Raw genomic sequence first — 230,686 nt, 5'->3', positions numbered from 1 at the left:
CTGGCCCTCGGTGGTCCGCGTCTCCTCGGGCCGATTACACCATTAGGCGGTGTATGCTTTTTATTAGGCTGGCTCTCATTACTGGTAGCCGCCATAAAATTAAAACTTTGAAAATTTTTATCCATGCCTATTGATACCAAGCTCGACGATCAACCGACCTTCGAGATCAAACCCGAATTCAAACCTAAATCCATCCGCAGTTTTGTGATTCGTGCCGGGCGTATTACCCTCGGTCAGAAAGCGGCCTTTGACCAGTGGTGGCCGAGTTACGGACTGAGTTTGCATGATGGACTGCTAAATCTCGCGGACACATTTCAGCGCGAAGCCTCGACGGTTCTGGAGATTGGTTTTGGTATGGGCGATTCATTACTGGAGATGGCACGCAACGAGCCGGATAAAAACTTCATCGGTATAGAAGTACATCCGCCCGGTGTGGGCCGCCTGATTAATCAGGCCGGCAAGGAAGGATTAACTAATTTACGCGTGTTTATGGCAGATGCCATGGACGTGCTGGAAGACTGTATTCCCGATGCCAGCCTGGCACGCCTGCAACTGTACTTTCCCGATCCCTGGCACAAAAAAAAGCATCATAAACGCCGGATTGTGCAACCGGCTTTCGTACAAAAAATCCGCCAGAAATTAATCCCGGGTGGCGTATTTCACCTCGCTACAGATTGGCAGAACTATGCCGAGCATATGTTGGAGGTTATGAGCCAGGCGGAAGGCTTCGGCAACCTGTCCGAGACCGGTGATTATTCACCGCGACCGATCTATCGCCCTGTCACAAAATTTGAAAAACGCGGCGAACGCCTGGGTCACGGTGTATGGGATTTGTTATTCCAACGCCTGAACTAATTTGCTATTGTGCGCGCAATTCAATGATAACAATGAAAGGGATATCAGGATCTGCGTTGGTTGTGCGCGAACCTTTCTCCGCTCAACGCTTTGTTGCATAGGTTATGCAAACAACCGGCGCCAAACCTTGCCGGTCAATCGCGCCTTTAATGACCCAGCTATTTTCAAAGGAGAACGAAATGGCGAACAAACAACTCCTGGTTTCTGCACTGATTGCAGCTGCCGCCCTTCCCTTCACAGCCACTGCCCAAGACCACAAACTGGAGCTGCATATCGGCGCCGGTCGCACCTTTTTTGAAGAGCCCCTGGAAAATGCCAATCATCTGAATCTCGGCCTGGGTTATGTGCTCAATGAGCGCTGGACGCTTGATGCGATTGCCAGTGGTTACAGTACCGATACCGAAACCGGCGCAATTGAAATTGATGGCCGCCAGTACCGCCTGGATCTGCTGTACCACCTGGACACGGTCAATGTGTGGCGGCCCTACCTGGCCTTCGGCATAGGTGACCAGGAGCGCGAAGCCGACGGCGCCGAGGGTGTTCGCGATACCCTGTTGAACCTGGGCGCCGGCGCCAAACGTCGCTTGGGCAACAATTGGGAATTCCGTACGGACGTACGCGCGTTTAACAGCCTTGATGAAGAATATACCGATGTGGCGTTGAACCTCGGTATCAGTTATCTGTTCGGTGCCAAACCCGTTAAAAGAGTCCCGCCACCTGCGCCCGTGGTTGCTACCACACCAGAAGCTGACAGCGATGGCGATGGGGTGCTGGACTCACAAGACAAATGCCCCGGCACTGCTCGCCAATACAAGGTCGATGCCGATGGGTGCCCGATGAAATTAACCGAGACAGTTTCCGTTAATCTGGCCGTGAAATTTGACACCAACAGTGCGGTCGTCAAAGAAGAATACATGGCCGACATCAACAACCTGGCTACCTTCATGAACCAATACGCCAATACCGTCGTTACCGTTGAAGGTCACACGGACAGCAGTGGTTCCGATGCGTATAACAAAGCCTTATCGCAACGCCGTGCCGACGCTGTGCGCGATGTCCTGGTGCAGCGCATGGGGATTGAAGCAGATCGTGTGACTGCGGTCGGCTACGGTGAAGAACGCCCGGTTGCGAACAATGAATCTGTAGCAGGTCGCGAACAGAATCGTCGTGTCGTCGGCGCAGTATCAACCAAAATTACCACCACTGAAACCCGCTGAATTCTTTTGTCAGTTTCAGCACAGGCGACAAGGATGTCGCGCAATTGTTATTGCAATTCCCGAGATAACTTCTCAAATACTCCCCCGGCTGCATGTATTTATGTGTGAGCACAAACAGACGTTGTTTTATCAAAATGCCTTAATGCCCCGCATATTTACAGCTACATCCGCACCGGGCCTATCTCAAACCTCGTTGTTAAATTTCACTCGCTATTGCTTAAGGAGTAACACATGGCAAACCCATCGGCGAAAATTCTTACCTTATCTGCACTGATTGCCGCTGCCAGTACCGGTGTCAGCGCACAAGATCACACTGCAGAAATCAACCTCGGCATTGGTCGCATCCTGTTCGGCAACGACCTGGATGACACCAACAACTACCATCTCGGTCTGGGGTTACCCATCACTGATCGCTGGACCCTGGAAGTGGTGGCTAACGAATATGACGCAGACACCGAGCAAACCGGTGTTGATGTACGCGGCACCCAGTATCGTCTCGATGCGCTCTATCATTTCGGTGATGATAAAAACTGGCGCCCCTACGCGGCCTTTGGTGCAGGCGATCAACGCCTGAGCCCGGAAGGTGGCGACCCCAGCCATGAAACGCTGCTCAATGCCGGTCTCGGCCTGAAAAACCGTTTCGCACGCAACTGGGAATGGCGCACCGACGTGCGTTTGTTCAACAGCCTCGATGAGGAATACACCGATGTAGTATTCAGCACCGGTATCAGCTTCCTGTTCGGTGCAGGTGAACCACGCCGCGCAACCCCGGCACCACAGCCCGCTGCGGCACCGACCGTGGTTGAAGAAGCTGACAGCGATGGCGACGGCGTACTGGATTCCAAAGACAAATGCCCCGGCACAGCACGTCAATACAAAGTAGACAGCGAAGGCTGTGTGCTGAAGTTGACCGAAACCGTATCGATCAACCTTGCGGTGAAATTCGATACCAACAGCGCCGTGGTAAAAGAAGAGTACATGTCTGATATCCGCGACCTCGCCACCTTCATGAACCAGTATGAAAATACCCAGGTCACCGTAGAAGGTCACACCGACAGCAGCGGCTCTGACGCCTACAACAAAACTTTGTCACAGCGTCGCGCCAATGCCGTACGTGACGTGTTGATCCAACGCATGAACATTGAAGCGGATCGTGTGAAAGCGGTTGGTTACGGTGAAGAGCGTCCGGTTGCGGACAATAATACCGTCGAAGGTCGCGAGCAAAACCGTCGCGTTGTAGGTGCAGTTTCAACCCGTATTACGGTGAACGAAACACGCGATTAATTTGATTGATAAGCAAATAAAAAACCCGGCAATCGCCGGGTTTTTTTATGGCAGGAATTTATTGCGGTAAGAAATCAAACGAATAATTCAAGGTCGTTCGCGCAACATTGGAGGCCGGGAAACTGATCAGGCGAATACGTTGTAACAGCTTTGCTTCCAGATCCGGATCTTGCAATTCACTGGACACAATACTGACATCAGAAATCTTGCCCGATGACTCAATGATAATCTTCACCACCACCTTACCCTGCAATGCCGGATTCTGACGTAATGCGCGGTTGTAGATAGAGAAGATCGCGCCCTTGTGCTGCTCCATGACCTTACGAATTTCTTCTTCGCTGCGCGCCGCACTTTCCTGTGCCTGACCGCCACTGTCCGCCGCGGTGGTACCGGTGGATTTAGCCAGATCACTTTCCACTTTTGTGGTTTCACGACCGGACAACGCCACACCGCCAGTATCACGACTCAATGCAGCGGTATTAATTCCACCGCTGGCCGTTGTCACGCCGCTGGTTACCATCGAACGATCCACGGTAGCCGCAGTTGCTTCACCCCGTGCGACATTAGCGCTGCCGATGGCGGACACGTCGAGGGACTCGCGCATCTCCATCAAGTCGTCCTTGAATTGCAGCAATCCACTGGCCGCGGCTTTTTCACGCGCCTTGGCGACATTGGGTTTTTCCGGCGGTTTTTCTTTTACCGGTTCCGGCTTTTTCTCGGGCTCGGGTTTTGGCTCTTCCGGTTTGGGCTCCTCAGGTTTTTTCTCTTCCACCTTCGGTGGCTCTACCGGTTTGGGTGGCGGTAGCTCCTGCTTTTCCAGAATCACCCGCGCCAGTTGTGGCGGAAGCTTGGCTTTTTCCTCTCGGGTTTGTTCGGGTACATCGATAAGCGTAATCGGAATACTTAACACCACCAACGCGATCAGCGCGATCTTGAGAATACGCTTAAAGCGCTCGTCATCCTCAACCGACGAACTCCAGGGCAGCAGGGTGTTGGGAGAAAGATAAAATGCCATCAGCCCTCCGCCCCCTGCGCGTCATCAGAGACTGCGGTTTGCGACACAGCGAGGGAGATATCGCGGTAATCGGCTGCCGCACAGGTCGCCATGATTTTCTTCAGCAATGCATAGGGAATCGTTTGATCCCCCATGATCGTGACCGGCCGACCGGTGAGTTTTTCTTCTTCCGTCAAGGGGCGGGCTTTGGATGCCTGATACTTTAACTCCGTCTCCAGCGGTGCGTATTTATCCTCGGTGCTGGCCAGTACCGAGGCCACGCTACCGACGCGCTGACCGGCGACCACAATGTCCTCTGCACTGACCATCACCACCAGGTTATTTTCCGGCACTATGTCGGAAACTGACGCGGGTAATTTAATGCTCTTGTCGGTTTGCAAGACTTCTACATCCGAGGAGTTCACCAACAGGAAAAACACCAGGATGGTGAAGATATCCATCAAGGACACCAGGTTCAGTTTGGGTGCCTGGTTCATGCGGCGATGGTGTTTGGCCATACGTTTGGCGCGTAGCGATTGCTTCATGGCTGCGCTCCCTGTACGGCTGTGGTGGATTCACCTTCCGGCGCGTCCCCCAATGAAATCTCCGGAAATAATTCCGCGTTGACTACCGAGGCCGCGACCACCGCTTTAAATGAACGCACGGTGTCCATCGCCGTCACCACCGTCTGGTAGGGCGTGTCTTTTTCCGAGAGGATAAAGATGTCTTTTTTCTCGATACCTTTTTCTTCCAGGTTGCGTTTCACTTCCTGAAGGATGATCGATAGGAGTTTGTAATCATGTTCGCCTTCAGCGGTCTTCTCGACGCGCTTCAGGCGAATACCGGCCGGGTAATTCACATCGAGGTAATCCTTGCGAATCACCAATTCCAGTTGTTGCGGAGGTTCTTCCTCTTGCGGGGTACTCGGGTCCGCCATATCAGGCAGTTTCAAATCCAGTACCGTGGTCCGCGCGAGCACCATGCTGATCAACAACACCGGCACCAATATGATCATCAGATTCATAAAGGAGGTGACGTCGAGATCGGCTTCGCCGTGTTTGTGTCGCCTTTTAATGCGCATAACCAGTGCTACCTGTAACCATCAGATGAATGAAAGGCCGCTCCTCCAAGTAGAGGCTGTGGCCTTGCCGGGTTTTAGGCTCGGCTCGGCGCCGCTGAATCCTGGGCGCGGTTTCTCTGGGGCATTTCCTGCACATGGGCGATGATGTTGAGGCACTTGACCCCGGCCATCTCCAGGCTGTCAATGATCTCGGTGGTTTTGGTTTGCAACATGGAATGAATCAGCAGTAACGGAATCGCGGCGATCAGACCGAAGGCCGTGGTGTTCATCGCCACCGCAATACTGGAAGACAGCAGCGCGGCTTTCTCCGCCGGGTCGGCATTGGCCACCGCACCGAAGGCGGCAATCAAGCCGATGATGGTGCCCAACAGGCCCAGCAGGGTGGCGATGTTGGCGAGGGTAGCCAGATAAGGTGTGCGACGTTCCAGACGCGGCATGGCTTCCATCACACCTTCTTCCATGGCCAGTTCAATGTCATCGCGACGGGGCGACTGCGCCATGCGCGCTACGCCAGCGCAGACAATACGCGCGATAGGGGCATTAGTGGATTTACCAGTATTCATCACCGCCTGGTAATCGCGCTTTTGCAGCAAGGGCAGGATGCGGTCAAAGGCCTGGCGGTTGGAGCGCTTGGCCATGCTCAGGAACATCCAGCGCTCGATGGCGATAGCCAGACCGACCACCAGTACGACGGCGATGGGGTACATAAAAGTACCGCCTTCCTGGAAGAAACGAATTAATGTGTTCATAAAAGCACTGTCCTTCAACTGACTTAGGGGTGTAGGTGTTGTAATAAAAAGCGTTTTATTAGCTTAGCTAGTCTCGCGCCATTTTCACGGCGTATTTTTCAAAATTTGACCTGACGCATGGGACGCTAGGGTTTTGCCTTGTTGAGCACCGCTTCAGCCTCAAGGCTGCGACGCAGTTCTTCGCGCTCCAGGTGGCCAAAAACCTCGTCATACTGACTGCTCAGGGTTTCAAATTCGATATCAGTGGCCTCCGGCGATTGCCAGGGCAGGATGTACAACACCCGGGGCTGCTCCTGGTTGCCGGTGACCGTGGTTTGCAGATTGATCGTGGCTTCACCAGTCGGGCGCGCGCGCGCGGGCTCAGATGAAGCCGCCGATGTGGCAGCGGGCGCGGTGTCTTCTTCCTGCGCCAGGGCCGGCAGGTTCACCCCCAGCAGCAATGCCATCGTCAATCCCTGTTTTAACCAGTAAAGTTTCATGACTAGCCTCCGCTCGCGCCTAACCGGCGCTCCAGATCGACAATCCAGCCATTAACCAGCTTGTCCGGCTCCGGCAGCAATTGCTGGTAAGCCTGGTAATGTTGCAGTGCCTGCTCGCTTTTGCCCATGTACAGGTCGTAGAGGATGCCCAGGTTGCGGTGGCTGGCGGGATGAAACGGCCACACCGTCAGCGCTTTTTGATACTGCCCCTCGGCGGCCGCAAAGTCGCCGGTTTCGCGCTTGAGGATAGCGAGTTGGTTATACGCATCCAGGTTGTTGGCGTTGGTCGCGATAGCCTGATTGAACGCCTGCTCGGCTTTATCCAGCTCACCTTTGGCCTGATACACCAGGCCCAGATTGAGATGGGCACCGGACAGGTTGGGGTATTGTGAGATCAAGCGGGTCAGCAGGTTTTCTGCCTGGGGCCACTGCTTTTTTGCCATGGCGGCGATGGCGTCGTTAAACAACTGTTGCGCCTGGCGATTGATCGAGGGTTTGGTCGCCAGGTAAGGGTTGGGCGTGGGTGGTCCCGGCGGCAAGAGCGGCGATTGCGGCTGGCCCGTTGCGTCTGTCGGAACCTGCTCCGCATCGGGTACATCTGCTTTCTTCGGGCCGGACGAACAGGCAGCCAGCACCAGCAGCGCCGCCAGCAACCATGCGTTAATGGATCTCATGGCTGACCTCCAGACGAGTTTCCTGCTTGTTGTAACGTCCCGGCAGCAGTTTGGCGAGCGCATCAAAACTGCGTTTTACCCATTGGTCGTAGGTGCCTTTCCAGCTGCGCTGGGCATTAGCCTGATGAATCTCAATAGACTTTTCTTCAAAGGGATAAGCCTGTTCTTCCAGCAGGATTTCGTATTGCTCCAGCTCCAGCTCATCCAGGCCGTTGGGGCGCTGGGAGTCCATCAGGTCGCGGCTCAATTGAGCATAGATTTCACCGATACGAAAACTGGCCTGGGTGGTGAATTCGGCCACACCGTATTTCAATATCCGCTCCTGGCCTTTGAGCGCCTTATCCAGCGCGGCGCGTTTGCGTTGCAGGCTGGCCTTGAGCGGCAAGTTCAGCGGGATGCGCAAAAAGTCGTCATAGGCGGGCTGCGCCAGCTCGGTCTCGGCGGAGGCCGCCAGGAAGATCGAACGGTCGGTGCGCGCATCGCCGGCGGCGGCGTTGGTATCAATGATCTTCTGCAACCAGAATTGGCGGCGTGTGCCATCGCCGGTATCGGCGTACAGCTCGGTCAGGCGGTGTTGCGCTTCCAGATTCTCCGCCAGGGGGCGCGGGTAGTTATTGGCGTAGCGGGTGTATTGCTCAATGGCGCGGTTGCGGTCACCGGACTTGTCGTACAGCTCAGCGCCCATAATCAGAGACTGGCGCTTCACATCCGGATCGGTGCTGGTGCGTTCCATCACCAGTAATTCATCTGCAGCCTGCTGCCATTTGCTCTGGTTCTGGTACACCACCACCAGCTTGGCCGGCAGGCTCGCCGCCAGTTCGTGGTTGGGATATTGCTGACGGAAGGACAACAACACACGCTCGGCATCAACCCAGCGCTCCTGCTCAATCAAGTAGGTACCCGCATCGTAACGGGCCTTGATGGCCACGTCGGTATCCGGCGTGACTTCGGTGATACGCAGCAACTGGGTGATGGCATCGTCTTTTGCGCCCGCCGTTAACGAAGCCTGCGCCTGTTGGTAAATACTTGCTGCAATTCGCTCACGCACATCCTGCTGACTCGGCGCACCGGGAGTTTGGCCGTAAGTGGGTAATAACTTCAGTACCTGCCAGTAAGCCTGTTCAGCGGCGGGATACTGTTGGAGATCGAACTGGCTGTGACCCAGCACCAACCAGGAGCTGAATAACAACTGGCCATCGGGCTGGGGTTGCCAAGCAATAACACGCTCAGCCACCGCGATGGCTGAGACCTGATCCCCCTGATTCAGCAGTTCCGGCGCCGCCTGTGCCAGGACCGTTACGGCACGCGGGTCGGTCGGGTAGACCTCGGCAAAGCGCAGGGAATTGTCGATCTTGCGTTGCTGCCATTGTTGGCGCACTTCGCCCAGATTGGGTTGGGTTTGATCGATCAGCTCCTGCGACAACAGTACCGCTGAATAGGCCGCCTCGGCTCCATGGATCGGACTGCGGTATTCGTAAGCGACCTTCTCGTAAGACATCAACGCCTGGGCCAGGTCGCCGGCTTCGTACAGGGATTCCGCCAGCAGGAAAGTCATATCCGCCGCTTTAGGGTCCTGGGGAAAGGTCTGTACAAACTCGCGATACCACAGCGCCGCACTGGCATAGGCAGCAACCGCCTGATTGCTGGCGGCCTGCTGTTCACGCGGATCGGTGAGGGTCTGGCTGTTGGCTTTAAGCTGTTGCGCTTCGGCGTGTTCGTAAGCCGCCAGTTCCTGCAAGGATTCATGCAAGTAAGCGCGGGCGGTGTTGCTGAGGGCACCGTTGCGCTCGGTCCAGAAACGGCTGGTAATGCCGTAGCGACGCACAAAGTCCTGCTTGGCCGGCAAGATCAAGCTGGGGAAGTTGCCCTGCTCGTAGGTCTGGATGGTCTTGATGCTGAAGTCCGGCGCGAAGTCCGAATTGGGATTGTTTTCCACAAAATGGTTATAGGTTTCAGCACTGTCGTTAAAACGTTTCTGCTCCAGGTACAACTGGCCCAGTTGCTCGTACAACAAGTGCTGGTACACCTTGGGCCCGACTTCTGTCTGCAGGTCGGTAATCGAGGCTGCACCATCGAGGTAAGACAGCGACAGGCCCATCACCCGCAGGGTGTCGCCAACCAGATTACTGCGCGCTGGCCCCAGATCTGCCATCGCCTGGCTTACCTGATCCGGCTGTTTGGCAGAAGCCAGGAGCTGATCCAGTACCTGGGCAAAGGCGTGCAGGGCCAGATCATAGTCGCCGCGTTTGAATTGGGACCAGCCCTGCATATAGAGCGCATTTTGTTTGAAGGTGTCATCGTCACCCGCCACCACACTGCGGTAATGGCTTTCCGCCGCCGTATAGTCCCCGTCGGAAAAGGCTTTTTCCGCGCGGCGGAACTGGGTTTCAGACATCAAAGGCGAGTCGGGATGGTTTTGCGCCAGTTCATCCAGCACCGCCGCTGCTTCGGCATTGCGGCCATCCAGGGCGTAGGCCTTGGCCAGCTTGTAGCGCAGCTGATCAATATCCACGCCCTGGGTCGGTTGGGGCTTGCTGGCTTCGTAGTCAATCAGTTCGCGGTACATGGCGATGGGGCGGTCATACAAGCGACGCAGGTCGGTCGCCTCTTCCTGTTCCCGCTCACTGCGGGCCATCTCCAGGTCCGCCAGGCGCAGCAGGATTTGCTGGCGCAGGGCTGGCTCTTCCGCTACTGCCAATGCCTTGCGGTAGCTGGCTTCAATACGGTCAATCTCGATCACCTCGACCGTCTTGGCCGCATTAGGCAGGGTGGCGGGGGGCAATTCTGCCAGGGTGCCTTTGCGTGCGTCACTGTCGCCGAACAGGCCGCAGCCGGTCATGAGCGATACGCCAATACAGGCGAGATAGATAAGACGGAAGCGACTCATGGGGCTTGCTTCCTCAGTGCCTTGTCGTACAGGCGCGCTACCGCCAGGTGCGATTGGGCCAGATAGGCCGTGAGCCGTTTCTGGTGGCCGGCCAACTGACGATCCACCTGCTCACGCAGTGCTTCGGCGCGGATGTCGATCACCCGCTCGGCCTCAACGAGTTGATCCTGGGTTTCATTCTGCAACTGGCGAATCCGCGCCATCATTGGTCGAATGTCCAGGTTGGTCGAGGTGATGGCGTCGATGCGGCGCGAGGTTTCATCCAGTTGCGCCAAAGCCTCATCAATCTGCTGGCGATTTTTTTCGTTCGCCCACATACGCTCCGGGAATTGTTGAGCCGCTTGCCATAGGAGGATACCGCGATACATACGCAGGCTTTCGGCATAGTCACTGGTGTCCTCACCGGATTGCGCTATGCGCTGCAAGGTTGTCTCAGAGCGTTGTACCATCTCGTAGAGCTCGCGGCTGTTGTCGTCCGCTAGTGCCATAACGTCGTTATTGTCGACGATTCGCTGCAAACGTGCAGCCAACTGGTCACGTTCTTGCTGCAATACCATGCGCTGTTGATCGAGAGCCTGTTGCGCGAGGCGCTGCTCCTGTTGTTGGCGCAGCCGTTGTTTTTCTTCCAGCAAGTCAGCGTAGATATCCAGCTTGGGTTGCCAATCCTGCAACACCTTGCGCAGCCGCAGGAGGTCGCGCAGGTCAAGCACAGCGGTCTGGAATTCATTCTGGGCAAAGAGTTCGGTGAGGTAGGCGGAACGGGTTTTGATCACGCTGGTGCGATCCAGCTTGAGCCAGTTTTGCCCGTCATCGGTGACCACGGCGGTCAGGATGGTAGGGTCAGTGACGGGGTCCGTAGCAGCGGCATCCAGCTCTTCCGTAGTGACTGGCCTGGCGCCGACAATGGTCAGAAGCTCTCCTTTGGTGAGCGTAGCGCGCATATCCTGCACAAGCTCGATCTCGGCGGTTAGCAGGGACTCGGCGGTTTCGTACGCTGATAACGCGTCACCCTCGGCACCCATCTTTTCATAGGCAAAGGGCAAGGCCAGCAGGGATTCCTGCACCGGCGGATAGATCAGGCTGCGCTGGCGTAATACCTGCCAGGGGCGGATCGCCAGCTCGTAATCTTCCTGTTCCACCGCCGCCCAACCGTATCCAAGCAGCGCCTGATTGGACTGCGAACCACTCAGCAGCACCTTGCTGAACTGCTCAATAGCAGAAGGGAAATTGCGGCGCAGCAAAAAGGCGTAACCCATGGCAGTGTGGGCTTTGTCCTGTAATGCCCAATATTCCGCGCGCAGGCGCGGGTTTTTCGGGGCATCCAGTTTGACCAGTTCGCGGTAATAGCGGCTGGCCTGCATGTAATCCCCGGCGCGGGCGTAGGCGGAACCCATGTTGTAGAGCGCGTAGGGACTCCAGTTACCCAGTTGTTCCTGGTTAAGGCGCTTGAGAGGGATGGGCGTGAGCTGGTCGCGACGGATTTGCAGGTTGATCTGCAATGCGCGCATTTCACCGGTAAGGACCGGGTTAAAGTCAGCGCTAACACGGGCAAAACTCTGTTCAGCCTCGTTCCAGTTACCGCGAATGTAGTGCAGCTTACCCACATAAAACCAGGCGGCATCGCGCACTTGCTGGGGCCGCTGCTCGCCTTGCAGCAAATTGTGAAATAACCGCTCGGCATGGTTTTCCATACCAAACGCCAGGCTGATACCCGCCGCCATCAATTCAGGGTTATCGGCATGGCCCTGAATACCGTCGCGACTGTCCGCCACCATGAGTTCGGTCAATGCGCTGAGGTAATCCTGCTGGTAGTAGTGATACAGGGAAACCCCGTAGCGCAAATCCGCCACGGTGGTTTTGGGCTCCTCCGCCGCGAGGCTCACCCCAGGCATAAGGCACAAAGCGACGGACAGCCATCCACGACACCAGCGCGAAGCGGCGGCCATTGCCATGCAGCCACGCCCTTGCCGCGCGTGTCGGTTAAGGAAAACTACATCTGCCATTCTTTGATATCGAAGACGGGTTGCAACTGGGCGGTAGAGTCGATGATGCGCAATTCAAGCACCAGGGGCGACTGGGTTTTATTCACGGTCAATTTCGCACCGCGTTTGTAATCCTGATGAGGGCCGCGACCGGTAAAGAAAGCCGCAATCTCATGCTCACCGGATTTGAGATTACCGATATACAACCGCTGCACACCACCGCGATAAAGCGCATTCACCTGTTTATCGGAGTACAGCTCGCTGGCGACCAACTGGCCATCGATCTCCAGTTTGATGGCATCCAGAGAAAAATATTGGCCAAGGTCCATGGAGACATAGATCGCCACCTGGCTGCTGGCGGGGTAGAGCAATTCTTCTTCGAGGATCAGCAGGTCGCGGTTGAGGGTCAGCACCGCTTCTTTGAGGTTTTCCAGCTCTGGTGCAATGGGCGCCTGCTGCATGGATTCCCCTGTTTCAGGCTGGGCGCCGGCGGGTTGCCAGAGGAAAACGAGGAATAGCGCCGTCACCAGCCATCGCACTGGCAGCTTCCCCAAGGTCGTGATCATTACCGTCTCTCCACTCTATTCTTTGCGGGTGTTATTTCCGGAAGCAATTAGTGAGCGCTGTTGTTAGATGCGACAGCGGAGGCTCATTCTAGAAGCCCGACACATTCTTGGATGTGAACCCCAGCACACTTGCCCCTGCGCTGGCGGGTATTTTTTGTCATCCGATCAAACACTGTTCATCGGCTTCATCAATTGCCAGCACTTAGGATAGCCGAGTTTTGGCGTGCCAATCGATTTGTTATCGATCTTGTGGATCAGGTAGTGCTTCCGGCGGTGCCAGCCCTTCGCTGTAATGCACCTTGCCTTCTGCGGTGATGATAATTGCATCAAAACCGGGCATTTTTTCGATCAACTCCAAGCCTTTTTCCACCCCCAGGACAAACACTGTTGTGGACAGCGGATCAGTATCAAACCCCTGCGGACCGATGATGCTGACACTGGCAATGCCCTGGGTGGATTTACCCGTGCGCGGGTTGAGTATGTGATGCACCCGCTGGCCATCGCTGTCGATGAAGTACCGTTCGTAATCGCCGGACGTAGAAATCGCGCAATCGATCAAAGGCAACTTGATGGCAACACCGTCCTCGGCACGCGGGTTTTTAATCCCCACAATCCAGGGCCGCCCGAGTTTGTCGCCCATCACCCGACTGTCGCCACCCGCCGAAATATTGGCGTGGGCGATGCCCCGTTGTTGCAGGATCTCGATACCGCGATCTACCGCGTAACCCTTGGCAATCCCGCCCAGGTCGATATACACCTTGGGGTGGGTGAAATAGAGGGTGCCGGCAGCTTTATCGAGCTTGACGAATTCGTAGTTAATCGCCGGCAACAGCTCTTCCGCCTGGCGCTCACTGGGCTTCAGTTTTGCGCGGTAATCGTAATAGCGCCCCAAAGAGGCAAAAGTAATATCGAAAGCACCACCGCTCACGCGACTGTAGTAGAGGGATTTATCAATCAGGCGGGTCAGTTCAGGGGAAATACTCAGCGGCTTTGCAGCGCTGGCTTTGGGAGCAAGGCGATTCGCGCGGGACAACTGGCTGGTGTCGATGTAAGGACTGAATTCTGCATCAATGCGCCGCATCTCATCCATCACCGCCTTTACTGCCGCCTTGCCTGTAGCGTCATCCTCGGCCCAAAGAGTGACGCTCACGCGGGTGCCCATGATGTCCTGGTCGTCGCTGTGCCAGTTGGCCAAGGCGGGGGATGATAAGAATAGGACAAGTACTATCAGCAGGGTGCGCACAGCAGACTCCATCACGACAAAAGATCGGTGCCGATTATCGCCCTGTGTTTTGACAATTGCCATCGCAAAGGCCGCAAAAAAATGCCGGCCAAACACCTAAAGTTTCCGTCCATCATTAAGTGTTGATTTAAGGATCAATCAACTCTACCCATGGTTCGCTGTTATCCAGGCGGACCGGACTGTAGATGCCTACATAATTTTCCGGCAAGGAATGTTGCAGCGGGTTTTTATTGGGCGCGATACCGTAGCGCGCTGCGTAGTAGTGGTAAAAACCTTCGCTATCCTGCACATACACGCGACTACCGCTGCTGTAACTGCCGGCAGATTGCCATTGACTGTAACCTGCCAGGGGATGAGGTCCCCCTTGATTACCGCCGTTCGGTTGGGTCGTTACATCGCCCAGGCGACTGGTGGTACTGATGGTGATGTTATCGAAGTAACTGTACTGATCTGTGGCTGGCGCCCAATCATTGGAGCTGCCGCCGAAGAAAGTTTCAAATAATAATTTATCGATAGTGACCTGCGCGCTGGTACGCAATAACAGGTTACTCGAAACCAATACTGCTTCACCGTCGATGTAGGTGGTGATGCGCCCATCGTGTTGATTAACCGAGCCCAACTCCACATGGCTGGTGATGGTATGCCAGCGACCTTTGGTAAAGAAAAAATAATAGCTGCTGTAATCGCCGCAGTATTCGGTTTTATTCGGGTTATACAGATACTGTAGCGCGTGGCCATTCTCTCGCCACATCAAGCGCGCACTAAAACCATTGAGTAAATTGTTGGCCACACAACCGGTCGGCTTGGTGCCGGTATAGCCCGCAAGGCCCGGTAACTTTCCGCCTTTTACCCAGGTAAAGTTTTCATCGAACATCACTTTGTATTGCAACCACAATTGATTATGCGGCGCACCGGGAATGGTGTAAGTAAACACCGACGCGGAACCGCCACCCACTTGCCCCTGGCGGTAAGTCACACGCAACACCTTGTTATTGCCGCCCTCGGGGTCGTTCAAAATATGCAGCCGGTTATCGGCCACACCTGCCGAGGCATTGGGATTAAATCCCCAGTCCGCGTTGAATTGCGCTGCTGTATAAGCACCAGTTGCGTGTTGATTAAAGTCATTGAAATACAGTGGCGCACCGCCGGTTGAGCTATTACTTGAAGCGGATGAACTGCTCAACGAACTGCTACTGGAACTGGAAGAGCTGCTCACGCTGGAGGGGGCACTTGAGGACATGTTGAGACTGGAAGAACTGAAACTTGAGGAAGGCGTAACACTGGAGGAGCTGGTTGAAGATGATCCTCCGGCATCACACGCACCCAGATCACTCCAGGCATAAGTCCAGGCCCAACCCACACCCGGCTCATAAGGTCCGCCCTGGCTACACCAGCCGCCCACATCGCAGTGATACGCATGGTTTTGATGCTTTACCAACTGGCCCGTGGCCACAGTAGAAACCGAGTAGCTCGGCAGGTTAGTGCAATTATAGGCAGCCACCTGGTTGGCCAGCATTAATGCTGCACCGATAAAAACATAGCGAATAAAAGACATGGTAAATCCCCGTGAGTCTGTGAGGCAGAGCCTCATATTTTTATTACGCGCGCCTGACAACGACCAGCAAACACAGGCGCACAAGGACAACAAACATCACGCCGGTTATTGTGGTTGTGACGGCGTACTGCGTGAGCAAACTCGCTGACAGCGCCATGTCGTTGGCCAGGCGAGAAACGGGAAGTGCGTGGATCGGTAAAAGATCTCTTTAGAGTAGAGGGGAGTTTACTTCGGGGGACAACGTTGTCAATATAGCAATACATAACCTACGGGGAATCTTTTATGTCATGCACCGGAAAATTCAGCTCCGCTTCCTTAACGACGCTTTGCATCCCGCTGTTATTGTCGCTGTTAAGCGCTTGCGGCGGTAGCAATGGCTCAGGCTCTGATAATGCATCAACATCCAGTCACAGCTCGATAAGCAGCTCTGCCAGTTCGATTGCCAGCGCCTCATCCAGCTCGGCAGTGGCTATCAGCGAAAATATTTTGTTCGACGATTTTAATTACACCAACGCGACCCAAATGCCTACCAACGGCTGGTATGTACGCACCGGCGGTGGCGGGCCTGGCGTTAGCGGGGCAAGCTGGTCCGCAGATTATGTGACCTTTCTTGATGACCCTGACAACAGCAGCAATCGCTTGATGCGCATGCGCGCATCAACAGCGGGCAGCGGTGCAACCACCCTGCAATCGCAAATTACTCACGACGGCAATTATTTGCGCGGCACCTACGCCGCCAGAATGTATTTTTACAACGAACCGACGTCCGGCACCGACGGCGATCAAATCGTTGAAACCTTTTATACGATTACACCCCTGGCATTCTCCATGGACCCGGATTACAGCGAAATTGATTTTGAATATTTAGCCAACGGCGGCTGGGGCCAAAGCCAGCCCACCATGTTCCTCACCACCTGGGAAACCTATCAACCCGAGCCCTGGAATGCGGATAACACGCACACAACGCTGGTTGCCGATCACGCCGGCTGGCGCACATTGATAATTCAAGTGGATGAAGACCAAGTGCGTTATTACATCGACGGCATATTGCGCGCGACGCACGGCGGAAAATATTACCCGGAAACGGCGATGTCGATTAATTTCAACATCTGGTTTATTGAAGGTGGCTTAATTAATTCCAGCAGCCAGCGTGTGTATCAGCAGGATGTTGATTGGGTTTATTTTGTGGATCAGGAGGTGTTGAGTCCGCAGGAGGTTCAGGCGCAGGTGGAGCAGTTGCGGGAGGATTTAGTGACGTTTAGAGATAGTTTTAAATAACCTAAGGAGCCTCGTAAAATTGCTGACCCTGGATCACCGGCTGTTGCCAGATATGGTTATTGGGACCTACTGACCACATTGCCCATTCAGTTTAAATAATGTTATAAGCAAAAGCATTGTTTTTTATTTTTTTACTCGCTAAATTACCGCCTTGCACAACACAACCTCGCCCATACAAAGGAACGATAATGAGCAGCGCTCGTTTACTGCTACGGACTAAGGAGAGTTATTGATGCTATCGCCTCGCTATCGCTTATCTGCTCTGCCAACCCTGCTCTCCAGAATTTCCGTTTGTCTCATATGATTAATTCACAGGAACATAAAATGATGCCCTTCAGGATGAATGCCTGTTCTTTTATATCTTCTTTATTTATATTCTTGACGGCTCTACTGTGTACAGTGCCCGCCCAAGCCTTAACTTTTAACGTACCCGCCACTGACGACGATGGCAACTTTACGATCAGCTGGAGTGGCGATAGAACTTACGCGCACCTGTATGAATTAACTAATGGGGAATTCGTAGACCCTTCTATATTTGGAAGTGGCATGCCAGGCACACACACTTTCAATGTGACAGGAAAACCAGAGGGGACATATCAGTATGGATTAAAAGATTGCGACAGAATTAATACTCCAGTAGGTCCCAGAGAAAGCTGCACATTCATATCAAAAACTATTACTGTTTCATTCCCGCCAGCTGCACCTACCAACTTTTCTGCCGCTGTCTCCAACACAAAAATCAATCTTTCATGGTCTTCTTCAAGTGGCGCAACGACTTATGACATTCAACGTAACAACAATGCATTAACCACTGACTCGGGAACACCTTATTCCGACACATCAGCAACTCCAGGTATTGCCTACACTTACAGAATTCGTGCTTGCAAAAATAGTACTAGCTGTTCAGCGTGGGTTTCTTCCAACAGTGTCACTATTCCGGCCATTCCCGTTCCTCCGGCTTCTATTAATGCAACACCCAGTGGCCAATCAGTTTCCCTTAACTGGCCTTCATCCAGCGGGGCGACGTCTTATGAACTACAACGTAACAATGCCACTATCAAGACACTTAATACAACCAGCTATACAGATCCATCTGGACTGGGAACCTTTACTTACAAGATTCGTGCTTGTAACGGAACAGGTTGCTCTGGTTGGCTAACCTCATCGCAAGTCGAGGTTGCTATTGTTCCTGCACAAATTGCGAGCTTGGGTGCCAGCATCAACGGCCCCGCAATTGCTTTAAGTTGGGCGCCTGTCACGGGTGCTACCCGCTATGAAATCCAACGCAATTCAGGTGATTTAACAACAGTAACCAGTACCTCTTACCCAGATTCTACAGCCGTTCCAAATACAGCTTACATATACCAAATCCGTGCATGTAGCTCCGCTGGTTGCTCAGCATGGCGCGAGTCCAGCAGCGTAACTATTCCGCCCATTCCAGGAATACCTGCATCCATCTCCGCGATTATGAATGGGGCTAACGTTGCAATCAGTTGGGCCGGTTCAACTGGCGCAACCCGCTATGAATTGCAAAAAAATGGTTCCGGAATTTCATCCGCCAATGTCACCAGCTATACAGATCCTGCTGTTGCGTTAGGGATTAGCTACACCTATCGAATCAGAGCTTGTAATGGAACGGGTTGTTCCGGATGGAAAACTGCATCCACCTTAGTGATTCCACATACCGCTTTTGATTTCAACACCCAGGCGCCTTCTCTATTTGCTTATTCATTGACTAACTCAGGTTTACCTAACTTGACAGCGAACCAAATGGTGGCAACCACCCAAGGCAATTTAAATATTCAAAATGGTGCAGCAATCTATTCAATTCCTATCGAGTTGCCTCCCGCTGTTCGTGATTTAAAACCGAAGCTATCCCTTAACTACAACAGCCGCAGTGGTAATGGATTAATGGGGGTGGGCTGGGGACTGGGTGGGCTTTCTGCTATTACTCGTTGCCGTACCAGCTTTGCCACTGAAGGCGCTGAAGCACAAAAACCCAATCCACGTTACACCACCGGGGATCGATTGTGTCTCGATGGACAAAAGCTGGTCGTTGCTTCCAGTTCAAACACAGCGAATGATGCTACCTATTGGGCAACAGGGCAGGAGTACAAGACAGAAATCGATAGCTTCACAAGAATTGTTGCATACAGCTCAAGTGCAAATGGTGGTCATGATTATTTCAAAGTCTGGACAAAAGACGGACGTATTCTCACCTACGGAGAACAGGCAAACTCACAAAACAGTAAAGTCTATGCAACTAATCAATATAACGGTCCAGTTAGCACATGGGCACTGGATAAAGTTGAAGATGCTTATGGTAATACATACACAATAGTTTACGAACAAAATAACACTAATGGTGAACACTACCCCTCAAGAATACAGTTAGGTGCTACAGCGCTTGCCGTGTTCAGTTACAAAAACCGCAACGGCCAAACTCCGTGGGGATATGATGCTGGCAACAAATATCAGTTCACGAAAGTGTTGGAAAAAATCACCACTTACGCAGGCTCATCAACAGCATCTCCAATCAAAGAGTATCGAATAAACTACAAACAAAGCCAAACAACCAACCGTGAATTGGTCGATACCATTCAAGAATGCGGTTATGAATCCAGTACATGGAGGTGTGCGAAACCACTAACATTTGATTGGCAATTGGGGACTCTTGGCTTTGAAACTACTCCGCACCCATTGCTTTATACCAATAACCAACCAGTGACTGATGTAGCTTTGTGGGAAGATTTTAATGGAGATGGGTATGTAGACACGATTGGCAAAAAACGTTTGCTTGGATGGGGCACAGCAACCGGAAACTTTGTTGCCTCAACATATACCGATGCACAATTCTTTTATGTAATCCAAACCCGACAAGGAAAAGCAGCAATAACAGGTGTTCGCCGCACCCAAGGCACAACAAATTATCTGGATATTTATTTGAGCCGCATGGCGCCTTCAAGTGCCATGACCTCACAGTTAATCAGCAGTGTGGTGCGTAATGCCAATTACGAACCTAATGTGCAGACAGTGGATCTAAATAACGATGGGCTGACCGATATCACAATCGATAACCGATTCTGGATACAACAAAACAATGCGACATTCGTTAGCTCTTCTGTCGTTGGAGGAAATCCAGAGAGTCCAAGCTTTTATACTGAGCTCAGTCATGTGGATGTTGACAATGACGGCCTTCCAGATCAAACCGTAGTTAAATTTCACGGGTATTATCAAGGAACAGGCAACTATAATAATGCGCTATATGCATACCCGAATACAGGTAACAGTTTTGGTGGAACACTTGCTGGTTTTGGAAGGGTTGGCAGTGTTAATCCCCAAATCAGAATGCCGGGTACAGGCAATACATATAACGCTCCTGCGAGTGCCTATATGAGAGGGAACCTCGGTTCCTGGCGTACATGGATAGATATCAATGGTGATGGTAATAAAGACGTACTCTACCCAGATACCCATACAGATCCAGTCATAGTAAATCCAAACATAGTAAACAGGTGGGCAATCAAGTTGTCTACCGGGAAAATAGTGCCACACACAGAGCTGCCCTTAATAGGCACGAATATACGGATTGCACCAATGAACAATGGTTCTGTAGGGCAATATTCGTTTGTGATGGATTACAACAAAGATGGACTCGATGATTTTATTGTATTTTCAAAAGAGTCCTCTGCCGTAACCCGGATGAGGGTATTTTACGCAACTTATGTCAATGGCACGTTGCAATTTGTGGATAGCGATATTGATCCATTCAATGGCATGTTTAATTATCTATTAGATGCTGTAGCTCTCTCTGAAGAACAAGCTGTTAATCCTTTCAGAGGTGACGCTAATAATGATGGAATTCCTGATATATATATCAGCAACAAGGTCTATCTAGCCAAACAACAACAACCTGATTTAATCAATAAAATCACCAACGGCTTTGGTGTCGTCACAGAGTTGTCCTACAGCCCCCTAACTGGCGATGCCAACAACGGCCAACCACTCTACACACCGGAAAACACTGTACCTACGTTCCCTCAACTGCCGGTAAACCGTGCGATGCAGGTGGTGAAAAAAGTATCTACCAGTAACGGAGTGGGCGGCTTCAATCACACTTATTACCATTACCACGGTGGCCGCCAGGATATTCACCGCGGATTTGCTGGTTTCAAATCCATTACCGCTACCAATGCCACTACCGGTGTGTCATCCGTTAGTGAATACCGTCAGGATTGGCCTTTTGTGGGTCGCATCAGCAAACAAACCGTGAAAGACAATAGCGGCAAGCTTATTTCTGTGGTGAATAATGCCTACGCCATTCATTCACAAAATGCCCGTTTTCCTTATCTCAGTGACTCGTTGCAAAAAAGTTATGAGCTGACCACCACCAGCGAAAACTTGCCCGTCAGTGTGAGTAAAATGATTAACACCTTTGATACCTGCGGCAATATCACCGGGCAAACTACCAAAATGGGTAAAGGGTTCAGTGGTGCCGAAGTCACTGGTGAATTGAGCAATCAGCAAGTCATAAACGAATATGACTATGCCACTATCGCTTGCCACGATGATTTTCTCAATAAATCAACGCAGCATATTTCCAAAGCAGGCAGTGCCGATTTAAAAACCATCGTCACAGAATTCACCCCCAACCCGCAGCGCGACATCCTGACCCGCACCGCCTTTAAAAACGAAGCCATCCAGAGCACAACAACCTATGCTTACGAAAGCAATGGTGTGGTAAGCAGCATTACCGAAGTCGCGAAAGATATGGATGGCACCGATGAACCCGAGCGAGTCACCAGCTTCAGTAATTTCACGGATGGCATTTACCCGCAAACCATTACCAATGCCAAAGGCCATCAGGCAACACTGACGTACGACAAGCGTTTTGGCACCATCAAAACCGAAACAGTATTGGGTCAAACCACGACCAATACTTATGATGCCCTCGGCAGGCCGGTATCGGTACGCTCACCCGATGGCAGCCTTACCTCCAGTATTTCCTTCTACTGCACCAACGCACCGGTTACTTGCCCGAGCGGTGCATATTATGGTGTTGCCACACAAACTACGCACAGTAGTCAATCAGGCAAATTGGGTTCACCGCTCAGTATTGCCTTCTATGATGCATTGCAACGTGAAGTACGCAGTGTCTCCTACAGTCTTGATGGACAGGTAGTGAATCAGGCAACAGAATATCTTGCGAGTGGTTATCTGAATCGCGTGTCGGAACCCTACGCAACCAATGGTATTTATGCGGATACCAGTTCTGCTTTTGCCTGGACAGTATTCAGCAATTACGATTCCCTAGGTCGTGCCAATACCATTACCGGCTCCGATGGTGGCAGCAAAACCACGACTTACATGGCCAGCAGCGATGGCCTTGTCGTAACCGACTCTATTCTGGTGATCAAACCTACCGGTGGCTCTGAAATACAAACCAGCAGCCGCACCCTGAATGCACTGGGGCAAGTGGTTAAAGTGGAAGATGCGTTATCCAATACCGTCAATTATGTATATGACTCCCTGGGCAATCTGGAACGTACGCAAGTCAATAATAACCTAGCAACCCAGATCAATATCACCCATGATCTCGCGGGCAACAAGACCTTTATCAGTGATCCGGATGCAGGGAATATCCATTTTGCCTATAACGGGCATGGAGAATTGCGTAAACAAACCTGGCAACAAGGTGCCAGTGGTATCGAAAAATCCATCACCTGGGACTACGACCAATTGGGTCGACAAATCAGTCGCCTGGATAAATTACCCAATGGCAGTACCACGGCGTACAGCTGGTTGTGGGATACCCGCCAGCAAGGACAACTCACTTCACGCACCGGTAATGGCTTTACCGAAGAATATTTTTACGATGGTTTCTCACGGTTAAGCCGTCAGGTAGTCACAACCTCGGGGTTGAGTGGCGGTGAATTTATTTACACCTACGACAACTTCAGTCGCCCAACGACGACGACTTATCCCAACGGTTTTAAAATCCAGCGTGAGTATCATGCCGCTGGTTACCAAACCAAAACCACCGACGTCACTAATAGCGCCTCACCCAAAGTGCTCTGGGTTCTTGGCAATACTATAGACACACGTGGTAATTTCAATCGCCAGTTATGGGGTAATGGGATTGTCACCCAAACCGAATTTGATACCACCAGCGGCTACCTGAGCAACATCAAATCCGGTCGCCTGAGTGGCGCCAACCAGGTCACCAATTTATACGGTGATATCCAGAACCTGAGTTACACCTTCGACAGTCTCGGTAATTTATATTCACGCACCACCGCGCGCACCAACAACGGCGGCGCGGTGCAGGAAACCATCACCGAGAATTTTACCTACGACAAACTGAATCGCCTGACACATGCCACGACCAGTGGCCTGTTTGGCAGGACGCAAACCTATCAATACGATACCGGTGGTCTCGGCAATCTCGTCAACCGCACCGATACCCTCACCGGCAGCAGCGTGAATAACGATGTGGGCACACTCGCCTACGCTCGCGTGCGCAATGCGGGTATTCATGCCGTGACCTCTGCGGGCGGCATCAACTATAGCTACGACCGCTACGGCAACATGATCGCACGTGGCAGTGAAACACTCACTTACGATGTCTTCAACAAACCCACACGTATTGCAGGAAGCGCCACCACCGATTTCTTCTACGGGCCGGATCACGAACTTTACAAACAGGTCAGTAGCAGCGGTACGACTTACAAGCTGGCTGGCGGTGTTTATGAAGTCACGGTTAACGGATCAACCACCATACAAAAGAGTTATGTGGATGGGGTGATACTCAGTACCCGCACACTCGTCAGTGGCACGCAAACTGCCACTGATACGCAGTATCTGCACAGTGATCATTTGGGTTCTACGGAATCCATTACCAATGCGCTCGGGCAATTTGTTAGCCGCATGAGTTTCAGTACCTGGGGTGAGAGGCAAAAAGCGGATTGGAAACCGGGGCCGTTAACCAGCGCAGAACTCAACACTTTCAACGCCACCACTACCAGTGGTTATACAGGTCATGACCAGCTTGATAGCCATAACCTGATTCATATGGGCGGGCGAATTTATGATCCTAGTCTGGGAAGATTTCTTAGTGCAGATTTGTTTATCCAGTCGCCGTATAACAGCCAGAGTTTCAATCGGTACAGTTACACGTTTAATAATCCGTTGAGTTATACCGATCCGACGGGGTATATGAGCGATATGATGCAGTACTTTATGAATGTCTCTTACCATCAATCGGCTTCATGGCAATGGGCTACAACAACGTCATATGTACTTGCCACGCACTGGACGACTGCTGCAACTATTAATCCGGATGGCACTCTAAGCGATACCAGGAACGGAGTAGATTTATCGACGGTTAATTCGGTAAGTGCTGGCAGTATTTTTCAGACCGTATCGTATAACGTACCTTCATGGGGAGCTGGGCCATTTAGCGTTTATAATTTTGAGCCGGGCATACAACAGGCGTGTAATGGCGATGCGCAGTGTATGCAAGATATGCGCATTGAGATGGCTCAGCAGCAACTGGGTATTGCATCTTTGGCTGTGGGTGGTGAGTTAGGTGTTATAGCGAAGGTTGCATGGGAGGTTAGGGCTGCAAAAAAAGCAGAAAAAGCGTTGAGGGCAGCGGCTGTTCCAGGAAGAGTTCAGTCAAGAATTAATATTTCAAATAAAGGTTTTAAACACGTTATTGATCGCCACTTAAACCCAGCCAAATCTTCAAATAAAAGTCAGTTTACTTTGTCACAGTCGGAAGTTAGAGCTTTGTTAAGTGATAAAAAGACTGTTCAATCTACTGCAAGAAATTTAGAGAATGGAAATTTCGCCAGAACTGTCACTTCCGATAAAACAGTTGGAAATTTGGCAGGGAATATGGGTGGCCATTCGACTAATACATTCACTGTAATAACAAATAGAACTGGCGAGCTAATTTCTGCATTCCCCGGAGGGATTTGACTTTATGAACAGTTTATTTAATGAGATTACCGAAACGGAATTACTTGATCTTAATGAAAAATTTCATTGCAAAAAATTATTACCCGAGGAATTTTATAATCAACTTATCAACAAAGAGATTGCATATAAAAATTCATTCTTAATATCCATATTTCCTGATGGGAATGAAACGTATTGCGGCTTAATTATCACTCAGGATAAACAGATTTTTGAATTTGATCTTGATTTGCGTGATAGCAAATACTCCAATTGGATTAATAAAACGGAGGATTTCCAACAAAAAATAGCAAAAAATAAAAAATCAAAGGAAGCAATTGCTCTCTCATTGATAGAAAGAATGGCCTGAGAATCAAGGCGACCAACAACACGTTTAATAGGGTCAATGTCGTTGATTTTATGCGCCAAGTCAGATTTTACGCTCTGCGATTTAGCCAAGCCGACTTCGGCATCCGGCTTTGCTTTTAACAATCAGAAAATGAAGGAGTAATTTCATCGCCAGTTATGGAGCAATGGTGTTGTCACCCAAGCCGAGTTTGATGCCACCAGCAGTCACCTCAGGAGCATTAAATCCGGCAGATTGAGTAATAACAACTAGGTCACCAATTTATACGGTGATATCCAAAACCTGAGTTACACCTTCGACAGCCTCGGTAATTTGTATTCACGCACCACCGCGCGCACCAACAACAGCGGCGCAGTGCAGGAAACCATCACCGAGAACTTTGCCTACGACAAACTGAATCGCCTGACACACGCCACGACCAGTGGCCTGTTTGGCAGGACGCAAACCTATCAATAGCTTAGAAAAAATATCTGAGTTGATTAAGGTAATGTACGAAAGTTGAAAACTGTGCTTTACAGAGCAACCATAGCTCCGTTCATTACAGATGATGAGATAACATCCAAATGGACAACGTTCTCAATGTGGGCTTTTACGGAGAAAACCGGGACAGCGTCCGCCATCCCGGTCAGGAGAACTACTGCAAACTATCCAAATACTGCCGATGGTTCGTCGAGAACTCAAAGTTGTTGAACTTATCCCAGTTAATCGACCAGGTCATTACGCCGCGCAAATCGGTCCAGGCGTTGTGTGGTTGATAAGTGGTGCAGCCTTGCAACTTGATCAAACAATTTAACGCACTGTGCACTTGCGACACGCTGGTGAAACCACCGCCGGCATTGTTGTTCGCGGGCAGGCCGAGCAGCACCTGATCCTGCCGCAAGGGCGGGAAGAAGTCGTTGGTGCCGGCGATGGTGAAGCCGGTAAGTAACATGTCGATCATGGCAATGTGGAAATCCGCTACGCCCATGGTGTGGTATTGATTGTCCAAACCGATAATCGGACCAGAGTTGTAGTTCTGCACTTGCAACCAATCCAGTTGATCGCGCATGGCGTGGATCACCGGCAAATAGGCGCCGGCACGTCTGTCGCAACCCAGGCAGGTACCGCCGTAGAAGCTGTATCCCAACTGCACGAAGAAAGTTTCCGGAGCCATGGTGAGCATAAAGTCTTCGCCGTAATGATCGGTAAGGTCGCGCAGGGCACCGATCAAATTCACGATAACCGGTGTGGTGGGGTTGCGAAAATCCGTATCGCCTTGGTTAAGGAATAGCGAATGTCCTTCAAAGTCCACATCCAGCCCGTCGAAGCCGTATTCGTCAATGATGGCGATCATCGAATTTACGAAGTTATTACGTGCGGCCAGCGTGGGTAATTGCACCTGACCATTGGCACCGCCGATGCTGATGATGACCTTTTTCCCGGCGGCTTGTTTGGCCTGGATGCCGGCTTTGAATTCCTGTGCGTTGAAGGCCGGATCAAGGACAAATCCGATCATGCCGGGTGCCGCGCCGGTGGGTTCCGCAAAGGACACGTTGATCGCATCGAACGCATCGGACACCTGACTGATCGGAATCACACCCGAACCATTGTCGAAGTTGTGCCAATAGCCGGAGATGATTCGATAATCGTCGTCGCTGTTGCCGCTGCTGGATGATGAACTGTTGATGCTAGAACCAACACTCGATGAAACGACAGAGCTTGAGGAAGAAGACATCACCCCACAACTTCTCACCAATTCCCAGGCCATCTGCCAATGGGCTCCGGTACCCGGCGCATAGGCCCAGGCTGCACTGGAAGAACACCAGCCGGCGATGGTGCAGCGGTATTCATCGCCAGCGTTCTGGACCAGTTGGTTTGCGCTGTAGGCCGTGCCTGCTGAATAAGTCGGTGATGCACAGCTGCCACCGACCGATGAACTGCTGACCGATGAGCTGATCACACTCGACGCAACCGATGAGCTGCTTGAAGGCAATGAACTGCTGATCACGCTGGATGATGAGCTGCTGGTCACCCCATCGCAGACACCAATCGCCGTCCACTCCTGCCATTGCCCCGAATGCGTCACCGGGTCAGCGCCCTGGGTCCACCAATTGGCTCGGTAGACATTTAGATTACGCTGAACATTATTTCCCTGGGTGTAAACAGCGGTGTTGCTCCATTGCGGGATGGATGAACAATCTGCCGCGTAGGCATGACTCATCATCGCCCATACGAGGATACCGGCGCACCCTTGCACCAGCCCGACCATGAATGTATTGAAATTGCTTGTTGAGCCGCTGCCACCGGCCCGGTTACCACACCTGTTGTTATTGGCTATGACTGTCATATTGGGATGACCTTTTGATTATCAGTAGTGTGAACGATCAATACCTCACCCAGCCCCATTCCTTGACCGAGGGGCAGCGCGAGGCGGTTTTGTTACAGAAGGGATACAGCATTTCGATCCTAGAACGGAGCCGCAGTGACAACAACGGTGAATCCGCTTTAAGACAACGTTGTTTTTATCCCTAAAAACTATATGCCGCCACAAATAAGGGCTGGCGCGGCCAAAGAACGCAGGCCCCTGGCGTGGTAGTTAAGATGAAGTCGGTGAAATTTTGATGGAGTTCACAGCGCAGCAATTTGTACGGGATGGCAGGAAGTGCAGGGAAAGAAAACCGTGACGCCTATACTGAGGCGCCACTAAAGAACGAGGGGTTACAGACTCATATCGACCCGATAACGACTATTACCGGCGTCGTCTGTGCCGTCCGGCTGGGCAAACATGGAAATCCAGGCACCCGCATTGATCTCCTCGGCAAAGGCCTGGCTCATGCTGAACTGGCCTTTGACAGTGCCGCCACCGGCCAATGCCAGCATGGCTTGCAATTGCAATTGAACCGGACCATCGATGTTGAAGATATTGGCGTTGACACCTTCCGGCGCCTGGCTCAGTTCCGCCGCAAAGCTACCCAGATCCATCCAGTTGTTGCCGTTGTGAATGCGCGCCGAACTCCAGGTCAGGTTGCCATTCAGGCGTTGCAACTGCTGATTACCCACTTCCAATTCTTCGATCCGCGCCGATAACTGGCCGTCGAAGGGCAGCGGCAGAGCCCCCTGGAATAAGGCGGCCGGTGCCGTGATATCCGCGTCCTGTAGTTCAATATCACCGCCCAGGCTGGTACAGACGTCGCCGTCTATCTGTTGGCGATCCTGCTTGGTGTGGATCGTGGCACAGGGATTCAAAAACACTAATGAGAGCGGGTGCAGCTCCCAACGCAGTTCACCGAGGGAGTAGTCTTTTTGTTGGACCTTGACACTGGCCAGGCTTGCACGCCCTTCCCATAAACTACCGCTCACACCGCTAAGCGCCAGTTGATCGCTACCGCGCGTCATAAACCAGGCACCCCATACCGCCGGGATCTGGCTGATCACAAACACCAGCCAGATAAGAACACCCAAGGCAATCCAGAATTTATTGTTCATCGTTCAGTCTCACCGGCTCTGCGGGTTTCACGCTCGCCATCATGGTTTTATTTCTGCATCCGAATATTGACGGTGACCTGCCCCGGCTCGTTGGTCGAGGCAATAGACAGGTCGCGCACCGCAATATTGTGTTTGTACTCCACGTCGTAGAGCCACTGCATCAGGGATTCAAAGGGCGCGCGATCCAGCCGCACCCGCACTTCACCGGCGGTGCCGGGCTGGAAGCCGCTCATACTCAGGTTGTTGGCGCGCAGGCTGGCGTCGATCAGACGGCTGATGTTCTCCCCGGAACCGGCAGACTGCCCGCCCTGATTACGCGATTGCTGGATCTGAGCTGCCAATAATTTTACCCGCCCGAGGGATTGGGTCGTGGTGGTGTTGGCCAGCACCTGGTTATCGCGCTTGGCCTGCAAGGGCGCCAGTACTGCAATCCACAGTACATACAGCAACACCGCGATACCGCCCACCAGCATGGTGGTTTGCTCGCGGCGATTGAAACGACTGAAATGAGCCAGGAGTTCGTTCATAAGCGTAGGTCAGTTAAGTTTGCTGATCTTGAGGCGCGCCGAGAAAATCTCGCCCTGGGCACTGGAGCTGAGTAGCTCCGCCTTCAAGCCTTTTTGTTCGATATTGGTACGTACCTGTTCAATGGAATTAAACGCATTGGCCTGCAGGTTCAAGTTAATTTCGCTGGTATCCGCCGAATATTGGATGCTGCGCAGAATGATAGAGTCGTTGCCACTCAGGGGCGGCAAAACCTGGGAGATAAGCTCCATCGCGCTGGCCGATTGCCCGGTCGGTTGCAGCCCGCGCGCCATACCGGTCAATTGTTTCTCGGCATCCACCAGGGCGCCTTGGGGCACGACCGTGCGATACACACTTTCAATCTGCCGGCGAATCTCCAGGTTTTCATCTTTCAACACATGGATGTGATACAGCAGCACACCGATGTAAACCCCCAGACTGACGGCCGCCAGGGCGGCTACCGAGCGCCAGTTGCGCCACCAGCGTTCAATGGGTAGACGTTGGGAGAAGTCCCCCTGGCACAGGTCAATACTGGAATCGCTGTAATCAAACTGCCAAAAATCCACCAGCACTTCGCTAATGACCTGCTCACTCAAAGATGGCGGAAGCAACTCGCGCAGATCAACCAGATCCCGCTCGTTGACAGCACGCAGTGTCAGTTGCGGCAGTTGATCGACCCGCTCCTGGGCGGTTAACAGCATTTGCAACGCCAAGCGTGCATGGGGCACGTCTACACTGAACCCCAGGTGCTCGGTGTAGCGCACCATGACCACGCCTTCATGGATCTGCAGGGTCCAATGATCGGTGGACTCGGCGGTGAGCTCAGCACCTTCCGCCGGCACAGTTGCACTAACCAACGGCAGCGCCAAGGGTGCCGACCAACAATGGGTGACTTCCACTGCGATATTTTTCAATTGCTCGAAAACCTGTTCCAGCCAGGCTTTCTCTATGTAGGCAACGCAGACTCTGCCGTTATTCAAGGGCCCAAGGGCAAAATGAAAACGGTCGACGTCACCGATAACCGTATCTTCCAACTGGAACGGCAAGAGGTTACGCAGGTGTTTCTTTTCTTTCTCGTTGTATTCGAGTTCGCGGGTAATGACCTTGGTGCCGGGGACAATCAACCAGGCCTGGTGGGTACCGGCTCCCAGGCTCGCCTCCAGAGCTTGCAGATCTCCGCTGCCAGCCGTATCGGTGAGCGCGCGCCCGCTGGCATCGAGCCAGCACCAGCGATAGGTATCCGCTGCGCGATTGATATAGAGCACAAGTTGATCTGACATAACGCCTTGCTTCACCTGTTGAATGCCGGCCCAAAGAGGGCTGTTATTGTGTTGTTATCCGCCGTGTGCAGATGGTGTTTTGTTTAGTAGGTATCGTTGCGCAATACCACTTTAAAATTCTGTCCGTCGCGCTGGATCAAGCTCTGCATGCCGCGTCGCTGCTCCACAAGATCGACCTGGATGTAGAGCCAGAAATAATCTGTCTTGACCGCGAGCCCGTTCATATCCAGTTCACCGCCCACCGCGTTGTTCCAACTTTCTTTAAACTCTTCTACTGCCTTGTAGAAACCCTCCGCAGGCATGGCTTGTGCCAGCTGCTCGGCTTCCATCTCTCCTAACGGTGCCAGGATATTTTTAGCGTTCAGCGTTCGCAGCAAGTGCGGCGGCATGGTGTTTACATTGATGTTGGATGAACTCCCTTGTTGCCCACCCTGGGGGGGTTGTCCACCCGGGGAAACCGCCGAAGGTAATACCGTAATGTAAGGCCGCAACAGGATCATCAGCTCGGGGGTCATGTAGCGCACCAGTCGTAGCTCATCCACACTTCTGAAATTCCCGTTAGCCGCGTTGTAGGGCATCTCCAGCCCTTGGTAATAATAGGATTCGGCCCCGCCAAACCCCGACTCTTCATCATTCGGGTCAGTCCAGTCGACGATAGCCTCGACAATCTGACAGGCTTCCTCCAACTGGATGGGCAGATCCGGGAAAGTCTGCAACAGGCGTATAAATCGACGTTGATGCTCGGTATAACGCTCCGGATCTGTCAAAGGGCGCTCACCAAAGTTGCTTGTGGTCAGCGAGTTCAAGTCAATTGCACTACTGGCATCCACCGCCCGCGCCAGCAACCATCCACCGTCAATCTCAAACGGGACTTCGGTATCCCAGCCTTCTCCCAGATAATCCACGTCAGGGTCCTGGTCCGCTTCTTTGAGCAATTTCAGGGCCGCATCCTCCATGCCGAGCATGTAGGCTCTGGCCTGGGCACCGTGCCAGCGGCTCTCGGCGCGGGTTAACCCGAGCTGGTAATCCCCGGCAAATTTAATGCTCAACCCCGCAACCACAGCCACAATCAACAAGGCCATGATCAGAACAGCACCTGCCTGCCGGTTACTGGGTAAGCTCAAAAAGGCGCGCACTGACACCCATCCCCTCGACATCAATGGTGATCTCCACCGCAGCGGGCATCGTGGCTTGGCCAGACTGCTCCGGCCTTGGCCACACCGGCTCCCAATCGCGGGTGTAGTCTTGTCCACCCAGGATAATGGGACCGCGCTGCTGCACCAGTTCTATCGGGAGAAAGCGCAATTGCACGTCTCTTACCCCTTCCAACATCATCTGATTAAGTGCGGTTTCTTCAAAATCCAGCTCATCAATGGGCACGTTCCGCTCCGGCAGGTAGTCGCGCCAGAGTTTACCTTCCGCGATGCGATAACTGACTTGCTGCAAGTCACTGCGCAGACGTTCCATGGGATTAATCCAGCCGCGCCGGGTAAAGCTCATCAGCACCTGTTCAACGTCATCACCGGTACGCTCCAGGCTTTCCGCCCTGAATTCGAAACGCGGACGTTGAGAACCTTGGAAGCCAGCTTCCGGTTTAAGCACCTGGCGCATGTCTGCGGCAATGATCTGCCAGGTGCGGTCCAACTGGTTGATCTCCGCCATCACGTCGCGTGTTCGCTCGGCGCCACCGGTAGCGCCTTCAATCGCCTGGTAAGACATGGCCGCAATCACCGCCGCGATAGCCAGCGCGATCAATACCTCAAGCAGGGTAAAACCCGCTGTATGCCGCCGCTTAATCACTTAAAAATCCTGCCAGGCGCGCCATGGGTTCTTTATTGGCCAGGTTGCGCCTGGCGGTACTGGAAGGTGAACTGCCAGAGCTGTTGGGGTTCACCGGCCCACCGGCATAAACCAGGATCTCGACCCGGTAGAAGTCTTCCATGGTGGTCTCTTCCCGCGTCATCTCCCAGTACCACTGCATACTGCCCATATTCACCGTACCTTTGTCGGTGTCCGGCAGTTTCATATCCGTAAAGTAGCGCTGCTGCATCCGGATACGGGTCAATTCGTTTTCCGCCACCCAAAACGCCAGGGTCTTTTCGCGGATGGCGACAGTGCCATCCAACTGACTCATCACCAGCGTCAGCATCGCTGGCAGAGCCATCGCTACCACGGCCAGGGCAACCATGACTTCGATCAGGGTGAAACCCCGCCCGTAATGTCTTGCCCGATGATGACTCTGTCGTGCCATTATCTGTATCCCGCTGCCTCGGCAGCTGCGTCAGCCTCGTCGCGATTGCGCCAGCGAATCCCGCTCATCATGTCCACCTCGATCCGCTGGATCGTTTCCTCTTCGGTGAAGCCGCCCTGTGATTCAAAGATCGCCAGCTCAAACGGGGTCGATTCACCGCTGGGATAAAATACCAACACCGGTGGAGTCGGCGTCAGATCCGGGTCATGTTCGTAGGGTTCATCCTCCACGATCATCTCCACCTGCAAGCGCGCCGGCAGGCAACGCTCCGGCAGGGATGATATTTCCTGCCAGGTGTTATCGCGTCGCTGTTGCCAGCGATAACACCACTGCATATCAATAGAATCAGCGGCGGTGCGCGGCTCAAAAAACAGCCCGATAATCTGGCTGTTCAACACGGTTTGCTCGGCAACAAAATTGGCCGTGAGCATAAAGTCTTCCGCTTCCTTGTGGGCGGCGGTCGCGCCGTCATCACCGCCGACCGAGAGAGATACCACCCCCAGGGAAAAACCGAGGATCAGGATCACCACCATGATCTCCAGCAAGGTGAAGCCACCTTGCCGGCGTTGCCTTACTTGGTTATCCACAAGATTAACCACAGGCTTGCCCACAACCTTATCCCCATAGTTATCCACAGAGACGTTGGCAAGCTCAATACGCATCAGAGACTCGCTCTATTCCGACTGAGCCGGCTGATCCCAGATGCTGATATCCGCATTGGGGCCTTCACCGCCGCTGACACCATCTGCACCCAGGGTGTAAATGTCATATTCGTGCGCCTCGCCGGGGCTGAGGTACAGATAGGGGCGCCCCCAGGGATCCTGTTGCAAGGTTTCGATATAACCTGTGCTTTTCCAGTTGCGTGGAATCGGGGCGATGCTGGGTTTGGTTACCAGTGCCTCCAGACCTTGCTCGGTATTGGGATAGACGAAGTTATCGATTCGGTAGAGCTTCAACGCCGTTTGGATGGATTTGAAGTCCGCCTGGACTTTCTGGATACGGGCTTCATCTGCGCGATCCAACACCGCCGGCGCCACAATACTGGCCAACAGACCGATGATGATCACCACCACCATGATTTCGATCAAACTGAAACCCGCCTGCCGACGCATTCCCTTGTGGTTGGATATAGATTGATTAACCGCTTTCATAGTGACTCCCATAACGATTCGAATAAAAAATGCTCGCTACATCTTGTTTGGTTAATCCGATCGGTTGACCGGATGTTAAATCAGGCTATTCATCTCAAAGATCGGCTGCAGGATAGCCATTACGATCAGGCACACCGCCAGGCCCATAAACACAATCGTTAAAGGCTCCAGCAGGCCCATGGCCATGCCGAGCATCATCTCCAGTTCCCGCTCCTGGTCCTGGGCCGCGTTGTCCAACTGTTGCGGCAAGGTACCGTTGGCCTCACCGCTGGATACCAACTGCACCAGGAGGGGCGGGAAGGTGCCAGCATTTTCCATGGCGCGATACAGGCTACTCCCCTCGCGCACTGCTGCTGCGACCTGCTCACAGGATTCCTGCAGCAATTTGTTACTCATTACCTGACCAGCAATATTCAGTGCCTGCAACAGCGGTACACCACTGGATGACAGCAGGCTCAGCGTGGCCGCAAAGCGGGCGCTATTTATCTGCCGCACCAGATTGCCGATCACCGGCAGACGCAACTGCCAGCTGTGCCAAGTGCGCAAGCGGTTTTCATTGCGCAACAATCGCTTGATCCCAAACACCAAGCCGATCAGGGCAATTACACAATAGATGCCGTAATTGACCACAAAATCACTGGTGACAATCAATGCCTGGGTCAGTGGCGGCAGGTCACGCTGGCTATGAGCAAAGATGCCTACCAATTTGGGCACGACGAAGGCCATCAAGGCTGCAATCACCGACATGCTGATAACCAGCAGCACCACCGGATAAATCATCGCCATCTTCAGGCGTTGCTGCACCTGCTGGCTGGTCTGGGTGTAGTCGGCGAGTCGTTCCAATACCGGTCCGAGGTACCCGGAACTTTCACCGGCCCGTACCAGGGCGCGGTACATTTCATTAAATGCAGCCGGGTTTTCCCCCAACGCCTGGGCGAGGCTGAAACCTTCCAACACCTTGGTGCGCACCTGCAGCAGAATCTGCTTGATGTTCTGTTTGTTCTGTTGGCGCGCAGTTGCATGGAGCGCTTCATCCAGCGGTAAACCGGAACGCACGAGGGACGCCAACTGCCGCGTAATCAGGCTGAGATCCCGCGTATTAAGGCGTTTCCCCCAGCGGCTGCGCATGCCGGAGAAGCTGGAATCCTCATTACCTTTGCTGGCCTTTCCGGTAATGCTGATGACTTCCAGTGGCTTGAGTTTTTTCGCGCGCAACTGACTGCGGACCTGGCGCTCGGAATCGCCCTCCAGGATGCCCTTGACGGCCTTACCCGTCTCGTTCAATGCGCGGTAACTGTATGCACCCATGCCTTAACGTGCGTCCCCATTGTGGTCAACTTGCTATTTATAACGACTATAGCTGCGTCGTCACACGCAGCACTTCTTCGATGCTGGTAATACCTTTGAGTACACAGTTACGGCCATCATCACTCATGGACGGGCTGTGTTTACGCGCTTCTGCCAGCAATTCCTGCTCACCCGCCTGTTCGTGGATCAGGTGACGCAGACGCTCGTTAATTTCGATTAATTCATAGATACCCTTACGGCCGCGATAACCCTGGCTGTTGCAGTGCTTGCACCCCACCGGGCGCCAGATGCTGGCATTGGCCGGGAGCTTGAGCATGTCCCGCTCCGCCTCGCTAGGGGTGTAGGGTTCTTTACAGTGCTCACACAATACCCGCACCAGGCGCTGGGCCATGACTACTTCCAGGCTCGACGCCAACAGGAAGGGCTCTACGCCCATGTCTTTGAGACGCATCACCGCCCCGATGGCGGTGTTGGTGTGCAGGGTGGATAACACAAGGTGACCGGTCAAACTCGCCTGGATGGCAATCTCGGCAGTCTCGCCATCACGAATCTCACCCACCATGACCACGTCCGGGTCCTGACGCAGGATGGCGCGCAGGCCGCGTGCAAAGGTCATTTCTACCTTGGGGTTAACCTGGGTTTGACCGATACCGGGCAACAGATATTCCACCGGATCTTCGATGGTCAGGATGTTGCGACTGCGGCTGTTGATGTGGCTCAGGCCGGCATACAGGGTGGTGGTTTTACCGGAACCCGTCGGGCCGGTCACCAGGATGATGCCGTGGGGTTTCAACAGCGCCCGCGCCAGGCCATCGTGGACATTCTTCGGCATCGCCAATTGTTCCAGCTTGAGCTGGCCAGCGGCCTGGTCGAGCAGACGTAATACGATACGTTCACCGAATGCCGATGGGATGGTAGAAACCCGGATATCCACCGCGTGGCCCGCCAGGCGCACCGTGATACGGCCGTCCTGCGGCAGCCGTTTTTCGGCAATATCCAAGCGCGCCATCACCTTGAGGCGCGAGACCAGCACCGGGGCCAATTCCGGTTTAGGTGACAATACTTCGGTTAATACACCATCGATGCGGAAACGCACCGAAACGCGATCTTCAAAAGGCTCCAGGTGGATATCCGAAGCGCCTTCCCGCACCGCCTGGGACAAAATGGCATTGATCAAACGGATAATCGGCGCGTCATCATCGCCGGCCAACAGGTCGGTGCGATCTGCCAAGTCATCCGCCAGGGAGGATAGATCGTACTCGGCGCCCAGGTCTTCCGCCGCGCGCTGGGCAGCACCTTCACCGCTTTGGTACTCGCGCGTCAGGCGGCGCTGGAAGTCATCCGCAGGGACTTCTTCCATCTGGAAATCCGAGCCCAGATAACGCTGTAGCTCCAGCAGTACATCAATAGTTAAGCCGGGGCGATAAAGCAACTTGCGCCCACCGTCTTCCTCCAGCATCACGCCGTGGGTGGTGGCAAAGCTGAAGGGCAGGCGCGCGTGTTCCGCTGCCGCTGCGCTGGCAGCCTGTTCTTCGTCCTCTGACAGCGTTGCGGCGGCCAGAGGTTCTTCGAGTGTGGCCAACTCATCCGTCACGGCGATTACTCCTCTGCCGGTGGTGGATCGATGGAGTTGGAGCGCAGGTCAATAACCTCAGTCGGCAGGGATTCCTCACTTTCGGGCTTAGGCAGTGTCGCCACATCAACCCACTCTGGCAATATTGGAACTTCGCGACTATTAACCAGCATACCGGCCTTACGACGTTGCTCTAACTGAATATCGCGGATAGCACTGTATTTTTCCGCCGTGGCGCCGGTCATCATTTTGCCGTCTTCTACCACCGTGGCACGAATAAAGACCAGCAAATTGGTTTTGACAACATCTGACGTTTGACTTCGGAAAGCATTACCGATGACAGGAATACTGCCGAGAATAGGCACCTTAAGATCAGTGGTTCGGATCTCGTCTCTAATTAACCCGCCCAAGACAACAATTTGACCATTCTCCGCGAGAATCTGAGTTTCGATGGTCCGTTTATTGGTAATAATGCCGCGGGTAGTCGTATCTTCGATGCTTGAAACTTCCTGACTGATATCCAGCACCACACTGTCCCCGTCATTCACATGGGGAGTAACAGTAAGCATCACACCCACATCTTTACGTTCGATGGTGGTAAAGGGGCTTGATGGATTGGTAGTACCGCCCGTCGACGTATAAGAACCCGTTTCGAAAGGGACTTCCTGGCCAACGGAAATTGACGCTTCATGATTGTCTGTTGTCAATAAATTGGGAGTGGAGAGAATGTTGGTTTTGTTGTTTTCCTGCAGTATCTTGATCAAGGCGGCAAAGTCAGTGCGCGTACCCAAGCGTCCAATACCAAATGCCTGACCAGCAATACCACTCAGTCCGGATGCCAGATTAGCCAAGCCTGAATCCCCTCCTTCAAAAGCAGCACCCGCTACGCCACCGAGAATACCGCGATCACCACGTCCGGAACTACCAAAACCGTATTCACTGTCACGGTACATCCATTCAATACCCAGCTCTTTACCATTGTTTTCGCTAATCTCCACAATAATCGCTTCCACCAACACTTGGGCACGGCGGATATCGAGGCTGTCAACTACCGTCAGCAACGACTCCATCACGTCGCTGTCAGCGGTAATCAGTACCGCATTGGTATCTGCATCAAATTGAATGCCTGCAGTGCCGCCAGGCGCCTGACCTTCAACTGGTTTAGCCTGCGCCAGGTTTTGCACCATGCCGGTCAACACCTTGGAGACTTCTTCCGCCTTGGCGTACTTGAGGTACACCACGCGCATGTTGCTGTTTTTGGTCTGCGGACGGTCCATCTGGTCAATCAGCATCTTCACCCGCTGGCGCTGCAGATCGTCACCGCTGATGATCACACCATTGATGCGCTTGTCCGCAACCAGCACGACGGGCGAGGTGGTAGTGCCCCGGTTTGGATCAGGTTTTTCCAGGGTGGTGATGATGTTTACAATGTCCGCTGCCTGGGCGTAACGCAACTCAATCAGCTCGGTGCCGATCACCGCCGATTGGTCAATCTTGGCGATCAGTTCGTTCAAGCGAATGATGTTGGCGCGGGTGTCGGTGATGATCAGGGCGTTACTGGAGTCGTACGCGGAGATATGGCCGTATTGCGGCACCAGTGGGCGCAGGGTCGGCAGCACCTTGGCTGCGCTGATATTTTTAAGCTGGATAACCTGGGTAATGTAGGTATCGTCGACTTCGGTCACATTGCTTTCGTTGGGTACCGGCAACGAGCGGGCGTCGCGGTTGGGGACGATGCGCACGACCGAGCCGCTTTCTATCGCGGTGTAACCATGCACATCCAGCACAGAAAGAAACAGATCGTAGAGTTCTTCGCTATTGAGCGGCTTGGCGGAGATAACCTTGACCGGTCCGCGTACCTTCGGGTCGATGATGATGGTTTTGCCGGTAGCATCCGCCATGAATTTGATGACTTGCTGGATATCCGTGTCATTGAAGTTGACCGTCCAACTTTGCTCTGCGGCGACCGTGTTGAAGCCCAGGCACAATGCGATCAGCACGGCGGCGAGCTTGGCAGGTTTATAACGAAGGTTCACTGGACATCCTCACTTATTGAAGCACAACATCGACAGACAAGACGCTACCACCGCGTTTAATTTCGAGGCTGGCGGAAGTTGCATTGCTCATATTTTTATAAATTTCCATGACTTTACCGGGGCTGGTGAGCGGCACACCATTTACTGCCGTGACGATATCGTCCGGCTGTAACCCCAGGGCTGAAAACTGCTCCGCGTTGCGGCCGGGACGGATCTTGTAACCCACCACCTGGCCACCTTCGCGGTGGATACTCATCGCCACGACATCTGCCAACGAACGGGCCACCTCACCGGAAGGGTCAGCAGAACCCATGGGATTGGCATCGGGTGACGGTGAATCGTATCCGGGATTCTGCTCTACAAATAAGGGCTGCTGTCCGCCGCCTTCACCATTCTCGTCCGTCCAGCTGCGCCCCGTATTCTGTTCGGCCGGCGGCACGTAGGGTGCGGCAATACGGGCGTTAGGATCATCTTTATAGAGCCAGAGTGATTCATAACGGCCGTTGTTGTTCAGTATGACCCGCAGGTCCAGCACCTTGGCCAGGGTTACGCCGCGACCCACTGGCAATTCATCACCGGGCGCATAGACATCGGCTTGGGCACCGTTGGCAATGATGGCTCGGGCCGAAGCATCAACACTGCTACCGATCACGCCGCGCAACACCAGGTTTAGCTGGGTATCCACTGCATCATCTTCGATCACCGAGGGCGCCGGTGCGGCGGAGGCCTCTTCGGCAGCCGCGGCATCCATCTTGCCGAAGACTTCGGATTCCGTCAGGGAGGCAATATCGATGGGCGGAGCGTCACTGGGAGACTGGCCCGCTGGCAGGGCGACCGCAGAAGCCGTCGCTGCAGGAATGTCGGGCGTCGGCGCGACCAGCCAGAACAATCGCGCAAGACTGTGGCTCAACCATACAACCAATAATAGGGTAACCAGCCACTTCCATCGCTCCAGCGGCACCTTGCCCAGCAGGGCGGCACCACGACGCAGCACCTGCTCGAATTGAGCCGTGCGCTGATCCAGCGCCAACCGGGGAGAAATGAATTTATCTTGCATAAACGTGATCGTTACCCTTTACCTGCACGGAAGCGTGCTGACCGCTTACAGCCCAAGCCCAGGAGGCCCACAGGCAGAGACTTTATTATTAAATAAAGCGCCGGATTGTACTCCATCTATATACCAAATGCGAAAGCTCATCCCGACAACCCTGTCAAGCTAATTCTAAGCAAGACATTCACTGTGAAGACTTTCGGCTCAAAGGCCACGGGAGTTTGCAACAAGCGGCGATTGGAGCAAACCAGATTAGTAAAGTTTCTTTACACAATGAGGATGAATTAACAATTTAGTGCCAGTTTTCCGGGGAAGCCAGTAAAAACATTAGCAGATATTTTCATAGATGAGCGCCTTCAGAGCCCATGCTTGCACGGATTTAATGAACATTGGCTGAACAACCGCCCGGTCCTGTACCTTTGGAGCACGAATCTATAGTGTTAAGGTGAAGCGCTAACGTTTGTTAATCCGGACCCTTCCGGGAGACACCTACCCATGCAGTTCATCATCAGGTTCGCCGCCCATTTGCGTTATTTTCTTCCCCTTCTTTTCCTGCCGTTCGCCCTGTCCGCTACCGCCGCTGCGAATGAAGATGAGCGAGCCGAAACGTTATTCCAGCAGTTTTTTGATGAAGCGCTGGCGCGCAGCCCGATGAAGCAAACTTACCTCGGTCTCAAAACCGACTACGGACAATGGGATGATCTCAGTGCGGCCTACCAACAACAGACTGACAAGTTATTGCGCAACCAACTCCAGAGGTTGTATCAACTGGATATAAAAAAGCTGAGTCCGGAAAACCGCTTCAACTATTACCTGATGGAAGCGACCCTGAAACAGCGCATCGATCAATACACCTGGCGACACTACCTTTACCCGGTCAATCAAATGTTCGGCACCCATACCGAAATCGCGTCGCTACTGATGAACTCTCACAAGATTGATGAAATTACCGATGCCCACGCGTATATACAGCGCATCAATGGCGTAAACACCCTGTTGCACCAGGTGGTCGAGCAACTCAAGGAAAATGCGCAGGCCGGGATTGTGCCGCCCGGATTTGTGTTTCCCCTGGTGATCAGCAGTTGCGAAAATTTACTACAAGGCCAGCCATTTAATGGCCAGGAAGATAGTCCGATCCTCGGCAACTTTCGCACCAAGATCACGGCCCTGAACCTGCCCGCCCAAGAACAACAGGCGTTGTTGCAACAAGCGTCCCACGCTTTACAGCATTCGTTTGAACCCGGTTACCGCTACTTGATCCGCTATTTAAAAGCATTGGAGCAACAGGCTGACACGCGCGATGGTGTATGGAAATTTCCCAAAGGGAAAGACTACTACCGCTTTGCATTGGCTTTTAATACCACCACGGATTTAAGCGCTGATGACATCCACGCGCTTGGCGTGGCGGAGGTAGAACGCATCCATGGCGAGATTCGCCGTATCATGCAGCAATTGAAATTTACTGGTAGCGTGCAGGATTTTTTCCGTTTCATGCGTGACGACCCGCGTTTTTATTTTCCCAATACCGACGCCGGTCGTGCAGCTTATCTGACCGAAGCAACGCGTATTATTGATGAGATGCGCGAGCATCTGGACGAACTATTTATTTCACAACCCAAAGCGCAATTGCTGGTTAGCCGGGTCGAGCCCTTCCGTGAAAAAACCGCCGGCAAGGCTTTTTATCGTCGCCCGGCAGCCAAGGGTACACGGCCCGGCGTCTACTACGCCAACCTGTACAACATGCGGGCCATGCCGATCTATCAGATGCAGGCGTTGGCTTACCACGAAGGCATACCCGGCCATCATATGCAGATCGCAATTGCGCAGGAAAAAGCCGATCTACCGGTGTTCCGGCAACACGTGCGTTACATCGCGTTTGTAGAGGGCTGGGCGCTCTATGCAGAATTGCTACCCCTGGAGCTGGGTTTGTACAAAGATGCCTACGCCGAATTTGGCCGGTTAGCCCTGGAGCTTTGGCGGGCCAGCCGCCTTGTGGTGGACACCGGCATTCATTCCCAACGCTGGAACCATGAAAAAGCCATTCACTATTTGCTGGAGAACACCCCCAACACACGGCAGGACATTGTTAAATCCGTGCAGCGTTACATCGTGATGCCTGGCCAAGCGACGGCGTATACCCTGGGAATGAAAAAAATCCTCGCGTTGCGCGAATACGCCCGGGCTGAATTGGGGACGGCTTTCGACCTGCGCCTTTTTCACGAACAAGTATTGCAGGGCGGCGCTATGCCATTGACGTTATTAGAAGACCATATAAAGGACTGGGTCAGCACCACCAAAGCGCAACGAAAACCCGAATAAAATTTTTTTGCTCCCCAGTCGCCGCCCATTACCGGCGAAATATTTAATCGCTATACTGAAATTGCTGTAGAACACTGAATGATTCAGCGACGGTTGTGCCTGACAGCCAGCCGACGGTTTGGGAAAACGGATATACAAAAAGGGTTTCAGTATGAGCATCAAATTGATTGCCGGAAGCCTCGCTGCTTTCCGGCTCGTTAAACGTTACCGCAAGTTTATCTTCTACGTCATTCTCGCTGTGATCATCAGCATGATGGTCAGCCTCGCCATAGGCAAGATCTATCAACATTGGGACAACGATCCGGATCGCGGAGCCATGCCCATCGAGAATGGGCTCTTTGGCGAAAGCTATTCGACGCCGATCTATCTCGAACAAGGATGGGATGCTGCAGACAGCCTGTGGTTTTATAACACTACCCAGGGTTCCGGTTTACTTCCCTACGATTTTTTCCTGGTGCTCGAGCAAGCCGATGCCACCACGCTGCTGCGCGACCCGCAGCAGATGGATGCGTTTCGTTACCTTCCGCAAAAGCCGACCTTTTTTAACCCTGACGGTTTGCCGGTAGGCTTTGTTAAAGATACCTATCAGGGCATGGATTACGTCGGTTACACCTGCGCCGCCTGCCACACCAGTCAAATCAATTACCAAGGCAAAGCCATGCGCATCGATGGCGGACCGGCAATGGCCGATATGGTCGGTTTCCTGGTTGCCCTGGAAAAATCACTCAAGGCAGTTGCGGCACCCGGTGAAAAACGCGAACGATTTATTCAGCGCGTACTCGATCTGGATAACAGCTATGACGATGAAAAATCCATCGCCGCCGACATCGAGAAATGGACCTATAACATCCAGCTTTACAACACCATCAACCACAGCCATATCGATTACGGTTTTGCGCGGCTGGATGCCTTCGGCCGTATCTACAATCGCGTTTTGCAGCATGTACTCAGCAAGAAGCAGATGCGCGATATCTTGCTTGATGTGGTATCGGCCACCAACCAGCCGTTGCTGACCACCGGGCAAGTGGACCTGGTACTCAAAGACATCAGCAACACCATCATTGGCGATAAAGAATTTGCGCTGATCTCGCAACGGCTGGAGTCGGATGCACCCGGCTATCCGAACCTGTCACAGCGGCAAATGTTGCGCGTGCGCAATTCGATCTTTAACGAGCCCAATGCACCGGTCAGTTATCCCTTCCTGTGGGACATTGCCCATTCGGATTACGTACAGTGGAACGGTCTGGCGGGTAATTCCGGGGTAGGCCCACTGGGGCGCAATGCCGGCGAGGTGATCGGTGTCTTCGGCATTCTCGATTGGACGGCCAAAAAGCCCGGCTTCAGTTTGTCTGCGCATTTGACCGGACAAAGCAAAAAGCAGGAACGCGTCGACTTCAAATCCTCGATTGACCTGGTCAACCTTGAGCGGCTCGAATCCCATTTGAAAAGTCTGCAATCCCCGCAGTGGCCGCAAGATATTTTGGGCAAGATCGATCAGGAAAAAGCAAATCGCGGGCGGGTGATCTATAGTCATTACTGTCAGTCCTGCCACGAAATTATTGACCGCTCCGCTTGGGACCGGTTAGTGATCGGCAAGATGTCCAATATCGACGCGATCGGTACTGACCCGGTCATGGCCCGCAACAGCGTCGATTACAAAGGCAAGTCCGGCAATTTCGTCCACACTTACCAGAGCACCGATGTGGGGCCGCTGGTGCTGGAAGAAAATGCACCCGTGATCCAGATACTCACCTCGGTGACCACCGGCGTGGTGAGTACGGAAGATGCGGACAAATGGGCGTTGCGACGCGGGCTCGACTGGCTGTATACCCTGGCCATGTCGTTCTTTGATAATGACATCAAACCGAGCATGAAGGCGGGCAACTACAAGCCGGACACCACCGCGAATCCTTATGACTCGCTACTGTCTTACAAGGCCCGATCACTCAACGGTATCTGGGCCACCGCACCCTACCTGCACAATGGCTCGGTGCCGACAATGTATGACCTGCTTCTACCCAGGAAGCAGCCGGGCGACGCGGATGAAGGCGAGTATCGCCCCGATGACTTTATGGTGGGCAGCCGTGAGTATGACCCGGTGAAGATGGGCTTTCGCTCCGAGGGTTATGAAGGTTTTCGGTTCCAGACCTTCCGGGCCGGCGATATGAATGGCGGCCACGAATACGGGGCTGGCCCAACAACACAGCCAGATGGTACAGTGTTGCCCGCTTTGACCGAGCAGCAGCGCTGGGATTTGATTGAATTTATCAAGACCCTGTGATGCCGGGGCACCGCTCCCTGTAGCGGTGCCCGCCAATCAAAAACCCATTCTGGTAAGGGATTTTGTATAAGGAATGTTTTCTGTAAACCGGTTGATTGGCCGTCCCCTTTTCATCGGCACCTTTGACTGATGGGACGGCTGACAATATTCATTCTTTATTTACATTGATCCTGAAATCCTATGTTGAACACGAAGTACTTCCAACGGCTGAAAACAATCCTGGCTTCCAGCTTATTGTCGCTGACTCCCCTTACGCTCCATGCCTTCGAACTTCCCGGCGCGAATATTGCGGATAATGATCGTTACGATACCTTGCCGCCCATGATCGCCGAAGCACTGGCCCAACTATCGACACCGGCCAGCACCACCCCCGCCTATATCACCGAATTCGAGCAGTACATTGCCCAGACGGTTGCGCCCAGTGTGCCCGGTGCGGCGCTGCTGGTCGTCGCTGATGGCAAGGTGCAAGTGATGAACGGTTACGGGGTAAGAAAGGTGGGCACCCATGATCCGGTTACGCCGGATACGGTATTCCGCCTGGCATCGGTCTCTAAGACCATCGCGTCTGCCGCCGCCGGACTGCTAGTCCAGGAAAACAAGTTACTGTGGGACAGCACCGTTGCCAGCACCTTGAGCAACGTCAGTTTTAAAAACGCCCAATACGGCAAGCTGATTACCGTGCGCGACATCCTCGCCCACACCACCGGTCTGCCAGCCCATGCGTACACCAATTTGATTGAAGCACGCGTGCCCTATGAAGAGGCGGTCAAACGTCTCGGTACACTGGATTTTATCTGCCCGCCCCATCGCTGTTACGGCTATCAGAATGTGGTCTTCAGCCTGATTGGCGACATCATTTACGCCAAGAGCGGCGAGAGCTATGAAAACTTCGTCGTCAACAATTTATTTCGGCCATTAGGAATGAACAGCGCGTCCTTCGGTCTGGAGGCCCTGGAACAAAACCGCAACTATGCCCAGCCCCATGTATGGCGTAGGGGCCAGTGGAAAAACGTCGAGATCAATACCAATTATTACACTGTCGCACCCGCCGCCGGTGCCAATGCCAGCATTCGCGATATGGCTTCCTGGATGCTTGCCCACCTGGGCCAGCGCCCGGATGTCTTGCCGGCCACTACACTGGATGATATGCAGGCCAAGATCATCAAGACCTCGGTGGCCCACTCCCACTACGGCGCACAAAAAAACATGATCGATACCTATTACGGCTTGGGCTGGCGGGTATTTGACTTCGGGGCCCACAAAAATTTCGTACACCATGGCGGTTGGGTCCAGGGCTACCGCGCCGAGATGGTTTTTAATCGTGACCTGCAAATCGGCATGGTATTTCTCACCAATTCCGAAACCCGTCTTGCGCGCGATGTGATCCTGAATTTTGTAAACCTGTATGAAAAACATCGCCAATCCGAAATGACGCCGCAGCTATTGCGCGCCGATGCCAAAACCCACTAACTGGCCAGTTGTTGTATAAATAATAAAGCGCCGGTGATGATGGTCCATACCAGGCCGCCAAGAGCGATGACGCTGACAACCGTCATCGCCAGACCGGCCACGATAAATACCCCATCTTTTTCAATCAATCCCAGGGCCAGTAACACCACGGCAAAGCCGGGAAAAAAATTGCCAAAAGGAATCGGCAGGATCAACAGCAAGGCCAACAACAAACACACACCACCTAACCAGCGCTCGGCGCGGGAAGATGTCAGCCAGGGCCAACGGGGTTTTAAGCCCCGTTCCAGTTTTGCCAGCCAGGGCGCTGCGCGTTGAATTAATTTTTTAAAGCCTGTGCCACTGAACGAACGCCGCTGTATCCTTTCCGGTAAATACAACCGCCGCAACCCACCGATCATTTGTATCGCGATCACAATCAACACAATGCCCGTCACCGTAGAGACACCAGGAATACCGACGAGGGGAATGGAGTTGGGCAAGGCGAACAGCAACAATAAAAAACCGAACGAACGGTCACCCAGCAACTGATCCAGCTCTCCCCACTGGATACGCTCCCGGTCGAGGTTCGCGGCGAAAGCCAGCAACACGGCGGAAAGATTCTGTGGCTGTGACACATTGACAGGTTCAGGCAACGACATTCGACAATTCCTCTTTACCGCATAGCCAATCGAGTTGTGCTATTGTCCGTGCAGTGAAACCTGACAGGTCCAATACCTTCAACATGCAGTGAGTGCACCGGTTATGCACATCGATTTTATTCACTCAATTCATGCGCTCAGCGCGGCGCAATGGAATGCGCTTTGCCCCACCGACTATCCGTTTATTCGCCACGAGTTCCTTGCTGCACTGGAAGACAGCAAGAGTACGACACTCGCCAGTGGCTGGCAGCCCCATCACCTGATCATGCGCGATGCGGATATTGTCGTAGCGGCAATGCCGTTGTTTATCAAACACCATTCCTATGGTGAGTATGTGTTTGACTGGGCATGGGCCGACGCCTGGCAGCGATATGGGTTTTCTTATTACCCGAAACTGGTTTCTGCCATTCCCTTTACACCTTGTTACGGACCGCGTCTGTTGGTGAGCCCACACACAAACGCGAAGGATGTGCTTCCGATTCTGGTTGAGCACCTGCAACAACATATTCTCCAACAGGGATTTTCCAGCTGGCACTGCCTGTTCCCCGACGAAGCATTGAAAGAGCAGTTGAGCGCTATGGCTATAAGACCGCGCCTGGGCTGCCAGTTTCATTGGTTTAATCGTAATTATAAAAATTTTTCCGATTTTCTCGCGCGCATGTCATCGCGCAAACGCAAAAATATCCTCAAGGAACGGCGCCATGTCCAGGAGCAAGGTTTTAACTTTGAGTGGAAACAGGGCGCCGCGATAAGCGCTGACGACTGGGATTTTTTCGCTGAGCTGTATCGCCTGACTTACCTTAAACGCAGCGGGCACAGTGGCTATTTGCAGCGGAATTTTTTTCATCGGCTCGGTGCAGATTTGCCCGACAACACGCTGCTGATTATTGCCAGACACCAGGGCTCAGCCGTTGCCGCCGCACTCTATTTACAGGATACAACAACACTCTATGGGCGTTATTGGGGTTGCCGGGAAGAGTTTGATTTTTTGCATTTTGAAACCTGCTACTACCAAGGCATTGATTATGCTATCGCACAGGGTTTACAACGCTTTGATGGAGGAGCACAAGGCGAGCATAAAATCCAACGGGGCTTTGAACCCATCGCTACCTGGTCAAATCATTGGATTGCCACGGACACATTTCGCACGGCGATTGATCGGTTCCTGATTGAAGAAAACCACAGCGTTATGCAGTATTTGTCGGCGGCCCAGGAATACCTTCCGTTCAAGCAAGATGACCAGGCTTGAATTAAGGCTCAAATAATTCGGGATTGTAGTGCTTCACTTTTTTCATCCAATCTTCCTGCGGCTCGTGCGGCGTTCCCGGTGGCAATAAGGGATTGTGAATGTGGATCGCGCGCCGCCCCTGCAAATCCAGATTCGTAATAGCATCGACAATCAGAGGATGACGGTAGAAGTAGCGATCATAAGAACCGTCGCGCATCATCGCGCGCAGACCGACTTCTATTCGCTGCGCCAGTTTTTCGTTATCTTTTTTGACAAAAAAGTACAAGGGTGCCGGATACACCAACACCAGATCGCGTTCTACGACGATATTTTTATCGTTGTTGTGGCGCAACTCTGACAAGATCTGGTTGGACCCACGCGGAAAAAAATCAAAGCGCCTGGCGGCCAGCATCTTATACAGGGCTTCATAATTAGCACTGTTGACCACCGGGATTCCATTCTTCAGGAAAATCTCGACATCCGGCCAATCGGCACCTTGCCCGGCACGCAGGCTTTGTAAATCTTCAAGGTTTTTAATCTTCGAAAACAGCGGTTGATCGTCCGGATGAATCAAAAAGGTTTTGTGGCCCATCAGACCTTTCAGCAACGGAATACGAATAGGGTGCAGCAATGCCTCCCGCTCGATAGTGGTAGCACCCCACAATAAATCCACACCCTGATTGCGACTGATCAGTGCTGCACTGCGCATGCGGGTGAGCATGTGTTCGGTTTGATCAATCTCGCAGGGACCAAATTCCGTTTCAGTCCGTTTCAGGATCAAGCGCAATAAATCGAGATAATAGCTTTCCTGTTCCCAACTACTGGGTTTGGCTTTGGGCAGAATTAATTGCGGCGTTGCCGAGGGATCCTCCAGGCGATTGACACAAGCGAACACCTGACCTGCAGCACAGGACAAGCACAAGATTAACAACAGTGATAATTTGATCAATTTCATCAGCAGTGGGTATTAGTTTTTATCCCAGGCATATATCCAGTAATCCTGACGCGCCAGGGGTACCGTGCGCGGCAACAAGGGGTTGGTTAAAAATATTTTGCGCCGTTCATCAATGCGCACCCGTTTTATCGCATCAATAATGATCGGGTGTTGATAGAAATATTCATCAAATTTGCCGTTCGCCATAATGCCATGCAAACCTTTTGCGAGACGCTGCTCCAGGTTTGTATTATTGATATTCACAAAAAAATAAACCGGTGCCGGGTAGACCAGCACCAGGTCTTCCTCAATGTGCAATGAGACTTCCGGGTGATTGCGATATTCACTCCAGACTTCGCTGGCGCCGCGCGGAAAAAAATCAAAGCGCTTGGCAGCTAACATGCGAAACAAGGCTTCATAATTACTTGAGGTGACCGTTTCTATACCGTTGACGCGCAATATTTTGTTATCCGGCCAATCCGCGCCAACCCCTGCACGCAGCTTTTGTAATTCCTCCAGACTGGTGATAGAGGAAAAGTGTTGCTGATCCTCCGGGTTAATCAAGAAAATTTTATAACCCATCAAGCCTTTCAGTAACGGAATACGCACGGGACGCAGCAAGGTTTCGCGTTCAATACTGGTGGTACCCCAAAATAGATCGATGCCGAAATTATTGATCAGCGCCACACTGCGCATACGCGTCAGGATATTATCCGTGGCCACCACATTGCAGGGGCCGTATTCCAGGACGGTTTCCGCGAGAATTAAACGCAGTAAGCCGGTGTAGTAGCTTTCTTTTTCCCAACTCGCCGTAGGTTCCTGCGGCACAACCAATTGCGGTATTCCGTCAATGCCCACTCGCTCGGAGCAGGTTTGCGCCACCGGGCTCAGCACGGCCAGCAAGATAAACCCCATAAGCGTTTTACAAAATCTGTGCTTATCCATATCAAACGACCAATCCCGGCGGATCATTGTTTTTATGTCCTAAGTATGGCCCAGATTAAATGAATGTATAGTGCGTGCCGAAGGGTGGGCGACAATTCCTTTGAAATTGGTTTTAATGGCACCTTTATCAACAATCCAACCGGCATGAAAACATATGCGTCTTGTCCAGTCACTGCATCCACGCCGAATCCTGCAATCACTTGATGAGATTGATGAGACAGGAAATTCCTACAGCCTGACGCGTCGGCAGAGTCTGCGTCGCGTTTTTATTACTCTGGCGTGTGTCTCAGTGGCGTTGCTCTTTATTCACTACGCCAAGTTTTCCAGCAATATTCCCCTGGTCATCGGCAGTGAATTGACGCAGCGTTGGCAGGCATCCAGCTGGTATCACCTGTTGGGCTACGTGTGGTGGACGGGCTGTCACCTGATCGGTTTTGTACTGCTGCCCTGGCTGGTGATTCGATTGTGTTTCAAACAGCGCATGCGCGATTTCGGCTGGCGTTTCAATGAGACAGCTGATCATTGGCGAGGCTATGTATTGTTGTTAAGTCCGATCCTGGTGTTTGTGGTGCTGGTGAGTTTCGGCGAGGACTTCGTCAATCATTACCCGTTTTACAAGTTAGCCGGGCGCAGTTGGTTTGATCTGCTGGCCTGGGAGCTGTTGTATCTCAGCCAGTTTGTGTTCCTGGAGTTTTTCTTTCGCGGGTTTATCTTGCAGGCTCTGCGCCCGGCGATGGGCGCTAACGCGGTGTGGGTGATGTGTGTACCTTACCTGATGATTCATTTTCCCAAGCTCTGGCTGGAGGCGACAGGGGCCATCCTGTTTGGCTTGTTCCTGGGCATCCTTGCGCTGCAATCCCGCTCGATCTGGGGTGGTGTGCTGGTCCATGCCGGTGTGGCGGTGAGCATGGATATCGCCGCGCTGGTGCGCAAGCAGGAAATCCCTACCCAATGGTGGCCGTTTTGATTATTGCCAGCGTTTAAAAATCAATGAGGTATTGATCCCGCCGAAGGCGAAGTTGTTACTCATGATGTATTCGCACTGCAAGGTGCGCGGCGCGCCCATAATGTAATCCAGTTCGCCACATTCCGGGTCGGGGTTGCGCAGGTTAAGCGTGGGGGCGAACCAGCCTTCGTTCATCATCTGGATACTGGCCCAGGCCTCCAGGGCGCCGCAGGCACCGAGGGTGTGGCCGATATTACCCTTGAGGGTACTGATGGGCACCTGCGAGCCAAACAGTTTTTCGGTGGCGCGGCTTTCGGCAATATCACCGCGATCTGTCGCCGTGCCGTGGGCGTTGATATAGCCAATCGCGGAGGCATCCAGACCCGCATCCTGCAAGGCCAGCGCCATGGCAATATTCATGGTATTCGCGTCCGGCTGGGTGATATGACCGCCGTCAGAATTCGTACCGAAACCGACCAGTTCCGCGTAAATCCGCGCACCGCGCGCCCTGGCGTGCTCCAGCTCTTCCAGAATCAATGTGCCCGCACCTTCGCCGATTACCAGACCATCCCGGTCTTTATCAAACGGGCTGGGCGTAAGCGTGGGGGTTTTGTTCTTGGTGCTGGTGGCGTAGAGGGTATCGAACACTGCCGCTTCCGATGGGCACAGCTCTTCACCGCCGCCCGCCACCATCAGGGTCTGCTTCCCGTATTTGATCGCTTCATAGGCATAACCAATACCCTGGCTGCCGGAGGTACAGGCGGATGAGGTAGTGATAACCCGGCCTTTCAAGCCAAAGAAGACGCCTACATTCACTGGCGAGGTGTGGCCCATCATGCGGATATAGGTGGTGGCCGTGGCGCCGCCGATGTCGCGGCGATCCAGCATCACCGCAAAGTCGCGCGTGGCGTCAGTACTGCCAGTGGAGGAGCCGTAGGAGACGCCCACCGCCCCGCTTTGGAGAAGTGGATCATCCAGCAGCCCGGCATCCTGCAAGGCCACTTCGGTGGCGCGGGTAGCCAGCAGGGACACCCGGCCCATGGAGCGGATTTTCTTGCGCGGGTAATGTGCCGGCACCGTGAAATCTTCGATAGGGCCGGCAAGGTGCGTGTTGAGATCCTTGTAGGTTTCCCAATCCGGCATATGCTTGATGCCGCTGACGCCCGCCTTGAGGGCGGTAGAAAAATCCTGCCAGTTATCACCCAGGGAAGTTAAAACCCCCATCCCCGTTACCACAACTCGTTTCATTTACAACATCCCGCCATTCACAGAGATAACCTGGCGGGTGATATAACCGGCCTGATCAGATAACAGATAACTCACCAGCGAGGCCACTTCCTCCGGCTCCCCCGCGCGGCGCATGGGGATCAGCTTCAGGGCTTCCTCCACCGGCGCTTCGTCGAGCATCTCGGTGTTAATCAGGCCGGGCGCAACACAGTTAACCGTGATATTGCGTTTGGCCAGCTCGATGGCCAGCGCCTTGGTCGCCCCGATAATCCCGGCCTTGGCGGCGCTGTAATTGACTTGTCCACGGTTACCCATGATGCCCGACACCGATGACAGGGTCACAATTCGCCCAGGCGCGCGGCGGCGGACCATTGGCATAATCACGGGATTCAGGACGTTGTAAAACGCATCCAGATTGGTGTGGATAACCGCGTCCCAGTCCTCGCCGCTCATGGCGGGGAAGGCATTATCGCGGGCGATGCCGGCGTTGCAGACCACGCCATAGTAGGCGCCATTCTGCTCCATATCCGCCTCAAGGGCGGCGCTGGCCAGGCAGCGATCCGCCACATCAAATTGCAGGATACTGGCGCTGCCGCCGGCTTGCTCGATAAAGGTTTTGACCGCCTCAGCCTGGTCACGCTGGCTGCGGCAATGGATCACGACATGGTAACCATCCGCCCCCAAGCGAACGGCAATGGCTCGGCCGATTCCACGGCTGGAACCGGTCACTAATACACGCTTCTGCGTCATTACGACTCCTTGACTGACTCGTCCGGTTTGATCTGAATAGTGCCTTTGGGCTGGATGGCCTTGACCTGGGCGCTGGCAAGCAAGTCCTCACCGGCGTGTATATCACAGTCAAACAGCACCAGATTATTCTCATCGCGAAAGACTTCGCGCACATTGACCCGCAACTGTTGGCCGGGGGTAAAGCTGTCCACATGGGTATCGTAGCGGCGGGTGCCCAGCAGAAAACCGATACTCGGCTCTTCACCGTTCTGGCGGGCAATGATACCGGCGTACGCACTGATCGCCTGGGCCATATACTCCAGTCCCACCCAGGCCGGTACCTTGCCTTCACCGTCGGCGAACAGGTAGGAATCCACCGGATCGGCAATGGCCTCAACGTGACCGACATCCCAATGGGAGACGGACTGCAACAACAGCAAAGGCGGGCGATGGAGCACCAGATCCTCTACGGATTCAAAGAGTGGTGATGTCTTCATAGTGGTTTCTTCGTGGGACCATCTATTTTATGGGGGCTATTTATCAGGCTATCTTTCTCTGAGCTATCTGTCAGGCTTTCAGGCGATCTGGGGTGCGAGCGCAGCTGGCGACTCTCGATCACCAAGTGAAGATCGCTTTTATTATTCGTGTAGCGCGCGGTCCCTTGCCATGGATTGTCGTCTAAATAATCAACCTGGCCGGCCAATATACCAGAAAAGTATACCTGTCGAACCCCTGCGGCAGCGCTGAACGTCCAGCTTTCGCCAGCCTGTCGGCGCAGATCCGGCAGCGGCCAATAGATAAATTGCAGGCTCTGCGCCAGCTCTGTCCACCGCCGATCAAGCGGGTGGGATTTGTGGATGTCCAGGGCGAGCTCGCCCTGATCCTGTACCAGGGTTGCCAAGCGTTGACCAAGACTGTCCATAAACACCAGCGTCCAGCGGCGCTCATTGATCTGCACCACCGTTTGCAGCCGGTAATCCTTGCCATCCCGGTGCACCCGCCATTGCTGCTGTGCCACCAGCAGTGAGTATTCACTATTGCTGGTTGTGAATGGAAAATGTCCGCCACCGAAGAGTGCGCAACCACCCAGCAACAGCAGCGCTATCAGCCATAATGTTTTCATACCGGATTCCTTAATCGACTCAGCAGCGGGGCCAGCAAGAGATTGCCGAGACTCCCGAACAACAGGGTCGTGCCGAATGCGCTTACCATCGGCGTGGAGCTGAGCGCCAGTAACCCGAACGACAAGCCGCTGGTCAGCGCCGACAACAGGATGGCGCGACGGCAACTCGCATCATCAGCGCCGGATTTGTAGGCAAAGATGCTGTAATCCATCCCCAGGCCCAGAATCAGGTAACAACCGAAGACGTGAAACAGATTGATCGCCACACCGAACGCGGTCAGTAATGCAAGGGTGATGGCACTGGCGGTCAACGGCACCAACACCAGCAGCATCGCCTGCCGACGGCGGAAGCTCAACCACATCAGGCCCGCCACCGCCAGGTAGGCCAGCGCCAACAGGATCATCGCCGACGTTTGCAGATGCTGGAGACGCTGCGACATCTGGGTTACCCGATCCACCCAGATCACGCCATCGACCTGCCGCGCTGCAGCGGCCAGGGCCGACACATCGGTTATGCCGCGCAATGCGATGACACTGGCGTAGCTGCCATCCACCTCACCCAGCCACAACAAACGCTGGTCGGGCCGCGCCACCGCCAGCCAGGCCGGCACATCCAGCAGCTGGTGGCGGGCCGAATAAAACGCTTGTTGTAGCGCAGCAACTGCCTCAACACCAAAGCCCGCACGGCGCATAAAGGTTTCGGCGATGCCCTGCTCACGGTAGAGCGCTTCTTGCAGGTTGTAATTCTGCCGCTGCTGTTGATGTGATGGCACGACGCGGCTCACCGCCGCGTAATCGCGCACAGCGGATTCAGCGAGCAACGCGTCCAGATGGTCGCGCCGGAACTGTTCTTCTATTTGCAGCAGGTCTTCCGGCGTCGCCCCCCGCACCAGAAAATATTGATTGGGCGCAAATCCCTGCAGACTGAGTTGCAAGGTTTTTTCCGATTGCAACAGATCCGGCGAGGGTTGATAGAGCAGGCGCAAATCGCTGCCGACGCGCAACTGACTCAGTAACAGCATCAGCACCGCCAACAACATACCGGCAAACCACAGCAATTGTTTTTTACCCAGCACGGGTAGTCCGCGCCAGGGCCAGGCAGCCATGCGTTGGACAAACGCCACAGGCTGCGGCAGGGCGGTGCGAAACACCAGCGGAAAAATACCCACCACAAATAACCAGGCAGAGGTCAAACCGATCAGCGAGAAGCTGGCAATCTGACGCAAGCCTGGCAACTCCGCCTGCAACAAGCAGCTGTAACCCAACAACGAAGTCAGCAAACCAAGACTCAGGGCCGGCAATAAATGCTGCAACACCGATTCATCCTGCAAACCTTGCGGCTGCAAGGATAGTTGCTGATGTTTACACAAATAATGCAAGGCATAATCAATAGCGACGCCGATCAGGCTGGCGCCAAAGACCAGCGTCATTAAATGCACGTCGCCGAACAGCCAATGGTTAATGGCCAGCGCCACGGCGCTGCCATAAATCACCGACGCAAAACTCAGCAGCAAGGGTTTGATACGGCGAAAACTCAACAGAAACAACAACAAAATGCCCAGTGTCGAGCCCAGGCTAATAACAGTGACTTCGCGCTGTGCACTGGCCGAGGCTTCAGCCGCATGGAATACCGCACCGGACATCAACAAATGGACACCCGGCACCTCGGCCGCCAGGGTTGCGCGCAGCCCGGCAAGCCAATCGTTTAATTGTTCGTGAATAGATAGATTAAACGCATCGCCGTTTAAGCTGGCAGAAAGAATGACGATGTTATTTTTGCCGGTGGTTATCAACAACTGGTCGTCGACAATCTCACCCGGCACATAAGGTTGCAGGCGCTGAACATAATCCCCGAACAACGCCAAAGGGTCCTGCGCGGGCGACAAGACTGCGCCAGCAGAGAATCCAAATAATGCTTGTTGTGCGCGACCCAGCAATGCCTGTTGATTATTTTGTTGCAGCCAGTCGTGCTGCGTGTCGGTTAACACATGAAAGCGATGCGCCTGCAACAATGCTTGCTGTGCCGCAAGCGATTCAAACTGTTCATCCTGTTGCACGTGTATAAAACCGCTATCGACAACAGCCTGCTGCAAGATACCCGCTGCACGCAAAGCTTGCTCACGCGCATCCGCGCTCACCGCCAATAAAAGTTGATTGCCGAACTCTTCAGTTAACCGATCACTGGCACGATTGATCAGGTGGCTGTCTTCATCACGGGGAAATAACGCTTGCAGATCCGTCTCCAGCACCAAACCGCGCTGTAGCTGTTGTACCAACAACGCGCCGGCAAACAAGCTGACCAGTGCAAACAGGAGAGCGAAGAAGGAATGCCGAATGCTGCGCGTGCTAATCATGTTGTTATTTACCCTGCACTCAAGGCACGGTTGCGCAATGCTTTGCTCGATCGTCGAGGTAAAACCAACGGCATTGTTCCGGCGTGGGCGAATCAATGCTGTTGATGTCGGTAAAATTCAATTGCGTCACATCACCGTTTCCGCCGACGATACGCAAGGACTCAATATAATTTTCCCCGCGCAACTCGGCGCTGCGCATTTGCTTGCGCACCATGTCATGACGCGGCGTCAACAACAGCTGCCAATCATTGCCGTCAAACTGCCATTGCGTGGTAAAACGTTCTTCAATTAATTTCACGTCGGCACTGAAGAACGCGAGCAACGTACGGCTGATCTCGCGCTGAACCAGACCGCTTTTTTCTTCCGAGATACTGCCGGTGCCGTTTTCCTGCCAGTGGATAATGTTATCCGGTGTGATGGTACTGGCGTTGAAGAAGGGTTTGCTACTGGCGAGGTAGAGGCCTTTTCCTTTCCAGAAGATAAATTGGCCGGATGAGGTGAGTGGGTAGTCGAGACCTTGCAGTCGTTTTTGTTGTTCGAAGTTTCCGTGAATGACGGTGACCGAGTTGAGTTTTTGGATAACGTTTTGAATTGCACTTTCTTCACTGTTGGCGAATGCAGCTTCGTTAAAAGTTGAGAAAAAAGCTAGCAAGAAAAAAATAAAGCTATTGTTTTTGGTCATTACAAAACCTATGGCAAGTGCATTCGCAGCATTGACTGTAGTTTCTAAGCGGGACCGGTCGGTTTAGCGGGGCTACTTCTGAAAACGCATGAATACATCCCTGTAGCTCCTTCACGTCGTCCATGACGTGAAGGTTTCAGAAGTAGCCCCGCTAAACCGACCTCTGTGCTAAACATTAAGCATCAATACCTAATAGCGGAGAATTAAAATTCAGGATTTTAATATCGTGGCCCCACTCTTCCAGAGCAGGGATTGCGAAGTGTATTACGAGACCATCAGAGGCATGGATGCCGATGATGAGCGTACAGGGACGTATTCACAGCGTGTCTCGTAATACACTTCGTAAGCCCTGCGTCACCCACTAACAATTTTTTAATCCGGCAATTTCCCCATCACCGCTTCCAATCGCTCCCGCAATACCGCCGGCGACTCAAAACACATCTCACCCGTCTGCTGATCCACCGCCACCTGAATCGTATACGCCTTCGTCAACCGCTCACCCGTCTTCGCATCACTGATCAAATAATCCAGCTTCAACCGATACTCCCACTCGCGCAACATGCAACGCACACGAACCCGCTGACCAAAATGCAACGGCTTCACATACTTCAAGCGCATATCAATCACCGGCCAGGCATAACCCGTCTCCTCCATGGCCGCATAACTGTAACCCAGTGAATCAAGAAATTCGCAGCGCGCTATCTCCAGATACTTCACGTAATGGCCGTGCCACACCACACGCATGGAATCCACATCGTGAAAGGGCACCAGGATGTCGGTTTCGGTTGCGTACATAACAGCTTTCCTGCGCGAAAAATTTATTCGTCGACGTTGCGCATCACCAATTGCGGGAATCGGCGCAGCATGCCCAGAAACAAACGGGTGTGCATCCAGGCGATGCGCAGGTTATCGCGCAGGATATCGAAATGGGAGGCGATATCGTCCTGATAAACAATGTGCGTCGGGATATTTCTCACCGGCACACCCTGCCAATATAACCGCACCAGGATATCGGTATCGAAATCCATCCGCGCGCCGATGCGATGGTGTTGCAACAACTGCATGGTGGCGGCCAGAGGATACAAACGGTAACCGCACATGGAATCTTTCAACTGGCGCGACAGGCTGTTAACACAGACCCAGAAGTCGGTGAGTTTGCGGCCGCGCCGCCGTGCTGGTGGCATCTGATCATAGCTGCGCCAGCCGCTGATGACGGCGGTGGGGTGTTCGCGGCCCATCGTCAAAAATGCCGGGACATCGTTGAGATCATGCTGGCCGTCGGCGTCGACCTGCAGGGCGTGGGTATAACCGGCGGTATAAGCGTGGCGCAAGCCATGGCAGACGGCGGCACCCTTGCCGCTGTTGTGCGCCAGGCGCAGCAAGGTGACCCGTGCGTTCTGCTGTGCAATATCAGCCAGCACCGCAGCGCACACCGGCTCGCTGCCATCATCTACCAGGATGCAATCCAGCTGATGGTCAAGCAGACGGGCCACCACGGCACCAATACGTTGTTGATGGTTATAGACCGGAATAATTGCGCAGGGACGGAAGGCAGACTCAGACATAACTCAGGCGCCCCACGGAGAAGACCGTGTCGCCGGCGTGGTAGCGGAAGAGGGCAAAATCGCCGGATTCATCCATCTCCAGGGTCAATTCGAGCCGCATGCCCGGCTGGATGGGGTTGGTGAACTTGAGGCGATCCAGGGTTTTAACCGGTTGTAGCAAGGCGAGGAAGTCACGCGCGCAGGCCACCGCCCAATCGATCTGGATAACACCGGGCAGGATAGGGAAGCCGGGAAAGTGGCCGTCGAAGCAGCCCAGATTAGCGTCTACCTGTAGTTGCAGGTCGGCGCGCAGACCCGCGACACGGGCACTGACCACGTAGGGCAGGTGCGCTGGGCCAGCCGTTTTTTCAGCAAGTACCGCCATCGATCAGCCTTGCTCAGTCTCGGCGTCGGGCACCTCAGGTTTATTGAGTAACTCATAGACAGCATCCACCACGTCCTGAACGGTGCGGACCTGCTTGAAGTCGGAAGGTTGGATGCGGCGGCCAGTAAATTCCTTGAGTTTTACGGTCAGGTCGACGGCATCAATGCTGTCGATATCCAGGTCTTCATAAAGATTTGCATCGGGAGTTACCGCAGAAGGTTCGATCTCGAACAGCGAGACCAGGGTTTCCTGGAGGAAACCGTAGATTTTTTCTTTTGAATACATATCGGAACATTCCATCAAAAAGCGCAACGGGCCTTTTGTAACGGGGTTGATTAAGCCGGCAGAACCACGTTGCGTCCCCCGAGAAAAGGGGCTTGAATCGCACACGGCAGGATGCTGGCAGTTTAACAGAGGGATCTGAACTTTGCCTACAATACGCGGCCGGTGGCGGGGCTACCGACGCGCGTTGAAAAAAGCCGCCAGGTCGCGCGTCAGGTGCCGTGCCGCTGCGCTTTGCAAGCAGCCTTCACGATAAGGCGCCGTGGCGATTGGCACTTCCACCCCAAGGGTAAAGTGCGGCGGCTCGGCGGGGATGGCGTACCACTTCTGGTGCTTGAGCAGCGCCGCCGGTTCACACCGAATCACCACCGGCCTGATCGGCACACCGGCACTCAGCGCCACGTTGGATGGCCCCCGATGAAAACGCAGCGGTTCACCGGGCTGCGACCGGGTGCCTTCCGGAAAAATAATCAGCGATTGGCCGCTGCGTATTGTCTCTAGGCACGCCGTAAATAAATCATCCCGCGCATTACTGATGTAGTTGGCGGCGCGAACCGCGATGGCGGTAAAAGGATTGCGCCACAGGCTCCCCTTGACCACGCAGCTGGTATCGCCGGTGTAGGCAATGATAAAAACCACATCCAGCAGTGACGGGTGATTGGCGATGATGAGTTGGCCGGGCAGGCGCAGCGCGTCAATCTGGTGTAGCTCATAACTGAGCAATCCCAACCAACGCAGCAAGCCCAGGTAAAAGCGAAACACGCTGGCGATCAGCCGCCGCGTCCAGCGGTGCTTTTGCTTGAACGGCAGCAGGTATAGCAAGGGGAAGAGCGTCAGGGACAAGATGACCGCACCGCCGCCAAACACACCAAAACCCAGGGCCGTAACCGGCAGGCGCCAGGTGCGCGAACGACGCAGCCGCTGCCAGGACGATGAAGATTTGGTCAAGGCACCCATCGCCACAGGCCGTCGATCTCCAGCAGCAGGTCGCTGCGGCACACATCCGCTGCCACAAACACCATGGGCACCTCGCCGAAATGCTGTACCACTCCAGCTTTTACCAAGGGCAAATCCTCCGGCTGGCGCAGGTAAACCTTCAACACCTCAACCTCCAGCCGATCATCACTGCCGCGCGACTGGCTCGCCAATACATGGGCAAGCAAGGAGTCGATGTTGTGCAAAGTCACCGCCAACTGGCCCTGCACATCCCCCGCATGGCGGGTCATATGGCCCACCACGCTGGCAGTGCCGGAGACAAACAACTTGCCGGTGCCGTCATTCAGGATCAGCAGGCTGGCGCGGGCAAAGGAGGGGCTGCGCGGACCGTAGTCCTGGGGATAGTGGTAGGCGCTGACCTGCTGGGGATTTTCGAAGTGAATCGGTGGCCGTTTGCTGGCGAGCAGGTAGATCACCAGGTCACCGCCGCTGTGGCCCAGGGCGCAGGCAGAGGGGAAATCCTTGTCCTGCACCCCATGGCGGGCAAAGGCATCGAAGCGCCCGACACAGAATTGACGGTAGCGCTCTTCCTGCTGTTGCAAGGCATTGATATCGGCCAGGTAATTCCATACCCGCACCATATAGGGATAACCGCGCGCCTGAATCGTGCTCAACAGACGGCTGTAGGCCTGTTCAGTCAGGCGTTCCAATGCCTCCTTCCCTTCATCGCCGTTTTCATCCACCCAGATTGCCAGCAACAGGAGTTCGTCGCTTTGGGCCCAGTAAAGGTTATCGCTATAGCCGGAGACGCAGGCGCCCGTTGTACTCAGGGTTTCATGGATACCGAGAGGTTCCAGCAGACGCAGGCCGGTACTGATGATGCCGGCTTGGGCGGGCGCCCGGCAGTGTTCATCGAAGATGACCTTCGCCAGGCAGCCGGGCTCCGCAGCGATACCCGGCCCACCACCTGCCAGCGCATCACCTGATTGATAGCCACAAAAAAACCCGCTTGCCTGCACTGCAAAACCCCGCCAACTTGTCTGAATAACCCGCAAATGTGCGCGGATTATAGGCAGAAACCCCGGCGGAAGCCACGCTCACAACAATGAAAATTGCGCCACTTCCGCGCGAAATATCGCCTTGCCTCGCCTGCGGTGCTCCCGTAAAGTACGCGGGTTTCAACTTCAGGGGTAGAACTGCCATGTCGAGCGGCGACCAGAACCGTATCGCACCGCACCCGGTGCTGCAGGATTATTACAATAAAGAAGAAGAGCGTCGCAAACGCGTGGACAACATGTTCGACTCCTCCGCCGAACACTACGACTGGGTGACGGATGTCATGAGCTTTGGCTCGGGCCGCTGGTACCGTCGTCAGGCGTTGCAACGGGCAGGGCTCACCAGCGGCGATAACGTACTGGATGTGGGCGCCGGCACCGGTGTGGTGTCCTGGCTGGCCCAGCAGATCGTTGGCGATGAAGGGCTGGTGGTCGCCCTTGATCCGAGTAAAGGCATGCTGACCCAGGCAGTCAAACTGGGCGTAAAACAAGCGTCCCAGGGTTTGGGCGAAGCCCTGCCGTTTGCCGACAATACCTTTGATTACGTCACCATGGGCTACGCCCTGCGCCATGTGGCCGACCTTGGTGCGGCCTTTGCCGAGTACCAGCGCGTCCTTAAACCGGGCGGCAAGATCCTGTTGCTGGAGATTACCCGCCCACGGGGCAAACTGGGGACCTTCATCCTCAAGGTGTATCTCAAAGGCATCATCCCCAACCTGGCGCGCATCTTCCGCCGCAGTGCCGACACCAAAGTGTTGATGCGCTATTACTGGGACACCATCGAACAATGTGTTCCGCCGGAAACCATCGTGGCTGCCCTGAAAAAAACCGGCCTGGAAGGCGTCAAGCGCGATGTCGTGTTAGGCATCTTCAGTGAATACAGCGGCATCAAGCCCAATTAACAGGACGAGTAAATGAGTACGCAAACCGAACAGGAATATGAGCTGGCCAAGGTGCTGGTGAACGCGCTGGACCTGGAAGACATCAGCGCAGAAGAGATCAACCCGGAAGCTCCCTTGTTTGACCCGAGCAAGCCCGACAGCCTGGGGCTGGACTCCATCGACGCACTGGAGATTTCCCTCGCGGTGGCCAAACATTACAAGGTGCAATTAAAAGCCGACGACGAAAACAACAAGGCGATCTTTTTCAGCCTGCGCTCGCTGTGCGCTTACATCAACAGCCAGCGCTGATCCTTTCTACCGGGCCATGCCAATCGCGCTGATCATCCTCTACCCCCTGCTGGTACACCTCTCCGTGGTGACAGATGTACCGCAACTGCAAGTGGCCGCGATTATCTGTTTTGCCTGCGGTTTGTTGTTCAAGGGTTTGCAGCGCGGCAATAAAATCGCCTGGGGGGTGCTGGGTGTTATCAGCCTGGTCGCCCTGGGTTTCGGGTTGTTGGATATCACCCTCTACGTGCTCTACCTGCCGCCGATTCTCTTGCCTTTGCTATTGCTGTTTGTCTTTGGTCGCACCTTGTTGCCGGGCCAGGAACCTCTGGTCACCGCCATCGGCGAAGCCTCGCGCGGCCCGCTGTCACCGGCCATGCGCCAGTACACTCGGCGTATAACGCAGTTCTGGTGCGGGGTGTTCCTGGTGATGATGCTCTGGTCGATGATCCTGCCCTGGCTTGAACAACCGGAGATCTGGTCCTGGTTTACCAACATCATCAATTACGGCTTGGTGGGTGTGCTGTTTGTGGGCGAATTTATCCTGCGCAAGTATCTGTTTCCCGAGCACAACCACCCGGGGTTTGTTGAATACCTGCGGATTGTCGTGCAAGCCAATATTCGCCATTGATCTCCATCATGCCCTTGCCCACTGAATTGATTTCACTATCCGATAACGCGCTGCTGCCGCTGCTGCATCCGTACCGCGCGCATGCGGCATTTTTAGTGAGTGATCAATCGGTGTTGACCCAGGCGGATTTCCTGCGTGACCTGGCGATGGTGCGCGCCGGTTTACCCAGCGCCGCGTTCGTCTTTAATGTGTGTGAAGACCGCTATTACTTTTTGCTCGCCTTCTGTGCGGCCTTGTTAAACAACAGCGTGAACCTGTTGCCGCCCGGCCGACAACGGGCCACCCTGGCGCAGATTGCGCGGGATTACCCCGGCTGCTACTGCCTGAGTGACAGCGACATTGACAGGGATATTCCCTGCATCAATCTCCGCACCCTGCTTGAATCTTCACAAAGCAATACCACTACAGAAGCGCTGCCAGTGCCGCTGATTCCTGCGCAACAACTGGCCGCGATTGCCTTTACTTCCGGCAGTACCGGAACGCCTTCGGCCAACAAAAAAACCTGGGGCACGCTGGCGGGCACCGCACGCCTGCTCGCCGCGCGTTTCACTGGACAACTGACCGATCCCACCGTCGTCGCCACGGTTCCCTCACAGCACATGTACGGCCTGGAGATGACGGTGATGATGGCGCTACAGGGCCAATGCCGCCTCCACCGCGACAAGCCCTTTTATCCGGCCGATATTCAGCGGGTGTTGCTCTCCGCAGCGGCGGCGCCGGTAATGCTGGTCAGTACGCCGGTACATCTGCGCGCCCTGGTGAATGCGGAATTACCTATGCCCGGCATTGCCGGGGTGGTCTCCGCCACCGCGCCGCTGGACGCCGAGCTCGCTGCCGCCACGGAGCAGTGTTTCCACACGCAACTGCGCGAAATCTACGGCTGCACCGAAGCCGGCAGCATGGCGACGCGCGCGTCCACGCACACCCGGCACTGGCAGTTGCTGGACGGTTTTTCACTCACAGCTACCGATAGCGGTGTGGTGGCGCGCGCGCCGCACCTGGCGGAAGAGGCGGTGCTGCAGGATCAACTGGCGCTGCAGGACGATGATCATTTTTTACTGCTGGGGCGCAACGCTGACATGATCAATGTGGCCGGCAAACGTGCGTCCCTGGCAGACTTGAGTTTGAAATTACTGGCCATTGAGGGTGTGCACGACGGCGTCTTTTTCCTGCCCGAGCAGGAGACCGCCAACCAACGTCCCGTGGCCCTGGTGGTCAGCGACTTGCCGGTAAAACAGATCCTGCAACAGCTGGCGTTACAGATGGATGCGGCGTTTTTACCGCGCCCGCTGCGCAAGGTCGACCGATTGCCGCGCAACGACACGGGTAAATTAACCCGCGCTGCCTTGCACACCTTATGGAGCCAGACCCATGACTGAGGCTGCCGCCCAATTTACCCTGGACGTTTCAGTGCCTTGGGATCATCCGTCATTTGCCGGCCATTTTCCCGGTAACCCGCTGGTGCCCGGCGCGCTCTTATTGCGTTGGATGATCGAACGCTTGCAGCAGGAAAACCTGGCGGTTTACCTGATCAAGCAGTGCAAGTTCCTGAATATCGTCAAACCCGGCGACACTCTGCAACTGCAGGTCACAACCAACAACGGCAGCCTCGCGGTGGAGATCTTCTGCGCAGACAAACCGGTAGCCAAAGCCCAATGCCTGTATCACCGGACGGACGCGAACCATGCGTGATGACTGGCGGCAACAGAGAGAAAAAGGCAATCCGTTTCTGCTGGGATTACTGACCTGGGTGGCGCTCAACCTGGGGCGCGGGGCGATCTTCGTCATGCTGTGCCCCATCGTGTTTTATTATTTTTTATTTGTCGGTCGGGCGCGCCGCGCCTCGCGCCAGTTCCTGACGCGCGCGCTGCAACGCACACCCCGCTGGTGGGAAATCTATCGCCACCTGCTGACCTTCGCTGTGGTCTCCATGGATCGCATCCTGTTCCTGGCCGGGCGCGAAAAAAAATTCCAGTTGGAGATACACGGCGGCGAATTATTTACGTATTACCGGGACCGGGGCTGCGTACTGCTCGCCGCACACTTCGGCAGCTTTGATGCGATGCGCGTGATGGGGGTGCGCGAACAGGCGTTACCGGTCCGCATTCTGTTGGATATCCAACACAACCCCAACGCGCTCAACCTGATCCAACGGCTTGACCCGGCACTGGCGCGCGGCGTGATTGATGCCCGCACACCCGGCCCGGCCCTCGCGCTGTTGCTGAGTGAGTGCATCGCCAAGGGCGAACTGGTGGGCATCATGGCGGATCGCGGAGGCAGTGGCGAGCGCACCGTGCTGCAGAATTTCTTCGGCGAGCCCGCACCGTTTCCGGTAGGCTGCTGGCAACTGGCGAGCGTGTTACAAGCGCCGGTGATTGCCTGCTTCGGGGTGTATCACGGCGGCAATCGTTACGCCCTGCATTTCGAGCTGATCACCGAACGCCTGGGCACAGGCCGCCGGGATCGTGCCGAGGCCATCGCACAAGGCATGGACACTTACTGCCAACGCCTGGAATATCACGCGCGGCAATACCCGATGAACTGGTTTAATTTTTATGATTTCTGGCAGCATGACTCCACTGGCCATCACTGATTACACCCTGACCACCTGCCTGGGTGCCGGACGCGCCGCCAACTGGAACAAGATCGAACGCGCTGAGAGCGGGCTCAAACCCTGTGACTTTTTTGACATCGCCGACCTGACCACCTGGATCGGCGAAGTGGACGGCGTGGACCACCAGTCATTACCGTCTCACTTGTCCTCTTATGATTGCCGCAATAACCGGCTCGCCTGGCTTGCCTTGCAGCAGGACGACTTCCTCGCCGCAGCGGCCCGCGCCATCAACACCTACGGCGCTGAACGGGTCGGGGTATTTATCGGGACCAGCACCTCGGGCATCCACCAGACTGAACTGGCGTATTTTGAATCCCGCGACCATTTGCCCGACTGGTATCACTACCGCTCTACCCATAATGTATTTTCCGTGGCGGACTTTGTGCAGCAGGCCTTGGGCGCGCGCGGTATCTGTATCGCTATCTCTACCGCCTGCTCCTCCAGTGCCAAGGTCTTTGCGTCCGCTTACCGCGCCATAGCCACCGGCCAATGCGATGCGGCCATCGTGGGCGGCGTGGACTCCCTGTGCCTGACGACGCTTTACGGTTTTCACTCGCTGCAACTGGTCTCGCCGGATAAATGCAAACCGTTCGATAAAGACCGTAGCGGTATCTCTATCGGGGAAGCGGGCGGATTTGCCCTGTTAGAGAAGAATGAGGATAGCCAGGTGGCATTATTGGGCTACGGCGAAAGTGGCGATGCTTACCATATGTCCTCGCCCCATCCGGACGGCGAGGGTGCCTTGCTGGCCATGCAGATGGCCTTGAACAAAGCAGGACTCGCCAGCAGGGATATTGATTACATTAACCTCCACGGCACCGGCACCCAGGCCAACGATGCCGCCGAATCCAAAGCCGTCGCGCAAGCCTTTGGCGAGCGCACCTGGGCCAGCTCCACCAAAGGCTGGACCGGCCATACCCTGGGCGCCGCCGGGATCGTGGAAGCCGGTTTTTCCCTGCTGAGCATCACCCACAACCGCATCCCGGCCAATCTGCATTTGCAACAACCGGACACTGACATGCATATCGCCTTGCCGCGCACGGCCGTGCAGCAGCCGGTACGGCGCGTCCTGACCAATTCCTTCGGTTTCGGTGGCAGCAATTGCAGCCTGGTGGTGGGGGAACGCGGATGAACGTCTATATCGAGGCTGTCGGATTGGCAGCGCCGGGTTTGAATGGCTGGCAAGAAAGCTTGCCCATCTTGCGCGGCGAGCAGGCCTACCAGGCGTTTGCGCTGGAGCGTTACAAGCCGGAACAACTGCCGGCCAACGAACGGCGGCGCGCCACTGACCTGGTGCGCATGGCGTTCCGTGTGTGCGAGGACTTACTTCGGGATACCCCTGCGGATGTTCGCCAGTGCGCCGCCGTGTTTGCCTCCTCCGGTGGCGACTACCCGATCATCGACCAGATCTGCAAGGCCCTGTGCGAGCCAGAACGCCTGGTATCGCCCACCCAGTTCCACAACTCGGTCCACAACTCCGCCGCCGGTTACTGGAGCATCGCCACCGGCAGCCGCGCGCCCTCCACCAGCATCTCGGCCTTTGACGACAGTTTCTGCGCCGGTTTGCTGGAGGCGGCGAATCTGTGTGTTATCGAACAGCTACCCACCCTGCTGGCCGTCTACGATATCGAACCGCCTGAGCCGCTGCAGAGTAAACGCCCGATCAGCCAGGATTTTGGTGTGGCTTTGTTGCTGTCCCCGGTTTCCAGCAGCCGCAGTCTGGCGCAGTTGACCCTGACCGTGACCGGGCAAGCCGAGCCCACGCCAGCGCAGGTGGCTGCCCTGGAGGCCATGCGCCTGAGTAATCCCGCGGCGCGCAGCCTGCCGTTGCTGGAGTTCATTGCGCGGCAACAAACAGGCCGTATGCTGTTGACGGCTAACAATAATCCCGCCCTGATCATTGAGGTAAAGCCGTGCCTTTAACCCGCCGCGAAATTGTCGACCTTATCCCCCACGGCGAAAGCATGTGTATGCTCGACGAGGTCGTCAGTTGGGATAGCGAACGCATCCATTGCCGCAGTACCGACTTTGCGCGCGCCTCAAATCCCTTGTTCGAGAAGGATCAGCTGCACAGCGTGATGTTGATTGAATACGCGGCCCAGGCCGCCGCTGTCCACGCCGCCCTGTTGCACAGCAAACTGGGTGAGAGCCGGCCCGCCTACCTCGGCGCGGTAAAATCTGTTGAATTGCTGGAAAGCGCCGTGGACAACAACACCCCCATCGATATTGATGCCCAATGTCTGCTGAACAGCAGCAGCGGTGCCATCTATGAGGTGCTGGCGCAACAGGGCCAGCAACCGGTGATGCGCGGGCGCCTGGTGTTGAACCAGCCTCAGGTTTAAGGCTCTGAACCCACCGCTGGTATAAAGCAATGAATCCGCCCTTGGCATAAAAAAGATTCTGCTGTCATCAAAATTTCTCTACTATTCCCTCCCATCGAGCCACTGATCCCCACATCAGGGCTTGAGCCAACGTTTCCCTTTCACACGTTTTTGTTGCTTTAAGGACATTCTATGAAAGCTATCTCCCTTGCCTGCGCCGCTGCTGCGCTGATGTGTTGTGCCATCTCCGCCCAGGCGCGCGATGACATTCAGGACTATTCCATCGCTGAAGCCCTGGCCACGGAAAACGCCAAAAATATTCTCGGCGATAACATCAAATTCTATTTCGGAGCGCAAAAACATGGCCCGGTCAACAAGCGTTTTGGTGAATTCGGCTCCAATAAAAAAACCAATGGCGTGGGTAAATCTGATCGCCAGGCCTGTGAGTGGGTGTTTTTGTCTGCCCTGAAATCCCTGCGCGACCGCGCGGAAAAAGAAGGCGGCAATGCGGTGGTGAATATCCGTTCCAACTATCGCGGCAGCATGACCACCAGCACCGACACCTTTAAGTGCGGTTCCGGCGCGCTGATGTCCGGCGTGGCTTTGCTGGGTGATGTGGTTGAGCTTAAATAAATAGACTGGGGGCAGTTTCCACTGCCCCTCGTTGCACATGGTCCATCGGTTACCCCAATAATCAATTCCCCTGGAGGAAAGGATGAACACTTTACATCGCGCGCGTCTTTGCGCGTTTTCCCTGTTACTTATATTTGGTTACACCCAGGCACTGCACGCTGAATCCAGCCCCGTGCTGGAGGCCGAGTTGCAACCACTGAAAAATGCCTTTGCCGGCGATATTGCCCAGGTTCGGGCGGCGATCAGTAAATTGGAATGGACTGGTATTTCCGATCCGGAAATCTTTGATGTTGCCGCGGAGCGTCTGGAGGCAAACTACACGGCGCAATCGTCCGCTGCGATTGAACTGAATTCCTGGCTGGCCAAGGGTCTTGCCTTGTCCGGCAATCCAAAATACCAGCCGTTGTTTGACAAGGTCCTGGCGATGAAGACGCGCAAGAGAAAACTGCGCGGGCACGTAGAGATTGCATCCCAACGCCTGGCTGTTAACCAGATCTGGAATCCGGTTATTACAAAAGATAATCATCTTGCGCAGTCCCAGGCAGAGCTGGATAAGCTGCGAATCAGGAATATGTTGCATGCGAATCTACCGGATTTGGTCAGTGCGGGTACTCGCCTGGTTTATAACCATCATAAAACGGATGTTGAGTTGATGGATGAGGTGCATGGCATTTTGGCTGCGCAGTATAAGAGCAGTACGAGTCCGGAGCATCTGGATGCGATGGCGTGGATGTGTCGTACCTTGGGTGAGTCGGGGAATGGTAAGTACAGGGGGACGCTGGAACAGATTGCCAAGGACAATGCGGCGCATAAAAAGGTGAGGAAGTATGCGGAGAAATATGCGGATTATTTGTGATGCCAAACTAAGCTACAAAACTTCGTAGCCCGTTTGTCATTGGGATAGTGGTTCCGAAAACGCATAAATACATCCCTGTAGCTCCCTCAAGTCATCCATGACTTGAGGGTTTCGGAACCACTATCCCAACGCCAAACTCACTTGGTGCAGGCTGCAAAAAGCATCGTAGAATTTAATCGTTTAACAACCGTCTCTGATTTCACATCTGCGCAATATACTGCGACAGCACTTCAAATTTTTCCGCGTCGTTATCCACAAAGCGAATCACAATTTTTACCACGTTGGTTTCCGCGCGGTTTTCGCCGGCCTGGATGCTGTGGACGTAGCCGTTGACGCGGGCGAGGTCACCGCCGTCGCCCATTTCGATGTCGACGACGGCTTGGTCGAAGACGGTGGGCAGGTTGTCGCTGCGTTGCATGAGGCCGCCGAGGGATTGCAGGGAGAGTTCGCGGATGACGCAGGCGCAGGGTTTGGCATTGTTGGAGAAGCGCAGCTGGGCTTTGCCTTTGATATTCGCTGCCCTGGCGGCAGGTTTGGGTTTGGCCGCGCCGCCGGTCAGGAGGCTGGCGCTGCTGGCCGGGTTGGTGAGGGGGTTGGCTGCGGGTTGGGATGCTCGTGTGCCGGTGAGTACGTCTACTGAGGCGAAGGCAATGCCTTGGGTGCTGGCTTGGCCTCTGGCGTGGGTGGGTGCCTTGCCGACGGCTTTGAGTTGTTTGAAGACTTTGCGCAGTAGTTCTTCGGGCGTAAAGGGTTTGGTGAGGTAGTCGGATACGCCGGACTCGACCGCTTTGATGACGTGGTTGCGGTCACCGCGGCTGGAGATCATCACGAAGGGTGTGGCCGCGCCCTGGTCGCTGCTGCGCACGGCGCGCAGGAGTTCTTCGCCGCTCATATTGGGCATTTCCCAATCCGAGAGGATCAGGTCCATGGTCTGGCTTTTGATGGCCGCCAGGGCGCGGCTGCCATCTACGGCCTCGTACACCTCGACACCGGGAATTTTCTCCCGCAGGTGTTTCTTGACCATGTCACGGATAAAAGTCGCGTCGTCAACGACGAGGATTCGGATAGCCATAGGCTAATTCCTTGCAGAAAAACAATAAGCCCCGCCGGAATGGGTCGGGGTTTTATTAGCCTAGACGATTTACAACAGAATGCGACAAATCAGCGCGCGTGCAGATGACGCACCGGGGCGTCGATATAGGGCTCGTCCTGTTCCAGCGAGTAACCGTTTTGCGCCGCTTCTACGGCGGTGCGCATCCAGTAGATCAACTCGGCTGGCCGTTCGAGGACGGCTTCCGGCACTTGGTAAAACGCTGACTCCACCATATCGGCCGCCGCTGGCCGAAAGGGTGCCATGCCGCGTTGCTCATAGAGCGAGCGGGAGTATTCGTCTGCGCGAAAATACAGATGATCATTGACGATGATGGCGAACTGGACACCCTGATGATAAATGCCCACGCCGTGAAAAATCCGACGGTAAGAGACAGGTGCAACACGAGCCATGCATTCCACTGCGCGAGCTACATAGTGAGTGCTGACTGCCATATCGACGCCTTTCTTATGGGGAGGTTTGGGGGGTGAGACAGGGTCGTTACAACACATCGACCACTCCTTGTCCCGGTTGGTTTTGGCGCACCAAAACTGGCAAAAACTCTAATGAGGAACACGGGCGAACGCAACAGGATTCTAAGAATGTTTCGCTAGTTCAAATGCGAAAGATTGTGATTTGCCGAATATGCTTGATTCGCCGCGCCTTATAGCTCAACACCACCTCAATCATGCCTCAGCGTCGCGGGTAAATACCCATTCTTTCGGGTTCGACATGGCTTCGTTGTAGACGTAACCGGCGGTGTTGAAACCTTTGATGGCATCGGGTTTTTTGAGTCGTTCGCGGATGATGTAGGCGCTCATCATTCCGCGCGCTTTTTTCGCGAAGAAGCTGATGATCTTGTATTGGCCGTTCTTGCGATCCTTGAACACCGGCGTGATCACCTCGGCATCCAGGTGGCGCCCGTTGACGGCCTGGTAATACTCGTTGGACGCGAGGTTGACCACCACCTTGCTCTTCAAGGCCGCCAGTTCTTCATTGATCCGGTCGGTGATGATGTCACCCCAGAACTGGTACAGGTTCTTGCCGCGCGCGTTGGCGAAAGCCGTACCCATCTCCAGGCGGTAAGGCTGGATCAGGTCGAGGGGTCGCAACAAGCCGTAGAGGCCGGACAGGATGCGCAGGTGTTTCTGGGCAAAGGTGAAATCCCCTTTCGCAAAGGTGTCGGCCTGCATACCGGTGTAGACGTCCCCCTTGAACGCCAGCACCGCTTGCTTGGCGTTAGCTGGCGTAAAGGGTGTCTGCCAATTGAGGAAGCGGCCAAAATTCAGGTCGCCCAATTTGTCGCTAATGCCCATCAATTCCGAAATCTGGGGCGGTGACAAATGGCGCAGCTCATCGATCAGGGCCTGGGAGTGATCGAGAAAATCCGGTTGGGTGGCCACGCTGGTCCGGGGCGGTGTGTCGAAATCCAGAGTCTTGGCGGGGGAGATCAATAACAGCATAACGCGCGGTATTCCTGCATAAGCATGTAAGGTTGGATTACTCAGGCTTTAACAATTCCTGCCACCAGTTCAGCGGCGTAACGCCATCGGCAGGATCGTAGACATTGCCATACATCCACCCGCATTCACCGACCACTTCGCGGTTAAGGATGGCTTCGATAGCGGTGAAACCACAACTGACGTGGATGGAGTACACCAGCATACGCGGGGTTTGCAGGTCCAGTTCACCGCCGAGCTTTTCCAGCTGCGCCGTCAAACGATCCGCCAGTTCTTCGATGTTGCTGCGGGCAAATACGCGCACACTCAAATTGCCGCTGCGCTGGGCGATCTCAAATTCCCGCGAGCGGGGCGAAAACCGGATCAGGTCGCCACTGGCCAGGCCTTTCACAAAGGCGGGCGATTGCACCAGTTGCAAGTCGCCATTCTCCAGTTCACGCACCGGAATCTTTTCTGCTATCGGTTTGCCCTGGGGATCAACCCCGGCAAACATCTCCACCATCTGTAGGGCTTTCATCACATCGTCTCGTCGCTTGTTCAGTGGGCGGGCATTATAGCGGCGCCAGCTCGCCGGGTCACAGGGATATCCCTTATGGGTTCTGTAGCCTCGCTCAATATTGACCGGAGGAAGCCGATTGGCGTTTGGTGCGGTCAAGTACAGCCGCTTTTTCCCGTGCAGTATTTGCGGCTTTTACAAGGTCTGTAAACCGACGCGTGCGGAATAAACGTCACTTTGTTCCGATAATTTGTGTGGCATCATAGTGGCCTTGGTCTTAAGGAGGACAATCATGAAACGACTATTTACCCTGTTGGGTTGCTATATCCTCGCCAGCGGTTTGATCGGCTGTGCGGTAAATCCTGTTACCGGCAAAAACCAGTTGTCTTTTGTATCGCCCGAACAGGAAGTGGCCATCGGTGCCAAGAACTACGAGCCTAGCCAGCAATCCCAGGGCGGTCGCTATGTTGTCGATCCCGAGCTGACGGTATACGTCAACAAGGTTGGCCAAAAGCTCGCCGCCGTCAGTGATCGCCCGCAATTACCCTATGAATTTGTGGTACTCAACAACGATGTGCCCAATGCCTGGGCTTTGCCCGGTGGCAAGATGGCCATCAACCGCGGCCTGCTGGTGGAACTGAAAGACGAGGCGCAACTGGCCGCTGTGTTAGGCCATGAAATTGTCCACGCGGCTGCCCGGCACGGCGCCTCCCAGCAAACCCAGAATATCTTGATTAGTACCGGCCTGTTGGCTGCCGGTGTCGCCGCCTCTACCCAGGATTCCGAGTATGCCGGTCTGGCGGTCGGTGCGCTGGGTGTGGGCGCCAATGCCTGGATGTCCAAATACAGCCGCAGCCACGAACTGGAGGCAGATGAGTACGGTATCGCATACATGATCAAGGCCGGTTACGATCCCATGGGCGCGGTGGAATTGCAGGAAACTTTCGTGAAGTTATCCGAGGGTCGGCAGACCAATTGGCTGGAAGGTCTGTTCGCCAGCCATCCACCGTCACAAGAGCGGGTTGCAGCCAACCGGGCCATGGCCCAGGCCAATCCCGGCGGTGTGCGCAACAAAGCCGCTTTCGACAAGGCCATGGCCCAGGTACGCAAGGACCAGACTGCTTATGCCAACTATCAAAAGGCCATGAAAACCGCCAGCGAGAAAAACTACACCAATGCCCTGAGCCTGGTGGAAAACTCTATCAAGCAGCAGCCGAAGGAGAATTTGTTCTGGGAATTAAAAGGTCAGTTGCTGTTGCAACAAAAGAAAGAGAAAGAGGCGGTAACCGCACTGGACCGGGCGATCCAGGCTAACCCGGAATTTTTCCGCCCTTATGTCTATCGCGGTGTGGCTCATAAGCAATTAGGCAATACTGCCCAAGCTGAAAAAGACCTGGTCGCCAGCCAGCAACTCCTGCCAACCCAGTTGGCCGCGTACTATTTGGGCGAAATCGCCCTAGGTAAAGGCCAACGCTCCGCTGCAGCAACCTACTTTCAACAAGCCGCTCAGGGCGGCGGTGAAATCGGCGAAGCAGCCAAGGCACAACTGGCCAAGCTTCAGGCGCCGTAGGTCGACCAATTACTCCTTTTGATAACTACGACAGAGAAATGATTCGGGTTCATTTTGAAAATGAACCCGAATTGTCACATAAAGGAGATTTTGGATGGTTGGTTATAAATTGAGGATGCGTGATGAATTGGAGCACAGATACGGTGAGTTGCGAAAACAATCCCTAAAAATGGCAAATCAGGCGCTGAGAATACCTGATACTAAGCTCACGCTTGTGGATAATACCTCTTATGCGGCTTTTGCACGTTGGCAAAGCCATCCCGCCAGATTGGTCGATTGGGATTGGCCAACCTCATGGCACAGTTGGAAGACGAATTACCCTAAACGCTTTGAATGCGCGACTTGGAAGGGCGAAAGGTTGATCGGCTTTGCTATGGGAAGACCGACATATCATGCCACTGGGCTCAGGTTGGATTATATTGAAAAATCTCCAGAGGCCAGCGAGCCTCATTTGGACTTGACCTATCTCGCACTTTACGCCTACGCAACTTTACTTGGAGCAACGCACGTCAAAATAATGAATCCGATCAACAAGAACGTCAGGGATTACTATGAACAAAAAGGCTTCAAATATGATCTCAGAAGCAACAGCTGCATTCGGAAAATTGTGTAATGAGCGATAATATTAAACACTTTGATACTGCACACGCGGAAAAACTCAAGCGGTTATCGAGAGAGGAGCGAGTCAAAGCCGGTTTAAAAAAACTGGCTCAGGAACTTGAAGCCAATAAAGACAAAATAAAAGAGCCTGAAGGGCTTGCATCCGGTGCGACCGATAAAAAAGGAAAAATGATTATTGATTTGGAAGAGGATTATGACGATGACCGATAAGCCTTTAACTAACAAAGAAAAGCAATTTGCCGTCCTGCCTAATGAAACTGACCCTGGAAATGCTTTAGTCAAGGCGAATAATGCTGTGGTTAAGGCCCTTGCAGAAATCAATAAACACAAACGCCCTAAGTAGACATCAATATGGAAAGTCGAAGGGGTTGTCCTCACTCCCTTTCACACACCCGCTCCCGCTCCACCGCCCGCCGCTCGCATTCGCGCTGCACGTTGTCGCACACCATGATCTCCGGATAGGTTTCGGGTCGCTGTTGCCGGCACTGGCGGTGTTGCTGGCGCAGCTCCTCATCCGGCAATTGTTCCAGCGGGTAATCACTACAGCCCACCAACCCGGCAGTAGCAGCGAGCCAGAAGAGCGTCAGGCACGTTTGATACATAGTGATGTTTCCAGTAAGTCGCGCGGGCGTAACAGGGATTTAACGTTATAATGCGCCCCACCTCCCGACAATGACAATAATGGGGCACCGGATTGCTATGGATTCCATTCACACGACCACTCCCTGGCCCCAGCGCCTGCTTGATCTGCTCGACGGTATCACCCGGTTTATCGGCCGCAGTATCGCTTGGCTTACGGTGATCATGGTGATCGCTACCTGTATCGTGGTGATCTTGCGGCGCGGCTTTGATGTGGGTTCCATTGCCCTGCAAGAGTCAGTTACTTATATGCATGCGGCAGTCTTTCTGCTCGCCGCTGGCTATACCCTCCAACGCGGCGGCCATGTGCGGGTGGATATACTGTACCGCCGGTTTACGGCGCGCCGCAAAGCCTGGGTAGACAGCCTTGGCTGTCTGATATTCCTGCTGCCACTGGCCATCTTCACCGGATTTGTCAGCTGGGATTTCGTGCTCAGCTCCTGGGCGATCCGCGAAGGCTCAACCGACTCCGGCGGTGTGGGCGCGGTGTATCTGCTCAAGTCGCTGATTCCTTTGATGGCTCTCACCCTCAGTCTGCAAGCCATCGCCGAGTTGCTGCGCAATCTGTTGCTGTTGATGGGCGTTACGCCACCGACACCGCAGGAGGAAGCAAGCCAATGATGCTGGTGGAATTTATCCCGTTGTTGATGTTTGCAGCGGTTTGCGTGGCCCTGATGCTGGGTTATCCGGTGGCCTTTACCCTGGCGGGTGTCGCCCTTCTGTTTGCCGGTGTCGGTATCGTGACTGGTTATTTTGATCCCAGTTGGTTGCGCACCTTTCCCGCCCGCCTGTTCGGCATCATGACCAATTACACCCTGGTGGCTGTACCCCTGTTTGTCTTTATGGGAGTGATGCTGGAGAAGTCGCGGCTTGCCGAGGCCTTGCTGGAGAACATGACCAAAGCCTGTGGCAGGCTGCCGGGCGGCCTGGGGATTTCTGTGGTCGTGGTGGGCGCGTTACTCGCCGCCAGCACCGGGATTGTGGGCGCAACGGTCGTGACCATGGGGTTACTATCCCTGCCCACCATGCTCAAGCGGGGTTACTCGCCGGCGTTTGCGACGGGCACCATCTGTGCCACCGGCACCCTGGGACAAATCATTCCGCCATCCATCGCACTGGTTTTGCTGGGTGATGTTCTGTCCAGCGCTTACCAACAGGCGCAACTCAATCAGGGCATCTTTAACCCGCGCACTATATCGGTGGGCGATCTTTTTGTGGCGGCCATCGTGCCCGGCGCCTTGCTGGTCATTTTTTATATTGCTTATGTGTTGTTGATGGCGCGCTTCCGGCCGCAGCAAGTGCCAACGGTTATTCAAGACGAGCAGGTGCCTTTATGGCGGGTTATTCCCAGCTTGTTGCCGGTGTTGCTGTTGATTGCACTGGTGCTCGGTTCCATCTTGCTGGGGATAGCCACGCCGACTGAGGCCGCCGGGGTCGGCGCCCTGGGTGCCAGCCTGTTGGCGTTGTGGAAACGTCAGCTAAGCTGGCAACGGCTCACCGACGTTGCACGCTCCACAACCGAAGTCAGTGCGATGATCTTTGCGATCCTTATCGGCGCCTCGTTGTTTTCATTGGTGTTTCGCGGCTTCGGCGGGGAAGAGCTGGTTCACCAACTCTTTAATCAGTTGCCCGGGGGAACCTTTACCGCTGTACTGATTGTGATGGCGGTCATCTTTATCCTCGGTTTTATCCTCGATTTTATTGAAATCACGTTTGTGGTGGTGCCTATTGTAGGGCCGGTCCTGTTAGCCATGGGTGTTGATCCTATTTGGCTTGGCATCATGATTGCGGTAAATTTGCAGACATCTTTTTTAACACCGCCCTTCGGTTTTGCCTTGTTTTATTTGCGCGGTGTCGCGCCCGCTGAAGTGCGCACGCTGGATATTTATCGTGGCGTCATGCCCTTTATTTTGTTGCAGGTGTTATTGTTGTGCGCACTGGCGTTGTGGCCGGCACTGGCTACCTGGTTACCGGATTACCTTTGAAGTGCAAGCCGCCCGGGATAGAGCATGTGCCACCCACTGTGATGTTAAATATTTGATTGACGGAAATTTTCTATGGCCCTGCATCACCTCGATGAAGAACCTACACCAACCGGCACCCTGACATTACAAACCCTGTCCATGCCTGCCGACACCAATCCTTATGGCGATATCTTCGGCGGCTGGTTGATGTCACAGATGGATCTCGCCGGAGCGATCCTGGCGCAGGAAGTCGCCAAAGGTCGAGTGACGACCGTTGCCGTGGGCAGTATGGTTTTTTTGCGGCCGGTACCGGTGGGGGCGACGGTCAGTTGCTACGCGTCCGCGCAAGAGATTGGACGCACTTCGATTCGTACGATGATTGAAGTCTGGATTAAAGTCTGCAAAACCGGTGAAGTGGCCAAGGTAACCGAAGGTGAATTTGTTTACGTCGCCATTGATGATAACGGGCGCACCCGACCCGTACCGCGCGATTGATGCGCACAAACTGCGCGGATGCTCACAGAACCACCGATCGCCTTTTCATTTCTTTAACCGCAGCAAACGCGGCAGCTGCTAGACTGGATCTTACATTTTTCCGTCACCTTGACCTGCCACACTAGGTGATGGAAGAAAGCCCTGACCAATGCTCTCACTTGTCGAGTCACACGTGATGCTAAAAGACGCTACCACTGGATACGGATTACTCACCATTCTTTTGCACTGGGTGTCTGCTCTGCTGATTTTTTTCCTGTTCGGGCTGGGCATCTATATGACGGGTCTGGATTATTATTCGGAGTGGTATCACAAGGGACCGGCCTTGCACGTCAGCCTCGGGTTAATCCTGTTATTGCTGATGGTTGTGCGCATTGTCTGGCGCCTGGTGAATAAAAAACCCGCTGCATTACCCAATCATTCCCGCACAACCCTGTTCCTCGCCACGCTGGTGAAATATCTGCTGTATGGCTTGATTCTTATCGTGATTGCGAGCGGTTACCTGATCACTACCGCCGAAGGAAAACCGGCCAGCCTGTTCGATATTATTCACTTTCCCGTAATCACCCAACTGGATACGACTAACGTGGACCGCGCTGGCCTGGTCCATGAACTCCTCGCTTGGGCTATTGTCATAGTCGCTGCTTTACACGCCCTTGCCGCACTGGTGCATCATTTTGTGATCCGCGATCAAACCCTGGTGCGTATGTTAAAACCGATTAAAAAAATGCCGCCTGCCGATGAACAGTCATCACCTGGCAATTCCCGGTAATATCAATTTCCTTTCACGTGTTGTTTGGTTCAATCTGGTCCATTTAGGAGAATTAGGATGAAAAAATCACTTGCTGTTTTAGCCTTTGCGGCTGCCGGTCTTGCCAGTTTACCGGCACTGGCGGATAAATATGTTATCGACACCAAAGGCGCCCACGCCTCCATCAACTTCAGTATCCAGCACCTGGGTTACAGCTACCTCACCGGTCGCTTCAATAATTTCAGCGGCGATTTTACTTACGACCCCAAAAACGTGGCTGCCAGCACCATCAATGTCACCATCGACACCACCAGTGTTGACAGCAACCACGCCGAGCGCGACAAGCATTTGCGCAGCAGCGATTTCCTTAACGTGGAAAAATTTCCCAAGGCAACCTTTGTCAGCAAGAAGATCGTGCCCGATGACGGTGATGAGTTTGATATCATCGGCGACCTGACGCTGAATGGCGTAACCAAAAGCATCACCATTGAAGTCGATAAAGTCGGTGAAGGTAAAGACCCCTGGGGCGGCTACCGCGTTGGCTTTGAAGGTGAAACCGAAATTGCCTTGAAAGATTTCAACATCACCAAAGACCTCGGCCCGGCTTCGCAAACTGTTAAACTGGAATTACATGTCGAAGGTATCAAGCAGTAAAGCGATCAAGCAACAGGTTATCCGTGGGTTTAAAAACGGGAGGCACAGGCCTCCCGTTTTTTTTGGATGCCAAAGCGCGTGGCAAGTCACATTCGTAGCGATGATCCTCAAGCTTACAGCCTGACATTGAAAGAATCGCGGATCAGCTTGTCTATACCGCTACAGGGTTATCAACGGAGGGATTGTGAGAAAATTTCCAGTAATTGTCGGCACTTTGGCGGCGTGCATTGCTTTACAGGCTCACGCCCTGGCGTTCAGCCTCAAGACCGTTCCTTTAACACATCCCGCGAATGGCGACCTGGTATTGCTTCCCGGTGACCCGGAGGCTAACAAATCCCCTGCTAATCACTCAGTGGTTGATAATTCCCCGTCTGATAACTCGCTGCCAGATAACTCTCTATCTGATAATCCGCCGATCAATAATCACCTGGCGGTTTCTGGCCATGCGGCCGATGGGCGCTGGTTGTCGATAATTAATCTGGAAAATTTCAGTGCGCGCTCTATCACCATTCCCACACAAGCACAATTTTTCAGCGCGATGCAACTCAGCGGCCACACAGGAAAACAATTGGTATTTCATACCACCGAGGGCGTGAGCCACTATTCGCTGAGCAACAATACCCTATCCCCGCTGATAAAAACCTCATCCATTTATACACTGGCAGATCAAAAACGTTTGCGCCATACCGATATGGTGGTTGATGTAAATAACGATGGTTTAAGTGATTTGTTGATCGCCGACTTCACCCGTTATCACTTGTGGTTGCAGGGCGACGACGGCAGCTTTGCCCATTTTCCCCTGACTGTTGATGCGATAGTGGAAACCTACGAAGAAGTTCCGCGCTACTCGCCCCGCAAACCCTACCTTGTGGATATCAACCTTGATGATAAAACCGATATTGTTTTTGCTCGCGATGATCAACTGCTGATCTTTACCCAAGATAAAGATGGCGGCTTTCCTGAACAAGCCAGGATCTATCGCCCGGGCATGACAATTTCTTCCGACAGCGAAGCCAGCTTGCGCCCGGGCGATGGACGCAATTACGACGGTCTGCTGATCAATCGCTTATTTGATGTGACCGATCTGGATGGCGACGATTTGGCGGACATCATCATCCGCCGTGAAAAGTTTGCCGATGCATTGGAGCAACATTACGATTACCTGATTCATTACGGTCGCGCTGGTGACGAGGGTCTTTATTTCGAGGTAAAGCCGAACACGCGCATCAATACCCATGGAATACAATTTGAATCTGTATTCGCGGATATCGATGGCGACGGCCGCAAGGATTTTTATACACCGAGTGTGCATTTTGGCCTGGGCCTGATGGTGCGCGCGCTGATCAGCGGCAACGCCGGGATGGAAGTACAATTTTATCGCATGAAACCAGACCGGAGCTTCAACGAAAAGTCGGACCATATTCACAAGACGACCGCCAGTATCAGCATCAGCGGTGGTCGCGTTGACCTGCCGCTGTTTCAGTTGGCCGGCCATGTTGATAAAACCTACAAAGACTTGTGGGTCGGTGAAAAGCAGCAGCGGCTGATCGTTAACCGCAGTGATGAAAAACAATTATTTGATCGGGAGCGCCTGCAATTTAACGTCGCACTTCCGCGCGATGGTTCCAAGGTGCGGGTGATGGATGTGAATAACGACGGGCAGGATGATCTGGTGTTGCCCTTTGATACGCAGGAGAAAAAAGAGCTGCGTAATCAGGTACAGTTTTTGATGGTGAAGTGATTGTACAAGTGGTGGAGTCGGATTACGCCGCGCGTGCGGCTAATCCGACCTACGATCACTGCGCTTTTTGTTGCGTTTTTTCGCGGACATCGTAATAGGTGTGTTCCGAAACCTTGTGATACTCAGTGGCCATTTGCAGGAATGCCTGATAGGAATCATAAACTTTTTTGAACATAGGATCTTTTGCCGCCTGCTCAGCGTAGAGCTGCATACTGATGTCGTACAGGTGTTGTAACACCTCATCCGGCAAGCGCCGAACCTCCACACCTTTTTCTGCCAACTCGTTTAACGCCGCATTATTTCGCGCGGTATAACGGTCCAGCATATCCTGATTCGCCGCACGCGATGCCACCGTGACAATCGCCTGCAAATCTTTCGGCAGTGACTCAAACGCTTGCTTGTTAACAATCAGCTCCAGCGTAGAACCCGGCTCCTGCCAGCCGGGGTAATAATAATATTTGGCCACCTGATGAAAACCAAACGCCAGATCATTCTCCGGCCCAACCCACTCCGCCGCATCAATCACACCGGTTTGCAACGCGGTATACAACTCACCGCCGGGAATATTCACCGAAGTACCACCCGCCCGATTAAACACATCACCTGCCATGCCGGGAATACGCATCTTTAACCCGCGCAAATCTTCAATGCGATTGATCTCACGATTAAACCAACCCGCCATCTGAATCCCGGTATTACCCCCGGCAAACGGAATCAAATTAAACGGCGCATACACCTCACGCCACAATTCCAACCCACCGCCATGATGCAACCAGCCATTCATCTCCTGTGCATTCATGCCAAACGGAATCGTCGTAAAAAATTGCGCCGCCGGCGCCTTGCCGCGCCAATAATAAGCTCCGCCGTGCCCCATCTCCACACTGCCCGACGACACCGCATCAAACACCCCCATCGCCGGCACAATCTCATTCGCCCCATACACATGAACCTGCAAACGGCCATCGCTCATCGTATTAACATACGCGGCAAAGGTTTCAGCCGTAGTCCCCAAACCCGGAAAATTCTTCGGCCAGGTCGTCACCATCCGCCACCGATAACTCGGCTGAACCGCCTTCTCAAACGCCTCCGCACCGGTGGACTTAACCCGGGTCTTTTCCAGCACCAACAGCGAAAATACCAACACCAACACTGCCACCAGCGCCAGGATTACCAAGGGATACCAATTAACTTTTTGTGGGGATGTTTCAGTCATGATTGTTATTCGTTATTGTGGTTAATATTGTGTTTTTTAATTCTCGCCACTCGCACATTGTAAGTTTTTCATGCGGTTATATGTTTCGAAACCCTCAATTCACGGATGAATTGAGGGAGCCACAGGGAAGTGTTCATGCGTTTTCGAAACGTATAACCGCATGAAAAACGGATTGCAAAGCACAACTCTCAACAACCTCTATATCGCCGCCAAATTAGCATACTGCATCATCAACCACTTACTCCCTTCATTATCAAAATTCACCTGCACCCGCGCCCCAGCACCCTGGCCCTCAAAATGCAAAATCACACCCTCGCCAAAAATCGCATGCTGCACCCGCTGGCCCAAATGAAAACCCGTCCCCTCACCGCTGTCACTCAAACGCGCCGCATTACCGGCATTACGCTGATAACTCACCGGCCGCGTCACCGCCGTCTTCAAACGTACTTCCTGAATACACTTGCTCGGAATTTCCTTCACAAACCGCGACACCGCATTAAATGTTTCGTTACCGTAAAGACGCCGGGTTTCCGCATAACTGATGAACAGTTTTTCCATCGCCCGCGTAATACCCACGTAACACAAGCGGCGCTCTTCTTCCAAACGGTCGGGATCATCCGCCGACATTTTATGGGGAAACAAACCTTCTTCCACACCGGCCATAAACACCAACGGAAATTCCAGACCTTTTGCCGAGTGCAGCGTCATCATCTGCACCGCATCTTCAAATTCGTCAGCCTGGGTTTCACCGGCATCCAGGGCGGCCGTATCGAGAAACTGTTGCAGCGCCGACATTTCATCTTCTTCATCCACATCGAACACGCGACAGGCGTTAACCAATTCCTGCAGGTTTTCGCTGCGCGCCTGGCCTTTTTCACCTTTTTCACTTTGATGAAAATCCAGCAGCCCGGTGTCTTCAATAACCTGCCGCGCAATCTGATCCAGCGTCGGCACATCGCCATGGATATCAATTTCATTCGCGTCGTGAGCGAGTTTGCTGACCAGGGTAATAAAGGTTTGCACCGCATTGCCAGCGCGCGCGGTTAACACGCGATTGGAAATCATCATCTCAGCAGCGCGCCACAGTGAGCAACCATTCTCCCGCGCAAACTGGCGGATATCATCCACGGTTTTACCGCCGATACCGCGCGTCGGCGTATTGATGACGCGCTCGAACGCCGCATCATCGTGGGGATTATTGATCAAACGCATATAGGCCACAGCGTTTTTAATTTCCAGCCGATCATAGAATCGCTGGCCGCCGTAGATGCGATAGGCAATGCCTTCACGCAGCAAGGCCTCTTCCAGTACGCGCGACTGGGCGTTGGAACGATACAAAATCGCGCAGGCATTTTTGTTGTTACCCTGGCGAATCCATTCCTGGATGCGTTCCACAATAAACCGCGCTTCATCCTGCTCGTTGTAGGCTGCATACAGCGAAATCGGCTCACCCTCGGCGCCCTCGGTCCACAACTCTTTGCCGAGGCGACCAAAGTTATGTGCAATCACCGCGTTGGCCGCTTCAAGAATCATGGAGGTGGAACGGTAATTTTGTTCGAGGCGAATGGTTTCCGCGTTACCAAAGTCGTCGGCAAAACTCTGGATATTTTCAATCTTGGCACCGCGCCAACCGTAGATGGACTGATCATCATCACCCACCGCCGTCACATAACATTGCTTACCTGCCAACACGCGCAACCAGGCGTATTGCACGCTGTTGGTATCCTGGAATTCATCGACGAGGATAAACGGAAAACGATTGCGGTAATGTTCGAGGATATGCGGTTTGTTCAACCAGAGTTCGTGGGCCCGCAGTAGCAACTCAGCAAAATCCACCATGCCGCCGCGCTGGCAATCTTCTTCATAAGCGCGATAAATTTGCAACATGGTACGCACAAACGGGTCGCCGGTTTCCTGGATATGCTGCGGGCGCAGGCCTTCATCTTTCTGGCCGTTGATGTACCACTGGGCCTGGCGATGCGGCCATTTATTCTCATCGAGATTCAGGGTTTGATACACACGCTTGATCAGGCGCAGTTGATCATCGCTGTCGAGGATCTGAAAATTCTGCGGCAGGTTCGCGTCCTGCCAATGGGCTTTCAACAAGCGATGCGCCAAACCGTGAAATGTCCCCACCCACATATTGCGCGTGTTGATGTTCTGGTGAGTTTCGCTGAACAGCTCTTCCAGGCGCCCGCGCATCTCCCGCGCCGCCTTGTTGGTAAAGGTCACCGCCATAATGGAATAGGGCGATACCCGCTCGACCTGGATCAACCAGGCGATGCGATGCACCAGCACCCGCGTCTTGCCACTGCCCGCGCCGGCGAGGATCAGCTGATTGCCCGCCGGCGCTGACACAGCGGCACGTTGGGCATCGTTAAGGTGATTGAGCAGGAGCGAAACATCCATAAGCACGTCTATCGTCGGGTGGCGGTGGAAAGGCGGCTAGTCTACCGTTTTTCCAGCGCTGATTCAGGGGTTCGTCCGATTTTACTGTGTGGATGTACAGTTGGCCACCCTGATGTGGCAATCGGGACCTGCCGGTTGTTCTGCGAGCTCTACTTGGCGCTACCGAATGGCGAGGCGCATCTGCCCGTGGCGTGGCGATGATTTTCTGACTGCCCCCTAACGTCCGGTCGCCTATACTTTGGGGAACTTGAGGGCCGTTACAGGCAAATTTCCGAGATGAATCATGAGGTTGTGAATGTCAGAAAAGATAGATAGCCGACCCGCCGGATGCGTGGATTGCAAAAGCATGCCGCCCCTGCCGTTTGAATTCACCATGGCATTTCAGCCGATTATAGATATCAGTAAACGCGAGGTCTTTGCCCATGAGGCGCTAGTACGCGGCATCAACGGCGAGGGTGCATACGCCATCCTCAGCCAGGTCACCGAGGCCAACCGGTACCAGTTTGATCAATTGTGCCGAATACGGGCTATCGAATGGGCTACCCGTTTGCAGATGCAGTCTTATCTGAGCATTAATTTTCTGCCTAACGCTGTTTACCGCCCCGCCGCCTGCATTCGTTCAACTCTGGAGGCGGCGCGAAAGAATAACTTTCCGTGTGAGCGAATAATCTTCGAAGTCACCGAATCCGAACCCATCCGCGACCCAGACCACCTGGCCAATATTTTTTCCGAGTATCGCAACCGCGGTTTCATTACGGCCATTGATGACTTTGGCGCAGGTCACGCCGGTTTGAATTTGCTGGCCGAATTTCAGCCACACATCATCAAGCTGGACATGGATCTCATCCGCAACCTCGACAGTAATCGTGTTCGTCAATCTATTGTGAAAGGCGTGGTGAGTACCGCGCTGGAGCTGGATATCACCATCATCGCGGAAGGCGTGGAAACCCGCGCAGAGCTGGATACCCTGCGCGCGATGGGGGTTAACCTTTTCCAAGGTTATTTGTTTGCTAAACCGGCTGTTGAACACTTGCCACCGGTAGATTTCGGCCTACTGGACGACTGAGCCGGTTAATCAAACCAGGCGCGCACTGCATCCGGTAGTGGCATGGATTTTCCTGTCTTGCCGTCGACCCAGACAACCTTGGAAAAGCTGTCGGCTACCGGATTCTCCGGGTCAGCCGAGGTGTAGATCTTGTAATCCACCATAAAACTGGAACGGCCCGGATCGGAGATATAGCAATCGATGCGCAAGGTTTCCGGGTGGAATACCGGCCGGTAAAAGGTGCAACCGATCTTCACCACCACGGGGTAGGAATCGCCACCGATGGGGATGCCTTTGCTCATCATCCACTGGAAGCGCGCCTCCTCTATATAGCGCAGGTACAGGGTGTTATTGACGTGCCCGAAGGCATCCATATCGCCCCAACGAACCGGAATCTGGCAGGAAAAAAAGGGCTTTTCGGCGTTTGATTCAGACATAGACACTACTCCTGAGTTGTCTTTACCGGCGGATGATATGCGCGATCACTTCGCCGTGAAGCTGACTTCCAACATCCCGAGGTCGGTGTAGTAGACCTTGATGTTGGTGTTCAATGGTACTTCTATAACACCGGCGTAAGAACCGGTGATGACCGCTTGCCCCGCCACAATACCCTGACCCCGACTGCGCAGGAATTCCGCCAGCCAGTACAGCGGCGCCCGCGGATGGGTATTGGGATGGCGACCGGCGTGCTCGCTGGTCTCGCCGTTGGCATATTCGATATGGATTTGAATCTCGCTGGCCTGTCTGGATTTTTCCGCGCTCACCTCCGGGCCAATAAACAGCCCCTGATTGACCAGGCCGTCAGCCAGCATCTCCGGGAACGCGGCGCTGGCCGGGTCTTCGTAGCGGCTGTTGATCAATTCCAGTGCCAAATGAGTACGCGCGATGGCGGCATCCACATCGGCGGGCGTATAGGGTTCAGCGCGCGGCGGCAGGTCTTTACCGAAGAAGAACGCCAGTTCTGGCTCGATGCGCGCATGATCACCCTTGGGCCAGATCGCGACCGGCGGAATACTGTTGATGGTGGAGGTATAGATGGGGCCGACCACCAGCTTGTCCGGTGGCGGTTGCAGGCACTTCCAGGCGCCGACGGAATCGTCCTGGCTTTCGCACCAGAGGTCGGTTACCGCCGCCTGGATGGCCAGCGCGGCCTCGATATCCGCCGGGCGGCAAGGCTCGGGTAAACGCGGCCCTGCCTCTCCGGTAAGGCGGCGCGCGACAAGGATCTTGGCCGCAGCAACAGCGGCACTTGCATGTTCAGACATAGGAATTTCTCATCGATGACGTAACGCTGCTCTCACACAGCGAGGTGCTGAGAGTTTACCCGCAAGCGGGCTGCGGGTCATAGTCGATGAAAAGGTTTTGTCTCATCCCGCACTGATGCCTCCCTGACCGGGAGGAGGGTTTAGCGACGTCGATCAGTGCGGGGTGAGCTGTAAAGCAATATGTTTTAACTCGTCTTCGGATTCGATGATGTTGGTGACTGTGGTGCGTGCCTTCTCAGGGTCCAGGTGTAACGCTTCAAAGATGTCCTCGGGAACCTCCAGTTTGGGACCGCGGCCAATGTTGTGCTGGTACAGCAAACGCTGGGCGACGAAGATCAGCTTGGCGTATTCATGGTGTTCGCCGCTGTAACCGGGGTTGCTCTGGTGACGCAAGGCGATGACAACTTCCTCCGGCATCGACCACAGCGACATCAAGGCGCTGGCGATCTGCTCCCGGGTGACGCCAATCAGATGCCGTTCAATGGCTTGATGGGTGGTGTGTGGATTGGCATCCGCCATCTCGCAATAGGCACGGAAATGGGGTGGAAATACCTCTGCCAGAATCAGGAAGCCAAAGTTGTGCAACAGCCCGCACAGGTAAGCCATGCCGAAGCTGGGGCGATGATCGCGGGGAATTGCGGTTACCAGCCCTTCAATAGTGGCGGCCATATAGACCGATTGCTGCCAGTAAGGCAGTGAACCGTGAGGCCCGTCTTTTGGAATGTGGAGGCTGCGGCCAAGTGCCAGACCCAGGGCCAGGTTGAGCACCATATCAAAGCCGAGTACCCGCACGATGGCATCATGGATGGATTTAATCTTGCCGGGCGCCGAGTAGTAGGGCGAGGCCGCCCAACTGACCACCTGGGCGGCGAGGCTGGGATCAGTCTCTACAATCTGCGCCAGGTCGCTGACATCGGCGTTGGGGTTTACGCGCAATTGGATAATGCGCTGGGCAGTATCCGACAAGGGGGGTAATTCCAGGGTTTCTTCCAGGCGTTGCTTGATGCGCAACTGAGTGAAATTACGCACGGCGCCGAGGATCAGGTCGGTATCACTGGCGCTGAGGTTTTCCGCCTCCAGCGGTGTCAGGGGGACCGCGATATCACAGATGATCGCGTCTTCCAGTACATGCTGAAACGCCGCGCGGTTCAGGTGCAGCAACTGCTCTTCATTACCGGAATCCAGCAGGATTTCGTCGCGATCCAGCAGGCTTTTATCCACCAGAGTCAACAGGCCGGCCAGTTTGGGCAGCGCCGGTACAGATTGCACCGCATGGGTCTGGCAGAACTTGGCCAGTTCTTCCGGGCTGGTGGCATGCAGCTCGCGGCTCAGATGACGATTGACCGCCTTGAGGTCGAGCAGGCTGTCCGCCGCAATGATGACCTGGATACGCCCTTTGGCATCCTGCAGGATGACCGACTTCGCGGCCCCCATATTGCGCAGGTGCTGGTCGTGCCACAGGCGGTTGTTGTTCGCATCGACGGGGGTAGCGGCGATATCGTAGTGAATATTCTGATCATTCAATAATGATTGAACACTCGTCGGGACTGTCACGGCCTACTCCTTCTTTGATGTCGGCTTTCATTATTGTACAAACGGTTGATTGACCAGCTCAAAGTGCGCGTGGGCTGCGTCCAAAGCATTCGGACACCGGGTTTATCCAGTTTAGCCCAATCCATCACACAAGATGGCGCCAGATTCAGCAACGCATCTTTCAGGCTGTGCGATTTTTCACAGACACAGCCTTGGAAGCATAGGTCAGCTTTATTAAACATGAAGGTATTCCTGATTGTTGCCCAGCCAGCGTTGCACGATTTCGTGACACAGTTCCGGATATTCTTCCATCAGCACCTGGGCGGCGTCTTTCACCTCGGGTAGTAAATGCGCATCGCGCTGGAGATCGGCAATCTTGAACTGCATATCACCGGTCTGGCGGGTCCCCAACACCTCGCCAGCACCGCGCAGTTGTAAATCTTCTTCGGCGATCACAAAGCCATCGTTAGTTTCACGCATCACCCGCAGGCGCTCGCGGCTGAGGCGGGACAGTGGCGAACCGTACAAGAGCACGCAATGGCTGGCGGTGGCGCCGCGCCCTACGCGACCGCGCAGTTGATGGAGCTGGGCCAGGCCGAGGCGCTCCGGGTTCTCAATAATCATCAGGCTGGCGTTGGGGACATCCACGCCCACCTCAATGACCGTAGTCGCCACCAGCAGATCGACGTCACCGGCCTTGAATGCCGTCATGACCTGATCTTTTTCCGCTGGTTTGAGCCGGCCATGGATCAGGGCAATACGCAGATGGGGCAGGGACTCCGCCAGGCTTTCCGCCGTGACCTGGGCCGCTTGGGCCGCGAGGGTTTCCGATTCTTCGATCAGCGTGCACACCCAATAAGCCTGACGCCCCTGCTCGCACGCGAGGCGCACCCGCTCAATCACCTCTTCACGGCGCTGATCGCTAATAACAACCGTGGTCACCGGTGTACGGCCCGGCGGCAGCTCGTCGATCACCGAGCAATCCAGATCCGCATAGGCACTCATCGCCAGGGTGCGTGGAATAGGTGTGGCAGTCATGATCAATTGATGCGGCCGCAAATGGCCGGCTGCGCCTTTTTCCCGTAACGATAGGCGCTGATGAACGCCAAATCGATGCTGTTCGTCGATAATAATCAACCCCAATGCCGCAAATTCCACCCCCTCCTGAAACAGCGCGTGAGTACCCACAATGACACGGGCGGCGCCTGTGCGAATCGCGTCCAGCTGTTCGCGCCGCTCGCTGACTTTAAGGCGCCCGGTCAGCCACCCCACCTGGATACCCAGGGGTTCCAGCCAACGGCCGAAGTTGAGCCGGTGTTGCTCCGCCAGGATCTCCGTGGGGGCCATGATGGCGGCCTGCATACCGCTGGCGACGGCAATCAGGGCAGCCAGCGCCGCGACCACCGTCTTGCCTGAGCCGACATCGCCCTGCACCAGGCGCAACATGGGCAAGGGCCTGGCCATGTCCGTTGCGATCTCCTCCATCACCCGCTCCTGGGCAGCGGTTAACTGAAACCCCAATTGCGCTCGAAGAGCCTGTTGCAACTCGGGCCCGGGGTGTAACGCCAGGGCGCCATCGGCCTGAGCCTGGCGACGCAAAAGTAGCAAGCTCAGGTGGTGGGCAAGCAGCTCTTCAAACGCCAACCGTCGTTGGTAGGGGTGTTCACCTTCCTGCAATTGGCGGACATCCACATCCTGGGGTGGTTGATGCAGAAACCGCAGGGCATCTGCCAGGGGAATCTGGCCCAGGCGGCGGCGCAAGGCATCGGGCAGCAGTTCTTTTAACGCATGGGTATCCAGCCAGGTCAGCGCCTGAGCGGCCAAGCTGCGCAGGCGCGGCTGGGTCAAGCCTTCAGTGGCGGGATAAACCGGCGTCAGGTGTTGTTGCAATGGTAAAGGCTGGGCTTCATCGAGCAGGTCGTATTCCGGGTGATACATCTCCAGCCCCGCCGCGCCGCGCCGGGTTTCACCGAAAACGCGCAAGCGCGTACCAGTTAGGAGGCGTTGCTTCTGGGCATTGGAAAAATGATAGAAACGCAAAGAAAGAGTGCCGGTACCGTCCTGCACGCGACACACCAGACTGCGGCGTCGCCCCATCACCACGTCACACGCGCGAACTTCCCCCTCGATGACAACGTTCAGGTTCGGTTGCAAGGTACCGATGGGCGTAACCCGGGTACGATCCATGTAGCGTAAAGGGAGGTGAAACAGCAGATCTTGCAGGGAAACGATACCGATCTTCGCCAACTTGGCTGCCAGAGTCGCACCGACACCCTTGAGCGAGGTAACGGCTATGCGATCCAGATCCGGCGGTGCTGCCACGGCTTCATTACGACTGGCCATCATGCTCCTGACGGGAGTCGCTGATGGCTTTACGCAACGCATCAATGGCTTTGTGACGGGGGAAGCTGGCGCGCCAGGCGAGAGCAACCGTGCGGCTGGGCGCGGGCTCGGTAAACGGCCGCGTCACCAGCACATTGGGGGTGTAATGCGAGGTGGACGCCGCTGACGCGGGCAGGATAGTGATTCCCAAGCCGGACGCGACCATATGGCGCAGAGTCTCCAGCGAACTGCCTTCGGCAGCGGTGCGGATACGGCCTGAGTTATCTTCCAGGGAGGGTTGCAGGTTGGGGCAAGTGGCCAGGACCTGATCGCGAAAACAATGGCCTTCGCCCAGTAGCAAAATATTCTGGTCATCCAGATCGCGCGGATTGATAGCGGACTTGGCCGCCAACGGATGGTCATGGGGCATGAGCACCACAAAAGGCTCATCAAACAGCGCCTGGGTTACCACATCCGGTTCGGTAAAAGGCAGCGCCACGATGATGACATCCAGCTCACCGTTGCGCAGCTTCTTACGCAAGGTAGCGGTGTAGCCCTCTTCCACATACAGCGGCATCTTGCTCGCCATTTTTTGCAGATGGGGGATAAACAACGGCAATAGATAAGGTCCGATGGTGAAGATGGCACCCACCGCGAGGGGGCTGCTGAGTTGGTCTTTCCCCGCATCGGCGATATCCTTGATGGCCGCTGTCTGCTCCAGCACCAGATTCGCCTGGGCCACAATCTGCTCACCCAGCGGCGTCGCCTGCACGCGAGATTTGGTGCGTTCAAACAGCGCCACACCCAATTCATCCTCCAGCTTTTTAACGGCGATACTCAGGGTGGGCTGACTGACGAAGCAGCGATCCGCTGCCCGCCCGAAATGTTGCTCCTGCGCCAGGGTAACGATGTAGCGCAATTCGGTGAGTGTCATGATGCAATGCCTTTGATGGTGCGGGACGAATGCCCCTGCGAGCCTGTTATAGTGAGCAAGTGTGCCCTGTTATACGGAGTTAAGCAAAGGTGAATAGCGAAAAACTATTACCACTTTCAGTACTGATCCTCGGGTGCGGCGATCTTGGGCAACGGCTGGCTGCACAGCTGCCGGTAGACCAGTATCGGATTGTCGGCGTTCGGCGTTCACCCGCCGTCGACACCCCATCAATAACCTATCGCCAGTGCGACCTCAGCCAGCCTGACGCATTGCGTCCGCTATTGATGGAACCGGTGGATGTCATCGTTATCACCATGACGCCTGATGAACGCAGTGACGCTGGCTATCGCCGCGCTTATGTCGATACTTGCAAGCATCTGGTCGAAGGCCTCAAATCCCGGCACCAGACACCCCGCTTGTTAGTGTTCGTTTCCAGCACTGGCGTTTACGGACAACAGGATGGCAGTTGGGTGGATGAGACCTCACCCACCGAACCCGACAGCTTCAGCGGCCAGCGACTGCTGGAGGCAGAGGCCATCATCAGGGAGAGTGGATTTCCCCACTGCATTGTGCGCTTCAGCGGTATTTATGGCCCCGGGCGAACCCGCCTGATTGAACAGGTTCGCCAGGGCCTGGCGGTGTTGTCGGCGGCCTTCACCAACCGCATCCATGCGGATGATTGCGCTGGCGTCCTGGCGCACCTGATCGACAAGGCCCGTCGTGGACTGGAGCTTGACTCACTATACCTGGCCACCGACAGCACACCGGCGCCCATGGCGGAAGTCGTCAACTGGCTGGCAATGCAATTAAAGGTAGACCGCGCCGTCTTTGCGCCGGACCGTATCGACAGCGAACGCGGCAATAAACGCTGTGCCAATCAGCGGTTGTTGAATAGCGGCTATCGCTTGCGCTATCCCGGTTACCAGCAAGGCTATGCCGCGCTACTCGGCCTGCAAGGCACCGCCACCGATGTGCCCTGAGACTCTGCCGGCATTTGCAGGGACAACTGCTACACTTGAATCAATGTGCGACGGCCTGCACATGTTATTTCCCTGGAATTCTGGATACTTCACACGTCGATGCTGCCAACAATAAGTCGCTACGCCCGCGAAAATCCTATCGCGACCCGCCTGCTCGGGCTGATTATTCTCAGCAGCTCGCTGATCACACTGATCACGATTTTATTGCAGCTGTACAGCAGTTTTCACGACGATATCTCTTCATTGGAAAAACGCCTTGACCAGGTGCGTATCAGCACCCTTGCTAGCATCACAAAAAGCTTGTGGGGCTTCGACCAGGAACAATTAAATATCCAGATCAACAGCGTGCTGGATGTGCAGGATGTGGTGCAGGTCAGTGTTATCTGGCACGACTGGAATAACACCGAGCAAACCTTGGTCGCCAGCACCCAACGCTACAGCCAGGAAGACATCGACAACAAACCCAATCAGTTTCTCGTCAAGAGTTATCCGCTCACTTATGAAGATGCCAGCACGCCGCAACAACAGCTGGGCACCCTGATCATCACCGCCAGCCTGTCGAGTATCTACGACAAGTTATGGGAACGGGCCATGTTTATTGCCGGCGTGCAGGGTGCCAAAACCCTGCTGGTGTCGCTGTTTATTTTGTGGCTGGTACACACCTTGTTGACGCGCCATATGGACACCATCGCGCAATACGCGCGGCAATTGAATCTCGATAATCTCACCACTCCCCTGAGACTCAAGCGTATGAAGGGGGATCAACATGAAGATGAGCTGGACAATGTGGTCAATGCCATCAACCACATGCGCGAGACCCTGCTGGAAGATATCGAACAACGCCACGCGATTGAGTTGGCCTTGCTGTCCGAAAAAGCAGAAAAACTCGAAACCCGCCGGTTAAAAAACGCCGCCGAAGATGCCAGCCGGGCGAAGAGCCAATTCCTCGCCACCATGAGCCACGAAATCCGCACACCGATGAACGGTGTCATCGGTATGCTGGAAATGCTGCGCGATACGCCACTGAACGACGCCCAAAAACATTACGTCGACGTTATTCACCGCTCCGGCGAAACCTTGCTGGAAATTATTAATGACATCCTCGATTACTCGAAGATCGAAGCAGGCAAGATGCAACTGGAGGTCGCTATCTTTGATCTGGAAGATCTGATTGAGGATTGCATCCAATTGTTTGGCGCGACAGCCAATAAACGCCGCATTGAATTACTCGGCGGTGTCGACCCGGGCACACCGTTATTATTAAAAGGTGATCCAACCCGCTTGCGCCAGGTCATTATCAACTTGCTCGGCAACGCCTTTAAATTTACCAGCGAAGGTTTTATCTCGCTTGAGGTCAAACTCGCGCCAGACAGCACACCAGACCAACCCCTGCTGTATTTTGCCGTGCAGGACAGCGGTATTGGTATTGATGCCACCGCTTATCCGATGTTGTTTGACTCGTTTAATCAAGCTGATACGTCAACGACGCGCAAATACGGTGGCACCGGCCTGGGGCTTGCGATCTGTAAAAGCCTGGCTGAATTAATGGGGGGAACTATCGGGGTAGAAAGTACCAAAGGCCGGGGCTCTACCTTCTGGTTTACCGCACGCTTTTTACCGGCGGACATTAAATCACTGGCGCCGCACCACGATCCTGCTATTGATAATTTGCTGCACAATCGAAAATTATTGTTGGTAGACGGCAGCACCAAGCAACGTCAATTTCTTACCAAGCACGGCGATCATTGGGGACTTATTTTACAAGAGGGCCGTTCAAACGATAACGCACTATCGATGTTGCAAGAAGCCGCCTGGCGACATGAACCGTTTGATTTTGTCGCTATTGATTACCATCCCGGCGAAACCAGTTTTGCCATGGTGGCGTTGATGCGGCAGGACCCGGTACTGAAAGACACTCCCGTCATTCTGCTCAGCAATGTTGATGTTCCTCAATATCACGATCAACAACTCAGAATTCGCAGCGTCTTGCGCAAACCGGTATCTGCCAAGATGATTAAACTTGAACTCGCTGCCATACTCGGCGTTGCTGTCGCGCCACTTTCGCCGCAAAAACAGGCAGCGCAAAATTATCAGTTATTTTCTCACTTGCGTGTGTTGGTCGCCGAAGACAATGCCGTCAACCGCATGGTAATCAAAGGTTTGCTGGGCAAACTGCACATTGAACCGGAGCTGGTGGAAAACGGTGTTGCCGCATTTAACGCCGTGCGCGAAACGGTGACGCCCTATGATTTAATCCTGATGGATTGCGAGATGCCGGAGATGGACGGCTTTGAAGCCACACGCAGTATTCGTGAGTATGAACGCAGCCATAATATGCCCGCCACACCGATTGTGGCACTCACTGCACATGCGCTGCAGGAGCATCGCGAGGCCGTATTTGCCTCAGGCATGAACCACTACCTGTCCAAGCCCATCACCCTGGATAGCCTCTACACTACCTTTGAAAAAACCGGGCTGATGAAAACCCCGGACAAAAATTTGCGCTAACAAAAGCACGGATAACTTGTCAGTGATACAAGTGCCCGGCACTGCCCGAATCACTCCCTGAGCAAGACCGACACATGACATTGCCATTGTGTTGTTTTATGGCTGCCATTGTTTTTTGCCCCTTGCCTGCCCGCATGGCAATCCTTATTATGCGTCAAACACTTTGTGGTCAGCGAGCCACCACCAACCGCCGAACAGGCTTGGAGATTGTTAGATATGAGTAGTGATGCCATCGTTCATGTGACTGACGCCAGCTTTGCTGACGAAGTCCTCAATGCCAAAACCCCTGTGCTGGTAGATTTTTGGGCGGCCTGGTGCGGACCCTGTAAGATGATCGCGCCGATCCTTGACGATCTGGCCGGCCAATACGAAGGCAAGCTCAAGATCGCCAAAGTGGATGTAGATGCCAACAAGGAAACCCCCGGGAAATTCAACATTCGCGGTATTCCTACCTTGATTATCTTCAAGGACGGCAATGTCGAAGCGACCAAGGTCGGCGCCTTATCCCGCACCCAATTGATCGACTTCATCGACAGCGTTGTGTAATCCCGTCGGGCTGGCAAGATCATTGCCAGCCCGATTTATTGACACTGTGTTAAATTTGCACTTTACACTGATGAAAATTTGCCGCTATACTCGGCACATCCAATGTTTGTTCCTCCCTGATTTCAGCTACTCTCATCAACAACAGCCAAATCACTGAGCAATATAGAAACGGACAAGCATAAGACTCCTGTGTTATCTGCCCCAGCATAAATCCTGGCCTCAGGGCCCTCCCAGCGCCTGATTATCTGAGCAGTAATTATCGAGTTGAGATCCATCGTCTGCGGACTATAAGAGCAAGACCGCGCGATAGAACAACACCCCAATACCCTGATTAATTCAAATCCTGCAATAACTTCTACTAACCCAACTTACTATTCACAACCAAAGTCCTAGTGTATGAACCTTACTGATCTAAAAACAAAACCTGTCGAAGAACTGATTAACATTGCCACCGAAATGGGCCTGGAAAGTATGGCCCGCTCACGCAAGCAGGATATTATCTTCAATATCCTCAAACGACATGCCAAGGGCGGGGAGGATATTTACGGCGATGGCGTGTTGGAAATTCTGGTGGATGGTTTTGGTTTCCTACGTTCAGCAGACAGTTCCTACCTCGCAGGCCCCGACGACATTTACGTTTCACCCAGCCAGATTCGCCGCTTCAACCTCCGCACTGGCGACACTATTTCCGGCAAGATTCGCCCCCCAAAAGAAGGTGAACGTTATTTTGCCCTGTTGAAAGTTAATGAAATTAACTTTGATAAACCCGAAAGTTCACGCAACAAAATCCTCTTTGAAAACCTCACACCGCTTTTCCCTAACGAGCGCCTGTTACTTGAAGCCGGCAATGGTTCTACCGAAGACCTCACCGGCCGTATCATCGATTTGATTGCGCCTATCGGTAAAGGCCAGCGCGGCTTGATCGTCGCGCCACCGAAAGCCGGTAAAACCATCATGATGCAAAATATAGCGCAGGCGATTACGCGCAATAATCCCGAGTGTCACCTGATCGTTCTGTTGATCGACGAGCGTCCGGAAGAAGTAACGGAGATGCAGCGTTCGGTGCGCGGTGAAGTAGTGGCGTCGACCTTCGACGAACCGCCTGCACGTCACGTACAGGTTGCCGACATGGTTATCGAGCGTGCCAAGCGCCTCGTTGAACACAAAAAAGATGTCATTATTTTGCTCGACTCTATCACTCGTCTGGCACGCGCTTACAACACTGTCATTCCCTCATCAGGCAAGGTATTAACCGGTGGTGTGGATGCTCATGCACTGGAACGCCCCAAGCGTTTCTTCGGTGCCGCGCGTAACATCGAAGAAGGCGGCAGTTTGAGTATTATTGCAACCGCACTGGTTGATACCGGCTCGAAGATGGACGAAGTGATTTACGAGGAATTTAAAGGTACCGGTAACCTGGAATTGCACCTGGATCGCAAGATTGCCGAAAAACGTATTTACCCAGCCATCAACGTGCGTCGCTCCGGCACGCGCCGCGAAGAACTGCTGATGAAAGAAGATGAACTGCAACGCGCGTGGATTCTGCGTCGTTTGTTGAACGATATGGAAGATGTCGCGGCAACAGAATTCCTGGTGGATAAATTGAAAGATTTCAAAACCAACGACGAATTCTTCCTGTCGATGAAACGCAAGTAAGCACTGTAGGTCACTCAACGTTTAAACAGCATGTGCAGATCGGCGATTAACCTGGGAATCCATGAAATATAAAGATCTTCGTGATTTTATGGCGCTGCTTGAAGCGCGCGGACAACTGAAGCGCATTAAGCAGGAAGTCGATCCTTATCTGGAGATGACCGAGATTTGTGATCGCACCTTGCGTGCTGGCGGTCCCGCCTTGCTATTTGAAAATCCGAAAGGTTTTTCTATTCCCGTGCTCGGTAATTTATTCGGCACACCGGAGCGTGTAGCGCTGGGCATGGGAGAAGAGTCTGTCGCCGCCCTGCGCGATGTCGGGAAATTATTGGCGTTTCTGAAAGAACCTGAACCACCCAAAGGCTTTAAAGACGCCTGGGAAAAGTTACCCATCTTCAAGCAAGTCTTGAATATGGCTCCCAAGGTTGTGAGCAAAGCGCCGTGCCAGGAGGTGTTGCTGGAAGGCGATGCCGTCAACCTGGATGCAATGCCCATTCAAACCTGTTGGCCCGGCGACGTCGGCCCCCTGGTGACCTGGCCGCTGGTCGTCACCCGCGGGCCGCATAAGGAACGGCAGAATCTCGGCATCTATCGCATGCAGAAGATTGGTAAAAACCGACTGATTATGCGCTGGTTATCCCATCGCGGCGGTGCGCTGGATTTTCGCGAGTGGCAGCAGCAACATCCCGGCAAACCTTTTCCGGTAGCGGTGGCTCTCGGCGCCGATCCGGCCACTATTCTCGGTGCAGTCACACCGGTTCCCGATACCTTGTCTGAATACGCTTTTGCCGGCTTGCTGCGCGGTGATAAAACCGAGGTGGTGAAATGTCTCGGCAATGATCTGCACGTACCTGCATCTGCGGAATTTATCCTCGAAGGTTACATTGCCCCGGATGATATGGCGCCCGAGGGACCCTTCGGCGATCACACCGGCTATTACAATGAAGTGGATCATTTCCCGGTATTCACCGTGGAAAAAATCACTCACCGGCGCGACCCGATTTATCACAGTACCTACACCGGACGCCCGCCGGATGAACCGGCCATTCTGGGCCTCGCACTGAACGAGGTGTTTGTGCCGATCCTGCAAAAACAATTTCCCGAGATCGTGGATTTTTATTTGCCGCCGGAAGGGTGTTCCTATCGCATGGCTGTGGTGACCATGAAGAAACAGTATCCCGGTCATGCCAAGCGGGTCATGATGGGTGTCTGGTCATTCCTGCGGCAATTTATGTACACCAAATTTGTGATCGTCACCGATGACGATGTTAATGCGCGGGACTGGAAGGATGTGATCTGGGCCATGACCACGCGCATGGACCCGGCGCGGGACACGGTAATGGTTGAGAACACGCCGATCGATTATCTCGACTTCGCCTCGCCAGTCTCCGGCCTCGGCTCCAAGATCGGTTTTGATGCCACCAACAAGTGGCCCGGTGAAACCACGCGCGAGTGGGGTACACCGATTGAAATGGACTCGGCAGTTAAAGCCAAAATAGATTCAATTTGGGATGATTTAGGCATTGATTCATAATCTCGACGCTGTGTATATTTCACAACCAGAAGCCAACCTCACCTTGCTGGCAGTCCTGATTTTTCACTGGAGACATTTGATATGAAAACAACGATGACGCTGATTCTGGCAGCTCTGCTGGGCATGTTTACCTTAACCGGCTGCAATACCGTGGAAGGCTTTGGTAAGGACCTCAAAAAAGCCGGCGGTGAACTCGAAGAAGCTGCTGCAAAATAACTCCTCCGGCTTGTCGGGCCAACCTCAACAGATAGCTCGACAAGCCGACCCCACCGCTGTGCACCACCGGTCGGTTATCCCCATGAACCTGCTTGAAGAACACCCGATCTCCTGTCCCTACTGTGGTGAATCCTTCACGGTGTTAATCGACTGTTCGTACCCCGAACAATCCTATACCGAAGATTGCCAGGTCTGTTGCCAACCCATGGTCCTGGATGTCGTCGTCGATGAGGAAGATCAGGTCAACGTGATTGCCAGACGCGAAGACGAATAAACCTCACACATCACAACCGTCGGTGTAAAAATCTGCCAGTCTTTTTGCGGCACCCATAATTCCTGTATCTCGCGCTGTTTTATCGCGCGGATGGTGGTATAAACACTCGTCATCTGTCATCACTATTCCGGATTAGAGGGGACTTATCATGGGTATGATCAAAGAGTTCAAAGAATTTGCAGTGAAAGGCAATGTTGTCGACATGGCTGTGGGTATCGTCATCGGGGCGGCATTCGGCAAGATCGTAACCTCAGTTGTGGGTGACGTCATTATGCCGCCTATCGGCCTGCTGATCGGCGGCGTAGACTTCAGTGATCTGGCGATTGTGTTAAAGGAAGCCACGGCTGAAGCACCGGCAGTTACCATCGGCTACGGCAAATTCATCCAGACCGTCCTCGACTTCACCATCGTAGCCTTCGCCATCTTTATAGTAGTTAAAGGTATCAATCGCCTGAAGCGCAAAGAGGAAGCTGCACCGACACCGCCCGCCAATCCGGCACCGAGCAAGGAAGAATTATTGCTAACTGAGATCCGCGATTTACTGCGCGACAAGAAATAATCCACAGACTTTTTTGTACCGGAGGCACCTATGGTGGAAACAATTAAAACGCAAGTCGTGGTATTGGGCAGCGGCCCCGGAGGTTATTCAGCGGCATTTCGTGCAGCGGACCTGGGCCTTGAAGTCACTCTCGTAGAGCAATACACCGCACTGGGCGGGGTTTGCTTGAATGTAGGCTGCATTCCTTCCAAAGCATTGCTTCATGTGGCCCAGGTTATTCATGAAGCTGAACATGCTCGGGATATCGGTGTGACATTCGCATCCCCGAAGCTGGATCTCGACCAGATACGCGCGTTTAAAGACAGCGTGGTCAAGAAGTTAACCCAGGGCGTCAGCGGCATGGCTAAAAGCCGCAAGGTGCAGGTTGTGCAGGGCCGGGGGAGCTTTACCGGCAGCCACCAGCTCAGCGTGACGAATGAAGGGAAAGAAACACTGATTGAGTTTGAACATGCCATCATCGCCGCTGGCTCCAGTGTGGTGAAGTTACCCTTTATCCCGGACGACCCGCGCGTGTGGGATTCCACCAAAGCGCTGGAATTGTCAGACGTGCCCAAGCGCCTGTTAGTCATCGGCGGGGGCATTATCGGGCTGGAGATGGGCACGGTGTATCAGGCATTAGGCAGTAAAGTCACGGTGGTTGAGTTCGCCGATCAATTGATTCCCGCAGCCGACAAAGATTTGATCTCCGTGTATAGCCGTTACAACAAGGAACGCTTCGAGGTGCTGCTATCCACTAAAGTGGAAGCTGTTGAAGCAGCGAAATCCGGCTTAAAAGTCAGTTTTTCCGGCGCCAGTGCCCCGGCGGAAGCACGCGAGTTTGATGCTGTGCTGGTGGCCGTTGGCCGTACGCCCAATGGGAAGCTGATCGGCGCCGACAAGGCGGGGGTGCAGGTCGATGAGCGCGGCTTTATTCCCGTCAGCAATACCCAGCAAACCAATGTGCCGCATATCTTTGCCATCGGCGATATCGTGGGACAGCCCATGCTGGCCCATAAGGCGAGCCATGAGGGGCATGTGGCAGCCGACGTTATCGCAGGTCACAAACGAATCTTTAATCCGCGTGTGATTCCTTCTATCGCTTACACCAATCCTGAAATCGCCTGGACCGGGTTGACGGAAAAAGAAGCTAAAGCGCAAGGCATTCAATATAAAACCGCCGTTTATCCCTGGAGCGCCAGTGGCCGCGCCCTCGGTGCGGCGCGCAGCGAAGGCAAAACCAAGTTGATCTACCACGCGGAATCCGAGCAATTGTTGGGTGCAGGCATTGTGGGGATTAATGCGGGCGAGCTGCTGGGGGAATTGTCTCTGGCCATCGAATTCGGCGCAAATGTGGAAGACCTGGCACTAACGATCCATGCCCATCCCACGCTGCATGAAAGCGTGGGCCTTGCAGGCGAGCTGGCAGCGGGGACGATCACTGATTTGCCCAACCCGCAAGCCAGGTTGCGTTCGTAAATATCAAGACAGGGACGTCTATCCATCCGTTTTAATGAGCACCATTTACCGGGAGATGTTTATCTAGGAATGCGTCGATGGCCTGGAAGGTCGCTACCCGATTTTCGTTGCTGCTCAGGTAGTGATCCTCATTAACCAACTCCAGAAAAGTGACCTGCTTACCCGCTTTTTGCAAGGCATCGCGCATTTGCTCACTGTGTTTGATATCCACTTGTCGATCATTGTCCCCGTGTATCAACAACACCGGGATCTTGATCTTGTCTGCATGGTTGACCGGTGAAATCGCGCGCAAACGTTTGTTGTCATTGCCGATCTGTTCATCCACCACGTTGTAGCTTCGCCAGAAGGCGCGATTATCTTTCACCAGATCGAAGACGTTACTAACGCCCGCCACACTCACGGCACAGCGATATAAATCTGGTGTTTTGACCGCACCCATCAACGCGGCATATCCGCCGTAGCTCGCGCCCAAGATACAAATAGATTGTGCATCGCTGATGCCATCCGCAATCAATTTGCGCGCGCCGTCCTCAATATCGTCTTGCATTTCCTGCCCCCAGTTTTTCAGCCCGGCATTGCGAAATGCCAGCCCCTGACCGGCGGAGCCGCGAAAATTCATTTGCAACACCGCATAACCTTTGTTGGCCAAATATTGGGTCCAGTAATTAAACGAATCGTCATCCCGGGAAATAGGGCCGCCGTGGGGAAATATAATCGTGGGCAGTTTTTTACCGGCGCTGCCCGGGGGAAGCGTCAGGTAAGCCTCTATCGCCAGGCCATCACGCGCTTTGTAATCGTAGCGTTTTACCGGCGACATCCGGTCCGGCGTGAGATTTTTATAACGATAGGCAATCGCATCCAGTTTTGCCGGGTTGCGTTGACCAAGGTAGTAGGTGCCGGAGTCGATATCGCTTTGGGAAAAGACAATATAAGTCTGCATATCGTCAGAAAAGGCGATGATGTGATTGCGTGTTTTGGGCAGGGCTTTATCAATAGCGCTTTGTAGCTGGCGAAGTTCAGGGTCAAAAAACGTATACCCACCGGATGACGAATAACTGACGCCGATCACATCCCGGGTTATCGGTGAATACAACAAACTGCCGTTCACATCATAGTCCGGGTCGGCGTAAACCAGTGTCCGCTTGAGTTTAGGGTCGGTCAGATTCACCCTGAAGATAGCCATCATCCCCTGGTGATACGCGCGAACGTAGAGCGTCATCGGATCAGCACCGAAACCGAGTGGATGGATTTCCTCTTCAGAAAAAATCTGGTGCGGCCACAAATCCCGCCATTTTTTTGCACCGGTATCCTGAACCAATATTTTGTTGGTCCCATCCATCGCATCGTAATAGTGCCCGAGCCGAACGCGGTGTTGTTGGTCAGTCATCCAGCGGTACACATGGTCTTCGGATTTCTGGATCTGCTGGATGCGCTGATTCCTGATGTTGACTTTATAAACGCCCGCATAACTTGCATCCACCAATGACTGATTGGTGGGCAACAGCATCAGGATATGGTCTGGATCATCCGGCAAAGTATCAACCACCTGATCTCTGGCAACAGGGGCAATCTTGTATTTTTTCAGAAACGATTTCTTGAAAGGCGTGCTGACTTTTCCGCTCTCCAGGTCGACAATCAACAAGCTCGTTTCACGGGTTCTGAACACGGCACCGCGTGTACCCAGCCAGGCATTGCGCACGGCGGGATAAATAGTACCGACCAGCAAGGTACGATTGTCCTTCCAGTGCACCCAATAGATATCGTATTTTTCGTTATCGGTAAAAAGAACCAGCTTTTTCTCACCCGACGAAAGATCGACCACCTGCACCGCTGTACCGGAGGTGTCCTCCACATCAATGCGAATCACCGAAGACAGTTTTTTGCCATCAGGAGATAAACCGAGCAGGCTGACATCCGGCAGGCTGGCAAAATATTTCAGTGGCAGGGGTTGGGCGAAAGCTGCGAGACTGAAGCTATAGAACAAACAGAATAAGAGTGCGATTTTTTTCATGTGCTTTCCCTACAGAGTTATTATTGAATTCATCCCGGATTGAACCTGAGCCCCCTTGAAAAGAGCGGATGCCTTCAAGGGGGTGAACCAGAACCTACAACACCGACCGTCAGACCACCATCACGCCATCCGCCTCGATCACCGCACCCTTGGGCAACTGGCTGACACCGATAGCCGCACGGGCCGGGTAGGGTTGGTTAAAGTATTCCGCCATCACTTCATTCACAATAGGGAAATTGGCCAGATCAGTCAGGTAGATATTGAGCTTGACGATATCCGCCAGACTGCCGTTAGCCGCTTCACACACTGCACGCAGGTTCTTGAAGACCTGGTGCGCCTGGGTGGCAAAGTCACCTTCAACCAATGACATGGTCTTGGGATCCAGAGGAATCTGGCCCGACAGATAGGTTGTATTGTTGACTTTGATCGCTTGGGAATAGGTACCGATAGCCGCCGGGGCATTGGTGGTATGGATTATGGCTTTGTTCGTCATGATGAGCCTGCTTGCGTTGGGAAGCGCATGGATGGCGCGCTGTTATTAACGGAAAGCGATTGAGTATAAACGCGCGCGCGGCGCAGAGCTATATGGTGACTCTAAGATCAGATAATGAAATGAGGGAAAACTGGCGGAGCAGCGGTGCACAAATGCGATCAGTTCTTGCTGCGTCCGATCCGGATCACGAAGCTCATATTGCGGATGCGTCTCATGATATTAGCTAGGTGAACACGGTTATGAACGCCGATGCACAGGTGAATCACACTGTTGTGGGCATCCCGTTCCTGCACATTAATATGTTCAATGCTGCCGCCCTGCTCGGTCACCCGGGTGGCCAGAGTAGCAATGATGCCGCGCTCCGACTCCACTTCTACCCGCACATCTACCAGGAATTCACCGCTGACCGTGGGCGCCCAGTTGACGTGGCTGATCTTCTCCGGGTTGTTGCGGATTTCAGCAATATTCCGACAGGTATCCTGGTGGATAACCAGACCTTTACCCGAACTGACATGACCGATGATCGGATCGCCGGGAATCGGTCGGCAACAGCGAGCAAAGGTAATCAGCATACCCTCGGAAGAATCAATCGTTAGCGGGGAATAAATGCTCGGTCCGCGCGGTTTGACCTCGGCATCCGGCTGCAACAGCTTGGCAACGGCAAAGGCCACCCGATTACCCAGTCCGATTTCCTCCAGCAAGGTTTCCAGTGAATCCACCTGCGCCGCTTGCAGCAACTGCGCTTGTTGAGCTTCGCTCAGGTTGTCCAGCTCAATATGCATATCGGCCAGAGCCCGGCTCAACATCCGGCGGCCCAGCGCCACCGACTGATGATGGCGCTGGTTCTTGAGGAAATGGCGGATACCGCTACGCGCCTTACCGGATACGGTGAAATTCAGCCAGTTGGGGTTGGGTTGCGCGCCGGGTGCAGTGATGATGGTAACTTTTTGTCCGCTTTGCAGCGGCTGTGACAAGGGCGCGAGCCGACCGTTGATGCGGCAGGCTACGCAGGCATTGCCGATATCGGTATGTACCGCATACGCAAAATCCACCGCCGTAGCGCCGTGGGGCAACTCGACGATCTTGCCTTTGGGCGTAAAGACGTAAACCTCGTCGGGGAAGAGGTCGATCTTCACGTTCTCGATAAATTCCAGCGAATCCCCGGCACGACGCTGCATCTCCAACAAACCCTGCACCCACTGACGGGCGCGGCTGTGGCTGCTGTTGATGGTTTCGGTGCTGTTGGATTTATAGAGGAAATGCGCCGCGATACCGTTGTTGGCCATCTCGTCCATCTCGCGGGTACGGATCTGGACCTCAATGGGCACGCCGTGCATGCCGACCAATACCGTGTGCAACGATTGGTAACCATTGGCTTTGGGAATAGCGATGTAATCCTTGAACTCACCGGCTACCGGTTTATAGAGGTTGTGAATCACCCCCAGCACGCGATAACAGGTATCCACGCTGTCCACAATGATGCGGAAGGCGTACACATCCATGATTTCTTTGAAGTATTTTTTCTTCTGCCGCATCTTTTCATAGATGCTGAACAGGTGCTTCTCCCGCCCAATCACTTCCGCCACGATTTTTTCGCGGGTCAGGCGTTTCTCGATGGACGTCTGGATCTGTTCAACCAGTTCTTTGCGGTTACCCCGTGCGGTTTTAAGGGCAGCTTGAAGGCGTGTGGCCCGCAAGGGGTACATGGCGTAAAAGCCGCGGTCTTCAAATTCCAGGCGCATGTCATTCATGCCCAGGCGATGGGCAATGGGTGCATAGATTTCGAGGGTTTCTTTGGCAATACGGCGCTTTTTATCGGCGGGCATGGCGCCCAGGGTACGCATGTTATGCAGACGGTCGGCGAGCTTGACCAGGATCACCCGCAGGTCGTTGGCCATGGCCAGCGCCATCTTCTGGAAGTTTTCCGCCTGCTTTTCGGCGTGGGATTCAAATTCAATCTGGGTCAGCTTACTGACCCCGTCCACCAGGTCGGCCACGGATTCGCCGAACTGTTTGGCGATGGCCTTTTTACTGATGCCGGTATCTTCAATCACATCGTGCAGCATGGCTGCCATCAAGCTCTGATGGTCCATATGCATATGCGCCAGGATATCCGCCACCGCGAGCGGATGGGTAATGTAGGCTTCGCCACTGCGGCGCTTTTGGCCGTCGTGTGCTTGTTCCGCGTAAAAATAAGCCCGCTTCACCAAATTGATTTGGGGAGTATCCAGATATGACGAAAGCCTGTGACTCAAGGCTTCAATTGTCTGCAACGCCGTTCTCCAGAGACTGAAAAGCCGCTGCATCGGCAACGGCTGGGGGATGATTTACCTCGGCTTACATTTCCTGTTCGTAGTTGCGCTCGGGTTTTGGCGCAGGCGCCACGTCTTTTTCGAGGAGGATGCTCGCATCGACAAAGCCTTCTTCGATTTCGCGCAGGGCGATTACCGTGGGTTTGTCATTTTCGGCGGGGACGTGCGGGTCTTTACCACCGATGGCGAGTTGACGGGCGCGTTTGCTGCCTACCATGACCAACTCAAAACGGTTATCAACGTGATTCAAACAATCTTCAACAGTAATGCGTGCCATAAAATTTCCGTGCCTGAAGGAGGTAATGCAGCCGGAATGCTGCTTTTCAAGGGTGTCTATTATGCGTGAGATGGGGACTGGCCGCCAGTCGCATGACCCGGGAATTGCCCACAAAATGCTCAGCTCTGTGAGCTTGCCCACCTAAACCCGGCCAATCAGGCCAACAATTCACGCAAAAGTGCTGCGTGCTTTTCTGCCTGACGCGGCAAACTCAGGTGTTGGCTGGTGATCAATGCCTGGAATTGTGCGAGTGCTGTGGTGAAGTCATCATTGATGATCAGGTAATCCGCCTCCACGTAATGCGAAATCTCGCTGATGGCTTCATTCATCCGCGCCTCAATCACGCTGCTGTCATCCTGCCCGCGTCCGGTGAGACGCTGGCGCAGGGAGGCGAGGGACGGCGGCAGGATGAATAAACTGATGGTATCGGGCATCAACCGACGCACTTGTTCCGCGCCCTGCCAATCGATCTCCAGAATCACATCCATCCCCTGTTGCAGGGTTTCGACAACCCATTGTTGCGAGGTGCCATAGAGGTTGTTGAATACCCGCGCATGTTCCAGAAACGCCCCTTCTTCGAGCATGCGCTCAAAGGTCTCATGGTCGACAAAGTGATAGTTCACACCATCTTTTTCGCCGGGACGCATAGGTCGGGTCGTGTGGGAGATAGATACACAAACTTCAGGATTGGATTTGACCAGGGCAGCCACCAGGCTGGTTTTGCCCGCGCCAGAAGGTGCAGAAACGGTATAAAGCGTGCCGCGATTGCTCATGCAAGACTGCCTTATTCTTGTAGGGTGGTGTAAATGCGAGGCCGCCAGAGTGGCCTGCGGGAATGCTCGAATTATGGCACAGGATCAGCGGAGGGTCAGGGGATTCTCCTTGGCTGGCGCCGTTCATGGCGAGTAATCAGCGGGAAAGTGTGGCATAGTGATGCAGACATTTCCGCGCAGGCCGACTGCGCCTTCTCCATCTATTACCCGATTCCGGTTATGTTGCAACAATTGCTGTCCATTACCCAAGCCGCTGAACGCCTGCGCGTCCGGCCCACCTATGTGCGGGAACTGGTGACCAAAGGACGCTTGTCGTTTGTCCACGGCGAACAGCTGGATGCGGCCGAGGTGGACCAACTGGCAAAACTGATGAATAAACTGCGCCATGAGGGCCTGGCCACGCTGGTGCAAATCACCAGCGATGAGAACAAACCCTGATCTTCACCCTATCAAGGCAAAAGACCGGTAAAAAGCGCTTTGTGAAACCGCGCCGGAGCCTGAATCTGCGGTGAGTGACCCAGATCAGGAAAGTTCACCAGTTTGGCTTTGGGAATCTGTGCCGCGATCTCTCGACCCAGCTTTTTATAATCGCCCAGTCTTTTCTGCAACGCTGACGGCGCTGCATCTTTGCCCAGCGCCGTGTTGTCCAGTTCGCCGATCAGCAGTAACACCGGCACCTTCAGTAATGGAAATTCGTAGACGACCGGCTGCGACATGATCATGTCCGCTGTCAGCGCTGAACTCCAGGCTACCTGCTCACGCCCCTCACCGCGAAACATACCCGCCTGCATGTCTACCCAACGATCAAATTCGGGGCGCCATTCACCGGCATAGTAGGTATTGAGTTGGTACTTACGGATACCCTCAGCGGAGGTTTTCAGGTCCCGCGCATACCATTCATCCACCGTACGATAAGGCACGCCCAGGGCTTTCCAGTCTTCCAGGCCAATCGGATTGACCATCACCAGTTGCTCCGTTTTACCGGGGTACATCAACGCAAACCGCGTAGCCAACATGCCACCCATGGAATGGCCCATAACGGTCACTTTCTTCACGTCGATGGCATCAAGTAGCGCTCGGGTATTGCTCGCCAGTTGCTGAAAACTGAATTGATACTGCGTTGGTTTGGACGATTTACAGAAGCCGATCTGGTCTGGCGCAATCACCCGATAGCCTTGGTCGACCAACACCTTGATGGTGCCCTCCCAGGTCGCTGCACAAAAATTCTTGCCGTGCATCAGCACCACCGTGCGCCCGTTTGCCTCTTCGGGCTGAACATCCATATACACCATCTCCAGTGCCTGCTGCTGGGAGGTGAAGGTGAAGGTTTTGGTCGGATAAGGGTAGTCAAAGCCTTCCAGACGAGGGCCGTAATGCGGCGTGTCGGCAGCGGTGGAATAAGCGGACAGGAACAATAAAACGATGGAAAGCCAGACCTTCATAAACGATTCCTTAGTTCACTATATGGACTTACAAAAGATGGCGTTGTGAGTTGTGTGGGCGGGAAAAGTTCGTGGGAATCCGGGTGCTGTTGCCCCCGGCGGCGTCATGCATCGCGGTGCCAGGCGAGCGGCTCCCGGCGATAAAAAACCGCTAACAGACGGTACACGTCCGGGTAATATTCGTTTAGCCGGTGCGGTTGGATAAAGAAATACTCACTGATAACAGCAAAAAATTCCGCAGGATTCGTGGTGGCGTAAGCATCAAATGACTCATCACCATCATCAATGCGCTGACACAGATCATCATAAGCAGATTGCATTACCCTAGGCCAGGTCGTGAATTCGGCGCGACCCGCCACTGGCGGAGTACCATTCATCACTCCATCGAAACCATCCACCTGGTGGGCATACTCGTGGATCACCAGATTATGATGGCTATCGACTTGCGCCAGATTCTGCTCAATATCGGCCCAGGATAAAATCACCTTACCCTGCTCCCAGGATTCTCCCAGCAGTATGTGACGCTCTTCGGCAACCAGACCCAGCTCGTCCTGTACCGTACCCGCGCGGACGAATGCGTCCGGGTAAAGCAAGACATTCGGAAAATCGATCTCGTGATCGTAGATGACATTGCCATACAGCAAACTCGCCTGCGCCAACACCAGCACGCGCATCTCCTCGGTGACAACGAGATCGTTGCAGCCATAAAACTCCGTTTCCGCCATCATCACCAGCAGCTGCTGTTGCAGGTGATCGCGCACCCGGTCCGGCAGGCGGGAATACAATCGCCAGCGTTGTTCAAGCAGTTGATGCCAGGATTCAGGAAAAGGTTTGGCCGCCTGTTTACGGCGGCGGCGCAAACGCCAGGTGGGGGTGATGATTAACAGCGCAATGATCAGCGCGGCAGTAGTAAACAGCAGATAGACGAGCACAAATTACCCCTGCCTGTGATCCTCATTGATACAACAGCAAGTGAACAAACGCTGCGGATTCGAATTACACCATGGATAACACTACTCAATATTCTGCACCTGCTCCCGCATCTGCTCGATCAACACTTTCAATTCCACCGCGGCCTGGGTCGTTTCACTGACGATAGATTTTGATGAGAGGGTGTTAGCTTCGCGGTTGAGTTCCTGCATCAGGAAATCCAGCCGGCGGCCGAGGGAATCGGTTTGTTTGAGGCTGCGTTTGACTTCGATAACGTGCGTGTCGAGGCGGTCCAGCTCTTCGTCGACATCAGCTTTTTGCGCGAGCAGGGCGATTTCCTGTTCGAGGCGTTCGGGGTCCAGCTCCACTTGCAGGCTGGCAATCTTGGTTTGCAACTTGTCGCGCTGGCTTTGCAGGATGTCCGGCAAGCGGGCGCGCACAGCCACCACTTGTGCGGATACGGCATCCAGGCGTTGCAGGATAAATTGTTCCAGCTCTGCACCTTCGCGCGCGCGATGTTCAACCAGTTGTTTAAGCGCTTCGTCGAACACACTGAGCACCGCCTGCTGCAGGGCTTCGCGGTCCATCTCCTGCTTTTGCATGACGCCCGGCCATTTGAGGATGTCCAGGGTATTTACCGGCGCGGCGAGCTCGCCGAGCTGTTCCGTGATTTGCTGCGCCGCCCTGGCCAATTGGCTGACCCGGCCCAGATTAATACCCAGCTCCGCATCGCTCTCCTGTTCCCATTGAATACTCAACGCGGCCTCTACCTTGCCGCGTTGCAAGGATTTGCGGATCAATTCGCGCAGGCCCGGTTCAATCTCGCGGAAGTCCTCCGGGAGGCGGAAACTCGGTTCCAGGTAACGGTGGTTGACACTGCGGATCTCCCAGATCACGGTCCCCCAGGGAAGTTTGGCTTCGCGGCGGGCAAATCCAGTCATACTGCGTGGCATGGGCGCTATTCTCCTAATCTAAGACGTGTGTTGTTACCGCGATGGACAAGAGCTGGTAGAGTTCGTCCTTTGGCCAGTACAGTGTCCACTGCTCAAAGGAGCGGATGGTATCACAGTCACCTGCGCCGCCCGCTTTCTCCATTCCGCTTCAGTTAAAGGATCACGTTATGCAACGCCCCAGTGGCCGCCAGGCCGATCAACTCCGCGACATCCGTCTCACCCGCCACTACACCAAGCATGCCGAAGGCTCGGTGTTGGTCGAATTTGGCGATACCAAGGTGATATGTACCGCCAGCGTACAACCTGGGGTGCCCAGTTTCCTGCGCGGTCAAGGAAAGGGTTGGTTGACGGCGGAATACGGCATGCTGCCGCGTTCAACCGGTACGCGCATGGACCGCGAAGCCGCGCGAGGCAAGCAGACCGGCCGTACCGTGGAAATCCAGCGGCTGATCGGCCGCTCCTTGCGCGCAGCCGTGGATTTGTTGGCCATCGGCGAAAACACGATTCACGTTGACTGCGATGTTATTCAGGCCGACGGAGGCACCCGCACCGCGTCTATCACCGGCGCCTGGGTAGCACTTGCCGATGCCATCGCGTTTCTCAAAAGCCAGAATCAGGTTAAGGGCGAACCACTCAAGCGAGCCATCGCATCTGTGTCTGTCGGTATCTACGGCGGCCAGCCGGTATTGGATCTGGATTATCCGGAAGATTCTTCAGCGGATACGGATATGAACGTGGTCATGGGTGATGATGGCGGCATCATCGAAATCCAGGGCACGGCGGAAGCAGAACCGTTCAGTGAAACTGAATTTGCCGCTATGTTAGGACTCGCCAAGCAAGGAATTGCGCAATTACATCAATTGCAAAAGCAGGCGTTACTGGCGGAATAAAGCTGTCAGGTGCAGTTGGTCCTGCACCTGGGCATTCAGCAGTTCTCTAGAGCTGTTCCAACTCAATGTCGTAATCAATGATCACGGGCAGGTGGCTGGAAAACTGCTGTATCTTGTAGATAGTCGCGTATTCCACCTTCGGGCCGATGCTGTTGGAGACAACCTGAAAGTCCGTCCGCCAGCCTTCACCTTCATCAATCGTACCGCTGGGCCACCAGCTGTACTCATCCGGATCGCGATTGGCGCGACGGAAGGCATCCACATAACCCAACTGGTTAAACAACTGGCTTAACCACTGGCGCTCATGGGGCAGGAAACCGGAATTGTGCTGGTTCTCGCTACTATTGGTGACATCCCGGGCGGTATGCGCCATCGCCCAATTGCCGCAGAAGATGTATTCGCGACGCTTGCGGGTGATCTTGTCGAGATGGGCCTGGAAATCATCAAAGAATTTGATCTTGACTTCCTGGGATTCCAGTTCGGAGGTTGCGCTGGGCGCAAGCAGGGAGCCAACGCTCAGATGTTCGTAATCTACTTGCAGATAGCGACCTTCCATATCGACGCCAGACGAAAAACCCAGGCCATAAATCAACGCCTTGGGTTGCACGCGGGTGTAAATCGCCACACCGTTGTAATGCTTGGTGCCTGAGTCAAAGAAGTAAGCAAAATAACCATCGAGCTGGAAGTTGGGCTTATCCAACTCATATTCCAATGCGCGTAAATCTTGCAAGCAGATCAAATCTGCATCCTGATTTGCCAGCCAATCGTACAGGCCGCGTTGCGCCGCTTGAAAAATACCATCGACGCTAAGACTGATAACTCTCATGTTAGCCCCTTGATTACGGACTGTGTATGATACCCGAGCTTTATAGAATTGTGTTACCGCAATGACCGGGCGTGGCAGTGTTTGATACTTTTTTTCACATTTTCGCTGTCGATTTGATAGAAGCTACAGTCAGGATTAAGTTCAGCAGCTAATCCATCCGGTTATTATTGTTAGACCTATAAGAAGTTAGATCATACACAGGAATTTTGCATGGAAAAGTACCAACATGATTTCATTCAGCTGGCGATCAGGCACCAGGCGCTATGCTTTGGTGAATTCACGCTGAAATCCGGCCGAACCAGTCCATACTTCTTTAACGCAGGCAAATTTCAGACCGGAAATGCTTTAGCCGAATTAGGGCGCTACTATGCGGCGGCGATCACCGCCTCCGGCATACCCTTTGATGTAGTATTTGGCCCTGCTTATAAAGGTATTCCACTGGCTGCAACCACAGCCATTGCCTTGTCAGACCACTATCAACGCGATTTGCCTTACTGTTATAACCGGAAGGAGGCAAAGGATCACGGCGAGGGCGGTATTTTGGTGGGCGCACCATTGCAGGGCAAAGTGCTGATTGTGGATGACGTCATTACCGCCGGCACCGCTGTACGCGAAGTGATGGGTCTTATCAAGAATGCCGGCGCCGAACCGGCGGCCGTATTAATCGGCCTCAACCGTCAGGAACGTGGTCAAGGTCCGCTGTCGGCTATTCAGGAAGTAGAGCAGCACTTTGGTATTCCTGTGGTGAGCATTATTAATCTGAACCACATTATTGATTATCTGGAGACACAAGGCAGTCAGGGAGACATGGTCGATCAAATCAAACGTTATCGCGCCACCTATGGTGTCGATGCACCCTGAACACTAAACGGGTAACATGATGAAGAAGGGCTTGATAAAACTGATCAGCATCCTCGCAGGCGCTAGTGTCCTGTCCATCTCGGCCGCTTACGCCGCAGATGCACCGGGCAGGGTCTATTACCGCTACGTGAATGAAGAAGGCGTAAAGGTTATCAATGCCACTATTCCACCGGAATATGTTTCCAAGGGTTATGAAGTTGTATCACTGAACGGCGAAGTGATCCGGGTTGTGGAACCCTCGCCCACCGGCGAGGAAGCAGAGCGCGCCGCCGAAGAGCGCAAGCTGCGCAAACAGCAGGAAAAAGCCGATAAATTATTGCGCCGTCGTTACAGCAGCGTCGCCGATATCGAAGCCGCCAAGACGCGCAATCTCCAGGAATTGCAGGGCAATATCAGTATCCTGACCAGCAACCTGAGTAACGTGCAGGCACAGATCGTGGCGCAACAGGAACAAGCCGCCAGCATCGAGCGTAGCGGGCGCGCAGTCGGTGAAGATCTATTGAAAAACCTTGCCGCCCTGCAGGCGGAAGAACGCGATATTAAACTGCAGATCAAACAACGGGAGCGGGAGTACCAGGCCGCCTCCGATAAATTTGATCAGGATATGAAGCGGTTTGAAGAAATTTCCCGCACTGATTAACAGGCTCATTAGCGCATAAAACCCTGCGCAATTAACGGCCACTGTTCATTCCAGTACTCTGTCGGTGAACGACGGAATTCACTGCGCACAAACTGCGTGATACGACCGTCAACACACGCCATCAATAAATTTGCCGCAGCAGACACCGGGATACTCGGACGCACCCCTTCACGCAACTCGGCCTCGCGCAGGATTTGCTTCAACTGTGTTTCAAGACGTTCAAACACCTGTGCTATGCGATTGCGCAGGCGTTCGGTTTCCCCCGTCAGGGCGTCGCCGGTCAACAAACGGGTGATGCCGGGATTGCGCTCAGTAAACGTCAACACCAGGAACAAAATATTTTCACAGCGTTTGAGTGCTGCTGGCTCTTCTGCCAGGATCAAATTAATACGCGTAAAGATCGTGTCTTCAATAAATTCGATCAAGCCCTCGAACATCTTCGATTTGCTGGGGAAGTGGCGATAAAGCGCTGCTTCCGACACGCCGACTTCCCGCGCAAGGGCGGCGGTGGTAATCCGCGCACCGGGACTGTCCTCCAGCATCTTGGCAAGTGATTCCAGGATTTGCTGGCGACGCGAAATTTTTGTGCTGGTTTTGTTCATCAGTCTTCAACTCGGTCCGTGGCGGTGTTGTCCAGAATCGCACGCGCAGCTCCTTGCGTGCAACTGGCGGTTATTTTTTGTTTTTACTGTTGGTGATCAGCGTACCCACACCGGCATCGGTGAAGATTTCCAGCAACACGGCGTGTTCGACACGGCCATCAATAATATGTGCGCTGTTGACACCGCACTTGACTGCATCCAGCGCACAATCAATCTTCGGTAACATACCACCGTAAATCGTACCGTCGGCAATCAATTCATCCACCTGCGCGGTGGTTAAACCGGTCAACACCTTACCTTGTTTATCTTGCAATCCCGCGACGTTCGTCAACAGCATCAATTTTTCTGCGCGCAGCACTTCCGCGATCTTGCCGGCGACCAGGTCAGCATTGATGTTATAGGAGGCTCCATCTTCACCGACACCAATGGGTGCAATCACCGGGATAAAATCGCTGTTGATCAACATATCAATGACGGAGGTATTCACCGAAGACACTTCACCCACGTGGCCGATGTCGATAATTTCCGGCTCCAACATCTCGGGTGATTTGCGTGTGAACGACAGCTTGCGCGCGCGAATTAATTGCCCGTCTTTACCCGTGATACCGATCGCTTGCCCGCCGTTGCGGTTGATCAGGCTGACGATTTGCTTGTTGACCGTTCCGCCCAATACCATCTCCACCACGTCCATGGTCGCGCTGTCGGTAACGCGCATGCCGTTGATGAATTCAGATTTAATATCCAGCTTTTGCAAAAGCTCACCAATTTGCGGCCCACCCCCATGTACCACGATGGGATTCATACCCACCAGCTTCATCAACACGATGTCGCGTGCAAAACTGTTTTGCAAGGCTTCATCAATCATCGCGTTACCACCGAACTTGATGACAATGGTCTTGCCGGTAAAGCGCTGGATATACGGCAGTGCTTCGGTCAGGACGTTGGCGATATTCATCGCTGAATCACGGGTTAAAGACATACATCAAATCCTGTAGCTGTCGGGAAAAAATCTGAAATACCACATTGTGTATCAGAGGATTCCCGGGTTAATGAAATCCCGCTATACGCGAGGCTGGGGATTGTTCAAAAATAATGGGCAACATTATCTTAGGCGATCCCTTAAAAATTAAGGTCCAATTTGGGATTTACTTTGAGCAACTCTCGCTTGAACAAGAGTTTGATTTTTTCCAGCGCTTCGTCCGTTTCCGCTTCAAAACGCAAGGTCAATGCCGCCGAGGTGTTGGAAGCGCGCACCAGTCCCCAGCCTTTGCTGAAGTCAATACGCAAACCATCAATGGTTGTCGGCTTGCCATTTTGAAAATCCCCTTTTTCGATCAATTGCTGGATCAAGGCAAATTTCTCCGCATCCGGTACCGCGATCTTCAATTCCGGCGTGGCGGGCAAAATCGGGAATGCGTTGAAGATGTCATCAATCTTCTGGTCGCGTAAGGTGATAATTTCCAGCAAGCGCGCCATAGCATACATGCCGTCATCAAAACCGTACCAGCGATCTTTGATAAAGATATGACCGGAATATTCCCCGCCGATCAACGCGCCGGTTTCAATCATCTTGGCTTTCATGGGCGAGTGGCCGGTTTTCCACATCATCGGGCGTCCGCCGTAGCTGCTGATGACCTGGTTCAACTGGCGCGAACACTTCACGTCGAAAAGTACATCGGCGCCGGGATTACGCGATAACACATCGCGCGCAAACAACATCAACAAATGGTCCGGCCAGATAATGGTGCCTTTAGGCGTTACTACCACCAGCCGATCGCCGTCGCCATCAAATGCCACACCGAGATCGGCACCGACTTCTTGTACCTTGGCAATCAAATCGTGCAGATTTTTTTCGTGGCCAGGGTCCGGGTCGTGATTGGGGAAGGTACCATCGAGCTCACAATACAGCGGCGTGACATCACAGCCCAGCTCTTCAAACAAGCGCGGTGCCACCACACCGGTAACCGCATTACCGGCGTCAATAACCAGCGACACATTACTGGCCAGCGCCACATCTGAAAAAATGCGATCAATATAATCAGCAACCACGTCGCGATGCTCGACACTGCCCTGACCGCGATGGAATTGTTGCCGCATGATACGCGCACGAATATCCATCACTGCGTCGTCTGCCAGGGTAACGCCGTTGATCACCATCTTGAAGCCGTTGTATTCGGCTGGATTGTGACTGGCAGTTACCATGACACCGCTGTTGGTATCCGGTAGATGAAAGGTGGCGAAATATAATACGGGCGTCGGTACCACGCCGATGTCGATCACGTGACAACCGGTGCGCAGTATGCCTTTTACCAACGCCTGGCTCAGTTCCTCGCTATGGGTGCGGCCGTCGCGCGCCACGATGATACTTGCCTCACCCTGGTCCAACACTTCACTGCCAATCGCCGCACCGATTTTTTCTGCCAGTTGCGGTGTTAAATCCTGACCGACAATCCCGCGGATATCGTAGGAGCGGAAAATATCAGCGGGTACGTCAAGGGTTTCTGCCGCTGCCGCACCAGCCGCTTTTTTGCCGGTGGCTTGATTGAGGCCTAGGATGTCGTCGTCCTCTTCGATGACGGCGATGTCGAGGATGTCCTGGCTTTGGTAAATGGGGTTCGCCAGGATTTCGTCCGTTGCTTTAGCCGTCTCGCTGGCTTTCGCAACGGCTTTTGCTTCTGCTGCGTCAGCTTTTGCCGAGGCTTTCTGTGGCACTTGTGCTTTAACCAATACCTTGCTCGCCAGCCACGCCAGCACCAGACCGGCAATACTGGTGATGGATATCACCAGCAACCACAAGGTTGGCAGCTCCTCCGATAAGGCCACCAACTGTTGCGAGGGTGTAAAGCGAACGCTCCAGTAGGAATTGGGAATCGCCACTTCGTGATGCGGAGAGGCATTACCGTTACCGATTGATGCGACGGTCAGCGGCGTGCTGCCGGCAATCTTTTGTAACAACACGGCCTGGCCGAGGTTGGCATCACCGACCGTGAAGGCACTGATCAAATCCCTGCCATCCAGAGTCACCAGCAAAGTGCCCACTACCGGTTGCTGTGCATCGGTCGGCAACGCAGCAATAAGGTGCAACAACCAGTTGTCGTCAACCACGGCGGCTTCGGGCAAGGTCATCTCCCGCCGTTCGGCGCGGCGAATCAAATCCAGCTCCGCAAACCGGATGGGGGCAGCGCTTTCGCGATCCAGTTGCGCAGTGCCCGCCGGGATTAACCGTACCGCCAGCGGATGTTCAAAGTATTCGCGCAGGCTCTGCTGCCGGGCGGCGATTTGTTCAGGGTTATTATCCGTCAGGCGCGTGACCAGATCCGGGTAAGCAATCGCCTGCTCAAACTGCTGGGTTACCTTCGCCAGGTAACGCAGCACCGCGTCTGCATGTTGCCGGGTCTGCTGCTCGGTCAATTCCGCCTGGCGTTGGCGCTGTACATCTTCCACCATGACACCGTGCAATAAATAGGCAATCAGGGCGTTGACGGCAACCGCAACCGCCAGGGCAATCAGTAGCACTTTCTGGCGCGCGGCAGCCGTGCGCTTGGCCGCTTCCTGGGCGCGCTGCGCAGCGCGTGTCTGGCTATCGACTTTTTTTATCTCGGGTAGTTTATCCGGTTTGTCCACGTGGCTTCCCTTATTAAGGTCGTGACTTATTGTTGTGTCGGTAAACGCTCGGCTAACAAGGCGATCAGGTCGCGCGCCAGTTGTTGCTTGCTGCGTTGGGTAAGTTCCTGCTCGCTATTCGGATCTATCAGGGTAACGGCATTATCGTCGCTGTCAAAACCTATGCCCTCAGTGGCAATGTTATTGGCGACGATGAGATCCAGGTTTTTCTGCTGCAATTTTGTGCGTGCATACGTCAGCAGGTTTTCACTCTCGGCCGCAAAACCGACGGTAAAGGGCTTAGGTTGCAAGGTGGCAACGGCAGCGATGATATCGGGATTTTTTACCAGCTCAATGGTCATCTGGTCGCTGTGGGTTTTCTTGAGTTTGTGTGCGGCGATGGTGACCGGGCGGTAGTCGGCGACCGCCGCCGCACCGATGAAAAGATCACAGCCTGGCGCTTCCTGCAAGCTGGCATCGTACATCTGCTGCGCGTTGGTGACATCGATACGCGTCACCCTGTCCGGCACCGCCAGGTTGGTCGGGCCGCTGATCAGAAAGGTCCGCGCGCCGGCCTCAGCCGCCGCCAGGGCCAGGGCATAACCCATCTTGCCCGAACTGTAATTACTGATGTAACGCACCGGATCAATGGCTTCGCGCGTGGGCCCGGCGGTGATGACGACCTTGCGCCCCGCCAGACTGCCCGGCTGGAACAGGCTCGCGGCGGCAATGGCGATCTGCACCGGCTCCAGCATCCGGCCCGGGCCAACATCGCCACAGGCCTGGCTGCCATCGGCCGGGCCGAAGATATGCACCTTCCGCGCCTGTAAGGTTTGCAGATTCGCCTGGGTGCCGGGATTGCGCCACATCCCCTGATTCATTGCCGGCGCCAAAGCCAGGGTAGCTGCCGACGCCAGGCAGACCGTGGTGAGCAAGTCATCACCCTTGCCCTGAGCAAGGCGCGCCATAAAGTCCGCACTCGCCGGCGCCACCAGAATCAGATCCGCCCAGCGGGCCAGTTGGATATGCCCCATGGCTGCTTCCGCCTCAGGGTCGAGCAGGCTGGTGTGAACCGGATTGCCCGACAGTGCCTGCAAGGTCAGCGGTGTTATAAATTCCTGCGCCGCGGACGTCATGACGACCCGCACCTCTGCACCCAGGTCTTGCAACCGCCGGATCAGGTCTGCACTTTTGTAAGCGGCAATACCGCCAGTAACGCCGAGCAGGATATGTTTGTTGGCAAGTGAACTCATGGGATTCCTGTCGCCAGCCGCCGCCCCACAAGATACTGAAGGAGGGCAATAGCCGCGTTGAACTCCGCGCGGGAGTGATCAATTACTTACGTCAGCAACCAGATTGAATAAGCCTTGGGCCAAAGCGCTTGACGTAAAGCGGCTAAGATACCATTCTTACCGCCGTTTTCGTACAGTGCGCGACAACGGCAGCTGTCTGCCCACCTTCATCTATCAGCGACCCTCATCATATTAACGACAAAAGGAACTGTCATATGTCTATTGCACAATGGCCCGAGGCCGAACGTCCCCGCGAAAAACTGCTCAAGCAAGGCCCCCAATCTCTCTCCGATGCTGAACTCCTCGCCATCTTCCTGCGGGTTGGTTGCGTCGGCAAATCCGCCGTCGACCTCGCCCGCGAGCTGCTACAGCAATACGGCGGCCTGCGACCGCTGCTGGAATCAGATCAGACGGAGTTTTGTCGCGGGCTGGGTCTGGGCTCGGCTAAATATGCGCAACTGCAAGCCGTGCTGGAGATGGGACGGCGGCATTTGTCGGCGAGCATGCAGGAGGGCGATTTGCTCACCAGCCCGGACCTGGTGCGTCGCTATCTCAGCGCCCAGTTGCGCCACCGTCACCAGGAGGTATTTGCTGTGCTCTTCCTCGATAACCAGCACCGCCTGCTGGCCTATGAGGAACTCTTCTTCGGTACCATCGACGGCACCAGTGTCCATCCCCGCGAAGTGGTGCGCAAAGCCATCGCGCGCAACGCGGCGGCATTGATCCTCGCTCATAACCATCCCTCCGGTGTTGCTGAGCCCAGCCAGGCGGATCGGCGCATTACCGAGCGTCTGCAACAAGCCCTGGACCTGATTGATGTACGGGTGCTTGATCATATGGTGGTCGGTGATCGCGAGGTGGTGTCTTTTGCCGAGCGGGGCCTGATGTAAGGCTCTGAGCGCAGGATTTGGCCATTCAACAGGAAATATGGCTAAAAATTCACCCGGACGTTGCTATTGAAGGGCTGTTTTGGTATAAAACGCGGCTCTCTGCGGCCGGGTATGCAAAGCACCTTACTTAAAGGCGTTTGCAAGACGTTTTCAACGTCCCCAGGAGTCATCCATGAAGGGTCGCAAACGGTACGAATAGGCTGCTCCCAACACTGCTCTAGGCTGGTTGTTGGTCTGTTTCAAGGCTCAAACCCAGCGTAGCGCGCTGATTTTTCAAAGAGGCAAGACAATGTCTAAGGTATGTCAAGTGACTGGCAAGCGTCCAATCACTGGAAACAATGTTTCTCACGCTAAGAACCACACCAAGCGTCGTTTTTTACCCAACCTGCACACTCACCGTTTCTGGGTTGAGACCGAAAAGCGTTTCGTATCCCTGCGCGTTTCTGCCAAAGGCATGCGCGTTATCGACAAGCGCGGCATTGATGCAGTATTGGCTGATCTGCGCGCTAACGGCGAAAAATTTTAATCAGGAGCAAGCATCATGCGCGAAAAAATTCGTCTGAACTCCAGTGCAGGTACCGGTCATTTCTACACCACTGACAAAAACAAGCGTACCATGCCTGAAAAAATGGAAATCAAAAAGTACGACCCGGTTGTGCGTAAGCATGTGGTCTACAAAGAAGGCAAGATCAAGTAATTGATCCAGGTCTTCGCGAAGAAACCCGGCCTGTGCCGGGTTTTTTTATGCCTGTTGTTTTACCAGGTCAATACTTGACCAGAATATTCAGATCGTGAGAGGCTTGCCGGCACTTTGTTAAAAGGAGGTTTCAATGCCATCCCCCTGAAATCCGCTCTTATTTTATTGACACTCACATGGCTCAGCGGCTGCGCACCTATTCCTTACGGAGAATCGCAGTTCAACTTGGTAGCCTCCAGCTCATCCAATGAATGGGAGCGTCGCATTTCGCGAGAACCCGGTGAAATTCAGTTTACTACCCAGCTGGAGCAGGGTAGCCATAGTCAAGTGATATTCCCAAACGCAAATAATGAACACGAAATACCCTTTCGCATCGTTTTCTCGGATCTGGATTGTGATACCGGCCATGAAGTCAAACTAGAGTACCGAGCCAATCCCAACGATATCTACAGTAAATATTTCAATACCATAATCCCTTGGCAAACCCCTGTTCAATTACACATTCAATGGGATAAAGAGGGGGTAGTTAGTGTGACACTAAAAGAAGAAACCATTGAATTTTTACCCCACAAAAGATTTTCTAAAGTTAAATTTCGCAGCCTTAGTGGCGAACTACCAATAAACCACTTTAGCTATAGCAGGTTAGACAAGGAACCAACCAATGAATAACAGGCAACTCAATATCGTGAAACACCTGCTCATCCTTACAGCTCTATTTTTTGCCGCCCTTTCCAGGGCCGATTTTGACTTGGGCATGGAATATTATGAACAAGGTAAACTGGAAAAAGCCTATCAAGAGTTCATGGAGGCAGCGAAGTACGGTAGCCATGCCGCGCAGTTCAATATAGGTGCGATGCACTACCGCGGAGAATACGTTAAAAAAGACCCCGTTGAAGCCTATGCATGGTTTGCACTTTCTGCACAGGGACACGAGTTTGAATCACGAGATGTACACTCAAAGATTTTTGAAAAATTCTCCGATGACGAAAAGAAAAACGCAGATACAAGATACAAAAGTCTTTATGAAAGTTATAGCGATAAAGCAATTGAAGAAAAATTAACACCCGTGTACACCGGCGGTACGCCGCTAATTAAGCGTTTCCGGGTTGTGAAAAGTGTGGTTCCGAACTATCCCACATCGTCAGCACGAGCAGGAAAAACCGGATGGGTTGATATGTTCTTCACGATCGATAAGGATGGAACAACCAGAGACCACGTCGTTTATTATTCTTCTGATAAAGCATTTACCAAGGAGACGCTTCGAGTCATACGCCGCTGGCAATTCGAACCCATGAAAATAAACGACAAACCTGTTGCCGTTCATGGTGTCAAGCGCCGGTTTATTTTTCATTTGGGTGAAATGAAATTTGATGACGATAAAATAAGTAAAGTCATGAAGGAGATGAAAGAAAAAGCCATTGCAGGTGATGATGCTGCCAAGTTCAATTATGCTTATTTCCTTGATGCATTGCCTTCATACACAAAAAAATATGATGTTTTCGATAATCCCAATCAATGGTATATGGATGCGGCCCTGAATGGCAGCTCTGCGGCCAGCTTCTTCCTCGGCCAAAATATTCTGTACGGCAATATGTGCTCGGCGGACTCTGATAAGAGCATGGGGTGGTTACTGAAAGCAGCAGCGGAAAATATCACCGATGCACATTACATTCTCGCTGTTGAATCACTAAGCGGGGCTCGCTTCGAGAAAAATGAAGAAAAAGCGCTCTATTGGTTGCAGCGTGCTGCCGTTAACAGTCCCGCAGCCCAATTACGTTATGCCTGGATATTGACCACGCATCCAGCTGCGGAGAAACGTGACGGTGCCTTGGCAAAAACTTACCTCGATATGGTTGATAAGGGCTACCACGACAAACAAACACTGTTTCAGGTTGCCGCCGCCGTTGCGGCTGAAAATAACGATTTTAAGGCGGCGATTGACTGGCAGACGAAAGCACTCAAAGATGCGCGGAGTCTTGAACTGCCGCTGGATTATGTTAATCAGCGCTTGGCTGCTTATAACAACAAACAACCATGGCGCGAGGCGTTATAAATTCTTCAACGCCCTCAACAGGTTGCCATTGATACCATCAAGTGAGACAATTTTTTTTCGCGCGCGGGGACGACCTCGCGCGTTCTGCTTTTTTCGGGGACGACCCTGTAGTGTGTGAGGTTGCCCCATGTCCTGGTTATTACTTCTTTTTGCCGGCCTGTTTGAAATCGCCTGGGCGCTTGGCTTGAAATACAGCGAGGGCTTTACCCGGCTGTGGCCGAGTGTACTCACCGTGTGTGCCTTGATCGCCAGCCTGACGTTACTCGGCCTGTCATTGCGCCAGTTGCCTTTGGGCACGGCCTACGCGGTATGGAGCGGTATTGGTGCGCTGGGTACGGTAACGCTGGGGGTGCTGCTGTTTGGCGAATCCGTGTCGCCGCTGCGGTTGATATCGGTGGGATTGATATTGATAGGTATTGCCGGGTTAAAGCTGGCGTAATCCGGCAGGATCTTGCTCCGTCGACCTTCATGTAGGGGCGATACAATGTCGCCCGGTAGAATTCTGGCCGATTTTAACTTCGTGCCATACACTTAATTGCATTACGTTGACGATAATGACTGAGCCAACCCTGTTTCCTGCATAAGGCACCTTAGATATTCCATGGACAGCGCCAGCCTTCTCGCCCTGACCCACAATGCTGCACTCCTGTTGGCGATGATCTTTATCTATGATCTCGCCACTGACCGCAAACGCACCGAGCGGCTGCTGTGGTGGAAGATCATGATCGGTATCGGACTGGGTATTACCGCTACCGTTATCATGCTGACACCCTGGGAATTTGCACCGGGCATAGTGTTCGATACACGTTCAGTACTGCTCGGCATTGCCGGTTTGTTCTTTGGCCCATTGCCGACCCTGATTGCCATGCTCATGGCAGCGGCCTTGCGCCTGTATCAGGGAGGTGCCGCCGCGTTTACCGGCGTGCTGGTGATAATGGCTTCCGGCTTTATCGGTATCGCCTGGCGACACTTTCGCTTTCGGGAGTTGGTGCGCATCTCCACAGGTGAACTTTATCTTTTCGGCCTGGTGATCCACCTGGTGATGCTGGTGCTGATGTTCACCTTGCCGCTCACCACCGCGCTTGAAGTGCTGGCCGATGTTGGTTTGCCGGTGCTGATCGTCTATCCCCTGGCCACGACCTTGTTAGGTACGCTCTTTGCGGGCCGACTCGAACGTAAACAAGTGATTGAGGCACTGGCAGAAAATGAATTCCTGTTTCGCTCGCAGTTTGATTTCGGCAACATCGGTATTGCCATCACCTCTGTTGATAAACGCTGGCTGCGGGTCAACCCGCGTTTATGCGAAATGATCGGCTACAGCGAAGCCGAACTCAGTAAGCTCACCTGGGCCGATATCACGCACCCCGATGATCTCGACAAAGATGTCGAACAATTTCAACGCGTGTTGACCGGTGACATCGAGAGCTACGATCTGGATAAACGTTTCGTCTGCAAAGACGGCCGTGTGCTCTACGTCCATTTGACTGTGTCCTGCTACCGCAACCACGGGCAAGTGCAGTTTTTTATTGCCGGCCTGCTGGATACTACCCAACAGAAACTTGCTGAACTGGCATTGCGGGCCAGCGAGGAGCAATTAACCCTGGTGTTGGCCGGTGGCGAACTGGGTTTTTGGGATTGGGATATTGTCAACAACAAGGTCGAGCGGAATGCGCGCTGGGCCGAGATGCTCGGGTACACCCACGAGGAAATTCAACACACAGTAAAACAATGGATTGATTTTATTCATCCGGATGATCGCTCACTCGCCTGGGAATCCATCACTCGTCATCTGGCAGGCGAGACACCGCAGCACAAAGTCGAATACCGCATGCAAACCAAACTGGGGGATTATCGCTGGATTCAGGACTGCGCCAAGGTGGTCAGTTACAGCAGCGACGGTAAACCTTTGCGCATGTGCGGCACGCATACGGATATCACCGAACGCAAGCAAGCCGAAGAATCCATGCAATTGGCATCCATGGTGTATGACAATAGCAGCGAAGCCATGATGGTAATGGATGCCTGTACGGGCAATGTCATCAACATCAATCCCGCTTTTACCGAACTGACCCAATATACATCGGAAGAAATTATCGGCCAGTATGCGGGCATACTCAGTACCGACTCCGAGCGCTCTACGCTTTACACCAACCTGCGCGAAAGCATGAAAACCAATGGCCGTTGGCGTGGAGAAACCTGGTGCCGCCGTAAAAATGGTGAAGACTTTGCCATTTGGCTGACCATGAATACCATCTTGAACAGCGAAGGCAAAGCATACCGCCGTGTTGCGCTCTTTTCCGATATCACCGACAAAAAACAGTCGGAAGAAATTATCTGGAATCAGGCCAACTTTGATCAACTCACACAATTGCCCAATCGCCGCATGTTCCTGGATCATCTGGAACAGGAAATAAAAAAATCGGTTCGCACGCATCAACCCATTGCGCTGTTATTTCTGGACCTGGATTTATTCAAGGAAGTTAACGACACCCTCGGTCACGACATGGGTGATAAATTATTGCAGGAAACTGCTGAGCGCTTACGTCATTGCGTACGCGATACCGATACAGTAGCGCGTTTGGGTGGCGACGAATTTACCGTGATCCTCAGCGATCTGGAAAACACCGAAAATGTTGAGCGTATTGCGGAAGCGATCTTGCGCAAATTAACCGAGCCGTTTCAATTGGGCGCCGATACTGCCTATATCTCCACCAGTATCGGCATCACCTTATATCCAAACGATGCGCGGGATATTGATACCCTGCTGAAAAATGCAGACCAGGCCATGTATGCAGCCAAAAGCCAGGGGCGCAACCGTTTTAATTATTTCACCGCGTCCATGCAGGAAGCCGCGCGTAATCGAATGCGTCTGATCAACGACATGCGCAACGCCCTCAATGACGCACAATTTATGTTGTACTACCAACCGATTGTGGATTTACACCATAACACCATCACCAAAGCGGAAGCCTTGATTCGTTGGCAGCATCCTGCGCGCGGGCTGGTGCCACCGGATGAATTTATTCCGCTGGCAGAGGACACCGGGATGATTATTGATATCGGTGATTGGGTGTTCCGCGAAGCCATGTCGCAAGTGGCCCGCTGGCGTGATTGGCACAACATCGACGTGCAAGTCAGTGTGAACAAATCGCCAATACAGTTTCGCGATGAAAACAATAACCTGTCGCACTGGTTTCAGCATATTCAGCAACTGGGCTTATCCGGTAATGCTGTCAATATTGAAATCACCGAAGGTTTGTTGCTCGACGCTAATCACGCCGTGCATGAAAAACTGCTCGCTTTTCGCGATGCGGGTATTCAGGTGTCGCTGGATGATTTCGGCACCGGTTATTCTTCGTTGGCTTATCTAAAAAAATTCGATATCGATTATCTGAAGATCGATCAGTCATTTGTGCGTAACCTGCACACCGACACAGAAGAATTTGCACTGTGTGAAGCCATCATCGTCATGGCCCATAAGCTGGGCATCAAAGTCATTGCTGAAGGCGTGGAAACCCAACAGCAATGTGATTTGCTGGCGGCGGCAGGGTGCGATTACGCCCAGGGTTATTTATTCTCCAAACCCGTGCCTGCCGATGACTTTGCCCGCTTGTTCCTGGTCCAATAAGCCATTGATCGAAATTTTCGTCCAAAAGCCCTCGCTGCCCCTGCTCGTTAGCCGATGACCTGCGGCGTATGATGTGGGTGTATTTCGAGGACTCTACATGACTGAAAAACCCCTTTCCCCCTGGCTGATTCTCCTGCTGGCTGCGATGATCGCCACTACACCCCTGGCGGTGGATATGTATCTTCCCGCCATGCCTGCCATGGCCCAGGACATGAGTACCCACATCGGCTCTGTCCAGCAATCACTCAGTATTTTTCTCGCCGCTTACGGCGCCAGTATGTTGTTATTCGGCCCTTTGGCAGACGCTCTGGGCCGGCGCCCATTGGCACTGTTCGGCCTGAGTGGATTCGCACTGGCGAGCCTGGCGCTGAGCCAGGTGGACAGCATCGAATGGTTCCTGACGTGGCGCACCGTGCAAGCACTCAGCGGCGCCGCGTCTTCGGTCGTGGTGCCCGGTATTATTCGCTACCTTTACCGCGAACACACCGCCAAGGGCATGTCGTATATGTCGATGATCATGATGCTCGCGCCCTTGCTGGCACCGGCCATGGGCAGTGCGATCATGTGGCTGAGCAGCTGGCATTTTATTTTTATTGCACAAGCCATTTACGCAGGGCTGATTATTGTTTTTGCCTGGCGTTTTCTGCCAGAGATAAAAGCCAAAGACAGTTCGCGTCGCGTAAATTTTTTACAAGGCTATCGCACTGTCTTTGCCCATCATTCCGCGCGTCCGTTAATTATCACCATCATGTTTTCGTCGTTTGCGTTCTTTTGTTTTCTGACCGCGATGCCGTTTATCTACATCAAGTATTTCGGCGTAAGCGAACAACATTTCGGTATCCTGTTCGGTATGAATGTCATGATGTTGATGCTGGCGAATTTTATCAACAGTCGTGTGGTCAGCCGGTTAGGTTCACCGCGCATGTTGCGTATCGGCCTCGGCATTGCGCTTATCAGTGCCAGCTTGCTGTGCCTCTTTAATTATCTCAACATGAGTTTGTGGTACACCGTGCTTACGGTGGGGCCATTGATGGCGAGCCTGGGATTAATTTCTACCAATACGGATGCCATGATCATCATGAAATTTCCCGATCACTCGGGCACCGCAACGGCAGTAACTGGCACCCTGCGCTTTGGCAGCGGCGCACTGGCCGGCCCTTTGCTCGCCTGGTTGTATACCGGCACCGCGCTGCCCTTTTCGCTGTTGATGCTTGGGGGCGTTCTGGGTGTCCTGTGTTGCCAGATCTGGATTTTCGTGCGACGCGCGCAAGCCGCAGAATAAATGGCCGTTAATCACAGTGCGGCAGGTTGCCCTGAAGTTCAGTTGATTTTTGTGTATCATCCAGCTCCTCATTTTCCCTTAACAGGACATTGAACGCCGAGGTTGCGATGAAGAACGAATTGGTCAATTGGCTGGAAAGCCTGGAGCTGCAACACGCCGAGCTGGTGTATTTTTTTATGGTTATCGGCATCATCGCCGTTACATCGCTGGTTATCCATTTTATCCTTCACCGCGTGGTGATTCGCCTGATCAGCCACCGCGCGTCGCAATCGCAACGCTTATGGCAGCGCGCGTTATTCCAGAACAAATTATTCAGTCGTCTTGCGCTGACCTTACAGGGTTTTATTATTTATACCCAGGCGCGCATCTGGCTCAACAGCGATTCCGATGCGCTGGCGGTGATTGAAGTTGTCACGCACTTGTGGGTGCTGCTTTACGCTTTGCTGTCACTCTTTGCGCTGCTGGATACGCTGGAAGATGTGGTTATCTCCACACCTTACGGACGCCGCTTTCCGCTACGCGGCATCTTTCAAAGTATTAAATTGATCAGTGCGCTGGTCACCATCATCTTTGCCATCTCACTGTTAATCGGTAAATCGCCGGTCATCTTATTCAGCAGCCTCGGTGCCATGACGGCTGTATTGCTGTTGGTATTTAAAGATCCGATCATGGGACTGGTGGCGGGCATTCAGTTGTCGGCCAACGATATGCTGGCGGTTGGTGACTGGCTGGAGATGCCCAAGTACGGCGCGGACGGTGATGTGATTGATATCAGCCTGACCACGGTAAAAGTGCGCAACTGGGATAAAACCATCACCACCATTCCCGCGTATGCGTTGATCTCCGATTCGTTTAAAAACTGGCGCGGCATGACCGAGTCCGGTGGCCGGCGCATCAAACGTGCCGTTAACATTGATGCAACCAGCGTAACATTTCTGGATGAAGACGCACTCAAGCGTTTACGCCGCGCGCAGTTGCTGACGGATTATATTGAAAATAAGGTGCGCGAAATCGCGGAATACAATAAAGAACATAATATTGATCCTGAGTCGCCGGTAAATGGTCGCAAGCTGACGAACCTGGGGACTTTTCGTGCTTACCTTACTGCTTATCTGCGTGCACACAAAAAGATACACCAGGAAAATATGACCTTGATGGTGCGTCAGCTGGAGCCGGGTGCCAACGGTATTCCGATGGAAATCTATGCGTTTGCTAACGATATTAACTGGGTCGCTTACGAAGGTATCCAGGCCGACATCTTTGACCATGTATTTGCGGTGATTCCGGAATTTGGTTTACGCATTCACCAGACACCTACCGGTTATGATTTACAACAAATCGGGGCGCGGATGGCCAGCACGCCCGAAACAACGCAGCAAGACGTTATTGCTGCAAACAAATAACCACCGCCGCGTGGTAGGACTTCCAATACACCGGAATCACGTAGGAACGCAGCTGTGCCGGTAGATGAATATGATTGGGCGCACCTTCAATCATCACCGGCACCGAGATCATAAATTCCTGGCCGAAGGTGCTGCGCGCGTTACCGGAAATAATATTGGCCACTTCGCCCACCAGATCAAAGATATGCTCATTGGTGGTTTCCATCTCGCCGATACTGAGCAACAGGTGCTTGAGCAAAATGCGCGGCGCCGTGAAATAAACACAACCGCGATAGGGGCCGGAAATACCGATAATACCGGTCACGTCATAAGCCGCGGGGTTTTCATTTTCCACCAGATAAGGCGTACCGACTTTCACATCCCGGTCATTGGTGTGCTGAAAAAAACGCACCACGCCATCAATAAACACTTGCAGGGTTTGTTCTGACATTTAATCCTCGGTCAACTCGGTCAGTGCGTCCAGTAATTGTTGATCGCTAAAGGGTTTACATAAAAATCCGCGCGCACCTTTCTTTAACGCTTCAATACCTGTGGCTTTATCGGATAACGCTGATATCACCAGGATGCGCAAGCTTGGGTCCAGCGCAATCAGTTGCTGGATGCACGCGATGCCGTCCATCTCCGGCATGGTCAGGTCCATGGTGACCACCTGCGGCCGGGTTTTCTTGAACAATGCTACGGCTTCTGCACCATTGCCGGCGGAGGCCACAACATGAAATTGATCCGTGTAGTTACAACGTTCTATCTTGCGGCGGATAATGTTGGAATCATCCACAATCATCAGTGACAACATCGTGTAATCCTGTTACGTCAAACGGGTTTATCAGGCAGCAATATCTTTTTGTGCGGCGATTAGCGGCAGCGTAATCACAAACCGGCAATGGTGGCCGCGCCGGCTGGATACAGTGAGTTTGCCGCGCAGGGCCAACACCTGGTTCATCACCGCTTCCATACCCACGCCGCGGCCGGCGTCTTTGGTGATGGTTTTCGCCGTACTGAAACCTTCGTTGAAGATCAGGCTGAGCAATTTTTTATTGTCCCAGGACTCAATCTCATCAAGACGCCATTTACCCGAGGCGATGGCTTTCTCACGAATCGCGGCATAATCCAATCCCTGACCGTCATCCATAACGGTCAATTCCATGTCGGTCTCCGAGATTTTTGCCAGGCGTAAATCAATGCGACCTTGCGAAGGCTTCTGCCCCAGTTCCCGTTCGCGCGGCGTTTCAATACCGTGCACCACAGCATTGCGCAGCAGCTGAATACAGATTTCTTTTAATTGCTGCTGGTGTTCACGGTTCAGGTTCAGGTCGTGCAAACCGCTGGTCACCAACTTGACATCTTTGCCGTTACGCTGCGCGATGCTTTGCACAAAAGTATCCAGATGATCCCATCCATCGGTCTGGCGACTGCCGGTGACATGGCGCGGATCAGCCGCCGCCGTCGGGTTACTGCTGGCCAGCGCAAACTGGCTCAATTTTTTGATCAGTGTTTCCACCTGTTGGGTGTAACTGATCAGGTTTTCCAGTTGCACCGCCAACCCCAGGTAATCATTACCCGTCAGGTCCGGTTTGTTGCGCAAGAGTTCCAGCTCATCTTCAATAGCGTGGGCTGCGTTTTCAAAGTATTCCAGCTTGAGCGCGGCCGCATCGCCTTTGAAATTGTGAATTTCGCGGAAAATACCGCTGGCTTTTTCGCGCACCGACGCGGCATTTTTGGCCGGCAAACTCAGGATGTGATTGACCCTGTTGTAGCACTTGTACGCACTGGCAATAAACTCATGCAGCAGCGTCGGGTGCGTATGGAGCAAACCGGTCAGCATCTCCAGTTGTTGTTCGTTGTGCTTGCGGCTTTCGCTCAGGGCTTTTTCGAGTTTCACCTGCTCGGTGATGTCGAGGATCGTGACCAGCACATGGGATATCTCACCGTCCTGATAAGCGCGCGCGAAATCAAATTTCACATACTTGGTAAGAAAGCCACCGCTGGGTTGCGCGATATTGACTTCCACCAGATTGAGCGGATTGAGATCGCCAATCAGCTTTTCCTTGATCTTGGGATCGAATAATAATTCGATAAAACCCCGTGCCGTCTCCGCATCTTTTTCGCTAATGATATTCTCCAGCAAAGACTGAAACGATTTTCCGGCGAATTCCTGCTGACCCAGCACTTCGGTTAACTTGGCCGAGTGTTGTTCACCGATACGCAGGTTTTTGTCGATCAGGAATAATCCTTCGTTTACCGTGGCAAGAATTTCTGTGGTTTCCTTACGCGCCCGTTCAATGATGACATCGCTCTCGCGCAACTGTCGCACGAAGTGGAACATGATGATAAAGAAGTTAACAATCGCAAGGCTGATACCGATGGTCTGAATCCAGCGCAGGCGCGTGGCCTTGGACGCGGCCAGGTGTTCCAGAGCAATGGTGAGATCGTTCATATGACCCAGCAGTGCAATGTTATTGGCCCGCGCCATTGCAACAGCTGCTGGCAGCGACTCCGCCAGGGAATTATTTTGTTGTACGTCCTGAATCAGGGTTTGCACCGCGCTGCGATACGGCGCCCAGAGGGTGGCCGCTTCGCGTAGCGCCGTCATGCCTTTGGGATCGCTGACGGCATCCAGGGTCACCGCTTCCTGCGCGGCTCCGCGCGCATTGCCACCGCGAATAAAGGCGTTGAGGGTCTCGTCAAAGAGGGATTGACTCAGCAGCAATTCATCGAAGGCTTTTTGAAATGCAACCGGATCCTCGCGTGAGCTGTCGAGTACGAATAAGGTTTTCGCCATACGTTGCGACAACATCCGCTGGCGACCGGCGAGGTTTACCCCCACCGCATCATCGGCAATCTCAAACGAGATATAAAAGTTTAATAACAAAACCGAAGCATCGAGCAATAAAAAGAGGGCAACTGAAATAAGGATGCCGCGATATTTTCCGTAATCAAATGTGAACATGGCTTGCGCTCATCAGGGCTGACGGCAAGGCCATTGCGAAACTTATGCCAATGCACATTTGCGCAAAAAAGCTGCACGCTTGTGCATTTGCACGACAGATCGCTTTATAAGAGCCGATTTTTTTGAAGCAGTTCGCGTGAACAGGCAGACATCTTGGTGCACCGGCAATCATCAGCGCACGCATTTGGTTCCCACCGAATTGGAAACCACCGCAAAGACCTATGTTTCTACTCTTCCTGCTGTTGCAAGGTCCAGAGCTGCGCATAACGGCCTTGCCGCTGCAACAATTCACTGTGAGTTCCTTCTTCCACCACCTGACCTTTGTCCAGGACCACGATCTTGTCTGCATCAACCACTGTCGATAAACGATGGGCAATGACAATGCTGGTATGGCCGGTGGCGACTTCGCGCATGGCCTCAAGGATGGCCGTTTCGGCGTTGGAATCCAGCGCCGAGGTGGCTTCATCGAAGAGTAAAATCGGCGCACCTTTTAATAACACCCGCGCGATGGCGATACGTTGTTTTTCGCCACCGCTGACCTTCAGCCCGCGTTCGCCGACGATTGTCTTATCGCCCTGGGGCAGGCTATCGATAAAAGGTTTCAGGTGCGCCATGCGAATGGCGCGTTCAATCTGCGCATCGTCCGCCACCGGATTGCCGTAGGCGATGTTCTCCCGGATGCTCGTGTTAAACAGCACGGTATCCTGGGGCACCACGGCAATCGCGCGGCGCAAACTGTCGAGGGTCACCGCGCGAATGTCCTGACCGTCGATGGTGATACTGCCGCTATCAATATCATAGAAACGATACAACAAACGCGCGATGGTACTTTTGCCCGCACCGGACGCGCCCACAATCGCGACACGTGTTCCGGCGGGAATATGCAAATGAAAATCGCGCAGGATCGGGCGATCGCGATGATAGGAAAAATTAACCCCGGACCAGTGAATATCGCCCTGAGTGATACGCAGGGGTTGTGCAGTGGGCGCATCGACAATCCGGGCCTCGCGTTTCAGCAAACCGAGCATATTTTCCAGATCCGTTAACGCGCGGCGAATTTCCCGGTACACAAAACCCAGGAAGTTGAGCGGAATAAATAGTTGGATCATGTAGGCATTGACCATCGCCAGATCGCCCAGTGTCATTTGCTGATCCAGGACATTGACAGCCGCCATCCACATCATCGCTGTAATCGCCAGCGCAATGATCAATGCCTGCCCGGAATTCAGGGCCAACAAAGACAAACGATTTTTTAGTTTGGCCGATTCCCACTTCGCCAGAAAATCATCGTAAGTGCGTGCTTCAAATGCTTCGTTGTTAAAATATTTAACCGTTTCATAATTCAACAAGCTGTCAATCGCACGGGTATTGGTGGATGAATCTGCCTGGTTAGCTTCGCGCACAAAACGGTTGCGCCATTCGGTGGTCAGCACGGTAAAGAAAATATAGATCACCACCGCGACCAGGGTAATCACCGCATACCACACGGAAAATGCCAGCGCAAAGATGACCGCAACCATTAGAATTTCAAACAAGGTCGGTACGATGTTGAACATCAAAAAGCGCATTAAAAAACTGATGCCGTTGGTGCCGCGCTCAATATCGCGGCTGATGCCGCCAGTCGCACGGTCGAGGTGGAACGCAAGCTCCAATTGGTGCAGGTGTTTGAACACCCGCAAGCCAATGCGGCGCATCGCGTGTTCGGTGACGCGGCTGAAGAGTGCATCGCGCAGCTCGCCAAAGAAGACGCTGCCAAACCGCAAGGCACCGTAAAACAGAATAAAGGCGAGGGGTAACACCAGTTCCGGTTGCAGGCTGCGGTCGACGCCGTCGATGATGTGTTTGAGTGCCCAGGGCATCAACAAGGTCGCGCCCTTGGCGGCAATTAATGCGAGCACCGCGAGCAACACGCGGCCTTTAAAATCCCACAAATAGGGCCAGAGATAACCGAGGGTTTGTTTCAGGGAGGCGCGGGTGAGGGGAATATTTTCCGCCGCCGGTGAAGGATCGCTGTGCATGCCACGCATAGGGGAATCGCCGGAATCGTTGAGGTCAATGCGGCAGGACACCGCGCAGAAGCGCTTAGGTGGGGGCGGGTAGACTGATTACAACCCGCAGGCCGCCCAGCGGGCTATCGGCCAGGGTCAGTTCGCCCGCCAGGTGATCCACAATATCGCGCACGATACCCAGGCCCAAACCGTGACCGCTCACCTGTTCATCCAGCCGGGTGCCGCGGCTCAATACCTCGGCGCGTTGTTCACCGGCAATACCGGGTCCGTCGTCATCCACCGTGAGCGTAATGTTGCTGGCGGTTTTTTCGATGTGTAACGCCACGCGAGCTGTAGCCCATTTGCAGGCGTTATCCAGCAGATTACCGAGCAGTTCCAGTAGATCTTCGCGGTCCCAGGGCAAGCGCAGATCATCGGGAACCGTCTGCCAGTGCAACTGCAAGTCGCGCCCGTGGATTTGTTGCAGCGTGGCAAACAACAGCGGCAGTTCCTCTGCACAATGAAAGTGCGCGCCGGGCAGGACATCCCCGGCCAGACGCGCGCGACTTAATTCGCGCGTCAGTCGCTGCCGAATATTATTCAATTGCGTGCGCATGCTATCGACAATATCCGGATGCGCTTGCAACTCTGTGCGCGCATTGATGCTGAACAACACGGCCAGCGGCGTTTTCAGTGCGTGACCCACATTACCCAGCGCATTGCGCGAACGTTTGAGCGTGTCTTCCGTGTGCTGCAACAAGCGATTGATCTGTTGCACCAGGGGCGCAAGTTCTTCCGGCACCTGGTTATCCAGCTCGGTGCGCTGGCCCTGTTGTAATTGTTTGACCTGTCGGCGCACCACATCCAGGGGCTGCAAGGCACGCCGCACGATCAGGCGTTGCAATAACAGAATGATGACCAGTGCAATAACGCCAGCGCCCAAACCGATCCAGCGCAGTTGCTGAAAACTTTGCAACACCGGGGTGTAGTCCCGCGCAACAATGATGGCGAGGTCCTGGCCGAAGCGGCGATAGTTTGCGCGATACACCAATAATTTTTGCGTTTGCGGTCCGTCCGCCAGATCCGCTTGTAAACCGGCCTGGTCGGGCAAGGGCAGCACATGATCCCAGGCGGAGCGCGAACGTAAATCTGCGTTGGCAAGATCATCTAATGGTAAAAATTCAATACGAAAATAGCGACCGGAAAAAGGCCGTTGATAAACGGGCGAGAGGCGGGCTTGATTGAGCGTTATGCCATCGCCCGTGCGCATCAGTGCAGCGAGCAGATTGTCGGCATCCAGCTGTAATTCACTGCCCAGGTTACGCCGCAATCCCGCATCAAATAACCATAGGCTGGTTTGCGCCAACAGCAGTCCCACCAGTATCAAGACACTGGCCAGGCCAATACTGAGACGTTGTTGAATGGATTTCATAAAGCCAGGCCGGTGGCATTCCCCGCTTGCAAACCGTTAAATAAATAACCCTGGTTGCGGCGCGTTTCGATAACGGCTTTACCTAACTTGCGGCGCAGGTGATTCACATGCACTTCAATGACATTGGAGTCCCGCTCGGTTTCACCGTCGTACAAGTGCTCTAGCAATTGCAACTTGGACACAATTTGTTGCGGGTGCAACATTAAATAACGCAGCAAACTGAATTCGGCGGCAGTAAGGGTGATTTCCTTGCCGTTATGAAGCACCGATTGTTTGCTTTCATCCAGTTGCACACCACCCGCTTCCAGACGCGTTTGATTCGCCAGACCGTGGGCCCGGCGCAACAGCGACTGGATGCGCAATTGCAATTCTTCCGGATGAAAGGGTTTGGTGAGGTAATCATCGGCGCCGGCTTTCAAACCTTCGATACGCTCGGCCCAATGATCGCGCGCGGTCAAGATCAACACCGGTGTGGCCAAACCGCCGGCGCGCCATTCGCGCAAGACCTCCAGCCCCGGTTTACCGGGCAAGCCCAGATCCAGCACAATCAAATCGTAAGGTTCGCTGGCGCCTTGATACAACGCATCGCGGCCATCCGCCAGCCAATCCACCGCATAACCGGCGCGCCCGAGGTCCGCCAGTAATTCATCGGCCAAAGACACTTGATCCTCCACGATCAGCAAGCGCATTTAATCATCTTCCTCGTCTTTTAAGATGCGTCCATCGCGCGCGTCGATTTCAATATCGCGCACCGCACCACTGCGGGTAATTAATTCCACTTCGTAAACGTAGCGGCCGTCATCCTCCTCCAGTTCCGCCTCCAGTAAACGGGCACCGGGGTGGAGGGAGAGGGCGATGTCGAGCAGTTTTTCCAGCGCGAGAATCTCGCCCGCCTGCCGCAAACGCAATGCTTCCTTCGGCCCGATATCATCCGCTGCCGCCGTGAAGGCAACAGCGGTGATCAGCACAAATAACACGGCACGACGGACGGCTTTCATAGTATTGCATTAATCGTCTTGATGGTTTTTCAGGATCTCGCCCGTGGCGGCATCCAGCTCCAGATCCCACTCTACACCCTGGGCATCGCGCACTTCCAGCTCGTAGATATAACGGCCCTGTTTCTCTTCCAGTTCGCTGTCTTCGATGGTGGCACCGGGATGCTGCGCCAGCACGGCTTCGTTAAGTTTTTCAAAGGATTGAATGGTACCTGCACTGTGCAGTTTGACCACTTCATCCGGTGCGATATCCCGCGCTTGTGCGATACCGGCGGTCGTCGCTAAAAGGGTTGCGCTGAGTATTGCTGTTAACTTTGTCATACGATATCTCCTGATTGAATAAGTGTTGACGAGAATCAGGATATCGGGGGGAGCTTAATTCAAACTTAATTTTGGGTTGGGTTTAAAGATGGTTACTACAGTTACCAATTTATGAGGTTTTGGTAACTGTAGCGACCAGAGTGGGAAAATAGACGCTTTTTATAATCTCATTGTTCGATTTTGAAATAATACATCCTAAGGATAAATTTTATCAGTAGGGAATCTGCAACAAAATCAAAACCGAAAACTCTCTTCTCGTCAAACTGAAGTGTCAGATCTATAGCTCACCAACCATTGAATGAATTCGTTCTAGCAATGCATCGAAACTCGGTTGCTCTTGGTAATACAACGCAGACGTAGCCAGATAGCTTTCCTGGTACAACTTTCTCGTGGTTACGTCGGACAAAATGAAAGCTTCATTCTCTGCTATAGATATTTGATAATCTTCTTTGGGGAAGCGGGTAAACTTATGGGCATGGTATGCATCCGTACCAATAAATGATTGAACACTTTCATCTTCAAGCAAACAATATACATCGTAATAATGCCGCATAAAGTTTTTGGGCATTCCACCTCGCTCTTGCTGATTCCTATATTTGGTCGCTATCGTTTGTAGCTTTTCTACAAAGGTGTAACCTGGTTCATAGCAGGGGATCGCTTTGGCCAAATTATCTATGACGGGTACATTATGTTGTTTGGCAAAATCCAGCGCCCATGAACTGATATCGACTTTCCTATTAGGCGTGACGGTATCAAACCCTACCTCCAATAACACACCATCTTTAATACCAACAGAAATCGGATTGGCGCTGGAGTATTTCAAGCGAATACCCGCACTACGGAATTTTTCATCATCAAAGGTGTGATCTCTTACAACTTCATCAATACCGTTAATAACAATGTTCTGGGCAAGCTGATCATAAAAGGCTTTTCGACTTTCGCAGTGCTGATCTTTATTTTGATTTTTTCCGGTAGCCACCGTAATTCCAGCAGGTGGTTCAATACGAATATCAATATCTTCAGAGAAGCGATGAATAATCCTGAAACCTTTCGACAGGCTCGTTCCGCCTTTTAATTCAAATGAATAACCCTGCTGAGTCAAGCCATAAAGGCAATGCATAATCCAGTAGTCTTTTTCTACCAGATCTGGAGCAATGCCTTTTTCTTCAGCAACCGTGCGAATGAGATCTTTGTAATCTTCATGGTGATGCAAATAATCAAGCGGCATGTGTCACTGTCTTATTATCAATTGATGCAAATAATTTTCTGGCTCGAACACCGCCATAAAGTTGGGCTTCTTTCTTTAAAGAAGATGTGTCCATGTTGGCAGCTACATGGCTAACACGTTCCAACACAACATCCTGGTCTTCTGCCAATTTGTTTACGTTGTTTACCAAGTCGACCAATAGGAATTCTTTTGAAACTTCTTTGGGGAAGTAAGGCTTCATCTGAAAGTTGAAGGTGCGATTACCCAGCCTGAACTTGCCGTGGCGTTTTCGGTTGTAGACGACCTGCTCGTTGTAGAGCTGGGTTGTACCAACCCCTAACGCATTGTAGGCGTTCGAGGAAAATAATAAGAAGTCATCCGTTTTTAAGAAGGCTTCGACCAGCTTGTAATCCTCTGGTGCAGCTTTGCCAAAAGACGTTTTCTTGAGGTAGGCATAAACACCTTGGGAGACCTTCTGTAAGGTTCCCTCTTTTACCAACTGCTTCAAGTGGCGATCAACAGCATTACTCCACTGTGCCAAATCGGCCCTGCGGTATACCTGGCCTGGCTTTAAGTGCCGTTTTAACTCTTTCAATGCGGACATGTTCAAACCTGGGTAATTATCTTTACTGTACACAAAATACACAACGCATCCCGGAATGCCAAGTTTTTTATTAAAAATTCATGCATTACTTGTATGAAATCCGGATGAATATAACCTTTAAAACACATTCCCTCGGGCGCTTTGGACTCACATCAAAGCTTGCCAAATTTTAAAATCGGGTGAGCTTTAGACCCAGCCCCTCGCACTTCACCCCCATTTTCGGTATAAAAGCGAATTATTCTGCCAGCTGGACAGGCCTTTGAAGCCGCCTCCGGCTTCGACACAAGGACTCCTGTATGAAGCGCTTCCTGATCCTCGCCATCCTGATTGCTGCCGGCGTTTTCTTTGGCGGCAAGTTCTATTACGAATCCCAGATGAAAAAGAGCCTCGACCAACTGGTCCAGGCCGCACAGGTGGTGGGAGATTTCAGTTATCGCGATGTCAATGTGACCCACACCGGCGAAGCGCAGATAAATCACTTGCGTTTCCAGCCTCATGGGGCGAACGATGCGGTGCTGGTCAATCAGGTCAAGTTGCGCACCGGCAACGCACTGGGTTTGTTTTACCTGTCAGAAGACACAAAAAAGCAGCAGTTTCCCCAGCACCTGGGTGTGTCGGTCAGTGGGCTGCGGGTTCTAACTGGCGGCAGCGTGTATGGCAGTAGCCAGACCTTCAGTACGGCGCAGGGATTCGATGCGATGGGCTGTGGTAAGCGTCAAAAATTCAGCGGCCACGATCTGATGGATATGGGTTATGAAGAGCTGGTGATGAATATTGATCTGGATTACGAAATCATCGGCGACGGGCAAAAACTGCGCCTGTATGTCCGCAACCTTACCGAAGGGGTGGCACGCCTGGAGATCACCGCTGACATTCAACTCGGTGCCAGCTCCCGCTCTGCACACGTCATGGCTGCGACCTTTCCGCGCGCGGCGTTAAACAGCCTGGATGTTAAGTATGAAGATCTGGGTTACGCCGCGAACGTCATTAAATTCTGTGCGGCGGAAATGGGCATGACGCCTGCCGAGTACCGTACACATCATCTGGCAGCCTGGCAGGATTACTGGAACCGCCAGGGTATTGCTGTCGGCCCTAAAGTCGCTACGGCATACGAGAGTTTTATCCAGATGCCTGATCGTTTCAGTTTGTATTTATATCCCGCTACGAGCCTGTCCCTGCGTGATTTGTTTGAGACGCCGGCGAATATTTTAATTTACCGTTTGCAGGGCAACCTGGAAGTGAATGACGCACCGGTGGTCACGCTGGATCTGGTGGGTTTGACCGAAGAAGAGCAAGCGCAGATCGTGGCGCAGAAGGAAGCCGAGCAACAAGCGGTTGCGGCGGAGCCGGGTATCGATCCGAATTTATTATCTTTGGATAATCTGCAAGACCATCTGCGTAAAAGTGTGCGCGTGCGCCTGCACAACGGGAAAATCTATCGCGGTCAAATTCGTACGGTGGAAAATGGGCGCATTCAATTTCAACGCTTTGAACAGGGTGGGCATCTGGTGATGCCGATTCAACTGGATGATATCAAGGAGGTAAGGCTCACGGACTAACAGCACGATCAGGACCAAAAAAAATTCATCATCACAATAAAGACACAAGGACTCTATCCATGTTCACATCTACCTGGGTAAGCGGACGATACGTCCGCGCGTTGTTCATTATCGGCAGTTTACTACTCACCACGGCTGCACCCTCGGCCCAGACTACAACCGAAACACCGCTGCCACTGGAAGCTTTTTATCGCGATGAAGCGATAGATAATGTGAAGTTGTCACCAGACGGCACACACCTGATTGCGTTGCGCAATATCGGTGACGATACGGTGCTGATGACCCTGAACCTGAGCAGCGGTGAAATTTTTTATCCCACCAAAACCAATAACGAACAATTTAAATTTAACTGGGTGCGTTGGGCCAATAATGATCGCTTGCTGATGAGCCTGCGTTTTGACAGCCGCCGCGGTACGCATTTGCGTTTTACCGAAACCCGCCTGCTGGTGGTGGATGCAAAAAAGCCCTCCAAGATGATTACCCTGGTGCGCCCGGATGACGATGCCGATGGCTGGATCAGTCAATTCCAGGACAACATCATCAGCATCTTGCCCGATGACCCCGACCATATCCTTCTGAGTGTGGACCGCGAATTTCCCAATCACCAAACCGTCTATAAAGCCAACGTTAACAATGGTCGTTTGCGCCGGGTAAAAAAACACATGACGTCGGTGCGCTCCTGGATGGCGGATCAACAGGGCAACGTACGCTTGGGTGAAGGTTATAACGACCGCGACCGCAAGGTCAGTATCCGCGTGCTCGATCCACAGACCAACAAATGGACGGTGGCCTGGTCCTATGTGGTGTTTGATGAGCCCAGCATTAGTCCGCTCGGGTTCGGCAAAGATGGCAACACTTTGTATTTGCTGGCTGACCATGAAGGCAGGAAGGCGGTGTTTAAAGCGGATTTGTCCAAAGAAGGATATCCGATGGAGTTGATCCTGAGTAATCCTGAATACGATGTCTCCGGCAGTTTGATTTATTCCCCTGCCCATCGCGATGCCGTGGGCTTGTATTATCACGATAACGGTGGCAAAAGTATTTTCTGGAATCCTGAATTTACTGCCTTCCAGAATGGTATTGATAAAGCCTTACCCGATGCCGGGAATTACATCACCAGCTTTAGCGACGATGCGCGCAAATATATTTTGTTTTCGGTCGGCGATACACAGCCAGGCCAATACCTGTTTGGTGACCGCGATAAAAAGACCCTGGATTTTGTCGCCGATGTGTATCCGGAATTGAGCAATGGCGTGCTGGTGGAAAAAGAACTGGTGACCTACAAAGCGCGCGACGGTCTGGAGTTGGAAGGTTATCTGTCATTACCAAAAACCTTTAAGGACAAACCCATTGCCACGATTATCCTGCCTCACGGCGGCCCGATGTCGCGCGACGGCAAAGGCTACGATAGTTTCTCTGCCTATATGGCGAATCGCGGTTATGCGGTGTTCCAGCCTAACTTTCGCGGTTCCGCCGGTTACGGTCACGACTTTATGATGATGGCCGTGGGCGGCATGGGTCTGGCGATGCAGGATGACCTGGAAGATGCAGTAAAATTTTTAGTGGCTGAAAACATTGCCGATCCGAAACGCGTTTGCATTGCCGGCGGCAGTTACGGTGGTTATGCCGCGTTGATGGGCGCAACCAAAACGCCGGATTTATTTCAGTGTGCGATCAGTTTTGCCGGTATCTCCGACATCGTTAAATTGCGCAACACCGCGCGTTACTTTATCAACCGCAACGTGATGCGCGAGCAATTGGGCAACGATAAAAAGCAATTGCGTGAAACCTCACCCGCGCGGCTGGCAGAACGGGTAAAAATCCCGATCCTGTTATTGCACGGAGCGGACGATACGATTGTGCCGGTTGATCAAAGTCGCTTGATGGCGAAGCGTTTGAAGAAATACAACAAGGTGTATGAGTACATCGAATTGGAGGGCGGCAGCCATTATCTTGATTACTTGCCGCATCGCAAGCAAACCTTTGAAGCCATGGATGCATTTTTGCAGAAGTATTTGCCAGTGGATGCGCCGATTGGAAACGCGGCGCAGCAGGCGGGGATTTAAGTTTAATTGAACGCGATTTGTTGCGGGGGTTTCGCAATGAGCTGGTTGGGTGTCGGATTACGCTGCGCTAATCCGACCTACGGACAGCGCAACCCATGACGGATTTATAAATTCGCACAGGTAGGTCGGATTAGCGTAAGCGTAATCCGACACTATCACTCCACCAACCACGGCGGATCAATAACATCTCCACTGATCCGCCGCTCCAACCAATCCAGCGCCAGCTCAATATCCGGATTTTCCCTGATATGTTCGGGCATCACTTCCTGCCAGGTATCACCAACGCGCTCGGCAACCACGAACGTAAAGCTGTAAAAAGGCTCCTGCCCCATACGCAGGTCGGTAATCATCAGTTTCCCCTCGGCTTCACTCATCTTGAAAAAACCGTGGGTAAACCAGGCCATTCGTTCTGCGCCCCAATTACCGCGCACCGCCGTGAATAATGCTTCATTGCGTGGAAACATCTTTATGTTCAATTGCGGTGTCTTATCCAGCAGCGAATAAAATCCTTCACCGTAACCATCCGGGGTGATCACCAAAACCCGCCAGAGCAGGGTATTGAAGGGTGTTGCTGTCACCAGCCGTTGTTCAACATCAACCTGGTGTTGCGCAAGGTAATCATCGACGATGTTTTCCACGTACCATTGGGCTATCACCGTCCAGGCAAGATACACCGTACTCAACGAAAGCCCCAACGCATTCCAGCGCAAACCCGACGAGCGATAAAAAATCAGCGCCGCGATAATCCCGCACAACAGCGGCAAGGTGTAAAGCGGATCAATAATAAAGATGCTGCCGACACCAAAGGGATAATCGGTAAACGGCAAAGCCATCTGCGTACCGTAGATGGTCATAAAATCCAGCAGCACATGGGTAATCAGGATCAGCCAGATCGCCGCTAACCAGTGTTTGAAATCTTGTTTGCCGCCAGACAGTTTGCTAGTCAACCACGCCAGCACCGGCGACAACAACGTGAGATAAAACAGGGAATGACTCGCCGCCCGGTGAAAGGTCATATTGCGAATTGGATCGCCGTGATCAATAAAGGCATCCAGATCGGGCAGGGTGCCAAAGGCGGCACCGATCAACGCCGCCTTCCATACCGCCGTGCGCCGCCCCATGACGGCAATACCCACCGCAGACCCCAAGGCAGCTTGTGAAAGTGAATCCATGAAATCGTCCTGTGTGAAAAAATACCGCGCCGGGCATTATACGAAGCTGCACGGTTGTACAAGGTTCAGCTTCGTCAAATACTGTTGCGGCTGTGTAAATATCGCCTGCGTCGTGGATTTAGCGGGGCATTCGTGTTATTCAACGACTCAGACCTGAGACGAATCGACATGAAGACCGGACCCATGCTGACTATTTTGCTGTTTATCCTCCTGTGTTATCTCACGCTCTGCGCCCTGGCATTCCTGTGGCAGACGCGCCTGATCTTTCCGCGGACCACCGCCGACGACGCAACCTATAACCAATACGCGTCCCAGCACATTCACCTGCAACGTGATGATGTGCTCCTGAGTGGCTGGCGGCTGGAAGATCCCGCCGCTACAAACCAGGTGGTGCTGCTCTACTTTGGTGGCAATGGCGAGGATGTCATCAGCCTTTTGCCGATCCTGCAAAAACTCGGCGCGCGCACTATTTTTACCTTCAATTACCGGGGCTATGGCCGCAGTGAAGGTTCCCCGTCCCAAGCCGCGCTCTATGCAGATGCCGAAGCCATCTACGATGAGTTGAGCCGGCTGCATGATCCAGCGACGTCCCAGGTGGTGGTGATGGGCCGCAGCCTCGGATCGGCGGTGGCGGGTTACCTGGCAACCCAGCGCCGGGTCGACAAACTGGTGCTGCTGACGCCACTGAAAAGCGCCATCCAGAACGGTCAGCGGATGTTTCCGATCCTGCCGGTGAAGTGGCTCTTGCAACACCCCTTCGATCTCATCACCCACGCCGCACAATTCACCTGCCCGGTGTTGATGCTGATCGGTGACGCCGATGTGGTTATCCCGCCCAAGGATTCCCTCGCCACTTATGCTGCCATTCCGAGCCCCAAGGAGCTGCTGGCGTTGCCTGGGGTGGGCCATAACAATCTCTTCGATAATCCTAACGCCCTTAAAACCATCCGCGACTTTGTGCTTCGCTGACAGCTCACACCGCAACGGGTGCGTGCCCGAGCGACAAACAGGCACCAGTTTAGGTTCTCTGCGGAAAATGGCGCGACCATCCGGTTGATGTTGGGGATCATGGCCTGGCGGAGCTCCTCCGTTCCATGACTCTTCTAATAATCATAAAGGTGAAACGTTATGCGCAGATTAAACGCTTTGCTCGCCCTGTTGTTCCTCGGTTCCGCCATCTTCATGGCCGGTCATGCCACCGCCAAACCCTACAAGGGTGCGGAAATCTACTCCAACCAAAGCTACCACTACGGCCGCTATGAGATGCGGATGCGAGCCGCCAAAGGCAGCGGTGTGCTCTCCACTTTTTTTACCTATAAAAACGGGTCCGAGCAAAATGGTGTTTTTTGGGAAGAGATTGATATCGAAATCTTCGGCAAGAACAACGCCACCCAGTGGCAGAGCAACGTGATCATCGGCACCAACCGGCCCACTACCAAGACCGAAGGTGTGCACACCGCACCGGTGTCCCTTGGCGATGCTTACCATACCTATGTGCTGGAATGGACGCCGAACTACATCGCTTGGTTTGTGAATGGTGCCGAGATCCGGCGTATCAATGGCGGGCAGTTCGTCACCAGCCTGAACAGTCCCCAGAGCCTTCGCTTCAACCTGTGGGCTGCCAATATCCCGGAATGGGTGGGCCCGTGGAATCCGAACATCCTGCCGGTGTATCAGTTTGTTGACTACATTGAATACAAACCCTTTATCAGCGCGACCAACAGCTTCGGTGTGGGCTGGCGCGATGACTTCAACAGCTTTGACAGCAACCGCTGGGGCAAGGCCAACTGGACCTTTGGTGAAAACCTTGCCGATTTTGACCCGGCTAATGTGGTCGTGAAAAACGGCATTCTGGTTCTGGCGCTCACCCGTGAAGGGCAAACCGGCTACAACGGCAATCCGCCCACAGGCAGCGGCGGTGGAAATGGCAACGGCGGTGGCAGCACCTCCATTGTGATTGAAGCGGAAAATTTTAATGAAGTGGGCGGCAGCGTGCTCGCCAGCGGCGGCATTGTGGGTTATATCGACGCAGGCGAGTGGTTCAAGTACACCAATGTCAATATTCCCCAGAGCGGTACCTATCGTGTGGAATATCGCGTTGCCTCGGCGCTCACCACTGCACAATTTACCCTGGATCGGGACGGTGTTGGCCTGGGCACGATCAGTGTGCCCTACACCGGCAGCTGGGGCACGTATCAGGTGATTGCTCACAATATTTATCTGAATGGCGGTGTCCAGAACCTGGCGATCTACGCCAACAGCGGCGGCTTTAATATTGACTGGATTAAATTAACCCGGCTCTAATTATTCACGACAATTAATTAGAAGCCGTCTCAAAAATCAGCTGGCGAGACTCAGGCAAGGCGAAAAGTTGATGAGGAGCGTAGTTTACTTAAGTAAATGAGCACCGGAATCGGCTTTTCAACACAGCATCAGGCCGCCAGATGTTTTTTGAGATGGCTTCTACACGACCTTGCGGGATTGCACACGGGTGTCATCCCGCTTTTTTACCGAGAAGTCTATATGAAGCCTTACCTGTTTATTGTTTTATTGAGCGTTTTGTTTTCCAGCTCCGCGTTTGCCAAACCCTACAAAGGCGCAGAAATTTTTTCCACTGACAGCGTGCTCTATGGTCGCTATGAAATTCGCATGCGCGTGGCCAAAGGCAGCGGCATTTTGTCTACCTTCTTTACCTACAAAAACGGTTCCGAAATTGGTACTACCTTTTGGGAGGAAATAGATATTGAAGTCTTCGGCAAAAATAATGCGACCGAATGGCAGAGCAATATTATTCTAGGTAGCTCGCGCCCTACGATACAATCCGTGGAAGACCACAGCACCGAGGTTTCACTCGCCGATGCTTACCACACCTACTTGTTGGAATGGACACCGGATTACGTCGCCTGGTATCTGGACGGCGAAGAAGTGCGACGCATTAACGGCACCAGCACCGTCACCGGCCTGACCAACCCGCAAAGCTTGCGCTTTAATATCTGGTCCAGCGAATCGCCGGAATGGGTCGGCCCCTGGGATGATGCGATCTTGCCGGTCTATCAATACGTGAACTATATCGAGTATCAATCTTACAACACGGAAACCGGCGAATTTGAGCCTGCCTGGCGCGATGACTTCGACAGTTTTGATGCAACACGCTGGAACAAAGCCAACTGGACTTTCGATACCAATCGCGTGGATTTTTTACCGGAAAATGTGGTGGTTCAGGACGGAATTTTAATTCTTGCACTTACCCATGAAGATGCTGTTGGCTTCAGCGGCACACCGCCAGCCGACGAACCGGCCAGCAGTTCCAGCTCTAGTTCAAGTCTCAGCTCGCAAGCGGTGTCCAGTTCGTCTGTCAGTTCAAGCCCGGCCAGTAGCGCAGCCTCATCCAGTGAAGCCGGTCTGTCATCCAGCAGCGTATCATTGGCCAGCTCCAGCGCACCTCAGCGCGATGATACGGGTGGTGGCAGCGGCGGCGGCGCGCTGCATTGGTTAAGCCTGTTGCTGCTGATGTTATTGCCATTTCGCCAGGCGTACATCAAGCCTTAAACCTCGCATGGCGCAAACAGGTTGATGGATTAGCCGTGAACCTGTTTGCGAAACTCAGCCGCCGACATGCCGGCATAGCGTTTAAAAAAACGATTGAACGATGACTTACTGTTAAAACCGGATTCCAGCAAAATGTCAAAGATGGTCGTATCGGCGCGTTGCGGGTCTGACAATATTTTTTTGGCCCGCTCAACCCGATAGCGATTCACAAATTCAAAAAAATTTGTATTGAAATAATGGTTGAGGATATTCGAAACCTCACGGTAATGAATGCCCAAATGCCGCGCAAACTCTTCAATATTTAAATTCTGTTTCAGGTATAACTGCTCATCTTCCATAACCCGGCGAATCCGTTCGATCACATCCGCCGAGGGCTCGGCGGTAACGGCTGCGTCTTTTTCTTTCACCTTGCCTTTGGTTTGAATCAGTTGGTGTGCGTACAACAGGCTGTAAACAAACAGCGCGTTTACCAGTAAGAAAGTTATGTAGTTGTCAAAGATGCCAAAGGTATCCGCCACCCTGGTATTAATACTTTCACCCAACAGATGCACCACCAGGGACCATAACCAGTTCACGGCAAACCCCAAGGTCAGCAACAGCAACCCATAAGGCCCCTGCAAACTGAGGCTGGAATAAAATTCTTTTAATTGCTGCTTGTACTGACGAATCACCCACACCGCCGCAAAGGCATAAATCACCGGCAGGATTTTCAGGTAATCCCATAAATAATCTGTTAGCTGACTACTGAAAGGTGTGTAGCTTTCGGGGCGAAAACGCAGGCGGTCGCTGTCCAGGTTACCGATGATGATGAATCCCATCACCACCACCAGATTGAGCAAATGCGCGGCATGCCAGAGGCGCAGACGAAAGTTTTCCTGTGTAATCGCCATAACATACAAATACAGGCACACACTCTTGCCCACCACCGCCGCCGCCAGTCCCAGGGCCAGCAATGCTTTCGCGGCTGGCGTATGAAGCACGATGTAATCATTCCACAACAACAGATTGCACAAGGCCGTCAGCCCCACGCACACAAAAAAGCCGGATAACAGGTAACTACCGATGGCTTTTTGTTTGGAGAGCAACCACTGAAATACCACCAGCAACAAACACACCGCCAGGGTCAGCACAAGAATCAGATCGTGGATATTAAAGATGGGGGTCTTCATAGGTCAGGGCAGTTATCGTTATTAGAATAGTCCCCCGAATTATAGCCACTCCACCCACCAACACCAACCTTCACTTTCGGGAGCGGCGTAGGTCGGCTTAGCCAAAGGCGTAAGCCGACACGGTTAGGCAAAAACATTGCGGATCTTACTTACTAAAATAAATATCAACCAAGCCTGATTCAATTTGGTGAAGCACCATCAATGTTCTGAATCCTGCATTGGCGCCACTCGCACTGATCGCTTTGGTGAGGGATTCTGAGTCGAATGGTTCATTGGCGGCCACGCTCACGGATACCCGGCATACACTTGTTTTGCAAGCCGCTTCCGTAATCGATAACTCAGCCAGCTTTTCAGTGGATGAAAAGGTATCGTAAAGTTTGGTTTGCTGGGATGGAGCCCAGTTGTAGTCAATATTTTCTTCTGAAAAATTTTTCTTCATATCAGCCACACTGCTACCTGGATTTATATCGAATACTGGACGAAGATCACCTCGCTCTTCCGCTTCTCGTATCGCTTTTGCAGCAACCAGTTTGCGCAGCTCTTCATATTCGATGCTAACCATTTGCGGCTCCGTGGAGTCCGCATCCGGGCTTTGCTTTACCGCACCAGGAATTGTCGTTTTTGAGGTCTCAATATGCGTTGCTTTATGTTGTTTAAGAGAAGCAACCTGAGCTTCCAACTGCGCAATCTGTTTTTTCAACGCAAGCTTTTCAGCATCCGGTTTATTGGGCAGCGGCATAGCGATGGGATTATCGGTCGGTATCCTCATATCCGCTTGTGGATCCGCCGAAGGAGAAAAGGCACTGTGGGCAAAAAATCCCGCCGCGAACATAACTACACCCAATATCATTCCATACTTATTCATCGTCTTATCCTTTAACGGCTTGTTGTTTCCCATGACACCCGCGTATGGTGCGTGGGCAGGTTGTTATTTTTATCGCTGGGAATATAGTGGAATATTGTCAGTTTGACAAAGTGTCGACCGGCGCGCCGGTTGAATATCGCTGCCGATGTCCCCATCATTCCTTCTCCCCAGGTTATGCAGGAGCAAATCCCATCATGTCTTCTTTTCCGGTTTCCTTAGGCAAAGCGGTAATTCTCGCGGCCATGCTGTCGCTCTTGGCCGGTTGCGGTATCAACAACATTCCGACCATGGATGAGCAGGTAAAAGCTACCTGGTCGCAGGTAGAAAACCAGTATCAGCGCCGGGCGGATCTGGTGCCGAACCTGGTGGAAACGGTAAAAGGCTACGCGGCGCAGGAGCGTGAAACCCTGACCGCCGTGGTGGAAGCGCGAGCGAAAGTCGGCTCCATGCAGGTGGATCAGAGCGTGATTGATGACCCGCAAAAGCTGCAGCAGTTTGAACAGGCGCAAGCGCAACTGGGTAGTGCCCTGCAGCGTTTATTGGTCGTCGTCGAACGTTATCCGGATCTGAAATCCAACCAGAATTTCCTTGCATTGCAATCGCAGCTGGAAGGAACCGAAAATCGTATCGCAGTAGCGCGGCGCGATTACATTCAGGCAGTAGAGCGTTACAACACCGAAATCCGCACCTTCCCCGGCCGTATCTGGCACGGCATCCTGTATTCCGACCTTGAAATTCGCGAAGTGTACAAAGCCACCAGCGAAGGCGCGGATAAAGCCCCCGAGGTTAAATTCTGATGCGCCGTTTAGCGGCGGCCACATTGTTGCTGGCCTTTGTCTGCCAGATGACGTTTGCCCAGATTCAGTTTCCTGAATTAACCGGGCGCGTGATGGACAATGCCAACTTGCTCGACGCACAAACTGAACGCGAGTTAACCGAAATGCTCGCCGCCCATGAGCAGACCACCACCAACCAAGTGGTGGTGGTTACGCTCAATAATTTGCAGGGGCAGGTTATTGAAGATTTCGGCTACCAGCTGGGGCGCCACTGGGGCATCGGCCAAAAAGACAAAGACAATGGAGCGATTCTGCTTGTCGCCCAGGAAGAGCGACGCGTGCGTATTGAAGTCGGTTATGGATTGGAAGGCACCTTAACTGACGCGATATCCGCGAATATTATTCACAGCATAATCCTGCCCAAATTCAAACAGGCGCAGTTTAATGAGGGCATCAAGGAGGGCACCTACGCCATGATTGCGGCGCTGGGTAATGACTATGAAATGCGCGAGGTCTCGACCGGCAAAAAACGCCTGCCGCTGTTTATGATCTTTGTGATTATCGGCGTGGTCTTTTTATTAGCGATGATCTCCGGTGGCACGGGCGGCGGCTCACGCCGAGGTGCTTATTATGGCGGCCTCGGTGGTTTTGGTGGCGGTGGCGGCTTCGGCGGCGGAGGCTTCGGTGGAGGCGGTGGCGGTTTTGGTGGCGGCGGCGCTTCAGGAGGATGGTGATGACAATAATTAATCCGGACCAGCAACAAAGCGTGGCTGATCTTATTACCGATATTGAACAACATACCGACGCAGAGTTTGTCGCCGTGGTGGCGCGCCAGAGTGATGACTATCGTTATATCCCCGTGCTCTGGGCGGCGGCTATCGCGCTGTTGATTCCCTTACCGGTGCTGTTTATGCCCTTCTGGTTAACCACCGCCGATGTCGTGCTGGTGCAATGGTTGAGCTTTCTGGCATTGGTCGGTTTGTTTCGCATCCCCGCCTTGCGGATTCGATTGATCCCTAAAGCCGTGCGCTATGGGCGTGCGGCCAACATGGCGCGGCGGCAATTCCTAGAGAACAACCTGCATCACACCCGCGGCGAAACCGGGGTCTTGCTGTTTGTCTCAGAAGCGGAGCGCTATGTGGAAATCATTGCGGATCGCGGCATCAACCAACAAGTGGCACAAACCCAATGGCAGGGGTTGGTGGACGATTTTGTTGCGGCGGTCAAAGCAGGCAATACCCATGAAGGCCTGACCCACTGCATCAAAGGCTGCGGTGCAATCCTGCAACAACACGTACCGGCCACGCATCAGAAGAATGAATTACCGAACCACCTCATTCTTCTCTAACGCTTCGCTTGCTATTCTCCTAAACGCCCACCACAATACTGTACGAAAATACAGTATTGTGGTGGGTATTATGAATCACGACGATGACTTTACCGAGGCGGATCAATGGATCGTACCGCCCCTAAAAGCGCAAAAGGGTCGCGGCGCCGTCAGTAACCTGGCGGGCCGTTATGAAATTCAAACCACCGAAGCGGTGGATGACGGTTGGTGGCGCGACGAAGACGACAACGGCCAACCTGTAAAAACCTTTGTCACCAAAGAAGTGGCCAAAAGTATCCTCAGCCGCAACAGCTCTCCGGATTTACCCTTTAGCGTTTCGCTCAATCCTTATCGCGGCTGCGAGCACGGCTGCATCTACTGCTTTGCGCGGCCGACCCACGCTTACCTTGGTTTATCGCCGGGACTGGATTTTGAAACGCGTTTATATGCAAAGATCAACGCCGCCGAATTATTGCGACGCGAGCTGGCTAGCCCGTCCTATCAACCCAGCAGCATCGCCCTCGGTGTGAACACCGATGCCTACCAACCCTGCGACCGACACTTTCAACTGACCCGGCAGGTGCTGGAGGTGTTGCGTGAATGCGAACACCCGGTGGGGTTAATCACCAAGTCATCACTGATTGAACGGGACATCGACATCATTGCCGCTATGGCGGAAAAGCAACAAGCGGTCGCCGCTGTCACCATCACTACGCTCGATCACAACATTTCGCGCACCCTGGAACCGCGCGCGGCATCGCCCACCCGTCGCCTGCAAACTATCCGTAAACTTGCCGACGCGGGGATTCCCGTTGCCGTCAGCGTCGCGCCGATTATTCCGTTTGTGACCGAACAGGAATTAGAACATGTACTGGCAGGCGCCCATGAAGCCGGCGCGACCAGCGCCGGTTATACCGTGCTGCGCTTGCCCTGGGAGGTGAACCCGTTATTTCAACAATGGCTGGAAACCCATTTTCCGGAACGGGCAGAGCGTGTGATGAACCGCATTCGCGACATGCGCGGCGGAAAAGATTACGATGCGGAGTTCGGTTCGCGCATGCACGGCGAAGGCATGTGGGCCGATTTATTTCGCCAGCGTTTTCGTAAAACTGTCGCGCGCCTCGGGCTGGATCGCAACAGTCGTTATCATACGCTCGATGACTCGCGCTTTCGTAAACCAAAAGTCATTCCACCGCGTGCTAAAAAGCATGGTGATGGGCAACTGGACTTTTTTGGTTGATGCAGGGATCACCCGCCTTGTTGTGATACAAGTCACGGTACCATCTTTTGTTATAACCGCGCGATTTACGCGCCCGGTTCGCTATCGCAAAATTCCGGTCCACGATCTAGCAACAACCACAATACAGCCACAGTAAGGGACCACGATGCCTGAAATATTCTTTCCTTCCCAGACTCTCTCCGCGCAGCAACTCTTTGGTAAAGATGCACCTATTGCAGCAGGACTTGCGCGCAACAACGCATTAGCCTGCAATGAATTCACAGCCAATATGCCCTACTGCCTCGCCGATAAAGGCGCGCATCCCGAAAGCCGGATGATCACGCTGACGCTCAGCAGCCTGCCCGAAGCACCGCGCAATCAATTAATGTGTACCATCGACACCTTTGGTGATTTCACCCCGACATTGGCTGCGTTTTACGATAAGCACCTGGCTTTTCTAAACCTGCAAAATACTGGCAGCCTCCTTGGCGCCGGTGCTACCGCCAGCGAAGTGCGCCTGACCGGCTTTCAAAAAGCTCTGTTCAACTATCAAAATGCGCTGATGGCATTACACAAGCACAAAGGCGTTGGCCGCGGACCCAGCGCTACCAAAGCGGATCTGAAAAGCAAAGCCCGGCTGGCGTACAATGAACTCCAAACCAAGTACCATGCCGAACTCAATAAACTCGCCTCACCCAACAGCCTCGGCAAGAATCGCGGCAACGCCCTCTCCGGCGCTGATCGAGGTATCACCCTTGCACAACGTCGCGGGCGTGGTATTAATGTGGCGAGCAACGCGCAGGCGACACAAATTGCTACGTTGGCAAAAGGTATCTCCTATGCGGGTAAAGGTATGGTTGCGCTCGATGCCGGGATACGGATTAATCATGTGCACAGTACTTATCAGCAAGGTGGGAATTGGCAACGGGAGGCGGCGATACAGGCAACGGGGTTTGGTTTGGGAGGGATAGCGGGTATTAAAGTTACCGGCGCCGTCATTACAGGATTGACTACCATCGGCTTAGGTTTAACGCCCATAGGCTGGGTGGTTTTGATTGGAGTTGGTGTCACTGCCGGCTTTACAGCTGCTTACGCAGCAGACACATGGGGCAAGAATTTTACGGCCAATCTCTGGGATAGATGATGAACGAATATGTCGCTCAACCGATGAATGCCTGGTTTATGTGGTTTTTTGGCATTGGCGCCATCAGTACTTGCTTTTTATGGTTAACATTTGCCCAATTTACGATGAGACGCATAGAGAAGCAGTTCAAACTGGATGGAATTCCCGTTGGCTTTTTATGGGATGGATTAGGTGGGCGAATCGTTTTCTATGCTTATGCGATTTTATTTCCCGAAAGGTGGGCATTACGTATTGAACGTTTAATTGACGTTCGTCTTGTCCGAAGCTACGCCACCAAAGCAGATTGGTGGCGTAGTTGTATTTTTGTAATAACAAGCCACATGTGGCTGGGAGTTGTGTTTTTATCCTTAGCTTTAGGCTTGGACGCTTAGCTCATATCCATCAAATTAATTGGGATTGCCCTCGTCTACACTACTTAAGAATGCAAGCAGCGTTCAGGCACAAAAGTTTTATAAGAACCTTTTAGCGATTACCATAGCCAGAAATTTCACCCATCTGCGCCCAACGGAAATTCCATGTCCCAACCACCGCAACGCCTCTGCCACACACACACCTTTGACCAGCACAATCCTCTCGCCGAAAAAAATACGCTGCGCGCGCTGATCCTGACGATTGTCATGATGGTGATTGAAATCACTGGCGGCTGGTATTTCAACTCCATGGCGCTGCTGGCGGATGGCTGGCATATGAGTTCACATGTGCTCGCCCTGGGTTTGGCGCTGCTGGCGTACAAACTGACGCAACGGTTTGCGGGCGACGTGCGTTTTACCTTTGGGCCCTGGAAGATCGAAGTACTCGGCGGTTACACCGGCGCTATCTTGTTGTTGATGGTGGCGCTGTTGATGTTTTATCACTCCATTGAGCGGCTGTTGTCACCGGGCGAGATTCATTACAACGAAGCCATCGCCATCGCCATCCTTGGTTTGGTGGTTAATCTGATTTGCGCCTGGTGGTTGAAGGACGGGCACAGCCATGGCCACTCGCACGATCATTCTCACGATCACAGCCATCACAGCCACAGCCATCATCAGGATCTGAATTTGCGTTCCGCTTACCTGCACGTCATCACCGATGCCGCCACGTCGGTGTTGGCAATTATTGCGCTGATCGGCGGCAAGCTCTGGGGTGCGGCCTGGCTCGACCCGGTGATGGGCATTGTCGGCGGTATTCTTGTGGCGGTGTGGGCGATTGGCTTGTTAAAGGAATCCGGTCGCGCACTGGTGGATGCAGAGATGGGCGCGCCTATTACTGATGAAGTACGTGAAGTGATTGCTGAAAGTCCGATAAAAGCCGAGATTGTCGACCTGCATGTGTGGCGAGTTGGGAGAGGTAGCTACGCGTGTATTTTGAGTTTGCATACCGCGGGCGATGTCTCGCCGGATTATTTCAAAGAGCTACTTGGCGTTCATGAAGAGTTGGTGCATATAACCATAGAGACATATGCGACCCAGTCAAAGCCGTTATCCGATACTTGATAGCCAAAGTAATTAACGGCGCGCAAGCTCGCTCAACCGATGATAAAGCCGCGAGAAAGGCGTAGCCGTCAAGCCGTGTACGAAGATCGAAGCCACCACCAACAGACTCACAATGGGCCAGAGTTGCGGCCAAAGTGGTGTTGACGGGGCGTGATGGTGAGCCAAAGCCACGTAGTAGAGCGCCGCTACGCCAATCGGACCAAACCAGCCACTGAAGGCGCCGTCGCGGCGGCAGGGAAGATCGCGGAAGCGACCGCCGAGCAAAAGAAACAGGGGCAAACGCCGCAGTAGTAACAGGCTGACCACCAGGGCCACACCGCCCCAACCCAGGGCTACCCATGCCTGCCAGGGAATCATCAGGCCAAGCAGCAGAAACACCGGCGATGTGAAGAAGCGGTCGTAGCCTTCCACCACATACTCTTCTTCATGGCGTTGATTCACATCCACCTGCTGGTCAAACGCCAGCCCTGCCACAAACACTGCGAGGATGCCGTTACTGCCCATCAACTCAACCGCTGCCAGGGTGGAGAAGGCCAGCGCCGTGGTGAACATCAGGATGGATGAATGCTCAATCAGGTGATGATCTTCTGCTTTGCGCAGCAAGAAGCCTGCGCCATAGCCAATGACGATCCCCATGGCGATGGCATTCAATACGTCGCTGAACAATATGTCCAGCAGGTGCACTGTCAGCGAAGCGCTCGCGTTGTCGATAAACGGAAAGCTGGCCCCCATAACAAACAGAAACCCGAGGCCGTCGTTAGCGCCGGACTCACCGGAGATGATGCGGCGCAGATAGGCAGGTAAGGTTTTATCCGCCACGGGGCCGGTGATCAGGCTGGAAGCAACCACCGGGTCGGTCGGGGTGATGATCGCACCCAGCAGCAGCGCAAGGGTCATTGAAACGCCCATGATGCCCTGGATCAGGACGCTGCTGGTCAGCCACATAAACGGCATACCCAGGCCTAACACCAACAGCAGTGATCGCCAATGGTGGACGACATAGTTCTTGGGCAGCCGCAGCGCCACCCCCATCAAGCCAATCGCCAGAGACAAGCGGGCCACCTGCTCCAGTACCGCCATCGGCTGGCCCCACTGATCCGGTATAAACCAGCCGAAGCCTACCGGCCCCACAGCCACACCGACCAGCAACAGGGTGATCGCATCGGGAATGCCGTGCAGCTTGAGCCAGCGGGACAACAAACCCAGCACAAGCGCGCCGCCCGCGACAATCAGTAAACCCAAGTCAAAGGTATGCATCGTATGCCTCCGTTGCGTAATCTGCATCCGTTTGACAAAAAAAATCTCCACGCGCGCAAACGCATGGAGAATTTTTCCGTAGCCGCTTAATACTCAGCGCAATTAAAATCCTTTATGTTTACTCACCCAAGGCGAGCGACATAAACGGCAATTATTGCCCATAAACATACCACGGCCGGCGGCTGTCTGATCATCTTTCAACATCCAGTTCAGCCAACCTACCGCGACAATACCAAACTCGCCGCCATTATCCTGGAAGTAGGCATCGCCATGACCAATCGGATAATTGGCGTGGTATATCGGTACGTTGTTGACTTCATCGTATTGCTGCAAACCAGGATTGTAGGCCACGTCGCTTTGGTCTCCGTTGAAGATGGCGAGGGGTGAATGGAAACGCGGATAGTAATTGAAACGGTCGCCATAGATCGCGATGCCGCTGTTTAAGGCCACCGCTGTATCAACGCGCGGATCTACCGCCGCGTAGTGCGCCATGCCACCACCGCAAGACCAGCCCATGGTGCCAATTTTTTCCACATTGAGTTTTCCATACAACGGACTGCATTGGCGGCTGTTCTCTGCAATCGCCCAATCAATGGCTTTTACCAACTCTGTCTCATGTTGATCATTACTGCCCGAGCCAAACGGCCCACCGTTGGCAATCACCAGATAACCGTGCGAAGCGATTTGCAGCAGAAAATCCGCTTGTTCAGTACCCACATTTGAACAGGCACCATTGCCCCACACAACGATAGGCATATTGTCGGCGCGCGCCAGATCCGGCCGATAGATCGTGTGGTTCGGCAAAGTTTGCGTTGCGTGTTCAATGGCGTAACCAAACGGACCCGAAGGCGGATTGCGTTGCTCCTGGCGAGTGATAGCCCGGTTGTAATCTATCGGCGTCGGTGTCTGACGTTCTGCAGCCGTACATTCCGGCTCGTCTCCACCAGTAAACTCACCGCCATCATTGGAATAAATGGCAAAGCCGCTAATGGTGGCATTGTCGACCAATGTGGTCAGGTCGATGGTGAGATTCCCATCGGTGACCGCGATGTTTTCAACCAGCTCTTCATAAGCACCGTCGTGGCCGGCCATGCTAAACAAATCAAAATCAGAGAGGATAGCTTGCCCTTCCACACTGAGATTAAACACCCGCGCACCCGCCGCGTTGTGATAGACCTCGGCGAAGTGCAACAGGATGCTGTAAGTCGCATTGCTCACTGGAATTTCATAACGATAAGTGCCGTAACGTTCGGATTGATACAGCGTATCCTCCGTCGTGCCACTAATCGGGTCGCTGACGATTTGCGTCATCCCACCGGAAGCAAAACGATCCGGCTGATAGACCACACCATCCAGCGTAGCCGCCACAGAATTACCGGCGTTAACGGCGTACACCAACACATCACCCGAAGCAGAACTGTTTGACGCCGCGCTGCTTGAACTCATTGAACTCATCACTGAACTGGCCGGCATTGAACTGACGGAACTGGACGAACTGCTTACTGAACTGCTGGTGCCACACACCACGCCGCCAGCATTACTCGGTTGGCTGTTGCATGTGCTATTGCTGATGCAACTTTGAGAATTTTCCCAACCCCAACCGCTTTGGGTCGTTACACAACTGGGATACAAGGTGCCGTACCAATTACATTGACACTGACCACCGTTACTCACACTGCTGCTCGTGGTAGCCGTGCTGCTGGCCGTACTACTGGCAATGCTGCTGGCAACACTACTGTTAGCACCGCTACTGTTATTACCACCGCCGCAATTCCCACTAAAGCAATCAGATGTATCACCAAAACCGATAACGCCATTGCAGTGCATCCATTCACTGTTGCCGCCGCCACCGCAAGAACCATTGGCATAAAGGGCGGTGTTGTAATCCATATCCTCCGCCTGGCGCGTTTCACCATTCACCTGGATGTAATCAACCTGCACATCGCGATCACCGGAATCGTTAGCGTATTCGATATTGATATCACCGGATGCGCTACCGCTGTAAACGTAGTTTTGATAACTCGTGCTCAAGGTCCAGCTTTGCACCGTAGCGCCCCCGACGCGCAACGCAATTTGTTCAGCGCCTGTCGTTCCCCGTGCACGAACCGTAATACCAGCACCGTTACCGGTGCTGCTCGTCGCAGAAGAATTATTGGCCGAGCTGTTGCCCGAATTATTATTACCTTCGCTAACCGTGATATCCGAATTGCCGCTGCTTTGATAACCCTCGGTAGCCAACACCATGTAATCATGGTTACCCAAATTCAAACCTTTGCTGCGCCAGAAATTCACGTGATTGGCAAAAGTGATCGTGCCGGAAATATTGCCAAAACCTTTTTTGGGCGAACGCACACTGAAGTATTGATAAAACGTAGTCCGGTCGCCTTCGATAGACGGCTGATTCACGCGCTGACAGCGACGCACATTGTAAGTCGCACCATCACTTTGAAAGCTGCCGTAATCCGTGCCGCCATTGCAGGACGACGGGTTATAGGAACCGTAACTTTCAATCACGTAGTATTCAATTAACGGACTTCTCGTCCAGCCATACAACGCTAAATAGGTATTCTGGTTATTGCTGCCGCCGTAATAGCCCGAGTAGTTAACCACCTTCGAACTATTACCCGGATTCCAGCCTTTGCCGCCAACCCAGTTGTTTGTGCTGTTATTCCATTGCGAGGAATAACGACCACCGGGATGCAACGTCATGGAAGCGCTGCCCGAATCCTTCCAGAACGAATAATAAAAACCACTGTGCGTACCGGTGGAATTTGACGTAAGTGTTTGCGCGTTAACCGCCGATGAAAATAACGCTGCAAGACCAATAGCAACCAGACCTTTCCTGGATATTTTTTTCAACGATGCAAGTTTCATTGAACATGACCTCCTGAATAATCAACCGCCATAAATTGATCGAGCGCCAGACGACTGCTGGTTACGGAAACTGACTGACGAATTCGAAGCTGGTGATATATCCGTGGCCAAATTTAATGTCAATATAATATGCTAATATGGATTTTGATTAAGACGACAACGCATTCATAAAGCAAACTGGTTCTTGAAACCAGAATTGTGTGATTGTTTTCTGGATGGGAAAGCGTTAGCAAATAATTGTGTTGCGCCAATTTTTCTTATGAAAATTTTTTGATATGTAATTGAAAATTTTTGTATTTTTTGAGGGTGGTTTTTGGTGTAAAGCCGATAATATTTTTAATTAGTGATTAAATTTTCCATCGTCGAAATTTTCTTGCTCTCCCGTCGATTGATCAAAAGATTGATCGTTATTGCTCTTCTGAAAACTCTATTTAAAACCATTCGCAGGTTAAAAAATCCGAATTTGTCGGGTTACGCCGCTGCGCGGCTAACACGACCTACGGGCTATGGCTTCAGCTTTTATTCAGCATACCTTCGTTAGTGTCTGGCAAAACACCAGGAGGTTAATCATGAAAAAAGTTTTGACGGTGGTAGCTGGATTATTGGTGATTTGGGGTTGGTTGGTGGTTGCGGCGCCGGCACTTGCGCATGATCGGCAGAACTGGGTTGAGCATGAGCGCCAGCAAATCAATCGCGAGCGGGAAGCGATGCATCGGGAATTCGATGCGATGATGCGCGACCTGGATGCCGAGGGGCGGGAGATAGATCGTTGGCAAAGTCGCCAGCATCACGGTGATCACCAGAGGATAGGGCAGATTGCAAACCAAAAGCGCGATGCCTTGAATCGCGAACGTGACAGGCTTAATCGTGAGCGGGATCGGATGAACCGGTATTATGATGAGCGGAATCGCGAGTTGGACCATCGGAATCGGCAGCATGAACATCAGCGACGGGATTACAGTCATCATCGGAACAGGAGTTATCGTTGAAGGAAGTTACCATGAAATCGGTGCGCTTCATCTTAGCAGCGCTTATCCTTTTAGCAGTATCAGCTTGTGCAGACAAGCCAGCCTGGCAGGGTACATATAATTACGAAGCTATGCTGGGAGAAAATGTTGCTGATGATGCGATTATTATTGAGTATGCATTATCCATCAGTGGCAACGAGTGCTCGCTTCAGATAGAGGGCTATCAGGTCTCCGAAAGTATTCTCTGTACCACCAGAGAAGATAACGATCATCTGACCGTGAGTTTCAAGTCTTATGCGGATGGTTCGGTCAAGAACATTTATGACGTTGCTGTTTATACGGTAGGCGGAACCTTGTTTAGTTTTAGCTATGACAATAATCGGTTACTAACAATCTGGGGCGAGCTGATACCAGATGAATCCCTACCTCAAAAAGGCGTTTACTTCTTAAAGAAATAACCACTTCTCCCCCTCCAGCTCACATGGTCGACCTGCAAAAGGCAGGTCCCATTGCGTTCCTCATTGATTGTCTTATCTAAGGCTGGCGCAAAAAATCACATAACACCGCGTTCTGGATAGACTGATATCCATAAGACATAGCAACTCAGTAATATCCCGTAATTGCACATCCTTTATTTCTGGTCTTTACTGAAAACTCCGACAACGGCAGCTCGCGCTGTCTGGTTTTATATTTCCAGAGAAGCCTTCTCAAAAATTTCAGGAATAACGGATGGAGTCAGGTGTGAACTCATGGACTACATGGCGCAGACAATGGCCGGGCGCCGGTTTTTGGTTGTCACTCCTGGTGTTTACCGGCATGGTCATCGCCAGTTTTTTATTGTTTGAATCTTCCATTCAACACGCCACAACGGCATTGGTGCACGGCCTTGTGCAACAACCCGCATATCAATTCAGCCTGGCAATGGTCGTGATATTGCTGTTGGTTTTTGATGTGCTCTTGCCGGTTCCCTCCATGTTATTAGCCTTGCTCGCGGCAACGCATCTGGGTTTCGTCGGTGGCAGCCTGACGATCTTTATCGGCCTGTGTTGCGGTTCTGTCTTCGGTTATTTTCTCGGTGCCGGTTACTTCTGCCTCGCGTCGCGCTGGTTAAGCGCTGGCGATAAACAACAGGCGAGTGAATTGGCCAATAAGCTGGGTACGCTGGCATTGGTGTGTTTGCGCGGTGTGCCGGTGTTGGCCGAGGTCTCCGTATTGGCCGCTGGTATGAAAGGCTTTCCCCTGAAAAGATTTTTGCTGGTTACCACGCTGGCGAATGCTGGTCTGGCAGTAGCCTACGCCTACATAGGTGCTTTCCTTGCCGGTGAAACGGCTTTTTTACTGATCATTTTTGCATCCTTGTTGTTGCCGGGTTTGTTTTTGCTTTGCCGTTCATGTGTGCAGGCACTGGAGCCGGTTTTACGTACAAAAAAATAGAAAGGAGAATGGTATGAAGAGTTCCATAAGGAGCGCGCTGATCATCGCTGGTTTGTTCGCGCTCAGCCATCATGCAACGGCCCAGCAAGACGATGTCTTTTTTACGATGGGCGTACACAACAACCTCGGCTGTAACGCCGACAATGGCAATTGCATTGCAGACCGTGCCGACACAGATCCAAGCGATCCGTTTTTTCCGGCTATGTGGGTGAGCGATTGGACGATGTATCGCGTTACGCAGAATTATGAAAAGAACCCACCGCCTTACAGCAGCCCGCCGTCAACCTTAACAAAAAAAGATTACACCGTTTCATACGGTTCCAGTTACTACGATACCAGTTACATTCCTGCTGATGGTGACGGTTTCGGTGCGATGATGGAGCATTATGAAAAGTATTGCCTGCCGATTTTTCCAATTAAGAATAATAACTACACCTGTACATTTATTTCGTTAGGCAATAAGGCCTACTTTTTAACCTACCCGGAAGATCGCCCCAAGACCATGCCGCCCTGCTGTTTGTTTTCACCGGAAAATCATCCGCCCTGGCAGGACTTTATCAAGCATCTACCTTACAGCCCGACGCGTAGCGCGCATTTGAATAATTCCCTGCAAGCTTACGCGCTGGATTTGCAATCACCGCAGGGGCCCATTTTGTTCGGGTATGCGTTTTATAAAGACGCTTCCACAGATGAAAAAGGCGGGGCGCCTTATCGTCATCCGCAATCGTTTTATTTTTCCGGTGATGTGACCGTGGCCAACGCGCCGATTGTCAGTCAGAACTACACTGGCTTCCGCATCGAACGGCCTGACCCGGCAAAAACCTGGGATCGTGTCGCCAAGATGTGCCCGAAAGATCCTCCTGCGTGTCAATTGTTTAACCCGCCGTCACCCTTAAAGAGCGGTAACAAAGCGCAATGGGATCGTTTGGAAATTCCAGCGGAAACCTCTGCTGAAAAATAATCGTCCTGCAACGCAGGATTTTTTTGAAGACCAATGTTAAGAATCGACATTCTTAAAAACCGATAGCCTGGAGAATAATAATGTATAAGTTCAAATACGGTGTTGTCTTGCTGGCGGCACTGGGATTTAGCCTGACAGCCCACGCCAGAGATGAAGCACAGACAACAAAAGCCAATGTGCAATGGACCTGGCCTTGCACGCCGCCAACCAAAGCGCCTGTGCCCACGGCAAGCCAGCAGGATTTTGATTCCTACAGTTGGCAGTTGTTTGTTGCGCTGAACTGGCCAGCAGAATCCGGGCAGCGCGGGCAAGCTAATTGCGCTCAGCCGGTCGGCGCCAAAGGTCCGGTGGTGTGGCAAACCTATAAAACCGTTGAGCAGATTTTTTTACCCGATGCAAAAAATCCCGGTGCCTGGAATGCAGGCGAGGTGGATACCAGCCTGAGTACCATCAATGTCTCCGTATTAAAAAATACCGGCATTGTGAATATGGTGGATCAAGCGGTGGGCGGCTGGTTGATTGACCAACGCGGCAACCCGACCTATTACGCCATCTACGCGAACAAGACCTCTTACGACTACATCGTTAAGAATAATTTCTACAACGCGGATATCGTCGGCAAGGCAAACAATATTAACTTCCCGGATAACGCGACGGAAATCAAAGCCAGCTGGCGAATATTGACCAAAGACGATGATGCCAGTCGTTACCTGACTATGCCGGCGCAAGTGGAAATCTTTGATGCGCAGGGCCAACCCACCGGCAAAACACAAGCGGCCACGCTGGGATTGGTCGGTTTGCATATTGCCACCAAGGCGGCCGGTTACCCGCAATGGATCTGGTCCACCTTTGAACAAGTCGACAACGTACCGCCTAAAGAAAATGTCGACGGCAAATGGGTCGATAAACCGGTGGACGGCGTGTTCTATTCCTACTTCAACAGCAAGGCGTCACCCGGCGATATCAATCACTCCGCTTGCCTTTGGCAACAGCAGGACAACCAGTTGGTGTGCGTGCCGAAGCCGGGCATGACCTTTTCTACACCCAACCCGTTAAACCGTGTAACGCCCATTGCTGCGGATACCCAAAAAGCGAATGACGTCGCGCAAAAGAATTTAACAAAAACCGTGTTCCAGTATTACCAACTGGTTACCACACAACGCCCGCTGATGCCCGACAACCCCAGCAATCCACTCGGCCAACCGACGCCGGCAATTTCTGCCAATGTCACCATGGAAAGTTACATACAACCCAACAGCAGCTGCATGAATTGCCACTCCATGGCGACACCGGTCAATAGCGCTTACAGATCAGATTTTTCTTACCTGTTTAAATTTGCCCAAACGCCAGCGGCTGCAATCAAAGAATCTACCGCCACAAAAAAATAAGGAGCAACACATGAGTATTTTGAATGGACCACGTTTGAATTTTTGGGGCGGCATTCGTACCGATGTGAGCGTGCCGAATAACTCGCCGACGATTCCTTATTCCGGCGGCACGCTGAATTTATTTGACCTGACCACATCCACTGTCGCACCCAGTGCGCAGCTGTTCAGCGACGATCAATTAAATGCGTTCATCAATGCCCCCTCTGGTGATTACTACACGGCGGGCGGCTGGAACCATTACGGGCAGCATGTGGTGGATATGCAGAACGCGCTGATCAGTTCGCAAGGCACGCCCGGCAATATCAGCACCACCGGCGACCTGGTTGGCCAACCGGTTTATTTATTGGGCTCAATCGACCCGGTAACAAAGCAGGGCCCGGTATCCGGGCCGATGATGGTTGACCTGGACCCCACCAGCGGACAGACCACGCAAATTTTCGTGGGCGGTTTGCAAATCGGTTCCGGCAGCACACCGGAATTATTGATTCGCCACGACACCGTGTGCAGCAGCCAGGATCTCGCCGTGCGTATTTTGGTGGGCGAGCCGGACGCGCCCGGCTCCAGTCGTATCAGCGGCACCTTTCAAATTACGTTTCCGTTGAGCAGTGTGGTGAGTTACAACCAGAACAGCGCAATGCTCAAATCCATCATCGACGCACCGGGCGCAACCGGTATTGTGTTGCGTTTTGTGATGTTTGAAATGTGCCCCACGCTGACCACGCCGCAACTCCGGGCCGATTATGCGTCCGGCCAGAACACGCCCAACCCGAGCATCGGCCGCGTGATCGGCACGCTCGCACCGGCCTATCCCGGTGAGCCAAAGATTTGCCAAAACGGACGGCGCCTGGTCAACACCGGCACCGGTGCGGGCGGTTACATGGAATTGGTAAACGACCTGATGAGTGTGGACATGGTAAACCTGCTGCCCAAGGCAAATTTCCGCAGCGAACGCACCAACATCACCGGCCCTATTGGTCCGAATATCGATTTCGGCACACTGAATTTCACAGCGGGTAGTTCAACCGTTGCGACACTCGCGTGCAGCGATGCGCAATTACAAAACTATTATCTCTACGGCGGCATCGTGGATTTTTCGTTAACCGCCGACCAAGCCACAGCGGTTAAAACACAACCCTTAAACATCAGCGCCTACAACCAGAACACCGCCGCCACATTAAAGATTGTGGAGCCGCCGTATCGTATCTACAGCGACGAACGCAATCTATATATCGATGATTATCAGGGCTCGGTATCCGTTACCTTACAATTGCGTTACCTCGGCCAAGCTGTAAAACAGCACACAACCATTTCCATCAGCAGCGACACACCCGGCACACTGGACAACCCGGATTACCTGGACTTCCCCACCAGCGTCACCGTACCGGCCAACCAGGAATCCGCCAGCTTCACCGCCGCCGCCAAAACAAGCAGCGCCGCCACCGCCGGCTTTGAAGTACTCAACTACACCTGCAACGGCGGCTCCTACTTCACCAACTTCAGAAAATATAAACAAACCAATTTCGGCATCCCCGCCGGCAGCACCATCACCTGGGAACAGGTTTACACCAACGTACTGCGCTTCCACTACCTCGCCTTCCCGGCCATGTCACGCTTCATTCCACTCAACCAGCCCGATGCCATACTCAACGCAAAAAATGCCATCATCGCGCGGACGTCCTCGGCTTACAAAAACACAACACTGTTTATGCCGGTGGTGAGATCAATGTCGCCGAGCCAGACGGCGTTGTTGAAGGCGTATTTGACGGGGCAGGGGTGGGAGGGTTAGGTGTTGTAATTTGGTGAAATGGCGCGAGTTGTTTTTATGGCATATGATTAAACGCGTGGTTTTTTTGGATTGCATGGCGGTTATCGTGAATATTTTCGCGCGGTAATGCCAGCATTGATAATGGGTAAATTTTCTTTACATTTCAATTGCTTAACGTTGTCATGTTAGATTTCGTTAAAAATTAGGTCTATTCAAGCTAATAATTACTATGAGGCCGAATGGCCTCATTAATAGGCTGTTATGTGTATATTCAATGGCTACCAAGGTAGGAGAAAGCAGTGAAAGAACTAATAAAAACTATTGAGGAATATAAAATATGGAAAACGGAGATTCGCAAAGTACTTGATGAAAACTTCAATGATATAGCGTCCTTAATGATGGATGCATACGGACCAAACCAAATAATTCCGTTTAAAACGGAAGCTCCGACTCAACATACTTTCTTTAATCAAAACAATAACCCTATCCTTATTAAAGGCTGTGTTATTAATATTGAGCAAATGACCGGTGAGTATATGCTTTGGTTCTTTGAGAATGGTAGTTTCTACTTAATTCAAAGAAAATCCGATAGTAACCTATTAAATGTTAGACCATATTTATCCGAAAATTCGGGTAGTTTTTTCAATACGCAAGCCTACAAAGCAAGTTTTGATAACGAAATAAATTTTGTATTATCTTTGATTGAAAACGCCGGAAATATTGTAGATATACTCAAAGAGAGAATGGGTAGATTAAAAACATGTGAGGCTCAAGGCTTGGTAAAAAAATTAGCCTCAACAGTAAGAAAATAGATACATAAAAAGCTTCTAAATTCGCGAACTTTGTGCGCTTTACAGCTTTTAAGTCGAGATTAACTCTAGTTTCGAGATAAGGAAAAAATGTGTTAAGCACACTTGCTAAAATACTACTTACTAGTACAGCAATAGCCCCCGTAGGCTTTACCTATGCGTGGGTAGCTTGGTTTGATAACGAGAGAATATTTGCTGGTTTAGCTATTGCTGCCTCTTTATTTTTAGTACTAATTTGCATCTGGATGCTTCGTTACGCTAGGAAAAATCTTGAACGATTCAACTTTTCTGTAGCGACAATTGAAGCTGCAGATCGTGAAAACATGGGATTTCTTCTTTTGTATTTGCTGCCGCTTTTTACTGCAAGTTTCTCTGCATTGAACTGGACGGTTTGGGTTCCAACACTATTAATATTTGCTGTGATAACTAGCACTGGATATAGCTATCACTTCAATCCTCTCTTGGGCATCATGAAATGGCATTTTTATAAAGTAGGTACGCCAGAAGGTGTAACTTATGTGCTTATCACAAAAAAAGAGCTTAGGCATGCCAGCCAACCTTTAACAGTAGCACAGTTAACAGAATATATTGTTATAGACGTAGAGGAATAAAATGACACCACAGCAAAATTTTTTCGCGCTTATTAAGGACGATAGCGGCAGCTGTCAAATTAAGCGGCTCAGAGTTAACCAATCACTTCAGGCTGAGTTGATTCAAATATTTGAAGATCAACGTATCCTTTTCGAACAAGGCATTGATACCGAAGTGGTTTTTAATGGTGATTGGAAACCAGATTCAAATGAAGTCCTAACTATTAGTGATATTTCTGAGTCAGTGATGATGAAGAACGCGGTCAATGCAAATGCGTCATCATTTCCAGATGTGGTCATTGCCAATTTTTCTAATGAACCAATAAAGGCAATATTCACAGGGATAACAAAAAAAGGACAAACAAAGGTTTTTGTCCAAAAATTTTCATCCAGACAGGCTCTTTCGTTAAGCCAGCTACCACTTATAAAAATGCAGACTGGTAATACTTTTGTAAAAACAACTGAAGACATATTTACGATCGACAATAAGTTGGTCGCAATCATTGAAGATGATAAAACGAAATTTAAAAGCTTTCACAACGCGCGCATGGTTTTTGACCTATCAGACTACTATAAAGAAGCAACAAACGATGATTTAACTCAGATGGCTCAACATGCATCGTTGCACATAGCTGACCTGGAAAGCTTCATCAAAGAAGCTGACGCACAGGTCAGAAAGATGGCGCACTCTATCGAAAGATCTGGGTTGTTAGATAACTATACTGTTAGTCAAATATCTACTGCCGCTGAAAATTTCCCGGATATTCCGGTGTCTATTAATAACGGAAAAATCACATTGCCACGCGACAAAAAAGAACTTAAGGAAGTGTTGCATTTTTTATTGGAAGACATATACAAAGGTCCATTATCGGGCAATGATTTCTTAACCAATTCTAAGCGTGAGTTATAACATGCTAATGCACCCAAAGCCTTTTATGCAGTATCGGGGATTAGAATGTTAACTATCCGAGCCCCCGAGAAGAGTAGACAACTCTCTACCACCCAATGATGGACTACCAAATAACAAAAAAACGCGAAACAAGTACAACCACTACACCAAGTATTCTCGTCGCGAGATCAGGAGCTTCACAGATAACCACAAGAAGAGATTGAATCCACAACATCGTATTTCAGCAAATATAGATGTTGAAATATACTTTCAGTGGTTCCTTACGCCGTAACAGAGATTTGAGATGCTGAATAATGAACACTAAAGATTTGGAAAATCTAAAAAAGATAGATTCTTTTCCCGTAAAGGGATCTATTGTTGCCGGATATTTTGTGAAGCGCGGCGATCCATCAGGTGTATTCTTACTTGCATTGGTGGATCAGTCTAACGATGTTCAGTACAAACTGCGCTGGTCCTATAATTCAACTACGACATTTAAAGAAACTTTGGGAAAAAATAATAGATATCAATACTTTATAATTTTTGGATATGTATCACTTTCTCACTATCAGAGGCTTTGTAAGAGGGGGTTCGGGATTAAGGATATTCCACCAATATATGAGGAGCCATGCAATCTTTCACTTTCAGCCCATCAAGCTCAGTCACGCAAAATTGTTGAAATCAAGAAGAAATATAAAAATAGCCGGTCTCAAATTCCAAATGAAATTGCCAGTGGATTAGCAATCACATTTATACATTATGTTGGACTTGATGAACCGATCATTTTGGAAGGCGGATTTACAAGAGTTATGGATAATACTATCTATGTTAATAGCGATGAAGATTATTATGTTACAGAGAACAAGGAGTCTTTTTTACGCGTCCCACGCTCACTGATTTTGAGAATCGGCTCAGTCTCGCCCGGAACCTAATCCATTTCCATCTAATCAACGTGGAGGCAAGCATAGCCAAAAGATAGTATTACATCTTTTATACCGAAGAGGGGGCAACTGGCAGTTGCACAGAATTATTTACCGACTCCTTTACTCACCACTCATCATTACCTTAGCTCCCTCAGAAATATTCCGATTACTATCAGCAACGGACTGCACTAAATCGGTTTCAGCGGCTTTGGCTTTAAGGTCTTGATCAATATAATCATTAGCGCGTTCCGCCTTGGCCTTAATCTCAGCTAACTTTGCCTTTTCCTTTTCAATGGCTATCATTCGCAGGCTTTTCTCATATTCAGAGTCACTTTCTGCGTTAAGCTGTCTTTGTTTCAGATTGAGGCGCTGCTCTTCAAGGTAGATTTTCCTGAGCTCTTCTTCATACGCATCGGCTTTGCGTTTTTCCAGCAGTTTCGCTTCTATTCTGCGAGCCTCGGCTACCCTTTGACGCTCCTGCTCTGCCAGCCTTGCTTTCTCAGCCGCTTCAGCGGCTAATCTCTCTGATTCTCTTTGTTGTTTATTCGCCAGATGAACAGCATTAATCTGGTCTTGCAGATTGGGCTGCGCAAATGAACCCATGGCGAAGAACATCAATAAAAACAGCGCTATCTTTTGCATCATGCATCTCCTTGCGGGCAGGTGGCATTGGGTTGGACACGCGTTTCATTTTCTCCGGTTGAGATAATCACAGCGACGCCCGGTTTAAATTCGCATAGCTTCCCCACTTGGGCAGAGCTCAGTGTTTCACCATCCTCGACATACACCAATGAAACGCCATCGACTAAAACCTTGTCCTTCACTAATGATCCTGTTGCTGCACCGGCGACTGCACCACCGAGAGCACCGGCAACGACGGTTTCATTTGTCTGGTAACGGCTGGATTGAACATTGTCACCAATAGCCGCACCCAGGACAGCCCCCAAAATGCCGCCAGCAACCTGCGCTTTCTGCTGTGCCTCGCTGTTATCAACTTCTATTCTGGCGGGCATAACGGCGAGGATTTCTACTGTCTTGGCCGCTTGTTTCATGTTGACCTGTCCCGCTTTGTAGACGTTGGCCCGGTGCTGCTCGCCCGTTGCCTGGCATCCAACAAGAACGGTTAATGAAAAGATAAGGGTGAGTATTGGTTTGATTGACACAGGTGTTTTCCTCTTGAGGTAGATCCGATCCTTACAACTTGTCGTTTTTTCAAACAAAATAATCGCTCATTTACCTAATGTCAACTTTTTAGGTTGACTATCGACTTTACACATCCTTCATACTAAAAGGTCGAGGGACAACCATTTGGGTTTTTCTGGTAGAGATCCCCCAAATGAAACGAGATAACCCGGCTGACTTGGCAAAAGAATTGGGTAAACGCATATCCAGCCTACGCATAGCTGCTGGACTAACGCAGGAATATGTAGCGGAAAACCTGGGTATAGGCAGCGAAGCCGTTTCCCGTATCGAGCGGGGGGTAGCCGTGCCAAACGCCATACGACTTTTGGAATTAGCTGAAATTTTGGGGTGCCGAACCGATGAGTTACTGCATGGCAGCAGTTCCCGACTGGCAGATCAGACGGCTTACCTGGAAGACCTTTTGGCGAAAGTATCGGCGGAAGACCGGGGGCTGCTTATCAGCGTTTTAGAGAGCTTGGTTGGTAGGTTAAAAACAAGCAATCATGGTAAATAATCTATACAACCTATATCCAAATTCCATTGGCAGGCAGGCTATGGAATATCATCTATAAGGTCGTCAGCTATATGGACAGTTTTGAAAATTTTTTAACCGTGCTTCATGACTTTGAATCTCTTCCAGCAATATCCGAAAGTGAAAGTATATTTGATGTAGCTGGCTATCCTCATTATGAAAACGTATGTAGTAATATTCTTGCTTTCTATTTAAACCCTAATAATGAGCACGGCTTGGGAAGCTTGCTGTTCTCTTCACTAATGAGCCTCGCCGAAAGTGACGATTCGAGCCAAGGAAACTTTCAGGTTTATCGTGAATATTCCACAAAGAAAGGTGGAAGATTAGATCTCTTGATTGAAACGGATAACCAGCTTATAGGCATAGAGAACAAAGTATTCCACGAGCTAAGAAATGATCTATATGATTACAGCCGTACAATAGATGAAATATCCGGTCAAAAAAAATTATCGCCCGTTAAAATTGTTCTTAGTATTAAGGCTCATGCCGTTGATAACGGGTTTGTTGGGATAACCTACAAAAATTTTATAGCTGAAATAAGGCAGCGTCTTGGCCTCTATGCCGGTAAATCGTCTCAAAAATGGCTTCTTTACCTTCTGGATTTTATGAGCAGCATGGAAAACTTCACAGGTAAGAATATGGAATTAGATGAGCTTGATCAATTTTTTATAAAGCATCACGAAAGAGTTGATAAGTTGCTGACTGCAAGAAATAAATTTATGTCAAAACTTTATTCGAAAGTAAACGATCTTTCAGGAATCATGGAGAAATCATGCGTATGTGAGAAAAAATGGATATATGCAAAAGCTTGTTTGGTCCATGATTTTATGCTTTCAGGTCATTCAATAGCATTTGATCTACACATTTCACCGACCGGGTGGAAGTTCTTAGTTTTCGGTCGAAACGAAAAATCTCACGCCTATTTATCTGAACTACTTTTAGACCCGTCCATTTGTGAGTTCGAAATAACTTGCAGAGATTCTCGATATATTTTAGAAGAATTTAGTTTAGCTACTGATCTAATGTTGATAAAAGAAAAATTACTGAGCTGGTTTTCTAGAATTGTCGATGCAGATAACACCAGAACGAGTATTTTAACTATAGGTTAATAAATGTTGGACTTTACCGGCAAAGACCAAAAAGCACAGCAAGTTTGCTTGCACTATGCCAATCAACTTGAAGCACACGATCTTATTGGCATTATTCGGAACATCGCTTCTATTACCTCCAAAGAACAAGCCATTGCTTTATCCCGGTTCTTCTGGCGAATGCTGGAGGCCGCAGCGGAAGATCGGGATAAGGGTGTTGAGGTATTGGGGGAAGTGGACTTGCAATATTGGATGGAACGCAGCATGAATATTATCAGCGGTTATCTTGATCGGATCGGTTACGGCGATGAGTGGGAGCAGGTGAGCGATGAAGTATAAGGCCGCCAACCATAGCGCCAACTTGCTAACACGATTGAACCAACTCCAATAAAAAATCCCGCACCTAAATGCGGGATTTTATCTTTAACAACTCGTCCTCTCCTAATCCCACACCGGCGCAAAACTCGGATTAGCAATACGCTCACCACAATCAAGCCCATCAATCAGCGCCGCATCATCCGGCGATAAACGAATGTGTTGCGCGGCAAGGTTGGATTCGAGGTTGTGCTTTTTGGTCGACATGGGAATCGTGGCCATACCTTGGTCCAGAATCCAGCGCAGTACCAGTTGCGGTATCGGGTGGCCGGTGCGGTTTGAAATGTCCTGCAATACCGGGTCTTTTAAAACCTTGCCGACGGCCAGGGGCATGTAGGCGGTTGGTTGTATGCCTTGCTGTTGCATAAAGCGGCGCAGTGTGGTGTTTTGCAAATAGGGGTGGACTTCGATCTGGTTGGTGGCGATGTTGTCGACGCCGAGGATGTTGATCGCTTCCTGCAATTGCGCCACTGTGAAGTTGGAAACACCGATCTCGCGTGCGAGCCCCTGGATTTTGGCTTTGTTCAATTCCGCCAGATATTCACTCATCGGCACGCCGCCCGTTTGTGTGGGCCAGTGGATCAAAAGCAGGTCGACGTACTCGGTTTGCAGTGCCTGCAAACTGTCGTTCACAGACGGGATAAATTTGTCCGCGCCGAGGTTGTCGAGCCAAACTTTGGTGGTGAGGAAAATATCGCTGCGTGCGACGCCGCTGTCGGCAATGGCTTTTCCGACCTGTGCTTCATTGCCGTAGATCTGCGCGGTGTCGATGTGGCGGTAACCAGCATCCAGAGCCAGCCGCACGGCGTCGTAGGCGTCCTCGTCTTTCAGGCGAAACGTGCCCATCCCTAAAGCTGGAATGGCTTGCGGCGAAATGGTGTTTGTCGTCATGAATAATCTCCGATAAAAAAGGCAGGTTTTTCCTGCCGATGATGCAAGGGTTTTACTCTGCGTCGGCAATAACCTGCGCAGGGATGGCTTTATCTTTACGCTCCAGGGCGCCGGACCAACGGGTCAGGGCCAGCGCTAGTAGGACCACCAGCGCGCCGATCCAGCCGGTATCGGTCAGGGGGCGTTCTGCTATCACCAGGCCGCCGAACCAGGCACCGAAGGCGATGCCCAGGTTGAACGCGGCGATGTTTAAACCCGACGCCACATCCACAGCCTGCGGGCGGTATTTCTGGGCCAGTTGCACCACATAGACTTGCAAGCCCGGCACGTTGCCGAAGGCAAAGGCGCCCCAGACCAATACCGTCAGTACGGCGAGTACCGGCGACTGGGCGGTGAAACTGAACACGGCGAGCACGGCGGCCAACCCGATAAAGATCAGCGAGAGTGCTGGCACCGGGCCTTTGCGATCCGCCAGTTTGCCGCCCCAGATATTTCCCACCACTACGGACACACCATACACCAGCATGATGAGACCGATAGCGCCGGGCGCGAAGCCGGTGACCTGTTGCAGCACCGGGGCAAGATAGGTGAAGGCGATAAAGCTGCCGCCGTAGCCAACGGCGGTCATGGCAAATACCAGCAACAGGCGTGGCTCAGTCAGCACCTGCAATTGTGACCACAGGGAATTGGCCGGCGTTTGCTGCAGGTTTTTCGGCACCAGTATGGCGCTGCCGATCAATGCAACCACACCCAACAAGGCCACGACTAAAAAGGTGGCGCGCCAGCCAAGCTCCTGGCCGATAAAGGTACCCAAAGGAACACCCGTCACCAGCGCCAGCGTCAGGCCCGAAAACATCAGCGCGATGGCGCTGGCTTCTTTGTCCTTGCTGACCAGGTTGGTGGCGATGGTCGAGCCGATGGAGAAGAACACGCCGTGGGCCAGGCCAGTCAGTACTCGCGCCAGCACCAGGGTTTCGTATCCGGGCGCGGAAAAGGCGAGCAGGTTGCCGCCGATAAACAGCGTCATCAACGCCAGCAACAAGGGCTTGCGCGGCCAATTGCCGGTCAAGGCCGTCAATACCGGCGCGCCGACCGCAACGCCTAATGCATACAGGCTCACCAGCAAACCGGCGGAGGGAACAGAGATCGCGAGATCCTGCGCGATGGTGGGCACCAGACCGACAATGACAAATTCGGTGGTGCCGATGGCAAAAGCGCTCAAGGTAAGCGCCCACAGTGCAAGGGGCATAACACTCTCCTCAATAGGTGATACAGCAGGTTTTTGCATGGGCGCTATTGTGGAGGCAGTAACTATTGTGAAAAATGAGCAAAACCACAAAAGACTTTTAATGAAATGACAATAATCTCGGAAAGGGCACAGTTGGAACAGCTGTTGGCCGTGTATGAACAGGGCAGCTTCTCGGCGGCGGCGCGGGCGCTGGACTGCCAGGTCGCCTCCGTATCCCGCGCGGTCGCGCAGTTGGAGGCGCGGCTTGGGGTAGATTTGTTTGCGCGTACCACACGCAAGGTGATTCCCACTGAGGAGGGACATCGCTTTGTGCAGCAGATCAGGCCAGCGCTGTTGCAGATCGCCGAGGCGGAGGCCGAACTCAGGAATTTATCGGCGGAGCCGGCCGGCAAGTTGCGCGTCGATGCGGCCAGCCCGTTTATCCTGCATCAGCTGGTGCCTTTAATGGCTGAATTCCGTGCGCGTTATCCGCGCATTCAGCTTGAGCTGGTCTCCGGTGAAGCCTTGATTGATTTGCTGGAGCAACGTACCGACCTGGCGATCCGTATCGGTGGTCTGACAGATTCCAACCTGCACGCGCGCCTGCTCGGTCGCAGTCCATTGCATTTGGTGGCCAGCCCGGATTATCTGGCTCAGTTGGGCAAACCGACGACTATTGAAGAACTCAACCGCCATCGCCTGATCGGGTTTGCCGACATTCCCAAATTAAACCTGTGGCATTTCAGCGCTGGCGCTTTGGCGATCACGCCGGTGATCGCGGCGAGCAGTGGTGAGACGGTGTTGCAGTTGTGTTTGCAAGGGCACGGCATTGCGCTGCTGTCGCGCTTCATGGTGCATAAGGCGCTGGCGGAAGGTGCGCTGGTGGAAGTCTTGCCGGGCAGTTTGCAAAGCCCGCACCCACGGGAACAGGTGCAGGCGGTTTATTATCGTAATACGGCGGTGTCATCGCGGATCAGTGCCTTTCTGGATCATATTGCGCCGCGGCTTTCACTTTAATCTGGCCGCGATTTTTTACGGCGCCTCAGCCACCGGCAACTCCGCCACAATATCCGTGCTCGCAATCTGCGTGCGCGCACGGTCGCTGAGAATTTGCAAATCACTGATCACATCTTTCGCTAACCAACTGACGGATTCATCCGGGTGGTTAACCAACGACTGTACCAGGTACACATGGCTTTCATTGCCGGTGGCGCGCAGCGCGAGGAGCGCATCGAGTTTTACGCCGATGTCCTTGTCTTGCAGCAGGGGTGCGATGGCATCGGCGGCGCTGTGGTAGCGGGTTTTCGCTAATTCAATCAAAGTTTTCTGGCGCGTTTCCGGGTTGGGGCTGTTCAGGCCGGCTTGCGCGTCGGTGATTTGTTTTTCAATTAAGGTGTTGTCGCCGCGCAGCGACATGACTTGTGCGGCAACGCGTTTGATATCCGGGTTGGTTTGATTGTGATAAAGGGCACTGAGTGCGTAGTCGGGCAGGATGGTCGGGTTTTCTGCCATGTCGTAAAGGCTTTTGCTGGCAATGGCGAGGTTTTCGCGGCTGGGGTTACTCGCCAGCAGTTCATTGATTTTTTCGGTGAGTGAGCGTGGGTCATTTTCCGTTTGCGTAACCAGGTCTTTTACCGCTTGATCGCGCGCGGCGGTTGATTTACTTATGGGTGCTTGAACCTCGGCTTGTTCAGCCTGCATGGCGGTTACCACATCAGGTGTGGTGGTGGTTTTTTTCTCTACAGGGCGCGGTTGCTCTGCGGAATCAAACGCGAATAAACGTGCGTCGAGCAGTTCTTGTTCTTTTTTTGCCAATACGATTTCCAGGTCGACGATTTTATTTTCCAGCGCGGTTATTTTTGGATTTTTTTCGGCATCGTTTGCGCCGGGATGAATAACCATGTAAGCCGTCAGCGCACCGACAGCGGTGGCCAGCAGTAAATGTTTTTTGGTGTATACCGTAAGACTCATCGCGATACCTCTCGTTATTATTATCCAAAGGTATTGGTGAAAAAGGGGCGAGTGATTCGCCCCTTTTTGTTACGCCATCTGACTTGTTAAACCTTACAAGTTACCGAAGCCAATCGCGCCATTGCAATGCAGCCACTCGCTGCCACCGTTGCCGCCGCCACAGGAACCGTTTTGGTAAACGCCGGTGTTGTAGGTTTGCGCTTCCGCTTGACGAACAGAGCCGTTCACACTGATGTAATCCACCTGCACATCGCGGTTACCGCTGTCGTTGGTGAATTCCACCACGCTACCACCAGAGAGGTTGGTTGACGCCGTGTAGTTAGTCATGTTGGTGCTCAACGTCCAGGTTTGCACCGCCGTGTTGTTCACTCTCAGTGTGATGCTCTCCTGGCCGGTTGTGCCGCGTGCGCGTACTACGATGGTTTTGCTACCGCCTGATGGTGCAGAGCTGGAGCTACCGCCGCCACCGCCAGTGCTACCTGAACTCACGGTAATGTCGGAGCTACCGCGGCTTTGATAACCTTCGGTCGCCAATACCATGTAATCGTGCGAGCCCAGATTCAAGCCTCTGCTGGCCCAGAAATTAAAGTGGTTCGCGACGGTAATGGTGCCGGAAATGTTACCGAAACCTTTCTTCGGCGTTCTTACGCTGAAGTATTGATAGAAAGTACTGCTGTTACCTTCGATAGACGGTTGGTTAACACGTTGGCAACGACGCACATTGTATGTTGCGCCATCACTCTGGAAGCTGCCGTAGTCAACACCACCGGAACAGGAGGACGGGTTATACGAGCCGTAACTTTCAATAACGTAGTATTCAATCAATGGGTTTCTGGTCCAGCCATACAGCGCCAGGTAAGAGTTTTGCGAGTTATCGACACCGTAGTAGCCCGAGTAATTTACAACGCGCGGGCCACCGGGATTCCAGCCTTTACCGCCAACCCAGTTGTTGGTGCTGTTGTCCCATTGTGAGGTATAACGTCCGGCGCCTTGCAAGCCAAACGAAGCGTTACCGGAATCTTTCCAGAACGAATAATAGAATCCGTTATGGGTGCCGGTTTGGTTTGACGTTAGGGTTTGCGCGCTAACGGCCGATACACACAGCGCGGCGGCCCAAATCATTGAAGAGATCACGCGTTTACTGGCGATTGTTAATTTCATTATTAGACTCCAGGGGTTAGCCTTTCGACCAATACCGCTCATAGAGGAGGAAGGACTGTGAAGGAATTCTGTTCGTTGCGAACAGGTTTTTTTACCGGAGGAACCATTCAGCCTGCTGTTATTGTTAAACCGAGTTATGGTTACTTCGATCCCCAAATTTATAAAGCTGCCCCTTCATATTGTCAATCGAACAATAACCATATGGTCAAATAAACTATATAAGAATATCTCTATAGCGATAAGTTTTTTAAAACCCGCTGTAACCCGATTGTTTTTCCTGAAGTATTTGATCTAAAAGGCTGCTTTATGCGCAACGCATTTGCAGATAAAAACCGTGTTATAAATGAATAGTGCCGGCAGATTATTTTTCTTTTTTATGGAAAAAACCGCTTTTATTTTTGAACAGAATTCTATCCCCGCCGCATCTTTTACAGAAAAAAATATCCTCGTGTCGATTTTCGCAGTGCACAACCGACTATATAGAAACCCACGACACGAAGGACTTCCATGAAAACCTTATTATCCAAAGACGGCACGGTGTTGGCCTACGATACCTACGGCAGCGGCCCAGCGCTCATTTACATCACGGGTGCAACCTGTTTCCGTTCCTTTATGCCGGTAGTGCAGGATGCGAAGGTATTCAGCCAGGTGTTCACCGTCTATAACTATGACCGCCGGGGGCGCGGAGACAGTGGAGACACCTTACCTTATGCCATTGAACGCGAAGTGGAGGATGTTGCCGCGCTGATTGAGGCCGCAGGTGGTTCGGCGTATTTATATGGGCATTCTTCCGGGGCGGTGTTGGCTCTCGAGGCCGCGTTGCGTTTGGGCGATAAGGTTAAAGGTGTTGCGATCTACGATGCGGCTTATGCCGCTGATGAAGAGGAGCGCGCGGAGTATGAAACCCTGGCTGAACGTGTGTATGCATTATTGCGCGCAGGCAAGAACGCGAAAGCGATCCGGTGTTTCTATAAAGGTATTGGTATGCCGGCTCTGTTTATCATGCTGATGCCCTTGATGCCCGGATGGAAAACCATGAAGGCGCTCGCACCGACGTTAGCTTATGACATTGCACTAACGCGCGACTTGCCGCCCGCTGATCGCCTTGCAGCCATTAAGGTACCGACGCATATCTGGTATGGCGAAAAAAGTCCGGCGAGTATGCACCGTGTGGCAAAACATATTGCGGACGCCTTGCCATCCGCCAGCCTGACCGAATTTGCGGGCCAGGATCATATGGTCAGTGCAAAACGTTTGTTACCGATGTTGGTGACGAGTTTTATGAGAAGTTTCACCTGCACCTGTAGGTCGAATTAGCGTTAGCGTAATCCGACATCCAACTACCTAAAGAAAAATTATTTTGTTCACAAGCATTGTCGGATTACGCTGCGCTAATCCGACCTACGGTTACGGTAAAGCAAAAAAAAAGCGCCTGTTGCCAGGCGCTGCAATGCCAATGTCAGTTTGCTGCTGCGCATTAAAGATGGCGTTCGTTCACCTTTACCGCGACATCAGCGCTATTCATCGGCGGGGTCTTACCCATCTCACATGATTACCCTGGTGGTTCCGTGAAAAAAAGCTGCAATGGATTGCGGGAAATAATTCATTGCAGCTAACACGAGCACACCAAATACCACTTTTTTTGCGGTTATCGTTTTAACCGCAGCAAACCAAGCTTGTAAGGAATTCGCCCATAGGTTGATCCCGTTCCGGCTTCACCCTGGTAGAGGAATTCCAGATTGCACGGATCAATCGTGAGCCGTTCGTCGTAACCGGAGCGCACTAACTCACCGTGGCTGATACCGCGTGACCATTTGCCTTGGGGCCATTCCACGTTGTTCTCGCCTGCAAAAGGATTGGCTTCGGTATCGGCAAGCGGCGTCCAGGGACCATCAAGGCTGGAGGATGTCCAGGAACGGAAATAACGCGGGCCGTAACCGGGCGTGTGATACGCCTCTACCAACAATAAATATTGATTGAAGCCATCAACCTTATACACATTCGCCGCTTCAAACAGGAAGCTGTTGCCATTGCCGCGATGGTCTTCCATCACGATGGAATAGCCGGAGAAGTTGGGGAAATTACCGATGGTGGTTTTGGACATGTACAGCACACCGTCGTCACGCGAGAAATACAGGTAACAATGGGTCGCGTTACAAATTACCCAGAAATCCAGCGCGCCAGCGGGTTCGCCTTGCAATAATTTTTGTTTCGGTGACCAGCTGTTCGGGTTGGTGATATCGGTGGTGGTTGAATAGGCACCACCCCATTGAGTAATTTGATACCAGCGATTGTGCGGGCGGAAGAAAAACACTTGCGGTGCAACCGCATTGCCCATGGCCGTTCCCTGGAAAGGTCTTTGTGTTGCAGAACCGGCCTGATTCCAATCGGCGAAATTCATATAGATAGATCCCCAGCTGCCATCGCCGCCGGTAGACGTATCAAATACCGTGGCGAAGATGTGATACAAACCGTTGTAACGCACGATGCTCGGATCTTTTACCGATGCCCAGTTGGAACGCTGCGGTGAAATCAGCGGCGGTGTCGAGGTCCAGGAGAAACGATTAGGCAAGGCACAGGACGGCGAGCTGGATGAAGAGCTGCTGGAAGAAGAACTGGAGCTGGTGCTACCGCAGTTGCCTGCAGTCACACTGGCACCGGCGACGCTCAGTGAATCGATATTTGGCAAACCTTCTGCAGTCGACGCCGACAACTGCAACACGTTATTGCCCTGGACCAGGTCCACTTGGACAGAAACGGTTTGCCAATTTGCCCAGCCGCCCGTTGCCGGCAAGCTGACGGAATAATTTCCGTTACTGCCGCCATTAATCAACAAGGCACCATTTCTATTGCCGGTACCGCCGTTGGCCATGCGGAAGGTCAAGGTACGCGGACCGCTGCTGGCGGCCTGCACAGCCCACACAATCGCCGCACCTTGCGTGTTGTTGGTGTTGGCAAACCCTGCGCCGGTGAAACCACCATGATCATTATCGACGGTACCATCAACGCGACAGAAACCACTTTGTGATTCCTGCAATACCAATGTGGATGGTGCAACAGAACTGGCAACCGAACTGCTGCTGGAGCTGGTGCTCGGCGCGCTGGAAGAACTCGCCGGTGTTGAGGAGGTTGAGCTGCCACCACACACACTGCCGTTGATCGTTGGGCGCTCGATACTGCCGCCATTGGTTTCACCCTGCACACCGAAAGTCACTGACTGGCCCGGCGCGATGTTGCCGTTCCAGCCCATGCTGGTCGCCGTGTAAGGGTTGGAACCGGAAAAATTTGCGTTCCAGCCGCTCGACATGCGATTGGTGTTGTATTGCCAATTCACACTCCAGTTACTGACCGGTGAATTGGTATCGTTGGTGATGGTAATGCTCGCCACAAAACCCGAGCCCCATTCGTTATCGATAGAATAAGTACAAGCAGCGGACGCGCCATGCGTGAAGGCAGCAAGCGCCGTACTCACACCAATGACACTGCACGCACGCTTGATCGCGCTCGGCAATATCGGGTTGAGGTTGAATAAATACATTGTCAGGTTCTCCTTTCGTTATGTTTTCGCGCCGTTTTCTGAATTGAACACGGCGCTGCTTTTTGCCGGTGAAGTCTTGCTGTTTTTATGTAGGTGTTGATAAGTGATGCGTTACTCCAGGCGGTAGTAATCAAAGTCAACGTAACCACCTGTGGATTGCGTGCCGTAGTTAAACAACGCAAAGCGATAACCCATGAAATGATCCAGGTCATAGGTCATGCGTAGCGTGTTGCCGATGGCGCGCCAGTTGGAACCGTCGAGGCTGAAATAAAACCGTGCCTGATCGGTCTGGTTGCGGAAGTCCATATCGATGCGGAAATACACACGATTTTGATTGAGGCTGATGCGTTCGATCTCCTGCGGGCTACCGGACGTGGTGTCCACCATAATGATGGATTTATTGCCGCCGGATTGCGTCACACCCACATAACCGTAACGCGCTTGCAGGGCACCGAGACCGGCGTAGTCACCATCGCGCATGCCGTTGGTTTCCATCGCCACGCGCGCGGAACTTTGCGGGCCGAAAGTGCGTTGCGTGAGTGTATTGCGCGTGTTGACAAAACTGCTGTCGCGCCGTGTGTTGGTGATGCGCATAAAACCGGGGCGCGCCTGTAACGACCAGCCGCTGTTATCCGGGTTGTGGTTCCATTGCCACTGCAAGGGCAAACGCGTGCTATTGAATTCATCCGCCGTCACCACGCCGGCCAGCCCGTAATTTTCCACCGCAAAACCCAGTTGCTGCGGCACGCGCCCATTCACACCAAACACCGGCCAGCCATTTTCCCAACGCACTGGCACCAGGTAAGGAATACGCCCGACGGCGCCGCTGTCTTTAAATAAAAACGCGTACCAGTCACCGGACGGCGTATCAATTAAATTGCCTTGCGCCACACCTTGGTCCTGCAAGGCAATGCGGCCTTGATAGGGGCCGGTCAAATTATCGGCGCGATAAATTAATTGCGAACGCCCGCTGGTCACTGGCCAACTGATCAGCGAAATGTAATAACGGCCATTGATTTTTTGCAGGTGCGCGCCTTCGGCAGGTACGTAAAAATTTGTGCCGGCAATTGCTGATGCGCGAGGAATAATCGTTTGGTTTATACCGCCGGGCTTGATAGCGGTGGCGTCGGCGGTGAGTTCGATGAGTTTAATGTCGTCAACGCCGTAAACCAGAAACGCGCGCCCGTTTTCAAAGAACAAGGCGGAGTCGTGATACAGGCCATTAAGCACCGAGGTTGTCCAGGAACCGCCTTCGATATTGTTGGTGCGATAAATATAGGTGCGGTTGGTGGTGTAGGAAAAGGTACTTACATAGAAGGTACCGTCCAGGTAGCGAATGCTGCTCGCCCAGGAGCCGTTACCGTAAGCTTCTTGCCCGTTTTCCAGATTCAATTGCGCGTTATTAGCAAGGGTGGAGTAAGCGTAATTTATCAGCGTCCAGTTTTTCAGGTCGGTGGATTTCATCACCGGCACACCGGGACTCATGTGCATGGTGGTGCTGGTCATGTAGTAAGTATTGCCCACGCGAATCACCGAGGGATCGGGTACATCGGCCCAGATAATCGGATTGCTCGCTTCCACTAAATCAACCGGCTCGTCATCGCGTTCACCGCCCACAGAAAAATCATCGGCGTAATAACTGACGCTGGTGCTGGATGATTCAATAATAAAATGTTGGAAGGGCGTTCCACTCTGCGTGTAATTGCCACGTAGCAAAGTCCAGCTGTTGGCGTTGGCCGTTACCCGCGCGATATTGGAATATTCGTTGTAGCTGCTGCTGTCCGCATCATCTTCGCGTTTTGCAGTGAGAATAATTTCTGCTGCTGGCGAACCGGCGGCCAGTTTTACCCACACGGCTACATCATAGGTGTTGCCCTGGGTGAGTGAACCAACGTTGAATGTCAATCCATTCCATGCGGATGTGCGGCCAGTGATTAACGCACTGGCTGAGCCGTTGCGGCGCTCCTGCGTCGAACGCGCCACGCTACCGGCGGTGGTTGCCCAGTTCGTTAAGCCATCTTCCACGCCGCCATTTTCGGCAAAATTATTTGCGGGTGGAGAATAGGACGAGCTGCTCGCGCTGGTCGTTACACTGGAACTGGACAGCGCACTGCTGGATGACACAACAACGGAAGATTGTGCGGAAGAACTGCTGGAAGAAATCGGATTACTACCGCCACACAGCGTGCCACTCAGACTGGGAATTTCCGGCGCGGCGTTACCTTTAGTGCCCTGGAAACCGAACTCGGTTGATTGGCCCGCTGATAAATTGCCATTCCAACTCGCGTTGCTTGCAGCGTAAGGATTTGAACCACTGACCGTGGCATTCCAGCTGTTGGTGATGCGGTTATCGCCCGCATATTGCCAACTGACATTCCAGTTGTTTACAGCGGCGTTAGTGTTGTTAGTGACTTTTACCGAAGCAGTAAAGCCGTTGCCCCATTGGTTGGTGATGGTGTATTCGCACGCGGCTTGTACCGGTAACGCCATCGACGCTGCAGCTGTTGCCAGCATTACGAATTGCGTTGCGCGTTTGCGTAAATAGAGGGTGATGTTCATGGTTGTTGATATCTCCCGGATATATTGCTCGCTAATTCGCACTGATTAGCTGGATGTTATGTTTGGATGAAGTTTCACATTCAGGTTGAAGGCGATCCCCTTATCAGGGGATCGCCGTTTTTCTTATGGATGATTAACGACCGATGTAATTCATCAACCAGGTCATGGCCGGACGGGGCGTGCCGTTTTCCGAAATCAAACCGGAGCCTTCAATCCAGGTTCTGCCGTTGACATAGCCCCAGATGGTGATGCCTCTTACGTGAGGATGGTTCCAGAACACCGGGAAGTGGGCCTGGAAGTTTTGCAGTTGCACTTGATCGTTGTTATCACCGATATCGTATTCGGAAATGTAGATGGGCTTGCCCACCTGATTCCAGATATTGTCGATCGCGGTTTTAACTTGTGCGGCGGTCATACCCTTCAACTCATGCGCTTGCAGGCCGACGGCATCAATATAATTGCCTTGCGCTCTGGCGAGTGTAATAAACTCGTTGTGCTGCCAGCGAATATTGTTGTAGTCGTTCAGGATCAGGATGGAGTTGGGGCAATATTGACGCGCGAGCTGGAACGTCCGTTGAATCCAGTTATTGCCAAAGGCACGTTGTGCATAACCGGCGGGTTGGTGGCCTGGTACTGCTTCGTTCACCACGTCGATCATCGCGGTATCCGGGTAGCGGGTGCAGTAATCGCGAATCCACTGTTCAATTTCAACGGCAACTTCCGGGCCGCTCAAATTGTTAAGCCATGACGGCGACTGCGCACCCCACACAAAGGTGTGAGCTTTTACCGGAATATTATTTTGCCGCGCGTAGGCGTAGATGCGATCAAGCGGTGCCCAGTTGTAAACGTTGCGCGTACCTTCAACAGAACCCCATTTACCTTCGTTTTCCGGGGTAATCTGATTCCAGTAACGGGTGAAGTCTGATCTCACTGCACCGGAGGTGGTGATGTTACCGACGAACTTACCGGTGTTGCCTACACTGCTGGAAGAGCTTGAAGAAGAACTGGACGTGGGACGATCACCCGCCACTACAAAATCATCGGCGTAGTAACTGACGGTGGTATTGTCGGACTCAATAATAAAATGTTGGAAAGGTGTACCCGATTGCGTGTAGTAACCTTCCAGCAGGGTCCAGTTGTTAGCCGACACTTCCGCCATGGCAACACGGGTATATTCGTTATAGGTGGACGTGTCTGAATCGTCCTGACGTTTGGCTGTCAGCATCACAACTGCGTCCGGTGAACCCGCAGCCAGCCTGACCCAAACACCCACGTTATATTCACTGCCGTTGTTTAAGGCACCCGCATTAAACGTCAAACCATTCCACGCGGCTGTGCGACCGGTGATGTATGCACTGGCTGCGCCGGTGCGGCTCACGGAAGTAGTACGGGTGACCGTACCGGCCGTAGTGCCCCAGTTGGTCAAGCCACTTTCCACTCCACCGTTTTGCGCAAAATTATTGCTCGGCGAAGAATAGCTGGATGATGAACTACTGACCGGTGGTGTGCTGCTGGAAGACGACGAGGGTGTAGAAGAGGGCGCAGAACTGGAACTCACGCTGCCACCACAAAGTGCGCCGGTCACAGCAGGTACCTGCGCCGCTGCGCCGCCTTTGGTGCCCTGGAAACCAAACTCGGCAGATTGGCCCGGTTGTAAGCTGCCGTTCCAACTCGCGTTACTTGCACTATAAGGATTGCTGCCACTGACATTGGCATTCCAACTGTTCGTCACGCGGTTATCGCCGGAATATTGCCAACTGACATTCCAGCTGTTTACCGCCGCGTTGGTGTTGTTGGTGACTTTGACGGATGCAGTAAAGCCATTGCCCCACTGATTCGTTACCGTGTATTGGCAAGCTGCATGAGCGGTGCTGGTCAAGGCCGTCGCCGCAAGTGTCAGCATCACACACTGCACTGGCCGTTTGAGTAATGCCGGGCAAGACATTGTTTTTATCGATCTATACATGATGTATTCCTCAAAATAACTACTGATGAAAGTCAGTAATCGGATACAGATATATTCACAAGCATTTGTGAATACGACGGTTGCAGAATAACTTGCACAGGCAGCCTGCCAGGCAGCAGTCGCCAGTGAAGTTTTCAGCGTTCAGATCGATGCAGGTATATGCCTGCGCAGCAGTACTGCGCAGGTCGATTATTTTTAGGTGTTGCTACTGCCAGTGATGGAAACCTTTTCCATCGGGTATCACTTTAACGATTCAAATAATTCATCAACCAGGTCATGGCCGGGCGCGGTGTGCCATTTTCCTGGATCAAACCACTCCCGTTCACCCAGGTGCGGCCCACCACATAACCCCACAGCGTGATGCCTTTTACCGACGGGTGGTTGTAGAACAACGGGAATTGCGTCTGCATGATTTGCAGTTGTTGTTGATCATTGGTGCGCGCGACATCGTACTCGGAGATATAAATCGGCAAGCCCAGTGCAGCCACCTGATTCAGCTTGCTACTCACATCATTAAACGACCAGTCTTCCAGACCGTGAGCCTGTAATCCCAGGGCATCCACCACACCCGCTTCCACCGCCGGGCGAGCCATGGCGATAAACTCGTTGGTGTTCCAACTCAACACGTTGTAGTCGTTGAGGATCAGAATGGAATTGGGGCAGTACTGCCGCGCAATCTGGAATACGCGAATGATCCAGTTGTTACCGTAAGCGCGTTGTGCGTAAGTCGCTGGCGCATGGCCGGGTGTAGCTTCGTTCACTACGTCGATCATTGCCGTGTCGGGGTAACGCGCGCAGTAATCGCGAATCCATTCTTCAATTTCCGCGGCAACTTCCGGGCCGCTTAAATTGTTGAGCCAAGTGGGTGATTGATTACCCCACACAAAGGTGTGTGCCTTAACCGGGATATTATTCGCGCGCGCATAATTATAAATGCGGTCGAGTGGTGCCCAGTTATACACATCGCGGGTGCCTTCAATGGAACCCCACTTGCCTTCGTTTTCCGGCGTGATTTGATCCCAATATTGGATAAAGTCGGAACGCACATTGCCGGAGGTGGTGATATTGCCAACAAAGAATTCATGATCCCCGCCACCTTGTTCTACTTCACCACCAATAGAGAAATCATCCGCATAAAAACTGATGGTTTCGTTTTCTGATTCGATGATGAAATGCTGGAAGGGTGTGCCGGATTGCGTGTAGTAACCTTGCAGCAAGGTCCAGCCGTTAGCCGAGGCGGTAGCCATCGCCACTTGCGAATATTCGTTATAGGTTGACGTGTCCGCATCGTCCTGACGCTTGGCCGTTAACATCACCACCGAATCCGGTGAACCGGCGGCGAGCCTGACCCATACCGCTACGTCATATTCGTTACCGTTCGTTAGCGCGCCGACATTAAAGGTCAGGCCATTCCACGCGGCGGTACGACCGGTGATGTAGGCACTGGCGGAACCGCTGCGACGTTGTGAGGTATTGCGGCTTGCAGTACCGGCGGTTGACCCCCAGTTGCTGAAGCCACTTTCCACACCGCCGTTTTGCGCAAAATTATTGGCCGGCACTTCGTAACCAACGGAGGACGAAACGCTTGACGATGGTGCGCTTGAAGCAGGTGCACTGGATGACGGCGCGCTCGATGCGACGCTGCTGGACGATACCGGCGGTGTGCTGCCCCGATTTGCGCAGAATCCAATGGACGAATGACTTTGTCCCGGTTGCAACACGCTATTCCACGCAACACCAGAAACATTTAACGTTGAGCCGCTTTGACTCCATTCGCCATTCCACAAGCTGCTCACAGTACCCTCAACCGTAATACCCAGATTCCAGGTCACGGCTGAACCGCTGCTGTTGGTCACGGTGAGCGACGCACAATAACCACCGCCCCAGTCGTTGGTAATCTGTATCGAACCGGACACATTTCCGCCGGTGGGCGTTGAGCTGGCCGCGCTGCTCGCAACGCTCGAATTCACCGCACTGGAGCTGGGGCTTGAACTGACTGAGCTTACATTGCTTGAAGAGCTGCTTGATGAATTGTTGTTTGCACTGATGGTGCCGGCGCTCGCGGTAAGCGTCACCGCATCCAGGCGCGTGCCGTCTTCGCGGCGCAAAATTCTCAGCACATGATTGCCCGCCGCCAGATTTTCAAAATTCGCGACGGACACGTTTTGCCAACCGCTGGTAGCGGTATTGTTTTGCGTGGTCCAGGCGCCGTTATCCAGTTTGTAATAGAACGAATCGTCATCGGCGTTTAACATCGCTGCGCGAATCTGGAATTGCACACTGGCGGATTGCGACAGCGTAAACGGAATCTGGATCTGACCACTTTCGTTGTCAGCGGGCGTGCCCAGCAATTGATTATTGTTGTTGGGCCATTCGATGTACTGACCACCGGACGCGGCGCTGTCGGATTGCACCAGGAACGGGCTGAAACTGCTTTGATTACGCAGAGATTCCAGCTCAACGGTTAATTGCCCGCTGCCGCCGGTGGTGCCGGTAAACTGATACCAATTCAAATTGTGTCCGGCAGTTGAACGCAGATACACATCGTGCACGCCGGTGACGCGGCTGAAAGAAACGGATTGCGTCTGCCAGGTTTGCCAGCCGCCGGTGTTTTGCACTTGCAGGGTAGCAATAGGCGCGTTATTGATACTGCCCAGACGAATTTCCAGACCGGAGTTAATCGCCGCAGCCACACGCGCATTCATGCCCGTTGCACCCGCACCGAAATCCACGCCAGAAATTTTTACCCAATCGCCGGAGCCCATCATCAGGTTCATGGTGCCTTCGCTGGCGCGCTCGGTTTCAATGCCGTTTTCGTTATCAAACATCTCCGCCTGGTTGATGTTAAATGCATTCACATTTTTTAATTGCGGAACGCCTACACGCCCGGCATTGACGCGCTGCATGGTGCCATCGGCGTTGTAGTACAAACGGTCCACGTTGATGGAACGCGAGAAGGTGCTGTGGCCCACTGCATTCGCCACCGCGCGATTGTGGTAAAAGATGTACCACTGATCCTTGTATTGAATGATCGACTGGTGATTATTGTTGCTGTTATTTTCCCAGGGCTGACCCAACACGGTGCCGCGACGGGTAAAACCGGACGTGGGATTATTGCTGGTCATGTAGTCAATGGTTAATCCGCCGGCAGTGTCGGTGGAATAACTCAAATAGTAGGTGCCGTTTCTTTTGTGCATGTACAGCGCTTCAAAGAAATTTGGCACATCTAACGTGATTGCCGAACCGCTGGTGCTAATCATGTCGTTATTCAAACGAATCACCCGCGCGTTACCCGGACCGCCACCGCCGAAATACAAATAAGCCTGGCCGTTATCATCGATAAACACACCCGGATCAAACAACCAGGTCACGTTGGCGTTGGGTGTGCTTCTGCTCACTAACGGACGCCCGAGTGGATCGGTGTAAGGGCCTTCAGGACGATCCGCGACGGCAACACCAATTGAACCGGCGCCGTCAGGAAAATATAAATAGTAGCGACCGTTGCGTTCGATAAAATCCGGCGCATACGCCAGATTCGCCCAAGAGGTATTGGTGCGCGAGTTCCAGATGATGCCGTGATCCTGCCAGTTGACCATGTCGTCGGAGGAAAACAGATAGTAATCAATCAGCCCGCCGTAATCCGCCTGGTTATCCTGATCGTGGGTGACCACGACGTAAACGCGATCATTAAATACCCGCGCCGCCGGGTCAGCGGTGTACACGTGAGACACGATGGGATTGTCGGCGTGAACTATTGATGCCGTTAACAACATCAAGCCGGCCAGCACGCGCAAGCCAACCTGTGTTGACGATATTACTCGATGGCAGAAGGATTTTTTTTCAGTCAGGTTGTTATTCATAGTGATTATCCTGTTGTAAAAAAATGAGGTTAACGCGACGCACAAAAGCCGACGGACGACTCGGTCTGGCCCGGTTGCAACTGGCTGTTCCAACCCACACCGGCCACCGTGAGTGTCGAACCGCTTTGGCTCCAGCTGCCGTTCCACAAATTGTTCACCGTGCCCTCGACCGTCACGCTGACATTCCAGGTCACCGGCGCACCCGTGCTGTTATTGACGAGCAGGTTTGCGCAGTAACCGCTGCCCCAATCGTTGCTGATTTCAACACTCGCCGTGACACCGCCGTTAGCGCTGCTGGCACTGGAGGAAGGCTGTGAGGAGGCTTGCGAGGAAACCGCTACCGATGAGCGGGACGATGCGGTACTGCTGACACTGGATGAACTGCCGCTACCCGGTTCACTGACGAAGGTGGCGACGCTTTGCGGATCGACCCACACCGATGCGCTGTTACCGGCAACGCTGGTGCGGCCACCGTAGCCGAGGTTCAATGACGCAGAGGTGCTGTATTTAACAAACTGCCCGACATTCACATTCTGTAAATTCAGGTTCAGATTACGGTGGGAGGTGGTGGTATTAACCGCGATCACCACTACGCGATTGTCCGGGCCTTTATAAGCCGTAACAAAAACCCCCGTGAGCGGTTGTTCCGTAGCGGCAATGCGCACATACCCGGGCCGCACAAACTTCGAGTACTGCGCCATCAGATAACCGCGCTTGCTGATGGCACCGTCTTCCGTCAACAGGCCATAACTGCGGCGGATATACCACCAGATATACGCATTAAAGTTGGCCACCATGCTCTGGTGCAATTCAGTACCCACGTCCAGTGCCAGGGGCCAGGCGTTAGCGGAATTCTGGCTTTCGGTGTAGTGCTCCGTCATCCAGAGCTCCTTGCCCTTGCTGCGCGCCAGTGGATAATCACGCGGCGCGCGGCCATACAAATGGCCACCGATAATATCCACGTGTTGCGCGGTGTTAGCATTGTTCAGCATGGGATCAGAGAGCGCCGGATTAAAGTTAAGCGACTCAGGCGCCACCACTTTCAAAGCACCAAAACGCGAACCCTGGCTCAACAAATAATTTACAAAATCCGTCGCGCTCCATTCGGCGGATTCGTAATTGGGATGCCAATCCGGTTCGTTCTGGAGCGACAACGCATAGATCGAAGCGTTATTCGAGGCCATAAAGTTGGTGAAGCTCAACAGATGGTCCGTGTAAGCCCCGTAATATTCCGGCCGCAGTTTGCCGCCGTTATTCAGGTTGTTATTGGTTTTCATGTAGGCCGGCGGCGACCAGGGCGAGGCCAGCAGAATCGCGCCGTGGGATTTTGCGCGCACGGCTGCGGGCACCTGAATACCCCAGTTATTGGAGTTGGGATCAATGCGCATCCGCATGATCGACAGGCCCAGTTGCCCGTCGCCGTTACCAAAGGCGGTGTCCACCTGGGCGGAGGTCAGGTCGGCAATCCAACCGGGGGCGTTCATACCACCGAAGCCACGAATAGTTTGATGTTCCGTTGCCCCATTAACGGTGACGTTTTGCGCCACTGCCGCGCCGGATGTCAGGCTCAGACTAATCAGGATGGTGGTGAAAAATTTGCGTAAACGCGTTGGTGCATTGCCAGTTTTTGTAATAAAGATGTCTCTCTTGCTCTCCATATCAAACTCCCGTTGTTTATTCATTATTGGAATAGGGTGCGGTTATCGCTCAGCCTGGTTACTGGCCGATACCGCTGCGGGAGATTAAGGAAGCACAAGCAGAAGAGATTGAAGTTTTGAAAGATTTTTTAGCAGATGCAAAAAATTTCACTAATTGTGCAATTTGTTAAATGAATATTGTGCCAGCTTTCAATAAAGTGTGCGCTGTTTATCAAACACGCATTAACTACCGATGTGGCTACTCACAATCTTCTTTAAGCGGGTGCAAGGTTTTAAATGTTTTTGGTGTGCAGCCGTATTCGATTTTAAATAGCTTATTGAAATAAGAGGCATTGTTGTAACCCACCAGATACGCGATTTCCGACACATTCGCTTCTTCCTTTTCGGATAACAAACGCGCCGCTTCTGTCAGGCGCAATTTGTTCAGATACGCCGTAAAGGTCATCCCCAATTCCTCTTTGAGGATTTCGTTCACCTTGGTGCGGTTAAGCCCCAGTGCAAGCGTCACCGATTCCAGACTTAAATCCGGATTGGCGTACTCGGTCGCAATCAAGCGCAGCACAGCACTTTTCTCTTTGTCTTTTTGTGGCTCAATCGACAATTTTTTATAGGCAATTAACGGCTGGTCCAGGCGGATTTTTTCTTTCAGCCCAGCGGTTAACATGGTGATGTACTGACGAAACAGCCAGAAGAAAAATAATACCCAGATCAACACGCACAACAAAGCCGCGAGATAAAGATACTGCTCCGCCCGGCCTTCCAGTTTTACATCGGTTAGGCGCACATGGGAGCGTGTGTTCACCGGGCTTTGCAATGAATTCACAAACGCGATGCCCATGGTTTTATCCAGTCGGTACCCGGTATCGCTGAATTCATAACCATAGCGATCCAGCCACCAGTGCGGCGTATCCAGCTCGTCAAAACCGATCGTCAAGGTCGTCCACTGGTTATCGCAGGAAAACGCTGTAGAGGATACGCGCCGCGTGACCGGCCTGATCGGGTCAGTCACCCGGTCGTCGTAACTGAACAGCACAAACAGCAGCACATTTTTGGGATCACACAAAATCCGGAAAGACACATGGCTATAACGGGTGAGGTCAACCAGTTTGTAAGGTTGCGCAGAATCGATGAAATAAAACGAGTAATGCGTGTAGGGAAAGGTGCCTTTAGGGTCGAGGAAAAATTCGTAATCGATGGTGCCCACTTCGCTCTTGACGGTCAGCCGTGTTTCATCCACCGGCGCTGACGGTTCGATGGCTGGCGCCCACACCAGTTGCCCGTCGCGTTTGGGAAATAACGAGGTGCTGAGTTTTGATTTCACCATGCCCGCACACAGGATGAGCGCTGTCACCAACAGCAACACCACACCGGCTATGGCCGCGTTTCGATAAAACTTCAGCATGTTTTATGCGCGGATTGGGTAAACAAGGATTAATCGGTTGATCGACCGCATCAGCTCAGCTCCCGGTATTCATTAGAATTATTGGTGTAGGAGATCTTGTTCCATGCGAAACACTCTCGGCGCGAAGATGCTCCTGGCGCCACGCAAGAATATTTATCGCCTGACTCGACGTGCCTTATCTTGTCATACAATCTGATGTACCAGCAACCGTGACACAGAAATGATTGTCACAAACAGCGTGAGAGGTCTTCTGCATTCTGGCAAGGTAATTTTCATGCGATGCTCGTCATCAAAAAAAAGCCCCTGTCGCTCGGCAGGGGCAAGGCGGACACTGGAGAGCTCCGGTAAAACTTAAAACGAGGCGCGCACACCCAGCGTGACAAACATGCCGGGGTCGTAGTAACTAAACGTCGCCGAGTCGTAGTGGAAGGTCTGGCGGATCGGTTCGCTGGTGAGGTTGGTGATATTCAAACTGACCTGCGGCGCGCCCGCGATTCCGTCGAAGTCATAACTGGCTGACAGATCCAGCTGACCGCGCGCATCGGTTTTTAACTGTGCGTAGGGAATGCCGTTCTGGTTGGGCCCGGATGCCCATTGCTCATCATTCCACACATAGGTTAAGCGGATGGCCGCGCCGTAATTTTCCCAGTAGGCCGTAAAGTTGTAGGTTTCCGGCGATACCCCAATGGCCTGTGCCGGTGCGCCCTGGCCTTCGCTGCGTTGATGGATATGGGTGTAGTTGGCGTTGATACCCAGGCCGTCCAGAATCATGTCCAGCGGTTGTACCCAGGTCACCTCTGCGCCTTCAATCTCCAGATTGCCATCCGCGTTCACTTGTTGGGTAACCGTCACCTGGGCCACATCCGGTCCACCGCGGCTCATGATCGCGGCCTGTGCCGTGGGGGATAAGGAATCAAACGGAATCATGAAGGGATTACCAATCGCCACCGGCAATTGCGCAAAGGGAATGGTGGTATTTTGATTGACGGTAAAACCGGTCAACTGTTTTCCGAATAACGTCAAACCAATATAGCCTTCGTTACCGGTATACCATTCACCCCCGATATCCAGATTGGTGGACAGGTAGGGTTGCAGATCCGGATTGCCTTGCGAGGCATTTTGCGCGGAGGGATCGCTAAAATTGGTGGCCGGCAACATCGCACTGGGGTTGGGACGCGTCATGGTTCGGGAGGCGGAAAAGCGCAATACCACATCCTCCGCCGCATCAAAACTGACATTCAGTGACGGCAAAAAATAATTGTAGTTGGATGACACGCCGCTATAAAAACGTTGCGCTGCCACTGGCGGATTGGCCGTGGGTTGCGCGGCGATGGACACCGGGCCTTCAATCAACTGATCGGTTTCCACATAACGGCCACCGAGGTTGATCCGCATTGCGCGCCCGGCGACATCCGTGGTTGCATTGAATTCGAGGTAAGCCCCCACCGTGTCTTCATCCACAATGCCGGTTGACGCACCCGTTGCCGAACCGCCACCTTCGGGCGCGTTTCGGGCGAGGTTGTAGTAATCCGTGGCCGCAAAGAAACGGTGGAAATCCACGCTGATAAAACCGGCTGGACCGGGGATTAAATAGGACGCCAGTTCCGATTGCGGTACGGCAGAATTCGGGCTTAATCCATCGCAGGGTGCGCGATTCGTGGTGGGCGAATCACCGTTCTCATCCAGTCCATTGCGACACACCACGTCTTCCCACCGGCCGCTGTTGTCGTAGCCGCGAATCGCGCGGCGAATGGTGTCTTGGGCTACACCCACCTTGATGTTGTTGTCGTCATCGCCAAACCGATAATCCACATGGATACCATCAGTTTCAGTATCGCGCTCTTCCAGCGAAATATTTACGCGTCCACCGCCGGTCCATGTCCACCCGGCATTGGGGTCATTCAGATCCACCGCCGAGGTGTAGCGGGGCACTTCACCGTTCACGAAATCGACTTGCCCAATGGGTGTATTCACCAGCACGGTGGGTTGCGAACGCTTCCAATCGCTGCGGCTTGAATTTAATTGCACATCCAGGGCGTGTGCATCGCCAAATTCAAAATGCGCACCGGGATTGATGTTGTAGAAATCCAGATCTTCGGTGTAGGGCCGTGCTTCGAGCATGAACTGCGCACCACCAAAGGTGGCCGACTGCACGACGTTGTTCGCATCCAGCACCATGTCGGTCGGTATGGCCGTGCCGTTACGGCCGATAAACGCCAGCGCCAGGCGATCAAAGTCGCGGGTCTGATTGGTGGCGATAACGTCCAGATAAAATTGCATGGCGTCGCTCGGGCGGTACTCAAACGACACGAGTCCGCTCACGCGATCCTGATCACCATCCATGTAGGCAGTGCGACCCAAACGCGGAATCAGCGCTTCGGAAATCTGCGTGATATCGAGCCCCGGATTTTGCGCCAGTAAAAAGCTTTGATCGATGATCGTGCCCGCCACCAAACCCGCGCCGGCATTCGCCGGCACTACGCCATAACCAAAATTGGGATCATTCGCGTCCTGAATCAGTCCCGCCACATTCCAGTTGTTGCCGCCCGAGGGATTGCACCCGCCAGTGGTCGCCTGGGTTTGGCCTGCACCTGGCGTGGTGCCGCAAATTCGGTGCGAGGTATTGAGGTTGGTCCAGCCGATAGTTTCAAACCCTTCCGTGGTTAATTGTTTATTAAAAACGGAAATACCACCCAACACACCAAAGGTATCATTCGTCCAACTTCCCAGGGCCGACAATTTTGGACTGATCTCATCATTGATATCGGTGTAAACACCCTGGGCGTTTACTACTGAGTGGAAGCCTTGCTCACTGTTATCAAACGGACGCGCGTTACGAATATTGACCACACCCGCCGCACCACCTTCCAGCATGCTGGCCGTCGGCGTTTTTTGTACATCGAAGCGCGTAAAAAGCTCGGTAGGAAACAGATCCAGATCGATCTCGCGATTCTGGTTTTGTGAATCAACACTGCCGGCAGAAGCAACAGCGATTTGTGCGTTGTTGAGCGTTACCTTGGTGAAACTCGTGCCCAGGCCGCGAATGGACACGTTGGTGCCATCACCAAAGACGTTGCGATTGATCTGGATGCCGGGCATGCGGTTGATCGCTTCAGCGATATTGGAATCGGCAAATTTACCGATGTCTTCTGCGAACACCGATTCCACTAACGCCGTTGAGGCGCGCTTGGCATTGGTCGCGTTCTGCAAACTGCCCTTGTAGCCCGTCACCACCAATTCTTCAATCTGGTCCTGCGCAATAGCCCCCGATGATGCCACCGCAAGGCTGAGTAAGCTGAGCGTGAATAGCGGAGAAAGACGTGTTGAGTTCATAGAAAAATCCCTTACTGGTTGATTATTGTTGGGCTGTTGCATGCTCCTAGTGGAGGATGTAAAGCCGTTGTTCAGGATCGTCATGCACACTTGCGTACTTGTATACAGGTGTGTCGCTCAATCCTATTCCTTGTCTGTTTATAGATCAATATATTGTCTGATTATATGGAGGTTTTGGCGCAAAATTGCACGAGATCAGAGAGTCGGAATGACAAGCGCCACACTTTTTAGTTGTGCGCGTAACGGAAAGTACGCCCTGACGTGTTGAAAAATGCGAGAAACGTCAGCGCGATAAACTTCAAGAAAAATGATTGTCGCGACATTTGGTGCGTAAACCGCCATGGCATTTGCGTAATCGCCATTTCTGACTATTATTTTTCATTTATAAAAATATCCACGCTGAGTGAGTCGCATGCAAAAAATAATAATGATCGCCGCCGTCTTTGCCGCCGGATTTATCGCTGGCATGCAATTCAATTCTTCATCGGAACCGGCGCCCGTTAACGAATCCGTAGCGATCAATGCCGATATTCAACAATTACAGGATCAGATTGCTGCGCTCACCCGCTATGTGGAGCAACTGGAGTCTCGCCCGCTGTTGGCACACGAACCACCATCACCCGGAATAACACAACCGCTGCCGGTACCACAAGAACCGACGGCCGATGCCACCGCAGATGAACTCGCACGCTTGCGGGAATATCAACTCAATACGGAAATTGAAAAGCATCAGGCCCGCCTGCAAACCCTCGGCGCGGACGCGCGCAATGTCGGGCCAACACTGGAACAGCAATTTGCTGCGGAGGCGATAGATGCCGTTTGGGCGAACGACAAAAAAGTGAATCTGGATGCGGCCATAGAACAGGATAACAACCTGCGGGTATTACCGAGTCTGTCGAGCGAATGCCGTTCACAACAATGTCGCTTGTCCGTGCTTACCACCGATGCGGACCAGCTTGCCAGCCTCAATGCATCGCTCAATAACATCGTCACGCAGCAACAATTATTTGATTCTTACACAGTGGTTGTGGATGAAGAAAATTACCGCACGCAGATTTATTTTGAGCGCGCGGCGGCAACCCACTGAGTAAACCGGTTTTGGGGTAATCCCAAAGAATATCTGTTGATCTACAGAGTCGTGAATACAAAACGATTTTTGTACCTGACTGAGCGGCCACTCTTCAACAGAGACTATCGACGCTAGAGAGCTTCGGCTCTCCTTATCAATCAAAGGAAATCAAGATGAACAAAAACGTCAAATTGAGTCTGAAAGGTCTTGTTGCTGGTTTGTTGGCCATGAGTGCCGTCGCGCAGGCGGGATCAGAAACTTATCAGTATCCCTGGTGGGGCAACCCCTATGCTTACACCAGCGTCCGTGATTGCACCTGGACGTTCATTACCTCTTACGGTGGCAGCTGGGGCTCGCAATTCCTGTATGAGTCAGTCGGTGCCTGTCCCTGGACGAACATGCAGGTTAATCATCCGGCAGGCGCTAGCTACGCGAATGTTGTGCTGATCAATTAATCGATTTTTTAACGCGGTGTCCCGTTCACGTTGGATAAACGTGAACGGGATTTTTATTGACGGCTTATCAGTTAATGCGAATCGGGATATAGGTGGCGTTGTTGCTGGAGACAGTCTCCCCGAGCGCATCGTCGTAATCAATGACCGCACCGATCCAGTAATCGTTACCGGAAACCAAATCACCGGGAATCACCAGAGTCCGTTTGAAGGTGTAGGGTTGATTACGCCCCAGCGTAAGGGTACCCGTGCCGATCTGACGGTCCAGCGTGGTGATGGTGCTGTTGCTGGAGATGTAATACGCGATTTTGACTTCCTGATAACTTTTCCCGTTATTCTCTGCGGTCAATTCCAGTTTCACTGTCTGATTTTTATTGGCGCGATAACGCCGCTCACCCTCATCGATAAATGAATTCAGCACTGCATCAGACGCATTGTACAAACGGGTCGGTTGATGCGTACTGTACTCACCGCTGGTTCCCTGATATTTAAAATTGGTCAGCGATACATCTTCCATCGTTCCGGTGGTCGCGCCGTATAAATGCACTGCACCGTCCGCGGCATCTTCACCCAAATAGGAACGCGCGGTATTGCCATTCACGTGGATATGATCCCAATCCTGGCCCATGATGTTGTACCAGCGGTTTTCGTGTTTCAGGCCCAGCGCATGACCGAACTCATGGATTGCTGTGGTCTGGAATGGACGCGCCGGACCACCGAAAGGCCAGAGGCTGGTTTTGGCCATTGAGGTGGTGTAGTTGGTCGCCACATTGAAAACCACGTCCACTTCATCAATGCCGTAGTGCCAGCCGAACAACCAGTAGCAATGCCTCCAGCTCAGGGCAATTGCCGGCGCACCGTCCAGAATATCCGGATTATCGCTGAACCAGACTTCATTCTGATTATTATTACGACCTACTGACGAATCACCGAGTACCAACGAGAAATTAAACTTGCTGGGATTATCGTTAACCCGGGCGATGGTGGTTTGCAGCGAACTGGTAAACGACGAGCCAGGGGCAAAACTGACATTGCTCGCGCGCATGGTTACGGTGTTGCTGCCCCATTTGATTTTATTGCCATTGCAGGTGCGCCATTGCGCGGCATTCACCTGGGCGGCAATCAGAGTGATAAATAGTGCGGTGATGGTTAAAAAAATTCTGTTCATTTTATGCTTCCTTGTCCAAGACGATGACTATGTTGCGATGATTATCTGATAACGGGATTGCCGTTATTTTTCTCAACCATCTCCTCTTCCCAGCGATCAAAATCACTGGCATCCGGCGTACGGGTGGAGGTAAATTCAAGGTCCCTTGGGGTAGTCGGTTTCAATACCGGGACTTTGATGGCGTCTTTGATATTGGCAGAGATAAAACGAACAGAACCGTCCTGCAATGCGGGGAAACCTTGCGCCAGGTCTTTCAGGTCGGCAATAAATTGCTCCGCTTTTACGGCGTTGGCAGGCACCGGGTCGGGCTGTGGTTCAGACGAATCAAGACGCGGTGCGGATAGGCCGCGACCATACTCTATCGCTTCCCCGGTAGCAGGATTAATTACCGCTGACGAGACGCGCAGCTCCTTTTCACTCGTCGCCACAATGGCCAAATCATCTTCCGTGGTCAGCACCCCATCGCGAATGCGAAACCGACCTTTGCTGCACTCCACCAGTGGGCAAAAGCTGGTGTTATTTTTGCGCACAAATAACACATCCGTTTCACCTACACGAAAGTCCGGTGACTCCGAAACGTCCAGGTAACGAATCACGTCACCCTTCTGCTGGCGGCCACCCATAAAGCGCAGCGTAATCTGTTTGTCGTCCGGACGGCCGGCAATCACATCGCTTAATGCGTAGGTCACAAAGGTATGCGGCGTGCCGTCTTCGGCGTCCTTGTATTGAATATCAACCACCTTGCCGGCAACGACCAATTCGGCTTGCTGCATCAATTCGCGCGGCTCGATTTTGGTCCTGGTGTCGTCAGCGATGGCAGAGAAAGAATAGAACGGGGCTTGAAGGGTGAGTGCGGCCAGCACACCCACCCATAGAGGGGATTTTTTCATAACAACATTCCTTTTGAGTTAAACATTCCTTTCGGGTTATTTCTTTCGGACTATTCCTTGCGGATTAGCTTCGTCGACATTGCGCGTCAACGATGATTACTTTATGCCCTTGGTTTTTGGGCCACCAGTGATAATCGGCTGAATATGTTGTGCGACTTTGACCAGAGTAATCAGCTACCGTCATGGTTTGCACGACAACTGGCAGATAAATTATTTTTGGCTGTTTTTCCGGCGGTTTTCAGCCGCTTCATGATTCTTTAGAAAGCTTCATCTCAGCTTGGCTTTCGTTGCATTGGTCGGCGGCCCAGGCATTGCGCGGGTTGTCTGCCACACGCCCGTGGAAACCCTTCTGCTGGCGCACAAAGCACGATGGTTACCCGCGCCTCCTTTCCCTAAGCTTGCCCACTGATAGCTATCAATAACTCTTTTCCCGACGCACCAGCGTTCGCAAAACGCCTGGTAACCCGGAGCCAATCCTATGTATTTCAAGCTAAGCCTTTTGCAGAGAGGAACTCACGATGAAGAAAAACGGCGTGTTATTGATGCTGCTGCTCACCTTGTGCGCTGCACTCAGTTCAATGGTGTTTGCAGATCCCGGCGGTCTGAAAACCCAATGGCGTTTCCAGACAGAAGGCGCGCTTCGCGCGGATGCCGTGGTCACGGATAACACCGTGTATGTCGCCAGCACCGACGGTCGCCTCTATGCGCTGAGCAAACAGGACGGCAAATGCCTGTGGGCGTTTGAAACGGGCGGCGCACTGGCCGGGGAACCCGCCGTTGCCGGCAATATGGTGATCGTGGCCAGCCGGGACAACCGTGTATATGCCGTTAACCGTCGCACCGGGCGGCTGAGATGGAGCTTCTCCATGCAACCGGACCAGCTGACAACCAAAGCAGACTGGAAATATTTTACGGCGGCACCGGTGGTCGCCCAGGGCAGGGTGTATATCGGTTCCGGGGATGGCACCCTGTATGTGTTGGATCAGCGCACCGGCCGTTTGCAATGGAAGTTTCGCACCCCGGCGGAAATTCGCGCCGCCGCCCTGGTACACCAAGGCAAGGTGTATCAACCAAGCAATGACGGCGTGGTTTACGTGTTGGACGCGGCCAACGGCGCTTTGCAATGGACCTTTGAAACCGACGGCCACGCACTGAATCCGGACGACTACGGTTACGACCGCAAATCCATCTATGCACCGCCACTCATGGTGGGCAATACCCTGGTGATCGCTTCACGGGATGGTCATGTCTATGCCGTGGATGTGACCACACGATCCGTCAAATGGAAGCTAACCTTTGGCTCAGCGTGGGCCATGACCACCGCCGTTGACGACAACACCGTCTATGTCGGCTGGTCATCCAACAATTTATTCAGCGCGATTGATCTGGCCAGTGGCGAAGCCAAGTGGCAGTTCCATACCGGCTCGTATAATTACACCACCGCCTTGATCAACAACCAGTCTGTTTATTTTGGCTCGGCCGACGGCCAGCTGTATCAACTCGACAAAGCCAGCGGCGCTGAAATCCGGCGGTACGCCATTGGCCAGGAAATTTATTCCTCGCCGGTGTACGACGAGGACACCCGGACTATCTTTTTGGGGAATGACGACGGCAACCTCTACGCCCTGGTTGAAGGCGAGGCCGCGCATAAAGCCATTTACCACCCCACCGGCATCACCGACCTGACGCAATACCTGGTGGTTGATCCCAAGGTCACACCCTACCTGACTGAGCGCGGCTACGAGCGGCTGGAATCAGCCGCCCAGCTGGAGCAATTTATCCAGGCGCGCCTGGGCGACGGCGCCCCCAGTGTGATTGTATTTGCGTTGCCGATCATTCCCGCGCCGGTCATGGGCAACGAGCCATCCAAAGGGTTGATGCGCCAATACCTGGAGGCGGGCGGCAAAGTACTCTGGTTCAGCGATCCACCCAACTACTACTCGATGAACGAGACGGGCAATGATTTTGACCGCGACCCCGAACCCGGCATGAGCTTGTTGAATGTAACCTTCACCGATGTCACCGAATCGGGGAACTACTACAGCAAAGCCACCCAGGAAGGTAAAAACTGGGGCTTGCCGCACTGGCTGAAGGCCACCAGCACACCGGTTCTCACCCGCGGGAAAGGCCACGGCAACCAGCAGAACATTGTGCCTTTGGCCCACGATGAATTTGGCCGCGCGGCCATTTGGGTAAAGCAATTCCGTGATGAACCCGGCTCGGGATACGTTTCCATGCGCACCTGGGGCTGGAATGTGCCCATCAGGGAACAAGACCTGCAGCTCATCGATACGGTGGCCCGGTATGGGCTTGAATAAGCGCAATTAAATCCCGGGGCGGGAGAGGGACCTCCTGCCCAGATTCCGCCGCAACCATTCCGCCGCTCGGATAAACCTTCACATCTCCACAAATATTTGCATTACGACACGTCCTCCTGCTAAAAGCCTGTCCGACGATGACCTCTACTGACGTGCAAGAACCTATGCAAAACCTAACGCTTCAGATCGGGAACTGGCGGCTGGACCCCCATGCCAATCTCGTCGCTGACGAACACCATTCAACCCAACTGGAACACAAACAAGTGCAGCTGTTGCTGTATCTGATTGCCCACAGCGGCAGTACCGTTTCAAAACAAACCCTGCTGGCTGAAATCTGGAACGGGCGCGTAGTGGTCGATGACGTTGTGGCTGTGGCCATCAGTCGCCTGCGCAAGGCGTTTAATGATTCCGCACGCGCACCGCAATACATCAAAACCATTCCCGGTATTGGCTACCAGTTTATTCACCCGGTTTCAGCAGCCACCATGACATTGGCCGAACAGCACTACCGGGGCACGCTCGACTATGCCGCCGCCACCGATGAGCGCGCCCCGTTAGCAACGAAAGAAAAATTACCGATAATGGGTTGGCGCAAAGCGACAGGGATTTTTGTTGCGATAAGCATCGCTATTCTGCTTGTGGCAAATGCCTATCGCGCTACGCAGCACACTGCTGCCGCGCAGCCGGAACCTGTCAGCAGCACATCAAACACATTATTTTCCAAAGATCTGGTGGAAACCTATCAGCACGCACGGGAATTGCGCAATTCCTTTGCGCCAGAGAATACGCGGCAGGCGATTAACTTGTTGCAGGGCATCATCCGCAACGAGCCGCAATTTGCCGATGCCTACGTTCAGCTCGCCCTTGCAAAAAGCGACCTGCTGTTCCAACAGCCGTTGATCAAATACAACGCCTCCGAAGAATTAAAAGCGTTGATCGAAAAAGCGTTGCGTATCAACCCGGAGTCGTCCTTTGCCCATGAAACTCTGGGCATGATCCTGTTCTTTGTGGATTGGGATTACCAAGCCGCGCGCTACCATCTGGAAAAAGCCCTGGCGCTGGATCCGGATAATGCGGAAGCCCACCACACCTATGGATTATATTTACTTGCCCAGGGAGAGTTTGAAGAATCCTATCGGCACGTTCAGCTCGCGCGGCAATTGAATCCGCTCAATTATTCCATCGCAACCGTCGCCTGGATTTATGCCATGCAGGGCCGCTACGAAGAATCCTGGAAGGAAACCGAAAAACTCCTGACCTTCCGCCCGGACGACTTGCAATACCACCGCTCAGCGCTGCGCTTATTTGAAGCCGCAGGTGATGAACAAAAAGCCTACATCCACCTGCGAAAAATTCTGGCACTCGCGGAATACCAAACGGAGGTGCTGGAAAACCTGGACCGCATTTTTGCCGGGAAGCAATTATCAGGTGTGTACCGCTGGCTCGCTTACGAACACCCGGAAGAACGGGACATAGGTTTTTATTTACCGCCCTTATCCTATGCCCGCTTTGCGATAGCAGCCGGAGAGTACGACGATGCCTTCACCTGGCTGAACCAGGCGTACGAACAACGCCAGGGTTATCTGGTCTGGCTGGCGGTGGACCCTAAATATAAACCGCTGCACCAGGATCCGCGGTGGGGTGAGCTTTTGGAAAAAGTGGGGTTGCGGGTTCAATATCATTAATATTTGACGCAACCGGATTCATCAACGCACTCAGAGCATCTTCATATATTCAATCAGTTGCCTTTTCTCGTCATCCGAAAGGTCTGTTCCCGCCTCGTGGCCGCGGTTGGAGTTGCCAGCCTGGATTGCACCAGCGGGAGTCAATACCTGGAACTCATTGAGGCCTTCCGTGGTGACGAAACCAACATTGACAGGGTCAAATTTTCGGCTTCCAACCCAAAAGCTAGCGACCCGATTTTCAGGTTTCTGTAGCAGTTCCCACAAGTTAGGTACAGAGCCGTTGTGTAAATAGGGTGCCGTCGCCCAGATGCCATTGAGAGGACGCGCTTTATACACCAGCCCTTGCAAATCTTTCTCTATGAATTGCTCTGTCCCATCTTTCGGAGGCGGGGCATTGTCAGCCGCAATCGCTTCGCGCTCAGCCAGATGTTGTTGTACATAACTTTTAATCGTCTCGGCGTTGGAACCACCAGATAAATGTTTTTCTTTGTCCTCCATCGGAATAAGCCCCGCTTTCAGTGCCGTTAGCGGATCATGCAATACCAGGCCGACAACACCATTTACCGGAATCTTGATGGCAGGCGCCTCCGCACCAAAGGGGGAGCCGAAGAGAACGCCTTCTTTGCTACCTTCCAGGATAAGGGTTTTTGCCATGTGATTGTCCGCATACCAGGCCATATCCGGGTCGGTCCCAATCTCGCGTACCGGTGTTTTTACCGCCGTATACTTTTCTCCTTCTCTTGCGCGGGGGATTACCTGGTGACATTGCTGGCAATGCGTGTTGAACAGCACCTCACCTTTCGCTGCCTGAGCCATATTGATGGGAGGCAAAGGCGTATCCAGCCATTGCGGTGAGCGCAAGTCTTTCACCCACGCCTCCAGGTGCCCCAAATTAATCATATCCACGGTTGAACGGTAGCGGAAATCGTGGCCAAACAAACGTTGCCACCACGGCGCCTTTTTAATTTGCAGATGGCCAAAGACGCCCACAACTTCACCGATATTTCGCACCAGGGGTCCGACCACCGGCGTATTGGGCGCTGAAGCGTTCCACTGCACCACATCGGATTGATGCGTACCCCACAAGAAGGGATAGGAAACCGGTGCGATAGGTGCATTGCGATTGGTCACATCGTCGAGAGCGAATGCGGTTCCCGCGTTTTGAATATTCGTAAATGCATCCAGCCGCGCGTAGCTGGTGAAATCCTGCGGATAGTTGGTGGGAAGGCGATTAACATTTTCCCGTTCCGATAACGCGAAACTGATTTCACCCAATTGTTTGCGCAGTGCCTTGGCTTTGCTTTGACTGTAATCATCTTGCAGAACATTGCGCGCAAACCGGTCGAATTTTGCATCGTCCTCGTAGGTTTGGTTGAGTGCACCTACCAATTCGCTGAAGAAACCCACGAAATTAGCGAGCGTCGGTGCGCCGTCAACCAGAATTTTTTTATCACCATAATCAATCTGGTTAGTGTGGCACGCGGCGCAATTCAAACCCATCCACGCCGTTCGGGAATCTTTATCGACTTCCTTGGTAAATCCTATCGGTAACCCTCCCGGATTTGCGGAAGATTCCGCCATAGGAAGATAACGAAGAGATTCCATATGCTCAGCGGAACGAAACAGGGTTTGCTTATCTTTTTGTTCGAGCCAGACAAACCATGTATAGGGAAGAATGCGCGCGCCTTGCGGAGTAAACCAAAAGTCCATTCGGGTTTTATCGTCCCAGTTCTGATCAAGCATCATCCGCTGAGGCGCATCACCGACGTCGGATATGATGGCGAGCTGGCTTGGGCTGCTGGTGATCGCTTTCTCTGCCCAGAACGAGCTACATCCAACCAGCGCTGTGGCACCGGCCAGAATTCCAGCAACAATCGGTTTTGTTTTCATGATGGCATTCCTTCGTAATGAACGGCTTATGTTGGTGAGAGTAAAAATGACGAGGCTGTTATGAGTGGGGCTTTATATGCCAAAGCATCCACACTATTGCTTACTGAGAGAATAGTTTTTAATACCGTCAGGTGTTATTACAGGTTATTACAGGTCTGTATCTGTGAGTCGTTTGAGGATTTTTTGGAATATAGCGTGCCATTAGCACGTTGCGGAAAAATACGGAGATTATAAAAAGGGCCCCCATATCGGAGCCCTAAAAATGAATGAGATCTAACTTGGCAAAAATAATTTATATAACGCTTGATATGGATTGTTATCCGTTCTTCTATAATGCTTTGTTTCTCAAGAAGCCTTCCTCATTCCACCGTCACACTCTTCGCCAAATTCCGCGGCTGATCCACATCCGTTCCCTTGATAATCGCCACGTAATAACTCAGCAACTGCAAGGGCAGGGTGTAGAGAATCGGCGCGAGCCAGGGGTGGGCGTGGGGAACGTTAATCACGCGCATGGTTTCGTCGGATTCGAAGTGTGCATCCACATCGGCGAACACGTATAAGATACCGCCGCGCGCGCGAACTTCTTCGACGTTGGATTTTAATTTTTCCAACAAGTCATTATTGGGCGCGACGACGATGATGGGCATCTGCGCGTCGATCAATGCGAGCGGGCCGTGTTTTAATTCGCCAGCGGCGTAGGCTTCGGCGTGGATGTAGGAAATTTCTTTTAGCTTTAACGCGCCTTCCATTGCGATGGGGTATTGATCGCCGCGACCTAAAAATAATGCGTGGTGTTTATCCGCAAACTCTTCGGCGAGGGCTTCAATGCGATTGGCCAACGCGAGGGATTCTTCGAGTTTGGCTGGCAGGCTTTTTAATGCGGCAACCATGTCGGCTTGTTGTTCGGCGGTTAAACCATTGTATTTACCCACAGCTAACACCAGCATCGCCAAACCGACCAATTGCGTGGTAAACGCTTTCGTCGACGCTACGCCGATTTCGGCTCCGGCGCGTGTCATAAACGCGAGGTCGGATTCGCGCACCAGCGACGAGCCGGCAACGTTACAAATCGTCAGGCTGCCAAGGTAGCCCAATTCTTTTGCCAGGCGCAAGGCCGCGAGCGTGTCAGCGGTTTCGCCGGATTGGCTAATGGTGACGATCAAACTGTTGGGTTGCACAAACGATTTGCGGTAGCGAAATTCGCTGGCGATCTCGACGTTGCAGGAAATGCCTGCAAGGGATTCCAGCCAATAGCGCGCAACCATCGCTGAGTGATAACTGGTGCCGCAAGCAACGATCTGGATGTGTTTTACTTTTTTGAACAATTCCGCCGCGCCGTTACCAAAGGTTTCGTCGAGCACGCTGGCGTTGCTTAAGCGACCTTCGAGCGTGTTCATCACCGCTTGCGGTTGTTCGTGAATTTCTTTCAGCATGAAGTGGCGATATTGGCCTTTATCGCCCGCGTCGTAACTGGCCGTCGATTCGTGGGCCTGGCGCTCAACGGGATTACCGTCTTTGTCAAAGATGCTGATGGTGTGGCGGGTGATTTCTGCAACGTCGCCTTCTTCAAGAAAAATAAACCGGCGGGTGACCGGCAATAATGCCAGTTGATCGGATGCGATAAAGTTTTCACCAATGCCCAGACCAATAACCAAGGGGCTGCCGGAACGTGCGACAACTAAACGCGAACTGTCGCTGCGGTCCATCAGGACCGTGCCATAGGCGCCGTCCAATTGTTTAACCGTGCGCTGTACAGCCTCGAGTAAAGAACTGGCGGTTTTTAATTCGCGGTGCACCAGGTGCGCGATAACTTCGGTATCGGTATCGGAATTGAATTTGTAACCCTGCGCTTGCAATTCGCTGCGCAGGCGCGCGTGATTTTCGATGATGCCGTTGTGCACCACCGCGATGTTATCCGGTGAAACGTGCGGGTGGGCATTGCGCTCGCTCGGCTCGCCGTGGGTGGCCCAGCGCGTATGCGCGATACCGGTGCCGCCGGGCGTCGGGCTGGCGGCTACCGCATCGGCCAATTCTTTCACCTTGCCGAGGCGGCGCAGGCGTTGCAGTTCGCCGTTGTTGTTGATCACCGCTACACCGGCTGAGTCATAGCCGCGATATTCGAGGCGACGTAATCCTTCTACCAGAATATCCACCACATCCCTTTGCGCTACCGCGCCGACAATTCCACACATGTTGTTCTCCAATGATGTTTGTTGCTGTTCAGTTGTTGGTTCTCTCCTGCGTGGGAGAGCCGGTGCTGTGCCGGATTTTTTGGCTCGTGCGTCTGGTGACGCTGTTTTTTGTTGTTTGGTTTTGTCGGATTACGCTGCGCTAATCCGACCTACGGGGTGCAAATGACTTGTACGCCGTGTTGTTCAATGTGTGTTTTTGCCGCGGGGCTGATGCCGTCGTCGGTGACGAGCACGCTGACCGCTGACCAGGGTAATTCCAGGTTGTGAATCTTGCGGCCGATCTTGTCGGATTCGGCCATGACGATCACCTCGCGCGCGACCTCGGCCATCACGCGGCTGAGGCTGTAGAGTTCGTTGAAGGTGGTGGTGCCGCGCTCCAGATCCAGTCCGTCAGCGCCGATAAAGAATTGATCGAAGTTGTAGGAACGCAGGATCTGCTCCGCCAGCTGACCCTGAAAACCTTCGGATTTTGGGTCCCAGGTACCGCCGGTCATCAGGATCGTGGGTTCGTTTTCCAGCTCGCGCAGGGCGTTGGCGACACTGAGGGAGTTGGTCATCACCACCAGGCCTTGCTTGTGGGACAACTCCGGCAGCAGGGCGGCGGTCGTTGTGCTGCCGCTGTCGAGGATGATGCGGTTGTGATCACGGATGAGTTCAGCGGCGGCTTTGGCTAACGACTGCTTACGAACCGAAACTTTTTCGATAGATGGGTCGGCAATAAGCTCTTGCGGGACCGGAACCGCACCGCCATACCGGCGTAGAAGTAAGCCATTACTTTCAAGGGCCGACAGGTCTTTACGGATAGTAACTTCAGACGTCTCAAAGCGCGCTGCCAGCGCTTCAACGCTGACTTCACCTTCGCTGTTGAGCAGATCAATGATGGCGCGGCGGCGCTGCTGGGTATTACGTTTGGTCATTTTCGCGGGCGGCTCCATGCCGTAAGTTTCGAAACGAAAGGCATTCTACGCCTTCGAAACTTTTATGCAAGCGCGTAATGCGGGGCAGCGCCGCTCCTGTAGGTCGGCTTAGCGCAGCGTAAGCCGACGCGATCTCGCTAAAGAAGGACATTGTCGGATTACGCCTTCGGCTAATTCGACCTACTGAGAAGGGCTGTCGGCTTACGCTGCGCTAATCCGACCTACATGGAAGAAAGAGGCCCGGTTGAACCGGGCCTTGGGAGTTATTGCACGAACTTGGAGAGCAGGCGGATGTAGGCGACTTGGTAGTCGTTGTGGTTTTCGGTGATCTGCCAGGAGTTGAGTGGCCAACTGGTGTTGAAGTCGAGGTAGGACTTCATTGGCGGTTGGCCTCTGGGCGGCGTTGGTGCGGCGGCGCCACAACCGGGGTTGGGATTAGGGGAGGTGCAGTTGCCGTCCCAATCGTAACTCGGGTTCGGCCCGCCGACCAGGAAGCCGGGCGCCGGGCCATACTCTGACTCACCAACCCTGTCCCATAAATCGCTGCCGTCGGCGAACCAGGAATGGTAGAACTCATTTACCGAACTGTGCGCGCCGACGCTGCCCATGTTGGAGAGGTAAGCCATGGCCTGGGGATTTACGCCGTGGATGTAGTTGATATAACCCAGCGCCGCGTTACGCACTTCTGTTTCGTCCACCTCACCGAGGTCAAAGCTCAGCAAGTTATAAAAGGTAGTGCCTTTGCGGGACATGGTGCGGTTGCTGCCCCAAGTGAAATTGCTATCGCCGAGGAACGCGCGATAAGCGTCAACATTGTTGCGCACAGCGCTCCAGTTTTCGCCAGTATTCATGGCAGCGGCGTAGTTGGTTTTGATGTTGTTGGCGACGGTTGCCGTCGCGTCAGGCAGCGAGGCGTAATACAGAAAGTTTGTTAATTGCGGTTCGTTCCAGGGAGATACCCAGTCGATAGGCGCAGCGTTGTATTGTGTGTCGACAAAATCGCGGTAACTGGTGTTGCCAGTAGCGGCAAACAGGTAAATAGCAGCAGCAAGTTTTTTGGCGGCGCGACCGGCGTCATCGACTTCCTGCTGGCCGGCGGCCAGCCCAAGCGAGCCACTTTCAGATGCGTTGTTGTAGAAGGTTACGTTGGGATTGGCGTTAGCCCAGTTCCAGGCTTCTTCTGCACGATTGCCAAGATCTTCCGCATAAGTGTTCAGCGATGCAATTCCCAGTGACGCGAGAACTTTGCTTCCCATCGCAAACGCTGACGCACTGGTGAGAGTTGCAGAGGTACTTGCCGGACCGTACAAACTTGGGCCTGTCGCACTGGAAGGCGGGCTAGCATGAGATAAGCCCATTACTGACAACACAGAACCGTTGTCTTCTTGCATCTTGATCAGCCAATCAAAACCCCATTTAATTTCATCAATTAAATCTGGGATACCATTACCGGACTCGGGAATATTAAAGTCGTCGGTCCAGACCGCCGGGTTTTCCAGGTAGGTGTGCAGCAGCACGATCAAGTAGTCAGCATGCCAGTTGGTGTACTTGTTGTAATCACCAGCGTCATACCAACCGCCCGATAAATCCCGTTCTGTTGCAGCATTGCCGGTATCGTTGTACAAGCGCGCATTTTTATCCTGGCCAGCACCGATATGACTGGCCGCATCAGTCCATCCAGCTTCAGCATAAGGTTCCTGTTTGGGCGTGCCTGCGCGCTGATAAAAGAAAGTACGCACAGCGTGCTTCAACACAGGTTTATAAACGCCCGCGTTAATTTTGAAAGCGGGCGAACGAACATTGTTTTCCACGTCGACAACAACATAGTTGCCTTGCGCGGTAACCGAGCTGAAATTAAACCACCAGACTTTATCGCCCGAAGCCGTATGCGTCGCGCCACCATTCCAGGTTTGCACCGTGCCACTGTGTACAACTTCGCCTGTGTCGGTATTTATTAATCGGTAGGTCGCACCGGGAGTAAAACTTTCTGCGGCGTCATAGCCGGTGTGTGGGTCGCGCACAACAGCAATTTTTTCTGCTGTAGGTAGATAGCCGAATTGATCCACAACGATAAATGAACTCACAGTGGTCGGGATAGCAACAGAGGAAGAAGAGTTTTGTGAACTGGACGCCTCGCTCGAATTCGCCACACTGCTACTGGAACTGGAGGGCGTAGGCGTTGGATCGGGCGAGTTCCCGCCGCCGCCGCAGGCGGATATCAATCCGCTGATAAGCATGAGCAATGCAACTCTGGAGATGTTCATAAACCGGGCCTCGTTATTATTGTTAAATGGAGAGCCCCGATGATATCGGTTTCATAGCTGACTACCAGCTGTTTGATCACATTATTGTGGTTTTTTTACTGCCGGGGCACTGTTATCGGCCCCGGCATTTTTATGCATGAAAAATCACACAGGTCGCAGCGTTACATCCGGGCTTTCAGGCTCCATCGATCAGGATTTTTTCTTCGGTCGCTCCCAGCCCTGAATATTGCGTTGCTTGCCGCGCGCGATAGCCAGTTCCTCGTCCGCAACATCTTTGGTAATAATTGAGCCCGCGCCGATGGTAGCATTGGCACCAACCTTGACCGGCGCAACCAGCGCCGAGTTGGAGCCGATAAAGGCGTTGTCCCCAATCTCGGTTTTGAATTTGTTCACGCCGTCGTAATTACAGGTGATGGTGCCCGCGCCGATGTTGGCTTTTTTGCCGATGGTCGTATCCCCGATATAACTCAGGTGATTCACTTTGCTGCCTTCACCGATGACGGCTTTCTTGATTTCAACAAAATTGCCGATCTTGGCCCCCTGCGCCAATTGCGTGCCGGGACGCAAACGGGCAAAAGGTCCGACATCGCAATCGCCCGCAATGGCTGCATCTTCAATATGGCTGTTGGCTTTGATGTGGGTGTTATTGCCGATGCGGCTGTTGATGATCACGCAGTTGGGTTCGATGGTAACGCCGTCGCCGAGTACGACATCTCCTTCAAACACACAGTTGATGTCGATCACCACATCGCGGCCGACAGTAATAGTGCCGCGGCAATCAAAGCGCGCCGGGTCCAACAAGGTTGCGCCGGCGACCATCAGTTCGTTGGCTTTTTGTTTTTGATAGAAACGCTCCAGTGCCGCCTGTTGCTGGCGATTGTTGATGCCTTCCACTTCTTCGATGGCGTTGGGTTGTTCTACCTGAATCGCCACACCGTTTTGGCGAGCAAGAGCGATGATATCGGTCAGGTAATATTCGCCTTGTGCATTGTTATTGGTCAGTTGCGGCAACCATTGTTGGAGATGCTTTGCCTTCACCGCCATGATGCCGGTGTTGATTTCCTTGACCTGGCGTTGCTCGTCCGTCGCATCTTTGTGTTCAACGATGGCAGTCACCGCGCCGCCCGCGTCGCGCAGGATACGTCCGTAACCGGTGGGATCGGGGAGGTTAACAGTGAGCAGTCCCATCTGTTGATCATTTACGTGGGCGATCAGTTTTTGCAGGGTTTCGGCGCGCGTTAGCGGCACATCACCGTACAGTATCAGCACGGTTGCATCGTCGCGCAGTTGCGGTAATGCCTGTTGTACGGCGTGGCCCGTGCCCAGTTGTCGGGCTTGCAGAATAAAGCGCACATCCGGCGCGGCCATTTTCTCTTCGACCTTTTCTGCGCCGTGGCCAATGATAATAAAGATGCGTTCGCTCCCCACCTGGCGCGCCGTATCCACCACATGCTGCACCAGGGCTTTGCCGCCCACGGGATGCAGAACCTTGGGTAAGTCAGAACGCATGCGGGTGCCTTTGCCGGCGGCGAGAACAAGAATATCGAGCATGTTGATTCCCTTTCGGTGGAGGTGGATAGATAAATCGGGGCACATTCTAACGGTTTATCGTTGCCGGTGCTGCCGTTGGACGCGTGCGGCGAGCATTATGTGTCATAAGCTTTGTTAAAGATTTTGACTTGGCTGCAGGCCATCAACACTATGTCATTTCATCATTGGTCGGGTGACATTATGAATAGCGCTGTGAAATTTTTCGTCCGGGTTTTCTGTGTGCTCGGGGCAAGTCTCTGTAGTGTCCATAGTCTGGCGGGCAACCCCATTCATCCGGGCTGGTATGCCGATCCGGAGATACGTATCTTCAACGTCCGCTATTGGATTTACCCCACTTACTCGGCCGGCGAAACCACGCCCGATCTGCCCATAACCCTGACCGAGGATCAGCGTAAACAGCGCAGCCAACCCGGCATTTGGTCGCCCTTCCTTAAACAAACATTTCTGGATGCGTTTTCTTCTCCCGACTTGGTCAATTGGACCCGGCACCCACGTGTGCTGGATATCAAGGATGTCGATTGGGCTGCTTACGCGGTCTGGGCACCGTCCGCTGTTACGGCCAACGGCAAGTATTACCTGTTCTTCAGTGCGAACAACATCCTGGATAATTCGCAGCTGGGCGGTATCGGCGTTGCGGTCAGTGATCAGCCGGAGGGGCCGTTTCGTGATGCCTTGGGCAAACCCCTGATCGGTCAGATCCACAAGGGCGCGCAGCCCATCGACCAGATGGTATTCCAGGATGATGACGGTCAGTTCTATCTGTATTACGGCGGCTGGAAACGTTGCAATGTGGTCAAGCTGAGTAAGGATTTACTTAGCCTGGAGCCCTTTGCAGACGGCGAGTTTTATAAAGAGATTACGCCGCACGAAGACTATGTCGAAGGCGCGTTCATGGTGAAACGCAAGGGCATCTATTATCTGATGTGGTCAGAAGGGGAGTGGACGGGGCCGGATTACAGCGTGGCCTATGCCATGGCATCATCACCACTGGGGCCGTTCGAACGCATCGGTAAGATCCTGCAACAGGACACCAAAATCGCCAGGGGCGCCGGTCATCATTCTGTCGTCAATATTCCGGGGACGGATGACTGGTACATTGTCTACCACCGCCGCCCGCTGGACAGCAACGACGGGAATCATCGCCTGATGGCCATTGAGCATCTGTATTTCAATAAGGACGGTTCAATAAAACCGGTGGTAATGACCAACGAAGGGATTGCACCTGTGCCTTTGCTCAAACCTTGAAATTATCGGTCTGCACGAAAACAAAAAAGGGTAGCCTGGGCTACCCTTTTTTTCTGGTAAACGCACAACAGCGCGTTTATTTACCGAGTTTTTTGCGAATGGATTGCAAGGTGCGCAGCTGCGCGGACGCTTCGGCCAACTGGATCGCGGCGCGGGAGTAATCCACCTCGCCCGACTGGTTCGCCAATTCCTGCGCTGCGTGTTCTTTGGCCTGTTGTGCCGCCGCTTCATCCATATCGTCCGCACGCAAGGCGGTATCCGCCAACACGGTCACATGGTAAGGCTGCACTTCAAGGTAACCGCCGGAAACGTAGAAGATTTCCTCCTCGCCGCCTTGCTTCTTGATGCGCACCGGGCCCGGCTCAAGGCCGGTTAACAAAGGCGCGTGGCCATAGTTAACACCCAGGTCACCCAAGGAACCGTTAGCTACCACCATCTCCACGAGGCCGGAGAAGATCTCGCGTTCCGCACTGACGATATCGCATTGAACAGTCATAGCCATATCTCTGTCTCTCAAGCTGAGAACGGCCCGGTATTTTGATCACACCGGGCCGATTCATTATTTCAGTTTGGCAGCTTTCTCGACCGCTTCGTCGATGGAACCTACCATGTAGAACGCCTGCTCCGGCAGGTGATCGTACTCACCGGCCAGGATGCCTTTGAAGCCACGAATGGTTTCTTTCAGCGGTACGTACTTGCCTGGAGAACCGGTGAAGACTTCGGCCACGTGGAAGGGTTGGGACAGGAAACGCTCGATCTTACGCGCACGCGCCACGATCAGCTTGTCTTCTTCGGACAGTTCGTCCATACCCAGGATCGCGATGATGTCTTTCAGTTCTTTAAAGCGTTGCAGTACTGACTGGACACCGCGTGCGGTTTCGTAGTGTTCCTGGCCGATGATCAGCGGGTCCAACTGGCGAGAAGTGGAATCCAGCGGGTCGATCGCCGGGTAAATACCTTTTGCAGCGATGTCACGGCTCAGTACCACGGTTGAATCCAGGTGAGCAAAGGTAGTCGCTGGCGACGGGTCAGTCAGGTCGTCCGCCGGTACGTATACCGCTTGTACCGACGTAATAGAACCGGTTTTGGTCGAGGTAATACGCTCTTGCAGTACACCCATCTCTTCCGCCAGGGTCGGCTGGTAACCTACCGCTGAAGGCATACGACCCAGCAGTGCCGATACTTCGGTACCCGCCAGGGTGTAACGGTAGATGTTGTCCACGAACAACAGAACGTCTTTACCTTCGTCGCGGAATTTTTCCGCCATGGTCAGGCCGGTCAAGGCTACGCGCAGACGGTTGCCTGGTGGCTCGTTCATCTGGCCGTACACCATCGCTACCTTGTCGACAACGTTAGATTCTTTCATCTCGTGGTAGAAGTCGTTACCTTCACGAGTCCGCTCACCCACACCGGCAAACACGGACAAACCGCTGTGCTCTTTGGCGATGTTGTTGATGAGTTCCATCATGTTTACCGTCTTGCCTACACCGGCACCACCGAACAGGCCGACCTTACCGCCCTTGGCGAAAGGACATACCAGGTCAATAACTTTAATACCGGTTTCCAGCAGTTCTTCAGAAGCGGCCAGTTCTTCGTAAGCCGGCGCGTCGCGGTGAATCTGCATACGCTCTTGCTCACCGATAGGACCGGCTTCGTCGATGGGGTTGCCCAACACGTCCATGATACGACCGAGGGTTTCTTTGCCCACCGGTACTTTAATGGCTTCGTTGGTATTGTTTACACTCAGGCCACGGCTCAGGCCTTCGGAAGAACCCAGTGCAATGGTACGCACTACGCCGTCACCCAACTGCTGCTGAACTTCCAGGGTCAGGTCTTTTTCGGCGACCTTCAGGGCATCATAAACTTTAGGCACGGCATCACGCGGGAATTCCACGTCGATAACCGCACCGATGATTTGTACGATACGTCCGCTACTCATTTCCGATTCCTCGTTATCTCAGGCCTGGCTATTCGCGGGACCTGAAGGTTTAAACTCAAAATTGTTGCTGCTTAGGAAGCTACTGCTGCCGCACCACCCACGATCTCGGACAATTCCTGGGTAATCGCAGCCTGACGGGCTTTGTTGTAAACCAGTTGCAGATCATCAATCAGCTGGCCGGCGTTATCGGTAGCGCTCTTCATTGCTACCATCCGCGCCGCTTGCTCGCTTGCGGCGTTTTCAATAACGGCCTGGTAAACCTGGGATTCGATATAACGGGTCAACAAACCGTCGAGCAATTGCTCGGCATTGGGTTCGTAGATGTAATCCCAGTGGTGTTTCAGCTGTTTGTTTTCTTCCGCTTCCAGCGGCAGTAACTGACGCAGGACAGGGCTTTGGGTCATGGTGTTGACGAACTCGTTGCTCACAATGAACAAACGGTCAATCTTGCCCTCGGTGTAGGCGTCGAGCATTACTTTGACGCTGCCGATCAGGTCTGCCACCGTGGGTGCTTCACCAAGATCGCGACGGGCTGCAACCACGTTGCCGCCGAAGCTCTTGAAGAATGCGCCGGCTTTGGCACCGATCAGACACAGGTCAATCTGCACGCCCTGATCACTCCAGCTCTTCATGTTTCTGATAGCTGTCTTGAACACGTTGATGTTCAGACCACCACACAGGCCACGATCACTGGACACCAGGATAAAGCCCACACGCTTGATGTCGCGCTGCTGCATAAAGCTGTGTTTATACTCGGGATTGGCGTTGGCCAAATGCCCGATCACCTCACGCATACGCTTGGCGTAAGGCTTACCCAGTTGCATACGCTCTTGAGCACGACGCATCTTACTGGCGGCGACCATCTCCATCGCGCTGGTAATTTTTTGCGTGCTCTTGATGCTTTTAATCTGGGTCCGTATTTCTTTTGTGCCTGCCATTCTCAAAGGCCCTCAAGATGTTCTTTACGACATGGCAAGGCCCGCGTTGCGGCGGGCCCTGTCAGTGTCTTACCAGGTTTGGGTTGCCTTGAACTTGGTGACCAGTTCTTTGAACTTGCCTTCCAGCTCTGCATTCCAGTCGCCGGTGCTGGCGATGGTTTTCATCACGTCAGCGTATTCACTGCCGGCAAAAGAGAGCAGGGCAGATTCAAAGTCCAGAATCTTGTTCACCGGCACATCTTTCAGATAGCCTTCGTTGGCACAGAACAACATCAATGCCATTTGCGCGATGTTCATGGGCGAGAATTGCTTCTGCTTCATCAACTCGGTAACGCGTTGGCCGTGATCCAATTGTGCTTTGGTGGCTTCGTCCAGGTCAGAAGCAAACTGGGAGAACGCCGCCAGTTCGCGATACTGGGCGAGTGCGGTACGAATACCACCGGACAATTTCTTGATCACCTTGGTCTGGGCTGCACCACCCACGCGGGATACCGAGATACCGGCGTTCATGGCCGGACGGATACCTGCGTTGAACATGGACGCTTCAAGGAAGATCTGACCGTCGGTAATGGAGATCACGTTGGTCGGAACGAAGGCCGACACGTCACCCGCCTGGGTTTCGATCATTGGCAGCGCGGTCAGAGAACCGGTTTTGCCCTTCACTTCGCCATTGGTGAATTTCTCAACGTAGTCTTCGCTCACCCGTGCGGCGCGTTCCAGCAGACGGGAGTGCAAATAAAACACGTCACCAGGGTAGGCTTCACGGCCTGGCGGACGACGCAACAAGAGAGAGATTTGACGGTAGGCCCAGGCTTGCTTGGTCAGATCGTCATAAATGATCAGCGCGTCCTGACCGCGATCGCGGTAGTACTCACCGATAGTGCAACCGGCAAAGGGCGCCAGGAACTGCATAGCCGCCGGATCAGAAGCGGTTGCCGCAACGACGACGGTGTGGTCCATCGCGCCATGCTCTTCCAGTTTGCGCACAACGGCTGCAATAGAAGATGCTTTCTGGCCAATGGCAACGTAGATACATTTAATACCGGAGTCTTTCTGGTTGATGATGGCGTCGATCGCGATGGCGGTCTTACCGATCTGACGGTCACCAATGATCAGCTCACGCTGGCCACGACCGATGGGTACCATCGCATCGATAGCTTTCAAACCGATTTGCACCGGTTGGTCTACCGACTTACGCCAGATTACACCCGGTGCCACCTTTTCGATGGCGTCGGTCATCTTGGCGTTGATTGGACCTTTACCGTCGATCGGGTTACCGAGGGCATCGATAACACGACCTTCAAGTTCCGGGCCAACCGGTACTTCCAGAATACGACCGGTACATTTACAGGTTTGACCTTCCGCAATACCGCGGTAGTCACCCAGAATAACCGCACCGACAGAGTCGCGTTCAAGGTTGAGGGCCATACCGAACAGGCCGCCTTCAAACTCGATCATTTCACCGTACATCACGTCCATCAAACCATGGATGCGCACGATACCGTCAGATACAGATACGACAGTGCCCACATTACGGGCTTCAGAAGACACATCGAGCTGGTCGATGCGCTGCTTGATTATTTCGCTAATCTCGGATGGATTCAGCTGCTGCATGCTCTATTCCTCAATCCTACGAATTGATTGCTTTGGCGAGTTTCTCTAACCGACCGCGCATCGAGCCGTCGATGACCAAATCACCTGCTTTGATAATTACGCCTGCCAGCAATTGCTGGTCGACAACCGTCTGGACATTTACCTTGCGCGCCAACTTGGTGCTCAGTGCTTCTGCAAGCTTGGCTTGACTCGCATCGTCCAGGGCGATGGCGGTGGTCAATTCAACGTCGACTGCTTGCTCTTGTGCAGTCTTGAGAGCATCGAATAATTGATAGATCTCAGGCAGCAACAGCAGGCGCTTGTTTTGCGCCACTAACACAATGAAATTGCGCACGGGTGCCGTTAATTCATCACCACATGCATCGATCAACAGCTGTGCTTGTTGCTGAGCAGACAGTGACGGCGATGCGATTTTCTTTTGCATAACGCCATAACGGCTCACGGCAGCAAGTGTTGCCAGTTGCTTGCCCCAGCCTGCCAGGTCTTTCACTTCCAGCGCGTATTGAAACGCAGCTTTGGCGTAAGGCCGGGCGAGTGTAGTCAGTTCAGCCACGGTACACCTCGCTTATAGGCTGGCAGCCAGTTTGTCGAGCATGGTCTTGTGCGCTGTTTCATCAACAGACGCTTGCAAGATCTTCTCGGCACCGGCCAACGCCAGAACGGCGACTTGTGAGCGCAGTTTTTCTTTCGCGCGATTCACTTCCTGCTCAACTTCTGCCTCAGCAGCAGCTTTGATGCGATCCGCTTCAGCGCGTGCCTGTTCTTTGGCCTCTTCAACAATTTGCGTAGCGCGTTTGTTGGCAGATTCCAGAATGGCGGCGGCTTCGTGTTTGGCATCACGCAGGGTGTGGGTGGCTTTTTCCTGGGCTAACTCGAGATCCTTGCTCGCGCGGTCTGCGGCGGCAAGGCCGTCTGCGATTAACTTCTGGCGTTCGGCCATCGCAGCGGTGATGAACGGCCACACGAACTTCATGCAAAACAGCACGAAGAATAAGAACGTGATGGACTGTCCGATTAAGGTCAAATTAATGTTCACGCCGATAACCCCTGTTGTTGAAAGCTTTAGGCTGTTGGTAGAAATTTTTCAGAAAACATTCCGAACATTTCTGTGAAAAGCACAAGCGTTTCGAATTAAGCCAGAGTCGGCACAACAACGAACAGAACGTACATCGCGATACCTACACCGATCATCGGAACGGCGTCGAGCAGACCAGCGATCAGGAACATTTTACCTTGCAGCATTGGCGCCAATTCCGGTTGACGTGCAGAACCTTCCAGCAATTTACCGCCCAGAATAGCGAAGCCAATAGCAGTACCCAGTGCACCCAAACCAATCAACAGTGCAACAGCAATCAGAGCTAAACCCATGGTGTTTCTCCTCAAATAGTCAAAAGTTAAAAAGTAAAGCTAAACAGTGAATGAAAAAATTAATGTGTAAACTGGTCTTCGTCTTCCACATGGTGCGCCATCGCCATGTACACAATGGTCAGTACCATGAATACAAACGCTTGCAGCGTAATCACCAGGATGTGGAATACGGCCCAACCCCATTGCAGGAAGCCCCCGAAGATACCGATCAACAAGCCGGCACCGAACATGGTGGCAATCAGGATGAAGATCATTTCACCGGCGTACATGTTGCCGAACAACCGCAGGCCAAGCGAAATCGGCTTGGCGATCAGGGCGATAGTTTCGAGGGTGAAGTTAATCACGATCAACAGCGGCGCGAAGATAATGCCAATGCCGTGGAAAGAGGGGTGGAAAGGGTGGAAGGTCAGTTCCTTGATAAAACCGATCAGGCCTTTTTTGGCAATACTGAAACCAATCATCAGGGCAAACACGGTGAAGCCCATGGCCATGGTGATATTCACATCGGTCGTCGGTACGACCTTGAAGTAGAAGTGACGGTCGCCCGCGATCCACATGGCCAGTTCCGGTAACCAGTCCACCGGCACCAGGTCCATCAGATTCATCAGGAATACCCAGACAAAGATGGTCAGGGCAAGCGGGGCAATAAACGCATTTTTGTGTTGGAAACCGTCTTTCACGGTCTTGTCGATAAATTCAATGATCATCTCAACGAAGTTGAGGAAACCGGTGGGCACGCCAGCGTGGGCTTTTTTGGCCGCCCAGCGGAACAGGGTGATAAAGATCAACCCCAGGCCGATAGACCAGGCCATCGAATCGAGGTGAATGGCATTGAAGCCCATGGCTTTCATTTCTTCGGAGCAATGTGCCACCACCCAGCTGGTGGTTTCCTGCACTCGCGTGCCATCACAATAAGTGCCTGCGGGCAACTTGCCATAGGTCCAGTTGGTCAAGTGGTGCAGGATATATTCAGTCGTAGTGGGGGCGTGCCCTTCCGCTGCCATGGTTATTTCTCACGTTGCAAGTTGGATGAATTTGGATCAACGGGGCTGCTTCAGCGTCAGGGCTGTCAGCAACCACGAAAAAATCTGTGCGGCGATGAACGCGAGAAAGAATACGAGCAGATTGATCTTGTCTGCGCGATGAAAAACCGCAGCAAACAGCAATGCCGTGAGAAAAAACTTTATAGCCTCGGCGCGGTAAAATGCATTTACCGCTGTTACAGCCGCACGTGCGCCCCGGTATTTAAACGAATACCAGGAAAAGCAGATTGCAGGTAACAAGCAAACCGAAAAACCCCATAAAAGTGACAGACCCCATATGGAATCTATCGGCATTACCGCCACTGCCAGTACTACCGCCGCCAGCCACAACATAAACAACCGCTGCAAAACTGGAGGTCTGGCGATGGTGCTTGGACGGAGTCGACCTATCTCAGGCTTTGTTTTTCTCAATTCTTCGACGTTTTTGCCGCTTCTTATCAACTAACAGCCCAAGTTGGTGCAACCTTTGTGCTACCTGATTGGGCCGCCGCATTATAGGGACATTAAATAGGCGCAGCAAGTTTAAATCCGCCGCGCCTGCCGCTCTCTACGTTAAATGACTTACCGGATTCAACATCTCACTTGATGTGAGCCAGAATTCCATCCAGTTCATCAAGGGTGTTGTAACTGATAACCAGTTTTCCCTTGCCTTTGGCCGTGTGCTGAATCTCTACCCCGGCGCCCAGAGTATCGGATAACTGTTCTTGCAAGCGCCGAATATCGGCGGAAGGTGCTGCTGGCGCCTTGATCTTGTCTTTGTGTTTGTTTTCCTGGAAGTTGCGCACCAGGGTTTCCGTCTGGCGAACCGACAAACCCTTGGCCACAATCTGGCGACCGATGTCGCGCTGGTCCGGTGCATCGAGCGTCAGCAATGCGCGGGCGTGGCCCATCTCCAGGTCACCGTGTTCCAGCAAGGTTTTGACTTCATCGGTCAGCGCAATCAAACGCAGCAGGTTAGTTACTGTCGTGCGCGATTTACCCACCGCCTGTGCGACTTCCTGGTGCGTCAGTTCAAATTCATCCTGCAGGCGCTTGAGCGCCACGGCTTCTTCGATGGGATTGAGGTCTTCGCGCTGGATGTTTTCAATCAGCGCCATGGCAATGGCCGCTTCATCGGGCACATCGCGGATAACGGCCGGAATCCGGTCCAGGCCCGCCAGTTGTGTGGCGCGCCAACGGCGTTCGCCGGCAATGATTTCGTACTTATCCGGGCCAATCTGGCGCACCACGATGGGTTGCATCACACCCTGGGCTTTGATGGACTCCGCCAGTTCTTCCAGTTGCTCCGGGTGCATGTCGCGACGCGGTTGGTATTTACCGCGCTGGCAGAATTCAACAGGAATGTGCGCCAGCTTGCCGTCCGCCGGCAATGAATCAGAGGTTGTGGCGATTTCTCCACTGGCGGGGGTAGTGGCTACCGGCGGCGGTGACATACCCAAACCGGCACTCAGGAGTGCATCGAGTCCCTTACCTAAGCCTTTGCGTTTTGACGACATATCGTGTGAGCCTGTGTTCTGAGCTCCGCCCTGCGAAGCTGGCTGGAATCCTAGAGAGTCGGGTCTTCCGCCGCAGCGGCAAACTCCGTGGGTTTGTAGTTGGGATCGTTGCGGCGGATGATTTCGCCTGCCAGGGCCAGGTAAGCGATGGCACCCTTGGAAACCCGGTCGAACGCCAATACCGGCTGGCCAAAACTGGGGGCTTCGGCCAGACGTACGTTGCGCGGGATGCAGGTACGATAAACCCGGTCACCAAAATGGTGGGTCAACTGAGCCGACACATCATTGGTCAGGCTGTTCCGCGGATCGTACATGGTACGCAGTAAACCTTCGATCTTTAACTGCGGATTGAGCAGTTGCTGTATCTGGTTGATGGTATTCACCAGGGCAGACAAACCCTCGAGCGCGTAATACTCACACTGCATGGCGATGATGACGCCATCGCAGGCGGTGAGCGCATTCACCGTGAGCATGTTCAGCGACGGCGGACAATCGATAATGACGTAATCGTATTGTTCGCGAACCTGTTGCAAGCCTTGCTGCAGCAGGCGTTCCTTGTTGGCCAGGGAGAGCATCTCAACCTCCGCTGCGGTGAGATCGCTGTTGGCAGGCAATACCTGATAACCGCCGCTTTCCGAGGTGAGGATGCAATCCACCGCGCCTGCACGCTGGGTCAGTACATCGTAAACGCTACGCTCAACATCATCCTTGTCGATACCGCTGCCCATGGTGGCGTTGCCTTGCGGATCGAGATCCACCAACAAGACACGCTTTTTGGTCGCCACCAGCGAAGCGGCCAGATTGACGCAGGTGGTGGTTTTACCCACTCCGCCTTTTTGGTTGGCTACAGCGTATATCTTGGTCAAGTGATGTTCCTTAAGCGGGCCTGGATGAGACAGCGGGCTATTGTGTGGCAGTTATTTTTTCAGGGCAACCGGGAAGAGGGGATTTTTACCACCATCGGAGATCGCCAGGATCAGTGGGCGGGTTTGAGAATCAACAAGTGACGTTCACCGTCCGTCTCCGGGACATTCAGTGGATAGCTCGCCTCAAGTTGGAATTTTCCCTCCAGAGGCAGGAGCTCGTCCTCGGGATAAAGACCTTTCATGGCCATAAAGATACCGCCCTCGGCCAATAGGTGAATACAACCTTCGGTCATATCCTGCAAACTGGCAAAGGCGCGACTGATCACTGCCTGGAATTTTTCGGCTGGCTGAAATTGTTCAACCCGACGATTTTCGACCGTGACATTGTCCAGACCGAGCAAGGTTTTTATGTGAAATAAAAAGCGGGTTTTCTTACCGTTGCTGTCGAGCAGGGTAAATCGTTTTTCCGGGAACATGATGGCCAACGGAATGCCGGGCAGCCCACCACCCGTTCCTACATCGATAATATTTCCCAGGTGGGAATAGGTCGACTGCTGAAAGTAGGGCACCACACTCAAGCTATCCAATATATGTCGTGCAACCATTTGTTCAATGTTGCGAATAGCGGAAAGATTATAAGCCTTGTTCCATTTATCAAATTCGTTGAGGTAAGCCAGTAATTTTTTTATCTGTGTTTCGTTTAACGACACAGACAATTGATCAGCACCATCAATCAATTGTTGTTGTAGTTTTTTTTGTAGATCAGTCAAAACCAAATACTCGTAAGGAAAGATGTTCGCGAGGATTCCATAGTGACTTCCGAGACCATCACCCGCATGGATGCGGGTGCTGAGCCTACAGGGATGTATTCACGGCGTGTCTCGGAAGTCACTATGGAATCCGTCTCTCAGAGCTAAAACTCTGAAATTAAAATTTTCTTTTTTGCAATTTATCAAGAAGCTTGTTCAAGATTCTCAGCTGATTTTGCTTTTTTTAACAAGCCACGTTTCTTCATGTACATCATAAGTTGTGAAATCGCTGCCGGGGTTACGCCGGAAATTCTCGAAGCTCGCGCAAGGGTTTCCGGTTTGGCGTTGGCGAGTTTTTGTTTGACTTCGTTAGACAAACCTTCCACTTGGGTAAAATCAAAATCGGCCGGAATCAGCGTATTTTCATACGCGCGCATGCGCTCGATCTCTTCCTGCTGGCGATCAATGTAACCTGAATATTTCGCTTCGATTTCTATTTGCTCAGCAACAAACTCGTCAGCAACGCCTTCGCCTTTTAAATCGGCAAGATCTGCATATTCCAGTTCCGGGCGTTTTAATAAGTCGTAAAGGTTGTATTCGCGCAGCAATTTCGTTTGCACTTTCGCTTCAATTTTTTCGGCTTCCGGTGAGCCGGCTTGAATCCAGGTGGCTTTCAGGCGTTCCTGTTCGCGCGCGATGGCTTCGCGTTTTTCGCAGAAGGCACGCCACTGTTCTTCACCGACCAAACCGAGTTCGCGTCCTTTTTCGGTCAAGCGCAAATCCGCGTTGTCTTCGCGCAGCATCAAGCGATATTCCGCACGGCTGGTGAACATGCGATAGGGTTCTTTGGTACCGAGGGTAATCAGGTCGTCAACCAATACACCGAGATAGGCTTCATCGCGACGCGGGCACCAGGTGTCTTTGTCCTGTGCGCGCAGCGATGCATTCAACCCGGCAAGCAAACCCTGAGCGCCGGCTTCTTCGTAGCCAGTGGTGCCGTTAATTTGGCCCGCAAAAAACAGCCCGCCGATAACTTTGGTTTCGAGACTGTGTTTCAGATCCTGTGGATTGAAAAAGTCGTATTCAATCGCGTAACCGGGGCGAACAATATGCGCGTTTTCAAAACCCTTGATAGATCGCACCAGGTTCATCTGCACATCAAATGGCAGGCTGGTGGAAATGCCATTGGGATACAGTTCATGGGTGGTTAAACCTTCCGGCTCGATAAAGACCTGGTGCGAATCTTTATCCGCGAAGCGGTGAATTTTATCTTCGATAGACGGGCAGTAGCGCGGACCAATGCCTTCGATGACACCGGAATACATTGGGGAACGATCCAGACCACCGCGAATAATGTCATGGGTTTTTTCGTTGGTGTGGGTGATCCAGCAACACATTTGTTCCGGGTGCATTGAACGATTGCCGCGCACTGACATCACCGGGCGCGGCTCATCGCCCCATTGTTTTTCCAGTCCATCAAAATTAACGGTGCGCGCATCAATACGTGGTGGCGTACCGGTTTTCAAGCGATCAACCCGCAAGGGCAGTTCACGCAAACGTTTGGAGAGCGCGATGGATGGTGGATCACCTGCGCGGCCGCCGGAGTGATTTTGCAAACCGATATGAATCAACCCACCGAGAAACGTACCGGCGGTCAAGACCACCGAGCTGGCATGGAACTTCAGGCCCATCTGGGTCACCACACCGCGCACCTGATCATTTTCCACGATCAGATCATCGGCAGCTTGTTGAAAGATCCACAGGTTGGGCTGGTTTTCCAGCATATGACGAACAGCGGCTTTGTAGAGAATTCGATCCGCCTGGGCGCGGGTGGCACGCACCGCCGGACCTTTACGCGCATTCAATACACGAAACTGGATGCCACCTTTGTCAGTAGCCAACGCCATGGCGCCCCCCAGGGCATCGATTTCTTTCACCAGGTGGCTTTTGCCGATACCGCCAATAGCCGGATTACAGGACATCTGCCCCAGTGTTTCGATATTGTGGGTCAACAGCAGGGTTTTACTGCCCATCCGCGCTGCTGCCAGACAAGCTTCCGTCCCTGCATGGCCGCCGCCAATTACGATGACATCAAAACGTTCAGGAAAGATCATGGTGTTTATAGGCCTCACAAGCCAGCCGGTTGAAAAAGGGATCAGGCAAATGCAAAAGGGGCGACATTATAGAGCGGCGCGCTCACTTGTACAAAACTTGCGCAAACTATTTTTACTTCCGCTGTTTTAGTTCTTCGCGTTACAACAGCGGAAAATTTATTAATAAAAATATATATAGAGTTATTTAATGAAAGGATAAATGCTGTTACTACTAATATGCGACCGGCATTCTGTGGATAAGGTAAAAATATCCTTTAATTTCAATAAATTAGTTTAATAATAAGTCCAAGGGAAAGATCCTCATAAGCTGGCAGAAAGCTGCCGCAAAGCTGGTGGTAAATGTGTTAGTTATACAGTCAGAGCTGGTTTTTCATGTTATCCCCAAAACTATTGGCAGCTTTTAAGCCCACAAGACAACAGACTTACCCACATAACGCCGATAGCAGGGTCAAAATATGAAGAAAAACAGATGTTTATTGAATAAACCTGTGAATAAATGTGGATAACTTGTGTAACTGCTGGTGCTATAAGGGTTAATAATGAGGAAAAGGTTACGCACAGGGGAAGGTTTTTATGCCGGCTACAGGGGGGTTACGTAAATAGCTGGGTTATTTACCGATACAGAAACTGCTGAAGATTCGGCCAAGAAGGTCATCTGGGGTAAATTGACCGGTGATTTCACTCAGGGCGTTTTGAGCCTGACGCAGGTCTTCGGCCAACAATTCGCCCGCAGCAAAGCCATGAAGCTGGGCTTTACCGGCATTGAGGTAGGTTTGGGCGCGCTCCAGTGCGTCCAGGTGACGTCGACGGGCGGTGAAGCCACCTTCGCCAGTCTGTTGGTAACCCATGATGTCTTTAAGGTGTTGCTTGAGGATATCGATCCCCGCCCCGGTTGCTGCGCTGATGCCTATCGCGCTGTGTTCTTTATTAAGGTATCCACAGGCTTCGTTGGTCAAATCAATCTTGTTGCGAACCAGCGTCAGTTTGGTGGGGTCCGGGAGTTGGGAAACAAATTCCGGCCAGAGGATCTCCGGTTGTTGTTTGTCACTGCTGCGCGCATCGACCAATAAGAGGATACGGTCAGCCTGGCGGATCTCCTGCCAGGCCCGCTGGATACCAATCTGTTCGACCTCATCGGGGCTATCGCGTAACCCGGCGGTATCGATGATATGCAGCGGCATGCCGTCGATGTGGATATGTTCGCGCAATACATCGCGAGTGGTGCCTTCGATGCTGGTGACAATGGCGCTGTCCCGTCCGCTCAAGGCATTTAACAAGCTGGATTTACCCGCATTGGGCCGACCGGCAATCACCACCCGCATGCCGTCACGCATCAAGACGCCTTGTTTGGCTTCGCGAAAGACCGCTTCAAGACGCTGCTCTATGTGTGCAAACGCATTCGCAACATGACCATCGCTGAGGAAGTCGATCTCCTCTTCGGGAAAATCGATAGCCGCTTCAACATAGATGCGCAGTTGGATTAGTGCTTCCACCAGCTCATTGATCCTGACCGAGAAGGCACCCTGCAACGAATGCAGGGCATTGCGCGCTGCCTGCTCGTTGGTGGCATCAATCAGGTCGGCGATAGCTTCAGCCTGGGCGAGGTCCAGTTTGTCATTGAGGAAGGCACGTTCAGAGAATTCGCCGGGTCGTGCGAGCCTCACACCCAGTCGGGTAATTTCACGCAGCAGTAAATCCAGGATAACCGGGCCACCATGGCCCTGCAGTTCCAGCACATCTTCGCCAGTGAAGGAGTTCGGACCGGGGAAGAACAGCGCTATCCCCTGATCAAGGATCTCGCCGGCTTGACTGTAGAAAGCACAATAATGCGCATGGCGTGGCTGGAGCGGTTGCTTGAGCAGGGTTGCTACAATCTGCGCGGCTTTGGGACCGGAAACCCGCAGGATACCGACGCCACCGCGCCCGGTGGCGGTAGCGATGGCGGCGATGGTATCGATATTGGGGTTCACGGTAGGGGCTTAAGCCTTTTTATCGGCATTCTCGATCTGACGGGTAATCAACCATTGTTGCAGGATACCCAAGGTATTGTTGGTGACCCAGTACAGTACCAGACCGGCCGGGAACCACAGGAACATAAAGGTGAAGATGATTGGCATCAGCTGCATAACCCGCGCTTGCATCGGGTCCGGCGGTGTCGGGTTCAATTTCATCTGGATGAACATGGTGAGACCCATAATCAGCGGCAGCACGAAATAAGGATCTTTAACCGACAAATCCTGAATCCAGAAGAAGAAAGGTGAATGACGTAACTCGACACTCTCCATCAAGGTCCAGTACAAGGCCAGGAACACCGGCATTTGCACCAGGATCGGCAGGCAGCCGCCGAGTGGATTTACTTTCTCTTCCTTATAAAGCTTCATCATCTCCTGAGACATCTTCTGGCGATCATCGCCACAGCGCTCTTTCAGGTCCTGCATCTTCGGCGCCAGCTTGCGCATCTTGGCCATGGACCTGTAACTGGTAGCACTTAATTTGAAGAAAGCTGCCTTGACCAGGATTGTTAAACCGATAATCGCCAGGCCCCAGTTACCCACGAAGCTGTGGATAAACTTCAGTAACCAGAACAGGGGTTTTGCGATCCACCACAACCAACCGTAATCCACGGTAAGGTCGAGGTAGGGAGAAATCTCTTCAAGGCGTTCGGTATCTTTCGGGCCGGCATAAAACTGGGCCTGCAAACTGCCCTGGCTATTTGGTGCAACCTCGACGCGCTGACCGGTAAAGCCCAATAGGTAAAGATCCTGCCCGGCCACCTTGCGCAGGTGATAGGTGTTTTGTTGTTGGGCGGCGGGAATCCAGGCGCTGATAAAGTAGTGTTGCACCATCGCGACCCAACCACCTTCGCGGCTGGTTTTGAAATCTTTTTCGCTCAGGTCATCAAAACTCAATTTTTTGTAATTTTCATCGTTCGTGGTGATGGCCGCGCCGAGGAAGGGGTTCATCTCCAGCGCGCTGACTTTATGGAAGTTCTGGCCGTCACGCTTGATCTGGCCGTAGAGATTGGCGCTCCACACACTGTCGCTCTGGTTGTCGATCAGGTATTCCACCTTGACCAGATATTCTTCGCGGGTGAAGGTAAACCGCTTGGTGATGGACACATCGCCCTGTTGATGCACCAGGTCTACCGTTAAGGTGTCCTGATCATCAGCCATGCGAAATTCGCGTTGAGTTGTACTGAATGTCGGCCTGCCTGCTGCACTGTCGGTGCCGTTGGCGCCAATCAATCCGCTTTGTGCGACATAGGTATGGTTGTTGCGATTATCCAGCAGTACAAAAGGAACATCCGGTGTATCCAGTTCAGCGTAGTGACGCGGCAGGGCAACCGACGTGATATCACCGCCAAGGGTGCTGATCTCCACCTGCAGACTGTCGGTGAATACCTTAATGGTCTGATTGGTAGGGGTTAGTGCCTGGTTGGGTTCGGCCGGTACATCCTCACTAGCCGGTAGGCTGGGGATATCACTGGCAGCTTGATCCGGCGTTGCGAAGCCTGAACTCTCGGTGGTGGAGCTGGCTACGGGTGCCTGTGGGTCGGGGAGGTTTTCCTGAAAGTCATTCCAGCGAATCACCAGCATAAAAAGAACGGCGATCATCGCCGCGATTAACAGGTTCTTTTGCCAATCCATCTTATCGAGTGCCATCTGTTGGTTGAGTATGAGTGGTTTTCTCCGGGACCAGATCAATTCCGCCCGCATGCCAGGGGTGGCATTTTATAAGGCGACGGAATGTTAAATAACCCCCTTTCATAAAACCGTGTTTTTCAATTGCTTCCTCAGCGTAATGCGAACAGCTTGGGTAGAAACGGCATTGATTGCCGATCCACGGACTCAGCAAATAGCGATAGCCATGTATGCATTTAATGGCCAGCCGACGCATGTGAGTTACCTCTGTTCATTCCGGGCAGGTTGCGGCGTCTGAGAGAGCTTGCGTATTACCCGTTGCCACTGTTGCTGCAGTTGTTTTGCGATAACCGGATTCGTCAGGTCATCCATCCCTTTGCGGGCCAGTACAATAACATCTATACCCGCCAAAGATTGCTGTTGTTGACGAAAACTTTCGCGAATCAAGCGTTTTATGCGATTGCGAGCGACTGCCAGGCGAATATGTTTTTTGGCGATCACCAGACCCAGACGAGGATGATCCAGCTGATTGGCACGCGCGAGGATAAGGAAATGCTGGTGGGATATGCGAGCGGTAGCGCCATCAAAGACGCTTTGAAAATCACTAGAGGAAAGAAGGCGGAGCGACTTCCCGAACGCCTGCTTCACTCTAGCGACTCATTTTCTTGCGGAAGCAGCAATTAGATAGTTAATTGCTTGCGACCTTTAGCGCGACGACGAGCCAATACCAAACGACCGTTTTTGGTAGCCATGCGTGCACGGAAACCGTGAACACGAACGCGCTTCAGATTGCTGGGCTGAAATGTTCTTTTCATGAAACTGAACCTGTTGTTTAAGAGCTGCTGTTAATGCAACCGTAGCGAGAGATCACACGGCGTGTGAAAAGACGCGGGATTCTAAAGAAACCCTAAGGGTAAATCAATGTATTTTCTCCAAATTGCTACAGGCTTCTGGGTATTTCGAAGTTATTTTTCGCTATACCGTTTTTTCACCAGATTACCAAAAGGATATACACAGGTTTATCCACAGTTGAGATTAAAAATTGAACAATTTATCGTGCCATGTCTGTGTATATTTTCCCTGGTAAGCGATTGTTAACTTATTGAATTTAAATGAGTAATAAATTTCTTATGACATTATTTTTTTGTGTCAACTGTGGATAACAAGTAGGTGGAAGAGTACACTAGCCGGCTCATTTTGAAATAATAACTTTCGGTCTGGAGTAGGGGTTTTGCCGCAGTCACTTTGGAAATTATGTGCTTCGAGTTTGCAGGGTGAATTGCCTCAACAGCAGTTCAACACCTGGATTCGACCTTTGCAAATCGACGAGTCGGCCGGACCAAATGAGTTGCGTTTGTTAGCACCCAACCGATTTATCTGTGATTGGGTTTCAGAAAAATTTCTGAATCGAATTCGCGAGTTAGTCGGCAGTTATCAACAGGGAAGCAGTTTTACCGTAGTAATCGGTATTCTTCCCAAACCCCAGGCAGCTTTTCAATACAATCGCGCTCCAGTGCCTGCTGCGGAACCAGTGCCTGTCCAGCCCCTGGCGCAGTCCTTCGGGGTTCAACAGGGCAGACATTCACCAGCGGAATCCGCTGTATCTTCTTCTTTTTCATCTATTGATGGTGCGTCTGCACTTGCAGCAAACCCATTGCCGGCATCGGTAACTACATCGACAGGGGCGCCGATCAGGGAAGTTGCCTCGGCAGAAAACAATTTTGAGTCGAGCTCACGCAATACCCAGGAAGCGGAAGTTGAGGGTGCACTTAAGCACAGCAATTATTTAAATGTGTCCTCCACCTTTGCGACCTTTGTTGAAGGTAAATCTAACCAGTTGGGTCTGGCTGCGGCGCGGCAAGTAGCCGAGAATCCAGGCGGTGCCTATAACCCGCTCTTTATTTACGGTGGTGTGGGCCTGGGGAAAACGCACCTGATGCAAGCGGTGGGTAATGCCATGGTGGCG

At 52.9% G+C, this 230,686-nt stretch carries 206 protein-coding genes and 1 pseudogene (2 of these 207 only partly in view); 90 read left to right on the top strand and 117 right to left on the bottom strand.

Going from position 1 to position 230,686, the window contains the following annotated elements:
- The 4 genes from ACSV5M_RS02435 to ACSV5M_RS02420 all read left to right on the top strand — a co-directional run.
- A protein-coding gene (locus tag ACSV5M_RS02435; protein ID WP_439173920.1) for a DUF423 domain-containing protein crosses the window boundary here: on the top strand, nt 1-111 show its end. Its footprint begins 267 nt before the window's first position; the window shows 111 of its 378 coding nt (coding positions 268-378); its start codon lies beyond the left edge, outside the window; its stop codon occupies nt 109-111.
- A 54-nt stretch (nt 112-165) separates the two neighbouring features.
- On the top strand, nt 166-855 hold the full coding sequence (trmB, locus tag ACSV5M_RS02430) for a tRNA (guanosine(46)-N7)-methyltransferase TrmB (protein WP_439174024.1): 690 nt from the start codon (nt 166-168) through the stop codon (nt 853-855).
- A 179-nt stretch (nt 856-1,034) separates the two neighbouring features.
- Complete coding sequence (locus ACSV5M_RS02425) at nt 1,035-2,072, top strand: OmpA family protein (RefSeq protein ID WP_439173919.1); 1,038 nt, start codon at nt 1,035-1,037, stop codon at nt 2,070-2,072.
- 231 nt (nt 2,073-2,303) lie between these two features.
- A complete protein-coding gene (locus ACSV5M_RS02420) occupies nt 2,304-3,356 on the top strand; it encodes an OmpA family protein (RefSeq protein ID WP_439173918.1) in 1,053 nt (350 codons plus the stop codon).
- A 58-nt stretch (nt 3,357-3,414) separates the two neighbouring features.
- Here ACSV5M_RS02420 and ACSV5M_RS02415 read toward each other — a convergent pair whose 3' ends face one another.
- From ACSV5M_RS02415 to ACSV5M_RS02365, 11 genes are all read right to left on the bottom strand, one after another.
- Nucleotides 3,415-4,371: a TonB family protein gene (locus ACSV5M_RS02415; RefSeq protein WP_439173917.1), complete on the bottom strand. Its 957-nt coding sequence runs from the start codon at nt 4,369-4,371 to the stop codon at nt 3,415-3,417.
- Nucleotides 4,371-4,895, bottom strand: a complete 525-nt coding sequence (locus ACSV5M_RS02410; protein ID WP_439173916.1) for an ExbD/TolR family protein — start codon at nt 4,893-4,895, stop codon at nt 4,371-4,373. The genes ACSV5M_RS02415 and ACSV5M_RS02410 overlap by 1 nt, the downstream gene beginning before the upstream one ends.
- Nucleotides 4,892-5,431 carry an ExbD/TolR family protein gene (locus tag ACSV5M_RS02405; protein WP_439173915.1) on the bottom strand — a complete coding sequence of 180 codons (540 nt, stop codon included), beginning with the start codon at nt 5,429-5,431 and terminating at the stop codon, nt 4,892-4,894. Before ACSV5M_RS02405 ends, ACSV5M_RS02410 begins: the two co-directional genes overlap by 4 nt.
- Before the next feature lie 74 nt (nt 5,432-5,505).
- A complete protein-coding gene (locus ACSV5M_RS02400; protein WP_439173914.1) occupies nt 5,506-6,180 on the bottom strand; it encodes a MotA/TolQ/ExbB proton channel family protein in 675 nt (224 codons plus the stop codon).
- A 125-nt stretch (nt 6,181-6,305) separates the two neighbouring features.
- Nucleotides 6,306-6,659, bottom strand: a complete 354-nt coding sequence (locus ACSV5M_RS02395; protein WP_439173913.1) for a hypothetical protein — start codon at nt 6,657-6,659, stop codon at nt 6,306-6,308.
- Nucleotides 6,660-6,661: 2 nt separating this feature from the next.
- Nucleotides 6,662-7,333, bottom strand: a complete 672-nt coding sequence (locus ACSV5M_RS02390; protein WP_439173912.1) for a tetratricopeptide repeat protein — start codon at nt 7,331-7,333, stop codon at nt 6,662-6,664.
- Nucleotides 7,320-10,220: a tetratricopeptide repeat protein gene (locus tag ACSV5M_RS02385; protein ID WP_439173911.1), complete on the bottom strand. Its 2,901-nt coding sequence runs from the start codon at nt 10,218-10,220 to the stop codon at nt 7,320-7,322. Before ACSV5M_RS02385 ends, ACSV5M_RS02390 begins: the two co-directional genes overlap by 14 nt.
- On the bottom strand, nt 10,217-12,172 hold the full coding sequence (locus tag ACSV5M_RS02380; RefSeq protein WP_439173910.1) for a tetratricopeptide repeat protein: 1,956 nt from the start codon (nt 12,170-12,172) through the stop codon (nt 10,217-10,219). Before ACSV5M_RS02380 ends, ACSV5M_RS02385 begins: the two co-directional genes overlap by 4 nt.
- A 38-nt stretch (nt 12,173-12,210) precedes the next feature.
- Nucleotides 12,211-12,768 carry an AraC family transcriptional regulator gene (locus ACSV5M_RS02375; protein WP_439173909.1) on the bottom strand — a complete coding sequence of 186 codons (558 nt, stop codon included), beginning with the start codon at nt 12,766-12,768 and terminating at the stop codon, nt 12,211-12,213.
- A 238-nt stretch (nt 12,769-13,006) separates the two neighbouring features.
- Nucleotides 13,007-14,023 carry an FAD:protein FMN transferase gene (locus tag ACSV5M_RS02370; protein ID WP_439174023.1) on the bottom strand — a complete coding sequence of 339 codons (1,017 nt, stop codon included), beginning with the start codon at nt 14,021-14,023 and terminating at the stop codon, nt 13,007-13,009.
- 115 nt (nt 14,024-14,138) lie between these two features.
- Nucleotides 14,139-15,566 carry a polysaccharide lyase gene (locus tag ACSV5M_RS02365; protein ID WP_439173908.1) on the bottom strand — a complete coding sequence of 476 codons (1,428 nt, stop codon included), beginning with the start codon at nt 15,564-15,566 and terminating at the stop codon, nt 14,139-14,141.
- A gap of 282 nt (nt 15,567-15,848) precedes the next feature.
- Here ACSV5M_RS02365 and ACSV5M_RS02360 point away from each other — a divergent pair, with 282 nt between their 5' ends.
- The 4 genes from ACSV5M_RS02360 (at nt 15,849) to ACSV5M_RS02345 (ending at nt 25,626) form a co-directional block, all read left to right on the top strand.
- The gene (locus tag ACSV5M_RS02360; protein WP_439173907.1) at nt 15,849-16,844 is read left to right on the top strand and encodes a glycoside hydrolase family 16 protein; all 996 of its coding nucleotides are present in this window, start codon (nt 15,849-15,851) and stop codon (nt 16,842-16,844) included.
- Nucleotides 16,845-17,168: 324 nt separating this feature from the next.
- A complete protein-coding gene (locus tag ACSV5M_RS02355; protein ID WP_439173906.1) occupies nt 17,169-24,827 on the top strand; it encodes a SpvB/TcaC N-terminal domain-containing protein in 7,659 nt (2,552 codons plus the stop codon).
- A 4-nt stretch (nt 24,828-24,831) separates the two neighbouring features.
- Complete coding sequence (locus ACSV5M_RS02350) at nt 24,832-25,173, top strand: hypothetical protein (RefSeq protein ID WP_439173904.1); 342 nt, start codon at nt 24,832-24,834, stop codon at nt 25,171-25,173.
- A 309-nt stretch (nt 25,174-25,482) separates the two neighbouring features.
- Complete coding sequence (locus tag ACSV5M_RS02345; protein ID WP_439173901.1) at nt 25,483-25,626, top strand: hypothetical protein; 144 nt, start codon at nt 25,483-25,485, stop codon at nt 25,624-25,626.
- Between the two features lie 178 nt (nt 25,627-25,804).
- Here the strand turns inward: ACSV5M_RS02345 and ACSV5M_RS02340 are convergent, their stop codons facing one another.
- The 13 genes from ACSV5M_RS02340 to gspC all read right to left on the bottom strand — a co-directional run bounded on the left by ACSV5M_RS02340 (nt 25,805) and on the right by gspC (nt 39,816).
- On the bottom strand, nt 25,805-27,496 hold the full coding sequence (locus tag ACSV5M_RS02340; protein ID WP_439173899.1) for a glycosyl hydrolase family 18 protein: 1,692 nt from the start codon (nt 27,494-27,496) through the stop codon (nt 25,805-25,807).
- Between the two features lie 371 nt (nt 27,497-27,867).
- Entirely contained in the window at nt 27,868-28,635 is a 768-nt protein-coding gene (locus ACSV5M_RS02335; RefSeq protein WP_439173898.1) for a type II secretion system protein N, read from the bottom strand.
- A gap of 47 nt (nt 28,636-28,682) precedes the next feature.
- A complete protein-coding gene (gspM, locus tag ACSV5M_RS02330) occupies nt 28,683-29,162 on the bottom strand; it encodes a type II secretion system protein GspM (protein WP_439173895.1) in 480 nt (159 codons plus the stop codon).
- A 9-nt stretch (nt 29,163-29,171) separates the two neighbouring features.
- Nucleotides 29,172-30,440: a type II secretion system protein GspL gene (gene gspL, locus ACSV5M_RS02325; RefSeq protein WP_439173892.1), complete on the bottom strand. Its 1,269-nt coding sequence runs from the start codon at nt 30,438-30,440 to the stop codon at nt 29,172-29,174.
- 83 nt (nt 30,441-30,523) lie between these two features.
- Nucleotides 30,524-31,576, bottom strand: a complete 1,053-nt coding sequence (gene gspK, locus ACSV5M_RS02320) for a type II secretion system minor pseudopilin GspK (RefSeq protein WP_439173890.1) — start codon at nt 31,574-31,576, stop codon at nt 30,524-30,526.
- Complete coding sequence (gene gspJ, locus ACSV5M_RS02315) at nt 31,548-32,240, bottom strand: type II secretion system minor pseudopilin GspJ (RefSeq protein ID WP_439173887.1); 693 nt, start codon at nt 32,238-32,240, stop codon at nt 31,548-31,550. Before gspJ ends, gspK begins: the two co-directional genes overlap by 29 nt.
- Nucleotides 32,233-32,691, bottom strand: coding sequence for a type II secretion system minor pseudopilin GspI (gene gspI / locus ACSV5M_RS02310; protein WP_439173885.1), 459 nt, complete (start codon nt 32,689-32,691; stop codon nt 32,233-32,235). The genes gspJ and gspI overlap by 8 nt, the downstream gene beginning before the upstream one ends.
- On the bottom strand, nt 32,691-33,353 hold the full coding sequence (locus ACSV5M_RS02305; RefSeq protein WP_439173883.1) for a prepilin-type N-terminal cleavage/methylation domain-containing protein: 663 nt from the start codon (nt 33,351-33,353) through the stop codon (nt 32,691-32,693). The genes gspI and ACSV5M_RS02305 overlap by 1 nt, the downstream gene beginning before the upstream one ends.
- 12 nt (nt 33,354-33,365) lie before the next feature.
- Entirely contained in the window at nt 33,366-33,842 is a 477-nt protein-coding gene (gspG, locus tag ACSV5M_RS02300; protein WP_439173881.1) for a type II secretion system major pseudopilin GspG, read from the bottom strand.
- Between the two features lie 75 nt (nt 33,843-33,917).
- On the bottom strand, nt 33,918-35,150 hold the full coding sequence (gspF, locus tag ACSV5M_RS02295; protein WP_439173880.1) for a type II secretion system inner membrane protein GspF: 1,233 nt from the start codon (nt 35,148-35,150) through the stop codon (nt 33,918-33,920).
- 46 nt (nt 35,151-35,196) lie between these two features.
- Nucleotides 35,197-36,750, bottom strand: a complete 1,554-nt coding sequence (gene gspE, locus ACSV5M_RS02290; RefSeq protein ID WP_439174021.1) for a type II secretion system ATPase GspE — start codon at nt 36,748-36,750, stop codon at nt 35,197-35,199.
- Nucleotides 36,750-38,759 (bottom strand): type II secretion system secretin GspD, encoded by a 2,010-nt coding sequence (gene gspD / locus ACSV5M_RS02285; RefSeq protein WP_439173879.1) that lies wholly within the window; start codon nt 38,757-38,759, stop codon nt 36,750-36,752. Before gspD ends, gspE begins: the two co-directional genes overlap by 1 nt.
- A 13-nt stretch (nt 38,760-38,772) precedes the next feature.
- Nucleotides 38,773-39,816, bottom strand: coding sequence for a type II secretion system protein GspC (gene gspC / locus ACSV5M_RS02280; RefSeq protein WP_439173878.1), 1,044 nt, complete (start codon nt 39,814-39,816; stop codon nt 38,773-38,775).
- 489 nt (nt 39,817-40,305) lie between these two features.
- Here gspC and ACSV5M_RS02275 point away from each other — a divergent pair, with 489 nt between their 5' ends.
- The 3 genes from ACSV5M_RS02275 to ACSV5M_RS02265 all read left to right on the top strand — a co-directional run bounded on the left by ACSV5M_RS02275 (nt 40,306) and on the right by ACSV5M_RS02265 (nt 45,880).
- Entirely contained in the window at nt 40,306-42,129 is a 1,824-nt protein-coding gene (locus ACSV5M_RS02275) for a DUF885 domain-containing protein (RefSeq protein ID WP_439173876.1), read from the top strand.
- A gap of 151 nt (nt 42,130-42,280) precedes the next feature.
- A complete protein-coding gene (locus tag ACSV5M_RS02270) occupies nt 42,281-44,410 on the top strand; it encodes a di-heme-cytochrome C peroxidase (protein WP_439173875.1) in 2,130 nt (709 codons plus the stop codon).
- 180 nt (nt 44,411-44,590) lie between these two features.
- Nucleotides 44,591-45,880, top strand: a complete 1,290-nt coding sequence (locus tag ACSV5M_RS02265) for a serine hydrolase domain-containing protein (protein WP_439173873.1) — start codon at nt 44,591-44,593, stop codon at nt 45,878-45,880.
- On the opposite strand, the gene ACSV5M_RS02260 is transcribed toward ACSV5M_RS02265, so the two are convergent.
- Nucleotides 45,877-46,518 carry an exopolysaccharide biosynthesis protein gene (locus ACSV5M_RS02260; protein ID WP_439173872.1) on the bottom strand — a complete coding sequence of 214 codons (642 nt, stop codon included), beginning with the start codon at nt 46,516-46,518 and terminating at the stop codon, nt 45,877-45,879. The two genes, ACSV5M_RS02265 and ACSV5M_RS02260, sit on opposite strands and share 4 nt — an antisense overlap.
- Before the next feature lie 103 nt (nt 46,519-46,621).
- Here ACSV5M_RS02260 and ACSV5M_RS02255 point away from each other — a divergent pair, with 103 nt between their 5' ends.
- Nucleotides 46,622-47,767 (top strand): GNAT family N-acetyltransferase, encoded by a 1,146-nt coding sequence (locus ACSV5M_RS02255; RefSeq protein ID WP_439173870.1) that lies wholly within the window; start codon nt 46,622-46,624, stop codon nt 47,765-47,767.
- Nucleotide 47,768: 1 nt separating this feature from the next.
- On the opposite strand, the gene ACSV5M_RS02250 is transcribed toward ACSV5M_RS02255, so the two are convergent.
- Both ACSV5M_RS02250 and ACSV5M_RS02245 read right to left on the bottom strand, forming a co-directional pair.
- Nucleotides 47,769-48,701 carry a substrate-binding periplasmic protein gene (locus ACSV5M_RS02250; protein WP_439173869.1) on the bottom strand — a complete coding sequence of 311 codons (933 nt, stop codon included), beginning with the start codon at nt 48,699-48,701 and terminating at the stop codon, nt 47,769-47,771.
- Nucleotides 48,702-48,713: 12 nt separating this feature from the next.
- Nucleotides 48,714-49,625 carry a diguanylate cyclase gene (locus ACSV5M_RS02245; protein WP_439173868.1) on the bottom strand — a complete coding sequence of 304 codons (912 nt, stop codon included), beginning with the start codon at nt 49,623-49,625 and terminating at the stop codon, nt 48,714-48,716.
- 154 nt (nt 49,626-49,779) lie between these two features.
- Here ACSV5M_RS02245 and ACSV5M_RS02240 point away from each other — a divergent pair, with 154 nt between their 5' ends.
- On the top strand, nt 49,780-50,592 hold the full coding sequence (locus tag ACSV5M_RS02240) for a CPBP family intramembrane glutamic endopeptidase (protein WP_439173866.1): 813 nt from the start codon (nt 49,780-49,782) through the stop codon (nt 50,590-50,592).
- On the opposite strand, the gene ACSV5M_RS02235 is transcribed toward ACSV5M_RS02240, so the two are convergent.
- From ACSV5M_RS02235 to ACSV5M_RS02180, 12 genes are all read right to left on the bottom strand, one after another.
- The gene (locus ACSV5M_RS02235) at nt 50,593-51,819 is read right to left on the bottom strand and encodes a beta-ketoacyl-ACP synthase (protein ID WP_439173864.1); all 1,227 of its coding nucleotides are present in this window, start codon (nt 51,817-51,819) and stop codon (nt 50,593-50,595) included.
- Nucleotides 51,820-52,548 (bottom strand): 3-oxoacyl-ACP reductase FabG, encoded by a 729-nt coding sequence (gene fabG / locus ACSV5M_RS02230; protein ID WP_439173863.1) that lies wholly within the window; start codon nt 52,546-52,548, stop codon nt 51,820-51,822.
- Nucleotides 52,548-53,024, bottom strand: a complete 477-nt coding sequence (locus tag ACSV5M_RS02225; RefSeq protein WP_439173862.1) for an ApeP family dehydratase — start codon at nt 53,022-53,024, stop codon at nt 52,548-52,550. The genes fabG and ACSV5M_RS02225 overlap by 1 nt, the downstream gene beginning before the upstream one ends.
- Nucleotides 53,021-53,650, bottom strand: coding sequence for a DUF3261 domain-containing protein (locus ACSV5M_RS02220; protein WP_439173861.1), 630 nt, complete (start codon nt 53,648-53,650; stop codon nt 53,021-53,023). The genes ACSV5M_RS02225 and ACSV5M_RS02220 overlap by 4 nt, the downstream gene beginning before the upstream one ends.
- The gene (locus ACSV5M_RS02215; protein WP_439173860.1) at nt 53,647-56,004 is read right to left on the bottom strand and encodes an MMPL family transporter; all 2,358 of its coding nucleotides are present in this window, start codon (nt 56,002-56,004) and stop codon (nt 53,647-53,649) included. Before ACSV5M_RS02215 ends, ACSV5M_RS02220 begins: the two co-directional genes overlap by 4 nt.
- Before the next feature lie 19 nt (nt 56,005-56,023).
- Nucleotides 56,024-56,686 (bottom strand): LolA family protein, encoded by a 663-nt coding sequence (locus ACSV5M_RS02210; protein ID WP_439173859.1) that lies wholly within the window; start codon nt 56,684-56,686, stop codon nt 56,024-56,026.
- A gap of 372 nt (nt 56,687-57,058) precedes the next feature.
- A complete protein-coding gene (locus tag ACSV5M_RS02205; protein WP_439173858.1) occupies nt 57,059-57,481 on the bottom strand; it encodes an acyl-CoA thioesterase in 423 nt (140 codons plus the stop codon).
- A 23-nt stretch (nt 57,482-57,504) separates the two neighbouring features.
- Complete coding sequence (locus ACSV5M_RS02200; protein WP_439173856.1) at nt 57,505-58,251, bottom strand: glycosyltransferase family 2 protein; 747 nt, start codon at nt 58,249-58,251, stop codon at nt 57,505-57,507.
- Nucleotides 58,244-58,615 carry an ApeI family dehydratase gene (locus ACSV5M_RS02195; RefSeq protein WP_439173854.1) on the bottom strand — a complete coding sequence of 124 codons (372 nt, stop codon included), beginning with the start codon at nt 58,613-58,615 and terminating at the stop codon, nt 58,244-58,246. Before ACSV5M_RS02195 ends, ACSV5M_RS02200 begins: the two co-directional genes overlap by 8 nt.
- 3 nt (nt 58,616-58,618) lie before the next feature.
- Nucleotides 58,619-58,900, bottom strand: a complete 282-nt coding sequence (locus tag ACSV5M_RS02190) for an acyl carrier protein (protein ID WP_439173852.1) — start codon at nt 58,898-58,900, stop codon at nt 58,619-58,621.
- A 171-nt stretch (nt 58,901-59,071) separates the two neighbouring features.
- Nucleotides 59,072-59,854: a lysophospholipid acyltransferase family protein gene (locus tag ACSV5M_RS02185; RefSeq protein WP_439173851.1), complete on the bottom strand. Its 783-nt coding sequence runs from the start codon at nt 59,852-59,854 to the stop codon at nt 59,072-59,074.
- Nucleotides 59,842-60,852, bottom strand: coding sequence for a dioxygenase (locus ACSV5M_RS02180; protein WP_439173849.1), 1,011 nt, complete (start codon nt 60,850-60,852; stop codon nt 59,842-59,844). Before ACSV5M_RS02180 ends, ACSV5M_RS02185 begins: the two co-directional genes overlap by 13 nt.
- A gap of 182 nt (nt 60,853-61,034) precedes the next feature.
- Here ACSV5M_RS02180 and ACSV5M_RS02175 point away from each other — a divergent pair, with 182 nt between their 5' ends.
- The 11 genes from ACSV5M_RS02175 (at nt 61,035) to ACSV5M_RS02125 (ending at nt 69,112) form a co-directional block, all read left to right on the top strand.
- A complete protein-coding gene (locus ACSV5M_RS02175) occupies nt 61,035-61,790 on the top strand; it encodes a class I SAM-dependent methyltransferase (protein WP_439173847.1) in 756 nt (251 codons plus the stop codon).
- Nucleotides 61,791-61,802: 12 nt separating this feature from the next.
- Complete coding sequence (locus tag ACSV5M_RS02170) at nt 61,803-62,078, top strand: phosphopantetheine-binding protein (RefSeq protein WP_439173846.1); 276 nt, start codon at nt 61,803-61,805, stop codon at nt 62,076-62,078.
- Nucleotides 62,079-62,094: 16 nt separating this feature from the next.
- Nucleotides 62,095-62,688 carry a hypothetical protein gene (locus tag ACSV5M_RS02165; protein WP_439173845.1) on the top strand — a complete coding sequence of 198 codons (594 nt, stop codon included), beginning with the start codon at nt 62,095-62,097 and terminating at the stop codon, nt 62,686-62,688.
- Nucleotides 62,689-62,696: 8 nt separating this feature from the next.
- A complete protein-coding gene (locus ACSV5M_RS02160) occupies nt 62,697-64,067 on the top strand; it encodes an AMP-binding protein (RefSeq protein ID WP_439173844.1) in 1,371 nt (456 codons plus the stop codon).
- Nucleotides 64,060-64,380 (top strand): hypothetical protein, encoded by a 321-nt coding sequence (locus ACSV5M_RS02155; RefSeq protein ID WP_439173843.1) that lies wholly within the window; start codon nt 64,060-64,062, stop codon nt 64,378-64,380. The genes ACSV5M_RS02160 and ACSV5M_RS02155 overlap by 8 nt, the downstream gene beginning before the upstream one ends.
- Nucleotides 64,373-65,281, top strand: a complete 909-nt coding sequence (locus tag ACSV5M_RS02150; RefSeq protein WP_439173842.1) for an LpxL/LpxP family acyltransferase — start codon at nt 64,373-64,375, stop codon at nt 65,279-65,281. Before ACSV5M_RS02155 ends, ACSV5M_RS02150 begins: the two co-directional genes overlap by 8 nt.
- Nucleotides 65,244-66,434 carry a beta-ketoacyl-[acyl-carrier-protein] synthase family protein gene (locus ACSV5M_RS02145; RefSeq protein WP_439173840.1) on the top strand — a complete coding sequence of 397 codons (1,191 nt, stop codon included), beginning with the start codon at nt 65,244-65,246 and terminating at the stop codon, nt 66,432-66,434. The genes ACSV5M_RS02150 and ACSV5M_RS02145 overlap by 38 nt, the downstream gene beginning before the upstream one ends.
- Nucleotides 66,431-67,225 carry a beta-ketoacyl synthase chain length factor gene (locus tag ACSV5M_RS02140; RefSeq protein WP_439173838.1) on the top strand — a complete coding sequence of 265 codons (795 nt, stop codon included), beginning with the start codon at nt 66,431-66,433 and terminating at the stop codon, nt 67,223-67,225. Before ACSV5M_RS02145 ends, ACSV5M_RS02140 begins: the two co-directional genes overlap by 4 nt.
- Nucleotides 67,216-67,644, top strand: coding sequence for a hypothetical protein (locus ACSV5M_RS02135; protein ID WP_439173836.1), 429 nt, complete (start codon nt 67,216-67,218; stop codon nt 67,642-67,644). Before ACSV5M_RS02140 ends, ACSV5M_RS02135 begins: the two co-directional genes overlap by 10 nt.
- A gap of 171 nt (nt 67,645-67,815) precedes the next feature.
- A complete protein-coding gene (locus ACSV5M_RS02130; RefSeq protein ID WP_439173834.1) occupies nt 67,816-68,256 on the top strand; it encodes an excinuclease ABC subunit A in 441 nt (146 codons plus the stop codon).
- An 82-nt stretch (nt 68,257-68,338) separates the two neighbouring features.
- Nucleotides 68,339-69,112 carry a hypothetical protein gene (locus tag ACSV5M_RS02125; protein WP_439173833.1) on the top strand — a complete coding sequence of 258 codons (774 nt, stop codon included), beginning with the start codon at nt 68,339-68,341 and terminating at the stop codon, nt 69,110-69,112.
- Between the two features lie 199 nt (nt 69,113-69,311).
- Here ACSV5M_RS02125 and ACSV5M_RS02120 read toward each other — a convergent pair whose 3' ends face one another.
- The 4 genes from ACSV5M_RS02120 to ACSV5M_RS02105 all read right to left on the bottom strand — a co-directional run bounded on the left by ACSV5M_RS02120 (nt 69,312) and on the right by ACSV5M_RS02105 (nt 72,179).
- Nucleotides 69,312-70,184 carry a response regulator gene (locus ACSV5M_RS02120; protein ID WP_439173832.1) on the bottom strand — a complete coding sequence of 291 codons (873 nt, stop codon included), beginning with the start codon at nt 70,182-70,184 and terminating at the stop codon, nt 69,312-69,314.
- A gap of 89 nt (nt 70,185-70,273) precedes the next feature.
- Entirely contained in the window at nt 70,274-70,657 is a 384-nt protein-coding gene (locus ACSV5M_RS02115) for a TfoX/Sxy family protein (RefSeq protein WP_439173831.1), read from the bottom strand.
- Nucleotides 70,658-70,888: 231 nt separating this feature from the next.
- Entirely contained in the window at nt 70,889-71,665 is a 777-nt protein-coding gene (gene yaaA / locus ACSV5M_RS02110) for a peroxide stress protein YaaA (RefSeq protein WP_439173830.1), read from the bottom strand.
- 37 nt (nt 71,666-71,702) lie between these two features.
- Nucleotides 71,703-72,179: a DUF4265 domain-containing protein gene (locus ACSV5M_RS02105; protein WP_439173829.1), complete on the bottom strand. Its 477-nt coding sequence runs from the start codon at nt 72,177-72,179 to the stop codon at nt 71,703-71,705.
- Nucleotides 72,180-72,450: 271 nt separating this feature from the next.
- On the opposite strand from ACSV5M_RS02105, the gene ACSV5M_RS02100 reads away from it, so the two are divergent.
- From ACSV5M_RS02100 to ACSV5M_RS02085, 4 genes are all read left to right on the top strand, one after another.
- Complete coding sequence (locus tag ACSV5M_RS02100; RefSeq protein WP_439173828.1) at nt 72,451-73,728, top strand: M48 family metalloprotease; 1,278 nt, start codon at nt 72,451-72,453, stop codon at nt 73,726-73,728.
- 94 nt (nt 73,729-73,822) lie between these two features.
- Nucleotides 73,823-74,341 carry a hypothetical protein gene (locus ACSV5M_RS02095; RefSeq protein ID WP_439173827.1) on the top strand — a complete coding sequence of 173 codons (519 nt, stop codon included), beginning with the start codon at nt 73,823-73,825 and terminating at the stop codon, nt 74,339-74,341.
- Nucleotides 74,341-74,559: a hypothetical protein gene (locus tag ACSV5M_RS02090; protein WP_439173826.1), complete on the top strand. Its 219-nt coding sequence runs from the start codon at nt 74,341-74,343 to the stop codon at nt 74,557-74,559. Before ACSV5M_RS02095 ends, ACSV5M_RS02090 begins: the two co-directional genes overlap by 1 nt.
- Entirely contained in the window at nt 74,549-74,692 is a 144-nt protein-coding gene (locus ACSV5M_RS02085) for a hypothetical protein (protein ID WP_439173825.1), read from the top strand. The genes ACSV5M_RS02090 and ACSV5M_RS02085 overlap by 11 nt, the downstream gene beginning before the upstream one ends.
- A gap of 31 nt (nt 74,693-74,723) precedes the next feature.
- Here the strand turns inward: ACSV5M_RS02085 and ACSV5M_RS02080 are convergent, their stop codons facing one another.
- Nucleotides 74,724-74,951, bottom strand: coding sequence for a hypothetical protein (locus ACSV5M_RS02080; protein WP_439173824.1), 228 nt, complete (start codon nt 74,949-74,951; stop codon nt 74,724-74,726).
- 97 nt (nt 74,952-75,048) lie between these two features.
- Here ACSV5M_RS02080 and ACSV5M_RS02075 point away from each other — a divergent pair, with 97 nt between their 5' ends.
- From ACSV5M_RS02075 to ACSV5M_RS02050, 6 genes are all read left to right on the top strand, one after another.
- Nucleotides 75,049-75,609, top strand: coding sequence for a TRAP transporter small permease subunit (locus tag ACSV5M_RS02075; protein ID WP_439173823.1), 561 nt, complete (start codon nt 75,049-75,051; stop codon nt 75,607-75,609).
- Complete coding sequence (locus tag ACSV5M_RS02070; protein WP_439174020.1) at nt 75,609-76,973, top strand: TRAP transporter large permease; 1,365 nt, start codon at nt 75,609-75,611, stop codon at nt 76,971-76,973. The genes ACSV5M_RS02075 and ACSV5M_RS02070 overlap by 1 nt, the downstream gene beginning before the upstream one ends.
- A gap of 72 nt (nt 76,974-77,045) precedes the next feature.
- Nucleotides 77,046-77,447 carry an acyl-CoA thioesterase gene (locus ACSV5M_RS02065; RefSeq protein WP_439173821.1) on the top strand — a complete coding sequence of 134 codons (402 nt, stop codon included), beginning with the start codon at nt 77,046-77,048 and terminating at the stop codon, nt 77,445-77,447.
- A gap of 175 nt (nt 77,448-77,622) precedes the next feature.
- A complete protein-coding gene (locus ACSV5M_RS02060; RefSeq protein WP_439174018.1) occupies nt 77,623-78,216 on the top strand; it encodes a cytochrome b in 594 nt (197 codons plus the stop codon).
- Between the two features lie 57 nt (nt 78,217-78,273).
- A complete protein-coding gene (locus tag ACSV5M_RS02055) occupies nt 78,274-78,849 on the top strand; it encodes a YceI family protein (protein WP_439173820.1) in 576 nt (191 codons plus the stop codon).
- 184 nt (nt 78,850-79,033) lie between these two features.
- Complete coding sequence (locus ACSV5M_RS02050) at nt 79,034-80,590, top strand: FG-GAP repeat domain-containing protein (RefSeq protein ID WP_439173819.1); 1,557 nt, start codon at nt 79,034-79,036, stop codon at nt 80,588-80,590.
- 55 nt (nt 80,591-80,645) lie between these two features.
- Here the strand turns inward: ACSV5M_RS02050 and ACSV5M_RS02045 are convergent, their stop codons facing one another.
- Together ACSV5M_RS02045 and uvrD are read right to left on the bottom strand one after the other, a co-directional pair.
- A complete protein-coding gene (locus tag ACSV5M_RS02045) occupies nt 80,646-81,803 on the bottom strand; it encodes a TRAP transporter substrate-binding protein (protein ID WP_439173817.1) in 1,158 nt (385 codons plus the stop codon).
- Between the two features lie 198 nt (nt 81,804-82,001).
- Complete coding sequence (gene uvrD / locus ACSV5M_RS02040) at nt 82,002-84,212, bottom strand: DNA helicase II (protein WP_439173816.1); 2,211 nt, start codon at nt 84,210-84,212, stop codon at nt 82,002-82,004.
- A gap of 295 nt (nt 84,213-84,507) precedes the next feature.
- Between uvrD and ACSV5M_RS02035 the strand changes: the two genes are divergently transcribed.
- Nucleotides 84,508-85,278, top strand: a complete 771-nt coding sequence (locus ACSV5M_RS02035) for an EAL domain-containing protein (RefSeq protein ID WP_439173814.1) — start codon at nt 84,508-84,510, stop codon at nt 85,276-85,278.
- 5 nt (nt 85,279-85,283) lie between these two features.
- On the opposite strand, the gene ACSV5M_RS02030 is transcribed toward ACSV5M_RS02035, so the two are convergent.
- The 5 genes from ACSV5M_RS02030 to ACSV5M_RS02010 form a co-directional block, all read right to left on the bottom strand.
- Nucleotides 85,284-85,694 carry an acyl-CoA thioesterase gene (locus tag ACSV5M_RS02030; RefSeq protein WP_439173813.1) on the bottom strand — a complete coding sequence of 137 codons (411 nt, stop codon included), beginning with the start codon at nt 85,692-85,694 and terminating at the stop codon, nt 85,284-85,286.
- A 45-nt stretch (nt 85,695-85,739) separates the two neighbouring features.
- The gene (locus ACSV5M_RS02025) at nt 85,740-86,522 is read right to left on the bottom strand and encodes a fumarylacetoacetate hydrolase family protein (RefSeq protein WP_439173811.1); all 783 of its coding nucleotides are present in this window, start codon (nt 86,520-86,522) and stop codon (nt 85,740-85,742) included.
- A 153-nt stretch (nt 86,523-86,675) separates the two neighbouring features.
- Nucleotides 86,676-88,076, bottom strand: a complete 1,401-nt coding sequence (locus ACSV5M_RS02020; protein WP_439173809.1) for an HDOD domain-containing protein — start codon at nt 88,074-88,076, stop codon at nt 86,676-86,678.
- A gap of 213 nt (nt 88,077-88,289) precedes the next feature.
- Nucleotides 88,290-90,398, bottom strand: coding sequence for an ATP-dependent DNA helicase RecG (recG, locus tag ACSV5M_RS02015; RefSeq protein WP_439173808.1), 2,109 nt, complete (start codon nt 90,396-90,398; stop codon nt 88,290-88,292).
- Nucleotides 90,385-91,311: a hydrogen peroxide-inducible genes activator gene (locus ACSV5M_RS02010; protein ID WP_439173807.1), complete on the bottom strand. Its 927-nt coding sequence runs from the start codon at nt 91,309-91,311 to the stop codon at nt 90,385-90,387. Before ACSV5M_RS02010 ends, recG begins: the two co-directional genes overlap by 14 nt.
- Nucleotides 91,312-91,400: 89 nt before the next feature.
- On the opposite strand from ACSV5M_RS02010, the gene ACSV5M_RS02005 reads away from it, so the two are divergent.
- From ACSV5M_RS02005 to lpdA, 9 genes are all read left to right on the top strand, one after another.
- Nucleotides 91,401-92,291, top strand: a complete 891-nt coding sequence (locus ACSV5M_RS02005) for an SDR family oxidoreductase (protein ID WP_439173805.1) — start codon at nt 91,401-91,403, stop codon at nt 92,289-92,291.
- A 99-nt stretch (nt 92,292-92,390) separates the two neighbouring features.
- Nucleotides 92,391-94,799 carry an ATP-binding protein gene (locus ACSV5M_RS02000; protein WP_439173803.1) on the top strand — a complete coding sequence of 803 codons (2,409 nt, stop codon included), beginning with the start codon at nt 92,391-92,393 and terminating at the stop codon, nt 94,797-94,799.
- 216 nt (nt 94,800-95,015) lie between these two features.
- On the top strand, nt 95,016-95,345 hold the full coding sequence (trxA, locus tag ACSV5M_RS01995; RefSeq protein ID WP_087469080.1) for a thioredoxin TrxA: 330 nt from the start codon (nt 95,016-95,018) through the stop codon (nt 95,343-95,345).
- A gap of 396 nt (nt 95,346-95,741) precedes the next feature.
- Complete coding sequence (rho, locus tag ACSV5M_RS01990) at nt 95,742-97,001, top strand: transcription termination factor Rho (protein WP_087467531.1); 1,260 nt, start codon at nt 95,742-95,744, stop codon at nt 96,999-97,001.
- Nucleotides 97,002-97,062: 61 nt separating this feature from the next.
- Nucleotides 97,063-98,532 (top strand): 4-hydroxy-3-polyprenylbenzoate decarboxylase, encoded by a 1,470-nt coding sequence (gene ubiD, locus ACSV5M_RS01985; RefSeq protein ID WP_439173801.1) that lies wholly within the window; start codon nt 97,063-97,065, stop codon nt 98,530-98,532.
- A gap of 81 nt (nt 98,533-98,613) precedes the next feature.
- Nucleotides 98,614-98,748, top strand: coding sequence for an entericidin A/B family lipoprotein (locus ACSV5M_RS01980; protein ID WP_439173800.1), 135 nt, complete (start codon nt 98,614-98,616; stop codon nt 98,746-98,748).
- Nucleotides 98,720-99,022 carry a CPXCG motif-containing cysteine-rich protein gene (locus ACSV5M_RS01975; protein WP_439173798.1) on the top strand — a complete coding sequence of 101 codons (303 nt, stop codon included), beginning with the start codon at nt 98,720-98,722 and terminating at the stop codon, nt 99,020-99,022. Before ACSV5M_RS01980 ends, ACSV5M_RS01975 begins: the two co-directional genes overlap by 29 nt.
- A gap of 148 nt (nt 99,023-99,170) precedes the next feature.
- Nucleotides 99,171-99,581 carry a large-conductance mechanosensitive channel protein MscL gene (gene mscL, locus ACSV5M_RS01970; protein WP_439173797.1) on the top strand — a complete coding sequence of 137 codons (411 nt, stop codon included), beginning with the start codon at nt 99,171-99,173 and terminating at the stop codon, nt 99,579-99,581.
- 30 nt (nt 99,582-99,611) lie between these two features.
- Nucleotides 99,612-101,036 (top strand): dihydrolipoyl dehydrogenase, encoded by a 1,425-nt coding sequence (gene lpdA, locus ACSV5M_RS01965; protein ID WP_439173796.1) that lies wholly within the window; start codon nt 99,612-99,614, stop codon nt 101,034-101,036.
- A 31-nt stretch (nt 101,037-101,067) separates the two neighbouring features.
- On the opposite strand, the gene ACSV5M_RS01960 is transcribed toward lpdA, so the two are convergent.
- The 5 genes from ACSV5M_RS01960 to gmk all read right to left on the bottom strand — a co-directional run bounded on the left by ACSV5M_RS01960 (nt 101,068) and on the right by gmk (nt 106,902).
- Nucleotides 101,068-103,047, bottom strand: coding sequence for an alpha/beta hydrolase family protein (locus tag ACSV5M_RS01960; RefSeq protein WP_439173794.1), 1,980 nt, complete (start codon nt 103,045-103,047; stop codon nt 101,068-101,070).
- Between the two features lie 109 nt (nt 103,048-103,156).
- Complete coding sequence (locus ACSV5M_RS01955) at nt 103,157-103,540, bottom strand: RidA family protein (RefSeq protein ID WP_439173792.1); 384 nt, start codon at nt 103,538-103,540, stop codon at nt 103,157-103,159.
- Between the two features lie 158 nt (nt 103,541-103,698).
- Nucleotides 103,699-105,813, bottom strand: coding sequence for a bifunctional GTP diphosphokinase/guanosine-3',5'-bis pyrophosphate 3'-pyrophosphohydrolase (gene spoT, locus ACSV5M_RS01950; protein ID WP_439173790.1), 2,115 nt, complete (start codon nt 105,811-105,813; stop codon nt 103,699-103,701).
- Between the two features lie 64 nt (nt 105,814-105,877).
- Nucleotides 105,878-106,129 carry a DNA-directed RNA polymerase subunit omega gene (rpoZ, locus tag ACSV5M_RS01945; RefSeq protein ID WP_087467524.1) on the bottom strand — a complete coding sequence of 84 codons (252 nt, stop codon included), beginning with the start codon at nt 106,127-106,129 and terminating at the stop codon, nt 105,878-105,880.
- Between the two features lie 155 nt (nt 106,130-106,284).
- Nucleotides 106,285-106,902, bottom strand: a complete 618-nt coding sequence (gene gmk / locus ACSV5M_RS01940; RefSeq protein WP_439173789.1) for a guanylate kinase — start codon at nt 106,900-106,902, stop codon at nt 106,285-106,287.
- 33 nt (nt 106,903-106,935) lie between these two features.
- On the opposite strand from gmk, the gene ACSV5M_RS01935 reads away from it, so the two are divergent.
- Nucleotides 106,936-107,340 carry a hypothetical protein gene (locus tag ACSV5M_RS01935; protein ID WP_439173787.1) on the top strand — a complete coding sequence of 135 codons (405 nt, stop codon included), beginning with the start codon at nt 106,936-106,938 and terminating at the stop codon, nt 107,338-107,340.
- Between the two features lie 11 nt (nt 107,341-107,351).
- Here ACSV5M_RS01935 and ACSV5M_RS01930 read toward each other — a convergent pair whose 3' ends face one another.
- The 3 genes from ACSV5M_RS01930 to ACSV5M_RS01920 all read right to left on the bottom strand — a co-directional run bounded on the left by ACSV5M_RS01930 (nt 107,352) and on the right by ACSV5M_RS01920 (nt 110,227).
- Nucleotides 107,352-108,344: an alpha/beta fold hydrolase gene (locus ACSV5M_RS01930; RefSeq protein WP_439173785.1), complete on the bottom strand. Its 993-nt coding sequence runs from the start codon at nt 108,342-108,344 to the stop codon at nt 107,352-107,354.
- A gap of 104 nt (nt 108,345-108,448) precedes the next feature.
- Nucleotides 108,449-109,276, bottom strand: a complete 828-nt coding sequence (locus ACSV5M_RS01925) for a zinc-dependent peptidase (RefSeq protein WP_439173784.1) — start codon at nt 109,274-109,276, stop codon at nt 108,449-108,451.
- Between the two features lie 81 nt (nt 109,277-109,357).
- A complete protein-coding gene (locus ACSV5M_RS01920) occupies nt 109,358-110,227 on the bottom strand; it encodes a YicC/YloC family endoribonuclease (protein WP_439173782.1) in 870 nt (289 codons plus the stop codon).
- Between the two features lie 167 nt (nt 110,228-110,394).
- Here ACSV5M_RS01920 and rph point away from each other — a divergent pair, with 167 nt between their 5' ends.
- Entirely contained in the window at nt 110,395-111,117 is a 723-nt protein-coding gene (rph, locus tag ACSV5M_RS01915) for a ribonuclease PH (protein WP_439173781.1), read from the top strand.
- A 46-nt stretch (nt 111,118-111,163) separates the two neighbouring features.
- On the opposite strand, the gene ACSV5M_RS01910 is transcribed toward rph, so the two are convergent.
- On the bottom strand, nt 111,164-111,943 hold the full coding sequence (locus ACSV5M_RS01910; protein WP_439173779.1) for an exodeoxyribonuclease III: 780 nt from the start codon (nt 111,941-111,943) through the stop codon (nt 111,164-111,166).
- 210 nt (nt 111,944-112,153) lie between these two features.
- On the opposite strand from ACSV5M_RS01910, the gene pyrE reads away from it, so the two are divergent.
- The gene (gene pyrE / locus ACSV5M_RS01905) at nt 112,154-112,804 is read left to right on the top strand and encodes an orotate phosphoribosyltransferase (protein WP_439173778.1); all 651 of its coding nucleotides are present in this window, start codon (nt 112,154-112,156) and stop codon (nt 112,802-112,804) included.
- 16 nt (nt 112,805-112,820) lie between these two features.
- Nucleotides 112,821-113,444, top strand: coding sequence for a hypothetical protein (locus tag ACSV5M_RS01900; protein WP_439173777.1), 624 nt, complete (start codon nt 112,821-112,823; stop codon nt 113,442-113,444).
- A gap of 8 nt (nt 113,445-113,452) precedes the next feature.
- Here ACSV5M_RS01900 and slmA read toward each other — a convergent pair whose 3' ends face one another.
- The 4 genes from slmA to coaBC form a co-directional block, all read right to left on the bottom strand.
- Nucleotides 113,453-114,046 carry a nucleoid occlusion factor SlmA gene (gene slmA / locus ACSV5M_RS01895; protein ID WP_439173776.1) on the bottom strand — a complete coding sequence of 198 codons (594 nt, stop codon included), beginning with the start codon at nt 114,044-114,046 and terminating at the stop codon, nt 113,453-113,455.
- A 70-nt stretch (nt 114,047-114,116) separates the two neighbouring features.
- A complete protein-coding gene (gene argB, locus ACSV5M_RS01890; protein ID WP_439173775.1) occupies nt 114,117-115,025 on the bottom strand; it encodes an acetylglutamate kinase in 909 nt (302 codons plus the stop codon).
- A gap of 140 nt (nt 115,026-115,165) precedes the next feature.
- Complete coding sequence (locus ACSV5M_RS01885) at nt 115,166-117,670, bottom strand: phosphomannomutase/phosphoglucomutase (RefSeq protein ID WP_439173774.1); 2,505 nt, start codon at nt 117,668-117,670, stop codon at nt 115,166-115,168.
- Between the two features lie 26 nt (nt 117,671-117,696).
- On the bottom strand, nt 117,697-118,902 hold the full coding sequence (coaBC, locus tag ACSV5M_RS01880) for a bifunctional phosphopantothenoylcysteine decarboxylase/phosphopantothenate--cysteine ligase CoaBC (RefSeq protein ID WP_439173773.1): 1,206 nt from the start codon (nt 118,900-118,902) through the stop codon (nt 117,697-117,699).
- A gap of 254 nt (nt 118,903-119,156) precedes the next feature.
- On the opposite strand from coaBC, the gene radC reads away from it, so the two are divergent.
- The 9 genes from radC to ACSV5M_RS01835 all read left to right on the top strand — a co-directional run bounded on the left by radC (nt 119,157) and on the right by ACSV5M_RS01835 (nt 128,894).
- On the top strand, nt 119,157-119,831 hold the full coding sequence (gene radC / locus ACSV5M_RS01875) for a RadC family protein (RefSeq protein ID WP_439173772.1): 675 nt from the start codon (nt 119,157-119,159) through the stop codon (nt 119,829-119,831).
- Between the two features lie 289 nt (nt 119,832-120,120).
- Entirely contained in the window at nt 120,121-120,357 is a 237-nt protein-coding gene (rpmB, locus tag ACSV5M_RS01870) for a 50S ribosomal protein L28 (protein ID WP_087467510.1), read from the top strand.
- A gap of 15 nt (nt 120,358-120,372) precedes the next feature.
- Nucleotides 120,373-120,528, top strand: a complete 156-nt coding sequence (gene rpmG, locus ACSV5M_RS01865; protein WP_012489089.1) for a 50S ribosomal protein L33 — start codon at nt 120,373-120,375, stop codon at nt 120,526-120,528.
- A 114-nt stretch (nt 120,529-120,642) separates the two neighbouring features.
- Nucleotides 120,643-121,197, top strand: a complete 555-nt coding sequence (locus ACSV5M_RS01860; protein WP_439173769.1) for a hypothetical protein — start codon at nt 120,643-120,645, stop codon at nt 121,195-121,197.
- Entirely contained in the window at nt 121,190-122,581 is a 1,392-nt protein-coding gene (locus ACSV5M_RS01855; RefSeq protein ID WP_439173767.1) for a TonB family protein, read from the top strand. Before ACSV5M_RS01860 ends, ACSV5M_RS01855 begins: the two co-directional genes overlap by 8 nt.
- A 127-nt stretch (nt 122,582-122,708) precedes the next feature.
- The gene (gene sugE / locus ACSV5M_RS01850; protein ID WP_439173765.1) at nt 122,709-123,020 is read left to right on the top strand and encodes a quaternary ammonium compound efflux SMR transporter SugE; all 312 of its coding nucleotides are present in this window, start codon (nt 122,709-122,711) and stop codon (nt 123,018-123,020) included.
- A gap of 162 nt (nt 123,021-123,182) precedes the next feature.
- Nucleotides 123,183-126,209, top strand: coding sequence for an EAL domain-containing protein (locus tag ACSV5M_RS01845; protein WP_439173764.1), 3,027 nt, complete (start codon nt 123,183-123,185; stop codon nt 126,207-126,209).
- Between the two features lie 97 nt (nt 126,210-126,306).
- Entirely contained in the window at nt 126,307-127,491 is a 1,185-nt protein-coding gene (locus tag ACSV5M_RS01840; protein ID WP_439173763.1) for a multidrug effflux MFS transporter, read from the top strand.
- A 107-nt stretch (nt 127,492-127,598) separates the two neighbouring features.
- A complete protein-coding gene (locus ACSV5M_RS01835) occupies nt 127,599-128,894 on the top strand; it encodes a mechanosensitive ion channel family protein (protein WP_439173762.1) in 1,296 nt (431 codons plus the stop codon).
- Here the strand turns inward: ACSV5M_RS01835 and ACSV5M_RS01830 are convergent.
- The 10 genes from ACSV5M_RS01830 to ACSV5M_RS01785 all read right to left on the bottom strand — a co-directional run bounded on the left by ACSV5M_RS01830 (nt 128,875) and on the right by ACSV5M_RS01785 (nt 138,388).
- Nucleotides 128,875-129,324, bottom strand: a complete 450-nt coding sequence (locus ACSV5M_RS01830) for a chemotaxis protein CheX (protein ID WP_439173761.1) — start codon at nt 129,322-129,324, stop codon at nt 128,875-128,877. The genes ACSV5M_RS01835 and ACSV5M_RS01830 overlap by 20 nt on opposite strands.
- On the bottom strand, nt 129,325-129,687 hold the full coding sequence (locus ACSV5M_RS01825; protein WP_439173759.1) for a response regulator: 363 nt from the start codon (nt 129,685-129,687) through the stop codon (nt 129,325-129,327).
- A 30-nt stretch (nt 129,688-129,717) separates the two neighbouring features.
- Nucleotides 129,718-131,841, bottom strand: a complete 2,124-nt coding sequence (locus ACSV5M_RS01820) for an ATP-binding protein (RefSeq protein ID WP_439173757.1) — start codon at nt 131,839-131,841, stop codon at nt 129,718-129,720.
- 227 nt (nt 131,842-132,068) lie between these two features.
- Complete coding sequence (locus ACSV5M_RS01815) at nt 132,069-133,868, bottom strand: ABCB family ABC transporter ATP-binding protein/permease (RefSeq protein WP_439173756.1); 1,800 nt, start codon at nt 133,866-133,868, stop codon at nt 132,069-132,071.
- Nucleotides 133,869-133,923: 55 nt separating this feature from the next.
- The gene (locus tag ACSV5M_RS01810; protein WP_439173755.1) at nt 133,924-135,261 is read right to left on the bottom strand and encodes an ATP-binding protein; all 1,338 of its coding nucleotides are present in this window, start codon (nt 135,259-135,261) and stop codon (nt 133,924-133,926) included.
- Nucleotides 135,258-135,950 (bottom strand): response regulator transcription factor, encoded by a 693-nt coding sequence (locus tag ACSV5M_RS01805; protein ID WP_439173753.1) that lies wholly within the window; start codon nt 135,948-135,950, stop codon nt 135,258-135,260. Before ACSV5M_RS01805 ends, ACSV5M_RS01810 begins: the two co-directional genes overlap by 4 nt.
- Nucleotides 135,951-136,259, bottom strand: coding sequence for a PepSY domain-containing protein (locus ACSV5M_RS01800; protein ID WP_439173752.1), 309 nt, complete (start codon nt 136,257-136,259; stop codon nt 135,951-135,953). It lies immediately after the preceding gene.
- A gap of 9 nt (nt 136,260-136,268) precedes the next feature.
- A complete protein-coding gene (locus tag ACSV5M_RS01795; RefSeq protein WP_439173751.1) occupies nt 136,269-136,577 on the bottom strand; it encodes a PepSY domain-containing protein in 309 nt (102 codons plus the stop codon).
- 277 nt (nt 136,578-136,854) lie between these two features.
- Complete coding sequence (locus ACSV5M_RS01790) at nt 136,855-137,805, bottom strand: nucleotidyl transferase AbiEii/AbiGii toxin family protein (protein WP_439173749.1); 951 nt, start codon at nt 137,803-137,805, stop codon at nt 136,855-136,857.
- Nucleotides 137,795-138,388: a DUF6088 family protein gene (locus tag ACSV5M_RS01785; protein WP_439173748.1), complete on the bottom strand. Its 594-nt coding sequence runs from the start codon at nt 138,386-138,388 to the stop codon at nt 137,795-137,797. The genes ACSV5M_RS01790 and ACSV5M_RS01785 overlap by 11 nt, the downstream gene beginning before the upstream one ends.
- Before the next feature lie 296 nt (nt 138,389-138,684).
- Here ACSV5M_RS01785 and ACSV5M_RS01780 point away from each other — a divergent pair, with 296 nt between their 5' ends.
- Both ACSV5M_RS01780 and ACSV5M_RS01775 read left to right on the top strand, forming a co-directional pair.
- On the top strand, nt 138,685-139,947 hold the full coding sequence (locus ACSV5M_RS01780) for a hypothetical protein (RefSeq protein ID WP_439174027.1): 1,263 nt from the start codon (nt 138,685-138,687) through the stop codon (nt 139,945-139,947).
- Between the two features lie 59 nt (nt 139,948-140,006).
- Complete coding sequence (locus ACSV5M_RS01775) at nt 140,007-142,013, top strand: alpha/beta hydrolase family protein (protein ID WP_439173747.1); 2,007 nt, start codon at nt 140,007-140,009, stop codon at nt 142,011-142,013.
- Between the two features lie 155 nt (nt 142,014-142,168).
- Here the strand turns inward: ACSV5M_RS01775 and ACSV5M_RS01770 are convergent, their stop codons facing one another.
- Nucleotides 142,169-143,185: a metal-dependent hydrolase gene (locus tag ACSV5M_RS01770; protein WP_439173745.1), complete on the bottom strand. Its 1,017-nt coding sequence runs from the start codon at nt 143,183-143,185 to the stop codon at nt 142,169-142,171.
- Between the two features lie 168 nt (nt 143,186-143,353).
- Between ACSV5M_RS01770 and ACSV5M_RS01765 the strand changes: the two genes are divergently transcribed.
- The 3 genes from ACSV5M_RS01765 (at nt 143,354) to ACSV5M_RS01755 (ending at nt 146,734) form a co-directional block, all read left to right on the top strand.
- Nucleotides 143,354-144,154 carry an alpha/beta hydrolase gene (locus tag ACSV5M_RS01765; protein ID WP_439173744.1) on the top strand — a complete coding sequence of 267 codons (801 nt, stop codon included), beginning with the start codon at nt 143,354-143,356 and terminating at the stop codon, nt 144,152-144,154.
- Between the two features lie 159 nt (nt 144,155-144,313).
- Nucleotides 144,314-145,489, top strand: a complete 1,176-nt coding sequence (locus tag ACSV5M_RS01760) for a family 16 glycosylhydrolase (protein ID WP_439173743.1) — start codon at nt 144,314-144,316, stop codon at nt 145,487-145,489.
- A gap of 219 nt (nt 145,490-145,708) precedes the next feature.
- Nucleotides 145,709-146,734 (top strand): family 16 glycosylhydrolase, encoded by a 1,026-nt coding sequence (locus ACSV5M_RS01755; protein WP_439173741.1) that lies wholly within the window; start codon nt 145,709-145,711, stop codon nt 146,732-146,734.
- 29 nt (nt 146,735-146,763) lie between these two features.
- On the opposite strand, the gene ACSV5M_RS01750 is transcribed toward ACSV5M_RS01755, so the two are convergent.
- Complete coding sequence (locus ACSV5M_RS01750; RefSeq protein WP_439173740.1) at nt 146,764-147,903, bottom strand: helix-turn-helix domain-containing protein; 1,140 nt, start codon at nt 147,901-147,903, stop codon at nt 146,764-146,766.
- Nucleotides 147,904-148,048: 145 nt separating this feature from the next.
- Nucleotides 148,049-148,768, bottom strand: coding sequence for a hypothetical protein (locus tag ACSV5M_RS01745; protein ID WP_439173738.1), 720 nt, complete (start codon nt 148,766-148,768; stop codon nt 148,049-148,051).
- A gap of 194 nt (nt 148,769-148,962) precedes the next feature.
- Between ACSV5M_RS01745 and ACSV5M_RS01740 the strand changes: the two genes are divergently transcribed.
- The 7 genes from ACSV5M_RS01740 (at nt 148,963) to dmeF (ending at nt 154,709) form a co-directional block, all read left to right on the top strand.
- Nucleotides 148,963-149,565 (top strand): LemA family protein, encoded by a 603-nt coding sequence (locus ACSV5M_RS01740; RefSeq protein WP_439173736.1) that lies wholly within the window; start codon nt 148,963-148,965, stop codon nt 149,563-149,565.
- Nucleotides 149,565-150,278: a TPM domain-containing protein gene (locus ACSV5M_RS01735; protein ID WP_439173735.1), complete on the top strand. Its 714-nt coding sequence runs from the start codon at nt 149,565-149,567 to the stop codon at nt 150,276-150,278. Before ACSV5M_RS01740 ends, ACSV5M_RS01735 begins: the two co-directional genes overlap by 1 nt.
- Nucleotides 150,278-150,892 carry a TPM domain-containing protein gene (locus tag ACSV5M_RS01730; protein WP_439173733.1) on the top strand — a complete coding sequence of 205 codons (615 nt, stop codon included), beginning with the start codon at nt 150,278-150,280 and terminating at the stop codon, nt 150,890-150,892. The genes ACSV5M_RS01735 and ACSV5M_RS01730 overlap by 1 nt, the downstream gene beginning before the upstream one ends.
- A gap of 70 nt (nt 150,893-150,962) precedes the next feature.
- Nucleotides 150,963-152,111 carry a PA0069 family radical SAM protein gene (locus tag ACSV5M_RS01725; RefSeq protein ID WP_439173732.1) on the top strand — a complete coding sequence of 383 codons (1,149 nt, stop codon included), beginning with the start codon at nt 150,963-150,965 and terminating at the stop codon, nt 152,109-152,111.
- A gap of 145 nt (nt 152,112-152,256) precedes the next feature.
- Nucleotides 152,257-153,234, top strand: coding sequence for a hypothetical protein (locus tag ACSV5M_RS01720; RefSeq protein ID WP_439173730.1), 978 nt, complete (start codon nt 152,257-152,259; stop codon nt 153,232-153,234).
- Complete coding sequence (locus ACSV5M_RS01715) at nt 153,234-153,605, top strand: hypothetical protein (protein WP_439173729.1); 372 nt, start codon at nt 153,234-153,236, stop codon at nt 153,603-153,605. The genes ACSV5M_RS01720 and ACSV5M_RS01715 overlap by 1 nt, the downstream gene beginning before the upstream one ends.
- Nucleotides 153,606-153,749: 144 nt before the next feature.
- The gene (gene dmeF / locus ACSV5M_RS01710) at nt 153,750-154,709 is read left to right on the top strand and encodes a CDF family Co(II)/Ni(II) efflux transporter DmeF (RefSeq protein WP_439173728.1); all 960 of its coding nucleotides are present in this window, start codon (nt 153,750-153,752) and stop codon (nt 154,707-154,709) included.
- Between the two features lie 12 nt (nt 154,710-154,721).
- Here dmeF and ACSV5M_RS01705 read toward each other — a convergent pair whose 3' ends face one another.
- Together ACSV5M_RS01705 and ACSV5M_RS01700 are read right to left on the bottom strand one after the other, a co-directional pair.
- Nucleotides 154,722-155,966: a cation:proton antiporter gene (locus ACSV5M_RS01705; protein ID WP_439173726.1), complete on the bottom strand. Its 1,245-nt coding sequence runs from the start codon at nt 155,964-155,966 to the stop codon at nt 154,722-154,724.
- Nucleotides 155,967-156,068: 102 nt separating this feature from the next.
- Entirely contained in the window at nt 156,069-158,840 is a 2,772-nt protein-coding gene (locus tag ACSV5M_RS01700; protein WP_439173725.1) for a glycoside hydrolase family 11 protein, read from the bottom strand.
- A gap of 569 nt (nt 158,841-159,409) precedes the next feature.
- On the opposite strand from ACSV5M_RS01700, the gene ACSV5M_RS01695 reads away from it, so the two are divergent.
- The 10 genes from ACSV5M_RS01695 to ACSV5M_RS01650 all read left to right on the top strand — a co-directional run bounded on the left by ACSV5M_RS01695 (nt 159,410) and on the right by ACSV5M_RS01650 (nt 168,576).
- Complete coding sequence (locus ACSV5M_RS01695; protein WP_439173724.1) at nt 159,410-159,829, top strand: hypothetical protein; 420 nt, start codon at nt 159,410-159,412, stop codon at nt 159,827-159,829.
- Nucleotides 159,830-159,840: 11 nt separating this feature from the next.
- Nucleotides 159,841-160,266, top strand: coding sequence for a DUF5991 domain-containing protein (locus ACSV5M_RS01690; protein WP_439173723.1), 426 nt, complete (start codon nt 159,841-159,843; stop codon nt 160,264-160,266).
- Nucleotides 160,267-160,549: 283 nt separating this feature from the next.
- Complete coding sequence (locus ACSV5M_RS01685) at nt 160,550-161,242, top strand: VTT domain-containing protein (RefSeq protein ID WP_439173722.1); 693 nt, start codon at nt 160,550-160,552, stop codon at nt 161,240-161,242.
- A 13-nt stretch (nt 161,243-161,255) separates the two neighbouring features.
- Complete coding sequence (locus ACSV5M_RS01680) at nt 161,256-162,203, top strand: hypothetical protein (RefSeq protein ID WP_439173720.1); 948 nt, start codon at nt 161,256-161,258, stop codon at nt 162,201-162,203.
- 80 nt (nt 162,204-162,283) lie between these two features.
- Entirely contained in the window at nt 162,284-163,591 is a 1,308-nt protein-coding gene (locus tag ACSV5M_RS01675) for a hypothetical protein (RefSeq protein WP_439173719.1), read from the top strand.
- A gap of 10 nt (nt 163,592-163,601) precedes the next feature.
- Nucleotides 163,602-165,377, top strand: coding sequence for a hypothetical protein (locus ACSV5M_RS01670; RefSeq protein WP_439173717.1), 1,776 nt, complete (start codon nt 163,602-163,604; stop codon nt 165,375-165,377).
- Nucleotides 165,378-165,655: 278 nt separating this feature from the next.
- Nucleotides 165,656-166,168, top strand: a complete 513-nt coding sequence (locus ACSV5M_RS01665; RefSeq protein WP_439173716.1) for a hypothetical protein — start codon at nt 165,656-165,658, stop codon at nt 166,166-166,168.
- Between the two features lie 89 nt (nt 166,169-166,257).
- Entirely contained in the window at nt 166,258-166,776 is a 519-nt protein-coding gene (locus ACSV5M_RS01660) for a hypothetical protein (RefSeq protein ID WP_439173715.1), read from the top strand.
- Between the two features lies 1 nt (nt 166,777).
- Nucleotides 166,778-167,665 carry a Kiwa anti-phage protein KwaB-like domain-containing protein gene (locus ACSV5M_RS01655; RefSeq protein ID WP_439173713.1) on the top strand — a complete coding sequence of 296 codons (888 nt, stop codon included), beginning with the start codon at nt 166,778-166,780 and terminating at the stop codon, nt 167,663-167,665.
- 293 nt (nt 167,666-167,958) lie between these two features.
- A complete protein-coding gene (locus ACSV5M_RS01650; protein WP_439173712.1) occupies nt 167,959-168,576 on the top strand; it encodes a hypothetical protein in 618 nt (205 codons plus the stop codon).
- Nucleotides 168,577-168,687: 111 nt separating this feature from the next.
- Here the strand turns inward: ACSV5M_RS01650 and ACSV5M_RS01645 are convergent, their stop codons facing one another.
- Both ACSV5M_RS01645 and ACSV5M_RS01640 read right to left on the bottom strand, forming a co-directional pair.
- Nucleotides 168,688-169,212, bottom strand: coding sequence for a DUF5384 family protein (locus ACSV5M_RS01645; RefSeq protein ID WP_439173711.1), 525 nt, complete (start codon nt 169,210-169,212; stop codon nt 168,688-168,690).
- Complete coding sequence (locus ACSV5M_RS01640) at nt 169,209-169,730, bottom strand: hypothetical protein (protein WP_439173710.1); 522 nt, start codon at nt 169,728-169,730, stop codon at nt 169,209-169,211. The genes ACSV5M_RS01645 and ACSV5M_RS01640 overlap by 4 nt, the downstream gene beginning before the upstream one ends.
- Nucleotides 169,731-169,903: 173 nt before the next feature.
- On the opposite strand from ACSV5M_RS01640, the gene ACSV5M_RS01635 reads away from it, so the two are divergent.
- The 3 genes from ACSV5M_RS01635 (at nt 169,904) to ACSV5M_RS01625 (ending at nt 171,708) form a co-directional block, all read left to right on the top strand.
- Entirely contained in the window at nt 169,904-170,263 is a 360-nt protein-coding gene (locus ACSV5M_RS01635) for a helix-turn-helix domain-containing protein (RefSeq protein WP_439173709.1), read from the top strand.
- A gap of 71 nt (nt 170,264-170,334) precedes the next feature.
- The gene (locus tag ACSV5M_RS01630) at nt 170,335-171,390 is read left to right on the top strand and encodes a PD-(D/E)XK nuclease family protein (RefSeq protein ID WP_439173708.1); all 1,056 of its coding nucleotides are present in this window, start codon (nt 170,335-170,337) and stop codon (nt 171,388-171,390) included.
- 3 nt (nt 171,391-171,393) lie between these two features.
- Nucleotides 171,394-171,708 (top strand): hypothetical protein, encoded by a 315-nt coding sequence (locus ACSV5M_RS01625; protein WP_439173707.1) that lies wholly within the window; start codon nt 171,394-171,396, stop codon nt 171,706-171,708.
- Between the two features lie 102 nt (nt 171,709-171,810).
- On the opposite strand, the gene dkgB is transcribed toward ACSV5M_RS01625, so the two are convergent.
- Nucleotides 171,811-172,635 carry a 2,5-didehydrogluconate reductase DkgB gene (gene dkgB / locus ACSV5M_RS01620; protein ID WP_439173706.1) on the bottom strand — a complete coding sequence of 275 codons (825 nt, stop codon included), beginning with the start codon at nt 172,633-172,635 and terminating at the stop codon, nt 171,811-171,813.
- Nucleotides 172,636-172,687: 52 nt separating this feature from the next.
- Nucleotides 172,688-173,884 (bottom strand): MFS transporter, encoded by a 1,197-nt coding sequence (locus ACSV5M_RS01615; RefSeq protein WP_439173705.1) that lies wholly within the window; start codon nt 173,882-173,884, stop codon nt 172,688-172,690.
- Nucleotides 173,885-173,989: 105 nt separating this feature from the next.
- On the opposite strand from ACSV5M_RS01615, the gene ACSV5M_RS01610 reads away from it, so the two are divergent.
- On the top strand, nt 173,990-174,880 hold the full coding sequence (locus ACSV5M_RS01610) for a LysR family transcriptional regulator (protein WP_439173704.1): 891 nt from the start codon (nt 173,990-173,992) through the stop codon (nt 174,878-174,880).
- Nucleotides 174,881-174,895: 15 nt separating this feature from the next.
- On the opposite strand, the gene ACSV5M_RS01605 is transcribed toward ACSV5M_RS01610, so the two are convergent.
- Both ACSV5M_RS01605 and ACSV5M_RS01600 read right to left on the bottom strand, forming a co-directional pair.
- Nucleotides 174,896-175,834 carry a HEAT repeat domain-containing protein gene (locus ACSV5M_RS01605; protein ID WP_439173703.1) on the bottom strand — a complete coding sequence of 313 codons (939 nt, stop codon included), beginning with the start codon at nt 175,832-175,834 and terminating at the stop codon, nt 174,896-174,898.
- Between the two features lie 99 nt (nt 175,835-175,933).
- Nucleotides 175,934-176,995, bottom strand: a pseudogene (locus ACSV5M_RS01600) (glycoside hydrolase family 11 protein); the annotation flags it as partial.
- A gap of 507 nt (nt 176,996-177,502) precedes the next feature.
- On the opposite strand from ACSV5M_RS01600, the gene ACSV5M_RS01595 reads away from it, so the two are divergent.
- The gene (locus ACSV5M_RS01595; protein WP_439173701.1) at nt 177,503-178,312 is read left to right on the top strand and encodes an alpha/beta fold hydrolase; all 810 of its coding nucleotides are present in this window, start codon (nt 177,503-177,505) and stop codon (nt 178,310-178,312) included.
- A gap of 331 nt (nt 178,313-178,643) precedes the next feature.
- Here ACSV5M_RS01595 and ACSV5M_RS01590 read toward each other — a convergent pair whose 3' ends face one another.
- The 7 genes from ACSV5M_RS01590 to ACSV5M_RS01560 form a co-directional block, all read right to left on the bottom strand.
- Entirely contained in the window at nt 178,644-180,533 is a 1,890-nt protein-coding gene (locus ACSV5M_RS01590; RefSeq protein ID WP_439173700.1) for a non-reducing end alpha-L-arabinofuranosidase family hydrolase, read from the bottom strand.
- A gap of 111 nt (nt 180,534-180,644) precedes the next feature.
- Nucleotides 180,645-183,092, bottom strand: a complete 2,448-nt coding sequence (locus ACSV5M_RS01585) for a family 43 glycosylhydrolase (protein ID WP_439173698.1) — start codon at nt 183,090-183,092, stop codon at nt 180,645-180,647.
- Between the two features lie 133 nt (nt 183,093-183,225).
- Complete coding sequence (locus tag ACSV5M_RS01580) at nt 183,226-185,058, bottom strand: endo-1,4-beta-xylanase (RefSeq protein ID WP_439173697.1); 1,833 nt, start codon at nt 185,056-185,058, stop codon at nt 183,226-183,228.
- Between the two features lie 245 nt (nt 185,059-185,303).
- The gene (locus ACSV5M_RS01575) at nt 185,304-188,918 is read right to left on the bottom strand and encodes an endo-1,4-beta-xylanase (RefSeq protein ID WP_439173696.1); all 3,615 of its coding nucleotides are present in this window, start codon (nt 188,916-188,918) and stop codon (nt 185,304-185,306) included.
- A 29-nt stretch (nt 188,919-188,947) separates the two neighbouring features.
- Entirely contained in the window at nt 188,948-190,576 is a 1,629-nt protein-coding gene (locus ACSV5M_RS01570; RefSeq protein WP_439173695.1) for a cellulose binding domain-containing protein, read from the bottom strand.
- Between the two features lie 238 nt (nt 190,577-190,814).
- A complete protein-coding gene (locus ACSV5M_RS01565) occupies nt 190,815-191,978 on the bottom strand; it encodes a helix-turn-helix domain-containing protein (protein WP_439173694.1) in 1,164 nt (387 codons plus the stop codon).
- A 351-nt stretch (nt 191,979-192,329) separates the two neighbouring features.
- Nucleotides 192,330-195,311, bottom strand: coding sequence for a TonB-dependent receptor (locus ACSV5M_RS01560; RefSeq protein ID WP_439173692.1), 2,982 nt, complete (start codon nt 195,309-195,311; stop codon nt 192,330-192,332).
- 412 nt (nt 195,312-195,723) lie between these two features.
- On the opposite strand from ACSV5M_RS01560, the gene ACSV5M_RS01555 reads away from it, so the two are divergent.
- The gene (locus ACSV5M_RS01555) at nt 195,724-196,398 is read left to right on the top strand and encodes a hypothetical protein (protein ID WP_439173690.1); all 675 of its coding nucleotides are present in this window, start codon (nt 195,724-195,726) and stop codon (nt 196,396-196,398) included.
- Between the two features lie 155 nt (nt 196,399-196,553).
- Nucleotides 196,554-196,835, top strand: a complete 282-nt coding sequence (locus ACSV5M_RS01550; protein ID WP_439173689.1) for a hypothetical protein — start codon at nt 196,554-196,556, stop codon at nt 196,833-196,835.
- Between the two features lie 67 nt (nt 196,836-196,902).
- Here ACSV5M_RS01550 and ACSV5M_RS01545 read toward each other — a convergent pair whose 3' ends face one another.
- Together ACSV5M_RS01545 and ACSV5M_RS01540 are read right to left on the bottom strand one after the other, a co-directional pair.
- Nucleotides 196,903-198,000, bottom strand: a complete 1,098-nt coding sequence (locus tag ACSV5M_RS01545; protein ID WP_439173687.1) for a hypothetical protein — start codon at nt 197,998-198,000, stop codon at nt 196,903-196,905.
- A 41-nt stretch (nt 198,001-198,041) separates the two neighbouring features.
- Nucleotides 198,042-198,890, bottom strand: a complete 849-nt coding sequence (locus tag ACSV5M_RS01540) for a hypothetical protein (RefSeq protein ID WP_439173686.1) — start codon at nt 198,888-198,890, stop codon at nt 198,042-198,044.
- 518 nt (nt 198,891-199,408) lie between these two features.
- On the opposite strand from ACSV5M_RS01540, the gene ACSV5M_RS01535 reads away from it, so the two are divergent.
- Both ACSV5M_RS01535 and ACSV5M_RS01530 read left to right on the top strand, forming a co-directional pair.
- Complete coding sequence (locus tag ACSV5M_RS01535; RefSeq protein WP_439173685.1) at nt 199,409-201,208, top strand: outer membrane protein assembly factor BamB family protein; 1,800 nt, start codon at nt 199,409-199,411, stop codon at nt 201,206-201,208.
- A 164-nt stretch (nt 201,209-201,372) separates the two neighbouring features.
- Nucleotides 201,373-202,893: a winged helix-turn-helix domain-containing protein gene (locus ACSV5M_RS01530; RefSeq protein WP_439173684.1), complete on the top strand. Its 1,521-nt coding sequence runs from the start codon at nt 201,373-201,375 to the stop codon at nt 202,891-202,893.
- Nucleotides 202,894-202,923: 30 nt separating this feature from the next.
- Here ACSV5M_RS01530 and ACSV5M_RS01525 read toward each other — a convergent pair whose 3' ends face one another.
- The 5 genes from ACSV5M_RS01525 to glmU form a co-directional block, all read right to left on the bottom strand.
- On the bottom strand, nt 202,924-204,783 hold the full coding sequence (locus tag ACSV5M_RS01525; RefSeq protein ID WP_439173683.1) for a di-heme-cytochrome C peroxidase: 1,860 nt from the start codon (nt 204,781-204,783) through the stop codon (nt 202,924-202,926).
- 359 nt (nt 204,784-205,142) lie between these two features.
- A complete protein-coding gene (glmS, locus tag ACSV5M_RS01520) occupies nt 205,143-206,975 on the bottom strand; it encodes a glutamine--fructose-6-phosphate transaminase (isomerizing) (RefSeq protein WP_439173681.1) in 1,833 nt (610 codons plus the stop codon).
- A gap of 149 nt (nt 206,976-207,124) precedes the next feature.
- Nucleotides 207,125-207,892: a DeoR/GlpR family DNA-binding transcription regulator gene (locus ACSV5M_RS01515; RefSeq protein WP_439173679.1), complete on the bottom strand. Its 768-nt coding sequence runs from the start codon at nt 207,890-207,892 to the stop codon at nt 207,125-207,127.
- Between the two features lie 263 nt (nt 207,893-208,155).
- On the bottom strand, nt 208,156-210,156 hold the full coding sequence (locus ACSV5M_RS01510; protein WP_439173678.1) for a glycoside hydrolase family 9 protein: 2,001 nt from the start codon (nt 210,154-210,156) through the stop codon (nt 208,156-208,158).
- Nucleotides 210,157-210,345: 189 nt separating this feature from the next.
- Nucleotides 210,346-211,707 (bottom strand): bifunctional UDP-N-acetylglucosamine diphosphorylase/glucosamine-1-phosphate N-acetyltransferase GlmU, encoded by a 1,362-nt coding sequence (glmU, locus tag ACSV5M_RS01505; protein WP_439173677.1) that lies wholly within the window; start codon nt 211,705-211,707, stop codon nt 210,346-210,348.
- Nucleotides 211,708-211,887: 180 nt separating this feature from the next.
- On the opposite strand from glmU, the gene ACSV5M_RS01500 reads away from it, so the two are divergent.
- The gene (locus ACSV5M_RS01500) at nt 211,888-212,952 is read left to right on the top strand and encodes a glycoside hydrolase family 43 protein (protein WP_439173676.1); all 1,065 of its coding nucleotides are present in this window, start codon (nt 211,888-211,890) and stop codon (nt 212,950-212,952) included.
- Nucleotides 212,953-213,028: 76 nt separating this feature from the next.
- Here ACSV5M_RS01500 and ACSV5M_RS01495 read toward each other — a convergent pair whose 3' ends face one another.
- The 18 genes from ACSV5M_RS01495 to rpmH all read right to left on the bottom strand — a co-directional run bounded on the left by ACSV5M_RS01495 (nt 213,029) and on the right by rpmH (nt 229,535).
- The gene (locus ACSV5M_RS01495) at nt 213,029-213,454 is read right to left on the bottom strand and encodes a F0F1 ATP synthase subunit epsilon (RefSeq protein WP_439173675.1); all 426 of its coding nucleotides are present in this window, start codon (nt 213,452-213,454) and stop codon (nt 213,029-213,031) included.
- Nucleotides 213,455-213,511: 57 nt separating this feature from the next.
- Nucleotides 213,512-214,891: a F0F1 ATP synthase subunit beta gene (gene atpD / locus ACSV5M_RS01490; protein ID WP_439173673.1), complete on the bottom strand. Its 1,380-nt coding sequence runs from the start codon at nt 214,889-214,891 to the stop codon at nt 213,512-213,514.
- Nucleotides 214,892-214,962: 71 nt separating this feature from the next.
- Entirely contained in the window at nt 214,963-215,829 is an 867-nt protein-coding gene (gene atpG, locus ACSV5M_RS01485; RefSeq protein WP_439173672.1) for a F0F1 ATP synthase subunit gamma, read from the bottom strand.
- 69 nt (nt 215,830-215,898) lie between these two features.
- The gene (gene atpA, locus ACSV5M_RS01480) at nt 215,899-217,443 is read right to left on the bottom strand and encodes a F0F1 ATP synthase subunit alpha (protein ID WP_439173670.1); all 1,545 of its coding nucleotides are present in this window, start codon (nt 217,441-217,443) and stop codon (nt 215,899-215,901) included.
- Between the two features lie 16 nt (nt 217,444-217,459).
- The gene (locus tag ACSV5M_RS01475; RefSeq protein ID WP_439173669.1) at nt 217,460-217,996 is read right to left on the bottom strand and encodes a F0F1 ATP synthase subunit delta; all 537 of its coding nucleotides are present in this window, start codon (nt 217,994-217,996) and stop codon (nt 217,460-217,462) included.
- A gap of 12 nt (nt 217,997-218,008) precedes the next feature.
- Entirely contained in the window at nt 218,009-218,479 is a 471-nt protein-coding gene (locus tag ACSV5M_RS01470; RefSeq protein WP_439173668.1) for a F0F1 ATP synthase subunit B, read from the bottom strand.
- A gap of 95 nt (nt 218,480-218,574) precedes the next feature.
- Nucleotides 218,575-218,811: a F0F1 ATP synthase subunit C gene (gene atpE / locus ACSV5M_RS01465; protein ID WP_087467420.1), complete on the bottom strand. Its 237-nt coding sequence runs from the start codon at nt 218,809-218,811 to the stop codon at nt 218,575-218,577.
- A gap of 59 nt (nt 218,812-218,870) precedes the next feature.
- Nucleotides 218,871-219,815: a F0F1 ATP synthase subunit A gene (atpB, locus tag ACSV5M_RS01460; RefSeq protein WP_439173665.1), complete on the bottom strand. Its 945-nt coding sequence runs from the start codon at nt 219,813-219,815 to the stop codon at nt 218,871-218,873.
- A 36-nt stretch (nt 219,816-219,851) separates the two neighbouring features.
- Nucleotides 219,852-220,187 (bottom strand): ATP synthase subunit I, encoded by a 336-nt coding sequence (locus ACSV5M_RS01455; RefSeq protein WP_439173663.1) that lies wholly within the window; start codon nt 220,185-220,187, stop codon nt 219,852-219,854.
- A gap of 245 nt (nt 220,188-220,432) precedes the next feature.
- Nucleotides 220,433-221,350 (bottom strand): ParB/RepB/Spo0J family partition protein, encoded by a 918-nt coding sequence (locus tag ACSV5M_RS01450; protein WP_439173661.1) that lies wholly within the window; start codon nt 221,348-221,350, stop codon nt 220,433-220,435.
- Between the two features lie 50 nt (nt 221,351-221,400).
- The gene (locus ACSV5M_RS01445) at nt 221,401-222,216 is read right to left on the bottom strand and encodes a ParA family protein (RefSeq protein ID WP_439173659.1); all 816 of its coding nucleotides are present in this window, start codon (nt 222,214-222,216) and stop codon (nt 221,401-221,403) included.
- Nucleotides 222,217-222,326: 110 nt separating this feature from the next.
- Entirely contained in the window at nt 222,327-222,986 is a 660-nt protein-coding gene (gene rsmG / locus ACSV5M_RS01440) for a 16S rRNA (guanine(527)-N(7))-methyltransferase RsmG (protein WP_439173657.1), read from the bottom strand.
- A gap of 182 nt (nt 222,987-223,168) precedes the next feature.
- Nucleotides 223,169-225,079 (bottom strand): tRNA uridine-5-carboxymethylaminomethyl(34) synthesis enzyme MnmG, encoded by a 1,911-nt coding sequence (mnmG, locus tag ACSV5M_RS01435; protein ID WP_439173655.1) that lies wholly within the window; start codon nt 225,077-225,079, stop codon nt 223,169-223,171.
- Nucleotides 225,080-225,687: 608 nt separating this feature from the next.
- On the bottom strand, nt 225,688-227,049 hold the full coding sequence (gene mnmE, locus ACSV5M_RS01430) for a tRNA uridine-5-carboxymethylaminomethyl(34) synthesis GTPase MnmE (protein WP_439173653.1): 1,362 nt from the start codon (nt 227,047-227,049) through the stop codon (nt 225,688-225,690).
- A 9-nt stretch (nt 227,050-227,058) separates the two neighbouring features.
- The gene (yidC, locus tag ACSV5M_RS01425; RefSeq protein ID WP_439173651.1) at nt 227,059-228,726 is read right to left on the bottom strand and encodes a membrane protein insertase YidC; all 1,668 of its coding nucleotides are present in this window, start codon (nt 228,724-228,726) and stop codon (nt 227,059-227,061) included.
- Between the two features lies 1 nt (nt 228,727).
- The gene (gene yidD, locus ACSV5M_RS01420) at nt 228,728-228,976 is read right to left on the bottom strand and encodes a membrane protein insertion efficiency factor YidD (RefSeq protein WP_439173650.1); all 249 of its coding nucleotides are present in this window, start codon (nt 228,974-228,976) and stop codon (nt 228,728-228,730) included.
- A gap of 5 nt (nt 228,977-228,981) precedes the next feature.
- Nucleotides 228,982-229,368: a ribonuclease P protein component gene (gene rnpA, locus ACSV5M_RS01415; protein ID WP_439173648.1), complete on the bottom strand. Its 387-nt coding sequence runs from the start codon at nt 229,366-229,368 to the stop codon at nt 228,982-228,984.
- A 32-nt stretch (nt 229,369-229,400) separates the two neighbouring features.
- On the bottom strand, nt 229,401-229,535 hold the full coding sequence (rpmH, locus tag ACSV5M_RS01410; protein ID WP_439173646.1) for a 50S ribosomal protein L34: 135 nt from the start codon (nt 229,533-229,535) through the stop codon (nt 229,401-229,403).
- Nucleotides 229,536-229,951: 416 nt separating this feature from the next.
- Between rpmH and dnaA the strand changes: the two genes are divergently transcribed.
- Nucleotides 229,952-230,686 carry the start of a chromosomal replication initiator protein DnaA gene (gene dnaA, locus ACSV5M_RS01405; RefSeq protein ID WP_439173644.1) on the top strand. 831 nt of this gene lie beyond the right edge of the window, so 735 of the gene's 1,566 nt are visible here — the first part of the coding sequence; the start codon lies at nt 229,952-229,954; the stop codon falls past the right edge of the window.

The organism is Cellvibrio sp. ARAG 10.3 (genome assembly GCF_051846955.1).
GTDB lineage: Bacteria > Pseudomonadota > Gammaproteobacteria > Pseudomonadales > Cellvibrionaceae > Cellvibrio.
This window is presented reverse-complemented; position numbering and strand designations above follow the sequence as displayed.

What these genes read in the sequence shown, in the direction of transcription:
- ACSV5M_RS01740 (WP_439173736.1), top strand. Translation starts at nt 148,963, where the DNA reads ATGTCTTCTTTTCCGGTTTCCTTAGGCAAAGCGGTAATTCTCGCGGCC.
- ACSV5M_RS01795 (WP_439173751.1), bottom strand. Translation starts at nt 136,577, where the DNA reads ATGACAAAGTTAACAGCAATACTCAGCGCAACCCTTTTAGCGACGACC.
- ACSV5M_RS02410 (WP_439173916.1), bottom strand. Translation starts at nt 4,895, where the DNA reads ATGAAGCAATCGCTACGCGCCAAACGTATGGCCAAACACCATCGCCGC.
- ACSV5M_RS01720 (WP_439173730.1), top strand. Translation starts at nt 152,257, where the DNA reads ATGCCTGAAATATTCTTTCCTTCCCAGACTCTCTCCGCGCAGCAACTC.
- ACSV5M_RS02215 (WP_439173860.1), bottom strand. Translation starts at nt 56,004, where the DNA reads ATGATTAGCACGCGCAGCATTCGGCATTCCTTCTTCGCTCTCCTGTTT.
- ACSV5M_RS01820 (WP_439173757.1), bottom strand. Translation starts at nt 131,841, where the DNA reads ATGTTCACATTTGATTACGGAAAATATCGCGGCATCCTTATTTCAGTT.
- ACSV5M_RS01855 (WP_439173767.1), top strand. Translation starts at nt 121,190, where the DNA reads ATGAATAACAGGCAACTCAATATCGTGAAACACCTGCTCATCCTTACA.
- ACSV5M_RS02245 (WP_439173868.1), bottom strand. Translation starts at nt 49,625, where the DNA reads ATGGATAAGCACAGATTTTGTAAAACGCTTATGGGGTTTATCTTGCTG.
- gspF (WP_439173880.1), bottom strand. Translation starts at nt 35,150, where the DNA reads ATGGGTGCATACAGTTACCGCGCATTGAACGAGACGGGTAAGGCCGTC.
- ACSV5M_RS01675 (WP_439173719.1), top strand. Translation starts at nt 162,284, where the DNA reads ATGTATAAGTTCAAATACGGTGTTGTCTTGCTGGCGGCACTGGGATTT.
- ACSV5M_RS01705 (WP_439173726.1), bottom strand. Translation starts at nt 155,966, where the DNA reads ATGCATACCTTTGACTTGGGTTTACTGATTGTCGCGGGCGGCGCGCTT.
- ACSV5M_RS01900 (WP_439173777.1), top strand. Translation starts at nt 112,821, where the DNA reads ATGATGAAGAAGGGCTTGATAAAACTGATCAGCATCCTCGCAGGCGCT.
- ACSV5M_RS01775 (WP_439173747.1), top strand. Translation starts at nt 140,007, where the DNA reads ATGTTCACATCTACCTGGGTAAGCGGACGATACGTCCGCGCGTTGTTC.
- ACSV5M_RS02425 (WP_439173919.1), top strand. Translation starts at nt 1,035, where the DNA reads ATGGCGAACAAACAACTCCTGGTTTCTGCACTGATTGCAGCTGCCGCC.
- dkgB (WP_439173706.1), bottom strand. Translation starts at nt 172,635, where the DNA reads ATGACGACAAACACCATTTCGCCGCAAGCCATTCCAGCTTTAGGGATG.
- ACSV5M_RS02145 (WP_439173840.1), top strand. Translation starts at nt 65,244, where the DNA reads ATGATTTCTGGCAGCATGACTCCACTGGCCATCACTGATTACACCCTG.
- ACSV5M_RS01750 (WP_439173740.1), bottom strand. Translation starts at nt 147,903, where the DNA reads ATGAAGACCCCCATCTTTAATATCCACGATCTGATTCTTGTGCTGACC.
- ACSV5M_RS02155 (WP_439173843.1), top strand. Translation starts at nt 64,060, where the DNA reads ATGACTGAGGCTGCCGCCCAATTTACCCTGGACGTTTCAGTGCCTTGG.
- trxA (WP_087469080.1), top strand. Translation starts at nt 95,016, where the DNA reads ATGAGTAGTGATGCCATCGTTCATGTGACTGACGCCAGCTTTGCTGAC.
- mscL (WP_439173797.1), top strand. Translation starts at nt 99,171, where the DNA reads ATGGGTATGATCAAAGAGTTCAAAGAATTTGCAGTGAAAGGCAATGTT.
- ACSV5M_RS02120 (WP_439173832.1), bottom strand. Translation starts at nt 70,184, where the DNA reads ATGGCTATCCGAATCCTCGTCGTTGACGACGCGACTTTTATCCGTGAC.
- ACSV5M_RS02100 (WP_439173828.1), top strand. Translation starts at nt 72,451, where the DNA reads ATGAAACGACTATTTACCCTGTTGGGTTGCTATATCCTCGCCAGCGGT.
- ACSV5M_RS02335 (WP_439173898.1), bottom strand. Translation starts at nt 28,635, where the DNA reads ATGAACAATAAATTCTGGATTGCCTTGGGTGTTCTTATCTGGCTGGTG.
- ACSV5M_RS01535 (WP_439173685.1), top strand. Translation starts at nt 199,409, where the DNA reads ATGAAGAAAAACGGCGTGTTATTGATGCTGCTGCTCACCTTGTGCGCT.
- recG (WP_439173808.1), bottom strand. Translation starts at nt 90,398, where the DNA reads ATGGCCAGTCGTAATGAAGCCGTGGCAGCACCGCCGGATCTGGATCGC.
- gspC (WP_439173878.1), bottom strand. Translation starts at nt 39,816, where the DNA reads ATGCAAGATAAATTCATTTCTCCCCGGTTGGCGCTGGATCAGCGCACG.
- ACSV5M_RS02125 (WP_439173833.1), top strand. Translation starts at nt 68,339, where the DNA reads ATGAACACTTTACATCGCGCGCGTCTTTGCGCGTTTTCCCTGTTACTT.
- ACSV5M_RS02415 (WP_439173917.1), bottom strand. Translation starts at nt 4,371, where the DNA reads ATGGCATTTTATCTTTCTCCCAACACCCTGCTGCCCTGGAGTTCGTCG.
- ACSV5M_RS01700 (WP_439173725.1), bottom strand. Translation starts at nt 158,840, where the DNA reads ATGAAACTTGCATCGTTGAAAAAAATATCCAGGAAAGGTCTGGTTGCT.
- ACSV5M_RS01960 (WP_439173794.1), bottom strand. Translation starts at nt 103,047, where the DNA reads ATGAAAAAAATCGCACTCTTATTCTGTTTGTTCTATAGCTTCAGTCTC.
- ACSV5M_RS02065 (WP_439173821.1), top strand. Translation starts at nt 77,046, where the DNA reads ATGGCCCTGCATCACCTCGATGAAGAACCTACACCAACCGGCACCCTG.
- ACSV5M_RS02420 (WP_439173918.1), top strand. Translation starts at nt 2,304, where the DNA reads ATGGCAAACCCATCGGCGAAAATTCTTACCTTATCTGCACTGATTGCC.
- coaBC (WP_439173773.1), bottom strand. Translation starts at nt 118,902, where the DNA reads ATGAGTTCACTTGCCAACAAACATATCCTGCTCGGCGTTACTGGCGGT.
- ACSV5M_RS02305 (WP_439173883.1), bottom strand. Translation starts at nt 33,353, where the DNA reads ATGCGTATTGAGCTTGCCAACGTCTCTGTGGATAACTATGGGGATAAG.
- ACSV5M_RS02235 (WP_439173864.1), bottom strand. Translation starts at nt 51,819, where the DNA reads ATGAAACGAGTTGTGGTAACGGGGATGGGGGTTTTAACTTCCCTGGGT.
- ACSV5M_RS01790 (WP_439173749.1), bottom strand. Translation starts at nt 137,805, where the DNA reads ATGCCGCTTGATTATTTGCATCACCATGAAGATTACAAAGATCTCATT.
- ACSV5M_RS02030 (WP_439173813.1), bottom strand. Translation starts at nt 85,694, where the DNA reads ATGTCTGAATCAAACGCCGAAAAGCCCTTTTTTTCCTGCCAGATTCCG.
- ACSV5M_RS02070 (WP_439174020.1), top strand. Translation starts at nt 75,609, where the DNA reads ATGCTGGTGGAATTTATCCCGTTGTTGATGTTTGCAGCGGTTTGCGTG.
- ACSV5M_RS01815 (WP_439173756.1), bottom strand. Translation starts at nt 133,868, where the DNA reads ATGCGTGGCATGCACAGCGATCCTTCACCGGCGGCGGAAAATATTCCC.
- ACSV5M_RS01930 (WP_439173785.1), bottom strand. Translation starts at nt 108,344, where the DNA reads ATGAAGGTCTGGCTTTCCATCGTTTTATTGTTCCTGTCCGCTTATTCC.
- ACSV5M_RS02000 (WP_439173803.1), top strand. Translation starts at nt 92,391, where the DNA reads ATGCTGCCAACAATAAGTCGCTACGCCCGCGAAAATCCTATCGCGACC.
- ACSV5M_RS02115 (WP_439173831.1), bottom strand. Translation starts at nt 70,657, where the DNA reads ATGGCAGTCAGCACTCACTATGTAGCTCGCGCAGTGGAATGCATGGCT.
- gspL (WP_439173892.1), bottom strand. Translation starts at nt 30,440, where the DNA reads ATGTCAGATCAACTTGTGCTCTATATCAATCGCGCAGCGGATACCTAT.
- ACSV5M_RS02085 (WP_439173825.1), top strand. Translation starts at nt 74,549, where the DNA reads ATGACCGATAAGCCTTTAACTAACAAAGAAAAGCAATTTGCCGTCCTG.
- radC (WP_439173772.1), top strand. Translation starts at nt 119,157, where the DNA reads ATGTCTATTGCACAATGGCCCGAGGCCGAACGTCCCCGCGAAAAACTG.
- argB (WP_439173775.1), bottom strand. Translation starts at nt 115,025, where the DNA reads ATGTCTTTAACCCGTGATTCAGCGATGAATATCGCCAACGTCCTGACC.
- ACSV5M_RS01840 (WP_439173763.1), top strand. Translation starts at nt 126,307, where the DNA reads ATGACTGAAAAACCCCTTTCCCCCTGGCTGATTCTCCTGCTGGCTGCG.
- ACSV5M_RS02200 (WP_439173856.1), bottom strand. Translation starts at nt 58,251, where the DNA reads ATGTCTGAGTCTGCCTTCCGTCCCTGCGCAATTATTCCGGTCTATAAC.
- ACSV5M_RS02010 (WP_439173807.1), bottom strand. Translation starts at nt 91,311, where the DNA reads ATGACACTCACCGAATTGCGCTACATCGTTACCCTGGCGCAGGAGCAA.
- ACSV5M_RS01595 (WP_439173701.1), top strand. Translation starts at nt 177,503, where the DNA reads ATGAAAACCTTATTATCCAAAGACGGCACGGTGTTGGCCTACGATACC.
- ACSV5M_RS02220 (WP_439173861.1), bottom strand. Translation starts at nt 53,650, where the DNA reads ATGAAAACATTATGGCTGATAGCGCTGCTGTTGCTGGGTGGTTGCGCA.
- ACSV5M_RS01655 (WP_439173713.1), top strand. Translation starts at nt 166,778, where the DNA reads ATGACACCACAGCAAAATTTTTTCGCGCTTATTAAGGACGATAGCGGC.
- ACSV5M_RS01565 (WP_439173694.1), bottom strand. Translation starts at nt 191,978, where the DNA reads ATGCTGAAGTTTTATCGAAACGCGGCCATAGCCGGTGTGGTGTTGCTG.
- ACSV5M_RS01835 (WP_439173762.1), top strand. Translation starts at nt 127,599, where the DNA reads ATGAAGAACGAATTGGTCAATTGGCTGGAAAGCCTGGAGCTGCAACAC.
- ACSV5M_RS01450 (WP_439173661.1), bottom strand. Translation starts at nt 221,350, where the DNA reads ATGTCGTCAAAACGCAAAGGCTTAGGTAAGGGACTCGATGCACTCCTG.
- ACSV5M_RS01800 (WP_439173752.1), bottom strand. Translation starts at nt 136,259, where the DNA reads ATGAAAGCCGTCCGTCGTGCCGTGTTATTTGTGCTGATCACCGCTGTT.
- ACSV5M_RS02060 (WP_439174018.1), top strand. Translation starts at nt 77,623, where the DNA reads ATGCTAAAAGACGCTACCACTGGATACGGATTACTCACCATTCTTTTG.
- ACSV5M_RS01605 (WP_439173703.1), bottom strand. Translation starts at nt 175,834, where the DNA reads ATGAGTCTTACGGTATACACCAAAAAACATTTACTGCTGGCCACCGCT.
- ACSV5M_RS01555 (WP_439173690.1), top strand. Translation starts at nt 195,724, where the DNA reads ATGCAAAAAATAATAATGATCGCCGCCGTCTTTGCCGCCGGATTTATC.
- ACSV5M_RS01530 (WP_439173684.1), top strand. Translation starts at nt 201,373, where the DNA reads ATGCAAAACCTAACGCTTCAGATCGGGAACTGGCGGCTGGACCCCCAT.
- ACSV5M_RS02390 (WP_439173912.1), bottom strand. Translation starts at nt 7,333, where the DNA reads ATGAGATCCATTAACGCATGGTTGCTGGCGGCGCTGCTGGTGCTGGCT.
- rph (WP_439173781.1), top strand. Translation starts at nt 110,395, where the DNA reads ATGCAACGCCCCAGTGGCCGCCAGGCCGATCAACTCCGCGACATCCGT.
- ACSV5M_RS01650 (WP_439173712.1), top strand. Translation starts at nt 167,959, where the DNA reads ATGAACACTAAAGATTTGGAAAATCTAAAAAAGATAGATTCTTTTCCC.
- ACSV5M_RS01760 (WP_439173743.1), top strand. Translation starts at nt 144,314, where the DNA reads ATGCGCAGATTAAACGCTTTGCTCGCCCTGTTGTTCCTCGGTTCCGCC.
- ACSV5M_RS02080 (WP_439173824.1), bottom strand. Translation starts at nt 74,951, where the DNA reads ATGTATCAAACGTGCCTGACGCTCTTCTGGCTCGCTGCTACTGCCGGG.
- ACSV5M_RS02150 (WP_439173842.1), top strand. Translation starts at nt 64,373, where the DNA reads ATGCGTGATGACTGGCGGCAACAGAGAGAAAAAGGCAATCCGTTTCTG.
- ACSV5M_RS01730 (WP_439173733.1), top strand. Translation starts at nt 150,278, where the DNA reads ATGACAATAATTAATCCGGACCAGCAACAAAGCGTGGCTGATCTTATT.
- dmeF (WP_439173728.1), top strand. Translation starts at nt 153,750, where the DNA reads ATGTCCCAACCACCGCAACGCCTCTGCCACACACACACCTTTGACCAG.
- ACSV5M_RS02225 (WP_439173862.1), bottom strand. Translation starts at nt 53,024, where the DNA reads ATGAAGACATCACCACTCTTTGAATCCGTAGAGGATCTGGTGCTCCAT.
- rpmG (WP_012489089.1), top strand. Translation starts at nt 120,373, where the DNA reads ATGCGCGAAAAAATTCGTCTGAACTCCAGTGCAGGTACCGGTCATTTC.
- ACSV5M_RS01920 (WP_439173782.1), bottom strand. Translation starts at nt 110,227, where the DNA reads ATGCCACGCAGTATGACTGGATTTGCCCGCCGCGAAGCCAAACTTCCC.
- ACSV5M_RS01610 (WP_439173704.1), top strand. Translation starts at nt 173,990, where the DNA reads ATGACAATAATCTCGGAAAGGGCACAGTTGGAACAGCTGTTGGCCGTG.
- ACSV5M_RS02210 (WP_439173859.1), bottom strand. Translation starts at nt 56,686, where the DNA reads ATGACCAAAAACAATAGCTTTATTTTTTTCTTGCTAGCTTTTTTCTCA.
- ACSV5M_RS02385 (WP_439173911.1), bottom strand. Translation starts at nt 10,220, where the DNA reads ATGAGTCGCTTCCGTCTTATCTATCTCGCCTGTATTGGCGTATCGCTC.
- ACSV5M_RS01755 (WP_439173741.1), top strand. Translation starts at nt 145,709, where the DNA reads ATGAAGCCTTACCTGTTTATTGTTTTATTGAGCGTTTTGTTTTCCAGC.
- ACSV5M_RS02175 (WP_439173847.1), top strand. Translation starts at nt 61,035, where the DNA reads ATGTCGAGCGGCGACCAGAACCGTATCGCACCGCACCCGGTGCTGCAG.
- ACSV5M_RS02205 (WP_439173858.1), bottom strand. Translation starts at nt 57,481, where the DNA reads ATGTACGCAACCGAAACCGACATCCTGGTGCCCTTTCACGATGTGGAT.
- ACSV5M_RS02160 (WP_439173844.1), top strand. Translation starts at nt 62,697, where the DNA reads ATGCCCTTGCCCACTGAATTGATTTCACTATCCGATAACGCGCTGCTG.
- ACSV5M_RS02130 (WP_439173834.1), top strand. Translation starts at nt 67,816, where the DNA reads ATGAAAGCTATCTCCCTTGCCTGCGCCGCTGCTGCGCTGATGTGTTGT.
- rpmB (WP_087467510.1), top strand. Translation starts at nt 120,121, where the DNA reads ATGTCTAAGGTATGTCAAGTGACTGGCAAGCGTCCAATCACTGGAAAC.
- ACSV5M_RS01515 (WP_439173679.1), bottom strand. Translation starts at nt 207,892, where the DNA reads ATGACCAAACGTAATACCCAGCAGCGCCGCCGCGCCATCATTGATCTG.
- ACSV5M_RS01455 (WP_439173663.1), bottom strand. Translation starts at nt 220,187, where the DNA reads ATGTTGTGGCTGGCGGCGGTAGTACTGGCAGTGGCGGTAATGCCGATA.
- ACSV5M_RS02240 (WP_439173866.1), top strand. Translation starts at nt 49,780, where the DNA reads ATGCGTCTTGTCCAGTCACTGCATCCACGCCGAATCCTGCAATCACTT.
- ACSV5M_RS02260 (WP_439173872.1), bottom strand. Translation starts at nt 46,518, where the DNA reads ATGTCGTTGCCTGAACCTGTCAATGTGTCACAGCCACAGAATCTTTCC.
- ACSV5M_RS02370 (WP_439174023.1), bottom strand. Translation starts at nt 14,023, where the DNA reads ATGGAGTCTGCTGTGCGCACCCTGCTGATAGTACTTGTCCTATTCTTA.
- ACSV5M_RS01545 (WP_439173687.1), bottom strand. Translation starts at nt 198,000, where the DNA reads ATGAACAGAATTTTTTTAACCATCACCGCACTATTTATCACTCTGATT.
- ACSV5M_RS02400 (WP_439173914.1), bottom strand. Translation starts at nt 6,180, where the DNA reads ATGAACACATTAATTCGTTTCTTCCAGGAAGGCGGTACTTTTATGTAC.
- ACSV5M_RS01825 (WP_439173759.1), bottom strand. Translation starts at nt 129,687, where the DNA reads ATGTTGTCACTGATGATTGTGGATGATTCCAACATTATCCGCCGCAAG.
- ACSV5M_RS02090 (WP_439173826.1), top strand. Translation starts at nt 74,341, where the DNA reads ATGAGCGATAATATTAAACACTTTGATACTGCACACGCGGAAAAACTC.
- ACSV5M_RS01580 (WP_439173697.1), bottom strand. Translation starts at nt 185,058, where the DNA reads ATGTATAGATCGATAAAAACAATGTCTTGCCCGGCATTACTCAAACGG.
- ACSV5M_RS02265 (WP_439173873.1), top strand. Translation starts at nt 44,591, where the DNA reads ATGTTGAACACGAAGTACTTCCAACGGCTGAAAACAATCCTGGCTTCC.
- slmA (WP_439173776.1), bottom strand. Translation starts at nt 114,046, where the DNA reads ATGAACAAAACCAGCACAAAAATTTCGCGTCGCCAGCAAATCCTGGAA.
- ACSV5M_RS01495 (WP_439173675.1), bottom strand. Translation starts at nt 213,454, where the DNA reads ATGGCTATGACTGTTCAATGCGATATCGTCAGTGCGGAACGCGAGATC.
- atpG (WP_439173672.1), bottom strand. Translation starts at nt 215,829, where the DNA reads ATGGCAGGCACAAAAGAAATACGGACCCAGATTAAAAGCATCAAGAGC.
- rpoZ (WP_087467524.1), bottom strand. Translation starts at nt 106,129, where the DNA reads ATGGCACGCATTACTGTTGAAGATTGTTTGAATCACGTTGATAACCGT.
- ACSV5M_RS01560 (WP_439173692.1), bottom strand. Translation starts at nt 195,311, where the DNA reads ATGAACTCAACACGTCTTTCTCCGCTATTCACGCTCAGCTTACTCAGC.
- ACSV5M_RS02360 (WP_439173907.1), top strand. Translation starts at nt 15,849, where the DNA reads ATGTCATGCACCGGAAAATTCAGCTCCGCTTCCTTAACGACGCTTTGC.
- ACSV5M_RS01690 (WP_439173723.1), top strand. Translation starts at nt 159,841, where the DNA reads ATGAAATCGGTGCGCTTCATCTTAGCAGCGCTTATCCTTTTAGCAGTA.
- ACSV5M_RS01670 (WP_439173717.1), top strand. Translation starts at nt 163,602, where the DNA reads ATGAGTATTTTGAATGGACCACGTTTGAATTTTTGGGGCGGCATTCGT.
- ACSV5M_RS02365 (WP_439173908.1), bottom strand. Translation starts at nt 15,566, where the DNA reads ATGTCTTTTATTCGCTATGTTTTTATCGGTGCAGCATTAATGCTGGCC.
- ACSV5M_RS02095 (WP_439173827.1), top strand. Translation starts at nt 73,823, where the DNA reads ATGGTTGGTTATAAATTGAGGATGCGTGATGAATTGGAGCACAGATAC.
- ACSV5M_RS02165 (WP_439173845.1), top strand. Translation starts at nt 62,095, where the DNA reads ATGCCAATCGCGCTGATCATCCTCTACCCCCTGCTGGTACACCTCTCC.
- fabG (WP_439173863.1), bottom strand. Translation starts at nt 52,548, where the DNA reads ATGACGCAGAAGCGTGTATTAGTGACCGGTTCCAGCCGTGGAATCGGC.
- pyrE (WP_439173778.1), top strand. Translation starts at nt 112,154, where the DNA reads ATGGAAAAGTACCAACATGATTTCATTCAGCTGGCGATCAGGCACCAG.
- atpE (WP_087467420.1), bottom strand. Translation starts at nt 218,811, where the DNA reads ATGGGTTTAGCTCTGATTGCTGTTGCACTGTTGATTGGTTTGGGTGCA.
- ubiD (WP_439173801.1), top strand. Translation starts at nt 97,063, where the DNA reads ATGAAATATAAAGATCTTCGTGATTTTATGGCGCTGCTTGAAGCGCGC.
- ACSV5M_RS02170 (WP_439173846.1), top strand. Translation starts at nt 61,803, where the DNA reads ATGAGTACGCAAACCGAACAGGAATATGAGCTGGCCAAGGTGCTGGTG.
- ACSV5M_RS02055 (WP_439173820.1), top strand. Translation starts at nt 78,274, where the DNA reads ATGAAAAAATCACTTGCTGTTTTAGCCTTTGCGGCTGCCGGTCTTGCC.
- ACSV5M_RS01695 (WP_439173724.1), top strand. Translation starts at nt 159,410, where the DNA reads ATGAAAAAAGTTTTGACGGTGGTAGCTGGATTATTGGTGATTTGGGGT.
- uvrD (WP_439173816.1), bottom strand. Translation starts at nt 84,212, where the DNA reads ATGGATGTTTCGCTCCTGCTCAATCACCTTAACGATGCCCAACGTGCC.
- ACSV5M_RS02250 (WP_439173869.1), bottom strand. Translation starts at nt 48,701, where the DNA reads ATGAAATTGATCAAATTATCACTGTTGTTAATCTTGTGCTTGTCCTGT.
- yaaA (WP_439173830.1), bottom strand. Translation starts at nt 71,665, where the DNA reads ATGCTGTTATTGATCTCCCCCGCCAAGACTCTGGATTTCGACACACCG.
- atpB (WP_439173665.1), bottom strand. Translation starts at nt 219,815, where the DNA reads ATGGCAGCGGAAGGGCACGCCCCCACTACGACTGAATATATCCTGCAC.
- ACSV5M_RS01680 (WP_439173720.1), top strand. Translation starts at nt 161,256, where the DNA reads ATGAAGAGTTCCATAAGGAGCGCGCTGATCATCGCTGGTTTGTTCGCG.
- ACSV5M_RS02380 (WP_439173910.1), bottom strand. Translation starts at nt 12,172, where the DNA reads ATGGCAATGGCCGCCGCTTCGCGCTGGTGTCGTGGATGGCTGTCCGTC.
- ACSV5M_RS01540 (WP_439173686.1), bottom strand. Translation starts at nt 198,890, where the DNA reads ATGAAAAAATCCCCTCTATGGGTGGGTGTGCTGGCCGCACTCACCCTT.
- ACSV5M_RS02395 (WP_439173913.1), bottom strand. Translation starts at nt 6,659, where the DNA reads ATGAAACTTTACTGGTTAAAACAGGGATTGACGATGGCATTGCTGCTG.
- ACSV5M_RS02375 (WP_439173909.1), bottom strand. Translation starts at nt 12,768, where the DNA reads ATGATCACGACCTTGGGGAAGCTGCCAGTGCGATGGCTGGTGACGGCG.
- rpmH (WP_439173646.1), bottom strand. Translation starts at nt 229,535, where the DNA reads ATGAAAAGAACATTTCAGCCCAGCAATCTGAAGCGCGTTCGTGTTCAC.
- ACSV5M_RS01745 (WP_439173738.1), bottom strand. Translation starts at nt 148,768, where the DNA reads ATGAATAAGTATGGAATGATATTGGGTGTAGTTATGTTCGCGGCGGGA.
- ACSV5M_RS01765 (WP_439173744.1), top strand. Translation starts at nt 143,354, where the DNA reads ATGAAGACCGGACCCATGCTGACTATTTTGCTGTTTATCCTCCTGTGT.
- atpD (WP_439173673.1), bottom strand. Translation starts at nt 214,891, where the DNA reads ATGAGTAGCGGACGTATCGTACAAATCATCGGTGCGGTTATCGACGTG.
- ACSV5M_RS01645 (WP_439173711.1), bottom strand. Translation starts at nt 169,212, where the DNA reads ATGATGCAAAAGATAGCGCTGTTTTTATTGATGTTCTTCGCCATGGGT.
- ACSV5M_RS01625 (WP_439173707.1), top strand. Translation starts at nt 171,394, where the DNA reads ATGTTGGACTTTACCGGCAAAGACCAAAAAGCACAGCAAGTTTGCTTG.
- ACSV5M_RS01635 (WP_439173709.1), top strand. Translation starts at nt 169,904, where the DNA reads ATGAAACGAGATAACCCGGCTGACTTGGCAAAAGAATTGGGTAAACGC.
- ACSV5M_RS02355 (WP_439173906.1), top strand. Translation starts at nt 17,169, where the DNA reads ATGATGCCCTTCAGGATGAATGCCTGTTCTTTTATATCTTCTTTATTT.
- yidC (WP_439173651.1), bottom strand. Translation starts at nt 228,726, where the DNA reads ATGGATTGGCAAAAGAACCTGTTAATCGCGGCGATGATCGCCGTTCTT.
- gmk (WP_439173789.1), bottom strand. Translation starts at nt 106,902, where the DNA reads ATGAGCAATCGCGGCACGCTTTATACCGTTTCTGCACCTTCTGGCGCG.
- glmS (WP_439173681.1), bottom strand. Translation starts at nt 206,975, where the DNA reads ATGTGTGGAATTGTCGGCGCGGTAGCGCAAAGGGATGTGGTGGATATT.
- lpdA (WP_439173796.1), top strand. Translation starts at nt 99,612, where the DNA reads ATGGTGGAAACAATTAAAACGCAAGTCGTGGTATTGGGCAGCGGCCCC.
- atpA (WP_439173670.1), bottom strand. Translation starts at nt 217,443, where the DNA reads ATGCAGCAGCTGAATCCATCCGAGATTAGCGAAATAATCAAGCAGCGC.
- ACSV5M_RS01590 (WP_439173700.1), bottom strand. Translation starts at nt 180,533, where the DNA reads ATGTATTTATTCAACCTCAACCCGATATTGCCGAGCGCGATCAAGCGT.
- glmU (WP_439173677.1), bottom strand. Translation starts at nt 211,707, where the DNA reads ATGCTCGATATTCTTGTTCTCGCCGCCGGCAAAGGCACCCGCATGCGT.
- ACSV5M_RS02035 (WP_439173814.1), top strand. Translation starts at nt 84,508, where the DNA reads ATGTCAGAAAAGATAGATAGCCGACCCGCCGGATGCGTGGATTGCAAA.
- ACSV5M_RS01935 (WP_439173787.1), top strand. Translation starts at nt 106,936, where the DNA reads ATGCGAGGCCGCCAGAGTGGCCTGCGGGAATGCTCGAATTATGGCACA.
- ACSV5M_RS02255 (WP_439173870.1), top strand. Translation starts at nt 46,622, where the DNA reads ATGCACATCGATTTTATTCACTCAATTCATGCGCTCAGCGCGGCGCAA.
- ACSV5M_RS01845 (WP_439173764.1), top strand. Translation starts at nt 123,183, where the DNA reads ATGGACAGCGCCAGCCTTCTCGCCCTGACCCACAATGCTGCACTCCTG.
- ACSV5M_RS02405 (WP_439173915.1), bottom strand. Translation starts at nt 5,431, where the DNA reads ATGCGCATTAAAAGGCGACACAAACACGGCGAAGCCGATCTCGACGTC.
- ACSV5M_RS02275 (WP_439173876.1), top strand. Translation starts at nt 40,306, where the DNA reads ATGCAGTTCATCATCAGGTTCGCCGCCCATTTGCGTTATTTTCTTCCC.
- ACSV5M_RS01510 (WP_439173678.1), bottom strand. Translation starts at nt 210,156, where the DNA reads ATGAACATCTCCAGAGTTGCATTGCTCATGCTTATCAGCGGATTGATA.
- ACSV5M_RS01955 (WP_439173792.1), bottom strand. Translation starts at nt 103,540, where the DNA reads ATGACGAACAAAGCCATAATCCATACCACCAATGCCCCGGCGGCTATC.
- ACSV5M_RS01615 (WP_439173705.1), bottom strand. Translation starts at nt 173,884, where the DNA reads ATGCCCCTTGCACTGTGGGCGCTTACCTTGAGCGCTTTTGCCATCGGC.
- ACSV5M_RS01525 (WP_439173683.1), bottom strand. Translation starts at nt 204,783, where the DNA reads ATGAAAACAAAACCGATTGTTGCTGGAATTCTGGCCGGTGCCACAGCG.
- ACSV5M_RS01780 (WP_439174027.1), top strand. Translation starts at nt 138,685, where the DNA reads ATGAAGCGCTTCCTGATCCTCGCCATCCTGATTGCTGCCGGCGTTTTC.
- ACSV5M_RS01630 (WP_439173708.1), top strand. Translation starts at nt 170,335, where the DNA reads ATGGACAGTTTTGAAAATTTTTTAACCGTGCTTCATGACTTTGAATCT.
- ACSV5M_RS01550 (WP_439173689.1), top strand. Translation starts at nt 196,554, where the DNA reads ATGAACAAAAACGTCAAATTGAGTCTGAAAGGTCTTGTTGCTGGTTTG.
- ACSV5M_RS02190 (WP_439173852.1), bottom strand. Translation starts at nt 58,900, where the DNA reads ATGTATTCAAAAGAAAAAATCTACGGTTTCCTCCAGGAAACCCTGGTC.
- ACSV5M_RS01770 (WP_439173745.1), bottom strand. Translation starts at nt 143,185, where the DNA reads ATGGATTCACTTTCACAAGCTGCCTTGGGGTCTGCGGTGGGTATTGCC.
- ACSV5M_RS02025 (WP_439173811.1), bottom strand. Translation starts at nt 86,522, where the DNA reads ATGTCTGAACATGCAAGTGCCGCTGTTGCTGCGGCCAAGATCCTTGTC.
- mnmG (WP_439173655.1), bottom strand. Translation starts at nt 225,079, where the DNA reads ATGATCTTTCCTGAACGTTTTGATGTCATCGTAATTGGCGGCGGCCAT.
- ACSV5M_RS01575 (WP_439173696.1), bottom strand. Translation starts at nt 188,918, where the DNA reads ATGAATAACAACCTGACTGAAAAAAAATCCTTCTGCCATCGAGTAATA.
- ACSV5M_RS02350 (WP_439173904.1), top strand. Translation starts at nt 24,832, where the DNA reads ATGAACAGTTTATTTAATGAGATTACCGAAACGGAATTACTTGATCTT.
- ACSV5M_RS02270 (WP_439173875.1), top strand. Translation starts at nt 42,281, where the DNA reads ATGAGCATCAAATTGATTGCCGGAAGCCTCGCTGCTTTCCGGCTCGTT.
- ACSV5M_RS01785 (WP_439173748.1), bottom strand. Translation starts at nt 138,388, where the DNA reads ATGTCCGCATTGAAAGAGTTAAAACGGCACTTAAAGCCAGGCCAGGTA.
- gspI (WP_439173885.1), bottom strand. Translation starts at nt 32,691, where the DNA reads ATGGCACGACAGAGTCATCATCGGGCAAGACATTACGGGCGGGGTTTC.
- ACSV5M_RS01500 (WP_439173676.1), top strand. Translation starts at nt 211,888, where the DNA reads ATGAATAGCGCTGTGAAATTTTTCGTCCGGGTTTTCTGTGTGCTCGGG.
- ACSV5M_RS01715 (WP_439173729.1), top strand. Translation starts at nt 153,234, where the DNA reads ATGAACGAATATGTCGCTCAACCGATGAATGCCTGGTTTATGTGGTTT.
- ACSV5M_RS02340 (WP_439173899.1), bottom strand. Translation starts at nt 27,496, where the DNA reads ATGACAGTCATAGCCAATAACAACAGGTGTGGTAACCGGGCCGGTGGC.
- ACSV5M_RS02075 (WP_439173823.1), top strand. Translation starts at nt 75,049, where the DNA reads ATGGATTCCATTCACACGACCACTCCCTGGCCCCAGCGCCTGCTTGAT.
- ACSV5M_RS01980 (WP_439173800.1), top strand. Translation starts at nt 98,614, where the DNA reads ATGAAAACAACGATGACGCTGATTCTGGCAGCTCTGCTGGGCATGTTT.
- ACSV5M_RS02195 (WP_439173854.1), bottom strand. Translation starts at nt 58,615, where the DNA reads ATGGCGGTACTTGCTGAAAAAACGGCTGGCCCAGCGCACCTGCCCTAC.
- rho (WP_087467531.1), top strand. Translation starts at nt 95,742, where the DNA reads ATGAACCTTACTGATCTAAAAACAAAACCTGTCGAAGAACTGATTAAC.
- ACSV5M_RS02045 (WP_439173817.1), bottom strand. Translation starts at nt 81,803, where the DNA reads ATGACTGAAACATCCCCACAAAAAGTTAATTGGTATCCCTTGGTAATC.
- ACSV5M_RS01735 (WP_439173735.1), top strand. Translation starts at nt 149,565, where the DNA reads ATGCGCCGTTTAGCGGCGGCCACATTGTTGCTGGCCTTTGTCTGCCAG.
- ACSV5M_RS01830 (WP_439173761.1), bottom strand. Translation starts at nt 129,324, where the DNA reads ATGTCAGAACAAACCCTGCAAGTGTTTATTGATGGCGTGGTGCGTTTT.
- yidD (WP_439173650.1), bottom strand. Translation starts at nt 228,976, where the DNA reads ATGCGTCGGCTGGCCATTAAATGCATACATGGCTATCGCTATTTGCTG.
- gspM (WP_439173895.1), bottom strand. Translation starts at nt 29,162, where the DNA reads ATGAACGAACTCCTGGCTCATTTCAGTCGTTTCAATCGCCGCGAGCAA.
- ACSV5M_RS01910 (WP_439173779.1), bottom strand. Translation starts at nt 111,943, where the DNA reads ATGAGAGTTATCAGTCTTAGCGTCGATGGTATTTTTCAAGCGGCGCAA.
- gspG (WP_439173881.1), bottom strand. Translation starts at nt 33,842, where the DNA reads ATGAAAGCGGTTAATCAATCTATATCCAACCACAAGGGAATGCGTCGG.
- ACSV5M_RS01725 (WP_439173732.1), top strand. Translation starts at nt 150,963, where the DNA reads ATGAATCACGACGATGACTTTACCGAGGCGGATCAATGGATCGTACCG.
- ACSV5M_RS02105 (WP_439173829.1), bottom strand. Translation starts at nt 72,179, where the DNA reads ATGAAAGCCCTACAGATGGTGGAGATGTTTGCCGGGGTTGATCCCCAG.
- ACSV5M_RS01585 (WP_439173698.1), bottom strand. Translation starts at nt 183,092, where the DNA reads ATGAACATCACCCTCTATTTACGCAAACGCGCAACGCAATTCGTAATG.
- ACSV5M_RS01810 (WP_439173755.1), bottom strand. Translation starts at nt 135,261, where the DNA reads ATGAAATCCATTCAACAACGTCTCAGTATTGGCCTGGCCAGTGTCTTG.
- ACSV5M_RS02185 (WP_439173851.1), bottom strand. Translation starts at nt 59,854, where the DNA reads ATGGGTGCCTTGACCAAATCTTCATCGTCCTGGCAGCGGCTGCGTCGT.
- sugE (WP_439173765.1), top strand. Translation starts at nt 122,709, where the DNA reads ATGTCCTGGTTATTACTTCTTTTTGCCGGCCTGTTTGAAATCGCCTGG.
- ACSV5M_RS02140 (WP_439173838.1), top strand. Translation starts at nt 66,431, where the DNA reads ATGAACGTCTATATCGAGGCTGTCGGATTGGCAGCGCCGGGTTTGAAT.
- ACSV5M_RS01570 (WP_439173695.1), bottom strand. Translation starts at nt 190,576, where the DNA reads ATGGAGAGCAAGAGAGACATCTTTATTACAAAAACTGGCAATGCACCA.
- ACSV5M_RS01805 (WP_439173753.1), bottom strand. Translation starts at nt 135,950, where the DNA reads ATGCGCTTGCTGATCGTGGAGGATCAAGTGTCTTTGGCCGATGAATTA.